Genomic DNA, 227,950 nt, shown 5'->3' with positions numbered 1-227,950 from the left:
CGGCGAGGAGTCCAATATCGGCGCCTCGTCCGTCTTCGTCAACTACGACGGCGTGACCAAGCACCACACCACCATCGGTGACCACGTGCGCACCGGCTCCGACACCATGTTCATCGCTCCGGTGACCGTCGGTGATGGCGCGTATTCGGGGGCGGGTACAGTAATCCGCGAGGACGTTCCCCCGGGGTCTCTCGCGGTCTCCGGCGGCCCCCAGCGCACCATCGAGGGCTGGGTCGAGCGGAAGCGTCCCGGAACACCTGCAGCCGAGGCCGCGAAGCGCGCCCGGGGCAACGCAGCGAAAAACGCAGCTACCGACCAGGAAGGCTAGAGCAGCGAATTATGACTGCCCACTGGAAGCAAACCCACAAGAACATGATGCTGTTCTCCGGGCGTGCGCACCCCGAGCTCGGGGAGGCCGTGGCCCGTGAGCTCGGGATGGAGCTCACGACCACCGACGCCCGCGACTTCGCCAACGGCGAGATCTTCATCCGCTTCGGGGAGTCCGTCCGTGGGTCCGACTGCTTCGTCATCCAGGCGCACAACAAGCCGCTGAACAAGTGGATCATGGAACAGCTCATCATGATCGACGCGCTCAAGCGTGGCTCCGCCAAGCGCATCACCGCGATCCTGCCGTTCTACCCCTACGCCCGTCAGGACAAGAAGCACCGCGGCCGCGAGCCGATCTCCGCCCGCCTCATCGCCGACCTGCTGCAGGCCGCCGGCGCGGACCGCATCGTCTCCGTGGACCTGCACACCGACCAGATTCAGGGCTTCTTCGACGGCCCGGTCGACCACATGCACGCGATGCCGATCCTCACGGACTACATCAAGTCCAAGTACCCGATGGACAACCTGTGCGTGGTCTCCCCCGACGCCGGCCGCGTGAAGGTCGCCGAGAAGTGGGCGAACACCCTGGGCGACGCCCCGCTGGCCTTCATCCACAAGACCCGCAGCGTCGACGTGGCCAACGAGGTCACCGCCAACCGTGTCGTCGGTGAGGTCGAGGGCAAGGACTGCGTCCTCCTCGACGACATGATCGACACCGGCGGCACCATCGCCGGCGCCTGCCGGGTGCTCAAGGAGGCCGGCGCCAAGTCCGTCCTCATCGCCTGCACCCACGGCGTCTTCTCGGACCCGGCCCGCCAGCGCCTCAACGACTGCGGCGCCGAGGAGGTCATCACCACCGACACCCTGCCGCAGGACACCGAGGGCTGGAACAACCTCACGGTGCTCTCGATCGCCCCGCTGCTGGCCCGGACCATCAGCGAGATCTTCGAGAACGGTTCCGTGACCACTCTCTTCGAGGGCGACGCCTAAGTCCTCCCTCCGGTCGGTCTCCGCCCCGGTCGCCTCAGTTACTGAGGTGGCCGGGGTTTTTCCGCTGCTGTCCCCTCCGCCCGCCGCTACTCTGGCTCCTGCAGGGCCTTCCGCGCTCAGGTGCCGGGAGGCTTCACTGAGCGCCGACCCGCTCCGGGACGGCAGAGGAAAGGACAGCCATGAGCACATTCAACGGGAAGGTCGCCCTGGTCACCGGCGCGGCCAGCGGTATCGGCGAGGCCGTCGCCAGGGATCTGGCCGCCCACGGCGCCCGGGTCGTCGTCACCGACATCAATCTCGAGGGCGCCGAGGGCGTCGTCGAGGCCATCCGGACCGACGGTGGCGAGGCCGCCGCCTTCCGCCAGGATTCCGCCGGCGTGGAGGACAACAGGGCGGCCGTCGGGTTCGCGGTCGAGACCTTCGGCGGGCTGCACTACGCGGTGAACAACGCCGGTATCGGCGGCACCGGCGAACCCCACGGCGAGCTCGACATCGAGAAGTGGAGGCGCGTCATCGACATCAACCTCAACGGGGTCGCCTACGGCATGCGCTACCAGCTCGAGCAGTTCCTCCGCCAGGACGACACCGCGGGGTGCGCCATCGTCAACATGGCCTCCATCCACGGCAGCGTCGCCGCCCCGGACAACTCCGCCTACACCGCCGCCAAGCACGGCGTGGTCGGCCTGACCAAGAACGTGGCCGTCGAGTACGCCCCCAGGGGCATCCGCATCAACGCGGTCGGCCCGGCCTACATCGACACCCCGCTGCTGGGAAACCTGCCCGACGAGGTCCGCGACGCGCTGGTGGGCCGCCACCCCATCGGCCGCCTGGGCCGTTCGGAGGAGGTCGCCTCCCTGACCCGCTTCCTGCTCAGCGACGAGGCGTCCTTCATCACCGGCTCCTACCACCTGGTCGACGGCGGTTACACCGCGATCTAGCCCCCGCCGTGGCCTCCCCCGCACTCCCGCCCATCCGTTCCGCGCTTGCCGACGCCGCCGATCCGGCCCGCGCCGGGAGCATGTCGGCGTACATGCGCCACCAGTTCCCCTTCCTCGGGGTGCCGACGCCCGCCCGGCGTGCCGCGTGCCGCGACATTCTCCGCGGTCGCCGGCACGCCCCCGACTGGGAGCTGGTGTCCGGCTGCTGGGCCGAACCGGAGCGGGAGTTCCAGTACGTGGCCTGTGACCACCTGAGGCAGGTGCCCCTGTGCGCCTCCGATCTGCCGCGGCTGCGGGAACTGGTCACCACGAAGTCCTGGTGGGACACCGTGGACGCGCTGGCCAGGCCGGTCGGCCACGCCACCGACGCCGCGACGATGCGGGCGTGGGCCCGGGACGGGAACCTGTGGGTGCGGCGGGTGGCGATTCTCCACCAGTTGGGGCACCGCGGCGGGACCGACACCGCGCTGTTGACGGAGATCATCCTGGCCAACCCCGGCTCGGGCGAGTTCTTCATCGACAAGGCCATCGGCTGGGCGCTGCGTGACTTCGCCCGGCACGACCCGGAGTGGGTGCGCGGGTTCCTCGCGGAGCACGGGGCCGAGCTTTCAGCGCTGAGTCGGCGGGAGGCGGCGAAGCACCTGTAGCAGGAGCACAGTGTTCGAATGCTCCTGAACTAACGAGGTGGCCGCTGTCGAGGGGCCCGGCTAAGCTTTTCCGTCCATGACGAGGAAGCCACCTGACGGAGATCGCAATGAAACCGCACCCGGACATGTCCGATTACGAGCACAAAGCATGGCTCACTCTCCTTGAGGCCATTCTCAAGGAGCCGAAGCCGCAGAAGGAACCGGGCCGGATCAGCAATTACCTGGAGAAGGCGAAATCGACGGTGTCAGAGAGCGCCACCCAGGCCCGGGACAAGATGATGGCTATTCCGAAGGCCGAGGAAACGGTGGAGTCAATCGGTATGGCCGTTGACCGAGCTATGAAAGGACTTCATTCTCTGACGGTTGACTTCGGCCTGAACTCAGTGAACACGCAGAAGGTCGTCACCAAATTCATGAAACACGGCTACGAGACCGAGCGCTTTGAGGATATTCTCCTCCTGGACCTTCGCGCCTGTGATCGGGTTTTAGGGCCCAACAAGCAGCGCTATACCGTTGTCGGGGTCGCCGAAGGTGCCGCCTCGTCGCTGGCGGTGACAGGCCTTACGGTGTCATCCACTGTTTCCGGCGGTGTGACCTTGGGTGCTGCGGTTACCGCGGTAGCGGCCGACGCGATGACGGTACTGGCCGGAATGGGCCGGATCGTCGCAGATGTTGCCGCTCACTACGGCTTCGATGTGAGGGAGCCGGAAGAATCGCTGTTCGCTGCTGGAGTTCTCTCGTACTCAACGGCAAAGGGCGCCTCCGAGAGGGCGGCGGCACTTTCTTCATTGTCGCGACTCACGCAAACGATGATGCGGCGCACGACGATGAAGCAGCTGTCCCAGAACCACCTAGTGCGTGTCATCGAACGGGTATTCAAGATGCTCGGGTTCAAGCTGACGCGCGGAAAGCTCGCACAGGCCGTACCGGTCGCGGGAGCTGTCATCAATGGCGGCATGAACGCCAAGCTCGCGCGGGACACCTTCAACAGCGCACATGAGGCTTACCGTCTCCGATTCCTGACCGAGAAGTATGGTCTGGATGCAGAGGCCTGGCGGCCCGACGCTCGGCCATACGCCGCCGAGAATCCGTCCGAGGTTCCCCTCGTCGACGAGATTCTCGAAGCCGAGTTGGTCAGCGAGGACGTCATCGCTCCCACCGAGTCGAAGTCCTGAGGACGACTTTCTCTCATACCTTGAGGTCTACGTGCTGAAATATCCCGGAGCGCCGCAGCCGAGGACCGCTGTTGTCGCCTATGTGCGGCTACGACAGGACAATGGCGTCTGAGGAGACTCGCAGGAGGAAGGTCGGCCCGGCTCACGCCGGGGACTGAGCTTGTTCTCCACCTCCCTTACCACCTGCCCGCCCCGCAAAGCCGACCGTGGCCTGCAGCGCGAGCGCCGCCACGAGTCCCAGCGCCGGCACCCAGAAGGACCAGCCGACATGCCCCTGGTAGACGGGCAGCAACAGCACCGGCGTGGCCGAGGAGCCGAAGAAACGGAAGGCCTGCACCGTGGAGATCATGGTGGTGCCCTTCGGGGAGCGCAGCACGAGCAGGTTGACGGTGATCTGCACCCCCTGGGCGGCCAGGGTCGCCCCGCCCCAGAGCAGGGCGACGAACCAGACGGACGGCACGACCGGCAGCAGCACGAGCATCACGACCCCGCCGAGGAGGCTCGCGAGCATCACGGTCCGGGCACCCGCCGCGTCGGCCGCGCGTCCGACCGCGCGGACCAGCAGGAACGCACCCAGGCCGCCGCACATGACGACCAGTCCCCGGCCGACCGAGCCCAGTCCGAACGCCTCGCCGACGTGAAGGGCCACGAGGAAGGACATGCCGATCAGGCCGAAACCGATGGCGAAGCAGGTGAGCATGTGGATGATCTCGGCCCAGCTGAAGAACCGCCGGCCCGTGTCGGCCCCGTCGTCGACGGGTTGGGCGGGCAGGTACGGGACCTGCACCACGACGATGAACAGCGCGACGACGGCGACGAGCACGTAGGTCAGCCGCCAGTTCACCACGCTGGCCAGCCCCGAGACCAGCGGCGCGGACAGCAGCCCCAGGGACTGCATCGTCGCGTAGGTGCCCAGGGCGGAGCCGAGTTTCTCCGGTGGGGTGGTCCGCTTGAGGATGATCTGCAGCACCGGCATGGTGAAGGCGTTGGCCGAGCCGGCGAGGGCGAAGGTGATCAGGAACAGCCACCACACCGGGGTGATCGTCAGGATGACCGCCGCACTCAGCACCACGGTGTAGGCCGTCAGCACCACCTTCGTCGGGGAGATCCGGCGGACCAGCCACGTGGAGAACAGCATGAGGGTGGCGAAGGGGAACAGGTAGAACGACATCGTCAGTGCCGCCTGCCCCAGGGTGATGCCGAAGGAGTCGGCGAACTGCGGGAGGATCACCGCGAGTGACTGGCCGGTGAAGGGCCCGAGGAAACCGCCCGCCAGAATGGCGGCCTGTTGTGTCTTCTTCATCCGGGCGCTCAGACGAATGCGGCGCTCAACCGGCCGTACGGGCCGTAGTCCACGTCCACGCTCTCCCCGGCGACGACGGGGGCGGCCGCGCAGAAGCTGCCGGTCAGGACGATCTCCCCGGCCCTGAGAGCCACACCCTGCTCCCCCAGCACGCCGGCCAGCCAGGCCAGGGGTGCGAGCGGATCGCCCATGACGTCCGCGCCCGTGCCGGTCCCGGCCGCCGCACCGCCGACGGACATCCCGGCGGTCACCTCCGTCAGCCGGTCGAGCGGGACATCGATCGCGGACCCCAGGATGACCGCACCGCAGGAGGCGTTGTCGGCGACGGTGTCGACGAGCCGGATGTCCCAGTCGCGGACGCGGGAGTCGATGATCTCGACCGCCGGGTGGACCGTGTCCACGGCCTCGCGGGCGTCGGCCAGCGTGGCACCGGCCCGCAGGTCGGAACCGAGCACGAAGGCCAGCTCCGGTTCGACCCGCGGTGCGATGAACCGGCCGACAGGGACCTCCGAACCGGCGGCGAAGACGAGGTCGTCGGTGACAAAGCCGAAGTCGGGGTTGTCGACGCCCAGCTGGCGCTGCATCGCCGGGGACGTCAGGCCGATCTTGCGGCCGACGACCCGCCGGCCGGCGCCGGTGACGGCCTCCTCCTGCAGGCGCTGGATGCGGTAGGCGTCGTCGAGGTCGAGATCCCCGATGAGTGCGCGCGGGGGCGCCACCGGTTCCCGGGTGTCGTAGGCCTGCAGCAGGGCCTCCGCGACCTCCGCGAGCTGCTGTTGTCTCGCCATCTGTGGAACGCTCCCCCTCACGCCTCGTTGGGCCGGTCCGCTGTCGGCGGCTCGTCGGATTTCAGCCGGTCGCCGACGGCGAAGTGGTTGTCCGGCACCTGGTTGACCATGACGCGCACCGACGACAGCGGGGCGCCCAGCTCCCGGGAGGCGGTGCGGGCGACCTCGCGGATGAAGTTCTCGACGACCGCGTCGTCGCGGCCCTCGACGAGGGTGACCTGGATGATCGGCATGTTCTCTTCTCCTATCCGGCGGTGACGGTCAGCTCGCCGAGGGTACGGAAACGGGCGGTGTAGGTGGAGCCGGGCTCGAGGAACACGGCGTCGGTCAGCGCCCCCGCCAGCACCACGGCCCGCGCCGGGACAGCCTGGCCACGGCCGCCGGCCGCGTTGACGGCCTCGGCCACTGCCACGAAGGGGTCGCCCTGGATGGCGGCGCCGGTGGCGGTGGCGACGACCTCGCCGTTGACCAGCAGCTCGAGCGGCTCGTCGATCAGGTCAACGTCCTCCGGTGCCACGGCGGTCGCACCGACGAGGAAGCCGGCGGCCGAGGCGTTGTCTGCGACGACGTCCGGCAGGGCGAAGGAGAAGTCGCGGTAGCGGGAGTCGATGACCTCGAATCCGGCGCGCACCTCGGCCGTGGCGGCGATGACGTCCGCGCGGGTGCAGCCCGGTCCGACGAGCTCCTCGCGCAGGATCAGGACGATCTCGGGTTCAATGCGCGGGTGGATGTAGTCGGCCACCACGACCGGCTCGGCGGCATCACACTGGTGGGCGGCGGTGAGCCAACCCGTGATGGGCGCGTCGACGCCCATCCGCTCCTGTTTGGCGCGCGAGGTCAGACCCAGCTTGAAGCCGACGAGCCGCTCGCCGTCAGCCAGGCGGGCGTCGATGAGCGCCTGCTGTACCTCGTAGGCGGTGGCCTCGTCGAGCCCGGGCCACTCGTCGGTCAGCCTGCCGCGGTCGGTGCGGGAGGCTTCGGCGGTGGTCAGCGCCGCCACCGCGGTGGAGATGTCAGTCACGGTCATGGGAGTCAGCCTACCGCCGGAACAGATTCCGCGGGCGTGGTGTTGATTCGGATATGGCACCGACCATCTACACGCCACTGGACATCTACCTGGACACCGAGGGCGTGGGCCAGGGTGTGTTCACCATGGTCTTCACCTTCAGCTTCTCCACCAACACCCCGCCGCGGTCCCTGCTGCTCTCCCGCGGCCCGGAGGACCCGGCCGGGGCGGTGTGGATTCAGCCCGACGAGGAGGAACACGGCTTCCTCGGCCGCGACGTCGCCTGGTCCGTCGACGGGCTCCTGCTCACGATCGCCCTGTCCGGCACCGACCGGTTCTACTGGGACGACTCACAGTCGATGACCATCGAGCTCATGGAGACCCGCGCTCACGGCGTGACCAGCTGCCTGGGATCGATCTTCGAGCGTGAGGCGGTCGACCCGGAGACGGTCCGCGGGCTTTTGGACCCCGACCAGGGCGCGTGATATTCTGGCGCAGTCTCGGCGAGGGCCCACAGGCCGTTATCGACGCGATGATGAATCACAAGCTTCTTCCCGGTTCAGTCCGGGAAATCTGCACGAGCCTGCGATGACTCGACGAGGACATTTCCTTGCACCTGAGTCGGTCGCAGGCTTCCGTCGTTTCAGCGGCGGGGATGCGGCCGTGACCCACCGATCTTCAGGAGAACCACATGGCCACGTACCCCACCCTGCCCGCCACCCTGCGCACCGAGTTCGGCAAGGGCTCCGCCCGCCGTCTGCGCCGCGACTGGAAGATCCCCGGCGTCATCTACGGCGCCGGCCACGACAACATCCACTTCGCGATCGACATGCTCGAGCTGACCGCCATCGTCCGTAACCAGGGCATCAACGCCGTCGTCGAGCTCGAGATCGACGGCGAGAAGCACCTCACCATGATCAAGCACGTCGACCAGAACGTGCTGACCTTCGACATCGACCACATCGACCTGCTGACCATCAAGCGCGGCGAGCGCGTCGAGGTCGAGGTCCCGGTCGTCGCCGAGGGCACCCCGTTCGCCGACGGCCTGCTCATCCAGGAGGTCGACACCATCCTCGTCGAGGCCGACGTCCTCGAGATCCCCGAGGAGATCACCGTCGACATCGAGGGCAAGGAGGCCGGCACCCAGATCACCGCCGGCGACATCAAGCTGCCGGAGGGTATCACCCTGGCCGACGACGCCGAGCTGCTCGTCCTCAACATCACCGTCCCGGAGACCGTTCCGGAGCCGGAGGCCGAGGGCGAGGAGGGCGACGCCGCCGCCGAGGGCGAGACCCCGGCCGAGCAGTAGTCTCCCCCCACGCAGCGTCGCCCGTCGACGCCGCACAGGCCCCCGTCCCACGCTCACCGCACCGTGGGACGGGGGTTTTCCCGTGGTGTGGGAGACTGGTCGGCGTGACCGACTCCCCCATTCTCATCGTGGGCCTGGGCAACCCCGGCCCGAAGTACGCCGACACCCGCCACAACATCGGTGTACGGGTGCTCGAGGAACTCGCCGACCGGGTGCGCCCCATGCCGGCGAGTCTCACCGTGCACAAGCGCTCCAACACCGAGATCGCCGAGCTGCCCGCCGGGCGACTCGGAGCCCGGAAGGTGGTGTTGGCGCGCACCCGCAGCTTCATGAACCTCTCGGGCGGACCCGTCAAGGCGCTGGCGACCTACTTCGCGGTCGCCCCGGCCGATGTCATCGTCATCCACGACGAGCTCGAGCTGGACTTCGGGGTCGTGCGGCTGCGCACCGGCGGCGGCGATCACGGACACAACGGCCTGAAGTCGGTCACGAAGTCCCTGGGGACGAAGGACTACCAGCGATTGGCCATCGGCATCGGACGCCCGCCCGGGCGCATGGACCCGGCGGGCTTCGTGCTCAAGCCCTTCACCCGGACCGAGCAGTCCGAGCTGCCCTTCATCTGCTCCGACGCCGCCGACGAGATCGAACGCGGTCTCTGAGCGCGGGCCGGCGCGGCGTCTTCCGTTGTCTTCGGTGGAGCCGGGGGCTACACGGTGACCTGCTCGTACTCCCTGCTGTCACGCAGGCGCGCGATCTTGTGGAGGTTGTACTCCCATTCCTTCAGCTCCGCCGGCATCTCGCCCTTGGACGGATCCTTCAGGTACTCGCGGCGGTCGGCGTCGTAGTCCCACAGCCAGTCGGCGTACTTGAACCAGCCGGTGGCCTCGGCCTGTCGGAAGGTCTCGTTGCGGATCAGACGGGAAAGGCCGTCGACGTGCCACAGCTCGCCCCAGAACCGGCCGACGGTCTGGATGCGGGCGCAGCGCGGGGCGCGCTCGGCGGAGACCTCCTCGAGCACGTCACGCCAGTTCTTCCCGCCCTCGACGGCGGCCTGGGAGGCGAACAGAGCCAGGCACTCGGCGTCCTCCATGGCCATGACGGCACCGGAGGCCAGGTACTGCAGCGGCGGGTGGGCGGCGTCGCCGAGGACGATGATGTGGTCGCTGACCACGTAGTTCATCAGCGGCTCGCGGTCGGCCATCTGCCACCAGGTGTTCAGCCACATATCGCCCAGCCGGCCCTGGATGAACTCATTGGTGTGGCCGAAGGCGTTCTTGAACTCCTCGTTGTTGCCCCAGTCCTCCGGGACCTCGGTGCCCTCGGTCAGTGCCTCGAGGTAGCGCGGCGACTGGAAGACGGCGACCTGGTTGAGCAGCTCGCCGCCGCGCAGCGGGTACTGGATGAAGTGGCAGCGCGGGCCGATGTAGCCGACGACGTCCTTCAGATCCTTCATGTCCGGGTCCTCCGGCAGCTCGGAGGTGCCGCGGTAGGCGACGTAGGCGGACGGGACCGGCTCATCATCGACGAGCAGCTTGCGGAAGACGGAGTGGGTGCCGTCGAAGCCGATGAGCAGGTCCGCCCCGACGTCCTCCCGGGTCCCGTCCGCGCGGTGCTCGATGTGGACGACGACGCCGTCCTCCCTGTCATCCGCGCCGAGCACCTGCACGCCGTTGAGCAGCGTGGCGCCGGCCTCGGTGGCGGCCTCGACGAGGATGGACAGCAGGTCGGAACGGTGGATGACCAGGTAGCGGCCGCCGTAGTGCCGCTGGAACTCCTCGCCGAAGTCCATCGTGAGAATCGGCTCGGCGGTGATGGCGTCGCGGAACTGCATCCGCTCCGGCAGGTAGCCGGCGTCGATGACCTTGTCCTTCAGCCCCCACTTCTCCAGCATCCGCACGCCGTGCGGGCCGATCTGCAGGCCCGCGCCGACCTCCTTGAACTCCGGGGCGCGCTCGTAGAGGGTGACGTCGGCCCCGCGCAGCGACAGCGCCAGGGCCCCGGCGGCACCGCCGATTCCGCCGCCGGAGATGATGATGGACTTGCCCTTCAGCTCATCGGACTTGGGGAGAGTGGTCTGAGACATGATGCGGATATTCCTTTCAGGGGAGGGGGATCCGCGGGCGTGCCCGCGGGAATCCGGGTCTAGCGGGGGTCGGCCGCGGTGGTGACGACCGTGGCGTTCGGGGAGGGGTTGCGCTTCTGGATCCCGAAGAGGATCGTCAGCGCCAGGGCGGACAGCAGCGCCGAGACCGCGAACAGCAGATAGTTCGAGTTCACGCCCAGCCCCCAGCCCAGCAGCAGGCCGGCCAGCTGCGGGGCGGCGACCGCACCGATGCGGCCGACGCCCAGCGCCCAGCCGAGTGCGGTGCCTCGCAGGTTGTGCGGGTAGAACTCGGCCACGGCCGCAATGATGAGGATCTGGGTGCCGTGGGTGCCCACGCCGGCGAGGATCAGGATCAGGTAGACGCCCGCGATCGGGGGACTCGCCAGCAGGAAGAGCAAGGCGATGCCCGCCACACCCGCGGCGACCGCGCCGGACCGGACGGGGCCGAAGCGGCCACCGGCCCAGGCGGTGACCACCGAACCCAGGATGGCACCGAGGTTCAGCGCCAGGGTGAAGTTCAGTGCCGCACCGAAATCGTAGCCGTCCTCCTGCATCAGCTTCGGCAACCAGGTGCCCAGGCCGTACCAGGCGAGCAGGGTGACGAAGGTGGCGAGCGCGAACCAGACGGTCACGGCCCGGTAGCGGGGGCCCAGCAACGCACCGAAGCCCGGCTGATCCTCCGGATCCACGCCCTCCCGGGCCGCATGGTCGGCCTGGATGGCACGGTCGGAGGGGATGACCTTCATCGCGATCGGCAGGCCGACGACCAGCGGCACCAGCGCGATGAGGAACATGAAACGCCAGCCCCAGGTCTCGTGCGAGGGCACGATGAACTGGGCCAGGACGGCGGCGATGGAACCGCCGAGCGGCACACCGGACATCATGACGGTGGCCCAGGCGGACATCTTCCGGCGCGGCACCAGGTCGGAGGTCATGGCGTTGACCGACGGCACGAGACCGCCGAGGCCGATACCGGCGAGCAGACGGAACGCACCGAACATCCACGGGTTGGGGGCGAAGGCGCACAGCAGCGTGAACACGGAGAGCACGAGCACGGAGCCGATGACCGCGAACTTGCGGCCCATCCGGTCGGACAGCCGACCGACCCAGACGGCACCGATGACCATGCCCAGGAAGGCGGTGGAGCCGACGGTGCCGGCCTGGCCGGCGCTGAGGTTCCACTCCTCCATAAGCTCGGCCTGGACCGTTCCGTAGACGATGAGGTCGTAGCCGTCGAAGACCACGAAGAACCAGCCGATGAGAACGGCCGCCAGTCGGCGGCCGCTGATACCGAGGATCGTCGGTCCCCGGCCGCCGGTACCGGGCGGGGCACCCGAGCCCGCGGAGGCCGCGGCCCCATCCCGGGAAGCGCTTGTCATAGGAGTCATAGGAACATGATCAGGGTGATGAGGATTACAATCAAAATTATTCCACATAGCGGAAGGTAGTATTATGAAGTCCCTTGGCCCCACGCACGGAGCACCCCCGCGCGAGTTCCTGCAGTCGGTCGACCTCTCCCTGACGCTGATTCTGCTGCTGCGGGATTCCGGCTCCCTCACCATTTCGGGGGCCGCCGAACAGCTCGGCGTCAGCCCGTCGACCATCCACCGGTCCATGGCGATGCTCGTCTACCGCGGCTTCGCCACCCGCAGCGAGTCGCGCACCTATCTGCCCGGCCCGGCACTCAGTTCCTCGAGTCTCCAACCGGGCACCGGCAGCGAGCTGATCGCGGCCTGCAGCCCCCACATGGCGGCGATCTCAGCCGCGACACAGGAGACCTGCCACCTGATTGTCCCGGTGGGCAACAAGTGCCACTTCCTGTACTCCGTGGAGGGCACTCTGCCGGTGCGGGTGGGCATCCGGCGGGGCCAGGTCATGCCCGCGGAAAAGAACGCCGGTGGCCTGGCCATGCTGGCCGAACGTTCCGTGACCGAGCTGCGCGGCCTCTACCCCGCACTTCCCGACGCCGAGTTCGACGCCCTACGCCGCAAACTGCACCGCACCCGCACGCGCGGTTTCTCACTCAACAACGGGCTGTTCGAGCATGACGTCTCCGCCGTGGGCACCTGTCTGCGCAACGATCTCGGCGACGTTCTGGGGGCCGTGACCGTCGCGGTCCCGACGAACCGGTTCCGCGCCGTGCACCGCCGCTGCGCCGAGGTCCTGCTCAAGCACGCCCGGGATCTGAACCGGCAACTCGAGGAGTCGAGAATGGTCATTCCGCTACCCGAGGGGTGACCGACCCTACCCCCGCGCTGTCTTTCCGTATAGCGGAATCGCTTTGAGTCACATGCCTCGGCACCTTATGTTCGAGACCACAAGATCCTTGGTGCGCCCACCCTCCCACCGATGCCCACCGGCAGCCGCCGACGCCCGGTGTCCCGGGACGTGGCCCCGCACCCTGACATCAGCAGGAGGTTCACCCGCCATGAGCAGTGACGACTACTCCAAGAAGCATCAGGAGTTCGTGGCTCCCGAGCCCACGCCCGAGGAGCAGGCCGAGCTCGACGCCATGTACGCCAAGATGGACGAGCTCCACATGAAGCCGCTGTGGAGGCAGATCGGCGGGCTCATGCCCAACGAGCCCGAACCGCGGGCCATCGCCCACAAGTGGGACTGGTCCGAGCTGATCAAACTCGCCCGCCGCTCCGGTGACCTCGTCCCCGTCGGCCGTGGCGGCGAGCGCCGCGCCATCGGCCTGGCCAACCCGGGCCTCGGTGGCCCCACCTACATCGCCCCGACCCTGTGGGCCGCCATCCAGTACCTCGGCCCCGGTGAGAACGCCCCCGAGCACCGCCACTCCCAGAACGCCTTCCGCTTCGTCATCGAGGGCGAGGGCGTGTGGACCGTCGTCAACGGCGACGCCGTCCCGATGCGCCGCGGCGATTTCCTGCTCACCCCGGGCTGGAACTTCCACGGCCACCACAACATCGCCACCGAGCCGATGGCCTGGCTCGACGGCCTGGACATCCCGTTCGCCCACCAGATGGACACCGGCTTCTTCGAGTACGGCACCGAGAAGCTGACCGATGAGTCCACCCCCGAGCACTCCCGCTCCGAGCGCCTGTGGGCCCACCCGGGCCTGCGTCCGGTGTCGTTCCCGGGCGCCAGCTCATCGTCCCCGATCGGTCGCTACGCCTGGGAACACACCGACGCCGCCCTCAAGGACCAGCTGGCCCTCGAGGACGCCGGTTTCCCGGGCGTGGTGTCCCCGGGACACGCCGCCATCCGGTTCACCAACCCCACGACCGGCGGCGATGTCATGTCCACCATCCGTGCCGAGTTCCACCGCCTGCGTCCGGCTGCCGCCACCACTCCTGTCCAGGAGGTCGGCAACCGCGTGTTCCAGGTCTTCGAGGGCACGGCTACCATCAGGATCGGCGAGGAGTCCTTCGAGCTGAAGCACGGTGACGTGGTCAACGTCCCGTCGTGGAAGCTCTGGACCATCGAGGCCGGTTCCGACGGCGTCGACCTCTTCTGCTTCTCCGATCACCCGATCTTCGAGAAGCTGGATCTCGCCCGTACCTTTACTCCGGAAGGAATCTAAACACTATGCGTCTTGCCACCATCCGCTCCGCTCAGGGCACCTACGCGGCCCGCGTCGAATCCGACACCACTGTGGTGAAGATCGACGGTTACGCCAACGTCGGTGACCTGCTGCAGACCGAGAACTGGCGCGAGGTCGCCGAGTCCGCCTCCGGCGAAGAGGTCTCCTTCTCCGAGACCGACCTCGAGGCCGTCGTCCCGGCCCCGAAGAAGATCGTGTGTGTGGGCCTGAACTACGCCAACCACATCAAGGAGATGGGTCGCGACCTGCCGACCCACCCCACCCTGTTCGTCAAGTACCCGGATGCCCTGACCGGCCCGTTCGACGACGTCCTCGTCCCGGACTACGCCAACTCCGAGCTGGACTGGGAGGGTGAGCTGGCCGTGGTCATCGGCAAGCGCGCCCGCCGCGTCAAGGCCGCCGACGCCAAGGACCACATCGCCGGCTACGCCGTGATGAACGACTACACCATGCGTGACTACCAGTACCGCACCCTGCAGTGGCACCAGGGCAAGTCCTTCGAGAAGTCCGCCGGCTTCGGCCCGTGGCTGACCACCACCGACTCCTTCGAGTTTGGCGGCGAGCTGGCCACCTACCTTGAGGGCGAGAAGATGCAGACGACCCCGACCGACGACCTGGTCTTCGGTCCGGAGGCCCTGATCGAGTACATCTCCCACATCTACCCGCTGGACGCCGGCGACGTCATCGTCACCGGCACCCCGGGCGGCGTCGGCCACGCCCGCAACCCGAAGCGCTACATCGGTGACGGCGAGACCGTCAAGATTGAGATCGAGGGCCTGGGCCACGTCGCCAACAAGACGGTGTTCGAGTAATGGCGGAAAGCTTCCACGATCTGCCCCTGGCCGAACGTCTGCAGCTCACCCGCCGCGGCACCGCCCACTACTCCGGCCAGCTCGCGCTCCTGGAGAACTCCGAGTTCTCCGGACCGACCGCGCTGGAGGGCTGGACTCGCGCCCACCTGATCGCCCACGTCGGCTACAACGCCGCCGCGATCTGCAACCTCATGGACTGGGCGACCACCGGCATCGAGAACCCGATGTACCCCTCCCCGGACGCCCGGGGCAAGGAGATCGAGTACGGTGCCACGCTCATCCCGGATGCGCTGCGCAACCTGCACGACCACACCGTCGCGCGTCTCGACGTCGCGTGGCGCGACGCCCCCGCCGCCGCGTGGGAGGCCGAGGTGCTCACCGCGCAGGGCCGCACCGTCCCGGCGTCCGAGACGCTGTGGATGCGCTCCCGCGAGGTCTGGATCCACGCTGTCGATCTCGGCGTCAAGGCCGGGTTCAGCGACATCCCGAAGGTCATCCTCGAGACGCTGCTGCCCGAGGTCGTCGGGAAGTGGCGGAAGGCCGGCACGGGCGAGGGCATCATCCTCGTCAATGACGCCACCGGTGAGCGCACCGAGGTCGCCGGCGAGCCGGCCACCGAGATCCACGGTGACCTGGCCGGCCTGGTTCGCTGGGCCACCGGCCGCGGCACCAACGGCGTGACCGTCGCCGACGGCGGTAAGGTCCCCACCCCGCCGCGTTGGCTGTAGTTCATGTGGTGAACACACCTTAACGGAAACGGCCGGACCCGTCCTTCCTGGACTGGTCCGGCCGTTTCGCCTGTCACCAGCGGCGCGCCAGCTTCAGCTCCGCGCCGAAGTCGACGTCCTCCCGTTCGAAGGCACCCGCTCTCTCCAGCCGCTTGAACACGACCGGGCAGCTCTTGCAGCGCGGGTTGGAGCGGCAGCACTTGGACTTGATCTTCCACTTGCCCGGGTCACGGAGCTTCGCCTGCTTGGCCGCCTTCTTGGCGAGCTTTTTGTCGGCCTTGGTCTTCCCGGAGGTCACCGGGGACTTCTTGACGGCCTTCTTCTCCGCCTTGGCCCTGGCCTTTTTGCCGGCCTTACCCTTGGCCTTCTTTTTCTCGGCCAAGTTTTTCTTTCCCATGACCCGAGTTTAATCGCCCGCCCGCAGGGCACAAGCCCTTTTTCGGCCGATGGCTGGAGTCATGTCGACAATCCCCGGGCCGCCGGTTTCGCGCGGCCTGCGGTGGGGCGCACCACGTCGGTGTTGCAGTCACCGCGAGAACGCAAGGATCCCGTTGCAGTGCGGCGCTATTCCTGCACGGCGCGCCGCACCAGGTCCGCGTACACGTCCGGACTGTCGGAGTCCACCACGAGGAATCCGGCTCCGGGCGAGCCGACCTGGTGCATCTTGATCCCGGGGTTGTGCATGCTGCTGCCGTCCGGCAGGAAGAAGTGCGGGCTTCCCTGCACACTGTCGCGGCAGGCCCTGTACGTGCTCATCATTGATCCGCGCGCACGCCCGGTGTCGAGGGCGTCCCGGAGCTGCTCCACATCCACCCGGTCGCAGCCGGCCGCGATGTCGAGAATCTCATGCCGCATACTGATGCAGCGGCTGTCGCGCCAGAATGCCATGCGCAGCGCCATGTCGAGCTGTTCGGCAGCCCGTGCGGACTGCTCTTTGGCGGCGTGGACCGCCTCGTTGGCAGGCAGGCTCGTCACCGGGTACTCCGACGGATCGCGCTGCCACGGTTTGAAGTCAAGCTCCTCAGCCAGCGCACCGATGACCGGCTTTTCCCCTTCGATGATCTTGGTGTTGAGGGCCATCTGGTTGACGTCCTCGAGCAGGAACAACTGTGGGTCCAGAGTCAGCTGATCGTCGAGTCCGGCAGCCGCCCGGGCCTCGTAGAAGCGATGGAAGGCGAGGGTCGACCAGCCGCACATGACATCGGTGAAGACGACGACGGTACCGGGGGCTACATGAGGTTGTGTCATATCCCCAGTGTTCCAGCCTTCGGCCCCGACGTCACGGGTTGTGCCCACAGTGAGCACATCGACAGAACCGGCGAAGTCCTCTCACCGGTGGTCGAGTCGGCAAAAGGGACTCTTCGGGGTGTGGCGTGGGTTACCCGGGTCCGGTCCGCCGCCGATCAGCGGCGGGTGTGGCCGGTGGTTGCCGCGGTTTCGGAAGCCGCGGGCGATGCGGCGGTGGAGTTCGACCTCAACGTCCCCCGGAACTCGCCCGCGCACCATGGCCCCGCAGTCCAAAAAGCCGGACGCCGGAGCCGAACCACTTCCGGTTCAACTCCGGCGTCCTTTCCGGAACCGGACAGCGGACTACAGCTGGGCCGGCTCGAGGCGGCGCGGAAGCACCTGCGGGCGGGTGCCGGCGACCTCCTCGACGATGCGGATGACCTGGTTGGAGTAGCCGAACTCATTGTCGTACCAGACGTAGAGCACCAGGTGGTTACCGGTGGCGATGGTGGCCAGACCGTCGACGATGCCGGCGTGGGTGGAACCGACGAAGTCGGTGGAGACGACCTCCGGGGAGTTGATGTAGTCGATCTGCTGACGCAGGTTGGAGTGCAGGGTGACCTTGCGCAGGAAGTTGTTGACCTCCTCGCGGTCGACCTCCTTCTCCAGGGTCAGGTTCAGCACGGCCATGGACACGTCCGGGGTGGGCACCCGGATGGCGTTGCCGGTGAGCTTGCCCTCGAACTCCGGCAGGGCCTTGGCCACGGCCTTGGCGGCACCGGTCTCGGTGAGCACCATGTTCAGCCCGGCGGCACGACCGCGGCGGTCGCCCTTGTGGTAGTTGTCGATCAGGTTCTGGTCGTTGGTGAAGGAGTGGACGGTCTCCACGTGGCCGTGCTGGACGCCGTAGCGGTCGTTGACGACCTTGAGCACCGGGGTGATGCCGTTGGTGGTGCAGGACGCGGCGGACAGGACCTGGTCGTCGGCGGTGATGTCGCCGTGGTTGATGCCGTAGACGATGTTCTTCACGTCGCCCTTGCCCGGTGCGGTCAGCACGACGCGGGCGACCCCCTTGGACTGCAGGTGCCGGGACAGCCCCTCGCGGTCGCGCCACCTGCCGGTGTTGTCGACGACGATGGCGTCGTCGATGCCGTAGGAGGTGTAGTCGATCGCGGCCGGGTCGTCGGAGTAGATGACCTGGATGCGGGTGCCGTTGGCCCAGATGACGTTGTTCTCCTCGTCGACGGTGATGGTGCCGTCGAAGGCGCCGTGGACGGAGTCGCGGCGCAGCAGGGAGGCGCGCTTGACCAGGTCGCCCTCGCCCTTGGAGCGGACGACCACGGCGCGCAGGCGCACGCCGCCGTAGGTGGCCTCGCGGGCGATGAGGATACGCGCCAGCAGGCGGCCGATGCGGCCGAAGCCGTAGAGTACGACGTCGGTGTGCTTGAGCTCGGAGGAGCCGCCGAGAATCTCGGCGAGTTCGGCCTCGAGGTAGGCACGCAGGTCGGTCTCACCGGAGCGGGCGAAACCGGCGGCCAGACTGCCGACGTCGATGGAGGCGGTGCCGAGGTTGAGGTTCACCAGTTCGCGGAGCACCGGCAGGGTCTGGTCGAGCGGCAGCTCGTGATCCGTGACGCGGCGGGCGTAGCGGTGCGACTTGATGATGTCGATGTCCGTGGCGCCGACCAGCAGGCGCCCGAAGATCGACGTGACGACGTCGTGGTTGCGGTGGAGCTGGCTGATCAGGGGCAGCATTTCCTGGGCGAGTGCGATCTTCTCGTCCCAGTTGTTCTGGTCTGCCTGCGCGTTCGCGGTCACTGAGAGTGTCCCTCCGTGGATGTCGAGGTGGATTACCGGCGGCCCCGCATTTGGGGGCCACTCCCCACACTCTAGTCGGCGCCCCTGCCCGACTCTCATCCGGTGTCGTGCGCGCAGGGGTGGCTACGCCGCAGGCCAGAGGCCCGCGAGGATCTCTGCGGTGCTGCCGCCCGTGAGCTTCTCGACGTCCGTGCCCACCAGGCAGTAGGCGTAGCGTTCGTCACCGGTGGCGCGCAGCGGCGCCAGCAGCGGGGCCAGGTAGGGGTAGACGGGGCCGATTCCGGGGTGGTCGCGGGTGAAACCGGTGGCCAGGCCGCGGGCCACCCGCCCGGAGAAGGCACGGCCGGCCACCGTCCGGCCGCCGCGGACGAGCAGTTCCCGGTTGGCGGCTGAGGTGCCCGCCTCGTCGGCGAGCAGGAAAGCGCTGCCGCAGGACACGGCCCTGACGCCGGGCAGTTCGAGGGCGGCGCGGACGTCGCCGGCGGTACGCAGGCCCCCGGCGGCGACGAGCGGGACGGTGACCCCGGCGGACACGACGGCGTCGACCAGCCCGGCCAGGGGCCGCTCGTCGGGGATCTCCTCCACGCCCCAGGTGGAGCGGTGCCCACCGGCGGCCGGCCCCTGGACGACGAGCGCATCGGCGCCGCGGCGCTGCGCCTCGAGGGCGTCCGCGGGGGTGGTGACGGTGATCCAGGCCTCGACACCCACCTCGTGGAGACGCCCGATCTCCCCGGCGGTCAGCGGGCCGAAGGTCGAGCTGAGGACCGCGGGGCCGTGGCCGTCCCGGGCGGCGGCGAGCACGGCGTCGAGCTTGGCGTCGAAACCGTTCGAGTAGTCGACCTCCGGCACCTCCGGCACCTCAAGCCCGCGGGAGGTGAACTCCCCGGCCAGTTCCCCGACGAGCTTCCGGACATGCTCCAGCGAGTCGAACGGTTGCTGGGCGGTGAAGAGGTTGACACCGTAGCGCAGGCCCTCCGCGCCGGCCTCGCGCAGCTGTCCGACCAGCGTGTCGACGGGCGCGGCGCCCGTCGCGAGGAAACCCAGGGATCCGGCGCGGGCGGCGGCGGTGACCAGCGCCGGAGACGACGGCCCGCCGGCCATCGGGGCGACGAGAACGGGGACGTCAAGGGCTGAGAGGATGCTCATGCCGCCACGGTATATGAGACACTGGGCCGATGTTTTCGCTGAAACTGTTCTCCCGCCTGTTCGGCATGCGCCCGTCCGAGCCCGACACGGCCACCCTGGATCCTGGGCTGCTGGCGGCCGACTGGTTGATCGTCGGCCTGGGTAATCCGGGGGCGAGGTACGCGGCCACGCGGCACAACGTCGGGTACATGGCCGTCGACGACCTGCTCGCCGAGACAGGGGACGTGCTCGTGCCGGTGCGCGGGCTGCCGGTCTCGGCCGCGACGGTCGAGTTCGGGGGCACGACCGCGCTGGTGCTGCGCTCGTCGACGTTCATGAACGTCTCCGGCGAGGCCGTGGCTCCCCTGGCGCAGCGCCTGGGCGTGCCCGCCGAGCGGATTGTGGTGGTCCACGACGAGCTGGATCTGCCCGCGGGCAAGGTGCGCGTCAAGATCGGCGGCAACGAGAACGGCCACAACGGGCTGAAGTCCGTCTCCGAGCTGCTGGGCACCCGCGACTACGTGCGCGTGCGCATCGGCATCTCCCGCCCGCCGAAGGGCGTGGCCGTGCCCGACCACGTGCTCGGCCCGGTGGACCCCGGGGCGGATCTCGACGCCGCGATCGCCACCGCCGCCGAGGCCGCCCGCCTGGTGGCCACGCGGGGAGTCACGGCGGCGCAGAACGCCATCCACTCCCGCTGAAAATGAGACTTCCTTCATGCCCCCTTCATCTTCGACTCATAGGCGCTGAACGGCGCGTTTTCCGGTGACCGAGAGAATTTCCGGCTCTTGAGCAGGTTGCGGGAGGGTGTTTTACTCGGCGTGCGCCAGCGGATGACCGGGCGCACACCCACCCGTTCCCCTCACCCTCAGGAGCCCTCCATGGATATCGCAGCCATCATCGCCTCCATCATGGCGATGGTTTCGTCGCTTCTCGGCGGCGTCGACCTCCCCGCCCAGTCCTCCGTCCCCGCCCCGATCGTCCACGACTGGGACGATGACTGGGACGACTGGGATGATGATTGGGATGACGATGACTGGGACGACGACTGGGACGACTGATCCCGGCCGACTTCCCGCACCCGGACCGAAGGCCCCGCACCGGTGCGATCGTCACCGGTGCGGGGCCTTCGGTCGGGTGCCCGCGGGGACTACTTGTTGAGCTGGACCACGAGCTGCTCGAGATCGCCCAGGACGCGGTCAATCTCCTCGGCGCGGCGCTCGTTCGGGGCGAAGCCGTTCTCGCCGGCGTCCGCGAAGATGGACAGCTCCACCTGGTTGCGGACGGCGGGCATCTGGAAGTTGGTGACGACCAGGCGCCACTGCTCGACGGCGCGGATACCGCCGGTCGCGCCGTAGCCGACGAAAGCGACCGGCTTACCGGCCCACTCGGAGGCGATGGAGTCGTAGGCGTTCTTGAACGGGCCCGGCACGCCGCGGTTGTACTCCGGGGTCACGAAGACGAAGCCGTCGCAGGAGTCGACGGCCCGGGACCAGGCGGTGACGTTCTCGTCGTCGTACCGCTTGTCGGCCATGCCCGGGATGGTGGCCGAGGTCGCCAGGGGGATGTTGAAGGACCGGAGATCCAGGAGCTCGTAGGAGATCCCCTCTGTGGCGCGGGTCTCGGCGGCCTCCTTGACCCAGGTGCCCACGGCCTCGCCGAAGCGGCCGTCGCGGATGCTGCCGACGATGATGCCGATCTTCATGTGTTGCTTACCTCCACTTTGTTGATGCGTACGCAAAGGAGCCTACCCCCTGCTCCCCCACCGGCGGCAACCGCCCCGGACAACTGACCGGCACTATGCTGGCCGCCACACCCGCCCCTCCCATGAAGGAGACCGCCGTGTCCACCATCGTCATCACCGGTGCCTCGGACGGCATCGGCGCCGCCGCAGCCGAGCAGATCCACACCGCGCTACCCGACGCCCGACTGGTGCTCGTCGGCCGGGATCCGGACAAGACCCGGGCCGTCGCCGGCCCCCTCGGTGCGGAGCACCACACCGCCGACTTCACCCGTCTCGACGAGGTGCGCGACCTGGCGAGCGCACTCGACAGCTCGTGTGAGCGTATCGACGTCCTGGCCAACAACGCCGGCGGCTCCTTCCGGGGCCCGATCCGCACCGGGGACGGCTTCGAGCAGACCTGGCAGGTCAATCACCTGGCCCCCTACCTGCTGACCAACCTGCTCATCGACAAACTGCTGGTCTCCCGGGCGTCGGTGGTGGCCACCTCCTCGGCGGCGTCGTGGGCTTTCTCCCGCCTCAACCCGGATGACCCGAACTCCTTCCACGACTTCAACCCCAACCGCGCCTACGCGAACGCCAAATTGGCCAACGTCCTGTTCACGAGGGCCCTGCACGACCGCTACCACCCCGCGGGTCTGAACACGGTCGCCTTCCACCCCGGGCTGATCGCCACGAACTTCGCCTCAAACACCTCCAGCATGCTCCGGTTCGTCTACCAGACCCCGGCCGCCCGGCTGATCACGCAGGCCGACCGGGGAGGAGCGAACCTCGCCCACTTCATCACCGGGGTACCGGGCATCCACTGGGAGTCCGGCCGCTACTACAACAAGCGCCGCCGCCCGGGCCACGAGCGCCCGCAGGCGAAGGACCGGGACCTGATCAACCGGATCTTCGACGACTCCGCCGCCGCACTCGGGGTGAGCTGGCCGTGAGCGCGTGGGAGTACGACCCGAAGGCGAACGCCGCGTATCTGCACCTGTCCCCCGACCGCGACACCCCCGCGGTCCGGCAGGTGAACGCGGTCGGGGACGAGATCATCCTGGACTTCTCGGCCGAGGGCCGGATCATCGGCGTCGAGGTGCTCAGAGCGTCGGAACTGCTCGATCCGCGGCTGCTCGAGGGATAGTCCGCTCCGGTTCGGGATCACGCTTCCCAGGGACTACTCTTGAACAACTATGAACACCCCCGTCGTCACCGAGGCCTCCCGCCGCCGCACCTTCGCCGTCATCGCCCACCCCGACGCCGGTAAGTCCACCCTGACCGAGGCGTTGGCGCTGCACGCGCACGTGATCACCGAGGCGGGCGCCACCCACGGCAAGGCCGGCCGCAAGGCGACGGTCTCCGACTGGATGGACATGGAGAAGGACCGCGGCATCTCGATCGCCTCCTCGGCACTGCAGTTCGAGTACGCCCCGGAGGGCCACGAGGGCGAGCCCTACATGATCAACCTCGTCGACACCCCGGGTCACGCCGACTTCTCGGAGGACACCTACCGCGTGCTCACCGCCGTCGACGCCGCCGTGATGCTCATCGACGCCGCGAAGGGCCTCGAGCCGCAGACCCTCAAGCTCTTCCGCGTGTGCAAGGCCCGCGGCCTGCCGATCATCACCGTGATCAACAAGTGGGACCGCATGGGCCGCGAGCCGCTGGAACTGGTCGACGAGATCGTCAGCGAGATCGGACTGCAGCCGACCCCGCTGTTCTGGCCGGTCGGCGAGGCCGGCGACTTCCGTGGCCTGGCGCGCGTCAATGACGACGGCGAGGCCGAGGAGTACATCCACTTCATCCGCACCGCCGGTGGCTCCACCATCGCCCCGGAGGAGCACTACTCCCCCGACGAGGCGCTGGCGAAGGAGGACGGCGCGTGGGAGACCGCCGCCGAGGAGGCCGAGCTGCTCGCCGCCGACGGCGCGCTCCACGACCAGGAGCTGTTCGAGCAGTGCGAGACCTCCCCGCTGATCTTCGCCTCCGCGATGCTCAACTTCGGCGTCCACCAGATCCTGGACACCCTGTGCACCCTGGCCCCGGCCCCGCGCGAGCGCCACAGCGCCCCGGCGGCCGTCGCGGCGTCGACCAGCGCCATGGACGAGGTCCGCGAGGTCGGCGACGACTTCGCCGGCGTGGTGTTCAAGGTGCAGGCCGGCATGGACCGCAACCACCGCGACACCCTGGCGTTCATGCGCGTGGTCTCCGGCGAGTTCCACCGCGGCATGCAGGTCACCCACGCGCAGTCGGGGCGCAGCTTCTCCACCAAGTACGCGCTGACGGTCTTCGGGCGCACCCGCGCGACCGTCGAGGCGGCCTACCCCGGCGACATCGTCGGCCTGGTCAACGCCGGCGCGCTCGCCCCGGGCGACACCATCTACTCCGGCCGCAAGGTCCAGTTCCCGCCGATGCCGCAGTTCGCCCCCGAGCACTTCCGCACCCTGCGGGCGAAGTCGCTGGGCAAGTACAAGCAGTTCCGCAAGGCGCTCGAGCAGCTGGACTCCGAGGGCGTGGTGCAGATCCTGCGTAACGACGCCCGCGGCGACGCGAACCCGGTCATGGCCGCCGTCGGCCCGATGCAGTTCGAGGTCATGCAGGCGCGCATGGAGGTCGAGTACAACGTCGAGACCGTGGCCGAGCCGGTCCCCTACACCGTGGCCCGGCGCACCGACGCCGAGTCCGCGCCGGAGCTGGGACGTCAGCGTGGCGTCGAGATCTTCACCCGCACGGACGGCGAGCTCATCGCCCTGTTCGGCGACAAGTGGAAGCTGGCGTTCATCGAGCGCGAGCACCCCGAGTTCACCCTCGAGACGCTGGTGGCGGACTAGCCGCCCCACTTCGGGTACCGAAAAGCCCGCCGCACCAGGAGCCTGGTGCGGCGGGCTCTGTCGTGGGCGGTCGCCGACTGCCTACAGCAGGGTTCCGACGCCGAAGAGCGTCAGCGCGACCGCCACCACGTAACCGGCCAGCTTGACCATCAGTTCCCGGCGCTCGCGCATCGCGTCGAAGGCCCGGCCGAAGGGGCTGTAGGGGTAGTTGCGCACCATGCCGACGAACACCGCCGAGAGCGCCGGCAGGCTGAGTGCCAGGCTGGCGTAGACGATCAGCCCGACGTACCGGATCGCCACGCCGTAGTCCCCGGCGGACAGGAAGGCCAGGCCGGTGAAGAAGGGAATCGAGGTCGCCGACTGGACCAGACCGAGCACCAGGCCGATGCCGACGGTCTTCGACGAGGGTGTCTGCAACGGGCCGAGCAGACGCCGCACCAGGGCGGAGTCCCCGTCCCCGGAACCGCGCAGGGTCAGCAGGAGCGTAACCACGCCGGTGAGGATGAGCAGGATGCCGAAGACCGGGGATTCGAGCGCCTGCTGCACCAGGTCCCCGAGCCCGTCGAAGACGAGCATGGTGACCAGCGACAGGAGGAGCACACCCAGCCAGTCACCGACGATGAGCAGGACGGCGATGCGTCGGTAGGGGCCGGTGCGGGGCAACATCACGCCGAGCGCGACGATGACGCCGATGAGCAACGCGTTGAGCGAGTCCATCAGCGCGAAGGACACGGCGTGGAGCACCGGGAATCGCCCCTTTCGGGAAGGTTGTGGCGGACGAACGGATTATTCGCCCCGATGACTTTACGCAGAACGGGGTCCGGGGACATAGTCGCAGGTGGTGGCCGAACTCCGCCCCGTCGCCGGGGGTGATGCCCCTGTCCCCCGCGGTTAACGTGGACGGTGGGGACTTCCCGATTTGTGCGGTTCCACAGAAAGGCGTTCCACCATGCGTGATTCCTCCGGGCGTGACGACTCCCGACGTGAAGACTTTCGGCGCGAAAAGGCTCGACGCGGCGAAGACGAGCGATCCCCCTTCCGGGATGACGATGACTGGGACGATGGTGAGTGGTACGACGATGAGGTTCGCGTGGACCACCGGCGGGAGGCCCCCGAGGCCCGTGCCGCGCGGCTGGCCGCGTTGGAGGAGATCATCGGCAAGTTGCGCGCCGAGGGCGAGATCAGGGTGCCGTGGCGCGGTGGCGGGCAGGAGGAGGACGGGATCCACTCACTCGCCTACCCGGACATCAACTCGGTGGCCTATCAGGCCATGCCCGTCGTCCATGACCACGGGATGGTCGTCTTCTCCTGGCCCCAATGGCGCGAGGGCCGGCGGATCTACGAGGGGCTCACCCCGAAGAATATCGGCGAGCTGGACCTGATCACCACCCTGAAGCTGCTCAGCGCACTGGCCCGTTCCGAGCGGTTCGGAGACGGCACCTGGGCGGAGGTCTTCGAGTCGGGACGCGGTCTCCTGCTGTTCGAACACTGGCTCAATCTGGAGCGTGAGGGGGCACAGCGCCCGATCACCCTCGAGCCGACGGAGCTATGACGCGTTCACCGCGGGGCCACCTCTCTGTTTCCCCGTCATTGAAGTGTCACCATGTGTTCACTATTGGGGACCCCAGAGGGGAGCGGAAAGCTCCCTCCGGCGACTAGGGTTGAAGGCTGGACGATATCGACGTCCGCTACATGTCCCCCTTCTGGATAGGAGTAACAGTGAAGGTTGCAATTCTCGGCGGTGACGGTTTCTGTGGCTGGCCGGCCGCGCTGCACCTATCGGACCAGGGACACGACGTCGTGATCGTGGACAACCTGTCCCGCCGCGCCATCGACGCGGAGCTCGGGGCCCAGTCGCTGACCCCGATCCGCTCCATCGATGAACGTATCGCGGCCTGGAAGGAGGTGTCGGGCCGCCAGCTCGGTTTCGAGAACATCGACATCGCGCGGGACTACGAGGTCCTGCTCGACTTCCTGATCCGCGAGGCACCCGACGCCGTCATCCACTTCGCCGAGCAGCGCGCCGCGCCGTACTCGATGAAGTCCTCCTGGCACAAGCGCTACACGGTCGACAACAACACCAACGCCACCAACAACCTGCTGGCGGCGATCGTGGAGTCCGGCCGGGACATCCACCTGGTCCACCTCGGCACGATGGGCGTGTACGGCTACGGCACCGCCGGCATGAAGATTCCGGAGGGCTACCTCGACGTCGAGGTCACCGCGGACGAGGACGAGCACGGCAACCCCACCGAGCCGCACCGCATCAGCCAGGAGATCCTCTACCCCTCCAACCCGGGGTCGATCTACCACATGACCAAGGTGCTCGACCAGCACCTGTTCGCCTTCTACGCGAAGAACGACTCCCTGCGCATCACCGACCTGCACCAGGGCATCATCTGGGGCACGCACACGGACCAGACCATCCGGGACGAGCGGCTGATCAACCGCTTCGACTACGACGGCGACTACGGCACGGTGCTCAACCGCTTCCTCATGCAGGCCGCGGTCGGCCACCCCCTGACCGTGCACGGCACCGGTGGCCAGACGCGTGCCTTCATCCACCTGCGCGACATGGTCCGCTGCATCCAGATCGCCCTGGAGAACCCGCCGAGCTCCGGTGACCGGGTGAAGATCTTCAACCAGATGACCGAGACCCACCGGGTGCGCGACCTCGCCCGGCTCATCGCGGAGATCTCCGGGGCGACCGTCGAGATGGTCCCGAACCCGCGCAAGGAGTCCGCGGAGAACGAGCTGCACGTGGTCAACGAGACCTTCCTCAAGCTCGGCCTGAAGCCGACCACCCTGTCCGAGGGCCTGCTCCAGGAGGTGGAGGAGACCGCCCGGCGGTACGCCGACCGCGCCGACCTGTCGAAGATCCCGGCCCGGTCCCTGTGGACCGAGCAGCAGCACGCCGGCGAGCCGGCGACGCCCGCCGACGAGCCGGCCGTCGTCGGTTAAACCGAGTCCTCCTCCCTTCCAGCAGAACAGACGGACAACCATGCGGATAGCCATGTTCACCGAGGTCTTCCTGCCGAAGATCGACGGGGTGGTCACCCGCGTGACCCGCACCCTGGAGCAGCTGGCGGACCTCGGCCATGAGGTGCTGCTGTTCGCCCCGGGGGATCCGCCGGCCACCTACGCCGGCTTCGAGGTCGTGCGGGTGCGCGGGATGTCGTTCCGGCCGGTGTACCCGGAGATCAAGTTCGGCCTGCCCACCCCGGCCATCGCACGGCGCATGGCGGACTTCGAGCCGGACGTCGTCCACGCCGTGAACCCGGTGTGGCTCTCCGCCTACGGGGTGCTCTCGGCCCGGCGCCGCGACCTGCCCCTGGTCGCCAGCTTCCACACCAACGTCCCCGACTACACCGTCTCGCTCGGCATCGGCTGGGTCCGCCGCCCGGCCCAGCACTGGATCCGGATGCTGCACAACCAGGCCGAGGTGAACCTGTGCACCTCGGCCCCCATGGTGGAGCAGGCCGCTGCTGCCGGCATCCGCGATGTCGAGCTGTGGCCCAAGGCCGTCGACACCGTCGGCTACCGGCCCGAGCGTCGCACGGACCGGATGCGGGAGCTGCTCTCCGGGGATCACCCGGACGCCCCACTGGTGGTCTACGTCGGACGCATGAGCCGTGAGAAGGACCTGGAACGGCTGGTGGGCATCATGTCCAACCTGCGCGAGCGGGTGCCGGGCGCCCGGCTGGCGATGGTGGGGTCGGGGCCCTACCGGGAGGAACTGGAGCGGATGCTCGATCCGGCGTGGACGACGTTCACCGGCTACCTCTCCGGGCCTGAGCTGGCCGAGGCCTTCGCCTCCGGCGACGTGTTCGTCTTCCCCTCCACCACCGAGACCCTCGGACTGGTCGCCCTGGAATCCATGGCCTCCGGTGTGCCGGTCGTCGGCGCGCGGGCCGGTGGTATCCCCTTCGTCATCGACGACGGCGTGACGGGCCACCTCGTCGATCCCGCCGACGGGGACGGGATCTGGGCGCAGCGCCTGGCCACGCTGCTGACCGACCGGCAGCTGCGTACCGGGGTGGGTGCGGCCGCCCGCGTGGAGGCGGAGCGCCACTCCTGGCGCGCCTCGACCGAAACGCTGGTGGAGGCCTACGAGCACGCCATCGTGGCGCACCACCGGTGACGTGCCGGCCATGGGTTTCTTCGGACGATTCCGCGGTTCCGGAAAGCAGCCGCTGCCGGCGGATCTCATCCCCGCCGAGGTGGCCACCGTCGAACTCGACCACCTGGCCGCGCACACCGCCGAGAGCATCGTGGCGGTGACCCTCGCCGTCGAGGCCGTGGAGGAGGTGCGTGCCCGCATCCGGGAACGCTCCGCCTTCGCCCTGCGCGGCGGTGGCACCACCGTCATCTTCCTGCCGGTCGATAACGCCCTTTCCCCCGCCTTCGACCCCGCCACCGGCTGGCTCGTCCCCGTCACCTCGGCCGTCGCCGGGGAGATCGACCGGGTGCTCCGTCCGGTCGTCGGCGCCTACGAGCTGGCCGGGACCAACCTGGGCTTCATCGTCGAGACCGCGGCGGCCTGAGGGACGTTTCCCCCCTGTCGCCCCCGTGGAAGATCCGCACCTCCTGAACTTGCCGCGCGCCACTTCCACCTTTTCACTATGACCCACTTCACTAATCGACTCCATCCCACTACACTCAGGATTGTTCAACAATCCGGAAAGGAGCCGAGATGGTGACCATCGATCTCAACGCCGATGTGGGCGAGACCACGGCAGGCGACCCCGTCGCCGACGACGCCGCCATGGTGCGGCTGATCTCGAGCGCGAACGTCGCGTGCGGATTCCACGCCGGCGATCCCCACGACATCGCCCGGACCGTGGCCGCGGCGGTGGGCAACGGCGTGACCGTCGGCGCCCATGTGGGCTACCGGGACGCCCCGGGCTTCGGCCGGCGGTTCATCGACTACGCCCCTGCCGAACTCGCCGATGAGGTGCTCTACCAGATCGGCGCCCTGGACGCCCTCGCCCGCGCACACGGCTCCGCCGTCCGCTACGTCAAGCCCCACGGCGCCCTCTACAACGCCATCGTCCACCACCGGGAGCAGGCGCAGGCCGTGATCGACGGCATCCGCGCCTTCGGGGAGCTGCCCGTCATGCTGTTGCCCGGGGGTGTGGCCGTGGACCTGGCGGACAAGGCCGGCCTGCGGGTGATCCCCGAGGCCTTCGCCGACCGCAACTACCACGCGGACGGCACGCTCGTCTCCCGGCGCGAGCCCGACGCCGTCATCACCGACCCCGAGGTGGTGGCGGCCCGGGTGCTCCAGGTCGCCACGACCGGTGCCGTGACGGCGGTCGACGGTACCGAGCTGCGCGTGGCCGCGGAGTCCGTGTGCGTGCACGGCGACTCCCCCGGGGCGGTCGAACTCGCCCGCGGCATCGTGGAACGGCTGACCGCGGACGGCGTCGGGATCCGGAGTTTCCTGTGACGCCGCCGGCCATCCACCGCATCGGCACCCGTTCCGTCCTCGTGGATCTGCCGGACCTGGACACGGTGATGGCCTGGCACGCGACGCTGGCGGCCACTCCCCTCCCCGGCCAGGTGGACCTCATCGCCGCCGCGCGCACCCTGCTGGTGGTCACCGACTCAACGCGCGACGCCCGTCGGGCCGCCGAGACCCTGCGGTCCTTCACCCCCGGAGCCGTCACCGGCGGCACCGCCCGCGACATCACCATCGACGTCGTCTACGACGGGGAGGACCTCGGGGAGGTCGCCGACACCCTGGGGCTGGCCCCTGACACGCTGATCGACTGGCACACCGGGACGACCTGGGTGGGGGCCTTCGGCGGATTCGCCCCGGGATTCACCTACTGCGTGCCGGACGACCGGTCCCCCTCCCGGGACGTGCCGCGCCGCGAATCCCCGCGCACCGCCGTCCCCGCCGGGGCCGTCGGTCTGGCCGGCGGATTCTCGGCCGTCTACCCGCGGGAGTCCCCCGGCGGCTGGCAGTTGATCGGCACCACCGCCACCCCCATGTGGGACGCCGACGCGGACTCCCCCGCGCTCATCACCCCGGGCGACCGGGTGCGGTACCGCGCGAGCCGGGAACAGGTCGAGGTGACGCGGAAACCCTCGTCCTCCCGCCGCACCACCCCATCCCGGCCCGTGCTCCGCGTCGACGACGCCGGATTACTGACCCTCATCGAGGATCTGGGCCGCGCCGGCCACGGCGACTGGGGGGTCACCGGATCCGGCGCCGCCGACCGGGCGGCCGCCCGGGCGGTCAACGCGGCCGTCGGCAATGCCCCGGACGCACCCGTCCTCGAGAACATCGGGGGCCTGCGGCTGACGGCGCTCGTGGACACCGTCGTCGCCGTCACCGGCGCCGATGCCCCGGTCACCCGGGACGGCCGTCCGGTGCCGCTGGCGGCCCCGACCCTGCTGACCGGCGGTTCTCACCTGACCGTCGGGACCCCGACGACCGGCATGCGCAGCTACGTGGGCGTGCGCGGGGGATTCGTCGTCGACGAGGTGCTCGGGTCCGCGTCCTCCGATGTGCTCTCCGGGCTCGGTCCCTCCCCCGTCCCTGCCGGCGCGGTCCTCGACAGCAGCTTCCGTCCCCGCGGCACTGTCGTGACCTCGGTGGCCAACCCCCTGCGGGTGACCTCCCCCGACGGTGCCACCACCCACGGTGTGCTGCGGTGTGTGCCGGGCCCCCGGGACGACTGGTTCGATGACGGATGGCGTCGGCTCGCGGAGACGACCTGGACGGTCAGTGACCGGTCGAACCGGGTCGGGCTGCGGCTCGAGGGCGCCGCGCTCTCCCGCTCCCGCCACGGGGAACTGCCGAGTGAGGGCATGGTGGCCGGGTCGATTCAGATTCCCCCCAACGGCACCCCGGTGATCTTTCTCCGCGACCACGCCGTCACCGGCGGTTACCCCGTGGTCGCCACGGTCGTCGCCGAGGACCTGGACGTCGCGGCGCAACTGCCGCCCGGCGCGACGGTCACGTTCCTCCCCGTCGACCCCGACACCCTCACGCCTCTTTTCACCCCGGCCGACGCAGCAGACGCAGCCGACGCAGCCGACGCAGCAGACAAGGAAGAGCAATGAGCCAGAAGACAGCTTTGACCGCCGTACTCATCGCCAACCGCGGCGAGATCGCCGTGCGGATCGCCCGGGTGGCGCGCGATCTCGGCATCCGCTCGATCGCGGTGTACTCGGAGGCCGACACCGGCGCCCTGCACACCCTCGTCGCCGACGAGGCCCACGCCCTGCGGGGCAACTCCTCGGCGGAGACCTACATGAACGTCCCCGCCCTGCTGGAGATCGCGGCCCGCACCGGCGCCGACTGCGTCCACCCCGGGTACGGCTTCCTGTCCGAGAACTCCGACTTCGCCCGCGCGGTCACCGACGCCGGGCTGGCCTGGATCGGCCCGGCGCCCGACACGATCGACACGCTCGGCGACAAGGTGGCGGCCCGCCGCCTGGCCACCGAGGTCGGGGCGCCCCTGGCGCCGGGTACCCCCGACCCGATCGACGACTGGCAGCAGGCCCGGGACTTCGCGGAGGAGCACGGCCTGCCGATCGCCATCAAGGCCGCGTTCGGCGGGGGCGGCCGCGGCCTCAAGGTCGTGGACCGGCTCGAGGACATCGAGGACGGCTTCGTCTCGGCGGGACGGGAGGCGAGGGAGGCCTTCGGACGCGCGGAGTGCTACGTGGAGAAATTCCTGATCCGTCCCCGCCACGTGGAGGCCCAGGTGCTGGCGGACACGCACGGCAACGTCGTCGTGCTGGGCACCCGGGACTGCTCCACCCAGCGCCGCTTCCAGAAGCTCGTGGAGGAGGCCCCCGCCCCGTTCCTGACCACGGAGCAGAACACGGCCATCATCGAGGGCGCACGCGAGATCTGCCGCCGGGCGGGCTACGTCGGCGCCGGCACCGTGGAGTTCATCGTCTCCGAGGACGGCACCGTCTCCTTCCTCGAGGTGAACACGCGCGTGCAGGTCGAGCACCCGGTCACCGAGGCGGTCACCGGGGTGGACATCATCGCCGAGCAGTTCCGCATCGCGGCCGGCGAACCGTTGTCCCTGGGAAGTGATCCCGCGCCCCGGGGCCACGCGTTCGAGTTCCGCATCAACGCCGAGGACGTGGCCAACGGCTTCGTCCCCTGCCCCGGCACGGTGACCACCTTCGAGGCACCCACCGGGCCCGGGATCCGGGTGGATGCCGGGGTGCGTTCCGGTTCCACCGTCCCCGGTTACTACGACTCCCTGCTGGCGAAGCTGGTCGTGTGGGGCCCGACGCGTGACGTCGCGCTGCGCCGCGCCGGGCAGGCCCTGGCGGAGTTCACGGTCTCCGGGGTGCGCACCGTGCTGCCCTTCCACCGCGACATCGTCCGGCATCCGGCGTTCAGCGGGGACCGTCTCGACGTCTACACCGACTGGGTGGACAGGGAATACCACCCGGGCCGGGGCCACGGCACCGGGGACGCCGAGGACATCGAGGACATCTACGCCGAACGCCGGACGCTCGTCCTGGAGATCGACGGCCGACTCCACCGGGTGGGTGTTCCCGTCGACGTCCTCGGCGCCGCTGCGGCTCCCGCCGCCACCCCCGCAGCGTCCTCGGCACCGGCACCCGCCGCTGCAGTCCCGGAGGGCGCGGTCACCTCGCCGTTCGCGGGCTCGCTCGTCGCCTGGCAGGTCGGTGACGGCGACACCGTCGCCGAGGGACAGCCGGTGGCGACCGTCGAGGCCATGAAGATGGAGACCACGGTCGCCGCCCCGGCGGGCGGTGCCATCCGGCTCACCGTGGAGGCCGGAGCGAGGATTGAAAAGGGAACGGTGCTGGCGACGATCTCCTAGAGTGAGCGTATGCGTGCCCACTCCGCCGCCGGCGCCATCCGCCAGGCCATCTCGGCCGGCGAGTTCACCCCCGGCGAGAAGTTGATCGAGACCGAGATGTCCGAGCGTTTCGGTATCTCCCGCAACACCCTGCGGGAGAGCTTCGCCATGCTCATCGCGGACGGCGTGCTGACCAGGATCCCCTTCCGCGGGGTGTTCATCTCCGCCCCCACGGCGGACGACGTCCGGGATCTCTACCTCGCCCGCGGCGCCATCGAACCCGGGGCGGTGCGCTGGGGTGCCCACCACGACATCGCCAGGCTGGAGGCCATCGTCGCGGAGGCGGAACAGGCGTTGGGCGAGGGGCGGTTGAGCGATGCCGCCACCGCCAACCAGCGCTTCCACCGAGAGCTGGTGGCCGGGGCGGGTTCGCGCCTCCTCGACGAGACCATGGATCGGGTGCTCGCGCAGATGCGCCTGGCCTTCCTGCGCGTCCTGGCGCAGCAGCCCGATTTCCACGCCGCCTACGTGCCGGTCAACCGGCGGGTCCTGGATCTGCTCCGGCAGGGGGAGCGCGAGGAGGCCGCCCGGGTACTGCAGGCCTCACTCGCGGGCACCAGTGAGAGACTCGAGGAGCTCTTCGCCGCTACGGCACCTGATACTGCAGATCTCTGGCATCGGTGACGAGCATGTGCCCGGGTGAGTGGCTGATGGCCAGGGCCGGCCGCGAGGCCATGACCACCGCCTGAGGCGTGACCCCGCACGCCCAGAACACCGGTACGGCTCCCGGGGGCAGGTCCACGGCCTCCCCGAAGTCCGGGTGCGCCAGGTCGGGGATGCCGATCGCACCCGGATCACCGACGTGGACCGGCGCCCCGTGCACCGCCGGATAGCGGGAGGTGATGCGCACGGCGTCGGCGACCTGCGAGGCCGGGACGGGGCGCATGGACACCACCAACGGCCCGGCGAAACGCCCCGCCGGGACGGTGTCGATCGAGGTCCGGTACATGGGGACGTTGCGGTTCTGCTCGATGTGGGCGACTGGGACGCCGTTGTCCAGCAGCGCGGACTCGAAGGTGAACGAGCACCCGATGAGGAACGAGACCATGTCGTCGCGCCACCATCCGGTGGCGTCGGGGACCTCGTCCACGAGTTCGCCGTCCCGGTAGATGCGGTAGGACGGGAGGTCGGTGCGGATATCGCCGCCCGTCAGGAGCTCCGACGAGACCTGGCCCGGCTCCAGCACGCCGAGCAGCGGACACGGCTTCGGGTTGCGCTGCGCGAACAGCAGGAAGTCGAAGGCGTCCTCGACCGGCACCGCAATGAGATTCGCCTGTGCGTGGCCCCGGGAGAAGCCCGCGGTGGGCGTGACCGCCCCGCCGCGGAAGAGCTCGCGGGCCCGGGCGGGCGTCAGCTTCGCCTTGTCCCTGTCATCCATGTCGGTCAGCTCCACAGGGACGAGATACCGGTCAGGGAATTCCAGCCGAGGTAGATCGTGAGCAGCCAGACCAGGACGCCGAGGACGAGCAGCCACACCGGGTACCGGTAGCCGTCCAGCAGGTCGCGGCGTCGCCAGGCGACCCACAGGACGACGGCGAAGCCGACGGGCAGGATGAGCCCGTTGAAGGCGCCGGCGAAGATCAGCAGGGTCTGCGGCGCGGTCTCCAGGAGGAGGTAGGCGACGGCGCACACGGCGATGAAGACGACGGTGATGACCGAGCGGGTGCGGTCCGGGGTCGTCTGGGTGGTCACGAAGGTGACCGAGGTGTAGGACGCGCCGATGACGGAGGTCAGACCCGCCGCCCACAGGACGACACCGAAGACCCGGAGTCCCACCTCACCCGCCGCGTGGTAGAAGGCGTCGGCCGCGGTGTTGTCCTGGGAGAGTGCGACGCCCGTGGCGACGACGCCGAGCACCGCGAGGAAGAGCAGCACGCGCATGACTCCGGTGACGATGATGCCCAGCACGGAGCCGCGGGTGATCTCCCGGACGCTCTCCCGGCCGGTGATTCCGCTGTCGATCATGCGGTGGGCGCCGGCGAAGGTGATGTAGCCGCCGACGGTGCCTCCGATCAGGGTGGTGATCACGAGGAAGTCGACGTTCTCGGGGGCGACGGTGTTTCTCAGCGCCTCGCCGACCGGCGGGGCGGAGACCACCGCCACATACAGCATCAGCAGGATCATGATCGCGCCGAGGCCGACGACGATCCTGTCGAGTGCCAGCCCGGCGCGCCTGGACAGGAAGACGAAGATGGCGATCAGCGCGGAGACCGCACCGCCGATCTTCGGGTCCAGTCCCAGCATGGCGTTGATGCCGAGGCCTGTGCCGGCGATATTGCCGATGTTGAACACCAGCCCGCCGACGAACACGAAGGCGGCCATCACCCAGCCCAGGTACGGCAGCACGGTGTTGCCGAGTTCGTTGGCCCGCAGCCCCGAGACCGCCAGGACCCGCCAGACGTTCAGCTGGATGGCGATGTCCACCAGAATCGAGATCAGGATGGCGAAGGCGAACGCCGCCCCCATCTGCGCCGTGAACACGCTGGTCTGGGTGAGGAATCCCGGGCCGATCGCGCTCGTGGCCATGAGGAACATGGCGCCGAGAATCGCGCTCCGCCCGCGACGGGAGGCGGTACGGCCCTGCTCCTGCCGCCGCTCTTCTGCCTGGTGAGTCACTGGTCCTGCCCTTCGTGATGTACGGCACGTACTGAATGTGATGTGGCTCATCATATGGGATTGTTGAACAATCTGTAAAGAGCTTTTCCACCCCTTTCCCGCCGGGAGAAAAGAGGGGCGAGCGGCGGCCGGACGAGGTACCGGACGGAGGGCCGGACCCGCGGCCGCGTAGTGGCGGCACTCCCACAAACCAGCCAAGTCGGAGACGAAAAGATCCGTTTGCACCCGCCGTGCAATCTTGCATACTCTGTGCAAGTATCATTCGGCGGCCCTCCTTCGTGTCCGGGACTCCGGCACCGACGGGGTCGCGCCCGAAACCCTAGAAGAAGGACAAGCAGATCCTGCATGGCTAAATTCCTCTACAACCTCGGTAGTCTCGCCTACCGGAAGAAATGGCCCTTCCTGGCCTTGTGGCTGATCATCCTGATCGCGGTCGGTACCCTCGCCGGCCTCTTCGCCAAGTCCCCGTCCACCACCTTCACCATCCCGGGGCTGGACTCGGTGGTCACGATGGAGAAGATGCAGGAGCGCTTCCCCGACGCCGAGGACTCCACCAGCGCCCCCACCGGCAATATCGCCGTCCAGGCCCCCGAGGGACAGACGCTGACCGATCCGGCCGTCCAGGCCGAGGTCAACGAGATGCTCGAGGAGGTCCGTCAGACCGGCGTGCTCGAGAATCCCGAGGCGGTCGTCGATCCGGTCCTGGCCGCCCAGGGCCTGCAGGCGCAGATGGTTCCTCAGCTCGAGGCCCAGGGCACCCCGCCGGAGAAGATCGCCGCCGACGTCGCCGCCGTCAGCCCGCTGAGCGAGGACGAGACCACCGGCATCATCTCCGTGAGCTTCGACGCCCCGGCCGTGATGGACATCGCGGCCGAGGACCTCGAGGCCGTCACCAACGTGCTCGACGAGTACGACGAGGGTGACCTGACGGTGGTCTACAACGGCAACGCCTTCGGCGCGGCCGCCACCACCATCAACATGACCTCCGAGCTCATCGGCCTGCTGGTCGCCGCCGTGGTCCTGCTGGTCACCTTCGGTTCCGTCGTCGCCGCCGGCATGCCGCTGATCTCCGCCATCATCGGCGTCGGCATCGGCATCCTGGGCGTCCAGTTGACCACCGCCTTCTCCGACGACATCAACGAGATGACCCCGGTCCTGGCCTCCATGATCGGCCTGGCAGTGGGCATCGACTACGCCCTGTTCATCGTCTCCCGTTTCCGCAACGAGCTGATCAAGGCCGCCGGCGGCAACGACCTGGAGCCGAAGGACCTGGCGGAGAAGCTCCGCGGGATGAGCGTGGCCACCCGGGCGCACGCGATGGGCATGGCCGTCGGCACCGCCGGCTCCGCCGTGATCTTCGCCGGCCTGACGGTGCTGATCGCTCTGGCCGCGCTGTCCATCATCAACATCCCGTTCCTGACCGCCATGGCCCTGGCGGCCGCCGCCACCGTGGCCATCGCCGTGCTGATCGCCCTGTCCTTCCTCCCGGCCCTGGTCAGCCTGTTCGGCACCCGCGTCTTCGCCGGGCGCGTGCCGGGCGTGAAGGCACCGGATCCGGAGGACGAGCACCCGACCATGGGCCTGCGCTGGGTCCGCCGCGTGCGTAAGCACCCGGTCCTGCACCTGGTGGTGGGCGTCCTGTTGCTCGGCCTGCTGGCCATCCCGGCCGTCAACATGCGCCTGGCCATGCCGACCGACGGCACCGCCGCCCCGGGCACCCCGCCGCGCATCGCCCACGAGATCACCGAGGACGCCTTCGGCCCGGGCCGCAACGCCCCGATGATCGCCCTGGTGGACACCATCGACCTGCCTGCCGAGGAGCGCCCGGCCGCCGTCGGCGCAGCGGTGCAGGAGTTCCTGGACACCGAGGGCGTGACCAACGCCCAGGTCGTCGCCACCACCGAGGACATGGACACCGCCCAGGTCCTGATCACTCCGGAGTTCGGGGCGACCGACCCGCAGACCTCCGAGACCCTGCAGGCTCTGCGCGACGCGGAGACCGGCTACAACGAGCAGACCGGCGCGACCTACGGCATCACCGGTGTGACCCCGATCTTCGACGACATTTCGGACCGCCTCCAGGACGTGCTGCTGCCCTACATCGCGATCGTGCTGGTGCTGGCCTTCCTGGTGCTGCTGCTGGTGTTCCGCTCCATCTGGGTCCCGTTGCTCGCCGCCCTGGGCTTCGGCCTGTCCGTGGCCGCCACCTTCGGTGTCACCGTGGCGATCTTCCAGGAGGGCTGGTTCGGCATCATCGGCGATCCGCAGCCGCTGCTGAGCTTCCTGCCCATCATGCTCATCGGCCTGGTCTTCGGCCTGGCGATGGACTACCAGGTCTTCCTGGTCACCCGCATGCGCGAGGGCTGGTCGCACGGCAAGACCGCCGGCAACGCCACCTCCAACGGATTCAAGCACGGGGCCCGCGTGGTCACCGCCGCCGCCCTGATCATGATCTCCGTCTTCGCGGCCTTCATGGCCCAGGAGATGGTCTTCATCAAGACCATGGGCTTCGCCCTGGCGGTCGCGGTGTTCTTCGACGCGTTCATCGTCCGCATGATGATCATTCCGGCCACCATGTTCCTGCTGGACGAGCGCGCGTGGTGGCTGCCGAAGTGGCTCGACAAGATCCTGCCGAAGGTCGACGTCGAGGGCGAGGGCATCCGCGACCTCAGCGTCGCGGACGCACAGCCCGAGCCGGCACCCGCCACGGCACGATAGAATCCTGAGCCATCATGTCCGGACTCCGTGAAACCAAGAAGGCCGCCACCCGCGCCACCCTGGCGCGCGCGGCCGCCCGTCTCGCGCTCGACAGGGGCGCGGAGGGGTTGACCGTGGCCGCCGTCTCGGAGGCCGCGGGCGTCTCACCGCGCACCTTCCACAACTACTTCACGTCCATGGAGGAGGCGCTCGTCGAGTTCATCGTCGACCGCGCCTCCTCCCTGGCGGAGCAGCTCAACGCCGTGCCCGCGGACGTCGGGTTGTTCGAGGCGGTCGAGAAGGTCGTGCTCGTCGGGCTGCGCCGCGACAACGGCGGGCACGGGGAACTCGATTCGTTCGCCACCCTGTTCCGCATCGGCGACGTGCTGCAGACGCTCACGGGCGTCGACGCCCGTCCCGAGTTCACCGAGCACCTGGGACCGGTCTTCGAGACGGTCCACCCCCGGGTGTCCGGCCTCGACGAATTCGGCTCACAGGTGGCCGTCAACGCCGCCGTGTCGGTGGCGCGCACGGCCCTCGAGACCTACTACTCGCTTCCCGAACCCCGCGACGGGGCCACCGGGGAGGAGCTGGTCCACCGCGCCTTCGCTGTGGTGAGACTGGCTTAACGCCCCTGACGAGGCGACGACGGGCGTCCCCGGAATTCCGGGGACGCCCGTCGTCGTCTCTGTGTCCGGCCGCTACCGCGCCGGCACCGCCACCGGCGCTTCGGTGACCACGATGCCGTCGCTGTCGGCGTAGAGGGTGTGGCCCGGGACGAAGTCGACGCCGCCGAAGGAGACCACGATGTCCTTCTCCCCCGCCTCGGTCTTGGTGGACTTGCGCGGGTTGGTGCCGAGCGCCTTGCAGCCGAATGCCATGGTGCCCACCACCGCGGAGTCGCGGATGACGCCGAGGATGACCACCCCGGCCCAGCCGTTCTCGACGCCCGCGGCGGCGATGACGTCGCCCATGAGCGCGGTGTGCTTCGACGAGTCACCGTCGACGACCAGCACCCCGCCCGGGTTGGGGGTGTTCAGGGTCTTTTTGACCAGACCGTTGTCCTGGAAGCACCTGATGGTGGTGACGGGGCCGCAGAACTCGGTTGTCCCGCCGAAGTTGAAGAACTGGGTGTCGCAGGAGCGGACGTCCGCGCCGATGATGTCGACCAGATCCGCCGTGGGGATGAAGGTGGTCATGAGCTGATGGTCCTTTCAGGTGGCGTAGCTGCGGGGGAAATGAGAAACGGACCGGAGAGTCGGTGACTGTCCGGTCCGTTCCCTGCCTCTGGTGACCCTTCAGGAGAGGGTTGTTACGCGTTGACCGTGGCGAACTGTCCTTCCTCCGTGGAGCCCTTCAGGGCGGTGGTGGAGGAGTTCGGGTCGACGGTGGTGGCGATGGTGTCGAAGTAGCCGGCACCGACCTCACGCTGGTGCTTGACGGCGGTGAAACCGCGCTCCTCGGCCGCGGCGAACTCGCGGTTCTGCAGGTCGACGAAGGCGGTCATGCCCTCGCGGGCGTAGCCGTGGGCCAGGTCGAACATGCCGTAGTTGAGCGAGTGGAAGCCGGCCAGGGTGATGAACTGGAAGGTGAAGCCCATCGCACCCAGCTCCTTCTGGAACTTGGCGATCTCGTCGGCGTCCAGGTGCGCGGACCAGTTGAACGACGGGGAGCAGTTGTAGGACAGCAGCTGGTCCGGGAACTCGGAGCGCACGCCCTCGGCGAACTGCTTGGCCAGCTCAAGGTCCGGGGTGCCGGTCTCCATCCAGATCATGTCCGCGTACGGGGCGTAGGCCTTCGCGCGGGCGATGCAGGGCTCGAGGCCGTTCTGGACGTGGTAGTAGCCCTCGGCGGTGCGCTCGCCGGTGATGAAGCGCTGGTCGCGCTCGTCGACGTCCGAGGTGATCAGGGTGGCGGCCTCGGCGTCGGTGCGGGCGATGACGACGGTCGGGGTGTTGGCGACGTCGGCGGCCAGGCGGGCGGAGTTCAGGGTGCGGATGTGCTGCTGGGTCGGGATGAGAACCTTGCCGCCCAGGTGGCCGCACTTCTTCTCGGAGGCGAGCTGATCCTCCCAGTGGGTGCCGGCGGCGCCGGCGGCGATCATGGCCTTCTGCAGCTCGTAGACGTTCAGTGCGCCGCCGAAGCCGGCCTCGCCGTCGGCGACGATCGGGACGAGCCAGTTGTCGACGCTCGCGTCGCCCTCGACGCGGGCGACCTCGTCGGCGCGGAGCAGGGCGTTGTTGATGCGGCGGACGACCTGCGGGACCGAGTTGGCCGGGTACAGGGACTGGTCCGGGTAGGTGTGGCCGGAGAGATTGGCGTCACCGGCGACCTGCCAGCCGGAGAGGTAGACGGCCTCCAGTCCGCCGCGGACCTGCTGGACGGCCTGGTTGCCGGTCAGCGCGCCGAGGGCGTGGACGTAGGAGCCGTCGCGACGGGAGACCTTGTCCCAGAGGATCTCGGCGCCGCGGCGGGCGAGGGTGTGCTCCTCGACGACGGAGCCCTGGAGCTCGGCGACCTGCTCGGCGGTGTAGTCGCGGTCAATGCCCTCCCAGCGGGGGTTGAGGTCCCAGTCCTGCTGGATTTCTGCTGCGGTACGTGCCTGGCCGGTGGTGGTCATGTGAGGACTCACTTTCCTGTCTTCTCTGCGGACCGGGGCGGGGCCCCGGAGGGGGATGGAGGAGATTCCACCTGACGGTCTCGGCGAACCGTTCGTGGTGGCGTGGTTCACAGCGTGCTGCATGGTGTGCCGCACGTCAATGGATTCCCCCTTCCAAATTGTGTGCGGGGGTAAAGGGGTGTTTGGCTAACTTTGCGAATCCCACACACGGCAAGTTTCGTATGCCCATCTCGAATCACGCGCCGCAACCTGCGCAAATACCGCGGGAGAAAAAGCCCTGCTTACACACGACTACCCCCCTTCACACCCGTCCCGGCGGGCAGAGACCCCCGTCACGGCAGGGGTAGTGGGAGGTGAAATCGGCAAAAGTATTTACGGGGTGACTGGCATCACTTAGTGTTGGGCCATCGCACCGACGCGACAGTCCCCCGCCTCCCTCACTGCCAAGGAGCAGAGATGATCCAGACCAAGCTGAAGGACACCACCGAGCGCCTCGACGTCGCCGGCCTCCAGGTGGCCGAGGTCCTGCACGACTTCCTCACCGACAGTGTCCTGCCGACCGTGGGTGTCGACGCCGACGATTTCTGGGCCGGATTCGCCGACCTCGTCCGGGAGTTCACCCCCCGCAACCGGAAGCTGCTGGCCCGCCGCGATGAGCTGCAGGAACAGCTCGACGAGTACTACCGCGCCAACCCGGGCCGGCCCGATCCGGTCGAGCACGAGAAGTTCCTCCGCGACATCGGTTACCTGGTCGCCACTCCCGCGGAGAACAGGATCCGCACCCGCGGCATCGACGAGGAGGTCGCCACCATGGCCGGCCCGCAGTTGGTCGTCCCGATCCTCAACGCACGTTTCGCCATCAACGCCGCCAACGCGCGCTGGGGCTCCCTCTACGACGCGCTCTACGGCACCAACGCCATCCCCGAGGACGGCGGGGCCGGGAAGGGCCGGGAGTACAACCCGGTCCGCGGTCGGAAGGTCATCGCCTGGGGGCGCGAGTTCCTCGACGCCGCCATCCCGCTCGACGGCGCCTCCCACGCGGACGTCGAGAAGTACAGCATCCTGGACGGCTACCTGGCCGCGACGGTCGACGGCCGGGAGCACCGCCTGAAGGACAAGACCGTCTACCGCGGCTTCTGCGGCGAGATCGACGATCCGGGCTGCATCCTGCTGCGCCACAACGGCCTGCACATCCAGCTGGAGATCGATCCGACCTCCCCCATCGGCCGGGACGACAAGGCCGGCATCAAGGACATCATCCTCGAGTCCGCGGTCACCACCATCATGGACTTCGAGGACTCCGTCGCGGCCGTCGACGGCGAGGACAAGACCCTCGGCTACCGCAACTGGTTCGGCCTCAACACCGGTGAGCTGTCCGAGCAGGTCACCAAGGACGGGCGTGCCTTCACCCGCACCCTGAACCCGGACCGCTCCTACATCGGCCGCAACGGCACGGAGATCCGCCTGCACGGGCGCTCCCTGCTGTTCGTCCGCAACGTCGGCCACCTCATGCGCAACCCCGCCATCCTGGTCGACGGCGAGGAGATCTACGAGGGCATCATGGATGCGGTCATCACCGCCCTCTGCGCCATCCCGGGCCTGAACGTCCGCAACCCGCTGCGCAACTCCCGCACCGGGTCCATCTACATCGTCAAGCCGAAGCAGCACGGCCCCGAGGAGGTCGCCTTCACCAATGACCTGTTCGGCCGCGTCGAGGATCTGCTCGGCCTGCCGCGCTACACCATCAAGGTCGGCGTCATGGACGAGGAGCGCCGCACCTCCGCCAACCTGGACGCCTGCATCATGAACGTCGCCGACCGCCTGGCGTTCATCAACACCGGCTTCCTCGACCGCACGGGCGATGAGATCCACACCTCCATGCAGGCCGGCGCCATGGTTCGCAAGGCCGACATGCAGACCTCCCCCTGGAAGCAGGCCTACGAGGACAACAACGTCGACGCCGGCCTCGAGCGCGGCCTGTCCGGTCGCGCGCAGATCGGCAAGGGCATGTGGGCGCAGACCGAGCTGATGGCCGAGATGCTCGAGGCCAAGATCGGCCAGCCGCGCGAGGGCGCGAACACCGCGTGGGTCCCCTCCCCCACCGGCGCGACCCTGCACGCCACCCACTACCACCGCGTCGATGTCTTCGCCGCCCAGGAGGAGCTGAAGAAGGCCGGCCGCCGCGACTCCCTCCACGATCTGCTGACCGTCCCGGTCGCCCCGTCCGCCGACTGGACCGAGGAGGAGAAGCAGGAGGAGCTGGACAACAACTGCCAGTCCATCCTCGGCTACGTCGTCCGCTGGGTCGAGCAGGGCGTGGGCTGCTCCAAGGTCCCGGACATCCACGACACCGCCCTGATGGAGGACCGCGCCACCCTGCGCATCTCCTCCCAGCTGCTGTGCAACTGGCTGGTCCACGGCGTGGTCACCGAGGAGCAGGTCATCGAGTCGCTGGAGCGCATGGCCGCCGTCGTCGACCGCCAGAACGAGGATGACCCGGCCTACCTGCCGATGTCACGGGACTACGACTACTCGATCGCCTTCCAGGCCGCGAAGGACCTGCTCCTCAAGGGCGCGGAGACCCCGTCCGGCTACACCGAGCCGATCCTCCACGCCCGCCGCCGCGAGTTCAAGGAGCGCGAGGGCCTCCGGTAGGCCTAAAGCGCAACGAAAAGCCCCGGCCATAACGGTGCCCGGGGCTTTTCAACTGCCTGCCGACGGCCGCGCTAGTACGAGGACAGGGACGACAGCTGCGGCACGGACCCGACTTGGCTCATTTGGGGTTGAGGAAGATCATATTGACACGTAGACCAGAGCGTTTAGGTCTGCCGGGTCTCATTTTTCTGCACTAAGGGGGTGGGGTGCGGGGTAGCCGATTAGATTGATCTTTCGTGAGCCCCTACATCGGGACCGTCAAGACCGCTTCCGGCGCCACTGCTGTGCAGGTGGTCTACTCAGAACGTCGCGGATCAAAGCAGATGCAACATCTCGGCTCAGCCCACACGCCGGAGGATCTGGCTGCACTCAAAGCCAAAGCTCAGCGCCTGGTCGACGGTGACCAAATGAGCTTTGACCTGGGCGTGGACACCACCCCGGCTGGCACCGGGAGTGCGAATGCCCCAGTTCCGGTGACCAGTGAACGTGCCGGTCACCTGATCGAGGCGATCACAAGCGCATATCGGGTGCTGAGATTAGATGGGGCAGCTGGCTACGACGAGGTCTTCCAACACCTGGTGATGGCCCGGATCATCCAACCCGGCTCGAAACTGGACTCGGTCGAAACACTGGCCGAGGTCGGCGTGCGGTCCGCCAGCTACGCCACGATCAAACGCCACCTGCCGACCTACGCCACCACCGACTTCCGGGACCAGATCACCCAGGCATGCGCGAGGCACGCGGGCATCGGCCCCGGAGTCCTGGTCCTGTACGACGTGACCACCTTGTACTTCGAAACGGATGAGGCCGACGACTTCCATAAGCCCGGCTTTTCCAAGGAGCGCCGGCTGGAGCCGCAGATCACCGTCGGGCTGCTGTCCGACGCCCACGGCTTCCCGTTGTCGGTGGGTGCGTTCGAAGGCAACATGGCCGAAACGAGGACGATGCTGCCGATGATCCGAAGATTCCAGGAATCGTTCGATGTCGATGACATCACCGTCGTCGCGGACGCGGGCATGTTTTCTTCAGGCAACAAGAAGGCCATCGTGGATGCCGGACTGCACTACATCATCGGCACGAAGTTCAAGGACCTTCCCTACGTCATCGCCCAGTGGCGCCGCGACCACCCGGACCAGGACTACGAGGACAAACAAATTTGGGTCGAGGCTGATCGCACCGGACGCGGACCCGAGGGCACCCCACACCGGGTGACCTACTACCGGTACTCCTGGGACAGGGCCAGGCGCACTTTGAAGGGCATTGACGAGCAGGTCGCCAAGGCCGAGAAAGCCGTCGCCGGCAAGATCGCGGTCAAACGCAACCGCTTTGTGGACCTGAAGGCCCCGAACAAGCAGGTCAACTGGGCGTTGGTGAACAAGAACAAAGCCCTGGCCGGCATCAAAGGCTTTGAGACCTCCCGCACTGACCTGGAACCTGAGGAGGTCATCGGCGCCTACGGCCGATTGTTGAAAATCGAGAAGGCCTTCCGAATGTCGAAATCCGATCTGAAAGCCCGCCCGATCTACCACCGCACACGCGAGTCCATCGATGCCCACCTGACCGTGGTGATGGCCGCGATGGCCGTCGGCCACCTACTCGAGGAACGCTCCGGGCTGTCACTGAAGCGCCTGGTCCGCACGTTGAAAAAGTACCGCACCTTCGAACTGCAGATCGCCGGACAGACCGTCCACGCCGCATCCCCGCTACCCACCGACGTCACCGAGCTGATTCAGCGCATCAGCCCTGCCGACTGACTACCGCACTAAAATGAGCCAAGTCGGGACACCGAGCCGATCCTCCACGCCCGCCGCCGCGAGTTCAAGGAGCGCGAGGGCCTCCGGTAGGCCTAAAGCGCAACGAAAAGCCCCGGCCATAACGGTGCCCGGGGCTTTTCAACTGCCTGCCGACGGCCGCGCTAGTACGAGGACAGGGACGACAGCTGCGGCACGGAGGACCCGCCGGTGACCGCGGACGAGGGGCCCGACAGATCGTTGTAGCGGTCCAGATCCGTGGAGCCCTCCCACGGTGGGGTCTCGACGTCGAGCTCCGGGTTGATCTCGCCGCCGTCCATGCCGAAGCCGCGGGCCTGGATCGGCCAGAACTCCTTCAGAGCGTTGCTCCAGGCGTCCCAGGAGTGGGTGCCCGTGGTGGCGAAGTCGTAGTAGATGCTGTCGATACCGTGCGCGTCGGTGGCCTGTTTGAGACGGTGGGCACACAGGTTGGATCCGGCCTCGATCGTGAAGCCGACGGAGGAGCGGTCCTGGAATGCAGCGTCATCCGTGGGCGCGTTCGGCCCCAGGTAGTCGGCCGGTCCCACCAGCCCCGAAGCCGCGTAGACATAGAGGTTCGGCTGGTCGGCCAGCCGGTGGGCGTTGACGACGGCGTCCTGGTAACGCGAGTAGTCGGAGTTCGGCTCGCCCCACATCATCTCCGGGGTGCCGTTGCCGTTGTACAGCGTGGAGGCGATGCCGCGGCGGCCCACCCAGGAGTTGGTGTCGCCGCAACCTGACAACGAGGCCACCGAATCATAGAAACCGGGCCGGTGCGTCGCGTACAGCAACGCGGTCGTGCCCGACATGGACATGCCGATCAGGCTGCGCTGCCCGTCGCCCCCGATGGCGTCTTCGAGCGGTTCGGGCAGCTCATGGGTCAGGAAGGTCTCCCACATCTGCTTCCCGCCCTGATCCGGATGCTCCTCGAGCCAGTCGCTGTAGAAGCTGAAGGCACCGAGCATCGGCATGATGACGTGGATGTTCTTCTCGGAGTAGAAGTCCACCATGTTGCTGCGGGTGATCCAGTTCTCGTGCCCCTGGCCGCCGTCGGCACCGCCGAGGGCGTAGACCACCGGGCGCGGCTCGCTGAGATCCTCGGGCACGACCCACACCAGCGGAATCGTCCGCCCCATTGACGGCGAGTACGCGTTGATCTGCCGGATGCGCTCCCCGTCGACATGTGCCCAGGTCTCCAGCCGGGCGAGAATCTCCGGGTCCATGTCGAGCTCCGCTTTCGGCAGGTGGTCCCGGCCGTCGGGGAACATCGGGTTGATCTCCTGCGGCCTGTAGTCGGCGATGATGCCGTCGTAGACGGTGGCGTCGGAGGAACCCTGGGAGCTGAAGGACTTGAAGCGGTTGTCCGGCACCACGGAGGACAGACTGGAGGACGGCCCCTCCGGGCGGTCAGGGGTGTCGGCGGGGTTGCTCACCACATCCGGATCCATGCCGTGGTCCTGAGCGAGGGCCGGGGCGGCGGCGACCGGGGCGAGCAATGCCATGGCACTGAACACGGTGGTCACTGCGGTCGGCAGTCGGCGTGAATGGGGCAAAGGATCTCCTCGTATATTTCAGTGCAACTCCCCCATTCTCCCTGATCGCGATCATCGACCACAAGACGACAGCCGGGCGGTCAGGGCGGGGAACTATCCTGGGAGACAACGTCCTCCCCGCCCGCCGTACCGGAAAGGTCCTCCGCGTCATGGAACTACCCCACCCGAGCTCGCTTGCCGACGTCATCACCGACGGGATGATCGCCCAGGCGGACATCGACGCCGCGGTGCGGGCGAGTTTCGGCCCGGTCACCGGGGTGGAGTTCACGGGCCCGGCCCCCACCGCGCCCGGGCCGGAGGCGGATTCCGGGGAGCTCGACGCGCCGGTCGAGGTCCGCCTGCACGGACGCACCGGCGATCCGGTCCCGGTCCAGGGAGTGCGGCTGGCGGTCATCCGCGACGGCGTCTGGACGTGGGCCACCACCCGCACCGAGGGTTTCTCCATCCCGGAGCTACGGGAACCGCAGCCGGCCTCCGATGATCTCGTCCGCGCCGCCCGCACCCTCTTCGGCAATGTCCCGGTACTGCTGGCGCCCCACGATGACACGGTCATCTCCGTCATCGCGGTCACCGATCCCCCGCCCTCCGGCCCGCTGCGTTCCGCGTTGATCAGCGGTCTCAGTGCCCTGGACGAGCGGTTCGGCACCCGCCGCGCGCTGATGGGCTTCGCCGCCTTCCGCGGGCTGGGCTACTGGGAGGACGGGGAGACGGTCACGGTCGCCGACACTTCCGAGAGCGTCGCCCTGACGCTTCGCGACGGCCGCGTGACCGACATCGCCGGCGGCATGCGCCTCGACGACGTGCGCGCCGACGCCCTCTACTACTCCGCGGAGCACCAGCTGCTGCTCGACGGGCTGTTCCCCGGCACCCGGGTCACCGTCGACCTCTCCCGCGCCACCGCGGAGGTCACCTCCGATTCGCCCCGCCACGACGACGCGCTGCACGCCCGGGCGCAGGTCATCGCCACCGTCACCGGGGGGACCTGGACCTGGGCGTGGGCGGACCCGAACCTCACCGGTTCCCCGGCCGTCCAGCTGATCGGCGGACTCGAGCGCTTCGGCCTCGACCACGGCATCCCCGCGCTCTTCCGCCCGCACCTGCCCGCCGAGGAGGCCCACCGGCTGGGGCTGACGGACGTCGCCAAGCCGGTGACCGGCTTGTGGACCCACGCCGAGGTGCCGCTCAACCCGGAGACCACCGGCATCGTGTTGCTCGACGCGGAGGCGCTCCGCCTGCCCCCGCCCACCGCGCAGGCGCTGACCGCCACCCTGCACGCCCCGGCCGATCCCTCGCTCGACCTGCGGCGGGCGGTGGGCGCCTACGCCGGTTACCGCGGCGTCAGCCTCGTGCACGCCACCGACGGCGCGGTCATCCCCCTGCCCACCGCCGGCGAACGCGTCACCCTGACCTTCGGCCCCTCGGGTGTCACCGCGGAGATGGGGCGGGCGGACTAACCCGTCATCACCGCCAGCACCACGACGAGCGCCACCGGGGCGAGGAGTGCCGCGAGGATCCCCCAGGCCGCGGGGCGGGCGAAGTTGAACGTGGTCATGCTGCCGCCGTCCATGTCGATCACGGTGCGCTCGTCGTCGGGGTTGAAGTAGAACATCCCCCACTTCAGCCGCTCCCTGGGCTCATCCGGCGGATAGACCTCGTCGAGGTGTTCCCCGATGCGTTTCATCCGGACGAAGAACCAGCCGAGCAGGGCGATGATGCCGCCGATGAGCAGCACGGTCATCGGTACTCCGCCCAGCCATCCCAGCAGTGAGCCGGCGGTCGACGCCGCCATGAGGACGGCCAGCACGAGCATCAGGGCCCCGAGCGCCGGCTGCTGCAGGTTCGCACCCATCCGCCGCCGGTTGAGTTCGTGGGCGGTGCGCTTCGGGTAGCCGTCCGCGCGTGCCTGTGACTGGATCAGCGCCGCCGATCCCGCCCCGGCGGCCAACAGGATGACCGGCCCGAGGCCCACCAGGAGGAAGGCGGTTCCCAGTGACTTGTCCGTGAAACGGTCCGCCTCCCCGCCGGGACCCCAGTGCACCGGCATGGGATCGGGGATGGAGTCGAAATTCGCCCACACCGCCACCAGCGCCAGGACGGTCACCACCACGATCCCGCCGTACCAACCCCACGGGACCGGTCTGAGTTCCTCGGCCACCTGCTCCGTCACGAGAGCACGGCGCGGTACGGCTCCGGGTCGACGTCGGCGGTGTCCGCCGGGCGGAAGGCGGCGTCGCGGGTCTTGTCGACGAGCACGGCGCGCACGCCCTCGACGAAGTCGGGCTGACGGCGGATGACCTCGCCGAGCTTCTCCTCGTTGTCGAGCCCGGCGCGCAGGTCGGCGACGGTGCGGTTGGCGGCGAAGAGCTCGACCGTGGCCACGACCGCCGAGGGGCTCGCTGCGGCCATGAGTCCACGGACCTGCTCGACGAACCCGGGGTTGCCGTGGGATTGCAGGGCGGCGTCGATCCCGGCCCAGGTGTCGTGGCCGAAGGTGGCCTCGATGTCGTCGATCATGCCGGCGAGGGCTGATTTATCGGCGGGTACGGAGGCGTACTCCGCCAGGGCGGCGTCGATACCGTCGGTTACGACGGCGTCGATGAGCGCGGTGACGAGTTCGCTGTTGACGTGGTGGGTGGCTAGTCCGGACCAGAGCATGTCGGCCGGGGTGAGCCGGTAGCCGGTCAGCCCCAGGAAGGTCGCCAGCGCCGGGGAGGCCTGGCCGCGCGTGCCGGTCATGCGCTGGAACAGACACGACATCCCGACGTCGGTGACGTAGCCGATGGCCATCTCCGGCATGGCGGCGAAGGCCTTGTCCGTGACGATGCGGTGGGAGCCGTGGGCGGACACACCCAGGCCGCCGCCCATGACGACGCCGTCGATGATCGCGGCGTAGGGCTTGGGGTAGCCGGCGATCCCGTTGTTCAGCGCGTACTCGGTCCGGAAGAACTCGTCGACGCCCGTCTCATCCCCGGCGAGGATCTGGTCCCGGGCGTGGCGGACGTCGCCGCCGGCGCAGAAGCCCTTCGGCGAGTTCGACACGATGAGCACCTGGGTCACGCGGTCGTCGTCACGCCAGTCCGCCAGGGCGTCGGTGATGATGTCGATCATCTCGGGGTTGAGCGAGTTCAGCGCCCGTGGCCGGTTCAGCTCCAGAACTCCGGTAGCCTGTCGGACGGACACGAGTACGGGCTTATCAGTCTGCGCAGTCATAACGACAGTGTTACATATCACGCTCCCCTGTGAGCGGAAAGCTGGAAAGGACCCCCATGGACCACCGCCTCATCGCCCTCGACATGGACGGCACCCTGCTCGACGGCGACGGCACCATCCCGGAGGGCTTCTGGGACGTGCTCGCCGAGGCCCGCAGCCGGGGTATCACGCTGGCCCCGGCCTCCGGGCGGCAGCTGGTCACCCTGCGTGACATGTTCGGCGGTGAACTGGACCCCGGCACCTACATCGCCGAGAACGGCACCGTGGTGGCGCACCGGGGTGAGATCGTCTCCACCACCCCGCTGGATCAGGCTGCCGTGCACTCGGTGATCGACGTCGTGCGTGCCGCCGACACCGCGATGGACCTGGTGCTGTGCACGCCCACGATGGCCTACCTCGACCGGTGGTTCCACCCCGATTCCACCGGTGAGGTGGACAAGTACTACCACGCCACCGAGTTGATCGACGACCTGCACGAGCGCGTCGGCGACGACGTGATCAAGCTGGCGGTGTTCACCCACGACGACGCCGAGACCGTCGGCCTGCCCGTGCTCGAGGGGGCGGCGGGCGACAGCCACGTGGTGGTCTCCGGCAAGCACTGGATCGACATCATGAACCGGGAGGCCGACAAGGGCCGGGCGTTCACCGCCCTGCGCGGGGCCCTGGGCCTGGAGCGGTCCCAGACGCTGGCCTTCGGTGACTACCTCAACGACTACGAGCTGCTCACCGCCGCCGGCACCGCCTACGCCATGGACAACGCGCACCCGCGGATCAAGGAGATCGCGGACCACATCGCCCCGCCGAACACCGAGCACGGTGTGATCACCGTGCTGCGCGGGATGCTGGGGATGTAGGCCGAACGCCGCCGGCGGGTCCGGGCCCGGGTGCATAACTTGACGTAGCACTCGGGGCCGCCGGTGTATCAGCCCTGTTCAGCAGTTGGGGCGGCGTCGGAGAATACACCTCCGCCTGCGGCTCATTTCTCCCGCTTGCCGGCTTTCCCCGGTTTCTTCCCGCCGGACTTCTTCTTCGGGGCGTCCTTCTCCAGTTTTGCGGCGGCGTCGGGAACGTACCGGAACTCGTTGCGCGGTGGCCGCCGGTAGCCGCCGGTTGCGGCGGGGCGCTCCGGGATGACGGGCAGGGGCCGTTCGATCTTCTCGTAGGGGATCGTCGACAGCAGGTGGGAGATGACGTTGATGCGGGAGCGCTTCTTGTCCTCGCTCTCCACCGTGTACCAGGGGGACGAGGGGATGTCGGTGTGGATGAACATCTCGTCCTTAGCGCGGGAGTAGTCCTCCCACCGCGTGATCGACTCCGTGTCCATGGGCGAGAGCTTCCAGCGGCGCAGCGGATCCTCCAGCCGGGAGTGGAAGCGGCGCAGCTGCTCCTCGTCGGAGACGGAGAACCAGTACTTGCGCAGCAGGATGCCGTCCTCGACGAGCAGTCGCTCGAAGATGGGGGCCTGGTGCAGGAACCGGCGGTACTCCTGGGAGGTGCAGAAGCCCATCACCCGCTCCACGCCTGCCCGGTTGTACCAGGAGCGGTCGAAGATGACGATCTCCCCGGCGGTGGGCAGGCGCTCGACGTAGCGCTGGAAGTACCACTGCCCCTGCTCACGGGAACTGGGCTTCGGCAGTGCCTCGATGCGGCAGGTGCGCGGGTTCAGGTACTGGGTGATCCGCTTGATCGCCGACCCTTTGCCCGCGGCGTCGCGGCCCTCCATGATGATGACCACACGGGCGCCGGTCTCGACGACCCACTGCTGCATGTCGACCAGCTCCGCCTGCAGTCGCTTGAGCTCGGCCTCGTAGGCCTTACGGGACAGTTTCGACGGGGCGCTGCTCTGCCCGGACGGGTCTTTCTTGGCCATGGGACCGAGAATACCGCGCCCCGTGGTTGACGGAGGAAGCACACCGCCCGCCCGGAAGCTGTCCGGGCGGGCGGGGCACGATCACGGCCCGGGGATTTACTCCTCGACGCCGAATTCGGCCATGCGGTCCCACTCGGTCTTGCCCGGGATCTTGGTGTTGATGATCTGCGGGGTCTCGGTCAGGAGCTCCGGAAACATCTCGGTGGACTTGCGGAAGTGCTCGGACTCGACGTGGGCGACGTCGGCATCGTCCTGGAACCCCTCGAGGAGAATGTACTCGTTCGGGTCATCGGTGTTGCGGGCCCACTCGAAGAAGATGCAGCCCTGCTCGGCGCGGGTGGCCTGGGTGTACTCGTCGACCTTCTCGCGGAAGTTCTCGACGTACTCGGGACGGGGGCGGAATCGCACGTTGATCAAAATCATGTGTCCGAGTGTAGGCAAATTCCGGCGCAACCACCCTTCCCCGTGAAAACCCTCCCCTGCGTTCTCCCCCGAGGGCACGGTGGCACTCGTCACATCCGCTGGCGCAGCCCTGTCCGGAGTTTTAATCTATCGACCGATAGATATTTGATTCCGGCTCCCTCCCCGGAGGCGGAATCACCCCACCTGCCACGAAGGGAAATGACGCCATGGACACGAACCCCCAATCAGGGCAGGCGCCCGGAAGGATCGTCATCGCCGGCCTCGGACCGGTGGCGCACCGCTTCATCACCGCCCTCCTCGACCGGGCCCCGCAGACCGGGATCACCGCCATCACGGATGAGCACTCCCCCGCCTATGACCGCGTGCACCTGACCAGCTACACGGACAACTGGGACCGCGACGCGCTGATGTACGACCCCTACCCCGGCCACGTGGAGATCCGGAATGCCCGGGTCACCGCCATCAACCGGGAGGAACGCACCGTGGACTGCGATGACGGGGGCACCGTCGCCTACGACCACCTCGTCATCGCCACCGGATCCCGTGCTTTCGTCCCGCCGGTCCCGGGTGCGGACCTCGACGGCTGCTTCGCGTACCGGACCCTCGACGACCTCGACGGCATCCGTGCGACCGTCGACGCCGCGAAGAGCCGGAGCGGCCACCCCGTCGGGGCCGTCATCGGCGGCGGACTCGTGGGGCTGGAGGCTGCGGGGGCGCTGCGCGGCATGGGGGTCGAGTGCCACGTCATCCAGATCGCCCCCCGACTGATGCCGCAGCAGACGGACGAGGCCGCCGGTGCGGTCCTGGCCGGGCTGGTCTCCGGGCTGGGGGTGCACCTGCACCTGGACACCTCGACCACCGGCATCACCGCGTCCACCACCCGACCGGGTGGACTCGACCTGGAACTGGCGGACAGGAGGACTCCGCTGCCGGTGGACCTGGTGGTCTTCGCGACCGGCATCCGGCCCAACGACCAGCTGGCGGAACCGGCCGGGCTGCCCACCGGTGAGCGCGGCGGAATCCTCGTCGATGACTTCTGCGCCACCGTCGACCCGGACATCAGCGCCATCGGCGAAGTCGCCGCCGTGCACGGCCGCACCCACGGGCTCATCGGACCCGGCAACGCCACCGCCGACGTCCTGGCCCGCCGACTGACCGGCGAGGCCACCGAGGGACTGACGGAGCCGGATCTGTCCACCGAGCTCAAGCTGCTCGGCGTGGACATGGCCAGCTTCGGCGAGATCGAGGCCACCGGTGACCGGAAGGAACTCCTGATCACGGATCCGGTCGGCGGAACCTACCGGAAGCTCCTCCTGGACGCCGACGGCAGGACCCTGCGCGGTGGCATCCTCGTCGGCGACTCCTCCGGTTACAGCCTGCTGCACGCCCTCCTCGGCACCGAACTGCCGGCCGACCCGCTGTCCTTCCTCGTCCCCTCATCCTCTGCGGGGCCGGACGTGGGCGTGGCCGCCCTCCCGGCGAACGCCCAGATCTGCTCCTGCAACGCCGTGACCAAGGGCCGGCTCGTCGAGGCCATCGCCGACGGCGCGCACAGCGTCGAGGCCCTGAAGGGCTGCACCCGGGCCGGCACCTCCTGCGGTTCCTGCCTCCCACTGATGCGGAATGTGCTCGAGGCCGAGGGTATCGAGCAGTCACGGGCGGTCTGCGGGCATTTCCCGCAGACCCGCGCCGAGCTGTTCCAGATCGCGCAGTCCACCGGAGTCAGTTCGTTCCCCGAGTTCATCGCCCGCTTCGGGACCGGGCGCGGCTGCGAGGTGTGCAAGCCGACCCTGGCATCGATCTTCGCCTCGCTGGACACCGGCGAACACGTGCTCGGCGACGGCCGCGTGGCCCTGCAGGACACCAACGACCGCTTCCTGGCCAATATCCAGCGCAACGGCTCCTACTCCGTGGTCCCCCGGATGCCGGCCGGGCAGGTCACCCCGGAGCAGCTCATCGAGATCGGCGCGATCGCCCGCGAGTACGACCTGTTCACCAAGGTCACCGGGGCCCAACGCCTCGTCATGTTCGGCGCGCGCATGGAGGACCTGCCGGCGATCTGGTCCCGGCTGATTGACGCCGGCATGGAGTCCGGCCAGGCGTACGGCAAGTCGCTGCGCGCGGTCAAGAGCTGTGTGGGCACGGACTGGTGCCGCTTCGGCCAGCAGGACTCGGTGGCCATGGCCAATCTCCTCGAGCTGCGCTACCGCGGGCTGCGCAGTCCGCACAAACTCAAGATGGGGGTGTCAGGCTGTGCCCGCGAGTGCGCCGAGGCCCGGAGCAAGGACGTCGGCGTGATCGCCACGGAGAAGGGCTGGAACCTGTACGTGGGAGGAAACGGAGGCGCGACACCGCGGCACTCGGAGCTGCTCGCCAGCGAGATCGACGACGAGACCCTGATCCGCTGCATCGACCGGTTCATCGGCTTCTATGTGCGCACCGCCGACCGGCTGCAGCGCACCGCCCACTGGATAGAGGAGACCGAGGGTGGGCTCGACCATATCCGCGCCGTCGTCGTCGACGACTCGCTCGGCATCGCGGCCGATCTCGAGGCGTACATCGAGCGCCACGTCTCCAGCTACTCGGATGAGTGGAAGAGCGTGCTCGACGACCCGGAGAAGCTCTCCCGCTTCACCCCCTTCGTCAACGCGCCGGAGGAGAAGGACCGGACCATCCAGTTTGACCGGCACCGGGACGGCAACCGACTCGTCCCGCTGCCCATGCCGACCCTGCAAGGAGTGAACTGATCATGACCACCACCCTGGTGTCCCCCATCACCACCTTCCCCGCCGTCCGACTCGAGGCCGACCTCGGGGTCGCGGTGCTGCTGCCCGACGGCACCCAGATCGCCGTCTTCCGGATCACCGGTGACAGTGACTGCCCGGACTCCTGCTACGCCGTCGACAACATCGATCCGTTCACCGGTGCCGGGGTGATCAGCCGCGGCCTCGTCGGAGAGCACGACGGCGAGCCCACGGTGGCCTCTCCCCTGCTCAAGCAGGTGTTCCGGCTCACCGACGGCCGCTGCCTGTCCAACGAGTCGGTGCGGCTGCGGACCTGGGGGGTGGCCCTCGTCGGCGACGAGGTGCACCTGACCGCCACCTAACCGAACTCGCTGTTCCCCGCCATCCCGAGCGCCTCCTCCAGCAGCGGCTCCAGGCGGTCCACGTCGGCTACCGTGAAGCGTCCCGGGCCGGCGATGGCGGCGAACCCGTCGAGCATCGCGTCGCCGTAGTTGTGGCCGTGGCCGTCGGGGACGTTCTGGCTCACCGGCAGGTCGGCGGAGACCTGCAGGAAGGTGATGAACGGCAGCCACTGCATCGCCGGTAGGCGGTCGTGGCCGGCCGGCTCCTCCAGCCAGTCCGGTTCCCGCAGGATGAGCTGCGGGGTCCACCAGGCCACCGGGTCGGAGGGGTGCTGGACATACAGCATGCGGGTCGGCCCCCAGGCCTCGGCGGGTTCCCCCGCCCAGCTGCGGATCTGCTCCGTGTGGGCGGCGAAGCGCACGACCAGGCCGCCCGAGTACTCGGGAGCCACGGCGGGTGTACCCAGATCCCGGCGCTCGGTGAACTGGGTGTGCAGCGGGTTGAAGCGGGGCGGGCCGGTCAGCAGGATACCGTCGACGGAATTGGCGATGTCGCGCATGCCGGAGAACGCCGCCTCGATGCCGGTGGATCCCAGCGACTCGCCGTAGAGGTAGAGCTTCGGGCGGTCCTCCTCCGGCAGCGCGTTCCACCAGTCGACGATCGGGGTGACGAACTCCCGGCCGGCACCGCGCACCTCCTCCCCGCCCGCGAGGAAGTGCAGGGGCGAGGGCATGGCGGAGTACTGGGCGGCGACCACCGCGGTGTCGCCGCCGTAGAGCAGCTCGAAGGCCTGGGCCGTCTGCGGGTTGACCCAGCCGGTGCCGGTGGTCACGACCACGAGCATCGCCTCGCGTTCGGTGGCGTCGGTGCGCTCGAGTTCGTCGATGATCAGCCCGGCCCGCCCGGCGTCGGTGGGTTCGTTGCCGATGCCCGCGTACAACCGGATCGGTTCCTCGGCGGGGCGCCCGGTCAGCTCGGACAACTGGTCGGCGTGCAGCCCCTGGTTGAGGAAGCGCGCGCCGTAGGTGCCCACACCGTCCCAGTCGACGTGGGAGCCGGGGGAGGCGGAGCGCTCCGGGATGGTGGGCGGGACCGTCCCCTCCTCGGGGTCCGCATAGCGGGCGGAGAACACCCGCTCACCGATGCGCACGAGGGTGCCCGGGATGGCCTGCTCGACGACGAAGACGAGTGCCACGGCCACCGCGAGCCAGGCGATCACACCCCGGATTGAGGGCGTCAGGCGGTTCGGCACGCGGTTCGACAGCCAGCGGGCCAGCAGCCGCAGGCCGCGGCCGAGCAGGACCACGGCCAGAAACACCACGCCGCCGACGGGCAGGACCAGCAGGTACTCCCACAGGCCCAGCGCCCGCGCCCCGGTCAGTTCCGCGATGCCGCGTTGCCACCGCAGGGAGAAGATGACCATGCCCACCAGCCACAGCAGGCTGACGACGATGAGCGCGATCTCCAGCACCGCGCGGGTACGGTCGGACAGCTCCTCGAGATGGCGGTTCAGGCGGGGGCCGAGGCGGTCCCGCAGCCAGCGCACCCACACCGCGTGCAGGCCGGTACCCAGGCCGTAACCGATGCCGGCGGCCAGCCCGGAGACCAGGCCCTGGTAGAACCAGTCGCGCGGCAGCAGGGAGGGGGTCAGCCCCAGGGCGAACATGATCGTGGCGCCGATCAGCCCCCAGGGGTGCAGGTGCCAGCGGTTCCAGACCCGGACCCAGGCGGAGTCGCGGGCCACGGTTTCCCGGACCACGGTCGCGGAAGCGCCGGCACCGGCCATCAGTTCCCCTCCAGCTTCTCCCCCACCTCGAGCCACTCCATCTCGTAGCCCTCGCGCTCATCGTTGAGCTCCCGCAGTTTCGCGTCGAGTTCGGTGAGCCTGGCGGTGTCGAGGGCCTCCGCGGCGGCGGCCATCTCCGTGTTGAGCTTCTCGATCCTCGGATCCAGTTTGCTCATCTTACGTTCCAGGGCGTTCATCTGCTTGCGCAGTTCCCGCTCCTCCTGGGAACTCCGCCCCGATCCGGTGGGCTTGTCCGCCCGGCCGCCGTCCCCGGACTTCTTCTCCCCCAGGTCGAGCACACCACCGCCCTCGGCCTCGGCCATCTCCTTGCGGCGCTGAAGGTACTGCTCGATGCCGCCGGGCAGATTCGTCAGGTCGCCGTCGCCGAACAGGGCCCAGGTGGAGTCGGCGATGCGCTCGATGAGGTAGCGGTCGTGGGAGATGACCACCAGGGTGCCGGGCCAGGAGTCCAGCAGGGACTCCAGCTCCTGCAGGGTGTCGATGTCCAGGTCGTTGGTCGGCTCGTCGAGCAGCAGGACATTCGGCTCCGCCATGAGCACCCGGGTCAGCTGCAGACGGCGGCGCTCACCGCCGGAGAGGTCGCCGACGGGGGTGCGCTGGCGCTTGGCCGAGAAGCCGAGCCGCTCGGCCAGCTGGGAGGCCGACAGTTCCCGGTCACCGAGCTGAACATAGGTGGCCACCTCCTCGACGGCGTCGAGCAGACGCAGGCCCGGGTCGAGGTCGTCGAGTTCCTGGCGCAGCCAGCCCAGCCGCACGGTCTGGCCCTCGATGCGCTTTCCCTCCGCCAGCGGATGATCGCCGGCGAGGGCGCGCAGCAGGGTCGTCTTGCCGGAGCCGTTCACGCCGACCAGGCCGATGCGTTCACCCGGGGCCAGCCGCCAGGTGAGGTGGTCGACGAGCATGCGCCCGTCGGGGGATTCGATGCGGGCGTCCTCGAGCTCGATGACGACCTTGCCCTGCCGCTGCTTCGAGAAGGCCATCAGCTCGACCTTGTCGCGGGGGGCGGGGACGTCGGAGATGAGCGCCTCGGCGGCCTCGATGCGGTAGCGCGGCTTGGAGGTGCGCGCCGGTGCGCCGCGGCGCAGCCAGGCCAGCTCCTTGCGCGCCAGGTTCTGCCGGCGCTGCTCCATGGCGTCGGCCTGGCGGGCGCGTTCGGCACGCGCGAAGGTCCAGTCGTTGTAGCCGCCCTCGTAGATGTCGACGGTGCCGTCGTGGACCTCCCAGGTCCGGGTGGCGATGGTGTCGAGGAACCAGCGGTCGTGGGTGACCACGACGATGGCCAGCTTCCGGGACAGCAGGTACTCGGCGAGCCACTGCACGCCCTCGACGTCGAGGTGGTTGGTCGGCTCGTCGAGGACCACCAGGTCGAGGTCGCGCACCAGCGCGGCGGCGAGGTTGACGCGGCGTCGCTCGCCGCCGGAGAGCCCGCCGACCTTCGTATCCAGGCCGAGGTCCGCCACCCCGAGACCGCCGAGGACGTCGCGGACCTTGGCGTCGGAGGCCCACTCGTAGGTCTGCAGGCCGAGCGGGGCGAGCACGACGTCGGCGATGGTGTCTTCGTCGTCGAGTTCGGCGCGCTGGGTGACCACGGCCATCCGCAGGTCCGAGTTGTGGGACACGCGTCCCTCATCCGGCGGCTCGATCCCGGTCATGACCTCCAGCAGGGTGGTCTTGCCGCCGCCGTTGAGGCCGACGACGCCGATGCGCTCGCCGGTCTGGACGCCGAGGCTGACGCCGTCGAGGAGGGTCTTGAGCCCGAACGTCTTGGTGACGTTCTCGAGGTTGATGAGGTTGGTCATCGTGGTGGGTGGAGTCCTTAACTAGAGGTGGGTCAGGAGATCAGGTGGGCGCCGGCGGCGGGACCGTGGGCCACGGTGCCGGTGTAGGCCACTCCGGCGGCGATGAGGTCGTCGACGAGGTCGGCCGCCGCCAGTTCACTGTCGCACAGGAACGCGCACGTGGGCCCCGAGCCGGAGACGATCCCGGCCAGGGCCCCGGCGCGGCGTCCGGCGTCGAGGGTACGCCGTAGGTCGGGCCGCAGGGACAGGGCCGGGGCCTGCAGGTCGTTGGCCAGCACCGCCGCGAGCTGCCCGGGGTCGCCACTGGTCAGCGCCCTCGACAGCGGGGCGGTGTTCAGGGAGGGCGGTAGGTCGCGCCCCTCGGCGCGCAGATCGTCGAGCTTGCCGAAGACCGCGGGCGTCGACAGGCCCTCGGCGGAGAATACCAGCGCCCAGTGCCAGGTGCCGCGCGCCAGCAGCGGGACGAGCTGCTCGCCGCGCCCGGTGCCGAGCATCGTGCCACCGTGGAGGGTGAACGGGACGTCGGAACCCAGCTCCGCGGCCAGTTCGTGCAGGCCGTCGCGGCCGAGCGCGGGGACCTGCTCATCCAGCAGGGTGTTGGCGGCCACCAGCGCGGCGGCGGCGTCGGCGGATCCGCCGGCCATGCCCCCGGCCGTGGGGATGCCCTTGGTCAGGTGGAGGTCCACCGCCGGCAGGTCGAGCCCGCCGTGGGTGGCGCGCGCCGTGTCGACGACCGCGTCGACGGCCCGCCACGCCAGATTGCCCGGGTCGGTGGGTACCTTCGCGGCGTCGAAGCCGGTGACGGTCATCCCGCGGACGATCGAGCCTTCCGCGACCCGTTCGTCGTCGTGGACGGTCAGGGTCAGGTCGTCGTGGAGGCTCAGCGACTGGAAGACGGTGACCAGCTCGTGGTAGCCGTCCCCGCGCAGCTCGTCGACGCCGAGGTGCAGGTTGACCTTGGCGTGGGCGCGGGCGTGGATGGTGCGGGTCACCGGTCCACCCCCACCCCCGCCAGCCGGACGAAGTCGGCGACGTCGAGCTTCTCGCCGCGCAGCCGCGGGTCGATGCCGGCGGACTGCAGGGCCTCCTCGGCGGCCGCTCCGGAACCGTAGTGCCCGGACAGGGCTGCGCGCAGGGTCTTGCGGCGTTGGGCGAAGGCGGCGTCGACGACCGGGAAGACCTGGCGGCGGGTGGCGTCGTCGATGGGCCAGGGGGCCTCGCCTTCCGCGAACCGGTCGATGCGCACCAGCCCGGACTCGATGTTCGGCGCCGGCCAGAACACGTTCTTCCCGATCGCGCCGGCACGGCGGACCTCGCCGTAGAAGGCTGCCTTGACGCTGGGCACGCCGTAGACCTTGGAACCGGGGTCGGCGGCCAGGCGGTCGGCGACCTCGGCCTGGACCATGACGAGCACGCGCCGGATCGACGGGAAGGTGGCCAGCAGGTGCAGCAGCACCGGCACGGAGACGTTGTAGGGCAGGTTGGCCACCAGCGCGGTGGGCTCGCCCAGATCCCCGGGCGCGACCTTCAGGGCGTCGCGCTCCACGACCGTGAGCCGGTCGGCGAAGTCGGGCGCGCGCCAGGCCACGGTCGCGGGCAGCTCGGCGGCCAGGCGCGGATCGATCTCCACGGCGGTGACCTTCGCGGCCGTGTCCAGCAGGGCGAGGGTCAGGGAGCCGAGGCCGGGGCCGACCTCCACGACGTGGTCCTCGTCGGTCAGGTCGGCGGCGGCGACGATGCGGCGCACGGTGTTGGGGTCGTGCACGAAGTTCTGGCCGAGCTTCTTCGTCGGGGTCACGCCGAGCTTCTCGGCGAGCTGCCGGATCTCGACGGGCCCGAGGAGCTGGGCCGTGGGTTCTTCCGCCCCGGTGGTCGCATCGCTGGTGGTCATGTCTACCAATCTACAGTGCACGAAACCCCGCCCTCCGCGGGTGCGGGAGGCGGGGTCGTCGTCAGCCGTGTTGTCAGCGGATGCCGAGCTTGGCGGTGCAGGCCGGCCACGCACCCCAGCCCTGCCCGGCCCGGACCTTCTCGGCGATGGCGATCTGCTGCTCGCGGGTGGCCTGGTCGGCGCTGGCCGCGTACTGGGTGCCGCCGTAGCCGGCCCAGGTGGACGGGGAGAACTGCAGTCCGCCCTGGTAGCCGTTGCCGGTGTTGATGGACCAGTTGCCGCCCGACTCGCACTGCGCGAGCCGGTCCCAGACGGAGCTGCCCGCGACCGCCGGGGCGGAGGCGGTGGGCTTCGGCTTGGTGCCGCGGGAGACCACGGCCGGCACGGCCTCGCGGACGACGGTTTCGTGGAGGATCTCTTCCCCCGTGACCTCGCCGTTGACCCTGGTGATCTTCTTCGTGACGTCCTTGAGGCCGGACTCGCCCCACTCGGTGATGGTCTCCTCGCCCTCCAGGGCGTCGGGATCCTCGACGTAGGTGGTGGGCACGTCGAAGGTCTCCTGCTCGGTGACCTCCTCGATCTCGATGCGCTTGATCTCGATCTTCGTGTCGTCGGTGACCGGGGCGTCGACGGCCGGGGTGACGATGTCGTGCCCGCCGAGCCCGATGTCGCGGGCCTCGAGGACATCACCGACGGTCTTCGCGGCGATGGAGGTGTAGGAGACCTTCCCGCCGTCGTCGATGGCGACGATCTTCGGGGTGGTCACCTCCAGGCGCATGCCCTCGATGACGGGGGTGTCCCCCTCCGCGGTGACCTCGGCGGCCGGGGTGATGCCCTCGAACTGGCCGAGGAGGTCCTCGACGGTCAGCGCGGTGGAGGTCAGGTCGGTCTCCTCGCCGTCGATGACCACGGCGACCGGCTTGGCGGTGCGCACGGTGATGGTCTCGTCGTCCGCGAGCGACTCCGACGGGGCCGGGTACACCAGGTCCTGGTCGCCGATCTCGACGCCGGCGGCCCGCAGCGCCCCCTCGACGTCGCCGGAGAACGTGCTCAGGGTGAGCTGCTCGCCGTTGACGTCGACGATGACGTCCTTCTGGGCGCCGACGGCGACGACGCCACCGACGAGCAGGGTGCCCAGGACGCCGCCGGTGGCCAGGCGCAGGGGCACGGAGGCGCTGTTGTTGATCCGCTTGATTCCTGAAGTGCTCTGAAGTCCCATGGGGAGTTTCTGTCTCGATCTCACTCGGTGTCGATCGGCCCCGCGTGCGTCGGGGACCGGTTCTCGGTACTGCTGGTCCGCTCTTCGGCGTTCTCGGCCGCGGGATACCCCCGAGGCGCTTCGAATAACGGTACGGTAACAGTTCCGCCTCGTCGAGTGGAATCGATACGCTCGAACCACAGCCGGAACACCGCTCCCTCCACTCCCGGCGGCTTCATTCACGCAGGGCAAACGGAAGTGTGATAATGGACACAATTACCGGACGGTTTGCCCGGACCGACCCTGATCGGGAGCACAGGTGCCGGCCGATCCGGCCGTCGGGGAGAACTTCGCGCAGGCGGGATCCCGGGGACGTCGAGGGCCGGTGACCGCGGGCGTTCAGCCGCGCACGTTCAGCCCGTAGACCTCGTCGAAGGTGGCGGACAGCTCCTCCGCCAGTTCCCCCGGATCCATGCCGCGGGCCTCGGCGACACAGTAGGCGGTGTGGCCGACGAGCGACGGCTCGTTGCGGGCGCCGCGGAAGGGCTCGGGCGTCATGTAGGGCGCGTCCGTCTCGATGAGCAACTGACCGGCGGGTGTGAGTCCGGCGGCCTCGCGCAGCTCCGTGTTGCGCTTGAAGGTGATGTTGCCCGCGAAGCTGAGGATGTAGCCCCGGTCGAGGGCCTCCTTCGCCACGTCCAGCGGGGAGGAGAAGCAGTGCAGGATGGTGTGCCGCGGGGTGGGCGCGTCGGCGAGCACGCGCATGAGGTCGGCGTCGGCCTCGCGGTTGTGGAGCATCAGCGCCTTGCCGGTCTCCACCGCCAGGTCGATGTGCCAGCGCAGCGCCTCCTCCTGGACGTCGAGCGGGGCCGTGCGGTCCGGTTCGTGGGTGATCCAGTAGGTGTCCAGGCCGGTCTCCCCCACCGCCACGCACCGCGGGTCGCGCGCCATCTCGGTCAGGCGCGCCTTCGCGGCGTCGTCCAGCTCGTGCGCGCGCGTCGGGTGAATCGCGCAGGCCGCGTACACCCGCTCGTGGTGCTGGGCGGCAGACAGGGCCAGCTCCGCCTCGGCCAGTCCGTCGCCGACGGTGCAGATCTTCTCCACGCCGGCGGACACCGCGCGATCCACGATCGCGGCGACCTCCTCCGGGGTGCGTGCCCCCGCTGAGGCGAGGTGGGTGTGGGCGTCGACGATCCCCGGGAGGGGATCCGCGGGCACGGGTGTCGGACGGGGCTTCTTCTTCGACATGGGTGCCGAGTGTACCGAGGGACCGGGGTCCTGACGCACCCGCCCGCGGATCACTAGCCTGGGGCCATGGCCACCAGTAACCAGACTCCCCTGCTCATCGACGCGGCGTGGCTCAACGACCACCTCGACGACCCGGACGTGGTGGTCCTCGACGCCGCCACCGCCTTCGGCACGCCACCGGCCGACGGCTCCGGCCGGGACATGTACCGCCGCGGCCACATCCCCGGCGCCGTCCACGCCGACCTGCTGGGCGAGCTGGCGGACGAGACCTCCGGGCTCAACGCCACCGCCCTGCCCTCCGAGCGCTTCGCTGAACGGATCGGCGCCCTGGGCGTCTCGGACGACTCCCACGTCATCGTCTACGACCACGGGCCGATGATGTGGGCCACCCGCCTGTGGTGGAACCTCCGGCTCGAGGGCCATGACCGGGTCTCCGTCCTCGACGGCGGTTTCCCCGCGTGGCAGGCCGCCGGGTACGAGGTGGACACCGGTGACGAAACCCCCACGGTCGCCACGTTCACCGCCCGCCGTCGGCCGGAACTCTACGCCGACCTGGAGCGGGTGCGCGCGGCCCTCGGGGACGACTCGGTCGTGCTCATCCACTCCCTCGACGCCGCGACCTTCACCGGGGAATCCGACGACTACGCCCGCCCGGGCCGCATCCCCGGCGCCGTCAACATCCCCTTTCAGACGCTGACCTCTGACGACGGCCGCGCCAAGGACCCGGACGAGACCCGACAGGGCTTCCTCCAGGCCGGTGCCCTCGACGAGGACAAGACCCCGATCACCTACTGCGGCGGCGGGATCGCCGCCACCTTCGAGGCCTTCCAGCTGGCCCGCCTCGGCCGCGACGACGTCGCCGTCTACGACGGTTCACTGACCGAGTGGACCGCCGACCCCTCCCTGCCGATGGAGACCGGCGAACAGCGCGGTTGAGCACTACGAGATCCTGCGCGGTCGTGGTGGCGGGTGCGGGAGACCTCCCGGCCCGGGGCTGACGGCACGTCCCGCCCCGCCTGCGGCACGGCCTAGACTTGGACCACCATGACCTCGCCCGCCGCCCTGATCACCGCCGCCGAGAAGACCTGGCCGGACCTGGACTACCGCGATCCCGCGATTCCCCGCCAGGGCATGGATCATCATGTCGCCGTCCTCGGCGACCACATCCTGCGCGCCTCCGTCACCGACGCCTACCGCGCCCAGGCCCCGACCGAGTCCGCGGTCCTCGCGGAACTCGCACCCCTGACCGACACCCGCCTGCCGCTCGTGCTGCGGCACACCGACGACTGGTCGTTCACCCTGCATCCGCTGATCCCGGGCCGGGCCCTCGACGCCGCACACTGGGGGCGGCTCCCCCGCTCCGAGCGCGGGCAGCTCACCGACCAGCTCGCCTCACTGCTGACCGCCCTGCACAGTCGGGACATTGCCGCTTCCCCCTACCGCGACGTCGAGCCCTGGTTCCACGGCCCCGCGCCGAACCCGGCGCCCCGCGCCCTGCCCGCCAAGGTGGACCTGCTGCGCGAACAGGTCACCGAACTCGACCTGGACCGGGAGGACCGCCGCGTCATCGGCGAAATCCTCGCGGGGATGGACGATCTCCTGGACCGTGCCCACCATGCCCACCGTGCCCGCCTGGTCCACGGCGACCTCTACCCCGCTCACCTGCTGTGGTCGTCCGGGCATGGCCTGGGCGCGATCGACTTCTCCGACATGAACCTCGGTGATCCGGCCGTCGATTTCGCGCACCTGTCGGACATCTCGCCGGAGCTGCCGGATGAGGTGCTGGCGCGCACGGGCCTGGACCACGACCCCGGCATCCTGGACCGGGCGTGGGCCTACAAGCGGTGGGACGCGGTGTTCCTGCTGGTCGACCACCTGCGCACCGGTCACACCGGTGCCGCGACCGCGCACTCCCTGTTCGACGCCGCCCGCCACCCGACCCGGCCGGGTGCGCGATGAGCGCGGACCTGTGGGAGGTGGTCTCCCGTCTCAGCCACGCCCGCTTCACTGACCTGACCCACCATTTCCGCCCCGGCCAGCCGAAGTTCGCCGCTGATCCGGATGCCAGGGTCACCCGGCTCGCCGACGCCGCGACGGACGGCTTCACCGTCGACCACTACTGCCTCGCCGGGCCCTGGGGAACGCATGTCGACGCCCCGTCGCACGCCGATCCGCACGGCCGCACCCTCGACGACATCCCGGTGCGCGATTCGCTCCTGCCGCTGGTGGTCATCGACCTCGCCACCGACGCCTCCGCGGACCCGGATCTGGTGGTCACCCGCGGACACCTCGCCGCCTGGGAGGAACGGCACGGGGCGATTCCCGCCGGCTCCTTCGTCGCCCTGCGCACCGGGTGGTCCGCCCGCTGGGCCGGCGGGGACATGCACAACCTCGACGCCGGGGGCATCCAGCACACCCCGGGCTGGGGCGTGGACGCCCTGGCACTCCTCCACGCCCGCGGGGTCACGGCCATCGGGCACGAGACCCTGGACGCCGACCCCGGCGCCAGGGTCAGCGCCGGGGAGTTTCCCGCCCAGCGGTGGTGGCTGGACCACGACCACTGGCAGATCGAGGCGTTGACGAACCTTGACCGGGTTCCGGCGACGGGCGCGCTGCTCATCGCCGCCTGGCCGGCACCGGTGGCGGGTGCCGCCTTCCCGGCGCGCGCGATCGCGGTCGTCGAACGGTAAGGGCCTGTCCCCCGGGTAGCCTGTGAATCCGCCCCACCAGGGCGGTGCCGCGCGGGAGCGGAAACCGCAGGCGCATTTCCTCCCAGCGAGATCATGACACGTCCACGGTCTCCGAACGGGGGCGTATACGTCTGCCACCCGACAGACACCCAGAAAAATACGCCCCCACCGAAACACAGACCCCCAAGGAGCTCGAGCATGCAGGACACCGAAGCGCCGGCCCCTGCCGCGTCCGGCCACCCGCGGGCACACCGCCGGTGGCCGGTCGCCGCGATCCTCGGCGCGGTCGTCGTCCTCGGTGTGGCCTGCCGCACCGCGGTGGCGGCCCAGGGCTGGTTCTACTGGGACGATCTGACCCTGCACGCGCAGGCCCGCGGCTACGATGCGCCCACCCTCGAGCTGCTGCTGACCGACCACGACGGCCACCTCATGCCCGCCGCCTGGGTGATCGAGTGGCTGCTGGCCACCCGGGCGCCGTTGAACTGGCCGGCGGCGGTGGCCACCCTGGGGCTGCTGCAGCTGGCCGCCGCCGCGGCCGTCGCCTGGGCGTGCCTCGTGCTGTGCCCCCGCGTCTCCCGTGTCACCGTCGCGGAGCGCGGCGTTCCGTTCCCCTGGGCTGCGGTGCCGCTGGTGGCCTACCTGTTCACCCCGCTGACGCTGCCCTCGACGACCTGGCTGGCGACCGCCGTGAACACCCTGCCCCTGCACGCCGCCCTGGCGCTGGTGTTCGCGCACTCGGTGCTCACCCTGCGCGAGCCCCACCGCGCCGGGCGCCACCTCACCGTGGCGGTGACCGCCCTGGTCGCCGGGCTCCTGTTCAGCGAGCGGGCGCTGTTCGCCGGACCCGCCGTGGTTCTCGCGCTCGTCTGTCTCGCCGCCGCCACCGGTTCGGTGCGCCGGCGCTGGCGCGGCATCGCCCGCACCGCCGCCACCCTCGCCGTGCCGACGCTCGCGTGGGCCGGGGTCTACCTCGCCGTCACCGGGGATCCCCGCACCGGGGACGGAACCACGGCGGCCCCCGACGCCACCGGCACGGCCGGGGCGGGGACGGGAGTGCTCGACCTCTTCGTCCACGGCTATGTCCACGCGTTGCTGCCGACGGCCGCGGGTGGGCCGTGGCACTGGGAGCGTTGGCACCCCAGCCCGCCGTGGGCCGCGCCGGGCCCGGCCGCGGTCGCCGCCGGTGCGCTCGTGGTGGCCGGGATCCTGGTCTGGACCGCCCGCCGCCACCCCCGCCATCTGCTCACCTGGCTGCCGGTGCTGGTCTATCCCCTGGCACCGCTCGCGGCGCTGGCCATCGCCCGCACCGGTCCGGGGACGTCCGTCGAGATCACCCAGACGCTGCGTCACTTCTCCGAGGTGGCGGTGCTCGGGGCCGTCACCCTCGCATTCCTGCTCGCGCATCCCCGGCCGGAGCGACGGACCCGGAGGATCTTCCGGTGGGCCGGGACGCTCGCGGCCGGACTGGTGGCGGTCTCCACCGCGGTGAGCACCGTGATCTACGCGCAGGTGTGGGCCGATCAGCCGGCGCGGGACTACTTCCACACCCTGCGCGGGGAACTGGCGGGGCGGGACGAACCCGTCTTCGACCAGGCCGTGGATCTCCACGTCCTGCTGCCGCTGGTCCACCCGTACAACATGCTCTCGAAGCTGATCGGTGGCCTGGAGGGCGTCCCGCCCTTCGAGCGGTGGACCACCGATCCGGTGCTCGTCGACGGTGACGGCCATCTCCGCCCGGCCGAGCTGGTCGCCATGCGCGCCACGGAGCCGGGATCCGGGCCCGGCTGCGGCACCCGCGTCGGACCCGAGGACACGGCCATCGCGGTCGACGGCCCCCTCCTGGAGCGCGACTGGGTGCTGCAGTTCAACTACTTCGCCGACCAGTCCGGCACGGTGGAGCTCGCCCTCGACGGTGAACCGGTGGAGATCCCCGTCGAGGCCGGGCTGTCGCAGGTGTACGTCTCGCTGTCCGGCGGCGGGCGGCAGCTGCACGTCACGCCCACTGACGGGGTCACGGAACTGTGCGTGGGGCGCAATCAGATCGGGGTGCTGGCTGTTCGCCGGTAGCGGACCCCCATGACCTCCCGGGCCGTCGGGACTACCCTGGTCCGCATGCGAATCCGACCCGCAGAGGACAAGGACATTCCCGCCATCACCGCGCTGCACAACTGGGCGATCCGGGAAACGGTCGCCCTGTTCCACGACGATCCCGTGGACGAGGCCGACCGGCGGCAGTGGCTCGACGACCGCAGGCGCAGGGGGTTCCCGGTCCTGGTCGCCGACGACGGGGAATTCTGCGGCTGGGCCAGCTACGGGCCCTTCCGCCCCTCCCCCGGCTACCGCCACACCGTCGAGAACTCCGTCTACGTCCACCCCGACGCCCACGGCAAGGGCGTGGGCAGCAAACTCATGACCGCGCTCATCGACGCCGCACGCGCCGACGACAGCGTCCACGCCGTCATCGCCACCATCGAGGGCGACAACATCGGCTCCCTGCGCCTGCACGAGAAACTGGGCTTCCGGGAGGTCGGGCGGCTACCCGAGGTCGGCCGCAAGTTCGACCGCTGGCTCGACCTGGCCTACCTGGAACTGATCGTCGACTGATCCCGGCCGACTAGCCCCGGCTGGCCAGGGCGAACGGCAGCACCTGCCGGCCGGTCTGCTCGGCCAGACGCGCACCGGCCACCGTCACCGACCACCCGGTGTCGATCAGGTCGGTGACCAGCAGGATCGGCCCCTCCCCCAGGCTCAGGCCCGTGATCGCCGACCAGTCCCAGTGCCCCAGCAGGCCGGTGACCCGGTAGGCGGAGTTCTGGGCCGTGACCTCCCCTGCCCCGGCGCGCACCGGCAGCAGCCCGCCGTAGTGCATCCGGCCCACCTCGGCGATGGCCGCGGCCGTCGCGGTGACCAGATCCGTGGTCGCCTCCTCCGTGCCCCCGAGTGCGATGACGGTGCCGGGGCGCTCATCCCAGTCCCAGTCGGCGAGAACGGCGACGATGCGTGTCAGCCACGGGTCCTGCCGCCAGGGCGAGGTGGGCCGCCAGGTCTTCTCCTCCAGCAGCCCGCGCAGGGCGGGACCCCGGGCGATGTCGTTGAGCCGGCCGAGCGCCCGCCCCTGCCCGAGGCCCGGGATCTTCCCCCGGACGCTGATGCCGGTGGGCCACTGGCGACGCGAGGCCACCCGCACGCCCGGGGCGGTGAGCCGCTCGGCCACGGCCGTCGACACGCGTGTCCCAGCGCCGGCCGGTGCAGTTGTCGCAGCGTCCGCAGTTTCCGGTGGCGGTGGCGTCGTCGAGCTGGTGGCGCAGGAAGAGCATGCGGCAGCCGGTGGTGTTCTCGTAGTCGAGCATGGCCCGCTGCTCGGCGGCACGGGCCTGCTCGAGGCCGCGGTAGCGCTCGGCGTCGTAGGTCCACGGTCTGCCCGTGGACACCCATCCGCCCTTCACGCGGCGGACGGCGCCGTCGACGTCGAGGACCTTGAGCACCTGCTCGAGGCGGGAGCGGGACAGATCCACCTGCGACTCGAGCCGGACCGTGGACTGCGGTTCCCCGGTCAGCGCGTCGAGCAGCCCGCGGACGGTGGCCTCGTCGGGGAAGGACACGGAGGCGAAGTAGGCCCAGATGTCACGGTCCTCCGCGCCCGGCAGCAGGATCACGTCCGCCCGGTCGGTGCCGCGGCCCGCGCGGCCGATCTGCTGGTAGTAGGACACCGGGGAGCCGGGCGCGCCGACGTGGATGACGAAGCCGAGGTCGGGTTTGTCGAAGCCCATGCCCAGCGCCGAGGTGGCCACCAGCGCCTTGAGCTCGTTGTCGATCAGCGCCTGCTCGAGGCGGGCGCGCTCCTCGGCCTCCGTGCGCCCGGTGTAGGCCGCGACGTTCCAACCCGCCGACTCGAGCGCCCCGGCGAGGTCCTCGGCCGCAGCGACGGTCAGGCAGTAGATGATGCCGGAGCCCTCCAGCTCGCCGAGGTGGGTGGCCAGCCACGCCGGCCGCCAGGTGGTGTCGGCCAGCTGGGCCACCGCCAGGTGCAGCGAGGCCCGGTCGAGCCCGCCGCGCAGCAGGCCGGTGTCGGTTCCCAGCTGGGCCCGGACGTCGGCGACGACCCGGTCATTGGCCGTCGCGGTCGTCGCCAGGACGGGCACGCCCGCGCGGAGATCGGCGAGCAGGTCGCGGATACGGCGGTAATCGGGGCGGAAGTCGTGTCCCCAGTCGGAGATGCAGTGTGCCTCGTCGACGACGATCATGCCGACGGTGGCCGCCAATGCGGGCAGCACCTCGTCCCGGAAGCCGGGGTTGTTGAGCCGCTCCGGGGAGATCAACAGCACGTCGACCTCGCCGGCGGCGACCCGGGCCTGGATCTCCTCCCACTCGGTCATGTTCGCGCTGTTGAGCGTGGCCGCCCGGATGCCGGCGCGCTCGGCGGCGGCGACCTGGTTGCGCATCAGCGCCAGCAGCGGGGAGATGATCAGCGACGCCCCGGCGCCGCGCCGGCGCAACAGCTTCGCCGCGATGAAGTACACCGCCGACTTGCCCCAGCCGGTGCGCTGGACGACGAGCATGCGGCGGCGGGCGTTGACGAGGGCGTTGATCGCCGTCCACTGATCATCGCGCAGCTGCGCCCCCTCCCCCGCGATTCCGGCGAGGAGCTGGTCGGCCTGGTCCCTGGTTGCCTCTGTGGTTGTCCCGTTGGTGGTCTGCATGCTGGTCTCCATGCCCTCCACCTAACACCAAGGCCCGGACACGAACAGCCGACCGGGGCGGAACAGGCGCTTACGCAGGGGATTCGGCCGCGTCGAGTTCGTCGTCGATGTAACCGGGGCGGCTGGCGCGGAAACCGATGACCGCCATGAGTCCCGCGGCCGCCATCAGGGTCAGCAGGATCGCCGACCACTCGCCGGTGGCCTGGTAGACCACGCCGACTAGGAAGGGGCCCAGGGCGGCGATGAAGTAACCGATCGGCTGGACGAAGCCCGAGAGCCGGGCGGTGACCAGAGGAGTGCGGCTGCGGGCGGGGATCAGGGCGATCGCCGTCGGGAAGCAGAAGCCGCCGAGGCCGAGCAGGAAGGCCCACAGCAGCGGGACCGTGTCGGCGGCGAAGTACAGGCCCAGGTAACCGGCGACGGCGAGTACCGAGAACAGCACGGGGAACACCGCGAGGTTGCGCACCCGGTCGATGATGACCGGCATGACCAGCCCACCGATGACGTTCAGCGCTCCGACGAGTGCCAGCGCAATGCTGCCCACCTCGGCGGAGACCCCCTTGTCCAGGTAGATCTGCGGCAGCCAGCCCATCTGGATGTAGGCGTTCATCGACTGCAGTCCGAAGAAGATCATGAGGAACACGGCCGTCGGAGACCGCCACAGCGAGACCTCCGCCCGCTTCGTCCCTGCCACGGCGCCGCCGGGCACCTCATCCGCCTCCGTCGCGGAGGGGAAGTCGAATCGGGCCCGGGCAACGACGAAACCCCACACCAGCACCTGGACGACGGCGAACCCGGCCCAGACGAACAGGGACCACCGCCAGGCGTCGGCACCCTCGAAGAGCAGCGAGCTCAGCGGGCCGAGCGCGCCGGAGAGCCCGAGAATCGATCCGTAGATGGTCATCAACGCCACGATGTGGCGCCCTCCGTGGTTCTTGATCCAGGCGGGCAGGAGCACGTTCGCCAACGCGATACCGGCCACCACCAGGGCCGTCAGCGCGATGAAGACCCAGATCCCGTCGACCCAGGGGCGCACCGCCAGGCCGATGAGCGTGAGCACCATACCCAGGGTCAGCGTCAGGCTCAGCCCCAGCCGACGTGCCAGCGGGACGGCGCACAGGCCCATGATGCCGAAGAAGAGCCCGGGCATGGCCGTCACCAGGCCCGCCAGCGAACCACTGGCGTCGAAGGCGGCGAGCACGTCGCTCAGCACCGGGCCGACCGAGGCGATACCGGCGCGCAGGTTGATCGCCGCCACGAACACGGCGACGAAGGCGAGCAGCGCCGGGATGACCCGGGGGATGCGGCGCTGCGTCGGGGAATCGGTCATGGCGGGGTCCTCATCTGTCCAGGGGTGGCACGTGCCGGTGCGGGAGGTGCCCCGCGCGTGCGGAAACGGAAAACAGCCGCCCGACCACCGTGAGGTGGTCGCGACAGCTGTCTCAAGGTTACGCCCCGGACGGGCCGGGGTGTCATTCTACTTCTGGACCGGGGCCCACTCCGGGCCGGTCTCGGCCAGCTCCGGATCCAGCTTCTGGATCAGCGGCTTCGGCTTGGCCAGCGGCGTGCCCGGCACGACGTCGATGCGCGCCCACTTCGCCTGTTGCACGGAGTAGTCGCCGGTGATGATCGGGTAGGTCTGGCCCTCCTGGGGCAGGCCCACCCCGACGAGGTCGACGGGCATCTCGTCGGTGACCTCGCGCACCTCCGGGGTGGCCGCCCACACGCCGTCCCGTCCCAGCGTCTCGTGGACCTGCTGTGCGATGTGCGGCAGGTAGGGGGTCAGCAGCACGTTGCAGTCGGAGACCACCTGCAGCGCGGTCCACAGCACGGTGGCCAGGCGCTCGCGCTTCGTCTCGTCCTTGGCCAGCTGCCACGGCTCCTGGTCGGCGATGTAGGCGTTGGCCTCGCCGACGACATGCATGGCGGCGGTGATGCCTGCCTTGAACTTGGACTGCTCGAGTGCCTCGGCGACGGTGCCGAAGGTCTCGGTGGCCAGGTCGAGGATCCTCTTGTCCGCGTCCTCGAGGGCACCCGGGGCCGGGACCTCGCCGAAGTTCTTGTTCGCCATGGACACGGTGCGGTTGACCAGGTTGCCCCAGCCGTTGGCCAGCTCGTTGTTCACGCGGCGGATGAACTCGTCCCAGGTGAAATCGGTGTCGGTGTTCTCCGGGCCGGCCACCGAGATGAAGTAGCGCAGCGGGTCGGGGCCGAACTCGGCGAGGAAGTCCTTGACGTAGATGACCACGCCCTTCGAGGAGGAGAACTTCGAGCCGGACATGGTCAGGAACTCACTGGAGACCACCTCCGTGGGCAGGTTGATCTCGCCGTAGGCGTGCGTCTTACCGCCCCTGGCGCCCTTGCCGGCGTAGCCGAGGAGCTCGGCGGGCCAGATCTGGGAGTGGAAGGTGATGTTGTCCTTGCCCATGAAGTAGTAACCGGCGGCCTTCGGGTCCTGCCACCACTTCTTCCAGGCCTCCGGCTCGCCGGAGCGCCAGGCCCACTCGATGGAGGCCGACAGGTAACCGATGACGGCGTCGAACCAGACGTAGAGCTTCTTGGCGCCGTTGTCCGACCAGCCCTCGACCGGGATCGGCACGCCCCAGTCGATGTCGCGGGTCATGGCGCGCGGGCGCAGGTCGTCCAGCAGGTTCAGCGAGAACTGCAGCACGTTGGGCCGCCAGTCCTCACGTCCGCGCAGCCACTGCCCCAGCGCGTCGGCCAGTGAGGGCAGGTCGAGCAGGAAGTGCTCGGTCTCCACGAAATCGGGGGTCTCACCGTTGATGCGCGACACCGGGTTGATCAGATCCGCCGGGTCGAGCTGGTTGCCGCAGTTGTCGCACTGGTCACCGCGGGCACCGTCGGCCCCGCAGATCGGGCAGGTGCCCTCGATGTAGCGGTCCGGCAGGGTGCGCCCCGTCGACGGGGAGACCGCACCCATGGTGGTCTCCTTGATCATGTAGCCGTTGTCGTGCAGACCACGGAACAGCTCCTGGACCACCGCGTAGTGGTTGCGGGTGGTGGTGCGGGTGAACAGGTCGTAGGACAGGCCGAGCCCGGCCAGATCCTCGACGATCTGCCGGTTGTAGCGGTCGGCCAGATCCTTGACGGACACGCCCTCCTTGTCCGCCTGCACCAGCAGCGGGGTGCCGTGCTCGTCGGTGCCCGAGATCATCAGGACGTCGTTTCCCGCCATTCGCTGGTAGCGGGCGAAGACATCGGAGGGCACACCGAAACCGGCGACGTGGCCGATGTGGCGGGGGCCGTTGGCATACGGCCAGGCGACGGATACAAGCACAGACTTTGTCATGCGCTCTACCTTAATTTATCGGCCGTGTCCCGGTCGGGTGACCCTGCCATGTGCGTCGGGGCGCCGTGTTCGACGTGTCCGGCGCGTGTCAGCTCCTCCGACAGCGCCGCCCGCAGCTGCTCCTCCGACAGCGGTGAGGCGGCCAGAGCCTGCCGGAACTGCCGCTGACCGGTGGGGGTCCCGGCCTCGCGGGCCAGGGCGAGCAGCCGTCGGCGACGCCCGGTCTCCTCGCGGATGGACGCGCGGCTGCGCAGCCACGCCAACGCGATGACCGCGATGAGGACGGCGCCCACGTAGCCCAGCACCGGGTAGACGTAGGCGACGAGCGTGCGGAATCCCGCGAAGCTCAGCGCGAAGCCGATGAGGCAGGAGGCGGCGAAGACCGGCCAGAACCGCTGCGGATGGCGGACCGTCAGGCGGCGGGCGAAGGCGTAGAACATCCCGACCGCGGTGTTGAAGATCATGCCGTAGATGACCACCGACATCACCACCCCGAGGACGGGGTGAATCTCGTTGACGAGGCTGAGCATCGGCATGTCGTCGTCACCGACCCGCGCGGAGCTGACGAAGAGCGCGATCGCGCTGCCGACGAGCAGGGCGCCGTAGACGATGCCGCCGAGCAGCCCGCCCCAGCCGGCCGAGCGCGGGTCGAACTGTGAGCCCCCGATGATGATGGCCATGGACACGCCGACCATCAGGTTGAAGCCGACGTAGTTGACCGCCGAGACCGTCCAGTGCGGCAGGGTGGTCGACAGCGAGGTCGAGGCCTGCTCCATCAGGTGGGCCGGGGTCGTGTTGGTTGTCAGCGCCCAGCTGATCGCGACGGCGAGGAAGACGATGATCAGCGGGGTGATCGCCCCGATGACCTGTGTGACCCGGTCGACGTCGAGCAGCCCGGCCAGCACCACCAGCACGAGCATGAGCAATGCGCCGGCCCACAGGGGGAACCCGAACTGCTGGTTGAGGTTGGATCCGGCGCCGGCGAACATGACCATGCCCGTGGAGAACAGGGTCACGAGCACGCCGATGTCGAGGGCGCGGGCGATCGCGGGGTGGGCGATGCGGTTGAGCACGGCGGAGTGGTCACCGGCCAGGAAGTAACTGCCCAGCTGCACGGCCGCCATCCCGGAGAGCATCATGACGGCGGCGGCCACGACGGCGCCGATAATGCCGAAGTTACCGAAGGCCACGAAGTACTGCAGCACCTCCTGCCCGCTGGCGAACCCGGCGCCGACGATGAGGCCCACGAAGGCCATGGCGGTGATGGCGACACGTTTGATCATAATGACAGGAAATGCTACTGCCCGGGCACCCCGGAACAGAATCCATTTGCGCCGGAAATCAAAAACGGGGGCCATATCCCGTCTCTGGGACACGACCCCCGCAGGAGCACCGGGCTCCGGTTCGGGGTCAGCGGCGGGCGCGTCGCGCGTCGCGGTCGCGGGCCGCCTGGCGGCGGGCTTTGAGCCTCTCCCGGCGCTGGCGCTGTTCATGAATACGGCGCTCACGTGCCAGCTTCGTGCCAAAGGCCTGCTGCGAACGGTAGTCGAGGTAGATCACGTCATTGCGCAGGTCCTTCAGAATCGCGAGCATCAGGAGGATGATGATGACCAGGAAGGGGCTGGCGGCGACGATGGTCACGTTCTGCAGGCTGTTCAGGGCGTTATCACCGCCGGTGACCAGAAGCATCAGGCCGACGGCCGCGGTGAGCAGACCCCAGGCGGCCGATACCCACGGCGTGGCGTCGGAACGGCCGTTCTGGGACATCGATCCCATGACGGTGGACGCGGAGTCCGCCGAGGTGATGAAGAAGGTGCCCAGCAGGATAACGGCGATGATGCTGACGATGGCGCCGCCCGGCAGTTCCTGGAGCAGGTTGAACAGCTGGGTCTCGGCGGATCCGTCGCCCCAGATGGAGTTGCCCTCCTGCTCGAAGATGATGGCGGTGCCACCGAAGATCGCGAACCATACGGTGGACACGCCGGCCGGAACGAGCAGGACACCGAGCAGGAATTCGCGGATGGAGCGACCGCGGGAGATACGCGCCAGGAACATGCCGACGAACGGCGACCAGGAGATCCACCAGGCCCAGTAGAAGATGGTCCAGCTGGACAGCCAGTCGCCGGCGGTGCCGTCGGCGAAGACCGCGGTGCGGGAGGCCATCTCGAAGAACTGCGACAGGTAGGCGCCGATCGAGCCCGGCAGGAGGTTGAGCACGGACACCGTCGGGCCGAGAACGAAGACGAAAATCGCCAGCAGGGCCGCCAGCACCATGTTGAAGTTGGAGATGTACTGGATACCCTTACCCACACCCGACATGGCCGAGATCAGGAAGGCCAGGGTGAGCACGGAGACGATGCCCACGATGGTCCAGGTGCCGGGATCATCGACAATGCCGGCGCCCTGTAGACCGGCGCCGATCTGCAGGGCACCCAGGCCGAGAGAACAGGCGGTGCCGAAGACGGTGGCGAAGATCGCGAGGATGTCAATGATCTTGCCCAACCAGCCGTCGGCGCCTTTCTGACCGATCAGCGGGATGAACGCGGAGGACAGCAGCTGTTTACGTCCCAGACGGAAGGTTGAGTAGGCGATGGCCAGGCCGACAATCCCGTAGATGGCCCACGGGTGCAGCGTCCAGTGGAACATCGCCGAGGCCATGGCGGTGACGACCTCATTCGGCTCGTGGCCGGGCACCCCGTCACGGTAGAAGGTCAACGGCTCGGCGGCACCGTAGAACATCAGGCCGATGCCCATACCGGCGGCGAACATCATCGCGATCCACGAGACCGTGCGGAATTCCGGGGCCTCATCGACCGCGCCGAGTTTGATCGTGCCGAAGTTGCTGACCGCGATCACGAGGACGAACGCGACGAAGATCGTGCCGAAGAGGACGAACGCCCACCCGAAGTTGCCCACCACGAAATTCAGGGCCACCGTGGCGGCGTTGGAGAAGCTGTCCCCGCCGAGCAGTCCCCAGAGGACCACCGCGAGCACGATCACGCCGGCGGGGATGATCACCGTCCAGTCGAGCTTCGCGTCCTTGGCCTCAGCCGACAGGACGATATTCTCATCCTCGCGGTCGAGCTCCTCGCCCACCACCGCTGAGTTGGACAGCAGCGTGGCCAGCTGTTCGGTCGCCGAGGTCTCAGCCAGTCGCTCCACCACGGCGGGGTCGCCGGTGCGGGCCTCTTCCGCGCTCGCGACCTCCGGGGAAGCCAGATCATCGGACGAATCTGGGACCCCCGATGAGCGGGCCCGGGCAGAACCGGAATTGGACTCAGGATTAGTCATGCCTACCACCATCCGCCAGGGCATACGGCTTTTCAAATGGAACGCGGCCAATTCAGCGCCAGGCCGCGGCTCTTTCATCTGGACTTTATCGAACTGTAACAGCAAGTTTAACCAGGTGATCGGGAGAAACCCACACGATCAGATCACATGATGTTAACGATTTCGCCCGATCGGAACTTTTTCTGTCTCATTTTCGGGACCCTCGGGTGGTTCGCGCCCGGACCGCCTGCCGGCGGGCCCTGCGCTCCTCCTGCTCCAGGTGCTTGTCGTGCAGACGGCGTTCACGGGCCAGCTTCACCGCGAACTCCTGCTGGGAACGGTAGTCGAGGTAGATGACGTCATTGCGCAGATCCTTGACGATGGCGACCATCAGACAGATGAGGATGATGAGGAACGGCGCCGTAACGGTGATGGTGACGTTCTGGAGGTTGTTCAGCACGTCATCGCCGCCCGTGACCAGCATCGTCATGCCGACGGCCGCGGTGAGTACGCCCCAGGTGGCCGAGACCCACGGGTTGGCGTCGGAGCGCCCGCTCTGGGACAGCGATCCCATCACCGTGGACGCGGAATCCGCCGAGGTGATGAAGAACGTGGCCAGCAGGACCATCGCGGCGATGCCGGCGATGTAGCCGCCCGGAAGTTCGTGCAGCATCGCGAACAGCTGCTCCTCCGCATTCCCGTCGCCGTAGATGGAGTGCCCCTCCCGCTCGAGGGTGATGGCGGTGCCGCCCATGATCGCGAACCAGACGGTGGACACGCCGGAGGGGATCAGCAGGACGCCGAGCAGGAATTCGCGGATGGAGCGGCCGCGGGAGATACGTGCCAGGAACATTCCGACGAACGGGGTCCAGGAGGTCCACCAGGCCCAGTAGAAGATGGTCCAGCTGCCCAGCCAGGCGGCGGTCTCCTCGCCCCCGCTGCTCCCGGTGCGGGAGGCCATCTCGAAGAACTGGGACATGTACGCACCGATCGACCCTGGAATAAGGTCGAGAACAGCCACGGTGGGGCCGAGGATGAAGACGAAGATCGCCAGCAGCGCCGCGAGGATGATGTTGAAGTTGGAGATGTACTGGATACCCTTGCCGACACCCGACAGTGCGGAGAGGATGAAGGCGAGGGTGAGCACGGAGACGACGCCGAGGATGACGCTCATGCTCGGATCCTCGACGATGCCCGCGGCGTCCATGCCCGCGCCGATCTGCAGGGCGCCGATGCCCAGGGAGCAGGCGGTGCCGAAGACGGTGGCGATGATCGACAGCATGTCGATGAGCTTGCCCAGCCACCCCTCGGCCCGCTTCTCCCCGATCAGCGGCACGAAGGCGGAGCTGATCAGCTGCTTGCGGCCGAGGCGGAAGGTCGAGTACGCGATCGCCAGGCCGACGATGGCGTACAGCGCCCACGGGTGCAGCGTCCAGTGGAACATCGCCGAGGCCATGGACGCACTCACGTCACCGGTGCCGTATCCCGGCACCCCGTCGCGGAAGAAGAACAGCGGCTCGGAGGCGCCGTAGAACATCAGGCCGATGCCCATACCGGCGGCGAACATCATCGCGATCCACGAGATCGTGCGGAACTCCGGGGCCTCATCCGACGCACCGAGTTTGATCGTGCCGAATCGGCTCAGCGCCACGACCAGGACGAAGGCGACGAACACGGTACTGAACAGCACGAACGCCCAACCGAAATCGGTGACGACCGTATTCAGGCCCGCCGCCGCGAACGAGGAGAAGGACTCCGGCGCCAGCAGCCCCCAGCCGACGATCGCGAGGATGATCGCGGCCGCCGGGAGGACCACGGCCCACTGGATGGGGCTGTCCTTGGCCTCGGACTGGAGGATGACCGTGTCGTCGTCTCGTTCGAGCTGCCCCTCGACGACATCGGGCTGGGAGAGCATGGTGGCGAGCTTCTCGGTCGCCGAGGTCTCGGACTGCTGGCCCTTCCCGGGCTGCCGGGCCTCCTCGGGCACCGGTTCGACGGACTCATCGGGTTTCCGGTCGTCGGCTGCACCGCGTCCCGGTTCTGAAGTAGTCATGCCGGTCACCTTTCGGCAGAACGGGGGTTCCCGCCAAATCGAATCCCATGCCTCCGGACTGATTCTGGCCGGTGGCTCCAGCGGCGTGACCACCCTGCAAATGGGTATTTTCCCAGCGTACAGCGGAAAAGGTTCGGCGGCAGGTCACGAAGGTGTAACAATTCCTCCGGTGCTCTCCGTTACCGCGCGGCCAGCACCGCCTCATAGAGCTCCCGGTTCGACACTCCCCTACCGGCGGCGATCTGTTTGCAGGCATCCTTGAGCCGCATGCCGTCGGCGACGAGTGCCTCGACCACGGGCACCAGCGAGGCGACGTTGACGTCATCGGCGGAACCGCCCTCGAGGACGACGGTGATCTCGCCCCTGACACCGGCGGCCGCCCACTCCGCCAGCTCCGGCAGGGTGTCGCGGCGAACCTCCTCGTACATCTTCGTCAGTTCGCGGCACACCGCCGCCCGCCGATCCGGGCCGAGGATCTCCGCGGCCTCCGCCAGCGTCTCGGCGAGCCGGTGCGGGGACTCGAAGAAGCAGGCGGCGCGCTCCTCGGTGCGCAGGGACTCCAGCCACTCCCGGCGCGCCCCGGCCTTGCGCGGGGCGAAACCGTCGAAGAGGAAGCGGCCGACCGGCAACCCGGACAGCGCCAGCGCGGTGGGCACGGCCGAGGGCCCGGGGAAACAGGTGACGGGCACCCCCGCGTCGTGGGCGGCATCGACCAGGGAGAAGCCCGGGTCGGAGACCAGCGGCATGCCGGCGTCGGTGACCACGACGACGGTGCCGCTGCGTGCGGCGTTGATAAGCTGCCGGGCCCGGCCCTCCTCGTTGTGGTCGAAATTGGACAGCACCCGCCCGCGGATCCCGACGCCGAGGGCACTCGCCAGGGAGCGCACACGCCGGGTGTCCTCGGCGGCGACAATGTCGGCTCCGGCGAGGGCCTGCCGCAGGCGCGGGGAGGCGTCGTCGATGTTGCCGAGCGGGGTGGCGGCGAGGATGACCCCGCGTGGCAGTGGGGTGGCGGAATCGGGCGTTGACATACCCCCAGCATGACACAGGCCGCCCGGGAGCCAGGTCGTGTCCTAGACTCGACCGGGTGAGTACCGCCGCCCAGTCCACCAGGAAAGCCCGCCGGGCCCGCCGCGCCCGGCACGCGCCCCCGGTGCTGGCCCCGGTCCCGCCGGCGCCGCGTCCCTTCCGCTGGACGCGTGCCGACACGGTGAGCACGCTGGTCATCGCCGTCCTCGCCTTCTTCACCCGCTTCGTGGGGCTGACCAGCGCGGTGTCCTCCGGCACCCCGGTCTTCGATGAGAAGCACTACGTGCCGCAGGCCTGGGACATGGTCCGTTCGCAGGTCAACCCCTTGATCGGTGGGATTGAATCGAACCCCGGTTACGGGCTGGTGGTCCATCCGCCGCTGGGCAAGCAGTTGATCGCCTACGGCGAGATGATCTTCGGCTACACCCCGCTGGGCTGGCGGGTGATGGTCGCGCTGTTCGGGTCGCTGACGGTGGTGTTCACGATGGCGCTGGCGCGACGGATCTCCCATTCCTGGCAGGTGGCCACCTTCGCGGGGGTGCTCGCCGTGTTCGACGGTGTGCTGCTGGTCAGCTCCCGGTTCGGCATGCTCGACATCTTCCAGGTGTTCTTCATCGTGGCCGCCGCCTGGGCCCTGGCCCGCGACCATCAGCAGGTCCGCGAGCGGTTCCACCACGCGTGGGTCAACGGACTGATGGGCGTCAGCGCCTTCGGTCCGCGTCTGGGATTCCGGTGGTGGCGTTTCACCGCCGGTGTTCTCCTCGGGCTCGCCCTGGGGGTGAAGTGGTCGGGGCTGTACTACATCGCCTTCTTCGGGTTGATGAGCGTGTTCCTGGACCTGGCGCTGCGGCGGCGCTACGGGGTGCGCCGGTACGTCACCGGCACGCTGGTGCGCGACACGCTCCCGGCACTCGGCTCGCTGGTGGTGGTCCCGGCGCTGCTCTACCTGTGGGCGTGGCGGGCGTGGTTCGCCTCCGAGACCTCCGTGTACCGGCACGCGGCCACCGACGGCACCATCGCCCCGGACTCCTGGCTGAACCTGCTGCCCGACACGGTTGCCGGGTGGCTGCACTATCACCTGTCGGTGCTGGAGTTCCACGCCTCGTTGACCACCTCCGCGGGCCATTCCCACCCCTGGGACTCCAAGCCCTGGTCCTGGCTGGTGGGCGCCCGCCCCATCCTGTACTTCTCCTCCACGGAGCTGGAGTGCGGGGCGGAGACCTGCCGCCGGATGATCTTCCTCTTCGGCACCCCGGCGATCTGGTGGGTGACGGTGCCCGCCCTGCTGTGGGGGCTGTGGTGCCTGCTCATCCGCCGCGACCGCCGCTTCCTCATCCCGCTCGTGGCCTTCACCGCCGGTTTCCTGCCCTGGCTGGTCGGCTACGACCGGCAGATGTACTTCTTCTACGCCGCCGCCCTGGCCCCCTTCACCATCTGCCTCATCGCGCTGGCGCTGGGGCAGCTCACGGGGGCCGGCAGGCCGGTGCCCCGGCTGTGGCTGCGCCGGCTGGCGGGTGGCCCCGTGCCGTGGGGGACGTTGCTGGTGATCGTCTACCTGGCCCTGGTCGTGGCGATGTTCTGCTACTGGTCGCCGATTCTCTACGGCTACATGATCCCTGACAGCGTCTACCACTCGATCATGTGGCTGCCCAGCTGGACGTGACCCGGCCTCACGCCAGTCGGTTGGGTCGGGCGCCGAGTTCCCGCCACGCCGAACGCAGCTGCAGGTAACCATGGTCGGTCAACCAGACCCACCCCATGGCCAGCGCGGTCACCAGCAACAGCACCAGGCCCACGACCTGGCCACCGCCCGCCGTCCCGACGATCACGTCGCGGATGGTGAAGCCGAACATGAACGTCCACAACGCACCGACGACCGGCAGCATGCCGACGACCAGGCGGGGCTTCCACGCCGCGGTGAACAGGCCGAACGCCAGCGCGAGTCGGAAGGCGGCACCTTCGGCCAGCAGCTGGGCCCGCTGCGGATCGGCGTCCGGGGCCAGGGTCGCGCCGTCGGAGCCGACGGCCGTCAGACCGCCCGTGGCCCCGAGAAGCCGCACCGACCACACGACATAGGCGACGCCGATCAGGACGAGCAGGACGCGGGAGACCGACAGCCCGATGAAGCGGACGTTGGCGCTGCGCCGCCACTCCGGCTCCACCCCGGCGAGGATCGTCTCCGACAGATCCGGAGCGGTCAGCTCCTCCCGCTGCGAGTCCTGCATCCCGGCGAGGCTGAGCGTGTGGTTGAGCGTGAGCGAGCGCTCCCAGAAGGCACGGCATTCCCCGCAGCCGGCGACGTGCGCGTCGACGACGTCGTCCGGCAGACCGGAGGGTTCCCCGTCGAGCCGGGCCGACAGCGCCGCCTGCACCTGATCGTGGTCAAGCACGGGACAACACCCCGTCCAGGCTGGCACGGCCCGCCCCGAACACCACGATCATGAGCAGGGCCGTGATCATCACCAACGGGTACTCGAAACCACCGGTGGACATGAAAAAGCCGTTGTCCAAGTGGACGAAGTAGGCGGCGGCCAGCATGAGCAGGGCCAGGGCACCGGCGACGAAGGTGGTGAGCAGCCCGACGACGAGCAATGCCCCGCCGACCAGCTCCGCGGTGGCGGTCAGGTAGGCCGAGAGCTTCGGCTGCGGTACCCCCCAGGCGCTGAACTGCCCGGTGGTCTCCGTCAGCCCACGCAGGAAGAATTTGTCCCAGCCGTGGGCGACGAAGACGATACCGAGCACGGCACGCAGAATCAGCAGCGCTGCATCCCTCACCGCCGGTTTATCCATGACGATTAGACTACATCGAAACCCCGGTTCCGCTGAGATTCGCGGGGCGTCGCGTGCCACTGACGCGCGGGCAAAAAACTCGAACCGCCACCTATCCACCCAGCTCAGCGCGATCACCGACCCCAGACGGGGCCACTCCACTCCCGGAAGGAGGACCCGACCGTGCCCACCACCGCACCCGTTCTGTCCTGGACCACCGTGCCCACCCCCATCGGCCCACTGCTGCTCGTCGGCAGCGGGAGCGGCCTGCTGCGCGTGGGCTTCGAGTGCGAGGATCTCTCCGAGGTCCTCGGCTCCCTCGAGCAGGCCACCGGCATGACAACGGTGGAGTCCCCGCAGCGGCTGGCCGACGCCGCCGGCCAGGTCACCGAATTCTTCGCCGGAACCCGCCGCGACTTCGACCTGCCCCTGGACCGGCGCCTGTCCGCCGGTTTCCGGTCCGAGGTGCAGACCGGGTTGGTCGGCATCACCTACGGCACCACCTGCACCTACAAGGAACTCGCCCAGCGACTGGACCGGCCCGGAGCCGTGCGGGCGGTCGGTACCGCGTGCGCGACCAATCCCCTGCCCATCGTGCTGCCCTGCCACCGGGTACTGCGCAGCGACGGCGGACTGGGCGGCTACCGGGGCGGCCTGACCGCCAAGCAGTGGCTGCTCGACATGGAGGAGGACAGGCGGTGAGCGGAACCGGCACGGCCACTCCCCCGGTCCAAGAGGACATGGAGAACAACGACATGACCGCAACGGAGATGGAGGCGGACAACGCGGACGACACTGGGCTGGTGGTCGGCGAGGACGGGCTGGCGCGGCCGATGTGGGCGACCGCCGACGAACTGATGCGGGAGTACTACGACACCGAGTGGGGCATGCCGGTGCGTGACGAGACCGGCCTGTTCGAGCGGCTGAGTCTGGAGGCCTTCCAGTCGGGGCTGTCCTGGGCGACCGTGCTGCGCAAACGGCCGGCCTTCCGGGAGGCGTTCGCCGGCTTCGACGCGGACGCCGTCGCCACCTTCGACGACGGCGACACCACCCGGCTGCTGGCGGACGCCCGGCTCATCCGCAACCGCCGCAAGATCGAGGCCACCATCACCAACGCCCGCGCCACCGTCCGGCTGCGGGAGAAGGGTGGGTTGGCCGGGTTCATCTGGTCCTTCCGCCCCGACCAGACCCCCACCCCGCGCACCATCGCGGAAGTTCCGTCGCGCTCGCCGGAATCGGTGGCCCTGTCGAAGGCCCTGAAGAAGGAGGGCTTCACCTTCGTCGGACCCAAGACGATGTTCGCGCTGATGGAGGCCGTCGGCATCGTGGACACCCACCTGGTGGACTCCCACCGGCGCGGTTCCTCGGGGGTGTGGCCGGGTTGACCCGTCCCCGGCCGGTCACGCCAGGTGGGGGACGAGTTTCTCCGACCCGGGCGGCAGTGTTCCGGCGGACGGGGGTGGGCGAAGGGCCGCACCCGAACCCGCGGGCCGCTCTCCTCGAACGCCACTGAAGAACCAAAAAGAGGAGAGCCTCAGGCCATCGCCGGCCTGGGCCCTCCTTTTTATCTGTGGAGCTACGGGGAATCGAACCCCGGACCTTCTCATTGCGAACGAGACGCTCTACCAACTGAGCTATAGCCCCGTGCGGCGTTCCGCCGCTGCCCCATCAGGTTACTCCTGTTGGGGCGTTCGACGAAATCGCAGCTCAATTAGCCCGCGCGGCGCAGGTCGACGTCCCCGTAGTGTCCGCGACCGTGGCCGCGGCCGCGGCCACGGTATTCGACCACCCCGTTGTCGGGGCGGTCGATGAACGGTGCGGTGGCGGTGGGCAGGTCGGTGAAGTCCGGGGACTCGTCGTCGAGCTCCAGGACCACGGCACCGGGGCGGCGCAGGCGGCCGGGAACGGTCAGGTCCCGGCTGTCGTCGCCGACCTGGCGCACACCGAGCCGGGCGCGGCGCAGCTGGCGGATCCGGCGGGAACGCAGGGCCTGCTCCTGGCGGACCTGGCTGCGCAGGGCCGCCAGGTAGGCGACGGTCAGCGCGATGGCCAGGGCCGGGGCGAACCAGAACCAGCCGCCGAGCACGAAGCCGAGCACGGCGGTGACCACGACGGCCACGCCGAGGCCGAGGAGCGTGCGCTGGCGGCGCTGGTAGCGGGACAGGGAGTGCTCGGCGTCGGCGACCGGATCCCAGCCACCGCGTCCACGACGGCGCTCGGCGAACTCGATCTCCTCCTCGCTGAGGTCGTCATCGGGTAGTTCGTCGAGACGGCGGGAGACCGCGCGACCACCGCCGAGTTCATCCTCGTCGATGGCCTCGCCGAGGCTCTCATCCGAATCCGGGTACAGCATGTCCCGTGGGGAGACGTAGGAGTCGTCGTAGTCGTAGGCGTCCTCGGCCACCAGCTCGTCGACGGCCACCTGGTCCTCCTCCGGCTCGTCGCGGTCGTCGACCTCCGCTCTCACGGTGATGGTGTCCTCCTCCAGGGCGGAAACAGCGGTGGCGGTGGCAGTCGCCGTGCGGGCCGGTTCGAGCTCGTGGACGATGTCGCCGTCGACCACCTCGTCGACGGTCTCCTCTTCTCCCCCGCGGCGGGCGAACAGTCCGCGCCGTCGGGTGCCCTCGCGGCCGTCGTCGATCAGGACGTCATCGTCGAGTTCGTCGAGCTCGGCGTGGACGTCGGTGTCCTCGAGGTCGGCGGCGACGACCTCGTAGTCGTCGTCATCGTCGCCCGGGTGCCGGACGTCGCCGGGCCGCAGCCGCGGACGTCGGCGGGCGGGGACGCCGCCGCTGCCACCCTCGTAGACGACGCGGGTGTCGTCGAACGCCTCGCCGGCCTTGCGGATCGGCTTCTGGCCACGCAGGAGCAGCGGTGCGAGCACGAAGAGCCACACCACGATGATCAGGACAATGATCAGGCTGCCGGACACGCGTTGTGCCACCTTCCATGAGGGGTCAGGGAGTCATGTCACAGACTAGCCCGAACACCCCGGTCGCGGTCCCGCCACGCCGCCCCCGCCGCCTGTGAAGATCCGGAAAGTCAGCTGCGAAGGCGCCCCTGACGCCGCAGGCGGGCCACACAGGTGTCCGGGTGGTCCTCGGCGGTCTGGGCCACGAAGACATGGTCGCGCCACTGGCCGTCGATGTGCAGATTGCGGCGCATGAGCCCCTCCTCGCGGAAACCGTTGGCCTGCAGCACCCGTCCCGAGGCGGGGTTGGAGGGAAGGTAGGTCGCGGTCACCCGGTGGAGGCCGACGCGGCGGAAGGCGTGGTCGGTTCCCAGGGCACACGCGGCGGTGGCCACGCCCCGGCCCATCGCCGCCGAGTGGACCCAGTAGCCGATCCAGCAGTCGGACACACTGCCGTGCTGGATGTTGCCGAGCGTGACCTGACCGACGAACCGGCCGCCCAGCTCGATGACGAAGGGGACGATCTGCCCGCGGCGGGCGGCGTCCCCGAGCCCCATCAGATTGGAGCGCCACGCCGCGACGGAGTGGGAGTCCTCCCAGCTGGTCGGCGCGGTGGGTTCCACCGGCCGCAGGAACTCCTCGTCGAGCAGCCGCAGCTGCCGCCAGTCGCGGCCGTCGCGACGCAGGAGCGGGCGCAGGAGCAGGCGGCCACCGTCGGGCAGCATGACGGTCGGGGTCACCTCCGGCCAGCCGGGGTGGACGGGATCGCGCGGGCCGGTGTCCGGGTGGCGCAGCTGGCGTTCGGCACGGCCGAAGGGATCGAACATGCCGGACTCAGGATCCCTGCGAGAGGAACATGACGTCGACGACGTCGCCGGGACGGATCTCGGTGACGTCCTCTGGGACGCGGATCATCGCGTTGGCCTCGGCCAGGCCCGCCAGCAGGTGCGCGGGCGCCCCGGTCGCCCCGCCCAGGCCCTCGACGAGGTAGTCGTGGGTCTGGGCGTCGCGCATGAGGCGGGCGCGGACGAAGCCACGCCGCCCACGCCGCGAATCGACGTGGTTGAGCGCCCGCGCCCGGACGACGCGCCGGTTGGCGTTGCGCTTGCCCAGCGAGAGCCGGATCAGGGGGCGGATGAACACCTCGAAGGTCACCAACGCCGAAACGGGGTTGCTCGGCAGGAGGAAGACGGGGATGCGCTCCTCGCCCAGCAACCCGAAGCCCTGGACGGAGCCCGGGTGCACGGCCACGCGCGTGGTGTCGATGTCGCCGAGTTCGGAGAGCACGCCGCGGATGGTCCGGGAGCCCGCTCCCCCGACTGCGCCGGAGATGACGATGACCTCGCTGCGGGCCATCTGGGTCTCGATGATCTCCTTCAACTTGCGGGGCTCACCGAGGGCGATGCCGACCCGGTGGACGTCCGCGTCGGCCTCCCGGCCCGCAGCGGCCAGGGAGTAGGAGTTGACGTCAAAGACCTGGCCGAGGCCCGGTTCGCGGTCGATGTCGACGAGTTCGTGGCCGACGGAGATCACCGACATGCGCGGACGGGGGTAGACGAGCACCTTGGACCGGCCGACGGCCGCGAGCAGGCCGATCTGGGCGGGGCCGAGGACGGTACCGGCGGAGACGGCGATGTCGCCGGGCTGGATGTCGTCGCCGGTGCGGCGGACGAACTCCCCGGAACGCACGACGCGCTGGGCGACGACACGCTTGCGGCCCCGGTCGGTCCACTCGAGCGGGAGCACGGCGTCGGCGAGCGTGGGCAGGGGCGCGCCGGTGTGGACGCGCACGGCCTGCTTCGGCTGGAGGCGCAGCGGCTGCTGGGAACCGGCGGCGACCTCACCGACGACCGGCAGGGAACGCTCGGTCGGGGCCGGCGCGTTCGCCTCCTCTCCCCCGCGCTCGGGCCGGCGCCCCAGTCCGCGCTCACCGCCGACGTCGACGGCGCGGACGGCATAGCCGTCGATGGCGGCCTGCGGGAATCCGGGTAACGGGCGGGTGGCCTGGACCTCCTCGGCGCACATCAGGCCGAGGGCGTCGGCGATGGCGATGCGCACCGGTTCAGGAGTGACCGCGGCATCGGTGACCAGCGCCAGCTGCTGTTCCACGGAACGCACTCACCAGCTCCTCTCGTGTGCGGACACTGCCCCCGGCGACGGGCACCGGGGGCAGTCTTTACCGGCTGACTTTACCGACGCACGCCCCGGTGAGGGGGAGCCACGGCTGGTGTCGGCCGGGGTGGGTCGGGTCAGTTGCCCCCGGCTTCGGACTCGGCCTCGGCGGCCTCGTGCTCGGCGAGGATGGCGGTGATCGCCTTCTTCAGACCCGGGCCGTACTTCGGGTGCGACAGACCGAAATCCACGCACGCCGGGATATAACCGGCCGGATTACCCAGATCATGACGCTTACCGTCGTGAACCACCACATGCACCGGGTGGCCCTCCTTGATCATCAGCTCAATCGCATCCGTCAGCTGCAGCTCCCCGCCCTTGCCCGGCTCAATCCGACCCAGCGCGTCGAAGACCGCCCGATCCAGCAGGTAACGGCCCGCGGCCACGAAATTCGACGGGGCATCCGCCGGATCCGGCTTCTCCACCATCCCGACGACCCGCTTGACCTGATCGGCCGGCAGATCAGCCCCCTCAGCAATCTCCTCGACGTCGAAGACCCCGTAGTTGTAGACCTCCTCCGGGGCGACCTCGAAGGCGCACAGCACCGAACCACCCAGCTCGGCACGCACCTTCGCCATCTTCTCCATCACCCCCATCGGCAGCACCAGATCATCCGGCAGCATGACCGCGAACGCATCCTCATCGGCATCCAGCACCGACTCCGCCAACCCCACCGCATGCCCCAGACCCAACGGCTCGGCCTGCTCCACGGCCACCGGCTCGATCAGATCCCCGGCCCGGCGGACCTTCGCGACCTGCTCGTCCTTGCCACGCTCGGCAAGGGTGTCCACCAGGTTCGGGAACTGTCCGAAATGACGCAGCAGCTCCGGCTTGTTCGGCGCGGTGATGATCGCCAGCCGCGAGGCCCCCAGCACGGAGGCCTCCTCGGCGATCAGCTCGATACCCGGGGTGTCGACCACCGGCAGCAGTTCCTTCGGCACCGTCTTGGTCGCGGGCAGAAACCTCGTCCCCATACCGGCAGCGGGCACAACAACCGTCTTCACCCCGGAGGGGGTCTCGTCACTCGACATGTTCATGGAACGTACCCTACCTGCCACCCCTGCGGTCCCTTTCCAATGACTCGGGGCCGTCCCGGCGCTGACGGGCGGGTCCACCCGATCCCCCGGCCGAGCGATTACGCTGGTGGCATGAACATCCGGGAGAGGAAACGCAGCCTGCGCGAACTCATGCTGCAGGCCCGCCAGAACATGGATCCCGAGGATATAGCGAGGGAGGATGCCGCGCTCGTCGCGCACGCGACCGCCCACCTGCGCTCGCTGACCCCCTCCCAGACGACGGTGGCCGCCTACGCCCCCATGCCCGGTGAACCGGGCGGCTCGATGCTGCTGGATGCGCTTCATGCCGAGGCCTCCGATCTGTTCCTGCCCATCTCGGGGGTGGACGGCCGGCTGGAGTGGGCGACCTACCAGGGCCGGTTGTCGATGCAGCCGGGACGGCTGGGGATCCACGAGCCGACCGGTCCCCGGTTGAGCGGCGGCACCCTGGCCGACTGCGACCTGGTGTTCGTGCCGGCGCTCGCCGTGAACCCGGAGGGTTACCGGCTGGGCAAGGGCGGCGGCTACTACGACCGGGCGCTCGCCCCGCTGGCCGCGTCCGAGGATCGGCCGCGGACCGCGGTGCTCCTCTACAACGGCGAGATCTGCGACGACGTCCCCGTCGAGCCCCACGACGTCGCCGTGGATCTGGTGATCACCCCGAACGGGATCCGCCACCTGAGCTGAGGCCCGGGAACCATCCCCGGCACCACTGCCGTCCAAGGAGGCATGGGAGACAACCGGTTCACCAGGCTGCGTCGCACGATGACCACCCCGGGCTGGCGGCGGAGTCTGCTGCTGCGCCGTACCGCCGCTCTGGTGCTGCTCGCCGCCGCGGCCGTCACAGCCCTGCGTTCGGCGGGCACGGAGGCCCCGCAGGTGGTCGTCTTCGTCCGCGACGTCGCCGCCGGACGCACCGTCAGCACCGACGACGTCGAGTTGCGTGCGGTGCCGCCCGAGTTCATCCCCGCCGGGGCGCTGACGTCCGCCGAGGAGGTCGACGGACGCGTCGTGGTGGCGGCGGCCGGTGCGGGTGAGGTGGCGACCGTCTCCCGCTTCCTCGGCGCCACGCTGACCGCGGAGCTCGTGAGCGCCTCCACAGCGCAGCGTTCCGGCGAACCGGCCAACATGGTCCCGCTCAAACTGGCGGAGCCGGAGATCCTCCCGCTGCTCCACCACGGCGACACCGTCACGATCGTCACCCACGCCGGCGAAACGGGCGAGCCGGAGGTCGTCGCCGCCGGTGGCAGGGTTGTTCTCGCTACAATGGAGGACGAGACCTCAGGTTCCGGGGCGCCGGGAACGGTGCTGGTGGCCCTGCCGGAATCCGACGCCCGCGCGGTCGCCGCCGCCGCACTGAGCACCCCGTTGGCGGTCGTACTGACCGGGGAGCGGGCCACCGGCGGCGTGGACACCACACCGACGGTGGGATGAGGGCCTAGAGTGCAACTGTCAGCGTCCCCATGTCCCAATGTCCATTCCGGCGCAGGCGCCGGATGTCCAGGAGAACACCACCATGCTGCAGGGCTTCAAAGACTTCATCATGCGCGGCAACGTCATCGACCTCGCCGTCGCCGTGGTCATCGGCAGTGCCTTCACCGCCATCGTCACCGCCTTCTCCGATCACCTCATCAACCCGTTGATCGCGGTTCTCGGCAGCCCGGAGGTCGAGGGGCTCGGCTTCGAGCTGCGCCCCGGCAACTCGGCCACCATGATCGACTTCGGTGCGATCATCACCGCCATCCTCAACTTCCTGATCGTCGCCGCCATCATCTACTTCGTCATCGTCATGCCGATGAACAAGCTCAACGAGCTGCGCACCCGCCGCCTGGGCGTCGAGGAGCAGACCGAGGAGGTCGCCCCGGAGGTCGCCCTTCTCGAGGAGATCCGTGACGTCCTGAAGAACCAGGGCACCGAGAGCTCCGGCGCCGCGAACCCGGGCACCCCGCGGCAGTAATAACCGTCCGGGAAACCACGGAAACCACGACACCCCCGAGGAGAACCTCGGGGGTGTCGTCACCGTCCGGCAGCGGCCGGCGATCAGCTGTAGTGCGGGGGCCGTTCCTCGTTCCAGAAATCGTCGTTCTCGGTCGGCGGGGGCGTGTCCCCGTCGTCGAGAATCACCTCGCGCTCATTGTCCCAGCTTGTGGGGGTCCCGAAGCTGTCGTCGGGCTGGTCCACGCTCCGGTCGATGTCCTCGGCGTCCGAGGGCCGCACGATCCGCCGCCGTTCACGGCGCGGGGTGGTCTGCAGGCTGTCGTTCTCGATCACGGTCCCTCATCCCCTCATTCGTCGACGCTGTACTGCTGGAGCTGGTCGATCACGTGGTGGACCAGTGGCATCAGCGTGGCCATGCCGTCGCGCACGGCCGCCCGCGAGGCCGCCAGGTTGACGACGACCGTCGAGCCGGAGACGCCGGCGATACCGCGGGAGGTGCAGGCGTCCACCGCACCACAGGCCTGGCCGGAGGCGCGCAGAGCCTGCGCGATGCCGGGCAGCAGCTGGTCGAGGACGGAACGGGTGCCCTCGGGGGTCTTGTCGCGCGGGCCGACGCCCGTGCCGCCGACGGTGAGGACAAGGTCCACTCCACCGATGACGGCCGTCTCGATGGCCTGGCGGATCTGCGACTTCTTGGAGCGCACCGCCACCACCGCGTCCACGTCGAAATCGCCCTCAATGAGCAGCTCGGTGAGCAGCCGGTCGGTGTCCTCACCGGAACCGAGGGCGTGATCGGAGACCAGAACCACCAGTGCCCGGCGGCGGGCCGGCAGGCTGTCCTCCTTCTCTGACGCCAGGAGGAAGTCCTCGTCCGGTTCTCCGACGTCGAGGAGGGCGGTCTCGGGGGCCTCCTCCGGGAGGGTGTTCAGTTCATTCTCCATCAGTGGTCCTCACATGGTGTGGTCGCCATGGACGCGGGCGCGTCCTTGGCGGTTAATTTACTCGGTGGTCAGCGTAACCTCTACCTGTCGCGTCTGACCGCTGTCCGGCTGGGTCACCGTCAGCGTCACCGTCTCCCCGAAATCATGGGAGCGGGTGGCCGCGATCAGGGCGTCGGAACTGTCGATGTTGCGGTCGTTCAGCCGCGTGACGACGTCCCCGGGTGCCAGGCCGGCCTGGTCCCCCGGTCCGCCCTCCTCGACGCCGGCGATGAGCGCACCGTCGACGTCGCCACGACGGGCGACCGTGACGCCCAGCATCGGCTGGGACGCCTCGCCGGTGGTGATCAGCTGATCCGCCACCCGCTTGGCGAAGTTCGAGGGGATGGCGAAGCCGAGTCCGATTGAACCGGCCTGATCCCCGGAACTCAGCGAGGCGATCACGGAGTTCATGCCGATCAGGTTGCCGTTCATGTCCACCAGCGGGCCGCCGGAGTTGCCGGGGTTGATCGCGGCGTCGGTTTGGATGGCGTCGATGAGCGACGACTCGCCGCCGCCGTCGGAGGCGCGCACTGGCCGGTTCATCGCGGAGACGATGCCGGTGGTCACGGTGGAGCTCAGCCCCAGCGGGGAGCCGACGGCCACGACCTGCTGGCCGACGCGCAGCTCTGAGGAGTCGCCGAACTGGATGGTCGGCAGATCGGAGACATCCTGGATCCTGATCACCGCGATGTCCGTCGCGGGGTCGGAGGCGACGAACTCGGCCGGATGGGTGGTGCCGTCGTTCATGGTCACCTGGATGACGCCGCCCTGCTCGGCGCCGGCGATGACGTGGTGGTTGGTGAGCACGTAGCCGTCGGAGGAGATGATCGAGCCGGAGCCCTCACCCGCCGCGGTGCGGGTGGCCACCTGGATCGAGACGACCGTCGGCAGGACCTGGTCCGCGACCTCGACGACGCTCCCGCCCTCGGGGACGGGTGCCGGCTCGGCGTTCGGCTCCCGCAGGGAGTTGACCACCGCATTGGAGCCACCGGTGTTCGCGGCGACGAGCCCGACGACGCTGCCGGTGACGACCGCGGCGACGAGCATGAGCGCCAGCGCGGTCCCCAGGCCGACGGAGCGCTTCCCCGAGCGGGCGGCGCGTCCCTCCGCCGGCTCCGGCTCCGCGTCGGGCACGGGGCCCCAGTAGCCCTGCTGTGTTCCCGGCGCCTGCCGGGGCTGGGTCTGTGGCCAGGACTGGTACGGCGAACGCACCGATTCGAACTGGCCCGGGGAGGACTGCCGGGTCCCGGGGGAATCCGGTTCCGGCGTCGGGCGGGCACCTCCCCCCTCCCCTTCATCGGGCCGCGGCTCGCCTGCATTCCTGTCGTTCATACCCTCCATTGTCCCTCCCGGTACTGGGCCTCCACTGAACCACTTCTGCCAGAGCACTTGGAATCGCTGTACGTTTCCTGAACAACAGCCTACCGCCGAAAACGCCCTTAACCGTGGTCGCGCTTGCGCCACCGCTCCATGAACATCCGGCTCCGCGCCGCGCTCGACGGCGCGACCGAGACCACGTCGCCCGCGGCCAGCTCCCGGTCTCCCTGGACCAGGGTGCCGGGCAGGCGGACGCGCATGTCGGTGCCCCCGTCGGCGGATGAGCGGATACTGATGCTGCCGCCGTGGCGCTCGATGACCTGCTTGACGATCGCCAGCCCCAGCCCGGATCCGGGCGTCGACCGCGCCTCCGGCGCACGGTAGAACCGCTCGAAGACGCGTTCGTGGTTCTCCGCCGGGATTCCCGGTCCGGAATCGGCGACGGAGAGTTCCGCCGTCTCATCATCGACCTGCCACAGGCGGATGCGCACGGTCCCGCCCTTGGGCGACCACTTCGCCGCATTGTCCATGAGGTTGACCACCGCCCGGTTCAACGCATCCTCGTCCCCGTGGAGCAGCCACGGAATGGTGTGGACCGAGAATTCCACGTCGGGGCGGCGGCGACGCACCCGGCTCAGGGACGTTTCGATGACGTCCTCGAGTTCCACGTCCTCCATGACCTTCTCCGCGGAATCCTCCCGCGCGAGATCCACGAGGTCCCCGATGAGCGTCGACATCTCCTCCATCTGGGCGATCACGTCCTGCTTGAGCTCCAGCCGATCCTGCTCCGAAAGGCCGTGGGGGCCGTTGTTCTTGCGGGCCAGGAACAGCAGCTCGAGGTTGGTGCGCATGGAGGTCAACGGCGTCTTGAGTTCATGGCCCGCGTCCGCGACCAGCCGGGTCTGCCGTGCCCGGGATTCCTCGAGCGCCTTGAGCATGGCGTTGAACGAGTGTGCCAGCTGCGCCACCTCGTCATTACCCATCACCGGGATGGGACGCAGGTCATCGGTCCAGGTGACGTAATCGACAGCGCGCTGCAGACGCGAGAGCGGCCGGAGTCCCGCCGCGGCGACGAGGGTGCCGGCCGTGACGGCGAGTACGACGCCCAGCAGGGCGATCACCAGCATCACGACGCCGAGGGAGGTGATGAGCTCCTGGGTGCCGTCAATGTCCCGGGCGAGAACGACGCTGCCACCGAAGTTGTCGCTCTTGCTCAGGATACGCTCACCGTCGACCGTGGTCACGGAGGTGGCCGTCCCGTCGGCACCGGGGACGGGCTCACCGGCGGCGGGGATGGAGTCGCCGACCGAGAAGGTCCAGCCCGGCGGTGACACAGAGATGCGGGTGCCGGGGTTGTAGGCCTTGAACTGCTCGATCTCGCTGTCCATGTCCGCGAGGAACATCGGATCCATCGAGCGCTCGAGCAGTGCGGTCGCCGTCTCGTCGAGCTCGCGGTCCACGGCCGCGCTCACGGACGTCGAGATGGTCCAGTAGGCGATCAGGGACATCGCCCCGACCGCGAGGGCCACCATGCCGGCCGTCAGCAGGGACAACCGCCACCGCAGCGGGGTACGGTACTCCAGCTCGTCCAGAGTGGTGACGGACGGTGGGGCGGAACCGGACTCCCGCGCCGGTTCGACGATCTCCTCCCCCGCCCCGGGCGCTTTGTCCGCGTCCGACCGCGGGCCATGCGCGACGGGCACCGGCTTCCGCAGAATCACGGAGCGGTCTCCCGGAGGACGTAACCGACGCCGCGGACAGTGTGGATGAGACGGGCCTCCCCCTCGGCCTCGGTCTTACGGCGCAGGTAGCCGATGTAGACCTCGAGCGCATTACCCGAGGTCGGGAAATCATAGCCCCAGACCTCCTCGAGGATGGTGGTGCGGGAGAGCACCCGCCGCGGGTTGGCCATCAGCAGCTTCAGCAGAGAGAACTCGGTGCGGGTGAGACTGATCGGACGTTCACCGCGGCGGACGTCACGGGTGTCGGGGTTCAGGCGCAGATCCTCGAAGACGAGCTCATCGCTGTCCCCCTCCCCACCGATCGCGTCGGCGGCGGCGCGGCGCAGCAGGGCGCGGACGCGGGCGAGCAGTTCCTCGAGGGCGAAGGGCTTGGGCAGGTAGTCGTCGGCGCCGGCGTCCAGACCCGCGACGCGGTCGGAGACGCCGTCGCGGGCGGTGAGCATGAGAATCGGACGATCATAGCCCGTGCTGCGGAGATTGCGACAGACCTCGAGGCCGTCCATCCGGGGCATCATCACGTCCAGGACGGTCAGATCGGGCTGCACCCTGCTGATCACTCCCAACGCCTCAACGCCGTCCTCGGCCAGCGAGACGTCGTATCCGTTGAAGCTGAGTGATCTCCGCAGGGATTCGCGAACCGCCTTCTCATCGTCCACCACAAGAATTTTCATACGCCTATTATGACGTACTTCCCGGAGCATGAAGGGCAGACCCACGATCTTAGACCCAAGATCACAAAAACCGGCCGCCCTCCGATTGAATCGGAGGGCGGCCGGTGTGTTCAGTCAGCGCGGAACGCCTAGAACTGCTCGACCTCGACGAGGCCCAGCTGCGCGGCCTTCACGAGGCGGCGCGGGATGCGGACGGTCTGGCCGTCGATCTTGACTTCCTGGAGGGCGACATTGTCGGCCTTCCACTGCGAACGGCGGGTACGCGTGTTCGCGCGGGACTTCTTGAACTTCGGAACTGCCATGGTTGTTTCCCTCCTTAAGCCTTCTTCTTGCGGCGGGCCATGCCACCGAAACGACGCTGGAACTTCTCGACACGGCCAGCGGTGTCCATGACACGCTGGGCACCGGTCCAGAACGGGTGGGACTCGCTGGTGACGTCAACGACGATCAGCGGGTACTCGTTACCGTCTTCCCAGGACACGGTGCGGTCGCTGGTGACGGTGGAGCGGGTCAGGAACTGGAAGCCCGTGCCCGCATCCTGGAAGACCACCGGGTGGTAGCCAGGGTGGATGTCCTTCTTCATTAAGTCTCGATTCCCTCAGGATTGCACTTCAGGTCGGTTCCGCACCCGTTCAGAGGGGGAGCACCGGCCGGAGCCGGCCCCCTTTGGCGCGGATCGTGCCTGAGTTGGGTTCGCGATGATGACTGCACCACCCGTGAAGGTGGTGACAACCCGGACCATTCTACAGGCGCCAGGGCAGATTCCGAAATCCCCCTCCACGCCCACGAGGCGCGACACCCGTGAGGCGCGACGCCACGCCACCCCCACACAAAGGCCCCTCGCCCTTCATCCATCGATCCACGGCAACTCCGCGGCGCCCCGGTCGGCGCTTTCGACCCCTTCGGGGTAGCATCGCATCCAGCACCACCGGGATCCGGGCCCGAACACCTCCCACCCCCGTGCACGCCAGGGCCCGTCAGGACCTCCGGGAGGCGGGATTCCCCCGGAACAAAGGGCTGCCCAGGCGATTAGGTGATCGGCCCCCGAAACGGTAGGGTTGTACCTTGCTGTTGTCGAAGTAATCGTCTACGCCCCGTCAGCTGGCTTACGGCAGCGCCCCGAGTCGTCGCCCATTCCCAGGGCCGACCTGACTTCGGTGCGGCGCCGCCTGTGGTTGCGACGTGGGCGGCTAGGAGAAAGAAAGTCCATGTCGGCTATTTGCCAGGTCACGGGACGCAAGCCGCAGTTCGGCAAGTCCGTCTCGCACTCGCACCGCCGCACCTCGCGCCGTTGGAACCCCAACGTGCAGCGTCGTCGGTTCTACCTGCCCTCCGAGGGCCGGTCCGTTGTTCTGAACGTGTCCACCAAGGGTCTCAAGATCATTGACCGCGACGGCATCGAGTCCGTTGTCGCCAAGATCCGTGCACGTGGGGAGAAGATCTAAAGATGCCTCGTAATGACATTCGCCCGATCATCAAGCTGAAGTCCACGGCTGGCACCGGTTACACCTACGTCACCCGTAAGAACAAGCGCAACAACCCGGATCGCATCACTCTCAAGAAGTTCGACCCGGTCGCCCGCAAGCACGTCGAGTTCCGCGAGGAGCGATAATTCATGGCCAAGAAGTCAAAGATCGCCAAGAACGAGCAGCGCAAGGAAATCGTCGCCCGCTACGCGGAGCGCCGTGCCGAGCTCAAGAACATCATCAAGAACCCGAACACCTCCGACGAGGACCGTCTGGACGCGCAGTTCGAGCTGAACCGTCAGCCGCGCGACGCCGCCAAGGTCCGCGTCCGCAACCGCGACTCCCACGACGGTCGCCCGCGCGGTTACCTCCGCAAGTTCGGCCTGTCCCGTGTCCGTATGCGCGAGATGGCTCACCGCGGTGAGCTCCCGGGCGTCCGTAAGTCCAGCTGGTAAGGGAGGAACGCAATGAAGCGCACCAATCACAAGAAGGCGCGTGCCGAGCAGTCGCGCCGCCCCAAGAAGAACCCCCTCAAGGCCGAGGGTATCGAGAAGGTGGACTACAAGGACGTCAAGACCCTTCGTCTGTTCATCTCCGACCGCCACAAGATCCGTTCCCGCCGCGTCACCGGCCTGACCCCGCAGCAGCAGCGTCAGGTCTCCACCGCCGTGAAGAACGCACGCGAAATGGCTCTCCTGCCGTTCACCACCCGCTAAGTCGGCTCTGGGACGCAACAGCGCACTTTTGCCGCTGGCCTGTGTGACACGGTAAAAGGATCCTTCAACCCGCTTCTCCCCCACTTTCGGGGAGAGGCGGGTTGTTGTTTTCCCGGCCTGCCCCCGCTGCTATTTTCTTAGTGTCCGTTCCCTCTCCTATCCGCGCATCCCGCCAGGAGGCTCCCGTGCTCCACCAGTCACTGCTCGATCTCGCCGCCCAGGCCCCACTCAGCGGGACCGGAGCCACCGCCCGCGGCGTCCTGGCGGAATCGCACGAACTCCTGCGCAACGCACTGGACCACCGCGAGCCGGAGACGGAACTGGTCACCTGGTACTCCACGCTCGTCGCCGACACGCTGAGTTGCCCCGCCGCCGTCGAGCTCTCCGGTGGTGCGCGCGTCGTCCCGTCGGGCGCGGTCGGTCGTGGCGACGCCCTGCCGACCAGCCCGGTCACCTGGCTGACGGTCACCACCGGCGCCCCTTCCGGGAATCCGGCGGAGGAACTCGCTGAGCTGGTCGCCGGGGCCGGCCTGCCCGTCGGCACCACCGCTCCGGCACTGGCCCCCGCCCCCGCCGAGGTATGGCGCGCGCGTGCCGACGCCGCGGTGGCCGACGGCGACGCCGACCTCATCGCCGAGCTCGCCGACGCCGGCCTCCTCACCGCCCCCGGACCGGTGCCGGCCCTGCTCGAGCAGGCCGTGGGGCAACGTCCCGCGTCCCTGCGCAGCCACGACGGATTACCGGACCGGTCGATGCCCGTCGACGTGCTGTCCGATATCCTCGTCCCGGTCTCGGCCGTCGCCCGTTGGGCCGGCCTCGCCGCCGGGACCGCCGACCGGTCGACTCCCGGGCGAATCGCCGCCGGGCAGGAGGGCGGGCTTCTGTCCGCCGGGGAGGGCGACGCCCTGCAGCAGGCCTGGGGGACCGGCCTGGCCCTGCAGTTCCGCCGCTGGGTGGATCGGGTGGACGGGCACCCTGCCATCCTGGGGGATCTGACGGCGCTGGATCGCACGGCCTACGGTGCCGCCGCCCGGATGGTCGCAGGCGTGCTCCGTTCCCTGGCAGCCCGTCACGACATCCCTCTGGCAGGGCTCTGACGTGCGGTTCCATTTTCCTCCGGGGCGGGGGATATACTCGACTATTCTGCTAACTTCAGGTCAACAGAAAGGAGTGAGGGAACCATGGCTGGAGCAGTAGGTCGTCCCCGCAAGAACAGTCCACGGCGCCGGGGCAGCACCGCGCGTGAGGAAATCCTCGACGCCTCGGCAGAGCTGTTCACCACGCAGGGCTTCGCGACGACGTCGACCCACCAGATCGCCGACGCCGTCGGTATCCGCCAGGCCTCGCTCTACTACCACTTCCCGTCGAAGACCGAGATCTTCCTGACGCTGTTGAAGTCCACCATCGCCCCCTCGACCACCCTGGCCGGCGATCTGGAGGCCCTGGATGCCTCGGCGTCGATGCGCCTGTGGGCGCTGGTGGCCGCCGAGACCCGGCTGCTCCTGTCGACCAGGTGGAACATCGGACGGCTCTACCAGCTGCCCGTGGCCGGCTCCGAGGAGTTCGCCGAGTACCACGCCCAGCGCACCGAGCTGCGGGAGATCTTCCGTTCGCTGGCCGCCGAGATCGTCGGCGAGGATGACCCGCGCATCGATCTGCCGTTCCACATCGCGATGTCCGTCATAGAGATGCGCCACAACGATGGCGTGGTCCCCGCCCCACTCTCCGACGAGGAGCTGCCGGCCACCACGATCATGCTCGCCGACGCCGCCCTCGACGTGCTCCACGTCGAGCTGCCCGGCAACCGCGTGGCCCGTACCCTCGAGCTGATCAAGAAGGTCAGCTGACCACTCCCCCGCCCGTCTCCCCCGCCCGCTCGAGGATGCGGCGGGCCTGGGTGATCAGCGGGGCGTCGACCATCATGCCGTCGACCTGGAAGGCGCCGTCGACGCTCTCCGCCCCGGCGACCACTTTCCGCGCCCACTCCAGCTGCCGCTCCTCCGGCCGGTAGGCCCGCCGCACCGCCTCGACCTGGGCCGGATGGATGCAGGCCGTGGCGGCGAAACCGGAGCGCGCGGCGTCGAGCGCCTCGGCGAACTGCCCCTCGACGTCCCGGAAGTCCGCGTGGATGGCGTCGACGGCGAATTTCCCCGCGGCTGCCGCGTGGAGCAGGACCTGTGCGCGGGCGTGGCGGATGACGTCGCGGTAGACGCCCGGGGTGGCCTCGTCCTCCTGGAAGCGCGAGTGCGTCCCGCCCAGCAACGTGATCAGGTCCTCTGCGCCCCAGAACAGTCCGACCACGTCATCGTGGCCGATGAGCGTGGTGATGTTGGCCACCGCCTGCGGGGTCTCGATCATCGCGATCACCTGCAGACCCGCCAGCTCCGCCGGAATGCTCCCGGTGAGCTTCGGGACCATCACCGGTCCGATCCCCAGCTCGCGCGCCAGGGCGACGTCCTCAGTGAAACCGGGGTAGTCGGGCCCGCTGGTGCGCAGGATGGTCCGCCCGGGCTGCAGTTCCGCCGAGCGAACGGCGTCGTGCATTGCCCGGCGGTCACCGTCACCGGCCCCGTCCTCGAGATCGATGATGACCATGTCCGCCCGCTGGTAGGCCTTCGGGATGAGCTCGGCGCGGTGGGCGGGGGCGAACATGACGGCGGGGCCGGTGATGTGGGATTCCATGCCTGCCATTATGCCGTCGGCTGTTAGCGTTGACCGTGATGCCCGCCACCATGCACGAAGACCACCCCAGGTCCGCCGAAGTCCCCCGCAAGGCCTCAGCGCTCAACCGGGTGTGTGCCGTGATCATCGAGTTGATGGCCATCCAGCTCCTCTTCGTCGGACTGGTCCAGCTCTTCCCTGATCTTCCCCGGGAATGGGGTAACTCCTCCCACCCGTTTCTCCTGCTGGCCTGGGCGTCGGTCCGCATCCTCTGCGAGGCCGCCTGGGGAACCTCCCCGGGCAAGTACCTCGCGAAGCTGCGGGTGGTCTTTTTCACCCGCACCGGGGACGATGTCAGCGGTTGGCACCGGTTGCCGCGGGCGGTACTGCGCAACGGCTGGCTCTGGTTACCTCCCCTCGCGACCCTGATCGGTCCCGACACCCTGGAGTCCGACGGATGGGCCTGGGTGGTGGCACTTTCCATCCTCATCCGCGGCGACGACCGTTCACTGGCGGACCTGCTCGCCGGCGCGGAGGTGGTCTCCTCCAGGACCGGGCCGGGACCGGAATTCCGCGGCGCCGTCCGGCCGACCTCTCTTCCTCCTCAGCGGGCGCTGGCGTGGGCCGTGGACATGACGGTCGCGATGCTGCTCGGTGGTGTCCTGGGCCGGTTCACCGACTGGCCTGTCTGGGTGGATGCGGTTGCGGTGCTCGGCCTGTTGCGGGTGGTCACCGAGTGGGTGGGGCTGCCGACCCCGGGTAAGGCGGTGCTCGGGCTGCGGGTGTCCTACCGTGCCTGGTTCGACCGTCCGGTGCTGGTTTTCCTGCAGGTGCCCGTGCGCAACCTGTGGGTCCCGGCCGCCCTGTTCTACTACGCCACCAACCCCTTCTCCACCCCGTTGACGATCGAGGCGCTCGTCATGTTCTTCATTCTGGTCGCCCCTGATCATCGGGGCGTGACGGACCAGCTGGCTGGTGCGTACGTCACCGACATACGGGGAACAGCGTCGGCGCAATGACGGGGGATTCCCTCACCTCCCCTCAGACCGCCGCCTGTTAGCGTTGACAGCCATGTCCAGCACCCGATCCGCTCTGATGGCCGATGACGCCGGGGTGCCCGGCGCCGCGTCGATCACCCGCCGCTTCGGTGCTTTCGTCTTCGAGGCGATACTGTTCATCCTCGTCTTCTCGGGGCTGCACTATCTTGCTCCGCAGTTCGCCCAGTCCCAGAGCGTCGCGAACAATCCCCTGGTTCTGCTGGTGCTGGCGGCCGTCCGCATCCTCGGAGAAGCCCTGTGGGCGACCTCACCGGGCAAGTACGTCACCGGCCTGCAGGTGGTCTTCCACACCCGTACCGGGGGCCGGGTTGCCGGCTGGCAGCGGCTGCCGCGGGCGGCGCTGCGCAACGGCTGGCTGTGGCTCCCGGCGGTGATGGTGCTGATCGACCCGTCGTTCACCTGGTACAACGGTCTGGCCTCAGCCGTGGCGCTGACCGTGCTCATCCGCTGGGACAATCGTTCACTGGCGGATTTGCTCGCCGGTCCGGAGGTGCTCTCCGTGACGCACACGGTCCCCGCCCCGGCCTCGCGGAAGAGCCCCTGGCCGACCTCCTCTCCCCCGCAGCGTGCGCTCGCGTGGGCGATCGATCTCGCCGTGGCCGCCTTGGTCGGTACCGCCCTGACCCAGGTCACCGGGTGGTCATTCTGGCTCGACACGCTCACTGTGCTCGGACTGATGCGGGTGATCACCGAGTGGGTGGGGCTACCGACCCCGGGTAAGGCGGTGATGGGACTACGGGTCTACCACCTCCCCTGGTTCGACGTGAAGGCCCTCGTATTCCTGCAGGTGCTCGTGCGCAACCTGTGGGTGCCGGTGGCGGTCGCCTACGCCGCCAGCCCCTACGCGACCCCGCTGCTCTTCGAGGGACTCGTCATGGCGTTCATCCTCGTCTTCCCCGACCACCGGGGGGTGATGGACTGGCTGGCCAATGCGCACGTCACCGACGTCCGAGGCACTGAGAGTCCTGAGGACAACGCCGTATCCCGACGGTGAACAGCTCAATCTGCCGCCGGGCAGCCGTGCGATCCGCTGCGGGCGGAATTAAGGCGGTGAGCCGGGGCAAAAAGCAGCGCCGAGCCGGTGACCGGGGTGCCCATTTTCGCCATTGTCCCTGCTGAACACTACCGTCAATGGTATGAACGCTGTTGAGGAACGAAAGAGCCAGGAACCCGCCTCCGATGCCGTCAGTCCCATCCGACGGCTCGGGGCGGTGCTCTTCGTGGACTTCGCGGGCGTGTCCATCGCGGTCTTCGCACTGTTGATGCTGCTCCCTCTCACCACGACAAATATGCTGGTTCCGGCCATCATCGCGGTACTGGCGGTTGCCCTGGTGCGCATCACCACCGAAATGCTCTGGGGGGCCAGCCCAGGCAAGCGGCTCTCCAACCTGGGGGTGGAATACCGCGACCGGAACGGTCAGCCCCGTACCGGCGTCCAGCGGCTGGTGCCGTCGGCGGTCCGGAATTCCTGGTTGTGGATCCCGGTGCTGCTGAGCCTGATCATGCCGGAGAATCTGCTGTCCGGGCTCGCGGTCACCGCGCTGCTGGCCCTCGTGTTCCGTAAGGACGGCCGCCTGCTCACCGACCGGTTGGCCGGTGCCCGGGTGGTCAACGTCCCGGATCTGAAAAAGGGAGCCCGCTAGGGCTCCCTCAGTCATCGCCTGATCACGGCGGGCTAGTGCGCGAAGTGGCGCGCACCGGTGAAGTACATGGTCACGCCGGCCTTCTCCGCGGCGGCGATGACCTCCTCATCGCGGATGGAGCCACCCGGCTGCACGACGGCCTTCACGCCGGCCTCCGCCAGGACCTCGAAGCCGTCGGCGAAGGGGAAGAACGCGTCAGAGGCGGCCACCGCACCCTGGGCGCGCTGGGCACCGTCGCCCAGGGTGTTGGCGCGCTCGACGGCCAGCTTGGCGGAGTCGACGCGGTTGACCTGGCCCATGCCCACGCCGACGGTCGCGCCGTCGGCGGCCAGCAGAATGGCGTTGGACTTCACGGAGCGCACGGCGTGCCAGGCGAACTCGAGGTCGGCGAGCACGTCGGCGGAGGCGGCCTCACCGGCGGCCAGGGTCCAGTTCGCGGCGGCGTCGCCCTCGGCCTGGAGGGTGTCGCGCTCCTGCACCAGGACGCCGCCGGAGATCTGCTTCAGCTCGTGGCCGGCGCGCTCGGGGGCCCCGGCCTGCAGGATGCGGATGTTCTTCTTGGCCTGCAGCACCTCGATGGCGCCGTCCTCGTAGGAGGGGGCGATGACGACCTCGGTGAAGATGTCCTTGACCTGCTCGGCCATCTCGACGCTGACCTCCCGGTTGGCGGCGATCACGCCACCGAAGGCGGACAGCGGGTCACACGCGTGGGCGGCGGAGTGCGCGGCGGCGATGGACTCGTCGGACACGGCGATGCCGCAGGGGTTCGCGTGCTTGATGATGGCCACGCAGGCACGCTCGTGGTCCCAGGCGGCGCGCCAGGCGGCGTCGGCGTCCTGGTAGTTGTTGTAGCTCATCTCCTTGCCGTGGAACTGCTCGGCATTGGCCAGCCCCCCGGCGCCGGCGTCGGCGTAGAGTGCGGCGGCCTGGTGCGGGTTCTCGCCGTAACGCAGCGTTGCGGCGCGCTCGTGGGAGGAGCCGATCCACGCCGGGAAGGTCTCGGCGTCGTTCTGCTCGCCCAGCCAGGAGGCGACCGCGACGTCGTAGGAGGCGGTGTGGCGGAAGGCATCGACGGCCAGCCCGGTGCGCTCGGCGCGGGAGAAGCCACCGTCGGCGAGCGCCTTCGCGACGTCGCCGTAGCGCGCCGGGTCGACGACGACCGCGACGGACGGGTGGTTCTTCGCCGCGGCACGCACCATGGAGGGGCCGCCGATGTCGATCTGCTCGACGCAGGCGTCGAAGTCGGCGCCGGAGGCCACGGTCTCGGTGAACGGGTAGAGGTTGACCACGACGAGCTGGAAGGGCTCGACGCCGAGCTCATCGAGCTGGGTCAGGTGGTCATCCTTGCGGGTGTCGGCGAGGATGCCGGCGTGGACCTTCGGGTGGAGGGTCTTCACGCGGCCCTCGAGGCACTCCGGGAAGCCGGTGAGGTCCTCGACGGGGGTGACCGGGATGCCCTGGTCCGCGATCTTCTTCGCGGTGGAGCCGGTGGAGACGATCTCCACGCCCGCCCCGTGGAGGGCCTGCGCCAGGTCCTCGAGACCGGTCTTGTCGTAGACGCTGATCAGCGCGCGCTTGATTGCCTTGCGGTCATCACTCATGGATGAACTCAACCTTCCTGGTGGATTCGTCGATGCGTGCGCTGCGCAGCACCGACACGATGAGCTGGCGTTCGACCTGCTTGATTCGCTCGTGCAGGGAACTTTCGGTGTCCTCCGGCTCGACCGGCACGGCCTGCTGGGCGATGATCGGGCCGGTGTCCACTCCGGCGTCGATGAAGTGGACGGTGGAACCGGTGACCTTGACCCCGTGGGCGAGCGCGTCACGGACGGCGTGCGCCCCCGGGAACGACGGCAGCAGCGCGGGATGGGTGTTGATGATGCGTTCGTCGAAACGGTCGAGGAAGCCGGCACCGAGGATCCTCATGAATCCCGCGGAGACGACGAGGCCCGGGGCGGCCTCCTCGACGGCGGCGGCCAGCGCATCATTCCAGGCATCCCGGTCGCCGCCGAGCGGGACGACCCGCGTGGCGACGCCCGCGGCTTCCGCGCGGTCCAGCGCCGGGCACTCCACGTCCGCGACGACGAGACTGACGCGGTAATGCTCGTCCTGGTTGTCGAGGATGGCCTGCAGCAGCGTCCCCGAACCGGAGACGAGCACGACAGTATTGATCGGGGTGATCGGGTCGGTGGTGAAGGTCACCCGGCCGATCCTAGCCCCTGGGGTCCGGATTCCCGGCCTCGCCCGGCTCTTCCCCACCTTCTCCGGGGGAGTCCTCGGCGGTCTCCTCGTTGCCGTCTTCGGTGATGTCCTCCGCGGCGGCCTCCACCGGTTCCTCGACCGGGTCCGCTTCTGGACCGGCGTCCGGGGCGTCCTCAGCGGGGACGGATTCGGCCTCCGGCTCCGCGTCGGCTCCGGAGTCCTCGTGGGTGTCTTCGGCGGCGGCCTCCTCCGGGTTCTCAGTGTCCTCCGGATCCTCTGCGTCCCCGGGGGCGTCGAAGTCGTCGTCCGTTTCCTCGTCCGTCCCCTCGTCCTGCCCGGAGGTCTCCGCGGCCTCGGTCCCATCGGGAACCTCACCGGCCTCCTGCTCTTCAGGCTCAGCCTCCGGCGCCGCAGACCGCAGCTCCGCAATCCTGCCCACGACGGCGACGGCGAGGCCGGCACCGGCCACCCACACGAACGCCAGCGCGGGGGTCAGCCACAGCATGGGACCGGAGGGACCGTAGTAACCGATCACCCCACGCGTGAGGTAGCAGGCGACGAACACGATGACGGCGGCGAGAACACCGCCCGCCAGCGCCTGCGCGCCGGTCGGCCGGCCCCGGTACGCGAGCACGGCGGCGAGGACGGCCGGGACCGCGAGCAGCACCACCGCCCACTCGGAGGCGGTCCCTGGAATGACGCCGAGCAGCGGCAGCGGCGGCAGCGGCACCAGGTGGATGGAGAACAGGGAGACCGACGCCTCACCGAAGTTGAACTCGGAGCCCAGCAGCACGCCGGAGGTCGCGATGAGCGCGTTCGGCAGATAGAGGAGACTGACGGCCACCAGCGCCGCCACGGCGTCCACCCCGTCGTAGGGGGCGAGCAGGTCACCCTGGCGCCCCCAGCCCGCGATCAGCAGAACCAGCAGAACCAGCAGGGCGGCGCCCGCCAACCAGGTGAGGAAACGCCACGCGTTGCCCGCGGCGTCGACCAGCCAGCCGGGCAGTCCGTAGCGCCGCAGCAGTGCGCGCCACAGGCGGGCACCCATGCCGAGCACGAGGCCGACGAGGTGGACGACGAGGGTGCGCAGGACGGCGTCGCCGAGCGGGGGCGGACCGACGGCGAAGACCCGGCCGGCGTCCCACATCATCGCCGCCGCGGCCAGTGTCAGCACTACGGGCACGAGCAGCGTGCAGGCGGCGAGGACGGCGAGGTCGGCGATGCTGACGCGGTCCTTCACCGCGCCGTGCACACGGCGGGCGATCATCGCGATCAACCCGATGGCGGGCAGTATGGGCAGGACGCCGAGCTCCACCGCTCCCCCGGTGACGGGAACGAGGTTGAGGACGAGCCACAGCTGCGCGACGCTCGCCGGCAGCGCGGTCAGGGTCGTCGACGACAGCATCAGTCCGGCGAGGGCCACGACGACGATGCCGAGCACGACGACGACATTGGGGATCAGCACCACAGGCAGATAGCGGCGGAGGCGTCCGCCCAGTGTCGTCGGTGCCGTCGGCTGCTGCTTCGCGTCCTTCTTCTTCGCGCGTGCCGACGCCCGCCGCCCCCTGTCGCTCCGCTGCGTGCCCGCCGCTCGTCCGGCCGCGGTGCGCGCCGGCTGCGGGCCGCTGGTCCGGCTGCGGGGGCGTCGCGAAGGCCGGGACTGCGGACTGCTCTTCTTGCTCATCGGGTCCCACTGTGCCACGCCCGCCGCTCCGCCCCGGTTTGGCGCGACGAAGGCCGCTCCCCCTCTCGGGGGCGGAAAGTTTTGCCTGCGCTAATTCTGTAACGTTTGTGAAGCATAAGGCGATTTAATTTCTCTCAGGTTGTCCGGGGTTGCCCGGATCGGATCGAGACGCTATCGTTACCTCCGGTAAATAACGAAGCGGTCACAATATAGGTTGCGAAGGTAACGCGGCCGGTGGCGACGAAGACGGATAACGACGGAAGAAGATATATGCTCATCAAGGCTCAGCGGTCGACCGGAGGTAGGCACCGCAAGTTCACCGCCTCGCAGACGACCAAGGGCCGGGTCGCCCTCGTTGCCGTTGCCACGGGCACGGTTTCTTCCGCCGGCGCCGGTGGCGCCGCGGCCGCGACGCTGCAGAGCCAGTCCGAGACCCCGGCCTCCCCGGAGGTCGCGAACGTCGATTATGAGCTGGCCAACGACGCCGCCCAGATGTCCTCCTCCCTCGCCGGGGCCGCCCCGCAGATTCTGGCGATCTCCGAGTTCAAGCCGGTCTCCAATATCGAGGATCAGCTGACCAAGGCCGTCCAGTACAGCGTCGAGCGCGCCCAGGCCGACCTCGCCGCCCGTGCGCCCTCCGTGGTCAAGCCCGCCGAGGGCGCTTTCACCTCCGGTTACGGCATGCGCTGGGGCACCCTCCACGCCGGCATCGACATCGCCGCCCCGATCGGCACCCCGATCGTCGCGGTCATGGACGGCACCGTCATCGATTCCGGCCCGGCCTCCGGCTACGGCCAGTGGATCCGCATCCAGCACGACGACGGCTCCATGTCGGTCTACGGCCACATGTCGACCCTGGATGTCGGGGTCGGCGAGCGCGTCACCGCCGGCCAGAAGATCGCCGGCATGGGCAATGAGGGCTTCTCCACCGGTTCCCACCTCCACTTCGAGATCCACCCGACCGGCAACGGTGCCGTGGATCCGGTTCCGTGGTTCGCCGAGCGCGGCATCACCATCGCATAACTTCCGCTTCCGAAAAGAGACCCGGCCATAACGGCCGGGTCTCTTTTTTGCATCCCCGTCCCCCGGCCTCCGGACCAGGAAAGTAACGGCCCCATAACCTTTTCCGGCCCACATCCTCAGGTTCCCGCAAAAGCGGTGAATACCGCGAGGGGGCAGTGCCGACCCGCCCCGGTGGACACCTTGTTGGTTACCGGGTAACTTCCCCCTCATGGTTACCGGGTAACCACTTCGTCCCCTCACCCACGAGGACCTCGCCATGCCCATCAAATCATCCCTGCTGGCCCTGCTCGCCGAGCAGCCCGGCTCCGCCAGCCAACTCCAGCAACGCTTCCTGGCGCTCACCGAGGAGGTGTGGCCGCTCAACATCGGGCAGGTCACCCAGACCCTCGCCCGCCTGGAACGCGACGAGCTGATCGAGGCCGCCGGCCAGATCACCGGCCCCACCGGCCGCACCGCTGAAACCTACCGGCTCACCGACGCCGGACACGCCGCCGTCGAGGACTGGTGGGCCGACCCGGTGCTACGGCCGAAGTCCGAACGCGACGAACTCGTCATCAAGGTCTCGTTGGCCGCCGCCCGGCACGACGTCGACCTCATCGCCCTGCTCGACCGGCAGCGCCGCGCCACCCTGCGGGAGCTGCGCGGGCTTCACCGCGCCTCCCGTGACCTGGGTGCCACCCGCACGGCGGAACGTCTCCAACTGGAACGCCGCATCTTCGACCTCGAGGCCGAGGCCCGCTGGCTCGACCGCGTCGAGGCGCTCGCCCACCCCACCACAGACCAGGAGGCCTGACCCACCATGTCCCCCACCGATCCGTATCCCCTGGAACTCCAGGACGTCTCCTGTGTCTTCGGCGACGGCCCGCGCCGCGTCGTCGCGCTCGACGACGTCTCCCTGGCCCTGGAGCCCGGTGAGCTCGTCGCCGTCATGGGGCCCTCCGGCTCCGGCAAGTCCACTCTCCTCAACGTCGCGGGCCTGCTGCAGCCGCCGACGTCGGGACGCGTGCTCATCGACGGCGTCGACGCCGCCGACCTCTCACCGGGCAAGGCCGCCCAGCTGCGCCGCACCCGCCTCGGTCTGGTCTTCCAGCACTACAACCTCGTGCCCACCCTGACCGTCGGGGAGAACGTCTCCCTCCCGCTCGAGCTCGACGGTCTCTCCCCCGCCGAGTGCCGTCGCTCCGCGGAGACCGCCCTGGCCGAGGTCGGCCTCGAGGGAGTGGCCGACCGCTACCCGGAGGAGATCTCGGGCGGCCAGGCCCAGCGGGCGGCCATTGCCCGCGCCCTGATCGGTGAGCGCTCCGTGCTGCTGGCCGACGAGCCGACGGGCGCGCTCGACACCACCACCGGCGACGACGTGCTGCGCATCCTGCGTGACCGGGTCGACGCCGGGGCCGCGGGCCTGCTGGTCACACATGAACCGCGGTTCGCCGGCTGGGCGGACCGTGTCATCATGGTCCGCGACGGCCACGTCCTGCCGGAGGATGATCACCGATGAGCTCACTGCTCGCCGCCACCCGACCGACCCGGCGCGACATGGCCCGCCACCCGCTGCGCCTGCTCGCCGCAATCCTGCTGGTCGCCCTCCCGGTCGCCCTGTTCTCCGTCAACCTGGTGTGGGCCTGGTCCAACCAGTCCGCCCTGCGGATCGCCGAACCCCGCACCGTCGCCTGGTACTCGGGTGGGCAGTGCATCCAGTCGCCCGACGCCACCCAGGCCCACTGCTCCGGTGCGGAGGAACCGCCCGGATTCTCCGAGCAGGAGCACCTTGCGGCGGCCCTGCCCGAGGGGTTCACCGCACAGCTGCGGCTGAACCGGCTGAGTGAGGTCAGCGCGGGTCCCGCCGTCGACAGTGTCCACGTGCGCCAACTGTCCGCCGATGCCCTGCCCCGCAACCTCGACCCGGAGACCGGCTCCCTGCCCGGGCCGGGCGAGATCATGCTGCCGAAATCAACCGCCGCACGCCTCGGCGTGGACGCGGGCGATGAGGTCGAGCTGGATACGGGCGAACGGGCGGGCCGGAGCCTCCAGGTCAGCGGCGTGATGCCCGGATACGCCGCCCTGACGGTGGAGCCCACCTTGGCCGACCCGGCCGCCTACCGCAGCGTCGACGGGTTCGGGGCGTCGGACTCGGGGTGGATGATCACGGGCCCGGACGCCTTCACCTGGGAGGACGTGCTCGCCCTCAACGAGGCCGGCTTCCTGGTCCAGTCCCAGGACGTCATCGACGACCCGCCACCGGCCGAGGAACTCGCCCCGGAGTACCGCTCCACCGGCACATTCATCCACGACAACGCGCTCTCCACCTGGTTGTCCGTCATCTCCGCCGCGGCAATCGTGCTGATCGGAGTGGTGCTGCTTCTGCTGCTGATCTCCCCGGTGTTCACCATCGCCGTCTCCCGGCAGTCCCGGGTCTTCGCGCTCATGAGTTCGCAGGGCGCCACCCCGCGGCAGATCCGCTGGGCGGTGCTCGCCTACGGGCTGTTCACCGGTCTGATCGGCGCCACCCTCGGGCTGGTCCTCGGGGTGGGCGGAACGAGCCTGTGGTGGGCGGTGCAGAATCCCGGTTGGCCGGTGACCGTCCCCTGGCTTCCGGTCGTGGCGGCCTGGGGCTTCGCGGTGCTCGGCTCCGTGCTGGCCGCCTTCCTGCCGGCTGTTCTCGCCGCGCGGGCGGCGATCAGCGCCGGCATCCAGGGGGCCACCCCGGACCGGATGCGTGGCTGGCGGCCCTGGATGGCGGTCGGCCCGGTGGCGCTGGTGATCATCGTCCTGGGTTGGTTCCTGGCCGGGAGCGTCCTCGGCGGGCAGTCGGACCGCAGGCTGCTCCACGACCTTGAACCGGTGCTGCTGCTGTTGTTCCTCCTCTCGCTGGCAGCCACGGCGCCCGTGCTGGTGTGGGGGTTAGGGCGCATCACCCGTTCAGCTCCCCTGGCGTTGCGGCTTGCCGGTCGAAATGCCGGCCGACAGTCGTTGCGTTCAGTCCCGGTGGTGGCCGCGCTGATGGCCCTGGTGTTCATCGCACTCACGGTCATCACCACCGAACAGACCAATCAGACACACACGCAGGCGCTCAACGCCTCCGTCTACCGGCCGGAGGCACTGACCGTCTCCCCCACGTTCGGGTCTGCGGGGCAGTTCAGCGAGGAGGACCTCGCTCCGGCGGTCGAACTCGCCCGCTCCAAGGTCGGCCCGGCCGAGAGCATCGACCTCTACGGCCTGCCCTTCGGCCGCAGCTCGGTCCCGTGGATCGAGCTGCACCGGGTCGGGCAGCAGCACTGCATGTACGACGAGGAGAGCGGTACCCTGCTCGCCCCGGACGGATCGGATCCGCGCACCGACTCCGGGGCCGCCGCCCTGTGCCTACCCGACCGTCGTCACGCCCCCGTCTCCGGTGCACTCGGTGGCGTGGACGCCCAGGCGCTGATCGCCGGACCGGAAATCCTCTCCCTGTTCTCCGGGATGGACGAGGGGAAACGCGCCGCGGCCGCCGAGGCGTTGCGGGGACCGGCGGTGCTGATGCGCACCGGCGAGACATCCGGGGAGGCGGAGTTCCAGGTGCGTGAAGTGGGCGGGGAGCAGGAACCGGTCGTCCTGGGCTCAGCCACCCTCCCGGTGCACGCGGTCCTGCCGGAGCTCTTCCCTGGCCGGATCGTGAGCCCGCAGGCGGCGCAGGCCCTGGGGATCGAGCCGGTCTACCTCGGCACGACGCTGCTGCCCTCCGGCGGACTGGATCACGCCACCCAGCGTGATATCCGCGAGACCCTGGCGGAGGAGACCTACGGTGTCCAGGTCAGCTACACGGTGGAGCACTGGTCGTTCCCGGGCTATAGCGTCGTGGTCGCCGGGGTGCTGGGCCTGATCGTCCTGGTGGTGGTCGCCCTGGCGCTCGCCCTGTCGGCCCCGCAGTCACGCCGTCAGTTCGCGCTGCTCGACGCCCTCGGCGCCGACCCGTCGCTGGCGTCGCGGACGTCCGCGGTGCTGGCCGGGTTGCTCGCGGGCGTGGCGACGGTCACGGGACTCGTCGCCGCCTACCTGGCCTCCTGGCTGGGCGCTACCCGCACGGTCACCGACATCAACGGCGCGGTGCTCGAGGTCGGCGAGGCCGGCTTCGTCCGGGTGGACTGGTGGATCGTGCTCGTGCTGGCGGTGGTCACTCCGCTGGCGGCCGCGGCCGTCGGCGGGTTGTTCCACCGCCGACGTGGGGAGCCGGAGTACCGGGAGACCTAGAGCTTCTCCATCGGCACGCCGCCGATGAGCATCAGACGCACCTTGCCGGAGGTGCCGAAGTCGATGGTCACGGTGGCGCGCGCCCCGGAACCGTCGGAGGACAGCACGGTGCCCAGACCGTACTTGGCGTGGTTGACGCGGTCGCCGACGTCCAGCTGCAGGTTGTTGTTCTTCGGCCGGGTCGGGATGCTGCGCTCCGTTCGCTTCGGCGTGCCGCGCTTCGGGGCGCTCCCCCAGCCGCCACCGCCGAAGCCGGAACCGCCCCTGCCGCCCGTGCCGCCCGTGCCCCACGCGTCCGAGAAGGAGTTCTCGGGCTCCTCGCGGCGCCAGTCGATCAGCTCACCCGGGATCTCGCCGAGGAAGCGGCTCGGCGGGTTGGTCACGGCGTTGCCCCACGAGGAGCGCAGCATCGCGCGGGTGAGGTAGAGCTGCTCCCGGGCGCGCGTGATGCCCACGTAGGCCAGGCGGCGCTCCTCCGCCAGCTCCTTCGGATCGCCGAGCGCGCGCAGGTGCGGGAACTGGCCGTCCTCCCAGCCGGTGAGGAACACGACCGGGAACTCCAGGCCCTTGGCGGTGTGCAGGGTCATCAGGGTGACCACGCCCTGCTCGTTGTCGGGCAGCTGGTCGGCGTCGGCCACCAGGGAGACCCGCTCCAGGAAGGCCTGGAGGCTGCCCGGTGCGGCCTCCCCCTCGTCGAGCTCAACCTGCCCGCCGTCCATCTCCTCGTAGGCGACCTGGTTGGCGGCCTCGGAGGAGAACTCGCGGGCCACGGAGACCAGCTCGTTGAGGTTGTCCAGCCGCGCCCCGTCCTGCGGATCGTTGGAGGCCTCGAGCTCGGCCCGGTACCCGGTGGCGTCGAGAATCCGGGAGATCAGCTCACCCAGGTCCGGCATGCCGGTGACCTCGTTGACCAGGGTCGGCATCTCGTTGCGCAGGCCGTCCATCATCTCGACGAACTTGACCACGGCGTTGCGCCCACGCGCGCCGAGCAGGTCCACCTTGTCGTTGGTGGCGTCGACGAGCGCCGCGCCGAAGCTCACCCCGTTGTTCTGCGCGTGGAGGTTGATGAAGGCCTGGGCCCGGTCGCCGATGCCGCGGCGCGGGGTGTTGATGATGCGCCGGAGGCTGACCGTGTCATCGGGGTTGTCGAGGATGCGCAGGTAGGCCACGACGTCACGGATCTCGCGGCGCTCGTAGAAGCGGGTGCCGCCGACGACCTTGTAGGGGATGCCCGCGCGGATGAATACGTCCTCGAGCGCACGGGAGGCGTTGTTGGTGCGGTACATCACCGCGATATCGGAGTAGGAACGCCCCTTGTCGACGAGCGCGTCGATCTCGGAGGCGATGAAGCGCGCCTCGTCGTGCTCGTTGTCGGAGACGTAACCGACGATCTCGGGGCCCGTTCCGTGGGCGGTCCACAGGTTCTTCTCCCGGCGGCCGTCGTTGCGCGAGATCACCGCGTTGGCGGCGCTGAGGATGTTCTGGGTGGAGCGGTAGTTCTGCTCCAGCAGGATGGTGGTGGCCTGCGGGTAGTCGCGCTCGAACTCCTCGATATTGCGGATCGTCGCGCCACGGAAGGCGTAGATCGACTGGTCGGAGTCACCCACCACGCACAGCTCAGCGGCCTCCGGGCCGGTGCCCACCAGCGTGGAGACGAGTTCGTACTGGGCGTGGTTGGTGTCCTGGTACTCGTCGACGAGCACGTGGCGGAAGCGGCGCCGGTAGTACTCGGTGACCTGCGGGTGCTCGCGGAAGATCCGCACGACCTCGCCGATCAGGTCGTCGAAGTCCACGGCGTTGGACGAGCGCAGGCGGCGCTGGTACTCCTCGAAGACCTTGGCGACGGTCGTTTCGAAGGGGTTCTTCGTCGCCTCGGCGTCGGCGAGCGCTTCCTCGGGCCCGGTGAGCTCGTTCTTGAGGTTCGAGATCGCGTTGTTGAGCGTGCGCGCGGTGAACTTCTTCAGATCCAGGTTGAGGTCCTTGGCGATCATCGTCAGCAGACGGCGGGAGTCGTCACCGTCGTAGATCGTGAAGTTCGTGTTCAGACCCGGCACGAGCTGGGCCTGCTGACGCAGGATGCGCACGCAGATGGAGTGGAAGGTGGCCACCCACATCCGCTCGGCCGCCGGTCCGATGAGCCCGGCGACGCGCTCGCGCATCTCGGCGGCGGCCTTGTTGGTGAAGGTGATGGCGAGGATCTGCCAGGGCGCGACCCCACGGTGGCGCAGCAGGTGGGCGATGCGGCGGGTCAGCACGGCGGTCTTGCCGGAGCCGGCGCCGGCGACGATCAGCAGCGGGGTGCCGGAATGCTCGACGGCGGCCTTCTGCTGCTCGTTCAGACCTGCGGTCAGGTCGGCGTCGGAGCCGAAGGAGTCCGGGTTGCGGGAGGAGGTGAAGGGCGATGCGGTTGAGCTGTCCATGATGACTAACAACCTACTAGGCGCGGTGGACACGACCGATTCCACGGACGTGGGGACCCAACCCCCGCCGAAGCCCGGAAACGGCGGGGTGCGTGGCACAATAACACCCATGACCGACGCCGCTGACCAGAACTTCGAGATCCGGATGCCCTCCGGCACCGACGACCCGCTCTCGGACGCGGAGATCCAGAAATACCGCCAGGAGATCGACCGCCTCGACCGCGTGATCCTGGAGGCGGTCAAGCGCCGCACCGAGGTCTCCCAGGCCATCGGCCGCACCCGCATGGGCTCGGGCGGCACCCGCCTGGTGCACACCCGTGAGGTCGCCATCATCAACCAGTTCCGCGACGAACTCGGCGAGGAGGGCCCGGCGCTGGCCGCCATTCTGCTGCGGCTGGGGCGCGGTCGGCTGGGCTGAGCCAATGGAGCGCCTGGCACGCACTGGTCAGCTGGTGAGCGAGCTGCACGCGATCGTCGATCAGCTCGAGGAACTTTACCCGGGGCGGAAGTTCACCCCCGACGGCCACCTCGTCGGCTCTCTGGGGGAGGTCACTGCGGCGACGCTTTTCGACGTCGCGCTGGTCAACGCCTCCACCGCCGGCCACGATGCGCTGACCCCGGACGGCCGCACGGTGGAGATCAAGGCCACCTACGGGACCTCTGGCGTCGCCATCCGACGGACCTCTGATGGTGTCGCCGCATCGTTGATTGTCCTGAAGTTGTCGAAGGAGCCCGATCTCGAACACGAGGTCGTCTACAACGGCCCATATGACCGGGTGCACTCCCAGCTGGGTCGGTTCCAGAACAACGGTGCTGCGATCATCAGCCTGAGCAGACTCCGGAAGCTCAACGCCGAGGTTCCCGCGACGGAGCGGATACCCGGGCGGCGTCATGCCTGACTCCCCCTGGCCCACGCGCCTGGCCACCACGACCTTCGTTGCTCATCCTGACCGGCTGGCCCGGGCCCAGAAACTCTACGTCGAGCGGCTGAACGGGATCCCGGCGGAACAAGCCCGGATCCACTTCATCTCCGGTCTCCCCACCCCGGAGGACAACGAGTTCTTTCTGTGGGACCTGCGCTGCACGGCCGTCTATGAGGCACTGCGCTGCGACATCCCCGAACCGGAGTCCCTCGAGCTGTTCACGGTGCACTGCGTCATCAGCGTCAATCCGGACTTCGATGAGGAGGTCCACGAGAAGCTGTTCTTCGCGGACCATGCCGGACCCGATCCGTTCCCCGGCTTCCTCAGTGCGGTGGACGTCGAGCCGTTCGTGCCTGGCCAGGCGTGGACCGGTGCCGCTCCCCGGTGGGATCCCACCCCGGAGGAGCCCGCCGCCACCCCACCGGTGCCAGCGTCGCGGTGGCTGGTCACGCTGCATCTGATGGCCGCGGAGCAAGAGGAGGACGCCCTGTCCGCCGAGTACTCCCGGCTCATCCGCGCGGTGCGGGACGCCGGGGATCCGGCTCTGCTGTCCTCCTCCCCTTCCCCGGTGCGCGTGGACGATGACGCCGTCGCCGGACCCCTGTGGCTCGCGGAGACTCGACGCGTGGTCGCCGGGCCCTCCTCGCCCGCCGTGTTCCCGCTCGCCCGCCGTCTGCACCGGGCCCGACTGGTGCTCGACTACGGTCACGATCCGTCCGTACTGCTACCCGAGCCGCAACTTCCCGGGTCGTGGGCGGTGGAACCGCTGGTATAGCAGCTACAGCGGCAGCGAGATGAACTTCGGTTCCAGGTACTCCTCGATGCCCTCGAAGCCGCCCTCGCGCCCGTTGCCGGATTCCTTGACTCCGCCGAAAGGGGCGGCCGGATCGGACAGCGCGCCCTTGTTCACGGCGATCATGCCGGCCTCGATGCGCTCGGCCACGTCGAACACGCGGGTGAGGTTCTCGGAGAACAGGTAGGCCGCCAACCCGTAGGGCGTGTCGTTGGCCAACGCCACCGCCTCCTCGTCGGTCTCGAAGGTGGTCACCGCCACCACCGGGCCGAAGATCTCGGCCGAGGAGATCTCGGCCTCCACCGGGACATCGCTGAGGACCGTGGCCGGGTAGTAGTAGCCGCCCTCGGTCAGGCCCTCCGGCAGCTCGCCGCCCAGGTGCCGGGTGGCGCCGCGTTCCACGGCGTCATCGACGAGTCCGGAGACCTTCTCCAGCTGATCGGCTCCGGAGAGCGGGCCGAAGTCCACGTCCGGGTCGGTGGCCCGGCCGAGGGTGAACTTCGCCAGCTCGGCGGAGGTGCGCCGGATGAACTCGTCCTTGAGTGAGGAATGAACCAGGAAGCGGTTGGCGGCGATGCAGACCTGCCCGCCGCCGCGCATCTTCGCGGTGACGGTCGCGGTGACCACGGTGTCCAGGTCGGCGTCCTCGAGCACCACGAAGGGGGCGTTGCCGCCCAGCTCGAGGCTGACGTTCATCGAGTGCTCCGCCGCCTTCGCGGCGAGCATCTGGCCGACCTCCGTGGAGCCGGTGAAGGTGAGCTTGCGCAGGCGGGCGTCGTCAAGCAGGGCGGAGACATTCGAGCTGCTGCCCGTCGGCACGACGGCGAGCACCCCGTCGGGCAGGCCCGCCTCCTTGAGTGCCTGCGCGAGGAACAGCATGGTCAGCGGAGTCTTCGAGGCCGGCTTGATGATCATGGTGCAGCCGGCGGCCAGGGCCGGGGCGATCTTGCGCGCTCCCATCGCCAACGGGAAGTTCCACGGCGTGATCGCCAGGCAGGGGCCGACCGGCTGGCGGTGCACCACGATGCGGGAGTGTCCGGCCGGCGAATGCCGGTAGTCGCCGCGCACGCGCACGCCTTCCTCGGCGAACCAGCGGAAGAACTCGGAGCCGTAGGTCACCTCGCTGCGGGAATCCGGCAGTGCGCGCCCCAGCTCGAGGGACTGCAGGTAGGCCAGCTCCTCGCTGTTCTCCCGCAGGATCTCAAAGGCCCGGCGCAGAATCTCGGAGCGTTCCCGCGCCGGGGTGGCGGCCCACCCGTCCTGAGCGGCACAGATGGAATCCAGCGCGCGACGGGCGTCGGCCTCGGAGGCGGAGGCCACCTCGGCGAGCACGTCCCCGTCGGCGGGGTTGATCACCTCGAAGGTCTCCTTGTTCTCGGCGGCGGTGAACTCGCCGTCGATGAACAGGCCCTTCGGGGTGTCATTGATCAGTTTCTTCAGGTCAATGTCAGTGGCGGAGTCGGTGGAGGTCATGCCCCCACCTTTACTCCTTAATCTTCTTTCGTGGAGTCGAGCACGACCTCGAACTCGAGGAGTTCGGCGCCCGAGGCCACAGGCTTGCGCGGCTGCTGCCCCTCGCCTTCGCCGTGGGCGGCGCGGGCGTCGCCGTCACGCCACGCCTCGTAGGATGCCTGGTCGGCCCAGCGGGTGACCACGAAGTAACGGTTCTCCCCCGCCACCGGGCGCAGCAGCTGGAATCCCTCGAAGCCCGGGGAGGAGTCGACGGCGTGTTTGCGGGCCGCGAAGCGCTTCTCCAGCTCCTCGCCGGAGCCCTCAGGCACGGACAATGCGTTGATCTTGACAATGCTCATGGCCCCCATTGTGCCCCCGATGCGTGTCCGTGGCACCGAAAAGCCGGATACCCGGCGACGGGGGAGGTTCTTCACTACATTCGTGGGAAAGGTTGAGTCCGTTAACGCAGCAATAGGAGCCGTCGCCATGGCCGACATGACATCTTCGGAAGAGTGGAAGTATCTCGAGACCCACTTCGAGCAGAAGCAGACCCAGACTCTGCGCGAGCTGTTCGCCTCCGACCCGGAGCGCGTCGAGAAGTACACCTTCGACGCCGCCGGGCTGCATGTGGATCTGTCGAAGAACCTCATCGACGACGAGACCCGTGACGCTCTGGTCGTGCTGGCCAAGAAGGCGGAGCTGGGCGAGCGGATCGAGGAGATGTTCACCGGCGAGCGCATCAACAACACCGAGGACCGTGCGGTGCTGCACACCGCGCTGCGGCTGCCGGTCGAGGAGGATCTGAGCGTCGACGGTCAGGACGTCGCGGCGGACGTCCACGAGGTGCTCGGCCGGATGCGCGACTTCGCCTCCGCGCTGCGTTCGGGCAACTGGCTCGGCCACACCGGCCACACCATCAAGAAGGTGGTCAACATCGGCATCGGCGGCTCGGATCTGGGCCCGGCCATGGCCACCCGGGCACTGCGCTCGTACGCCACCGCCGGTATCACCGCGGAGTTCGTCTCCAACGTCGATCCGGCGGACCTGGTCTCGGTCCTGGATGAGCTCGATCCGGGTTCCACCCTGTTCATCGTGGCCTCCAAGACCTTCACCACCCAGGAGACCCTGGCCAACGCCCACGCCGCGAAGCGTTGGCTGCTCGACGCCTTCGACGGGGACGAGTCGGCCGTCGCCAAGCACTTCGTCGCGGTGAGCACCAACGCGGAGAAGGTCGCCGAGTTCGGCATCGACACCGCCAACATGTTCCCGTTCTGGGACTGGGTGGGCGGGCGCTACTCCGTCGACTCCGCCATCGGCCTGTCGCTCATGGCGGTCATCGGCCCCCTGGACTTCATGCGCTTCCTCGAGGGTTTCCGGGCGATGGACGAGCACTTCCGCTCCACGCAGTTCGACCAGAACGTGCCCGTGCTCATGGCGCTGCTGGGCGTCTGGTACGCCAACTTCCACGGCGCGGACACCCACGCGGTACTCCCCTACTCCCAGGACCTGGCACGTTTCCCCGCCTACCTGCAGCAGCTGACCATGGAGTCCAACGGCAAGTCCGTGCGTCGCGACGGCGGGGCCGTGGAGTACGGCACCGGTGAGATCTACTGGGGCGAGCCGGGCACCAACGGTCAGCACGCCTTCTTCCAGCTCATGCACCAGGGCACCCGCATCGTGCCGGCCGACTTCATCGGCTTCGCCCGTCCGAAGGAGGACCTGCCCACCGCCACCGGTGAGGGTTCCATGCACGACCTGCTCATGGGCAATTTCTTCGCCCAGACCAAGGTACTGGCCTTCGGAAAGACGGCCGGGGAGATCGAGGCGGAGGGGGTCGATGCCGCGCTCGTTCCGCACAAGGTCATGCCCGGTAACCGCCCCTCGACGACCATCCTCGCCGAGGAGCTCACCCCGGCCGTGCTCGGCGCGTTGATCGCGCTCTACGAGCACATCACCTTCGTCCAGGGCGTCATCTGGGACATCAACTCCTTCGACCAGTGGGGCGTGGAGCTGGGCAAGCAACAGGCCAAGTCACTGGCCGCGGCCGTCTCCGGCGAGGAGGGGCCCGACTCCGGCGACGCCTCCACCGACGCGCTGATCAGCTGGTACCGCTCGCAGCGCTAGAACGCTTATCGACGCCGCGTTCGACGGCGTCGGCCCCCGCGAGCAGGAAGTCCTCCTGCTCGCGGGGGTTTATTCATGTGAATCACCCCCGCGGGGGTGGTCGTGTCCATGGCATGTCCTAACTTGGCAATCGAACACATGATCTGGTGTTCGAACTGCTTCACAGCCATGACGAACCGACCACCTTCCAGGGAGGTGATCTTTCCCATTACCGGTACGAATGCCCCTGAAGCCTACTTCTCCGTCTGCTCCACCTCGGACCCACTGGCGGCGACGCGTCGTTTAGCACGCGTGGCCGAATACAAGTCCTGGCGGGCGTGCATGCCCACGGATTTTCACGCCGACGAACGCGACTGGACCACAGTCGCCGCCGGCCTGGCCCGTTCGATCGGCAGCTCCCCGCGCTTCATCGCCTCGAATCTGGAGGCCCTGGACACCCTCGACAAACTGCCCGCCCTGCGGGAGCTGGTCGAGGAGCTGCACCACCTGGACATGTTCCACCTGAGAAAGATCGACGAGGCGCTGATCGGACTGTCGACCGACCTCTACGACGACCCCTTCTTCTGGGAAACCCTCGACGACATCCTCACCGAGCACCTCTCCCCCACCCGTCCCAACCCGCTGCTGCCCACCCCGGCGTCGATCACCCGCAAGATCCGGGGAGTGATCCGGATGCTGGAGAAGATCGAGGAAACGGAGGACACTGCGGGCATGGAGGACGCAGAGAACCCGGATGAGCCTGAAGGCGTCGACGACGCCGAGGAATCCCGGGCGTCGAACTCCTACCGCTCCCACACCGACGCCGACGGTTCGGTGACCACTGAGTTCCGCCTGGATGCGCTGACCTACGCGAGCGTCGAGAAGGCCGTGCGCACCTACGCCACCGAGCACGGCTGCAGCTTCGCCCGGGCCCTCACGGCTCTCCTGCTGGAGAAGATCCAGGTCCAGGTGGTCCTCGACGTCTACCTCGCCCACGACGTCGACGACGCCCCCGGTTTCCTCCAGCCCGTCGGTTGGCTGGACCGGGAATGCACCGAACGCGCGGTGGAGATGGCCGCCAAGGTCCGGGACATGGCCGAGGCGGCCGAGGCGGAGGTGGCGGGCTACCGGCCCAACCCGGCCATCCGGGCCTACCTGGAGGGCCGCGACGGCACCTGCCGCTGGCCCGGCTGCAACCGGCCGGCGGTCTACTCTCAGAAAGACCACCGGATCAACCACCGCGACGGCGGCCCCACGGCGGCCGCCAACATGGTGTGCCTGTGCCAGCACCACCACAACCGGAAGTCGGACGGCCAGGTCCACTACGCGCTCGACGCCCACACCGGCGACGTGATCTGGCTCTTCGCCGACGGTCGGTGGGTGGTCGACGAGGCGGAGGGGCCGCTGGCACCGAAGCAGCGTCGCTGGGTGCAGACGTTGAGCCAGCGCCGCGCCCGCCGCCACGAACGCGCCCGCGCGAAGGCCGAGGCCCGGCGTCGGGAGCAGAGCCGGAAGGGGCCCCGCCCCGGACCGGCCGGACAGCACCCGCCCCGGATGATCAGGGAGGAGCAGGATGACGCGCCACCCTTCTGAGCCGGGGGCATCACCCCGGCCGGGTCCACTTGAGGGTGTGGCGGAAGCCCTGCCGGCGGCGCACCCGCAGCCCGGGCATCACCTCGGCGCCCACGGTCCGCAGTTCATCCAGCGCGAGCGTGGGTTCAACGGTCCGGAAGGCGGGTTCGGCGATCGCCCCGCGGTTGACCCGCGGGTGTTTGAGGACGCCGATCACCGGATTCGTCGCGGCGTTGAGCACGTCCCAGGCGAGGTCGACCGCGCCGTCGACACGCGCCAGCCCGACGCAGAGGAAGCGCCCTCCGGGGTTGAGCAACCCGACGACCTGCTCCAGGGCCTCGCGGGCCCGCAGGTGGTGGAGCACCGCGACCATGGTGACGACGTCGAAGCGGCCGCGCACCTCCGCCAACCCGCCGACCCGGAAGGCGGCGTTGGCGGGCACACCCCGGGCCCGCGCGGCATCGATGATCGCCGGGTCGGTGTCGATGCCCGTGACCTGCCCGACGTGCGGGGCCAGCCGGCGCACCAGCCGGCCTTCCCCGTAACCGACGTCGAGCGCGGCTCCCCGCACCGGCGGCAGCGACCGCAGGAGTCAGGGATGGAAGTGGTCGTTGTGGCTCCAGGGGTGTCGGGCGTTGAGGGCCGCGAGTACTTCCCGGATCACCTACAGCTTGACCATCGGTTCATAGCCGTACGGGATCTGGTCGGAGGGCACGATCTGTTTGCCGAAGGGGAAGCAGGTCACGGGGATCATCTTGATGTTCGCGATCGCCAGCGGGATGCCGATGATGGTGATGGCCTGCGCCGCCGCCGTGGTGATGTGGCCGATGGCCAGCCACAGCCCGGCGATCACGAACCAGATGGCGTTCGTGACGGTGGACAGTCCCCCTGCCCCCTCCACCGGTTGGATGACGGAGCGGCCGAAGGGCCAGATGGCGAAGGAGGCCATGCGGAAGGAGGCCACGCCGGCGGGGATGGTGATGATCAGGATGCAGGCGATGATGCCGAAGAGGAAGTAGCCGAGAGCGAGGAAGAAACCACCGAAGACGAACCAGATGAGGTTGAGGATGAGCTTCATGGGTCCACGCTAGCGAAAACAGGACCGGAGTACCCGTGCGGCGGTGACCATCCGACATCCGGTCCTGACGGCCCTGACCACGCGGTTGACGACCTCGCGGCTTGCTGCTGACGGGCACGCTCCGCGGGGTCCACGTCGAGGACCAGTTAACGAAGACGCCGACGCGGCGGGACGGCGAGCGCTAACTTTGGTGTCATGGATGATCACCTGCGCCTGAGCGACTCCGACCGCATCCATGCCCTGCAGGCGCTGTCCACCCACTACACGGACGGGCGCCTCGACGACGGCGAGTTCGACGAGCGCACCCGGGCCGCCACGACGGCCCGCACGGTCGGGGAGCTGCGGCCGCTCTTCTCCGACCTGCCCGGGGGCCTGCCCTTCCGGGCGGACCCGGAGGGCTTCCAGGCGCTGCTCCCCGTCACCCCGCAGGAGCCGGGCCGCGCCGTGTCCGCGCACGACGCCGAGCTGCGGGAGATGCAGCAGATCAGGAACCGGGGCAGGAAAGTCGAGAACATGGACGGGGCGATCTTCGGCGTCACCCTGCTGGTGTTCCTCATCCTCCAGTTCGCCGTCGGCGTGAACTGGGCGTGGATGGTGTGGCCGTCGCTGGTGGTCACCATGTCGCTGCCCCGCCTGATCTACCGGTTCTCCGATTCCGACCAGAAGACCTACGCCGAGCTCAAGGAGATCGAGGAGAAGAACCGCAAGGCCCGCGTCGAGCACGCCGCAAAGCGCATGCGCGAGCTCGAGGACGGAAGCTGACACAGGAAACTGGCACCGGACTCGGGGACGTTCTGCCAGGCACCGATCAGGCGTCTGCGGCAGTATGATGGCCGCATCTGCACCTGATCCGGGAAGGCTCCACCGTGCTCAACTCCATCGTCGACTGGATTGTCTCACTCATGGAGGTTCTCGGCGGCCCCGGGGTCGGCATCGCCATCCTGCTGGAGAATCTCTTCCCGCCGATCCCCTCCGAGGTGGTCCTGCCGCTGGCGGGCTTCACCGTCTCGGTCGGTGAGCTCAATGTCTTCTCCGCGTTCCTGTGGGCCACGGCCGGCTCCGTGATCGGCGCCTTCCTGCTCTACTGGCTGGGGGCGGCGATCGGTGCCGACCGGCTGCGGCGCATCGCCGACCGGATGTGGCTGGTGGAGTCCGAGGACGTCGACAAGGCCCTGCACTGGTTCGACCGCTACGGACCGTGGTCCGTCTTCTTCGGCCGGCTCGTGCCGGGCGTGCGCTCGCTGATCTCCATCCCCGCGGGCGTCGACCGCATGAACCCGCTCAAGTTCGGACTGCTGACACTGGCCGGCTCGGGGCTGTGGAACGGTGTACTCATCGGCCTGGGCATGTGGCTCGGCGAGAGCTACGACGTCGTGTCCGGGTACATCGACCAGTACTCGACCGTGGTGTACATCCTCCTCGCCGTGGCGCTCGTCGCCGTGTTCGTCTTCCTGCTGGTGCGCGCCCGCCGCCGCAAACAAGGCAAGCAGGGCAAACAGGGCAAACAGGGCGACGAGCAGACCCGGGACACCGACGACGACCGCGAATCCTCCGACAGCGGTTCCCGTCGTCACCGCGGCTGATCATGCCCCCGGTTGGCACACCGGGCACCACCAGATGACCCGCTCGAGTTCGTCCGGGTCGCCCCCGCGGTCGACGCCACCGAGAAAATCCTGCCGGATGAGGCTCCCGCAGCGCCGGCAGGGCCGGTGGTTGCGGCCGAAGACGTAGGTGCTCTCCCCCGCCCGGCGCACCCCGGTGGTCACCCGCAGGGGCGCGAGCCGGTTGTCCCACATCACCCGGCGCGTGACATCGAGGATCTCGTCGATGTCGACGTCGCCGACGGGCGTCGCCGGATGCACCCCGCACAGGAAGCAGATCTCGGCGCGGTACTCGTTGCCCACCCCGGCGAGGTTCTTCTGGTCGAGCAGCGCGGTGCCGACGGGTCGCGACGGCCGCGCGAGCAGACGCCGCCGCGCCTCCGCCCGGCCACCGGCCTCCCACTCCTCGCCGAGGACGTCGGGGCCGAGATGGCCCACCCGGTCGTGGTAGTCGTCGACGCCGAAGACCTCCACCAGGCCGAGGTCGTGGCCGACCACCTCGATGGGGCGCGGGTGAGGTGCCCCCTCGAGGTCGAGCACCACCCGCGCGGTGTGCCCGGCCCTGCGCCAGCGGTCGCCCTTGAGCTGGATGGACCAGGTGCCCTCCATCTTCAGGTGGGTGTGGAGGACGCGGCGGCCGAACTGCATGAACAGGTGCTTGCCATAGGGCCAGATCCGATCGACGTGTGTGCCGGTGAAGTCTATGGTGGCCACGGACGGCACGCGCAGGGAGGTTCCCACCACCTCGCGACCGACCATGAACTGCAGACGCCGGGACAGTTGGAGGACGGAATCACCTTCGGGCATGGACCATAAGGTACCCGCTCGTGGACCCGCCACGGTCTTTCCCCGGTGCCCGTTCCGGCGCCCGTCGGGTCCCCCTTACTACGGAAGCCGCGGTCTTCCTCCCGACGCGGGGCAGGCATCGTGCACCGGGGGAAAGACCGTGACGGCCTCTGCAACCCCCGCTCCAGATACTAGATTTTCTCCGTCAAATTTCTTTCCGAGGTCTCCCACTCCAGTGGGCAGTTACCCTCACTTCGGGGGTGCCGCAGATCACCTTCCCCGATCCGCCCAGTTCAGCTCACCGGCGGCGGCGCGGGGCGAACCGCGGCGGGCTGTCCCGCGGCGGGTCATCGAAACTCAGGTCCTCGATCGCCTCCGTCACGCTGCGTCCGCGCGTGGGCGAGCGTGGGGCGGCCGTGCGACCGCCGATGCGCACCCCCTTCGGCGTGACACCGGCCCCGGCCTCCCGCAGCAGCGGCAGCAGCGGGGACTCGAAGACGGGCGCACCGTTGAGCTTCTCCACGGTCAGCGGGGTCATCAGCCCGCGCTCCACGGCGTCGGACAGCGCGTGGACGACCAGCCCCACCAGTTCCCCGTCCCCGGCCTCGAGTCCGGCGGGCAGGGAGTCCAGGAACAGCGTGCAGGTGCGTCCGCCCCGGGTGACGTGCGCGAGCAGCAGGCCGTCGACCAGGACGACGAGCGCGCCGGCACCCCGGGTGGGCCCCTTGTCCGGCCACGGCAGCGCCGCGCCGTAGGGGTTGGCCGGGTCCGCGGCGGCGAGCACGTGCCCGGCCGGTTCGGCCGCCCCCGAGGGCCAGCCCTGCACATCCGGGGTGTCATTGAGTCCGCGCAGCCGGTCGATGACCGCGGGCGTCGAGAACTGCGCCGCGCCGAGCCCCTCGACGAGGTAGCCGCGCATCGCCTTGCCGGACTCCTCGAATCCGGAGAGCACCTTGTAGGCCAGCGCGAACCCGCCGAGTACGTCCTCGGCCACGACCGAACCGCGGGTGACCACGCCGTAGCGGTCCAGCCACGCCTCACCGTGGGCCAGCGAGCGGGTCGTCGCATCCGTGGCCGCCGGGACGCTCAGCGCCCAGCGTCCGCCCATGTCGGGCGGGGTGGTGCCTCTCGACGCCCGCGTCTCCTGCGCGAAGCTCGTGCGCCCCATGCGCAGCCGCGAGCGCGCCGGGCGGCGCTTGGTGCGGTGGGCGGTGGCGCCTCCCGCCAGCCGGGCCCGGACGGGCGCGAAACCGTCGGGGCTGACCAACCCGGCCTCCACCAGCCCCCACAGCGCCTCGCGCAGCTGCTCAGGCGTGACCTGGCCGTCGATCAGCCCGAGGTCCTCGCCGGTGACCTCGGCGAGCAGGTCGGAGAAGAGGAAACCACCCCCGCGGCGCAGAATTCCCAGCACGGACTCCTGCACGCCGGTCATCCCTTCCGGTTCGACCGGCGGGGCCAGCTGGGCGGCGTAGTCGGCCGGCAGCAGCATCAGCCACGGATCCCGGGTCCCGGCCGTGCCCGCGCCGACGATGAGCACCTCACCCGAGGAGGTCAGCTCATCGAGCATCAGTGGGGTGTAGTCGCCGACCCGGGCGGGCAGAATCAGTGACTCCCAGGCGCTCGCCGGCAGGCGCACCCCGGCCAGCTGCTCCAGGACGGTGAACACGCCGTCGGCGCCCCGCAGCACCGGCCGCTGGCCGACGGGCGCGACCTGCTGCCAGTCGACCAGGAAGCGCGCGAAGGCGGACTGGGTGACCGGCCGGGTCTGCGCGCGGGCGGCGGCCAGCGAACGGGAGCGGATGATCCTGAGCACCTCGGCGGCGCAGTACTCCTGCTCCTCCACGCCCTGCCGGTAACGGCCCTCGACGACCTGCCCGGCGTCGAGAAGCGATCGCAGCGCCGTGTGCGCGGCACCGACCCCGAGCCCGAAGGCGTGCGCCAGCTCCCGGACGGTGAAGGGGCCACGGGTGCGCGTCCAGCGGCCGGTGAGCTGGTCGAGGGCGTCGACGACCGTGTCCACCTGGGCGGGCACGCCGGGCGGGACCGGCACGCCGAGGCCGTCGCGCAGCAGGGGCGCATCGGACACCTGGGCCAGGTGCTCCCGCCCGCCGATGCGCACCTCCATCACGCGGCCGGCGAGGTTCGCGCGCGCGACGGCCCGCGGATCGTCGAACTCGCAGTGCAGGGGAAGCTCCTCGACGGGCACCGGGCCGAGGATGCGCAACACATCCGCCAGCTCCTCGGAGGTCCGGGCCCGGCGGCCCTCGGCGGTGCGCTGCAGCTGGGTGTGGACCTCCGCGATGATCTCCGGGTCCAGCAGCTCGCGCAATTCAACGGTGCCCAGCAGCTTCGCCAGCAGCGACGGATCCAGGGCCAGTGCCGCGGCGCGTTTCTCCGCCAGCGGAGAATCACCCTCGTACATGAAGGCGCCGGTGTAGTTGAACAACAGCGTCGAGGCGAACGGGGAGGGCTGTTCCGTGGTGACCTCCGCGATACGGATGCGGCGGTGCCCCAGATCGCGGCACACCCCCGTCAGGGCCGGAAGATCGTAGACGTCCTGGAGGCACTCGCGGACGGTCTCCAGGATGATCGGGAAACTCGGGTACCTGCGCGCCACGTCCAGCAGCTGGGCGGCCCGCTGGCGCTGCTGCCACAGGGGCGCGCGCTTGCCCGGGTTGCGCCGCGGCAGCAGCAGGGCACGGGCGGCGCACTCCCGGAAGCGGGAGGCGAACAGCGCGGAATTGCCCACCTGCTCGGTGACCAGGTCGGCGATGTCGTCGGCGTCGAAGAGGAACAGGGAGGCGTCGGGTTCCTGCTCCCCCTCCGGCAGGCGCAGGACGATGCCGTCGTCACCTGCGACCGCCTGCGCGTCCATGCCCGTGGTTTCCGCCACCCGCGCGCCGACGGCCAGCGCCCAGGCCGCGTTGACGCCCCGGCCGAAGGGCGTGTGCAGCACCACGCGCCAGTCGCCGAGCTCGTCCCGGAAGCGCTCGAGCACCAGGGTCCGCTCGTCCGGCACGATGCCGGTCGCCTCCGCCTGCTCGGCAAGATAGGCCACCAGGTTGTGTCGCGCATTGCCGTCCAGACCCAGCCCTCCGGCACGGTCCGGATCACCGTGGACCTCCCGGCGGAAGGCCCCCAGTGCCTGACCCAGCTCGAAGGGTCGGCCCGCCTGATCGCCGGTCCAGAACGGCAGGCGGCCGGTGTGCCCCGGCGCCGGCGTCACCAGCACCTGATCGCGGGTGATGTCCTCGATCCGCCAGCTCGTGGCACCCAGGGTGAACACATCGCCCACGCGGGACTCGTAGACCATCTCCTCGTCCAGCTCGCCCACCCGGCGCGGGGTGCCCTCCCCGCCGAGGAGGAACACCCCGAACATGCCGCGGTCCGGGATGGTGCCCCCGGAGGTGACCGCCACGCGCTGCGCGCCGGGCCGGGCGGACATGACCCCGGTGACGCGGTCGAAGACCACCCGGGGACGCAGCTCGGCGAAATCCGTGGACGGGTAGACCCCGGAGGCCAGGTCGATGACGGAGTCGTAGACGTCGCGGGCCAGATCTCGGTAGGGCCAGGCGCGGCGGACGGCCGCGTACCACTCGTCGACGTCGAGGTCCTCCACCGCGACCGCCGCGATGGTCTGCTGGACGAGCACGTCCAGTGGATTGGACGGCACCTTGAGCTCCTCGATCAGTCCCGCCCGCATCCGTTCGACGGTGACGGCGGACTGGACGAGGTCGGTGCGGTGCTTCGGGTACATCGACCCGGCCGACACCGCACCGACGGAATGCCCGGCGCGACCCACCCGCTGCAGGCCGGAGGCCACCGAGGGCGGCGACTCGACCTGGATGACCAGGTCGACCGCCCCCATGTCGATGCCCAGCTCCAGCGAGGAGGTGGCCACCACGGCCTTGAGCGCGCCCTCCTTGAGCAGCTGCTCGGTCATGGCGCGCTCGTCCCTGGACACCGAGCCGTGGTGGGCGCGGGCGATGACCGCGGGCGCCTTGCCGGCGACATCCACCTGCTTCATCAGCTGTGCGGGGTCGCGACGCAGCGTGGGCGAGAGTGAGTCGGGGTCGTGTTCGAGGGCGTAGAGCTCGTTGAGTCGGCTGGTCAGACGCTCGGCGGTGCGGCGGGAGTTGACGAAGACCAGCGTGGAACGCGCCCCCATCACCTCGGCGTAGACCTCGGACTCGATGAACGGCCAGATGGACTTCTGCGCCGGCAGAGCCGACTCCTGCGGGGGTGCGTCGTCGAGCGGGGTCGTGAGGCCGAGGGGGTCGTCGATGACGGCCTCGCCGATGGTGGATCCCTCCTCGGGCACGGGCAGATCCGACATGTCCTCGACCGGGACGTGGACGTTGAGTTCCCACTTCTTCTCCGAGGCCGGGGCGATGATCTCCACCGGCCGGTCGCCGCCGAGGAAGTTGGCCACGGTGTCGAGCGGGCGGACCGTCGCGGACAGGCCGATGCGCTGGACCTGTCGGTTCGCCAGGCGCTCCAGTCTCTCGAGGGTCAGGGCCAGGTGCACGCCGCGTTTGGTGCCGGCCAGCGCGTGGATCTCGTCGATGATGACGGTGTCGACGCCCTTCAGGATGGCGCCGGCCTTCGAGGTCAGCATGAGGTAGGCGGACTCGGGCGTGGTGATGAGGATGTCCGGGGGCCGGCGGACCTGCCGGTTGCGCTCGGCCTGCGGGGTGTCACCGGAGCGCACCGCCACGGAGACGTCCGGCTGGTCGAGTCCCAGCCGGTCGGCCACGCGCGCGATGCCGGTCAGCGGGGCGCGCAGGTTGTTCTCGACGTCGACGCCGAGTGCCTTGAGCGGGGAGATGTAGAGCACCTTCACCCCGCCGTGGCCACCGGCTCCGGTGTCCCCGCCCACCGGTAGGGCGGTCTGCCCCTCCCGTTCCACCAGGGAGTTCAGGGCCCACAGGAACGCGGCGAGGGTCTTGCCCGAGCCGGTGGGCGCGACGACGAGAGCGTTGCCGCCGCCGGAGATCGCCTGCCACGCGCGGTCCTGCACGGCGGTGGGGGCGGCGAACACCTCCTCGAACCAGGTGGCCACCTGCGGACGGAAGCGCTCGAGGATGTTTTTGGCCATGCCCAACTCTAACCGGGGCGGTACAGTCGGTGACATGACTGCCCAGATTGACGACGCCCGCCTGACCTCCCTGTTGGCGCAGGGCACCGGCGATATCCTCAAGGGCGTGCGGACCGTCGGACTGCTGCGCGGACGCAACCTCGGGGACGCCGGTGACGACCTCGCCCAGAACTGGATCGCGCGCGTTCTCGAGCAGCACCGCCCCGAGGACGGTTTCCTCTCCGAGGAGGCCGCCGACAACCCGAAGCGGCTGAGCAAGGACCGGGTCTGGATCATCGACCCGCTCGACGGCACCAAGGAGTTCGCCACCGGCCGCCAGGACTGGGCCGTGCACATCGCGCTGGTGGAGGACGGCCAGCCCACGCACGCGGCCGTCGCCCTGCCGGATCTGGGCGTGGTCTTCCACTCCGACGAGGCGCGCGCCGTCTCCGGCCCGTTCGCCCGGAAGATCACCATCTCCCACAACCGCCCGCCGCAGGTGGCCGATCACATCGCCGGGAAGCTGGGCTTCGAGACCGTCCCCCTCGGCTCCGCCGGCGCCAAGGCCATGCACGTGCTGCTGGGCGACTACGACGCCTACGTCCACGCCGGCGGCCAGTACGAGTGGGACTCGGCCGCCCCGGTGGGCGTGGCCCGGGCGGCCGGGCTGCACTGCTCCCGCCTCGACGGCACCGAGCTGAGCTACAACAACCGCGACACCTACCTGCCGGACCTGCTCATCTGCCGCCCCGAGGTGGCCGATGACATCCTGGCCCTGGCCGCCGGGTATCTCGAGGCCCACGGCCGCTACTGACCTCGCCCGCCGCCGCCCGCGCCCGAAATGTGGCTATCTTGGGGGCATGGGCGACGCCGTATCCTCACAGCACTACACCCCCCAGCAGCGGACGAAGTACCGCGAACGGCTCGGGGCGGACCTGGAACTCTTTGACCACCACCTCCAGAAGGCCGAGTTCGTCGACCGGGGCACGATCGGCCTGGAACTGGAGCTCAATCTCGTCGACGCGGACATGCAGCCACTCCGGCTCAACCGGGAGGTCCTGGCCAACCTCGGGGACGAATACCAGTCGGAGGTCGGCAGCTACAACGTCGAGCTCAACCACCCGCCCCTGAGCGTGGCCGGTGACGGGCTGCAGATCCTGCAGGACGGGATCACCGCCCGCCTCGACGAGGTGCACAAGGCCGCCGCCGCGACCGGCGCAAATGTCGCCATGGTCGGTACCCTGCCGACCGTCACCACGGAATTCCTCGGGGACCCGGAGTGGATGACCCCGGAGAACCGCTACCGGGCGCTGAACAACTCCGTCATGCAGAGCCGGGGCGAGCTCGTGCGCATCGACCTCTCCGGTAAGGAACACTGCCTCCACGATTTCGCCGACATCGCGCCGTTGTCGACGTGCACCTCCATGCAGCTGCACCTGCAGCTGGCCCCGCACCGCTTCGCCGACGCCTGGAACGCCTCCCAGGCCATCGCCGGGGTCCAGCTGGCGCTGAGCGCGAACTCCCCGCTCTTCCTGGGCCGGAAGCTGTGGCACGAGAGCCGCATCCCGGTCTTCACCCAGTCGATCGACACCCGCACCCGGGAACTGGTGGCCCAGGGGGTGCGTCCCCGGGTCTGGTTCGGCGAACGCTGGATCACCAGCGTGTTCGATCTCTTCGAGGAGAACGTCCGTTACTTCTCCCCGCTGATCCCGGAACCCCGGGAGGCCTCCGGCACCCCGATGATGCAGGGCAGTTCCCCGGCCCTGCACTACCTCAACCTCCACAACGGCACGGTATGGCGCTGGAACCGCCCCATCTACGCCCCCAGTGAGGATCTGGCGCACCTGCGGGTGGAGAACCGCCTGCTGCCGGCCGGGCCGACCGTCGTCGACATGGTCGCCGACGCAGCCTTCTACTACGGACTGGTCAAGTACCTCGCGGAGGAGACCCGACCGGTGTGGTCGCGGCTGACCTTCCCCGAGGCCGAGCAGAACTTCCTCGCCGGCGCCCGCTCGGGGCTGTTCTCCCGCCTGACCTGGCCCACGCTCGGCCGGCTCGACGTCGCCGAGCTCATCGGTGGACACCTGCTCGACCAGGCGCGCGCCGGCCTGCGGTCGCTGGAGGTCGACGAGGAGCTGATCGACCGCTACCTCGGCATCATCGGTGAGCGTGCCCGGACCCGTCGGAACGGGGCCACCTGGCAGCTGCGCACCCTCAAGGCCCTCGATCCCCGTGCCACGGTCCCCGACTCCCCCGAACGACGCGCCGCCCTGGCGGAGACGCTGCAGCTGTACCTGAAGCACCAGGCCACCGGCGAACCGGTGCACACCTGGGAGATCGGGGCATAACCGGCATCGGGCGGTACAGTCGGGGGCATGACAGCCTCCATCCCCACCCCCTACGAGGACCTGCTGCGCCGCATCGTCGATGAGGGCGCGGAGAAGGGCGACCGCACCGGCACCGGCACCACCAGTGTGTTCGGTGCCCAGCTGCGCTACAACCTCGCCGACTCCTTCCCCCTGCTGACCACCAAGAAGGTGCACTTCCACTCGGTGGTCGGCGAGCTGCTGTGGTTCCTGCGCGGCGACTCCAACGTGCGGTGGCTGCAGGACAACAACATCCGCATCTGGAACGAGTGGGCCGACTCCGACGGCGAGCTCGGCCCGGTCTACGGCGTGCAGTGGCGAAGCTGGCCCACCCCCGACGGCCGTCACATCGACCAGATCGCGCAGGCGCTGGAGACGCTGAAGAACAACCCGGACTCGCGCCGCAACATCGTCTCCGCCTGGAACGTCTCCGAGCTGGAGAACATGGCCCTGCCGCCGTGCCACCTGCTGTTCCAGCTGTACGTGGCCGACGGCAAGCTGTCCTGCCAGCTCTACCAGCGCAGCGCGGACATGTTCCTCGGCGTGCCCTTCAACATCGCCTCCTACGCCCTGCTGACGCACATGTTCGCCCAGCAGGCCGGGCTCGACGTCGGGGAGTTCATCTGGACCGGCGGCGACTGCCACATCTACGACAACCACCGCGAGCAGGTGGCCGAGCAGCTCACCCGCGAACCGCGCCCCTACCCGCAGCTCGAGCTGCGCAGGGCGGACAGCATCTTCGACTACACCTTCGACGACATCTCAGTGGTGGGCTACGACCCGCACCCGCTGATCAAGGGCAAGGTCGCGGTCTGATGCTCGGCGCCATCTGGGCCCAGTCGCTCGACGGCATCATCGGCGACGGATCCGGGATGCCCTGGCACCTCCCCGAGGACCTGGCCCACTTCCGCGAGATCACCACCGGCCACCCCGTGATCATGGGGCGGCGCACCTGGACGAGCCTGCCGGAGCGGTTCCGGCCGCTGCCCGGGCGGATCAACTACGTGCTGACCACCCGGGAGGCCGGCGACTGGTCCGAGGGGGCGCGGGTGGTCGGCGACCTACCCGATCCCACCCTCCTGCCCGACTCCCCCGAGGTGTGGATCATGGGTGGCGGGCAGGTCTACGCCGCCACCATCGACGAGGTCGACGTCCTGGAGATCACCCTCGTGGGCGTCCAGCTGGGCGAGGCGCTCGGCGACCGGGCCGTCCACGCCCCGGAGATCCCCGCCGAGTTCGGAATGGTCTCCGACACCGACTGGTTGACCTCCGAGCGGGGTCGGCTCGCCGTCGGGGAGAACACCGGCAGCGAACTACCGTTGAAATACCGCTTTCTGCGGTACGAGAGAAAGGAGGCCGCATAATGGCCGAGAACACTGAGAACACCGGGAACACCACCGAGCAGCAGCACGTGACCATCTACGTCACCGACTGGTGCCCCTTCTGCAAGAACCTCCGCAAGCGCCTGGACCGCACGGAGACCCCCTACACGCTCATCGACGTGGAGGCCGACGACGAGGCCGCCGCCTGGGTCGAGTCCGTCAACGACGGCAACCGGGTCGTGCCCACCGTCCGTTACTCCGACGGCTCCCACGCCACCAACCCGGAGGCCTCCGCCGTGCGCCGCAAGCTCGAGGAACTCACGGCCTGAAACCGGCTATTGTCGGGGGCATGAGCCGACCCCGCGTCTTCCGTGCCCTTCTCCCTCTCCTGGTGGCCGGGCCGCTCGCGGTCGCCTGCGCCGCCGAGCCCGGCAACTCCGCCACGGCCGTGTCCTCCACGGCTTCCACGGGTTCGTCCAGTTCATCGGGCTCCTCGTCATCGGAGGAGACGCTGCTTCGCCTGGGCGAGCCGCGGGATCTGGCCACGGGGCTGCAGGCCCCCTGGTCGATCGCGCTGACCGACGCCGGCGAAATCCTGCTCAGCGAACGCGACACCGCACGCATCCTGCAGGTGCTTCCCGACGGCGGCACCCGCGTCGTCGGCACGCTTGACGACGTCGTGGCCCGCGGCGAGGGCGGGCTGCTCGGCCTGGCCGTCGCGGATGGTTTCCTCTACTCTTACGCCACTGGCCCGGACGGCAACCGGGTGACCCGGCACCTGCTCGAGGACTCCCCGGAGGGCCCCGTGCTCGGCGCGGAGGAGGAGATCCTGGCGGGCATTCCCTCGGCCACCACCCACAACGGCGGGCGCCTGGCCTTCGGCCCCGACGGGATGCTCTACATCTCCACCGGCGACTCCTCCGAACCCGCGCTGGCGCAGGACCCGGAGTCGCTGGCCGGCAAGATTCTGCGGGTGACCCCGGACGGTTCGGTGCCGGAAGACAACCCCTTCCCGGGCTCCCCCGTCTACAGTCTCGGCCACCGCAACGTGCAGGGTCTGGCCTGGGGCGCGGACGGCACCTTCTACGCCTCCGAGTTCGGGGCGAGCACCTGGGATGAACTCAACATCATCACCCCGGGCGGCAACTACGGCTGGCCCGCCGCCGAGGGCCCCGGGGGCGGGGAAGGGCACATCGATCCCGTCGCCTGGTGGAACACCGCCGACGCCAGCCCGAGCGGTATCGCCGTCACCGGTGACACGGTGATGAGCGCCAACCTGCGTGGCAACGTGCTGCGCGCCGTGGACACCAACGATCCGGCACGGCAGCAGCAGTTCTTCGGCGGGGAGCTGGGGCGCCTGCGCGACGTCGCCGTCTCCCCCGAGGGGGATCTGCTGGTGCTGACCAACAACACCGACGGCCGGGGCAACCCCCGCGAGGGCGATGACCGGCTGCTGGTCGTGCCGGTGAGCTAGTCGTCGTCCTCGCCGAAGAGGGCGAGCATGTCCTCCGGTCCCAGGCTGGCGTTGAGGCCGGCGAGCTCCATCGAGTAGACCTGATTGAGGTAGACGTCGAGGAGGCCGGCGAGTTGCTTGGCGTCGACCTTGTTGAGCAGGAGCAGTCGCTTCGAGGAGCCGCCCGGCACCGTCTTCTCCACAGACAGCACCGGGACGCCGTCCCTGGTCACGATCTCAGCGGTGATCTCACGGCGCTGCACGTCGGTGAAGGTCTGCTGGTGATGGGCCACGGTGGTGGTCCTTTCTGGGGAAGGAAAAGAGCGTTCCTCCTCAGACTAGTGCGCATGCTCCCGGTTTCCGAGACTTCCCTCTCGTCGGGTACCCTAGACAACTAGCCGCACAGCGCCTGCCCTAGTAGCTCAGTGGATAGAGCACGGCTCTCCTAAAGCCGGTGTCGGAGGTTCGATTCCTCTCTGGGGCACCACGACCACAGGCCCCGCCTCGACGGATGGACTCCCTCGAGGCGGGGCCTTACGTATGCCGGGGTGGGTGAGGTTTCCACCGCAAATCCCGGCCAACTCTGGCGACGGGCAAGGCTGATTGCTACCGTGACCTTTGTTATCCACGTTCCTGCTGTGGCCACTGTGGTCCGCAACAGTCGCCCCCATCACGCCCGGGAGTTCCGCATGTCCTCTGACCACCCCACCCGCTCTCTCAGCCGCCGGTCCCTGCTCCGCGCCGCCGCCGTCGCCGTGGCCGCCGGTGGCATCGGTGCCGCCGCAACCCGGAACGCCCCGGCCGCCCACGCCCTCGGCCCCGTTCTCGGCACCGTCATCGACTACTCGGCCGGCGTCCCCGGTGCCGCCGCCGTCAGGAACGCAGGCCACCTGGGCGCCGTCCGGTATGTCTCCCAGCGCCGCCCCGGCGCGGAGTGGATGCTGGGCAAGCCGGTGACCCTGGGTGAGACCCAGGCGATGGCCGCCCACGGGCTGCAGACCGCGTCCGTCTACCAGTTCGGCCGCGCCGAGACCGCCGACTGGAAGCGGGGCGCCCTCGGTGCCGCCGAGCACGCGCCGCAGGCCATCGCGCTGCACAAGGCGGCCGGCGGACCCACCGGCCGCCCGATCTACGTCGCCATCGACGACAACCCCACCTGGGCCCAGTACACCGGCCTGATCCGCCCGTACCTGCAGGCCTTCCAGGCGGCGCTGAGCCTGGCTGGTTATCAGACGGGCGTGTACGGCAACTACCACGTCATTGACTGGGCCATCAACGACGGCATCGGCGAGTTCTTCTGGATGCACGACTGGGGCTCCGGCGGCCGCATCCACCCGCGCACCACCATTCACCAGCTGCCGATCGCCCAGCAGCGGATGATCGACGGGATCACGGTCGACATCAATAACGTCTACGCCCATGACTGGGGCCAGTGGACCCCCGGCCAGGACGCCCCGAACCCGCTGTCCGGCATTCCGGCCCCGTCGTCCATCCCCGACATCAACCTCAACGTACCGGGCGTTCCCGGCGGTTCCTCGATCTCCGGCCCGCAGATCGAGGCCGTGGTCAACCAGTTCCTCCGCGGCTGACCTCCGCTGCCCTCCCCTACCGGCTGGCGGCGGCCACCTCGTCGGTGAGCTGCTCCTCGACGAGGGCGGTCAGATCGTCCGCCGAGCCGGTGACGGCGGCGGCGACGACGAAGTCCTCCCCGAAGGAAACCGAGGAGTGCAGCTCCCGGCCATCCGACCAGCCCCACTTGGTGCCGATCACCCCGGGCAGCACCGAGGTGCCGAAGTCCTGGCCGTACCCGTCCGCGGCCACGGGGCTGGCCTGAGCCATGGCGACGAGGATCGGCGAGGTCGGGTCCTCCTCCATGAGCTGGGAGACGAAGCTCACCACGTCGTAGGTCGACGTCACGGAGTAGCCCCACCGCTCGTCCCCGCGCGTGGACATCAGCCCGTACTTGCGTGCGGTCTCCCCGATGGAATCAGGGTACTTCTCATACAGCTCCGAGGCCGTGCCATCGTCGGAGGAGCTGATCATCGCGATCGCCGCGTACTGCTCCGCCAACGTGCCGTGCTCGAGAACATGGTCGGCGATGTAGAGCTTGACCAGGCTGAGCGCCGGGCGGGCGAAGCGCTCGGTGGCGGTGCCGGTGCGGTGACCGTCGGACAGCCGGTGGAAACTGACCTGGGAGCCGGTGGAATTCTCGACGAAGGTGCCCAAGTCCTGACCCGAACCGACGCGCGCTCCCCCGGGCAGGGTCGGCAGGGCGCTGTCCCGGGAGGCGGCCTGTCCGGTGGCCCGGCCCCCCGTCTCGACGCCGCGGGAGTAGCCCTGCAGGAAGACGAGGGGAATGGCGGCCAGGGCGAGGACCAGGACGGCGACGAGGACAATCGTGAGTGCGGGAAAACCTCGGCGGCGGTTTCCACGACCCCGGGCGGAGCTTGATGACACGTTTGCACATCATACTGCCGCCCTCGCGCGGTCTGCGCGAGGGCGGCACATTGGTCGGTCGGGGTGGGAAACCCTGTCGGTCTAGTGGTCGACCGGGGCCTCGACACCGACACCGGTGAGGGAGCGGACCTCCATCTCGGCGGCGAGGTGGTCCAGGTTGTCCGGCTTACCGAGGTAGGTGCCGATGATGCCGGCCAGGAAGGCGAGCGGGATGGACACCAGGCCCGGGCTGGTCAGCGGGAAGAAGGACCAGTCGGCGCCCGGAACCATGGCGGTCTCGGCACCGGAGACCGCCGGGGAGAAGAAGATGAGGACCAGGGCGGCGGTGAGGCCGGTGTACATGGAGGCCACGGCGCCGGTGGTGTTGAACTTCTTCCAGTAGAGGGAGAACAGGATGGTCGGCAGATTCGCGGAGGCGGCGATGGCGAAAGCCAGGGACACCAGGAAGGCGACGTTCTGCTCCATGGCCAGGATGCCCAGGATGATGGACGCGATGCCGATGACGACGACCGTGATACGGGAGACGCGGACCTGCTCCTCCTCGGACGACTTGCCGTCGCGGAGTACGGCGTCGTAGATGTCACGGCCAACGGAGGCGGAGGCCGTGATGGCGAGGCCGGCGACGACCGCGAGGACCGTGGCGAAGGCGACCGCGGAGATCAGCGCCATGAAGATGCTGCCACCGAGTTCGAGGGCGAGCAGCGGGGCCGCGGCGTTCGCACCACCGGGGGCACTGAGGATACGGTCCGGACCGACGAGGGCGCCGGCGGCGTAGCCGAGGACCAGGGTCATCAGGTAGAAGGAGCCGATGAGAACGATGGCCCAGGTGACGGACTTGCGTGCCTCGCGGGCGGTCGGGACCGTGTAGAAGCGCATCAGCACGTGCGGCAGACCGGCGGTACCGAGCACCAGGGACAGGCCCAGGGAGACGAAGTCGAGCTGCTGCATCGCGGTATTTCCGTACTTCAGGCCCGGCTGGAGGATGGCCTCGGGCTCGTAGCCGGCCGCCTGGATGGCGTCGGAGGCGGCGTGCGTGTTGACCGCCTCCTGCAGGAGGGTGCCCATGCCGCCGCGGATGGCGACGAAGCACAGGACCGTCATGACGCCGACACCAGCGACGAGGAGGACCGCCTTGATCATCTGGACGTAGGTCGTGCCCTTCATGCCGCCGATGAGGACGTAGGCGATCATGATGACGCCGACGACCGCGATGACGGTGGCCTGCTGGGCGAAGCCGTGCAGGTCCAGGAGGACGGAGACCAGGGAACCGGCACCGGCCATCTGGGCGATGAGGTAGAACAGCGTCACGAACAGGGTGCCGAAGGCGGCGGCCATGCGGACCGGCTTCTGGCGCAGGCGGAAGGACAGCACGTCCGCCATGGTGAAGCGACCGACGTTACGCAGCGGCTCGGCGACGAGCAGCAGGGCCACTAGCCAGGCGACGAAGAAGCCGATGGAGTAGAGGAAGCCGTCGTAACCGTTCAGCGCGATCGCGCCGACGATACCGAGGAAGGACGCCGCGGAGAGGTAGTCACCCGCAATGGCGAGGCCGTTCTGGGTGCCGGTGAAGGTCGCGCCACCGGTGTAGAAGTCGGAGGCCTCCTTCGTCGTCTTGCCGGCCCGCATGACCACGGTCATGGTGACGACGATGAAGACGACGAAGACGGCGATGTTGAGAATCGGGTTACCGGTGCTGGCCTCCTGGGCCAGGTGGGTGGTGTTCATTGTCTAGCCCTCCATCTCTTCGCGGATCTCGGCCGCCTGCGGCTCAATGTTCTTGTTGGCGTAAACCACATAGATATAGGTGATGAGAAAGGTCGTCAGGAACTGGGCCAGCCCCAGCCAGAGACCGACGTTCAGCCCCAGGAAGGGCTGTCCCATCTGCTCAGGGAAGTACGTGGCGGTGAGAACGTAGGCGATGTACCAGATGAAGAACGCCACCGACATAGGGAAGGTGAAGGACCGGTAGGTCTTGCGCAGCTTCCCGAACTGGGGGCTGGCCTGCATGTCCTGGAATTCTTGCGAGGTGGGCTGCCGCCGTTCCCTGCGGACCGTTGGAGTCGAGCTCACTTTCTTCTCTCTTTCTCTCGGTCCCCGGAATATCCGGGGAATCGATCAGCTGGCGACCTCCACGACAGGATTCAGAACACAGTTCCTGACATCTTGTGCGGACGATCACACTTTGTGCTGCTAACTTAAGTTACCTGCCTCACATTGCAAGGTCGAAGCTAAAGCTCGAAACTCCCTGAGAATTTCCGAATATCACCCCCGCAAACCCCGATTAACTGGACTTTCGCCAGATGGCCAGCCACCCCCGTTCGGGAACTTTCCCGATTCTGCCAAGATTGCAAACTTCGCTGTTGCAAGTGCAAGGAACTTTGCAGAGCTGGCTAAGGTTATGGGCGATTTCTTCACTCCGATTGAAGAATGTCCCGCCCGACCCGGTACACAACGGACGACCGCCCCCGCCGAAACCGCCCCACCCCGGCCGGCCCCATACCGTCACCCCACCTCACCCGGGTACTCCCGCGGGTCGGCGAAGATGCGGCCGAAGCCCGCGGCGTCGTCGAGCGCGGTGATCGCGTCCATCTGGTCGCGGGTGAGCTTGAAGGACGCCAGATCCAGGTTGGCCGCCAGTCGCCCCGCATGAGCGGTCTTCGGCACCGCCGAGCAGCCGAGCTGCAGCAGCCAACGCAGCGCGACCTGCGCCGGGGTCCTACCCACCCGGATCGCGATATCGTCCAGGACCGGGTTCATCAGCACGATGCCGCGGCCCAGCGGGGCCCAGGCCTCGGTGACGATGCCCAGCTCCTCATGGAGGGCGCGCAGCCCGGCCTGGGAGAAGCCGGGATGCAGCTCGACCTGGTTGACAGCGGGAAACACCCCGGTGCGCTCGATGAGTTCGCGCAGCACCTCCTCGTAGAAGTTGGCCACCCCCACGGACTGCACGACACCGAGCCCCTGGAGCTTCGCGATCGCCTCGAAGCTCTCCACGTACAGCCCACGCTGGGGCCAGGGCCAGTGCACCATGTACAGGTCGATGTATTCGAGCCCCAACCGTCCCAGGGACTCACGGAAGGCCTCCTGGGCGCGCTGGGACCCCTGATCCTCGTTCAACAGCTTCGTGGTGACGAAAAGCTCGTCCCGGGTGACGTCACCGGCCGCGATGGCGTCGCGGATGCCGCGGCCGACCGCCTCCTCGTTGCCGTAGAGGGCGGCGGTGTCGATGTGCCGGTAGCCCGCGGCGATGGCCTCGCGCACGACGCGCACGGCTTCGTCGTCATGCAGCTTCCAGGTGCCCAGGCCGATCTGGGGCATCTCGGTTCCGTCATTGAGGGTCACGGTGGGGACGGCAGAAATGTTCATGGTTCCATTGTGCCCGCCCCGGGCCCTCCGCGTGCCGGGTTATCCCCCGTGGTACCCCGGCCCGGAAAAGCGGCGACGGCCCCGTCACCGGAGTGGTGGCGGGGCCGTCGTGTGTCGGGGGAGCCGACTCAGCCGACGCTGATGAGGTCGATGATGAAGACCAGCGTGCGGCCGGACAGCGGGTGCCCGCCGCCGGCCGGGCCGTAGGCCTTCTCCGGCGGGATGGTCAGCTGACGGCGACCACCCACGCGCATGCCCGGAATGCCCTCCTGCCAGCCGGCGATGAGTCCGGTGAGCGGGAACTCGATGGACTGGCCACGGTCCCAGGAGGAGTCGAACTCCTGGCCCGACTCGTAGTCGACGCCGACGTAGTGGACCTCGACGAGGCCACCCGGCTGCGCCTCGTCGCCCTCACCCACGACCAGGTCGACGGAGACCAGCTCCTGCGGCGCGGGGCCGGTCTGGGCTTCGATCTGCGGCTTTTCCATGAGGGATGTTCTCCTTGGATGATTCTTCGGTGAAACTTCTGATGTCGGGTTCGACCATGAAAAAACGGCCGGACGCGTCGCGCCCCAGTATAAAGGGGTCACGACGCATCCGGCCGTTCGGGTTCGCCGTCCACCGGACGTGTCGCGGCCCGGTGGGGCGCCGAAATCAACGCTTAGCGCTGCTCACGCGGGGTGACCGTGCGGAGGGTCTCACCGGTGTAGATCTGGCGCGGGCGGTTGATCTTGGTGTTAATCGTGAGCTGCTCGCGGTAGTGCGCGATCCAGCCCGGCAGACGGCCGATGGCGAACAGGACGGTGAAGAAGTCCGTCGGGAAGCCCATGGCGCGGTAGATCAGGCCGGTGTAGAAGTCGACGTTCGGGTACAGCTTGCGCTGGATGAAGTAGTCGTCGCTGAGGGCGATCTCCTCGAGCTTGAGGGCCAGGTCCAGCAGGTGGTCGCCACCGAGGTGCTCGAGAATCTCGTGCGCGGTCTCCTTGACGATCGCCGCGCGCGGGTCGTAGTTCTTGTAGACGCGGTGCCCGAAGCCCATGAGGCGGACGCCGTTCTCCTTGTTCTTCACGCGGTTCATGAAGTCGGTGGCGTCACCACCGTTCTGGTGGATCTCCTCGAGCATCTCGAGAACGGCCTGGTTGGCGCCGCCGTGCAGCGGGCCGGACAGGGCGTTGATGCCGCCGGCGACCGAGGCGAACATGTTGCCCTGGGCGGAACCGATCATGCGCACGGTGGAGGTGGAGCAGTTCTGCTCGTGGTCGGCGTGCAGGATGAGCAGCTTGTCGAGGGCCTTGACCAGGACCGGATCAACCTCGTACTGCTCGGTCGGGAAGCCGAACATCATGCGCAGGAAGTTCTCGCGGGCGTTCAGTGAGTTGTCCGGGTACATGAACGGCTCGCCCCTGGAGGCGCGGTAGGCGTACGCGGCCAGCATGGGTACCTTGGCCATCAGGCGTACGGTGGCCGAGTCCATGTGATCCTCGTTCAACGGATCCAGCTCGTCCTGGTAGAAGGTGGACAGGGCGTTCACCGAGGACGCCAGCACGGCCATCGGGTGGGCGGTGCGCGGGAAGGCCGCGAACAGGGACTTGAAGTCCTCGTCCAGCAGGGTGTGGTGGCGGATGTCGTCGTTGAACGAGTGCAGCTGGTCCAGGGTCGGCAGCTCGCCCTTGATCAGCAGGTAGGCGACCTCGTTGAAGGTGGCGTTCTCGGCCAGGTCGGCGATGTCGTAGCCGCGGTGGCGCAGGACGCCGTTGTCACCGTCGATGTAGGTGATCTTCGACTCGGTGGAGCCGGTGGAGACGTAGCCCGGGTCGAAGGTGACCAGGCCCGTCTCGGCCAGCATCTTGCCGAGGACAACACCGTCGTTGCCCTCGGTGGCGTGCATCATGTCCATCTCGTACTCGCCACCGGGGTAGTGGAGTACGGCCTTGTCCTTGTTGTCAGTAGCCACTATTTACCTTTCGAAACTTCGTTGTCGACCTTGCCCCGCATCGGGGGTCATCCGCCGATGGGGACCACATGGAGGAAGTGACGCCCCACACCAGTTCCCATGACGGGTGAGCCAAGGTTCAGTTTAGGTGACGCTATCACTATGGGGTTGACGGAAGTACGATGTCCCCCGCCCACCGGACGGCGGGCGGGGATTTTCGGTTCCGCCGTTCACTGTGCAGTTATTCCGGGCCCCTGCCGGGACGTCCGCGTGCCACCACAGGACTTTTGCGCTGCTCGCACAGAAAATCGCCCGCCGCGGCCCTGGTGGACCACGACACAGTTTAGCAAATGCTGTGATGGGGACAACAAGTTTTCCTCCCACTGGTCACCCCCAGTTAATTCGCCGGCGTTACCTCGAATGTCACCGCAAGCAGCGCGCTCCCCCCTCCCCCCGTTTCTTCTCTTCCCCACCCCCCATGGGACTAGAGTGAGGGGCGTTCTGACCTCACTCCACCTGAAAGGGCATGCCGCTGATGAGTGCAGCTGACCAGTTCCCCACCCTCCCCGCTGATCTGATTCCGGCCGACGGCCGGTTCGGCTGCGGCCCCTCCAAGGTCCGCCCCGAGCAGATTCAGGCGATCGTCGACGGCTCCCGGGACGTCATCGGCACGTCCCACCGTCAGCCGGCGGTGAAGAATGTCGTCGGCTCCGTCCGGGAGGGACTGGCCGAGCTGTTCTCCCTGCCCGAGGGCTACGAGATCATCCTCTCCCTCGGTGGTGCCACCGCCTTCTGGGACGCCGCCACCTTCGGCCTGATCGAGAAGAAGTCCGGCCACCTGTCCTACGGCGAGTTCTCCTCCAAGTTCGCCAAGGCCTCCAAGCTGGCCCCCTGGCTGGAGGAGCCCACCGTCATCGAGTCCCCGACCGGCGACGCCCCGGCCCCGCAGGCCATCGAGGGCGCCGACGTCATCGGCTGGGCCCACAATGAGACCTCCACCGGCGCGATGGTCCCCGTGACCCGCCCGGAGGGTTCCGACGGCTCGCTGGTCGTCATCGACGCCACCTCCGGCGCCGGCGGCCTGCCCGTCGACATCGCCGAGTCCGACGTCTACTACTTCTCCCCGCAGAAGTGCTTCGCCTCCGACGGCGGCATCTGGCTGGCCGCCATGTCCCCGGCCGCCATCGAACGCATCGCCAGGATCAAGGAGTCCGGCCGCTTCATCCCGGCCTTCCTGGACCTGCAGACGGCCGTCGACAACTCCCGTAAGAACCAGACCTACAACACCCCGGCCGTGGGCACCCTGCTCATGCTGGACGCCCAGGTCAAGTGGATGAACGAGAACGGCGGCCTGGACGGCATGGTCTCCCGCACCACCGCCTCCTCCTCCACCCTGTACAACTGGGCCGAGGCACGCCCGGAGACGACCCCGTTCGTCACCGACGCCGCCAAGCGCTCGCTGGTCGTGGGCACCATTGACTTCGACGAGAGCGTCGACGCCGCCAAGCTGGCCAAGATTCTGCGCTCCAACGGAATCCTGGACGTCGAGCCCTACCGCAAGCTGGGCCGGAACCAGCTGCGCATCGGCATGTTCCCGGCGATCGACCCCGTTGACGTCGAGACCCTCACCAAGGCGATCGACCACGTGCTCGACTCGGGCGCCGCCAAGGCCGAGCAGTAACACTAAACCGCTGCTCACTACGGCTCACACCGCATGACCATGCGCCGAACCTCCCCCGGTTCGGCGCATGTCTGCGTTAGGCTGGACTGGACCATCCCGCAGGCCCGAAGGAGAACGCATGCGTGAGCTGTTCCTCGTCAACAGTGAATCGACGGAGACCTCCCTGGTGCTGCGCGCCGAGGACGGCGAGCAGTTCTTCGTCGCCGTCGACGACACCCTGCGTGAGGCGCTGACCGGCACCTCCCCGGTGCCCCGCGACGAGCCGCAGCAGTCCACCGGTCGGCCCGGGCCCCGGGAGACCGAGCCAGTTCCCGAACCCACCGAGCCCGCCACGTCCGCCGAGGTCACCCCGGACGCCTCAGACGCCGAGCCGTCGGCAGCTCCCGCGGCTCCCGCAGCGCCCACCGGGGGCACCCCTTCCGCCGGCCTGGTCGAGCGTGGCCTGCCCACCCCTGATCCCCGGCTGACTGCTCCCCTGTCGCTGCGTCCCCGTGAGATCCAGGAGCGGATCCGGGGCGGCGCCTCGGTGGAGGAGCTCGCCGAGAAGATGGGGGTCATGGAGTCGAGGGTGGACGCGTTCGCCCACCCGGTGCTGCTCGAGCGCGAGCGCATCGCCCAGCTGGCACGGCAGGCCCACCCCGTCCGCGAGGACGGCCCCGCGAAGCTGACCCTGTGGGAGATGCTCGCCACCGCCTTCGCCGCCCGCGGCCACAACCTCGCCGACGCCGAATGGGACGCCTACAAGGAGCCCGGCAGCCAGTGGGTGGTCCGGGTGTCCTGGACCGCCGGCCTGTCGGAGAACTCCGCCGAGTGGACCTACCACCACTCGACCTCCTCGCCGACCGCGGAGGCCCGCAACGCCGTCGCCGCCGACCTGACCGACCCGGACTTCATCCAGCCGGTGCGCACGCTGACCTCCGTGGGGCGGGGTGCCCGCTACGCCGAGGACCTCGACGAGGACTACGAGGACTACGAGGAGCATGAGGACGACGAGGTCCACCCCACCCATCCGCGTGACGACGCCCCCGACCGCGACGACCGTGCCACCCCGGCGGAGGACACCGGCCCCACGGCCGACGACGGCGGGGAGGCCCCCGCGCCGAAATCCACGGACCGCACCGAGGGCGGGGACGTCGAGGAGCAGCCGCAGAAGTCCCCCGCGAAGCGGCGCCGCAAGGCGGTGACCCCGCACTGGGAGGACGTCCTGCTGGGGGTGCGCACCAACACCAAGCGCCCGCGGAACTAGGGAGGACGACCCGTGGACGCAGTCGTCACCCTGTGGTTCGTCACCACCGCTGATCCGGCCCGCGTTCTGGCGGCGGAGCCGAGGGCGGACCGCGGCTTCGGCCGCAAGTACCTGGCCCAGCTCAACCCGGCGTGGCCGATCACCCCGATCGGGCAGTTCCCGCTCAACCGTTCCGCGCAGGCCTCCACCGGCGAGTTCTACATCGCCGGTTTCCCCGGGGTGACGGTCGTGCAGACCGTCCTCGAAGACACCCCACGGCTGTCGGAGCTGGACCCGCGGCTGTTGGGTTCCCTGCCGGCCGCCGACGTCTACGCCTTCGCCGTCAACGAAGGCACCGGCTACGGCGGATTCGCGCACTGGCACGGCGGGGAGCTCAAGCGCTCCCTGTGCGCCCTGCGCCACGAGCTCTTCGAGGACAGCGGACTGCCGCACCCCTTCGAGAGCCCCTACTGGGCCGGTGAACGCGCCGACCGGATGGGTGGCATCTCCCTGCCCTTCGAGCCCGTCGACCTCGTCGCGGAGGCGCAGCGGGCGTGGCTCGGGGTGGACATCTCCCCCGAAGGCCCGGACATCAACATCGTCGCCTACGCCGTCGACGGCCGCCCCGAGCCGAAGGTGGGCGAACCCCCGCACGCCCGCCACCGCGACGTCGGTGAGCTGGCCAGCGCGGCGGCCGCGAAGCTGGGGCTGGGTGCCGGACGCGGGGACTACGACGACTACGAGGACCACTCCGAGGAGGGGCCCTCACCGCGCAGCGCCGAACTCGCGCGCCTGGCCGACGCCTCGACGCAGGCCGCCCGGCGCGCCGGCCGCGGCCTGGTGCGGCGGCTGAAGTCGGCGCGGGAGTACCTCGACGAGAAGCTGCGCCACTCCGACCGCCCCTAACGCAGGGAACGCTGCCGCTCGTAGAAGGCGATCGCGGCGCTGGTGGCCAGATTCAGGGAATCGGTGCCCGGGGCCATGGGGATGCGGGCGCGCACGTGCGTGGCCCGCATGGCGTGCTCGGTCAGGCCCGGGCCCTCCGCGCCGACCAGCAGCGCGACCTTCCCCCAGGGGCGGTCCCGGTCGTCGACGAGCGCGTCGGCGAGGTGTTCGGCCGCCGCGTCCGGGGTCAGCGAGACCAGCCGGAAGCCGTGGTCGGACAGCTGGCTCAGCGAACGCTGCCAGGTGGTGAAGGTACCCCCCAGATGCGCGAAGGGGGTGCGCAGGACATGCCCCATGGACACGCGCACGGAGCGGCGGTAGAGCGGGTCGGCGCAGCCGTTGCCGAACAGGACGGCGTCGACCCCCATGCCGGCGGCGTTGCGGAACATGGAGCCGATGTTCTCGTGGTCGCCCACGCCCTCCAGTACGACGACCGTGCGGGAGGCGGCCAGGATGTCGTCGAGGGCCGGTTCCGGTGCCCGGTCGGCGGCGGCGAGCAGGCCGCGGTGCAGGTCGAAGCCGGCGACCTCGGCGAGGGTCTCGCGGGAGACCTCGTGGACGGGCAGGTCCGCGGGGACGTCGTGCTCGTCGAGGAAGGCGTCGAGCTTGCCGGGGAAGCCCACCAGGCGGCGCACCGGGAAGCGTGACTCGAGCAGCCGGGAGACCACCAGGGGGCCTTCGGCGATCACCAGCCCCTTGCCGCCCGGCAGGTCGGGGCGGGTGTCGGAGTGGTTGAGGTCGCGGACGTCGTCGAGCCGGGGGTCGGCGGGGTCGGCAATGCGGGTGCGCGGCATGGTGTTCAGCGTAGTCCGGCGGCGGGAGGCGGGAAAAAGAACCCGGCCCTGCGCTGCGGGAGCGCGGGGCCGGGGCCGGGAGGACGGCAGGCTGCTAGCCGATCGCCGCCATGATCGGGTCGATGCCGAAGTAGAGGACGAACAGCGCGGAGATCAGCCACATGATCCAGTGGACCTGGCGCCCCTTGCCTGCGGCGACCGCCATGATCGCGAAGGTGATGAAGCCGACCCCGATGCCGTTGACGATCGAGTAGGTGAACGGCATGATCACGATGGTCAGGAAGGCCGGCATGGCGATGTGGAACTTGGTCCAGTCGATCTCCCGGACGCCGCTCATCATCATCACGCCGACGATCACGAGCACGGGGGAGGCCGCCTCGATGGGCACGATCTCGTAGAGCGGGGTCAGGAACATGGCCAGCAGGAACAGCACACCGGTGGTGACGTTCGCCAGGCCGGTGCGGGCACCGTCGGCGACGCCCGCGGCCGAGTCCGCGAAGACCGTCTGGGAGGACGCGGAGGCGGCGCCGCCGACGATGGCGCCGGTTCCCTCGACGACCAGGGCCCGTTTCATGTCCGGCAGGTTGCCGTTCTCGTCGGTCAGGTTGCCCTGCTTACCCAGGGCGGTCATGGTGCCCATGGCGTCGAAGAAATTGGCCAGCACCAGGGTGAAGACCATCAGCGAGGCGGCGACTGCGCCGACGCGGGTGAAGGCGCCGACCAGGTCGACCGCGCCGACCAGCGACAGGTCCGGCAGTCCGCCGAGGGAGTCCGGCAGGCCGGGCACCGCGAAGTTCCAGCCCTGCGGGTTGGCGTTGCCCTCGTCGTCGACGGCGGGGCCGGCGCCGGCCAGCGTCTCGATGATGATGGCGATGATCGTCGTGGCGAGGATGCCGATGAACAGTCCGCCGCGGACATTGCGGACCACGAGCATGCCGCAGATGATCAGCCCGAGGACGAACACGAGGGTGGGCCAGGAGGCGATCGATCCGTCGATGCCCAGGGTCACCGGGACAGTGGTGTTGGCCGCGTCGGGGATGCGGCGCACGAAGCCGGCGTCGACCAGGCCGATGATGGTGATGAACATGCCGATGCCGACGCTGATGGCGGCCTTCATGGACTGCGGGATGGCGTTGAACACCGCGACGCGGAAGCCGGAGACCGCCAGCAGCACGATGATGATGCCGTCGATCACGACCAGGCCCATCGCCTCCGGCCAGGTCAGCCCCTCCCCCGCCACCAGGGTCACCGCGACCAGGGTGTTCAGACCCAGTCCCGCCGCGATGCCGAAGGGGTACCGGGCGATCAGGCCGAAGGCGATGGTCATCACGCCGGCGGCCAGGGCCGTGACGGCCGCGACCTGGGGGATGCCCAGGGTGTCACCGTTGACGTCCTCGGTGGTGCCCAGGATCAGCGGGTTGAGGATGATGATGTAGGCCATCGCGAAAAACGTCACGACGCCGGCGCGGATCTCGGTGCCCGTGGTGGAGCCGCGCTCGGTGATCTGGAAGAAGCGGTCGAGGGCGCCACGCTGCCCCGGGCCCCCCGGTTCCGTCGGTTTCTGCACACCGGTGGTCATTGTGCGTTTCCCCTTGTCACGATCCTGGTGATTGAGTTGTTGACAGCGCCTAGAGTCTCACCTCGCGGGCTTTTCCTCAAAATTTAGACCATTGCCCGCCTGGGACGCCCGGGAGCGGTAGATTCTAAGGCGGACAGCAAAGAGAGACCGGACATGTATGCCTCGACCTTCCTCATGCGCGACGGCCGCGTCGCCAATCTCACCGAGCACCTGGATCGGCTGCGCGACGCCGGGAACGTCTCCCCCGTCCGCATCGGTCAGCTGCGCGGTGAACTGCGCGACCTCGGCCCCGGGCTCTATCTGCCCCTGATTCAGGCGGTCGGGGCGACCGTCTCCCTGGACCCGCGCCCGACGATCCGGCCCGAGGACGAGATCATCGTCGACGCCGAGGGGATCCCCGACGAGCGCCTCCGCCCCACCGACAAGGGACCCGACCTGGGCTGGCAGGTCCAGCGGCTCGCACGGCTGCGGCAGAGCGGGGCCGACGAGGGACTGCTCATCGACGAGCGCGGCGCCGTCGTCTCCGGCGTGCTGTCCGCCCTGCTGTGTCTCGATGAGGGCACCGCGCACATCAGCGCCCACCCGCGCACCTCGTATTCGGTCACCCTGGATGCCGCGCTGGCGTTGCTCGCCGAATCCGGGGTGGATGTCGTCGAGCACCCGGAGGGTCTGGGTATGCCGATGCTGCGCACCACCGAGACCTGGGCGCTCAACTCCTCCGAGGGGGTGCGCCTGGTCACCGGCTGGTTGGAATACGGTTCGGTGCTGCCGCCGCGGACCGGTGGGAGGCCGCGGGCGGGTGCCCCGACCCACCGGGAGATCAACGGGCGGATGTGGGAGCTGGCCGAGGAGGTCTAGAAGATCGGCCGTTCATCGTCGAAGGCGGTGGGCCCGTCTTCGTCGACGATCAGGTCGGCCGGGGTGTCGGAGTGGGCGCCGCAGCCGTAGGTGGCGTGCACGACGTGCCCGTCGGCCGAGAACTCGTTGACGCACACCCCGAAATTCTTCCCGACCGGTGCGCCCGCGGGCAGGTAGAAGGCGCAGGTGGCGCAGTGCAGGGTGGCCTTCTCCGCGAACTCGGACGTCGGCCCGAAGTCGCCGGTGCGCCAGCGCTGCAGGGCCTCCTGCAGCCCGCGCCGTGAGAGCATCCGCTTCGTCTCGCGGCCCTCGGTGGGCACGGCGTCGCGGGGGTCGTCGGTCAGGCGCTCGTCGTCGGGGGCCGGGGGCATGAGATCGCCGGGGCCCAGGTCACCGGGGCGGATGCGGTCGGCCCAGGGGACCCAGGCGGGGGCCTGGAGTGCTTCACCCGTGGGGGCGGGCACCAGGGCGACCTCATTGACGGTGACGTAGCGCGAACCGGAGGCGCACGCGAGCACGGCGTTCCACTCCCACCCGCTGTAGCCGGGCACGTCGGCGGCGAAACGGTGGGTGGCCACATTGTGGCCGAGCGCCTGGACACCGATGTGCTCGCCGACCCCGCCCTCGTCGAGCTCCTCGAGCGCGGCCCGGGCGACGTCGACGGCGTGGGCGTCGAGAAGCGGGTTGCTGTGGCGGCCCCCGGACCGGTTGCGGTTCCGGGCCCGGCGCGCGTTCTCGGGGGAGGCCTTTCTACGGCGGTTCATGGATGACATCCCTCTCATTATGGGCCATGTACGGCAGGATGAGGGGTATGGGTTCCCGTTTCGTCCTGCTGACCGCCTCCGCCCTCGCCGCCGCGACCTTAAGTTCGTGCTCGCCCACCGGCCCCGTGACAGGCTCCTCCACCTCCGCCGGCCCGGCCGCGGAGACCCTGCGGGAGGCGGACGTCGAGCGGCTCAGCGTCGAGATCGTCGACATCCACCCCTTCGACGAAACCAGCTTCACCCAGGGACTCGAGGTCGACGAGGACGGCGCCCTGCTGGTGGGCACGGGGCAGCGGGGCGAGTCCCGCGTCTACCGCAGCACGCTCGAGGGCGAGAAGCTGGCCTCCGCGGATCTGGCTCCGGAGTTCTTCGGCGAGGGCCTCACCCGCGTCGGCGACCACCTCTGGCAGCTGACCTGGCAGTCGGGCGTGGCGTTCCGGCGCGACGCCGACACCCTCGAGGAGACCGGGCGGGTCGACTATCCGGGCGAGGGCTGGGGACTGTGCGCCCGCGGGGACGAGCTGATCATGTCCGACGGCACCGACCAACTGCGCCGCCTGGATGCGGAGACCTTCGCCGAACGCGACCGGTTCCGGGTCACGCTCGGCGGCGAGCCGGTCCAGGGGGTCAACGAACTCGAGTGCGTCGGCGACGAGGTGTACGCCAACGTCTTCCTCAGCACCGACATCCTGCGTATCGACGCCGCGACGGGTGCGGTCACGGGCGTCATCGACGCCTCCACGCTGCCGAACAACGCCACCCCCGACCCCGACCACGTGCTCAACGGCATCGCGCACGTGCCCGGCACCGGGCGCTTCCTGCTGGGCGGCAAGCGGTGGCCGGACCTGTACGAGGTCGAGCTGGTGCCCGCTGGTTAGGATGGGGAGCCATGGCCACCCGTAGACAGGCAAAGAAGAAGTCGCTGCTGCAGATCCTCGCGCTGATCATCGCGGTCGTGATCGTCGTGGTGGCCACCGTGCTGGTGCAGAACTGGTGGAACAACCGCCCGGGCCCGGAGCCCGAGGAGGTCACCGTCACCGCCTCCGTGGGGGACGAGTCCATCGAGGTCTCCCCCTACCTGGTGTGCGAACCCGGCGTGGAGTGCCCCGAGGGTGAGGTGCCGAACCTGCCCGTCGGTCCCGACGAGACGCTGAAGCTCGAGCTGCCGGAGCCGATCCACAACCACGACTGGCAGCTGCTGATGATCTACGACGATCCGGCCGCCAACAACCAGCAGCTCCACGGCCCCCACGACACCACCGAGGTCGAGATCCCCGGCTCCGTCGACCCGGTCGGCGACTCCACGGAGCGCCCGCGCCTGGTCGTGGTGGAGGTCTCCTCCGTCATGATCGGCCACGACGACGAGGGCGTGGAGACGCCCTACACCACGATCTGGTCGCTGAGCACGCACGAGAACCCGGACGAGGCACTGAACCAGGAGTAGGTCGGCCGCGGGAACGGAAAGGGCCCGGAAGGATGGCGGACGCCAATTCCTTCCGGGCCCTTTCCGTGGGTCTGCCGGGGGCTAGGAGTCGAGCTCCTTGGCCACGGCGCGCAGGATCTCGGCGATCTGGCGGCCGGTCCTGCGGTCCGGGTAGCGGCCGGCCGCCAGCGCCGGCTGCACCTGTCCCTCCAGGAGCGTCATCATGTCGGAGACCATGCTGTTGAGCTCCTCGGGCTTGTGCCGGTGGACGGGGCGGCGGCGGGGCGTGTCAAGCACCTTGACGCGCAGAGCCTGCGGGCCGCGTCGGCCCGCGGCGAAGTCGAACTCGATCCGCTGCCCCGCGACGAGCTCCTCGACGCCCTCGGGCAGCACCTGCTTGCCGACGTAGACGTCCTCGTCCCCCGGGTTGGAGACGAAGCCGAACCCCTTGTCGACGTCGTACCACTTCACCTTGCCGATCGGCACGATGATCACCACTTCCTGTGTCCGCAACCATCGGCGTCGCCGAGCTTCTCGGAGGCGCCGGCGTCCCTCTCCCTGGGGGAACGCGTGAAGAAATAATTATACCCGCCCGGGCAAGCCCGCGACAGCAGACGCCCCGCCCGTCCCCGTCGCCCCACGGCCACGGTGAGAGGTAAATCACATCTCCATGTTGTAACGCCATGAGCTGGGAGGACCCAGGGGCAAAACGGAGAAGGGCCGAAATTTCATCACGTTTCGTGTCTTTAGCGTGACACAAACGTTACAAACCGTTAGTCTGAGCCGCGGACACGACGCGAAACCGCATCCGGCGCCCAACGCCGAGCCCTGTCTGGGGTGCCGGTCGGACCGCGAGAACACGTGCAACACAGATCCTACCGGATAAGTCCCGGTACCCAGTAGCAGACAAACTTCACATGCAGACAGGGGCGGGGAACCCACCGCGGGCCAGCCGGTCCGCACCGGGGGACGGAATCGTCCCCCTCGGGGTGAAGCCTCCGCACCGAGGCCGGGCACAGTGATCCTCCGCCCGAACCCGACAGCTCACCTCGCAGGCGTCAACAGGAGAGGAACACATTTTCCCCATGGCACGTCACGCCCGCAAGACCGTTTCCACCGTCGCCAAGTTCGCCGCCTCCACCGCGGCCCTCGGCACCGCCGCCGCCCTGATGGCACCGGCCGCCTCCGCCGCCCCGGACTCCGACTGGGACCGACTCGCACAGTGCGAGTCTGGCGGCAACTGGCAGATCAACACCGGCAACGGTTACCACGGCGGCCTGCAGTTCTCCCCGAGCACCTGGCGCGCCTACGGCGGCGGCGAGTACGCCCCCTACGCCTACCAGGCCACCCGCGAGGAGCAGATCGCCGTCGCCGAGCGCACCCTCGCCGGCCAGGGCTGGGGCGCATGGCCCGCCTGCTCCGCCAGCCTGGGCCTGAACTCCGCCCCGACCCCGCGCGACGTCTCCGCCTCGAGCCCGGCCCAGTCCGCCGCCGCGAGCGCCGCCCCCTCGCAGGTCCAGTACGTCGCCACCCAGGCCGAGGAGCAGGCCGCCGCCACCGGCGGCTCCTCCGACGCCCTGGCCGTCGACGCCCTCTACACCCTGCTCCGCGACACCCTCGCCCAGTACGGCGTGGTCGTGCCGGACTTCGTCGAGGACATCTACAACGCCAACCGCGGCGACTTCGACGCCTTCTACAACGCCAACCGCGCGTACATCGACTCCGTCGTCGCCGGTCTCTAGGACCACGCACGGCCCGCACCGGGCCGGGTGACGGAAGCCTCCGCATGGTCCGCGGAGGCTTCCGTCGTTTCCGCCGGCCGGCGCTCAGAGCCCGGGCCCGGAAAAGAGAACATCCCCCGGCGGCCCGCACACCAGTCAGGTGTGCGGGCCGCCGGGGGATGCCCGTTCCGGTTAGTCCCGGCTGATACGGGTGTACGGGTGGACGTAGCTCAGCTGCTCCGGCGGGACCGGCAGCACCGTGTCATCACCGTAGGGGCTGGACGCGCCGGCCAGCTTGGAAATCTGCTCGGTAATTGCATGCCCGTCGCCGGGAATGTACTTCGGCCAGCCCGGATCGACGTAGCCCTTCTTCTCCATGTTTGCCATACCGTTCATTCTTCCAAACCTGGGGGGAAAACGTAACTTGAATCGGACGTAAGATCGTCCACACCATGACTTCCGCGGCATCCCCCACCCCCGACCGGCCCGATTTCCGCACCTGGCTCGCCCGCCGGGACGACGGTGAGCTCGCCGCGCTCCTGCGTGCCCGGCCCGATGCCGTCCTGCCCCTGCCCCCGGGAATCGCCCCGCTGGCGGCCCGCCTGCAGCTGCGCGCCTCCGTCGGACGGGTGGTGCGCACGCTCACCGCCCTGGAGCTGGCCACCCTCGAGGCCGCCGCCGACCTCGGCGGGGAGCTCGAGCCCGTCACCGCGGACGCGGTCATCTCCCACGTCGTCGACCGGGCCCGCACGCCCTCCCCCGAGCAGGTGGAGCAGGCGCTCGACCGGCTGCGCGGCGTGGCCCTGGTCTACGGGGAGTCGGACGCCCTGCTGGTCATCCGCGAGGCGATGCCCTCCCTGCCGCACGACTGGCAGCTGCTCGACGACACCGCCGGCCCCGACGCCGGTGAGACCGCCCGCGCGCTGAAGACACTGCCGAAGAACCAGCGCGCCATCCTCGACACCCTGATCAACTCCGGTGGACTGGGCCGCACCCGCGACGCCGCCCCGGACGCCGATCCCGACCGCCCCGTGCCCCAGCTGCTGGCGGCCGGCCTGCTCGCACGCGTCGACGCCCAGACCGTCCGCCTGCCGCGGGTGGTGCGCGCCGCCCTGCGCGGCGAGGAGCCCGCCGCCCGCCCACTCGTGCCCTCGGCGCGGGTGAGCGGGGACACCGCAGCCGACACCCGCGCCCGGGACCGCGCCGATCAGGCCGGGGCCGGGGCCGGCCTGGAGGTCGCCCGGCACCTGCGCCGGCTGCTCGACCGGCTGGGTACCACCCCGGTCCCGCTGCTCAAGGAGGGCGGGGTGGGCGTACGGGCGGTGACCGCGCTGTCCCGGGAGCTCGGCCTGCCGGAGGGCGACATCCACCGCCTGGTCGGCGTGGCCACCAGCGCCGGACTGCTGGGCCGCGGTGAACCCACTCCCCTGCCCGTCGACGACGAGGGCTCCGACTACCTCGCCCCCACCGCGGCCGCCGACGAGTGGCTGGAGGCCGACCTGGCCACCCGCTGGTTGCGACTGCTGCGCGGCTGGCTGTCCTCCCCGTGGGCCGCCTGGCTCATCGGGGACCCCGACGAGCGTGGCAATCCCGCCCGGCTGCTGACCGCCGCCACCCGGCGCGACCACCTGCCCGAGCAGCGCGCGCTGGTGCTGGGCCAGTTCACCCGCCCGGCCCCGGGCGTGGAGGTCACCGACGGGCAGCTGCGCGACGATCTGTTCTTCACCGCCCCCGTCCACGCCTCCCTCCTGCCGGAGCGCACGACCACGGAGCTCGTCGCCGAGGCCCGGTGGATCGGGGCGGTGGTCGGCGGCACGGCGACCTCCCTGCTGCGCGCCCTGCTCGATCCGGTGGCGGATGCGGAGGCCGTGGCCGCGGATGTCACCCCGGGCACCGTGGAACGGGTCATCCCCCAGGGCGACATGACCATCCTCGCCCCCGGCCCCCTGCCCCGCGGGCTGCAGGCCGAGCTCGACCTGCTCGCCGAACTGGAGTCCGCGGGTCTGGCCAGTGTCTACCGGGTCACGGAGGCCTCGGTGCGCCGCGCACTGGACACCGGGCGCACCGCCGGGGAGCTGCGCGACTGGCTGACGGATCACTCCCTGGGCGAGGTGCCGCAGTCGATCAGCTACCTCATCGACGACGTGGCCCGCCGCCACGGCACCCTCCGGGGTGGCCCGGCCATGAGCTATCTGCGCTGCGACGATCCGGCCCTGTTGGCGGAGGCCGCCCGCACCCCGGCAGCGGAGAAGGTCGCGCTGCACGTGATCGCCCCGACCGTGGCCGTGGCGCAGGCACCGCTGGTGAGGGTGATCGAGGAGCTGCGGGCGGCCGGGTTCCAGCCGGTGGCCGAGGACGCCACCGGCGCGGCCCTGGACATCCGCCCGAAGCCGGCCCGCCTGCCGGCCCCCGACATCCCCGCGCGGCCCACCGGCGGGCTCGATGAGTCGCGCATCCGCGCGGCGGTGTCGGCCATCCGCCGGGGTGACGCGGCCTCCCGGGGTGAACGTGCCACCGATGACCGCGGCAACACCGTCCAGGGCACGGCGACCCTCGGGCTGCTCCAGGCCGCCGCGCGGGGCGGGCGGACGGTGACCCTCGGGTTCGTCGACAAGCACGGGGTGGCCGTGCACCGGACGGTCAAGCCGGTGACGGTCTCGGGCGGGCAGGTCGACGCCGTCGACGAGGCCACCGGCACCGTGCACCGTTTCACCCTCCACCGGATCACCGAGGTCATCCTGGGGTAGGAGTGGCTCCTCACCGGTGGCGGGACCGGCCCCGCCCAGGCCTCGACCCGGCGCCACGGCAGGGCCGGTGGGTGGTGCCTGCGGTTCCCCGGGGCCCTTCCCCCTCGTCGGTTCCTTCCGGGACACCTCACTTTTCCAATTGACATATTGTTGGGTTTATACAACGCTTTAACATATGTCCCCAAGGAAGAAGCCAGCGGACACGATCCACAATCGCATCCGGGTCCTGCGCGCGGAGCGGGACATGTCGCGCGCCCGGCTCGCCGAACTCGTCAACGTGAATCCGCAGACCATCGGTGCCCTGGAACGCGGCGACCACTCCCCCAGCCTCGACCTCGCCTTCCGCATCTGTGAGGTCTTCGAGCTGCCGGTGGAAGCTGTCTTCTCCCGCACCGAATTCACCCCCATGTCCACCGAGATCTACCGCCCCCGGCAGGAGTGAACCATGCCCACCCTCACCTCCCCGACCGCCGAGGACCGCCGCATCGCCCGCTGGCAGCGGGTGACCGGCGGTTCCGGAAAGTTCCACCGCTGGCGGCGCCCCGGTCCCACCCGCGCCCTCATCGCCTGCTACTTCAGCGCGGTGGGGCTGTTGCCCGTCACGCTGCTCGCCTCCCTCTTCTGGGGTGCGGCCATCTGGTTCCATCTCACCATCACCGTGGCGATGATGGTGGCCTGGACCTTGCTGCGCGGTGCCATCGACATCAAGGACAGCGCCCCGGAGACCGTGCTCGACGAGTACGAGCGCTCCGTGCTGGACACCTGGCGTCGCCGTAGTCAGAGACTGTTCAGCAACCTGCTCCTGGGCGCCGGTTTCGTCGTGCTCATCATCGGCACCGTCTTTCACGAACACCTGACGGTGATCGGCCTGACCGTCGTCTGCGCCCTCACCATGTTCATGATCGGCCTGGTCGCCGGTTCCCTGCCCGCGGTCGGCTACGCCCTGACCTTCCACACGACCGAAAAGGAGTGAGCGCATGCCCGCGCTCCACATCGACCATCTGACCAAGACCTTCGGGGAGACGAAGGCCCTGACCGACATGACGTTTTCCGTCCACCCCGGCGAGCTCTACGGCTTCGTCGGCTCCAACGGCGCCGGAAAATCCACCACCATGCGCATCGCCCTCGGAGTGCTCTCCGCCGACTCCGGCGAGGTCCGCTTCGGCGAGGAATCCATGAGCGACGACATCCGCCGCCGCATCGGCTACATGCCCGAGGAACGCGGTCTCTACGGCAAGGAGAAGATCGCCAACCAGCTGACCTTCTTCGGCCAGCTGCACGGCATGGGCAAGGCCGACGCCGCCGACTCCGCCGTCGCCCTGCTCACCCGCCTCGGACTGGGCGAGCGGCTCGACGACCGCCTCGACGACCTGTCGCTGGGCAACCAGCAGCGCGTGCAGCTGGCGGCCTCCCTCATCCACGACCCGGAGCTGCTCATCCTCGACGAGCCCTTCTCCGGCCTCGACCCCGTCGCGGTGGAGGTCATGAGTCAGATGCTCGTCGAGCGCGCCGAGGCCGGGGTGCCGGTCATCTTCTCCTCCCACCAGCTCGACCTCGTGCAGCGCCTGTGCGACCGGATCGGGATCGTCGCCCACGGTTCGATGGTCACCGAGGGCACCGTCGAGGCCCTGCGCACCTCCGGGCCCGTCCTCTTCGAGGTCCACACCCCGGCACGCGGCTGGTACCCGGCTGGCACCGCTGTCGTCGAGGAGGAAGAAAACAGGGTGGTCCTCGACGTCGGTGACGTGGACGATCAAACCGTCCTCCACGCCGCGCTCGCCGCCGGCCCCGTCCATTCCTTCACCCGCCGGGTCCCCGACCTGACCGAACTGTTCCGGGAGGTTGTCCAGGCATGAGTTACTCATCGGCCCACACCATCACCACCGTCGCCCGCCGCGAGATCCAGGTCGCCCTGCGCAACAAGGGCATCATCATCTCCGTCATCATCACGCTCCTGCTCGCGATCGGCGGCATCGGGGTCATCAGCTGGCTGACCGGACGGGAGGGCGATGATCCGGCCCTCGCCGTCGTCGGGATGGAGGCCGGCGCCTTCACCGACACCGGAATCGAGGCCTCCGCCGTCGACGACCGCGCACAGGCCGAGGCCGCGGTGCTCGACGGCGACGCCGACGCAGCGCTCGTCCCCGCCGGGCACGGCTGGGATCTGCTGACCGAGGGCAGCCCCTCAGCGCAGATCCTCGGCGCAGTCGACCAGATCACCTCCGCCCGGGCCTCGGCTGCGGCGCTCGAGGCGGTCGGCGTCGACGCGGGCGAGTTCGCCGCCGCCACTCCCCCGTCCGCGGTCACGGCGGTCGACATCGGGGACGGTGGCGACGGCACGTCGCTGGGAGCGGTGGTCACGGTGCTCGCCGGCGTGATGATCCTGATGTTCACCGTCATGCTCTTCGCCGCCAACATCGGCGGCCGCGTCACCGAGGAGAAGTCCTCCCGGGTCGTGGAGATCATCCTGGCGAGCGTGCGCCCCATGGACTTCCTCACCGGAAAGATCCTCGGCAACGCCCTGTTCGGACTGGCGGCCACCGCACTCATCGTGACGGTCGCGGCCGTGGCGCTGAACATCTCCGGGCTGCTGGACGGCGTCGACTTCCAGTGGGGCATCATCGGAATCCTGCTCGTCGGGTTCATGCTCGGCCTGGTCTTCTACGGCAGCCTCTACGCCGCGGCCGGCGCGATGGTCCAGCGCACCGAGGATCTGCAGTCCACCCAGACGCCCATCCTCATCCTCATCCTCGCCACCACCTACGTCCCGCTGTTCGGCTGGCAGGTGCTCGACGCCACCTGGATGCAGGTACTGGCCTGGGTACCGCCGGTCTCGGTGGCCGTGGCCCCGCTGCAGTACGCGGGCGGCAACCTCAGCCTCGCAGGCCTGGCCGCCTCCTACACCATCCTCGCGGTGGCCACCGTCGGGGTCATCTGGTTGGTCGCCCGCATCTACCGCAACGCCATCCTCAACAACGGCCGCAAGCTGACCTGGCGGCAGGCACTGACCCGGAAGTGACGCGGACGTGACACGGAAGTGATCCGCCTCCTATGGAGTTTCGGCCCCCGGGTGAGATAATCGTGGGTCGACACTTCACTTCCCACCCTGGAGGCACCCCCTTTGGCATTCGGCGACGGACCCCTGATCGTCCAGTCCGACAAGACCGTCCTGCTCGAGATCGACCACGCCCTGGCCGAGGAGGCCCGCGCCGCGCTCGCCCCCTTCGCGGAGCTGGAGCGCGCGCCCGAGCACGTCCACACCTACCGCATCACCCCGCTGGCGCTGTGGAACGCGCGCGCCGCCGGCCACGACGCCGAGCAGGTCGTCGACGTCCTCGAGCGGTACTCCCGCTTCCCCGTCCCGCAGCCGCTGCTCATCGACGTCGCCGAGATCATGAGCCGCTACGGCCGCGTCACCCTGCACAAGCACCCCGCCCACGGGCTCGTCCTCGAGTCGCAGGAGCCGGCCATCCTGGCGGAGCTGACCCGCCACAAGAAGATCAGGCCGATGCTCGGGGCACAGATCGACGCCGAAACCATCGCCGTGCACCCCTCCGAGCGCGGCCGGCTCAAGCAGGAGCTGCTCAAGGTGGGCTGGCCCGCCGAGGATCTGGCCGGCTACGTCGACGGCGAGGCCCACCCCATCGACCTGTCCACCGCCCATGAGCAGTGGGAGCTGCGGGACTACCAGCGCTACGCCGCCGACTCCTTCTGGGAGGGCGGCTCCGGCGTGGTGGTCCTGCCCTGCGGCGCGGGCAAGACCATGGTGGGTGCGGCGTCGATGGCGAAGGCCCGGGCTACCACCCTCATCCTGGTCACCAACACCGTGGCCGGCCGGCAGTGGAAGGACGAGCTGCTGCGACGGACCACCCTGACCGAGGACGAGATCGGCGAGTACTCCGGCGAGAAGAAGGAGATCCGCCCCGTCACCATCGCCACCTACCAGGTGGTCACCCGCAAGACGAGGGGCGAGTACCGGGCACTGGAACTCTTCGACTCCCGTGACTGGGGCCTGATCATCTACGACGAGGTCCACCTGCTTCCCGCCCCGGTCTTCCGCATGACCTCCGACCTGCAGTCGCGGCGCCGCCTGGGGCTCACGGCCACACTCGTGCGCGAGGACGGCCGCGAGGGCGACGTGTTCTCCCTGATCGGGCCGAAGCGTTACGACGCCCCATGGAAGGACCTCGAGACGGCCGGCTACATCGCGACGGCCGAGTGCGTCGAGGTGCGCACCACCATGAGCGAGTCCGAGCGGATGGTCTACGCCACCGCCGAGACGGGTGAACGCTACCGCCTGGCGGCGAGCGCCTCCGGCAAGCTGCGCGTCGTCGAGAAGCTGCTGGCCCGGCACGAAGGGCAGCCGACGCTGATCATCGGCGCCTACCTCGACCAGCTGGAGGAGCTGTCGGAGCGCTTCGACGCCCCCATCATCGAGGGGCGGACGTCGAACAGGAAGCGCGAGGCCCTGTTCGACCAGTTCCGCAACGGGGAGATCTCCGTGCTGGTGGTGAGCAAGGTGGCGAACTTCTCCATCGACCTGCCCGAGGCGGCGGTGGCCATCCAGGTCTCCGGCACATTCGGCTCCCGCCAGGAGGAGGCCCAGCGCCTGGGCCGCCTCCTGCGGCCGAAGAAGGACGGCGGGCAGGCCCACTTCTACTCCGTGGTCTCCCGCGACACCCTCGACGCCGAGTACGCCGCCCACCGCCAGCGTTTCCTGGCCGAGCAGGGGTACGCCTACCGCATCGTCGACGCCGAGGACCTGGGCACCCTCGACCGGCTCAACTGAGCACCGGGGCGGAACGTATTCTGGATAGGCTGAACGAGACGGAAGAGGACGGCATGAAGGTTTTCAAGTTCGAGGTCGACGAGAAATTCGCGCAGAAGAACAACGAGATGCTCCGGGACACCAGGCGCCTGCAGCTCTCCGCCGTGATCCTGGGTGTACTGTTCCTCGTCGCCGCCGCGGTGCTCGCCTTCTGGGTCGACGCCGCGTGGGGTCCGCTGGTCGGCGTGGTCGCGGCCGTCCTCGGCGTCATCTCCTTCGTCCTGGCGTTCGTCGTGCCCCGGAAGGTCGGCACCGCCCAGGACCTCTACGACCGCTATCCCCTGGCCCCGGCGGTGATCGCCGAGGTCAACCCGCGCGATTTCGTCCTCCTGGCCCTGGTCAACACCAACGTCGACCCGGACCGGCCGCCGCGCTGGGGTGTCGCCGTACGCACCGTGACCCGTGTCAACGGCGTGACCCCGAAGCTGGGCACGAAGATCCCCGTCGCCGCGGTGCAGGGCCGGCGCAGCATGCGCGACCAGGAGCACTGGGACGAGATCACCCCGATGCCCATCGCCTGGGGGACCCCGGACCAGGACGTGGTCACCACCGCCCGCAGGGCCATCCCGCAGGACCAGTGGGACCGCCTGGAGAAGGCCCGCAAGCGCCTCAACGACGCGAAGGCCACCCAGCACAACCTGCTGGTGCTCTGAGCCCGTCCGCGTAGGCTGGGCCCATGAGCCCCGACAGCCGCGTAGTCACCCGCCTGCAGCCCTTCGCCGAGACGGTCTTCGCCACGATGACCGCGAAGGCCGTCGAGCACGGGGCGATCAACCTCGGCCAGGGATTCCCGGATTCCGACGGCCCCGCCCGCATGCTCGAGATCGCCTGCGAACAGATCCGCGGCGGCAACAACCAGTACGGCCCCGGCCGCGGCATGGCGGTCCTGCGTGAGGCGGTGGCCACCCGGCGGCACCGCGACCACGGCGTCACCTACGACCCGGAGACCGAGGTGCTCGTCACCGTCGGGGCCACGGAGGCCATCAGCGCCACCGTCCTCGGCCTGGTGGAACCCGGAGCGGAGGTCATCGTCCTCGAGCCCTACTACGACGCCTACGCCGCCGCGATCGCGCTGGCGGGCGCGCGTCGGGTGGCGGTTCCCCTGGTGTCCGACGGTGACTCCTGGGCCGTCGACGTCGACGCCGTGCGCGCCGCGGTGACGGAGAAGACGGCGATGATCATCGTCAACTCCCCGCACAACCCCACCGGCGCCGTGTTCTCCCGGGAGTCTCTCCTGTCCCTGGCCGAACTGTGCGCCGAGGCCGATCTGACGGTGCTCTCCGACGAGGTCTACGAGAACCTCGTCTTCGACGGTCGTTCCCACACCGCCCTGGCCTCCCTGCCGGACATGTTCGAACGCACCGTCACCGTCTCCTCGGCGGCGAAGTCCTACAACGTCACCGGCTGGAAGACCGGCTGGGCGCTCGCCCCCGCCCCGCTTCTCGACGCCGTGCTCAAGGCCAAGCAGTTCATGTCCTACGTCGGCGCCACCCCCTTCCAGCCGGCCGTGGCCCACGCCCTGGAACACGAGGACGCCTGGCTGCGGGAGATGGTCACCGCGCTGGCCGACGGCCGCGATCTGCTCGGCGACGCCCTGCGGGAGGCCGGCCTCAAGGTCCACGGCACCGCCGGCACCTACTTCACGGTCGCCGACATCTCCCCGCTCGGCTACCCCGACGGCGTGGAGTTCTGCCTCGACCTGCCCGCGAAGATCGGCGTGGCCGCCATTCCGGTGCAGGTCTTCTGCGACGAGCCCGGCCCCTGGCGCACCAAGGTACGCTTCGCCTTCTGCAAGCGGGAGGACACCCTGCGCGAGGCCGCCCGGCGTCTGTCCAGGCTCCGCTCCGCCAGCTAGCCGAGAGGGCGTCAGCTGCGCAGCCAGTCCCTCGCTTCGTCGCGCTGTCCGGCGTCGAAGGTCTCCACCTCACCGGGGATCAGCCCTCCGGCCAGCTCCGTCCACTTCTGGAGCCATGCTGCACCGGCGACCACCGCCATCTTCTCGATGTCGCCCAGGATGCCGGTCATCCTCAGATCCTCGATCCAGGCCTTCGGTTCAATGCGCCCAGGCTCGATGTCTCCGAATTCGGTCAGCAGCCGGACGCTCCCCTCACGGTCGATGACCTGCTGAACCGTGGAACGCAGGTGCTCCATCTCTTCCGTGCCGATCGAGCCGCTGTAGGCGGCGGTGACGATATTGGTGCCGGCGATAGCGTCCGTGGTGAGCATGCTCCTCCGTTCGTCCGCGGGTCGCATCGGTTACTGATCGCGTCCCCTACCCTACCGGGTTCTGGGCGATGAGCCCCTTGGGCCGTGGGCGGGGCCACCGGCAGTCGGACGGGGTGAGTGGGCAGATGGTGAAACGACTGCAGGCCCGGAACCGTGATCGGTTCCGAGCCTGCAGGCTTGTATTTAGTTGTTGTTTTGTTTTTGGTCGGCGGTAACTTACTCTCCCACACCCTCCCGGGTGCAGTACCATCAGCGCGGGCAGGCTTAGCTTCCGGGTTCGGAATGGGTCCGGGCGTGTCCCTGCCGCTATCAACCACCGACACAGTCGTGGGGCCCCGTGGTGGGGTCCTGACGTGTTGTGTCAGATACTGCATAGTGGACGCGAACATGTTTTCAGGTTCGTTGCGTGGGTGCACATCCAATCCCCGTGTGGGGGTTGTGTATGTTTCGTCGGCCGATTAGTACCAGTCACCTCCTCACCTTGCGGTGGTTCCAGTTCTGGCCTATCAACCCCATCGTCTGTGGGGGGCCTGATTGATGAAACCTCATCTTGAAACAGGCTTCCCGCTTAGATGCTTTCAGCGGTTATCCCTTCCGTACGTAGCCAACCAGCCGTGCCCCTGGCGGGACAACTGGCACACTAGAGGTACGTCCGTCCCGGTCCTCTCGTACTAGGGACAGCCTTTCTCAGGTTTCCACGCGCGCGGCGGATAGAGACCGAACTGTCTCACGACGTTCTAAACCCAGCTCGCGTGCCGCTTTAATGGGCGAACAGCCCAACCCTTGGGACCTACTCCAGCCCCAGGATGCGACGAGCCGACATCGAGGTGCCAAACCATCCCGTCGATATGAACTCTTGGGGAAGATCAGCCTGTTATCCCCGGGGTACCTTTTATCCGTTGAGCGACACCACATCCACGAGTAGGTGCCGGATCACTAGTCCCGACTTTCGTCCCTGCTCGACCTGTCAGTCTCACAGTCAAGCTCCCTTGTGCACTTACACTCGCCACCTGATTGCCAACCAGGCTGAGGGAACCTTTGGGCGCCTCCGTTACTCTTTAGGAGGCAACCGCCCCAGTTAAACTACCCACCAGGCACTGTCCCCGACCCAGATCATGGGCCAAGGTTGAGGTGTCCAATCCGATCAGAGTGGTATTTCAACAACGACTCCCACACCACTGGCGTGGTGTGTTCACAGTCTCCCACCTATCCTACACAAACCGAACCGAACACCAATACCAAGCTGTAGTGAAGGTCCCGGGGTCTTTTCGTCCTGCCGCGCGTAACGAGCATCTTTACTCGTACTGCAATTTCACCGGGCCTGTGGTTGAGACAGCAGGGAAGTCGTTACGCCATTCGTGCAGGTCGGAACTTACCCGACAAGGAATTTCGCTACCTTAGGATGGTTATAGTTACCACCGCCGTTTACTGGGGCTTAAATTCTCCGCTTCGGACCACAAGGGTCCTAACAGGTCCTCTTAACCTTCCAGCACCGGGCAGGCGTCAGTCCGTATACCTCAACTTATCGTCTTCGCACGGACCTGTGTTTTTAATAAACAGTCGCTTCCCTCTATTCTCTGCGACCACCACCAGCTCACGGAGGCTAGCTCCCGTCACCGGTGGTGGCCCCCCTTCTCCCGAAGTTACGGGGGCATTTTGCCGAGTTCCTTAACCACAGTTCACCCGAACGCCTTAGTATTCTCTACCTGACCACCTGTGTCGGTTTGGGGTACGGGCCGTATGTGCACTCGCTAGAGGCTTTTCTCGACAGCACGGGATCACCGACATCACCCAATATGGGTTACGCATCACGCCTCAGGCATTGATCGGTGGCGGATTTGCCTACCACCGGCCCTACACGCTTACACCACAATCCAATCAGTGGCTCGGCTACCCCACTGCGTCACCCCATCACTTGGCTACTACCAGCTCAGGCCCCACGCACGCCCCACCTCACGACCCGAAGGCCGTGACGTGGTTTGTGGGTGGTTAGTATCACTGATTCACCACGGGCGCGCACACACGGGTACGGGAATATCAACCCGTTGTCCATCGACTACGCCTGTCGGCCTCGCCTTAGGTCCCGACTCACCCTGGGAAGACGAACTTGACCCAGGAACCCTTGGTCATCCGGCGGACAAGATTCTCACTTGTCAATTCGTTACTCATGCCTGCATTCTCACTCGCACACAGTCCACGGCTCCTCACGGTACCGCTTCACCCCGTGCACGACGCTCCCCTACCCATAAACAATGTTTATGCCGCGGCTTCGGCGGTGTACTTGAGCCCCACTGAATTGTCGGCGCAGGACCACTCGACCAGTGAGCTATTACGCACTCTTTCAAGGATGGCTGCTTCTAAGCCAACCTCCTGGCTGTCGTCGCGATCCCACATCCTTTTCCACTTAGTACACGCTTAGGGGCCTTAGCCGGCGATCTGGGCTGTTTCCCTCTCGACTATGAAGCTTATCCCCCACAGTCTCACTGCTGCGCTAACTTGAAACCGGCATTCGGAGTTTGGCTGACATTGCTAAGATGGTAGTCCCGCTCAACCAACCAGTAGCTCTACCTCCGGCAAGCATCACACAACGCTGCACCTAAATGCATTTCGGGGAGAACCAGCTATCACGGAGTTTGATTGGCCTTTCACCCCTACCCACAACTCATCCCCTCAGTTTTCAACCTAAGTGGGTTCGCGCCTCCACGACGTCTTACCGTCGCTTCACACTGGCCATGGGTAGATCACCCCGCTTCGGGTCCAGGACATGCCACTATGGTCACCCTTGTTAGGATTCGCTTTCGCTACGACTACCCCACACACGGGTTAATCTCGCGACATGCCGCTGACTCGCAGGCTCATTCTTCAAAAGGCACGCCATCACACCTTTAATGGTGCTCTGACGGATTGTAAGCACATGGTTTCAGGTACTATTTCACTCCCCTCCCGGGGTACTTTTCACCATTCCCTCACGGTACTATCCGCTATCGGTCACACTGGGTATTCAGGCTTACCGGGTGGTCCCGGCAGATTCACAGCAGATTTCACGAGCCCGCTGCTACTCGGGGACACCACAATCAGCACCGCATGATGTTCACGTACGGGACTCTCACCCTGTTCCGTGGGCCATCCCAGACCACTTCCGCTCACCACACGACCACCGACGCCGGGCTGGCAGACCCGACACATGGAACCCCACAACACCGCATGCGCAACCCCTGCCAGGTATCACACACACACGGTTTAGCCATCCTCCACGTTCGCTCGCCACTACTAGCGGAATCATTATTATTTTCTTCTCCTGCGGGTACTGAGATGTTTCACTTCCCCGCGTGACCCTCCACAACCACTATGAATTCATGATCGGGTGACCACCCACAACGGTGGCCGGGTTTCCCCATTCGGACATCCTCGGATCAACGCTCAGTTGGCAGCTCCCCGAGGCATAACGCAGCCTCTCACGTCCTTCATCGGCCCAGCATGCCAAGGCATCCACCATGTGCCCTTACACAAACACACACCACACACACCCCACCGGGGCGCGTGCGGGATACAACATACTCACAACAAAAAACACCAGAAAAATAAAGATGCTCGCGTCCACTATACAGTTCTCACACAACACACCACCCACCCCACACCCCACAGAGAAACACTCCCCACAGGTGCGGTCACGGATGGTCAGTCAGGACAATGTTGCCCCAGACACCCAACAGCATGCCAACATACCCACTCATTTATTTCCGCCTGCTCCACCGGTCCTGCCCGTGCGGCCACCCCGCCACAACCATCTGTGGGTCGTGGGGTGCGTGTCCACCCGATTGATAGTGCCGGCGGGTCAACACTCGTGACCACCAACCAGCGATACGCGACCTGCGCTACCGCGCGGGCCGACTTGTTTATGCTCCTTAGAAAGGAGGTGATCCAGCCGCACCTTCCGGTACGGCTACCTTGTTACGACTTCGTCCCAATCGCCGATCCCACCTTCGACAGCTCCCTCCGGTAAACCGGTTGGGCCGCTGGCTTCGGGTGTTACCAACTTTCATGACGTGACGGGCGGTGTGTACAAGGCCCGGGAACGTATTCACCGCAGCGTTGCTGATCTGCGATTACTAGCGACTCCGACTTCATGGGGTCGAGTTGCAGACCCCAATCCGAACTGAGGCCGGCTTTAACGAGGATTGGCTCACCCTCACGGGTTCGCGACCTGCTGTACCGACCATTGTAGCATGTGTGAAGCCCTGGACATAAGGGGCATGATGATTTGACGTCATCCCCACCTTCCTCCGAGTTGACCCCGGCAGTCTCTCATGAGTCCCCACCATCACGTGCTGGCAACATAAGACAAGGGTTGCGCTCGTTGCGGGACTTAACCCAACATCTCACGACACGAGCTGACGACAACCATGCACCACCTGTACACCGGCCACAAGGGAAGGACCATCTCTGGCCCGGTCCGGTGTATGTCAAGCCCAGGTAAGGTTCTTCGCGTTGCATCGAATTAATCCACATGCTCCGCCGCTTGTGCGGGCCCCCGTCAATTCCTTTGAGTTTTAGCCTTGCGGCCGTACTCCCCAGGCGGGGCGCTTAATGCGTTAGCTACGGCACAGAAGACGTGGAAGTCCCCTACACCTAGCGCCCACCGTTTACGGCATGGACTACCAGGGTATCTAATCCTGTTCGCTACCCATGCTTTCGCTCCTCAGCGTCAGTTACTGCCCAGAGACCTGCCTTCGCCATCGGTGTTCCTCCTGATATCTGCGCATTTCACCGCTACACCAGGAATTCCAGTCTCCCCTACAGCACTCAAGTTATGCCCGTATCGCCTGCACGCCCGGAGTTGAGCCCCGGAATTTCACAGACGACGCGACAAACCACCTACGAGCTCTTTACGCCCAGTAATTCCGGACAACGCTCGCACCCTACGTATTACCGCGGCTGCTGGCACGTAGTTAGCCGGTGCTTCTTATCCCACTACCGTCACTTACGCTTCGTCGTGGGCGAAAGGGGTTTACAACCCGAAGGCCGTCATCCCCCACGCGGCGTCGCTGCATCAGGCTTGCGCCCATTGTGCAATATTCCCCACTGCTGCCTCCCGTAGGAGTCTGGGCCGTATCTCAGTCCCAATGTGGCCGTCCACCCTCTCAGGCCGGCTACCCGTCGACGCCTTGGTAGGCCATTACCCCACCAACCAGCTGATAGGCCGCGAGCTCATCCCACACCGAAAAAACTTTCCACCTTCCACGCTAAAGGAAGGTCCTATCCGGTATTAGACCCAGTTTCCCAGGCTTATCCCGAAGTGCGGGGCAGATCACCCACGTGTTACTCACCCGTTCGCCACTCGAGTACCCCCGAAGGGGCCTTTCCGTTCGACTTGCATGTGTTAAGCACGCCGCCAGCGTTCGTCCTGAGCCAGGATCAAACTCTCCACAAAAAACAAACCTCAAAACAAGCACAAGACCCGTCTCAAGAAGGGATGTTTCCAGGCGTAGAAAGCCCGAACCCAACAAAACGAACAACCAGCACACCACGACCCGAAAGCCGTGGCGCTCATGATTGTCCAAAATAATTTTACTGCATAAACTTCCACCGACCCCCACACCCGACGGGGCTGAAAACAAGGGCCGGCATCCGCAACCAAATTGTGTTGCACGTCCACGCACCGGAAACACACACCACCACCAAGTGGCAGTGTCATTTCTTTACAGTGGCCCCATTTCCACAAGGCCACCCGGCACGCACCCACCAACCCATCCCCACAGGGACCGGCCGGCCGGGCAACCAACGACACAACCAACGTCACAGACAAAAATAAAAAGTACATTGGCACACTATTGAGTTCTCACACAACATCCGCACACCCCGAACCAGCAACTTTTTGTACCGTCACTGCTCGAAAGCGGCTTGATCGAACTTACTGCATTGAGTTGAACGTGTCAACTCGTTGTTCTGAAGTTCATTGTCGCTTCTGCTCTGTAACCTTTCGGCTACCTGCTCTCGGCGACGTCCTTAAATGTACGCAGAGCCGGAACTTAAATCAAATCCGCAGGTAAATCCGTTTTCTTTGGGAGAGCGCCGGAAGGGCCCGGACCATCACCACCATCGCGACCAGTTCCACCATCGTCTGGGTGACGACCACGATCGGGGCTAGTTCGTAACCTGCCGGCAACGCGAGGGCGAAGGGCAGGATGACCAACGAGTTGCGCGTGACTGCGCTGAAGGTCAGGGCCACCCGGTCCTCCGTACCGAAACCAAGCCTCCGGGACAGTCCCCATCCGATGACGTTCATGGCCACCGCGAAGGCGACGTAGACGCCGATCACGAGACCGAGGTCCGGCAACCGCTCTCCCACGCCCCCGGCATGGCCGGCGATCACCACGAACAGCGTGGCCATCATCAACACGACCATTCCGGAGGAGGCGGCCATCGATACGCCCCGCGCGATGCGGGAGCGCGATTCCATCACCTGCACGAGCCATGCCCCGCCGAGGGGCAGCAGGATCAGCCAGAGAAATGCCTCGAGGAAGGGGCCAGCGGACAGCACCCCGGCGATTTCCGGTCCGATGAACAGCCGGAGATAGAGCGGAAGCAGCACCATCTGCGCCAGCAGCAGGAGCGGAGTGGCGGCGAGCAGCCGTTCGCGGGCGCCTCCCGCCAGGCCGGTGAAGGCGATGACGTAGTCGATGCACGGCGCGAGCAGCACGAGAAGTGCGGCGGTGAGCAGGACGGCGTCGTCACGCAGCGGAAACGTGAGCACCCAGACAACGAGCGGAACGAGGACGAAGTTCAGCAGCGCGAGGGCGCCGACGAAGCGGAGATCCATCCGGAGCCGGGTGAGTGGAACCGAGAGGAAGGTCGCGAAGAGCAACAGTCCGAGCACCGGGTTGACGGCCGCGCCCAACACCGTGGCCTCCGGCACGGTGGAGACCAGCAGTCCGAAAAAAATCGACACCAGGTAGAGAACTACCTGGTGTCTGTCGAGCCAATCAGTCATGTACCTAGTGGTAGCAGGCCAGCAGCCCGTCCGGGCCCTCGATGACCTTGACCGGGGTGTTGAAGATATCGGTGAGGATGTGATCCTGCATGACCTGCTCCGGGGTGCCGAACTCCACGATCTCGCCGGACTTCACCGCACAGATGAAGTCGGAGTACCGGGCGGCGAAGTTGATGTCGTGGAGCACGACGATGATGGTGCGGCCGAACTCCTGCGCCGCGGAACGCAGGTGCTGCATCATCTGGACGGAGTGGGCGATGTCCAGGTTGTTCAGCGGCTCATCCAGCAGAACGTAATCCGTCTCCTGGCACAGGACCATGGCGACGTAGGCACGCTGACGCTGACCGCCGGAGAGCTGGTCGAGGTAGCGGTCCTCCAGCTCGGTCAGGTGCAGGAAGTCGATGTAACGGGAGATGATCTTCTCGTCCTCGGCGGTCAGACGACCCTGGGAGTACGGGAAGCGACCGAAGCCCACGAGCTGACGCACGGTCAGCTTGGTGATGAAGTGGTTCTCCTGGCGGAGGATGGACAGGATCTTGGCCAGGTCCTTCGACTTCGTGGTCGACACGTCGTACTGGGCGATCTTGATGTCGCCGGAGTCCATGCCGAGCAGACGGCCGATCATCGTCAGCAGCGTCGACTTGCCCGCACCGTTGGGTCCGACGAGCGAGGTGATGCCGCCGGCGGGGATCTCCAGGTTCACGGGGCCAATGGAGACCTCGCTGTTGTACTCCTTGCGGACATTGGTCAGCGTAATCACAGTCGACCCTTTCTGAGGATGACGAAGAGGAACACGGAACCGCCGATGAGTTCGATGATGATCGAGACGACGCCCTGCGCGTAGAAGATGTGGTTCATCACGAAATAAGAGCCTGTGAGCACCACAAAGGCCGTGACCACCGCCATGGGGAACAGATAACGGTGATCGTAGGTGTCGGCGAACTGGTAGGCAAGGGTCGCCACAAGAAAACCGAGGAAGGTCATCGGCCCGACCAGCGCGGTGGACACCGCCATGAGCACGGCGACGAGAACGAGAACGGCGATGGACAGGAACTTGTGGTTCAGCCCCAGGTTGGTCGCGGTGTCGCGTCCCAGCGCCAGCACGTTGAGCTTGCGGGAGTTGAGGTAGATCAGCCCGGCGGCGACGAGCACGAGTGGGATGGCGATGGGATAGTATTCCGGGTCCGCGTTGTTGACGGAGCCGAACAGCCGGGCGGTGAGCACGTCGAACTCGCTCGGGGTGAGCATGCGCTGCATGAATGTGGACACCGAGCCGAGACCGCCACCGATGATGATGCCGACGAGCAGCATCGCGTGCATGTTCGCGTGACGCCCGGTCAGCAGCCACGAGTACAGGACGACCGACAGTCCCACCATCAGCACCAGCTGGACGAGGAACGTCTCGGTCGTGCGGGCGGCGACCAGGCCCGCTGCGCCGAAGAAGTAGATCGTCGAGGTGTGGATCGCGGTGTAGAGGGACTCGAAGCCCATGATCGACGGCGTGATGATGCGGTTGTTCGTCACCGTCTGGAAGCAGACGGTGGCCACCGCCTGGCACAGGGCCACGACCGCCATGGCGATCACGGCGTCCATGCGGCGTTCAGCGATCAGCCAGAACTGCTCGGTGCCGAACGGCATCGGGTTGCCCCACGCCAGCAGGCCGAAGGCGAACAGGAGGCCCGCGGCGCCCATGCTGCCCAGGAAGATCCAGTACTTACGCGCGGCCTTCGCGGTCTGGAAGGCGCCGGCACTGCGCTCGGGCTCGGGCCGGGTGGTCGGTTGCGGCCAGGACTCCTCGACGCGCTCATAGCGACGGGCGTCGGCGGGCTCCTCCCGCAGGTAGTTCTCCACACCGTCCGCGGTGGCCTCGTCCACCATGTTCTCGACGTAACGGTCAAAATGCTTATCCACGGCGACGCTGCCTCACGATCAGGGAGATGAAGACGACCGCTCCGATGATTCCCAGGATCACCGAGACGGGGATCTCGAACGGGGCGATGATGATGCGGCTGATCAGGTCACAGGCGGTGACGATGCCGATGCCCAGCAGACAGACCCACGGCAGGTTGGAGCGCAGGTCATCACCGCGGAACATCGAGACGATATTCGGCACGATCAGCCCCAGGAAGGGCAGGTTACCGACGACCACGGTGACCACGCCGGTGGCGATCGCGATCAGCCCGGTGCCGATGAGCACCATGCGGTTGTAGTTCAGTCCGACGTTGGTGGCGATCTCCTCGCCCAGGCCGGCGACGGTGAGCCGGTCGGCGAAGAAGAACACTGCGACCACGACGAACAGGACGACCAGCAGCACCTCCCACTGCCCCTGGATCACGGAGGTGAAGGAGCCGGCGAACCACACGCCCAGGTTCTGGAGCATGTCGGTCTGCAGCGCGAAGAACGTGGAGACCGAGCTGACCACGGCACCGAGCATGATGCCGATGATGGGCACGATCAGCGACGACCGCAGCGTCACCCGGCGCAGGAACATGAAGAAGACCATGGTGCCGATGAACGAGAACACCACGGCGCCGAGCATCCGCTCCAGGATGGTCGCCGCCGGGATGAAGTACATGACGAACAGCAGTCCGAGACCGGCCCACTCCGTGGTGCCCGTGGTCGTCGGCTCGACGAAGCGGTTCTGGGTCAGCAGCTGCATGACCAGTCCCGACATCGCCATGGCGGCGCCGGCCAGCACGAGGGCGATGGTCCGCGGGATCCGCGTGATGGCGAACATCGACGCCCCGTCCTCGGCACCGAAGACGTCATACTGCCCGGTCAGCAGACTGGCGGCGAGCAGCGCGAGCACGACGACCAGCCCCAGCAGCAGCCGCCAGTCAAAAAGTCGCCGTCTGGTACTCGCCTGCCGCGGCTCCACCGGCTGTGTCGCGGTCATCGCCGCTCCTTCCCTGCTTGTTTTCCTCCAGTCTCTCAGGTGACCCTCACAAGACACGAACCCGGGGCCCATTTCGGCCACCGGGTTTGTCGGCTCAGAGGCTGATCACCTGCGCGACTGGTGCTACTCCTGGTTCTCGCCGGCCGCCTCGAAGGCGTCGGCGAGCTGGTTCAGGATCTCGGTGTAGGTGATGATGGACTCGTTGGTGTAGGTGTCCTGCGGGGCGAACTCGACGCGGCCGTCCTGAACGGCGGACACGTTGGCCAGGGCCGGGTTCTCCTCGATCACCGTCTGGGCCGGGGTGTACTCGTCGGTGGTGCGGGTGTTGGTGCCGCCGTCACGGTCGAGCACGAACAGCCAGTCCGGGTTGGACTCGGCGATGGCCTCCACGGAGATGTCGTCACCCTGGTGGTTGCTGGTGGCGTCAGAGACCTCGAGGGCCGGGGTCAGGCCGAGCATGTCGAAGATCGGACCGAAGGTGCGGCCGACGGAGGGGGCGAGGTAGCCGATCTCACCGCCGGAGACGTTGACGGCCATAACGGTCTGCTCCGGGTTGTACGCGGCCTTGGCACGCTCGACGGCGGCGTCGAAGTCGGCGACGAGCTGCTCGGCCTCGTCCTCCTTCTCGAAGATCTTGCCCAGCTCGGTGACCTGGCGCTTGAGTTCATCGCCCAGCGGCTCACCGTCCCGCGGCTCGAAATCGACGATGGCGGCGTCAGGGTTGAGCTCCTTGATGTCCTCGTAGTACTGGCTGAAGCGCTGGCCGTTGACGATCAGGTCGGGCTGCGCCGCGGTGAGGGCCTCGAGGTCCGGCTCGCGGTGGTTGCCGATGTCCATGATGTCCTCGGAGGTCTTGTACTCCTCGACGGTGAACGGAACCAGCGACTGCGGAGCGGCGACGAGGTCGACGCCCCACTGGGAGAGCACCTCGAAAGTACGGTTGTCGGTGGAGGCGACGTCCTCAACAGGCAGGGTGATCTCCTGGGTGCCGTAGTTGTCCTCGACGGTGATGGTCGACGCCTCGGAGGCGGCGGCGCTCGTGTCTTCCGAGGTGGTGTCCTCGGTGGAACTGCAGGCGCCGAGCACGAGGCCCGTGGTGGCGACGACTGCGGCGAGGGTGTAACGAATCTTTGCCATGATTTCCTTTACGGTCCGAACAAGAAGGCGGCACCCCCCGTTAGGTTAGGGTACCTTAACTCGGGAGTGTACATTCGACCTTCAGGCAAGCCAAACCTATTCTCAGCAAATATGCACCTGAAGGAGCCCATTTTCCCCGAACCATGAGGTGGGGAAGGGTTTCCGCCTCTCGGGCGGGGGTGTTAGCTTTGCATCACCTTACCCCCAGACGTGTAACCCACAACACCCCTTTCCCACGTTGCCAGGCCCACCACTCCCCTCACCTGGCGATTCGGGTGTCAACCCCGATTCAATACCGGGGAATACCCCTAACTCCTCCCCCGCTTCCCCACGACCGGACGATGCACCGGAAGCGATCGCGCCCGCCCCCCCCCCTGTCCGGGCGTAGGGATACCCGGGCGCACTCCGCACTCCCCGTCACCGCATCCACGGATGACGAAACCCCCGGAACCACAGGGTTCCGGGGGCGGAGGGAGCTAAATCGAAGCTGAACGCCTCGGGCCTCGAACTACTTCTTCTCGTTCTTCTTGCCCTTGCTGTCGAAGAGGAGGGCACCGCCGATGGCGAGCATGAAGAAGTCCTTGGACAGGCTCAGCCCCTCATCGGTCGGACGGATGCCGTCCTTGTGGGTGTTCTCCGGATTGGCGAAGTACAGGGACAGCAGGCCGGCGGAGAAGGCGGTCATGCCGGCACCCGCGACCCGGTTCGAGACGAACGGGGCCACCAGCAGGGCACCCAGGCCCACCTCAGCGGCGCCGAGGACGGTGCCGAACTTGTCGGCCGGGATCGCCTTGACGAAGGGGACACCGGTGGCGGCGTACTGCTGGACACCGGCGGAGGCCTCGGCGGGCATACCGATCTTGCCGACGCCCGAGTTGGCGATGTAGGCGCCGGAAATGCCGCGGAGGAAGAGGTTGGACAGCTTGGACATCAGGACTCCTCGGTTTGTTGATGCATACACATTAAGCGACCGTTACCTTAGTCCCCGATTTCGGGAAAGCCAAGTGCCGGAGCCCGGTGGCCCCCTCCCCCCGTCGAGAGCCGACCTCGGCAAAGAATGCAATGCGGGCACACCCGTCATCGGCCCCGGAACAACCGACGCAACCGGGAAAAGGGCATAAAAACGCCCCCCACCTGGATGAACAGGTGGGGGGCCGTTGGTGGAGCTGCCGGGAATTGAACCCGGGTCCTTCGTCACCTCGCCAGGGCTTCTCCGTGCGCAGTTCGCGCTGGATCTCTGCTCGGCCCTCCGGCTCGGACGAACTCGTCCCGGATGATGGGCCCAGTCAGCGGTAGGAGTCCCGATCAGCCCCGCTGACGCGGCTGACCGGCAAGCCCCTTAGTCGATGCCAGGATCCGGGTCAGAGGCAAACCCGGTCTGACAGACACGCGGTCGCTGGATTAGGCAGCGAGGGCGTAGTCGCGCTGAGTGTTCTCGGCGCTTATCAGTTTGCTGCGACGCTTACGGTGGTCCTCAGCCTGCACCGGCACGCTTCCCCTGGCTCAATATACGAAGTCGAAACCTAAATCAGCCCCGCATTCCTCCGGGCGGGTGCGTACCTTTTCCCGGTGGAGGATTCACATACTAGCGCGCGAATTCCTTGAGCGCAACCCCCTCAGTCCTGCGCTTTTGTTCCGCCCCCGTCCTCTTCCCCCTCATTTTCCCCGTCTTTTTCCGTGCCCTTTTCCGCATCCCCGGTCGACCACTTCTGTCGGGTCCGCCGGGATTTCCGGGCGGTGCGCACCGCCATGATCCCGACCACGACGCCGATCACAATCGGCACCCACAACTTCGTGTTGTCGAGCATCCACAGCACCCAGCCCGGCAGCGTGATGTCCGGCCAGTTGATGTCCGGCCACGGGATGCTGGGCAGGTTGATCTGGGGGAGATTGATGTCCGGCCACGGAATCTCGGGCCAGTCAATGTCCGGGAACAGCCCGAGCAACCAGCTGACCAGCCGCTGGATGAACGGCAGCAGGATGAGCACCGCGATGGCCCAGCCGACCTTGCCCATGCCGGCGGAGATCGGATAGACGATCCGTTTCCAGGGGGATTCCTCCATCGCCCGGTACCGCCGTTCCGCCGGGGAGCCGGCCGGCGGATCGAAGATCACGACGTCCTTTCCGTCACGGAAGGTGATCTCCCGGATCTCCTCGAGCGTGTTCGCCGAGACCTTCAGGTGAGCGCCGTTGCGCTTGGCCACCCCGGGTGAGTATTTCCCGGGTTTGAGATCCCGGTCGATGTCGATCACGGTCGACGACACCGACTTCATCCGCGCACGCGGCACACCGTCGACCGACACCAGCACGCCACGGTCCTTCGCCGCCTCCCAACGCTGGACGACGGCGTCGAGCCTTCCGCGGATTCCGTCCCGGGGTTCCTCGGTGATGGTGCCGCTGTACCCCTCCTCCGGGGCTTCGCTCTCAGCGGCCCCGCCCTCGGGCCCTTCCCCCGCATCCTCGTGTTCGTCCCCGTCCTGGCCGGTATCTTCCTCCGGCCAGTCCGGATCGAGCTCACGAAGCTCCTCCACGGGAGCAAAATGAACCTCAACGACGCCGAACTCGGGGTGCGCCAGACGCCAGGCCTCCATCAGCCCCGCGCGTCCCCCAGGCCGCTCGGACGAACGGAGATCTCCTGCACGGTGGCGTCCGCGGTGGCGTCGACCGCCAGGCGCACGGCCGCGGCGATCGACTCGGGACGCAGGTAACGGGACCCGTCGTACTCGTGGTTGCCCATGTCCGCCTGCAGCTTGCGCTGCATGTCGGTGTCCACCCGGCCCGGGTGCACGGAGGTCACCCGCAGGCGCCCCAGCTCCTCCTCGCGCAGGGCGTCGGTGAAGGCACGCAGCGCGAACTTGGTGCCGGAGTAGATCGCGTTGCCGGCTCCGGAGTGGTGGCCGGAACCGGAGTTGATCGCCACGACGGTGCCGCGGGCAGTACGCAGGGCCGGCAGCAGCAGGCGGGTCAGCTCGGCGACGGCGAAGACGTTGATCCCGAAGGACTGCCGCCACTGTTCCGGGTCGGCCCCCTCTACGGAGACGTGCGGGGCCACGCCGGCGGAGTGGACGAGCACGTCGAGCCGGTCGATGTCGGCGGTGGCCTCGGCCAGGGCGGCCGGGTCCGTCAGATCGACGACGAAGGGCGCGGCGTCGGCAAGCGTGTCTACGACCGCCTGCGCCCCCTCCTGCGTGGTCGCTCCGACGAGAATGCGGTGGTCGCGCCCGAGTTCCCGGGCGACGGCGGCGCCGATGCCACGGCTGGCGCCGGTGATCAGTGCGGTCTTCACTTCTTCTCCAACCAGTCGGCGAGCACCACTGCGTGGTTGATCTCGCGGTCCTTCGCGGCGTACAGCAGGGTGACGTCACCGTTTTCGGCGAGTCGCTCGAGCTTCTCGACGTCGTCGTTGCCCTCGTCGAGCTCCTGACGGTAGCGCTTCGCGAACTCCCCGAACTTCTCCGCGTCGTGGTCGAACCACGTACGCAGCTCCGGGGAGGGGGCGACGTCCTTGAGCCACTCGTCGTGGGGCAGGTCCTCCTTCTTCACCCCGCGCGGCCACAACCGGTCGACCAGGACGCTGGCGCCCCCGGCCCCGGCATCGCCGTGCAGCAGATCATGGACCTTGACGCAGCGGACGGTCATCCCTTGACCCCCTTCACGCGGCGGCCCAGCTCACGGACAACCTCACGTTCCTCGGTGCGCCGCTTGATGTCCTGGCGCTTGTCGTAGTCCTGCTTGCCCTCGGCGAGGCCGAGCTCCACCTTGAGCTTGCCGTCCTTGAGGTACAGCGACAGCGGCACGAGTGTCCTGCGGCCGTCGCGGACCTTGCCCAGCAGGGAGTCAATCTCCCGGCGGTGCAGCAGCAGCTTGCGCACGCGCCGTGGGGCGTGGTTGGTCCAGGAGCCGTGCGAGTACTCGGGGATGTGGAGGTTGCGCAGCCACACCTCGCCCTCATCGATGGTGGCGAAGGCGTCGACCAGCGAGGCCTTGCCCTCACGCAGCGACTTGATCTCCGTGCCGACGAGGACGATGCCGCACTCGTGGGTCTCCAGGATCTTGTAGTCGTGGCGGGCCCTGCGATTCGTCGCGATGACGTTGCTGCCCGGCTTCTTGTTCTTCTTGGCCATATCGCGCTCCATGCTACCCGGCTGGTCAGCCGATAACGACAAGTAGGAGGAGGAAGATGACCAGGCCGGTGATGATCACCAGCAGGTAGGGCATGGCCCGGCGCGGTCGGTGGGCGAGCGCGCCCGAGGTGCGTGGGGTGGACACCAGCGTTGAGGTGGTCGGATTGTCCAGCGCCAGGGCGGCCAGGGCCGGGCGTTCGACGATCAGGGGCGCGTAGTCCCGCGCCGCCACATGGTAGCGGTCGCGGACCTCGGGGTGCCCGGTCAGCGCGACCGTCGTGCCGAAGGGGTCACTGGCGACCAGCTCGGCGAGCCGGTCGGCGTCGAACGGCGCGGTCTTCCCCGGGTGCCCCGCGAGCAGGTCGCGGTCGGCGTCGATGAGCAGGACGCGGTCCCCGGTGACGGCGGTGAGCACCTCGACGTCGCTGCGCAGCTCGATGTCGTCGCCGGTCACGCCGGCGAGCGCGAGGTCACCGAGGTCTCGGCCCAGTTCATCGGCGTGGATGCCGGAGGGGTGGACGAGTACCACCCTGGCGGGGGCGTCCGCCGCGTCGGGGGCGGCCGCGGCGGCCGCGGAGACGGCGCGCGCCATCGTGGGGAACACCCCGATCAGGTGCGCGGCGCCCGGTCGGCCGGTGCGCAGGGAGACCGCGGAGCCGAAGCCGCCCGGCCCGGTCGACAGTCCCAGCGCCCATTCCACGGCGTACTACTTCCGCACGTGGAGCCGCAGCGCCACCTGCGCGGTGACGGCCGAGAACACGACACCGAGGACCGCCACGACCGGGGCGATGACCCAGATGTCGTTGGTGGTCACCGGCGCCAGGACGCGGGAGGCGTAGAGGCTGTGCAGGGCGTCGTCGATGACGAGCTCCTTGCCCAGGAACAGGCCGACCGTGGCGAGTACCGCGCCGGCCAGGGTGGCCAGCACCGCCTCGAGGACGAACGGTGCCTGCGTGAACCAGCGGGAGGCGCCGACCATCCGCATGATCGAGATCTCGTCGCGGCGGTTGTACGCGGCGATCTGGACCATGTTGGCGATGAGGAAGATCGCGGCGACCGTCTGGATGGCGGCCACCAGGAAGGTGGCGTTGCGCACCGCATTGAGGTTGTCGGTGGCGCCGCGGACGTCCTCGATCTGGTCGACGACCGTGTCCACCTGCGGAAGATCGCGGACCGGGTCGAGCGGCGACGGGTCGAGCGGGTCGGACAGGCGCACGTGCAGGGCCGCCGGCAGCGCGTCCGGAGAGGTCTCGGCGACCAGCAGCGGGTCGGTCTCCGCGAACACCTCGACGAAACGCTCGTAGGATTCCTCGCGCGAGCGGTAGGTCACCGAGTCGATGCCGTCGGCCTCCTCCAGCAGGTTGCGGACCTCGAGGCAGGCCTCGGAGGAGCAGTCCGGATCACTGGCGGAGGTCTCCTCGTCGAACTGGATCATCACCTCGGTGCGGTCGAGGTAGATGTCGCGGGTGTCGGAGGCCATGCCGGTGACCAGGAAGCCGGTGGCCAGCAGCGCCAGCGAGATCGCGGTCGTGATGACGAGCGCGATGGTCATCGTGATGTTGCGGCCCAGGCCGCGCACCGCCTCGCGGAGGACGAATCCGAGTTTCATGCCGTCGTTCCTTTCCGTCCGCCGGTTGCTAGCGGGACTCTCCGTAGACGCCGTGGGCGTCGTCGCGCACCAGCCTGCCCAGGTTGAGCTCGATGACGCGCCGGCGCATGTCGTCGACGGCGCGTGCGTTGTGGGTGGACATGATGACGGTGGTGCCGGTGCGGTTGATGCGGTTCAGCAGGGACATGATCCCGTCGGCGGTGTCCGGGTCGAGGTTGCCCGTCGGCTCGTCCGCCAGCAGGAGCAACGGGCGGTTGACGAAAGCGCGGGCGATGGCCACCCGCTGCTGCTCGCCACCGGAGAGCTCGTTGGGCATGCGGTCGGCCTTGCCGGCCAGGCCCACCAGGTCGAGGGCGTCCGGGACGGCCTTGGCGATCTGGGGCTTCTTCTTGCCGATGACCTCGAGGGCGAAGGCGACGTTGTCGTGGACGCTGAGCTTCGGCAGCAGGCGGAAGTCCTGGAAGACGTAGCCGATGCGCTGGCGCAGTTCATTGATCTGCCGGCCGCGCAGCTGGTTGACGTGGAAGTCCGCGAAGTGGAGGGCGCCTTCCGTGAGGTTCTCCTCCCGGATGAGCAGTTGCAGGAACGTGGACTTACCCGATCCCGAGGGACCGATGAGGAAGACGAACTCGCCCTTGTCGATGCTCAGGGAGATGTTGTCCAGGGCAGGCCGCGTCGAGGTCTTGTAGACCTTCGTGACGGAGTCAAACGTGATCACCTCACACACCGTACCCAAGCCGGTGGGGCGGGTGAAACGGGCGGCGGGAGCCTGCGGGAGGGCTGTGAAAAGGCGGTGAAAACGCTCCTACCGGCATGTATGCCGGATGTGTTCCGGCCCAGGTTGCGCCCGGGAGGTTGCTAGCCCTCCGCCTCCTGCTGCTGGGCCATACGCCAGCGGACGCCGGACTCGAGGAAGCCGTCGATCTCGCCGTCGAGGACCTTGGAGGGATCGTTGACCTCGAAGTTGGTGCGCAGATCCTTGACCATCTGGTACGGGTGCAGGACATAGGAGCGCATCTGGTTGCCCCAGGAGGCGTGGCCGCCGGCGCCCAGGGCGTCCATCTCCGCGCGCTCCTCCAGGCGCTTCTTCTCCAGCAGCTTGGCCTGCAGCACGCGCATGGCGGAGGCCTTGTTCTGGATCTGGGACTTCTCGTTCTGACAGGTGACCACGATGCCGGTGGGAATGTGGGTCAGTCGGACGGCGGAGTCGGTGGTGTTGACCGACTGGCCGCCGGGGCCGGAGGAGCGGTAGACGTCGACGCGGACGTCGTTGTCCGGGACGTCGATGTGGTCGGTCTGCTCCACGACGGGCAGCACCTCGACCTCGGCGAAGGAGGTCTGGCGGCGGCCCTGGTTGTCGAAGGGGCTGATGCGCACCAGGCGGTGGGCGCCCTGCTCGACGGAGAGCTGGCCGTACATGTAGTCGCCGTGGACGACGAAGGTGGCGGACTTGATGCCCGCCTCCTCGGCGTAGGAGATGTCGTAGACGTCGACCTTGTGGCCGTGCTTCTCGGCCCAGCGGGTGTACATGCGCATGAGCATCTCGGCCCAGTCGGCGGCGTCGACGCCCCCGGCGCCCGAGCGGATGTTGATCAGCGCCTCACGCGGGTCGTAGTCGCCGGAGAGCATGGTCTTGACCTCGAGGGCCTCGATCTCGGCGCGCAGGTCGGCGCGCTCCTCCTCGGCCAGCTCCTCGCCGCCTTCCTCCTCCTCGGCCAGCTCGTACATGACGGGCAGGTCGGACAGGCGCTGGCGCAGGTCGCTGAGCTTGCGCAGGCGGCCCTGCACGGAGGACAGCTCGGAGGTGACCTTCTGGGCGTGGTCCGGGTCATCCCACAGGGACGGGTCCGCGGCCTGGGCTTCGAGCTCCCGGACGCGCGCGGCCATCTCCTCGGGGTCCATCACCTTCTCGATGGTGGTGAGGGTGGCGTCGAGGGCGTCGAGATCTGACGAGATTTCCGGTCGCATGTCAGCCGATCTTACCTACCCGGCAACCTGTTCCCGCACTGCGGCGGTGATCAGCGCCACCAGCCCCAGCCCGAGGCCCGCGCACACGATGACGATGACCATTCCGACCCCCGACTGACCCGTCGAGTCCGACACCACCGCCCCCCGCCCAGAACGCCACGGTGGCGGCGACGAGGCCGCCCAGCGCCACGCTGAGTCCGCCGGCCCGGGGGTGGCGGGCGAACCAGGTCAGCACCGCGCAGGCGAGCGCGCCCGTCACCGCCATTCCCGCCACCTCCCACTGGTGGGGATCCCGCCCGGCCGACAGGCCCGGCGCGAGCCAGGCGGCCATGAGCGCGAGTGCCGACGCCGCGCCCAACCCCGCACAGGCCCGCTCCCCCAGCCGCCCGTACTCCCGGCCGCGGGGTGCGCGCCGGATGGCGACCAGCAGAATCAGCACCGGCGGCCCGAGGAAGACCGCGAGGAGGAGTAACTGACCGATGTTCATCCGGATCACAGTAGCCGTACCTTGCCCGGCCCTCCCCTCTCCGGCAGGGCACAATGGAGCCCATGACCAATCCAGCCGCCTCCCTGACCGAGATGATCGCCGCGATCACGAAGACCTTCGTCATCGCCCACGCCGACGACCCCGACGAGCGCCTCGCCCAGGCGCTCGTCTACAACGCCGGCCGCCTGGCGTGGCGGATGCGCGAGCAGGGCGTGACCACGGACTACAAGACCTCGGTCTCCGACGTGGTCACCGACGCCGACCGCGCCGCCGAGTCCTTCGTCGCCGGAGTGCTGGAGATGCTGCGCCCCGAGGACGGCGTCGTCGGTGAGGAGGGCGCGGACCGCCCCTCGAAATCGGGGCGCACCTGGGTCGTCGACCCGGTCGACGGCACCTACAACTTCACGTCCGGCTCCGACTACTGGTGCTCCGCCCTCGCGCTCGTCGAGGGGGAACCCGCGGAGCCGGAGAAGCTGGTCTTCGGCGCGGTGCACCGCCCGGCCATGGGTTACACCTGGTTCGGTGGCCCGGAGATCGCCACCATCCGCGACGGGATGGCCGTCGACCGCCTCACCGACACCGCGACCGCGCAGCTGTCGATCGGCACCTACCTGCACCCCTCCTGGCTCGCCGACGAGGATGTGTGGAGGGTCTGGCGCGGCGTCACCACGCAGTTCGCCACCCTGCGGATGCTCGGCGCGGGCTCGGTCGACCTGGGTTCGGTGGCCGACGGCTCGCTGGGGCTGTGGATGCAGCACTCCGTGGCCGACTGGGACTGGCTGCCGGGCAAGGCGCTCGTCGAGGGCGCCGGCGGCCGGGCCGTCAAGGTCGACGCGGGCGGGGTGACCTGGTGCGTGGCAGGCAACCCCCTGGCGGTGGGACAGGTCGAGGAACTGCTCGGCTGAGCCCTGCGCGGACGTTCCGGCTCCCCGCCCCCGGCGACTTCCCTAGAATGAGTGCCCATGAGCACTTATGCCGATGATCTTGCCTTCGCCCTCGAGCTCGCCGACCTCGCCGACTCGGTGACGCTCGAACGGTTCGAGGCTGTCGACCTGCAGGTCAACTCCAAACCGGACATGACCCCCGTCTCCGACGCCGACCTCGCCTGCGAGGAGCTGTTGCGCGAGAAGCTCGCCGACGCCCGCCCCTCCGACGCGGTCATCGGCGAGGAGTTCGGCGGCGACGTCGTCCACTCCGGCCGCCAGTGGGTCATCGACCCCATCGACGGCACCAAGAATTTCGTCCGGGGCGTACCCGTCTGGGCCACGTTGATCGCCCTGCTCGTCGACGGCGAGCCCGTCGTCGGCGTCGTCTCCGCCCCGGCGCTCACCCGCCGCTGGTACGCCGCGAAGGAGTCCGGGGCGTGGCGTTCCTTCAACGGCGGTTCCCCGAAGCGCCTGGCGGTCTCCGAGGTCGCGGAGCTCGCCGACAGCTCGATCTCCTTCAGCTCCCTGGCCGGTTGGCTCGAGCGGGATCTGCGCGAGAAGTTCATCTCGCTGTCCGACGCCGCATGGCGCCTGCGCGCCTACGGCGACTTCTTCTCCTACTGCCTCGTCGCCGAGGGCGCCGTCGACATCGCCGCGGAGCCCGAGGTCTCCCTGTGGGACCTGGCCGCCCTGTCGGTGCTGGTGTCCGAGGCCGGCGGCCGATTCACCTCCCTGGCGGGCGAGGACGGCCCGCACGGCGGCGACGCGGTGGCCTCCAACGGCATCCTGCACGACGCGGTGCTTGACGCCCTGCGCTGAACCGGCATACGGAAGACCCGGGAGGATGTGGTTCCTCCCGGGTCTTTCCGGTGCTCATTGATCGGCCGCGTCACTCCGCGAGGACGAAGCCCGCGCCGGGCCCGCCCGAGGCCTCCAGATCGGCGAGCACCGCGTTGATGCTGGTCGACACCGTCGGCATGAAGAGCACACCCTGCAGCGGGGTCCGGCACGCCAGGTTCGGGTCCGGCAGCGAACCGCCCGAGACCAGGCCGACCAGGCGGTTACCGGCGAGCACGGGGCCGCCCGAATCGCCGACCGAGGCGCAGACCTGGGAGAGCTGGGTGTTCCCGTCGCCGGCCCAGGTGATGCCGCAGGTGAAACCGGTGGCCACGCCCTGCTTGCACAGCTGCTGGCCCAGGGTGACGGGGGCGCCGCCGACCTCGTTGACCGTCACGCCGTTGTAGCTGCGGGTCAGCTCGGCGTTGGAGCCGAACTCGATGACGGAGTAGTCGTGGGCCGCATTCGACGCCACGACCGTGCCGGACGGTCCGACCTGCCAGGAGTCTGCGGAGGCGACGAGCTCACCCGGCTCGCCGCAGTGGCCGGCCGTCAGGCCGACCTTGCGGCCCTGGGCGTCGGTGCCCACCACGCCGAGGGTGCACATCTTCGACTCGCCGATGTACAGCGGGGTGCCCGGCCCGTAGAGGGACTTGCCCTGGTTCTGGGCGAGCACGGACTCCTCCGGGATGCGCGGGGCGTCGAACCAGGAGCCGGGCACGCGGTGGAGGACGTGGTCCGCGGTCGGGTTGGCCGCCATCAGCTTCGAGGACAGGTCGGAACGCCAGCGGTAGTTGGGATCGGAGACCTGGGCGACCTGCCCCTCCGCGGCCTGCGCCCCGGTCTCCTGGCTGACCGGTTGCCCGGCCGCCGGTGGCGTCTGCCCGAGGCCGAGCGGATTCGGGTTCGTGGCGGGGGCGTACGGGGTGTCCGCAGCCGCGCTGTCCGGCCCGGTGGTGTTCGCGGCGGTCGCTTCCGGAACGATCGATGCCACCGCCCGGTCGACGGCGTCGGTCACGGCGGTGTCGACCGGAGCGGTGTCGATGCCCACCCCGGCGAGATCCTCACGCACCTGCTCGACGATGGCGGCGGAGTCGATCAGGGGCGCCTGTTCACTGGCGGTGGCCGCGGGCACACCGACCACGAGCGCACCTCCCAGGAGTGCGGCGGGGATGATCCTCCTGAGAGAGGTCAGAAGTCGCATGGGCGGGTCACTTTCTCTGCGCTGCGGAATGCTCTGTCCATCATGCTACGTCCCACGCAGTCGTTTCCCCGCCAAAACCCCGAAGTTCCGTCCCCGAAACTCTCTGGATGGCCGAATCAGGTTCCTGTCCCAGGACCGGGCACCGGAGGAAGGGGGCGGATACATGAACAAGGCCCCCGGACCGTATGGTCCGGGGGCCTTGTGGAAGTTGGTAGCGGGGGCAGGATTCGAACCTACGACCTCTGGGTTATGAGCCCAGCGAGCTACCGAGCTGCTCCACCCCGCGTCGGGTGATCTTCCAACTCACCTCGCCGTTCCTGGCTGCTTAACAACCTCTCTCGGCGACATGAGTAACTATACACATGAGCCTTTTTTAACCCAAATCGCCAGCTCAGTACGCTTTCTGCCCCGCGCGGGAACACCTCGGGAACAAAAGTGTCCGCCACCCGGCAACCAGGGCCGGGTGGCGGACACTTCCGCAGGTGCGGTTACTCGACCGGCGCAGCCTCACCGGTGAGGTTCTGGTACTCCTCGACGGCACGGTCCAGGGCGTCGAGAGCCCGGCCGTACTCCTCGAAGGAACCGTTCCGGGCGGTCTCGAGGTCACTCAGGGCGTCGTTGATGCGCTGGATGGCCTCGCCCTCGGAACCGGCGCCACCGGCCGGCGGGGTGGCCGGGGTGGTCTCCTCGGCCTCGTCGGGCTGCTCGCCCTCCGGGGTCTCGGTCGGCTGCTCCACGTCGCCCTCGTCGACCATGTCGATGTCCTGGGCGGCGCGTGGGTCGATGCCGACCTGTGACAGCGCCTGGGAGACGGTCGGCGCGTAGCCGACGCGGCCCTTGTAGGACACGAGCACGCGCAGCAGCTTCGGGAAGGCCGAGGCCTGGTTGGAGCGCTGCGAGTAGATCGGCTCGACGTAGAGGATCTCGCCGCCACCGACCGGCAGGGTCAGCAGGTTGCCGTTGTGCAGGTCGTTGGTGCCCTCCCACAGGGTGCGGTCACGGGCGACCTGGTCCGAGGACATCATGGCGTCCTGGGCCTGCTTCGGACCCTGGGTCTGGGTATTCGTCGGCAGGACTCTGACGGTGATCTCGCCGTAGTCCTCCGGATCGGAGCTGACGGACATGTGCGCGGAGAGGAACTCTCGCTGCAGACCACGGAACGGGGTGATCAGCTGGAAGCTGGGCTCCGCGGTCTCCGGGTCGGAGGCGACCACGTAGTACGGCGGCTGGGCGAGCTCCTGGCGGCCCTCCGGAGCCGTCGGGTCGCCGGGCACGGACCAGAAGGCGTCGTTGGTGTAGAACACCAGCGGATCGGACACGTGGTAACGGGTCAGCAGCTCTCGCTGGACCTTGAACATGTCCTCCGGGTAGCGCAGGTGCTCCTGCAGCTCGTCGGAGATCTCGCTCTTCGGGTTCACGGTGCCGGGGAAGATTCCCTGCCACGCCTTGAGGACCGGATCCTCCTCATCGAAGGCGTAGAGCTCCACGGAGCCGTCGTAGGCGTCGACCGTGGCCTTGACGGAGTTGCGGATGTAGCCGACGTTGTCGGTGATCAGGCGCTGGCTCGTGCCGTCCGGGTTCAGGGCGTCCTGCGTGGTGTCCGTCAGGGAGGTCTGCTCGGAGTAGGGCAGGTTGCTCAGCGTGGTGTAGCCGTCAACGATCCACTTGATGCGGCCGTCGATCACCGCCGGGTAGGTCTTGGAGTCTGTGGTCAGCCAGGGGGCGACCTTCTCCACGCGCTGGCGCGGGTCACGGTCGAAGAGGATCTTGGAATCGCCGCCGACACGGTCGGACAGGAGGAGGTTCATCTCCTGGTACTTCAGCGCGAAGGCCGTGCGGTTGAACCAGTTTCCGATGTCGACGCCGCCCTCACCGGTGTAGGTGTAGGAGGAGTTGTCCGTGTCGTACTCGACCGGACCGCTGCCGGTGGCGCCGACAATGGCGTAGTCCGCGCCGTCGGCGGCCGAGGCGATGACCGGACCGTAGTAGATGCGCGGCTGATCGACCTGGATGCCGAGCTCCTCAGCGCCGTTGGCCTCCTCCGCGATGGCGTTGGTCTGCAGGTCAGAGACCGTGAAGACCGGGAAACCACCACGGGTGGAGCCGGCGTCCTGGGCCGCCTCGTCGACGGTGTTGGCCTGCGCGGCCACGAAGCCGTTGCCGTGGGTGTAGACGGTGTGACGGTTGATCCACGTGGCCTGGTTGCCCTGCAGGGCGTTCGGGTCGATCTCGCGGGCGGCGACGACGAAGTCGCGCATCTCGCCGTCAACCTCGTAGCGGTCCACCGCCAGGGTCTCCGGGAAGCCGTAGAAGTTACGCAGCTGCTGCATCTGGGTGAACGTCGGGGAAAGGATGTCCGGATCCAGGAGACGGATATTGGAGATCGTCGCCTCATCGGAGGCGACCTCCTCGTCCGAGGCCCCCTCGGCGCCCCAGTTCTCGCGGTAGTCGACGTTCTCGTCGGTCAGCCCATAGGCGTACCGGGTGAAATCGATGTTGCGGGAGATGTACTCGGACTCCTTGGCCGCCCGGTTCGGGGCGACGGAGAAGCGCTCCAGCAGCAACGGCCAGGCGGTTCCGATGACCACCGAGGAGACGAGCATGAGCACCACGGCCAGGCCGGGAATGCGCAGGTCCTTGAGCACCACGGCGGAGAAGAACGCCACGGCCACGAGCGCGGCGATGACCATCAGGATGATTTTCGCCGGCAGAACGGCGTTGATGTCCGTGTAGCTGGCGCCGGTGAAGATGTCCTGCTGCGAGTAGAGCAGGTCGTAGCGGTCGAGCCAGTAGCTGGCAACACGCAGCAGCATCCACAGACCGGCGGTGACGGCCAGCTGGATGCGGGCCGCCCTGGCGACCTGCCCCTTGACTCCCATGGCCTGGTTGCCGATACGGATGTTGCCGAGCAGGTAGTGGCCGAACAGCGCGATGAGGAACGCGATGATCAGCAGCAGGGAGAAGGTGTCCACGAGCAGTCGCAGCATGGGCACGGAGAAGGCGTAGAAGCCGAGGTCATTGCCGAACTGCGGATCGTCGACGCCGAAGGGCTCCCGGTTGAGGAAGAGCATGACGGTGCGCCACGTGCTCTGACCGATGAAACCGGCGATCAGGCCGATGACGACAGGCACGCCGATCAGCAGCGCCTTCACGGATCGCTCCACGACCTGGCGGTACTGGTGGAGCGGGGAGTTCATGTCCATGCTCGCGAGGTCATCAGGGCGGTTACGCCACGTGAAGAAGCCCGCGAGCCAGACGATGAGGCCCGCGAGCAGGCCGAAGATCAGGAACAGGACGACTCTGGTGAGCACGACCTTCGTGAACACGCCACGGAAGTCGACTTCGCCGAACCACAGCCAGTCGGTGTAGAAGCCCACGAACATCGGTGCGACGATCACTAGGACGGCGATGATGCCGATGATCCAGCTGAGCACGCGGGGTGGGCGTTTCATAGGTGGGGAGGGTTGAGAAAGGCCGGTCGCCAAGTCCAGCTCCTAAGCACTATTGATAACGAAATACCGGTGTAGTGTCCTAGCCTAGAGAACTGCACCCCCGATTGACCAAGAGGAACCCGGCCATGACTGCACCCGAGTCCACCCCGCAGGCGCTGAACAAGGCCATGATGGAGGCCGTGGAGTTCGTTCACGCGGAAGGTTGGGAGGCCTCCCCCAGCCTCTTCGCGCTGGTGCCGTCCCGTCTACTCGTCGACCAGCTCGACGATCCCGACGACGCCGCCCCGCTGACCCTGGTCGTCCAGGACCTGCCCGGCCACCTGCGCCCCGGCTCCGATGAGCTCGGTGACTACGTCTCCCGGCTGGCGTGGCCCGCACAGGTCAGCGGCGTGATCCTGGCCCAGGAGATCCTTTTCCGCGACACCTCCGACGACGCCGAGCCGCGTCCGGCACGGCTGTTCTCCGGCGTGCTGCGCACCGAGGACGTCGAGCTGACGCTGCTGCAGCAGCGCCCCACCGAGGAGGAGATCGAGGCGGCCGGCCCCTTCGCCGAGGACGACATCGAGTTGCGTGGCGGGCCGGGGGTGGCGCCCGGGGTCATCGCCGCCCTGCGCTACGGGCTTGAGCAGGACCCCGGCGCCCTCGACTAGAATGACCGGGTACCCGTGCCCCGCGGAATCCGTTCCGTCCGCCTTCCCAGGAGTAATCCCCTCGTGAGTTCCACCCGCCTGCCCCGCCTCGCCGTCGCCGCAGCAACCCTGCTGCTGAGCACCGGTCTGGTGGCCTGCGGGACGGGCGAGGAACCCGCTCCCGGCGGAGAGACACCCTCCGCGACCGAGACGACGACGTCCCCGACGACCCCGGCGACGAACACGACGGCCACCACGGACACGTCGGCGCCCACGAGCACGACGTCCGCGACCGACACCGCCGCGGAGGAGACGACCACGTCGGCGGACAAGAACGGCGGAGGTATGAGTCCCGAGGTCGAGCCCGTCTACGAGGAGTTCAGCTCGCTGGCACCGCGGGCGGTGTTCGAGCAGTTCGAGACCTGCAACCCCACCGGCATCGAGAAGTCCTTCGAGTGCTCCGGCCCCGAGATCGGCCAGTTCCAGTTCTTCAGCTCCTCCGCCAAGGCCGCGTCGACGACCCAGCTGCTCACCGAGCTGCGCAGCTCGCGGGTGGTCGAGGACACCGGCCGCCGGGTGGTGGGCTGGTCGACGCTGGGCACCACGGCGGTGATCACGGTCGTCGACAATGAGGAGGGCCTGGTCATGCAGCAGATGGTCTCCTCCGACCAGGTGGACCCGGAGGAGCAGATCCATGATCTGGGCCTGGTCACACAGCCGACCGAGGACGCCGACGCCTCGGAGACCACCACGGAGACCGCTGAGTAGCTAACTGGCGGTGCAGGTGTCGACGGCCTCGCCGGCGGCGAAGTTCTCCATCTGCTCGATCGCGTCCTCGAGGGTCTCCACCCGGGCGACCACCAGATCCTCCGGGTCGCGGCTGACGGCCTCGGCGCAGTTGGCGGCCGGGGCGAGGAAGAGCTCGGCGCCGATCTCCTCGGCGGCGCGCACCTTGTGCACGATGCCGCCGATGGGGCCGACCGTCCCGTCCTCGGAGATGGTGCCGGTGCCGGCGACGAACTTCCCGCCGTTGAGCTCCCCGGGAGAGAGCTTGTCGATGACCGCGAGCGAGAACATCATCCCCGCGCTCGGGCCGCCGATGTCGGTGAGGTTGTACTCCACGGACATGTCCTCGGTGGGTTCGGAGGTCATCGTGATGCCCAGCAGCGCCACCGCCGGATCGTCCGGATGCTCACCGAGGGTGACGGTGCGGTCGATGCGTTCGCCGTCGCGTTCCAGGCCCAGCACCACCTCGTCGCCCGGCTGCTTCGCCTGCACCTGCTGGCGCACCTGTCCGGGCATGTCGACGGGCGCGCCGTCCACGGCGGTGACCACGTCGCCGGGTTCGACGTGCCCGGCCGCGGCGGAATCCGGGAGCACGTCGACGACCGCGACCTGGATGGGCACGTCGAGGTAGTTCATCGCGGCGACGGTGGCGGAGGCCTCCGAGGCGGTGAACGCCTGCTGGTTGGACTCCTGGATCTCCTCCGGGGAGCGGTTCGGGGGGAATACCTGCTCGATGGGCACCAGGGTGTCGTCAGTGGTCAGCCAGCGGCCCAGCGCCTGAGCGAGCGTCATGTTGGAGCGCACCGACACCGTCGTCATGTTGAGGTTGCCGGAGGTCTCGTCCACCGGCACCCCCTCGACGTCGACGACCGGTTCCCCGTCGACCTCCCCGAGGGTGTTGAAGGTGGGGCCGGGCCCCTCCGCGGCGTACGGGACCGTCAGGGAGATCTCCGTTCCGGGGATGTGGTCCATGGACACCAGCGCGGTCAGTGCCACGACGGGCACCGCACCCCACGCGAGGGTCCGCAGACGTTGTTGACGTCGCTTCGGGTGGGTCTTCGGGTGGGTCACGGAAGATCAGGGTACCTGTGTTCGCTGTCAGCGTTGCCCACCCCATGGCGATTCGGTCCGCCGCCCCGGTAGATTGGTCCCCATGAATACAGGCGGTTTCGGTTTCTCCTTCAACAACGACGACGATGATGACGACCGTCGTCGCGATCAGAACCAGAACCCGTTCGGCGCGTTCGGATTCGGCGGGGCGGACGGATCCGGTGGCCTGGGCGACCTGCTCAACCAGTTCGGCCAGATGCTCTCGGGCATGGGCTCGTCCATGAACTCCCCAGAGGGCGCCGGACCGGTGAACTACCAGCTGGCGGAGCGCATCGCCCGCCAGCAGATCGATTCGGTGCCGGCGGTGCGTTCCCAGGACGTCTCCGCCGTCGAGGAGTCGGTGCGGCTGGCTGAACTGTGGCTCGATGATGCCACCGTGCTCCCCACCGCTGAGGGCCGGGTCGTGGCCTGGAACGCGGAGGACTGGCTGACGGAGACCCTCCCGATGTGGAAGCGGCTGGTCACCCCGGTCGCCGAGCACATGAACCAGGCACAGATCGACTCCCTGCCCGCCGAGGCCCGCGACATGATGGGCCCGATGCTGCAGATGATGAACCAGATGTCCGGCATGAACTTCGGCATGCAGCTGGGTAACGCCCTCGGCGACCTGGCCAAGCAGACGCTCACCGGTTCGGACTTCGGCCTGCCCGTCGCCCCGGCCGACACCACCGCGATCCTGCCGGGCAACATCGCCCGCAGCGCCAAGGACCTCAACGTGCCGGCACAGGAAATCCTGGTCTACATCGCCGCGCGCGAGGCCGCCCGCCAGCGCCTGTTCCGCCACGTCCCGTGGCTCGTGGAGCGCCTGGTCTCCTCCGTCGAGGAGTATGCCGCCGGCCTGGTCATCGACACCTCCCACATCGAGGAGGCCGCCCGCGACCTCAACCTGGAGTCCGGCGACCCGTCCGCCATCCAGGACGCGATGCAGCGCCTCCAGGGCATGGACCTGTCCCCGAAGATCAGCTCCCGCAACGCCGGCGCGGTCTCCCGTCTGGAGACCCTGCTCGCCCTCGTCGAGGGCTGGGTCGAGCACGTGGTCACCGAGGCGATGGGCCAGCGCGTCCCCTCGACCGGCGCCATGACCGAGGCGTGGCGCCGCCGCCGTGCCACCGGTGGCTCCGCCGAGCAGGCCTTCGCCAAGGTCGTCGGCATCGAGTTCTCCGCGCCCAAGGTCGCCGAGGCCGTCGAGCTGTGGCGCCGGGCGGACATCGCCGTGGGTCAGGAGCGCCGCGACAAGGTCTGGGACCACCCGGACTTCCTGCCGTCGGCCGAGCACCTGGACAACTCCGCCGAGTTCATCGACGCGCTCCTCGACGAGGGTGGGGCCGACGGCTTTGACCCGATCGCCGAGATCAACAAGCTCGAGGAGATGCTCCGCGGAGGGGATTCCAAGGATTCCCTGGAGGCACCGAAGGACAAGTCCGGTGAGGACGAGTCCGGTGAGGCCAAGGATGAGTCCGAGGACGAGGACGGCAAGGAGGACGGTTCCGGCCGTTAGCCCTGTTCTTCCCGGTTGAGCCCCGGTAGGTTGCCTGCGCAGCCTACTGGGGCTTCGTCGTTTCCGTCCGAAGGTGATGCCGGGCCCCGGCCGGGCAGCGTGCCGCCGCAGATCTGCCCTGGGCGCTCCCGCACTGCCGTCCGGGGCAACCTGGAGGCGGTCCTTGCGGGATCCTGCTCCCGGAGAACGCGGGCTTGTCGATGGGTCGACTTCACTGAGTCGATCCCGCACCCGGGATCGACCGAGTGGGATCGACCCGGCGGGATCCTCCCGGTCCGGGGATCCTGGTCAGGACTCCCGCAAGGTCGGCATGGAGGCAGCCGCCGGTCCCATCGCCCCACCGCCCGGCAGGCGAACCCTACTCCCCCGCCCCGGGGCCCCCGAATCGCTGGTAGGCCTCCAGGTAGCCCTTCGCCCGCTCCGCCTTCGGCACCCGATCGGCCCACCGCCAGAACTCGGGTCCGTGGCCGGGGATGAAGGTGTGGGTCAGCTCGTGGACGATCACCGCGTCCAGCACGTAATCCGGAACCTTCTGCAACCGGTCCGTGATGCGGACATCGCCGGTGGCCACCGTGCACGAGCCCCAGCGGGTGGTCTGGTTCGACACCCACCGGATGGAGCCGAGCCGTGCCCGTCCCTCCAGGACCATCGCGTTGAGCTGCTCAGCCCGGGCCCGCAGGTCCGCGTCCGAGGTCCGCGAGGAGGTGGTCTTGCGTTCCAGCTTGGCCAGCATCTCGGAGACCACGTTCTCCTCCTCCGCCTTCGTCATGTGGGCGGGGATCCGCACGACGACCTTGTCGCCCTCCAGACGGGCCTGCACGGTGCGCCTGCGGCGGGTGGAGCGGATGACCTCGATGTCGGTTGGCATGACACGGAATTCTATCTGTGGTCGAATGGGGGCCGGGGATGAGCCGGTCGATCACACGGGGGACAACGATGGGGCATCTGCAGCTGGCACCGGGGGCGCACGTGTTTCTGCGCGGGCCGGGCGCCGTGCAGTTCGGGTTGGACGCCACGCGCGCCGGCGTCATCGAGACCGACTCGGCGACGGGCATAGTCGCCGGGCTCCTGGTCGCCCGGCGCCCCACCTCCCGCGCCCGGCTCGAGGAGGGATTGATACTCGCGGGGCTGAGCGCGCCCGCCGCCCGCAGTCTGCTGGATGATCTGGTGGTCTACCGGATCCTGCGTCCCGTGCCGCGGGCGTCGGTGATTCTGCTCGGCCGTGGCCGTCTGGCGGAGCTGACCGCTGAGCTGCTGCGGCGTTCCCGGGTGACGGTGCGCTCCCCGCTGCGGGGTGAGTCGGAGCTGGCGTATCTGGCGGGCAGCGACATCGACGTGCCTGTCCTGGTCGTCGACCGGATCGCGCACGCCCGCACCATGGCCCCGCTGCTCACCCGCTTCGCGCGCACCTGGCTGCCCGGCGCCGTTGTCGACGCCCGCGGGCTCGTCGGCCCGCTGCACCTGGATGGGGCGGGGCCGTGCCCGTTGTGCGTGGAGCTGCACCGCACGGACACCGACGGGCACTGGCACCGGGTGGTCACCCAGTTGCCGGGCGGGCCGGTCAACCCGGATCCGGTGGTGGTGGCGGCCACCGCGGCGCAGCTCACGGCGGCGGCGCTCGCCCTGGTCGGGGTGCCGGAACCACCCGGGACGCCCCGTCGGGTGCCCGCCGCCGGGGAGGTCACCGAGGTCGATCCGTACACCCTTGATCGCCGGCACCGGCTGGCCACGCATCCGCGCTGCCCGGTGTGTTTCACGCTCCGGCCGCCAGGGCGGCGGGAGGTCTACCGGAAGTTGGAGAGCGCCTCGAGCAGTCCGGCGCCGTAGCGTTCGACCTTGACGGGTCCCACCCCGGAGACGTCGAGCAGCTCCGACTCGTCTCCGGGCAGGGCCTCGGCGATGGCCATGAGGGTGGCGTCGGAGAAGACGATGTAGGCGGGCACGTTGGCCTCCCGGGCGACCTCGCCGCGCCAGGCACGCAGGGTCTCGAAGACCTCCTCGTCGGCGCCGGAGGGGCAGTCCTCGTGGCGGCCGAGGACCTTCTCCGCCGGGGTGTCCAGCGGGTGTCCGCACACGCGGCAGCGCTTGGGGCGCACGGTCCGCGGCGGGCCCTTGGCGACGTCGAGTTCGGGGGCGATGCCGTCGAGGAAGCGGGTGCGCTGCCGGGTCTTGCGCCCGCCCTCCTGACGGGCCAGGGACCAGGAGCAGTACAGGTGCTCCCGGGCCCGGGTGATGCCGACGTAGAACAGGCGGCGCTCCTCCTCGATCTGGTGGTCGCCGGCCTTGATCGCGTGGCTGATCGGCAGGGTGTTCTCCACCAGCCCGACGAGGAAGACGGCGTCCCACTCCAGGCCCTTCGCGGCGTGCAGACTGGCGAGGGTCACCCCCTCCATGGTCGGCGGGTGCTTGGCGTCGGCGCGCTGGCGCAGGGCGCGCAGCACCCCGGGCAGGTCGAGGCCCGGGGTGGCGCGCACGAGTTCCTCGACGAGGTCGACCAGGGCGTTCAGGGACTGCCAGCGCTCGCGGGCCTGCGCGCCCTCCGGCTCGGTCGGGGTCAGGCCGAGCGGGGCGAGCGCGGCGCGGGTCACGCGCACGGGGTCGTCGGGCAGGTCGTCGCGTTGGGAGGCGCGCACCAGCTCGGTGATGGCCTGGCGGATTTCGGGGCGGTTGTAGAAGCCCTCGCCGCCGCGGACCTGGTAGACGATGCCGGCGTCGGCGAGCGCCTGCTCGAAGACCTGCGACTGGGCGTTGATGCGGTAGAGCACGGCGATCTCGCTGGCGGGCACGCCCTGGTTGAGCAGGGTGAGGATCTTTCCGGCGACCTCGCGCGCTTCGGTGGGCTCGTCGTCGTAGGAGTGGAACTGCGGTTCGGGCCCGGGTGGGCGCATGCCCTGCAGCTCGAGTCGGGTGCCGGCCACCCGCCCCTGTGCCCTGCCGATGACGGTGTTGGCCAGGTCGGTGATCTGCGGGGTGGAGCGGTAGTCGCGCTGCAGCTTGACGACGGTCGCGTTCTCGTAGGTCCGCGAGAAGTTCAGCAGGTGGTCCGGGGTGGCGCCGGTGAAGGAGTAGATCGTCTGGTTGGCGTCGCCGACCACGGTCAGGTCGTCGCGCTCGCCCAGCCAGGCGTCGAGCACGCGCTGCTGCAGCGGGGTGACGTCCTGGTACTCGTCGACGACGAAGGTGCGGTACTGCGCCCGGAACTCCTCCGCCACGGCCGGGGCGTTCTCCAGGGCGCCTGCCACATGCAGCAGCAGGTCGTCGAAGTCGAGCAGCATGCCCTCCCCGGTGGTCTTGCCGTTCTCGTAGCGGCGGTAGACCTCGGCGACCTTCTCCGGCGGCACCGGCGGGGTGCGGTCGGAACCGGTGACGCGCTCGACGTACTGGTCCGGGGTGACCAGGCTGGCCTTGGCCCACTCGATCTCGCCGAGCAGGTCGCGCACGTTCTCCTTCGAGGAGTCGACGCTGACGCTGCGGGCGGCGCGCCCGACGAGCGGGAACTTGTTGTCCAGCATCCGCCAGGGCAGGTCGCCGGCGATCTGCGGCCAGAAATAGCTCAGCTGGCGGCGGGCGGCGGCGTGGAAGGTACGGGCCTGCACTCCCCCGACGCCCATCAGGCCCAGGCGGTGGCGCATCTCCCCGGCCGCCCGGGAGGTGAAGGTCACCGCCAGCACCCGGTTCGGGCTGACGAACCCCGACTCGATGAGGTGGGCGATGCGGTAGGTGATGGTGCGGGTCTTGCCGGTGCCGGCGCCGGCGAGGATGCACACCGGCCCCCGCGGGGCGGTGGCGGCCACCCGCTGGTCGTCGTCGAGGTCGTCCAGGTTGAGCACTACCTTTTGTTCCTCCATTCAGTGATCATGGCGTGGGCGATCGAGCCGGGCCGGGCCAGCGGCAGGTCGTCGACCTCGTCGCGGTCCACCCAGCGGATTTCGGCGAGCTCCCCGTCGGTGGGGGCCACCGCCTCCTGGTCGTCGGTGCGGGCGGTGAAGCCGACCATCAGCGAACCGCTCGCCGCCCAGGGCTGGGAGCCCCAGTAGCGGACCGAGTGGATCCTGCGCCCGGTCTCCTCACAGGCCTCGCGGGCGAACGCCTCCTCCAGGTTCTCGCCCGGGTCGACGTAGCCGGCGATCAGCGACCAGAACGTCCCCCGGTGCGCGTTGCGGGCCAGCAGGATCCGGTCCGTTCCGGCTAGCTCGATCAGCCCGATGACCGCCGGGTCCACCCGCGGGAAGACCCGCCGGTCGCGGCTGCCGCGGCCGATGATGCCGTCAGCGTCGAAGGTCAGCTCGGAGCCGTCGTGCGGGTCGAAGCGCAGCTGGTCGCGGTGGCGCAGCAGGGCGATCGCCCTCGTGACCGGCCGGTCGTCGCCGAACTCGCGGGTCTCGGCCACGCGTCCCCCGGCGCGCCGGGCCAGCGTCTCGACGTCCGCGGTGTCGACGCGGGCGGCCCAGCGGTCGGCGATGGCGTCGACCCGCACGAGCTGCCGGGCGTGCGTCGGCATGGTCGCCCACACCGCCTGTCCGGCGGCGTCGACGGCGACCGAGCCGGCCGGGTCGACCCACAGCACGGCTTCGGTCACGGGGTCCTCACGTCCTCGCCGGTCACGCGGCGGACGTAGAGCAGCCGGTCCCCGGGCTCGACGGACTCGGCCTCGGGGGAGTCGATGCGGTAGAGCTCGCCGGAGCGGACCAGGCCGAGGACGATGTCGGCCAGGTGGCGCGGGTTGGCGCCCACCTCGTCCTCGGCCACCGGTCGTTCGGCCACGGAGAAACCCTCGCCCGGGCTGAGCAGATCCTCCATCATCTCCACGACCGAGGGCGTGACGGTGGCCAGGCCCAGCAGGCGCCCGGCGGTCTCGGAGGAGATGACCACCGAGTCCGCACCGGACTGCTCGAGCAGGTGCTGGTTCTCGCTCTCGCGCACGGAGGCGACGATCATCGCCGAGGGGGCCAGCTCGCGGACGGACAGGGTGACCAGCACGGCGGTGTCGTCCATGTTCGGGGCGACGACGACGGACCGGGCCCGGCCCACGCCGGCGATCTTGAGCACGTCCGCCTTGGTGGCGGTGCCGTGGACGGTGACCAGCCCCTGGTTCTCCGCCCGCGCCAGGGCGGAGCGGTCCGGGTCGATGACCACGATCTGGTTCGGCGGCACACCGTCCGCCAGCAGGGCCGAGACGGCGGAGCGGCCCTTGGTGCCGTAGCCGACGACGATGGTGTGGTTGCGCACGCGTTTCCTCCAGCGCTGGATCTGCAGCGCCTTCCGTGAGTCCTCGGTGAGCACCGACAGGGTGGTGCCGACCAGCAGGATCAGGAAGGCGACGCGGAGTGGGGTGATGATGACGATGTTGATCAGGCGGGCCGACTGGGTCACCGGGGTGATGTCGCCGTAGCCGGTCGTCGACAGGGAGACCGCCGAGTAGTAGAAGGCGTCGATGAACGTCAGGTCCTCGCTGTAGCCGTCCCGGTCGACGTAGACGATGAACGCCACGGCGAACAGCAGGATGAAGGCGTACGCCAGGCGGCGGACGATCAACGCCCAGGGGCTCGCCCCGGCCGCGCCGGGGATGCTGATGACCCCGAGCAGCGCGTGGTGCGGCAGCTCGGACAGTTCCATGTCGCCGCGGAAGCGCTCGCGGATACGGTTGCGCATGGCCGGTCCTCCTCTCGTCCTCCCCCAGACATTAGTGGGTGATCACCGGGTGGCGGACTCCAGCAGCGCGGCCAGTTCGTCGCCACCCGGCAAATCCGCCGGTTCGAGGGTCTCACCCCAGCCCACGTAGTGGAACGCCGCCCGCACCGGTTCGGAGGTGCCGCGGATGCGGGTCCACGCCTCCCGGTAGACGGCGAGCTGGATCTCGGCGGCCCGCCAGGCGTCGCCCTTCGGCGGCCGGCCGGTCTTCCAGTCGATGATGAACCAGCCGTCCGGGTTGTCGGGGTCGCGGAAGACGGCGTCCATGCGCCCGCGCACCACGGCGTCGCCGATGGTCACCTCGAAGGGTTGCTCCACGAACTCGGGCGTGCGGTCGGCCCAGCGGCTGGCCAGGAACGCGGTCTTCAGCGCCTCGAGCTCGTCGGCGTGGACGACCTCCTCGTCGATGCCCGGCAGCTGGTCCTCGTCCAGCAGGGCGGTCGCCCCGAAGCGGTCCTCCAGCCACTGGTGGAAGGCGGTGCCGCGCTTGGCGTAGGTGTTCGGTTTGAACGGCACGGGGCGGCGCTGCCGGCGGGCGAAGGCCTCCGGGTCGGCGCGCAGCGCGACCAGGTCGGTGGCGGTCAGCTCACTCGGCAGCTCCACCTCGACGACCGGGGTGGTCAGTGCCTCATACTCCTCGATCAGGGCAGTGACCTCCTGTTCCCAGAAGTCGTAGGTCTCGCCGGCGGTCTGCGGCGGCAGCTCGGCCACCGCCGCGCGCACCAGGTCGGCGCCCTTGACGACGTCCGCGTCGACCGGCAGGTGCGGGAAGGTCCCGGTCTCCGGCTCGGGTTCGGTCACCGGCTCCGGGGTGTCCGCGTCGGTGTCGGTCCCGGTGTCCTCCGCCGGCTCCCACGTCACCGTCAGCTCCGGGAACTTCTCGGCGAGGTGCTCGAACTGCGCGTAGGGCTTCTTTCCGGAGCCGGTGACGGTGAGCACCCGTTCGGAGCGGGTCAGCGCCACGTAGAACAGGCGCGCGGCCTCCTCCGCCTCGGCGGCCCGGCGGTCGGCGATGTAATCCTTGGCCAGGTCCTCGAATTCCTTGCGGTCGTCGGCGGCCAGGGCCGCGAACTCCTCGTCCGGCAGGCGGGTGGGGTTGGTCAGGAACGTGGAGGCCTTGGCCGAGTAGGTGCCGGCGTCGGCGTGCAGGACGCTGACCACGTCCCACTCCAGGCCCTTGGCCTTGTGGGCGGTGAGCAGCTGGACGCGGTCGGAGCGCACCGCGACCTCACCGAGGGCCAGGCCGTCCTCGTGCCGGCGGGCCAGGTCGAGGTAGCTGAGCAGGCCGGACAGCGTGTCGCCGGAGTAGGCGGCGACCTCGTGGGCGAAGCGGTCCAGGTGGACGGTGCCGGCCGCATCACCCCGGGCGAGCACCTCGGTGCGGATGCCCAGGGCGTCCTCGATGTCGGCGAACAGATCCGGCAGGGACTTCGGCAGGCTGTAGGTGCGCAGGTGGCGCAGCCGGGAGGACAGGCGTTCCAGGCGCTCGAGCCCGTCCGCCGAGTAGCGGCCGCGCTCGCCGAGGTCGGCCACGGCGTCGGTCAGGCCCACCACCTGCTCGGGCGGGTCGGCGGTGACCTCCGCCAGCTGGGAGCGCAGGCGCTCGACCGGATCCCCTGGGTGGATGATCTTCTCGCGGTGTCCGGCGAGGTTGCGGGCGCGGTTCTGCAGGGCGACCAGGTCGGCCAGGCCGAGGCCGACCCAGGGGCCGGTGAGGATGCGCAGCGCGGCCGTGGTGTCCTGGGGGCGGATGAGCATGGTGGCCACGGCGACGACGTCGGCGACCTCCGGGACGTCGAGCAGCCCGGACAGCCCGACGATCTCACAGGGGATGCCGCGTTCGGCCAGGGCCTCGGCGATGCCCGTGGTGTGCCGGTTCTTGCGCACCAGCACCGCCCCGGTGAACCGCTCCCCGGCGTCCTTCTTCGCCTGGAACTCGGCGGCCATCCGCTCGGTGACGAAAGCGATCTCCTCGTCCTCGTCGGCGAAGAAGGCCAGGGCCACGTCACCCGCCCCCGCGCCGGGGCGCGGGGACAGCGGCTGGACGGGACGCTCGGTTCCCTCGAACACCCGGTCCGAGACCTCGTTGGCCAGCTGCAGCACCTCGGCCGGGTTGCGCCACGAGGTCGTCAGCTCCTTTTTCGGCGCCTCACCGGTGCGGGTGGAGAAGTCGTGGGCGAAGCCCGCGAGGTTCTTCACGGTCGCCCCGCGCCAGCCGTAGATGGCCTGCATCGGATCCCCCACCGCGGTGACGGTCAGACCGGGGTCGGCGGTGCCGAAGAGGCTGCGGAGCAGGACGCGCTGGGCGTGCGAGGTGTCCTGGTACTCGTCGAGCATGACCACCCGGAAGCGGCGGCGCTGGGACATGCCGACGGCGCGGTGGTCGCGGGCCAGCTTCGCGGCCACCGACATCTGCTCGTTGAAGGTGACCACGTTGCGGCGGGCCAGCTCGGCCTTGAGCTCGGCCACCAGGGGCAGGTACTGCAGGCGCACCTGCTGGGTGTCCAGCCACCCCGACACCGTCTTCGTGTAGTCCGCCACCCGCTGCTTCGGCCCCTTGGGCAGGTCCTCCACGGTCTTGAGGAAGGGTTCGGTCTCCTCCACGATGTCCTGCGCGGTGGCCAGGGAGTTGTCCATCTCGGTGACCAGGGCGAGCAGGTACTCGGTGACCGTGGACACGGACTGCCCGGCCAGCAGCCGTCCCCGGTAGTTGGTGACCACCTCGTGCGCGATGGCGAACAGCTCGGCCTGGGTGATCAGGCGGGCGGCGGGCTCGACCGGCATGAGCAGGCCGTACTCCCGGATGAGCGAGCCGGCGTAGGAGTCGTAGGTGGCCACCGTGGGGATCTGGGAGGTCAGCCGCTTCGCCAGATCCCCGCCGGGGTCGAGGTCGCGGACCTTGGTCTCCTTCGTCGCCAGCAGGTCCAGCCGGTTGCGGATGCGCTTGCCCAGCTCCTGGGCGGCCTTGCGGGTGAAGGTCAGCCCCAGGATCTCGTCGGGGGTGGCGTAGCCGTTGGCCACCAGCCACACCACGCGTGACGCCATGGTCTCGGTCTTGCCGGCTCCGGCGCCGGCGACGACGAGCAGCGGGCCGGGCTGCGCCCCGATGACGGCGGCCTGCTGCCCGGTGGGCGGGAACTTCTGCTCCAGCACCCGCGACAGCAGGACGGGCGAGATCTTGGGCTCAGGGGTGTCGGGCACTGGTGGTCGCCTTTCCTTCGGGCTGGACGGGGCAGATATTGCGCACCGGGCAGGTGTCGCAGGTCTCGTTGATGCGGGCGGTCAGGGTGGGACCGGCGAGCTCGGCGGCCAGGGGCGGCAGCAGCGCAGCGAACTCCTCGAGCTCCTCCGGGCTGCGGGCCGCCTGCTCCCGGGTGGTGACGCCCTTGGTGGCGGTGCCGGGATAGACCAGCACTCCCCCGCCGACGGTCAACGTCTCCTCCCCCGGCTGCGGGTCGATGACCCGGCCGTCGTGCAGCACGCCCCGCGACAGGGCCAGCTGGTAGGCGCTCAGCTGCCGGTGCTCCTGTGCCTTGGCCTGGGTGGTCGCGGTCTTCCCGGTCTTGAGGTCGATGACGTAGTGGTCGCCGCCCCCGTCGACCTCCAGGCGGTCCATCCGGCCGCGGATGCGCACGCCCTCGGTGACGGTGACGGCCACCGGCACCTCCACGCCGACCTGGGTGAACCCGGCGCGGGAGGTCTCGAGCCAGGTGCGGGTGCGTTCCAGCAGGCGGGCGAAGTCCTCCCGCTCCCTGGCCACCCGCCACTCCGGGTCGTTCTGGACACCGGCGTAGGCCTCGACGGTCAGGTCATGCGCCAGCTGCGGGTCGACACCGCGGCCGAGCGCCTCGAGGTAGGCGTGGGCCAGCACTCCCCTGGTCAGTGCGACGGGGGTCTCCTCCTCGTCGCCGAGCTTGCCGACGACCTCGCGCAGCGGGCAGGTGAGCAGGCCCTCAATGCGCGAGGGCGACAGGGTGCCGTCGGTGAGCAACCGCCCGTCGGTGGACACGGTCGTGGTGGTCCACCAGTCGTCCGGGTCGGCGCCGGGCACCCCGGCGGCGGCCAGGCGGGCGAGCTGCCGGGCGGCCTGGGTCTTCGCGTCCCCGCGGGCGTGCGGGTCGCACACGGTGTGCCGCAGTTCCGCGAGCAGCGCGGGCACGGAGAGCACCCGCACGTGCAGCGGCGTGTAGTCCTTCTGCGGCTCCTCGGGGGCCGGGGCGTGCCGGTCGCACTCGACGCCGCGCTCGGCGCAGAACTCGTCGAGGAAGCGGGAGGGCTCGGTGACCTCGTCGGCCTCGGGTTCGTAGACGGCCGTGACCAGCAGCCGGTGGGTGGCGCGGGTGGTGGCCACGTGGAACAGGCGCCGCTCCTCGGCGAGCCGGTCCGCGGTGCGCGAGATCGGCACATCCGGGTCGATGCCACGGTCGACGAGGTCGACGAGTTCCTCCTGGTCGAACAGGGAACCCGTCTCGCCGAGGGAGGGCCAGGAGCCCTCCTGCACACCGGCGACGATGACGGTGTGCCACTCGTTGCCCACGGTGCCGTGGGCGGTGAGCAGGGACACCGCGTCCGGGGTGGCGGAGCGGCGGTCGCGCACGCCGGTGGGCAGCTCCTGCTCGGTGATGTGGCGGACGAAGGCGTCGATGCCGGCGTCGGGACGGCGCTCGGCGTAGTCACCCGCGGCGTCGAACAGCGCCATCATGGCGTCGAGATCGCGGTCGGCCTGGGAACCGGTGGCGCCACCACGCAGGGAGGCGGCCAGCAGACGGTCGGACAGGCCGGTGGCCGACCACACCGCCCACAGCACCTCCTCGATGGTCCCGCCCCGCCGGGCCGCGCGCCCCTCCTCCAGAACGGAGCGGATGCGGGCGAGGATCGACTTCTCCCGGTCGGTGAGGGCGGCGCCCACGTCGGGGAGTTCCGCGCCGGGCCGGAGCAGGCCGCGCAGCGTGTCGATGGCGCGGGTGGCGGGGTCGAAGCGGCGCAGCCCGCGCAGCAGGCGGCGCAGGGTGACCGGGTCGGCGCCACCGACGGGGCCCTGCAGCAGCTCCATGAGGTCGTTCTCGGGCAGGTCCTCGGTCAGCGCCCGGATGCCCAGCAGCATGGCCGAGACGATGCGCTGTTCGGCCAGCACGACGTCCGTGGGGTTGAGGTGGACGGGCACCCCGGCGGCGAGCAGGGCCCGGCGCACCGGGCCGATCATGCCGACGGAGCGGACGACGACCGCGATGTCGGACCAGGGGACCCCGTCGAGCAGGTGGGCCCGGCGCACGGTGTCGGCGACCAGGGCGTTCTGGATCGACGGGGAGTCCACCACCACGGCCTCCTGCTCCGGATCGCGCCGGGACTCGCTGAGCTCGAGGACGTGGTCGACGGGGTGCGAGGTGAGGAAGGTCGGGTCCGCGCCGCGGAAGTGGAAGACGGACTGGCGCGGGTCACCGCCGATGACCACGAGTTCGGCGTCCGGCATGAGCCGTTCGATGAGATCGGCCGATTTGGGGTCGAGGTGCTGGGCGTCGTCGACGACGATGGTGTGCCAGGTCGAGGTGAACGGCTTCTCCAGGGCGGCGGTGACCAGCTCGGAGGCAGAGTAGCTGGTGTAGCTGCTGGCGCCGGACAGGGCCATGGTCTGCTCGTACTCGCGCAGGAAGCCGCCGGCGGCGGTCCAGATCGGCCGACCGTGGCGGTTGCCCAGGGTCTCGAGGTGCTCGGGTGCCAGGCCACGTTCGGCGGCGCGCAACAGGAAATCGCGCAGCTGGCGGGCGAAGCCGACGTAGCGCAGGGCCGGGCGGTGCTCGGGGGCCCAGGTGCCGCGGCCGTCGTCGGCGTGGCCGGCCAGCAGTTCCCGGATCACGGCGTCCTGTTCCGCACCGGTGATCAGGCGGACGGGGTCCTCGCTGGCATCACGCAGCAGGGCGAAGGCCAGGGAGTGCACGGAGCGCACCAGCGGGGCGTCGGAGACGAAGTCGTGGGCGGCCAGCCGGTCGGTCAGCTGGTGCCGCAGGCGGGCGCCGGCCTCCTTGGAGGAGGCGATGACGAGCACACCGGAGGGGTCGTGGCCGTCCAGGAGGCGGGCGAGCACGGTGTCCACCAGCAGGCTGGACACCCCGGAGCCGGCGGGGCCGGTCACCCGCCACGTGCCGGTGTCGGGCAGATCGAACGGCCAGGTGCGCGTGGTGGTGTCCACCGTGCGCGGTACGAGCCGGACGGCGGGGGTGGGTGGGAGCATGCCCTATATTGTGGCAGAAGCCCTGGACGCGAGAAGGTCCGCGACCCGCTCCAGGTGGGAACGGGTGTTCTGGTTCGCCCCGGGGTGCAGCTCGTTGACGTGGCGTCGGTAGGCCAGGGCGCGCAGCAGCAGCTGATCCAGATCCGGCAGGTGCGCGAAGCGGTCGATCACGGCGTCGTCGACCGCGCCGGCGACCAGCCCGTCGACGATGACCAACGCCGCGGTGTAGGAGGCCGGGCGTGGCACGGGGAACGGGACCAGGCCGGTGATCGTGGGGGCCTGGGTGCCCTGGAAGACGGTGGACGTCAGCAGGTCGGCATGGCCGAGCTGGACCGGTCCGCCGATCTCGCGGTACTGCGGGCCGGTCTCCTCCCAGGCGAGCCGGTCGGCGCGGGTGAAGGGGTCGTCGTCCGGCACGGTGTCGGCGGCGGGGCCGGGCAGTTCGGCGAGCGCCTCCGACAGGCGCAGGGCGACGGCGACGGTCTCGTCGACCCGCCGCATCAGCTCACCCGGGATCCAGGTGCTCGCCTGCCAGCCGGCGACGACGAAGCGGCCGTCGGTGGAGCGGACGGGACGGGCGACGCGCGCGCCGTCGACCTTGAGCTTCTCCCGGATCTTGGCGGCCCAGCCGGCGTAGTCCCCGGCGCGCGAGTAGACGTTCGCCCCGATGCGCCAGCCGTTGTCCCAGGCGTGGCCGGCCGGCTGCGGGGTGCCGGGCTCGCCCTGGAACGCGGCCAGCACGTGGGCCGGGACGAGCCCGGCGGCGGGTTCGGACGGGTCGGTGGCGGGCTCTGTCGCTCGTTCGGTCATGGTCTCCTCGGTGTCCGTCGCGGTGTCCGGTGCGCTTACTACGCCGCGGGCCGCGGGTAGGGCCACGGGTTGTAGACGCAGGTGGCGCCGTCGTCGGGGTAGATCTCTCGGGGGTTGAAGGAGTTGAGCTCGGAGTTGTTCAGGCTCAGCGTCTGCTGCATCATGATCGGCGCGAGCGCCCCGTCACGGCCGCAGGCCTCGTGCGCGGCGAAGCCGAGTCCGTGGCCGACCTCGTGGTTGATCAGGTACTGGCGGTAGGATCCGAGGTCACCGGCGAAGGGGGCTGCGCCGCGGACCCAGCGGGATTCGTTGATGACCACGCGGTCCCCCATGGAGGTGTAGCAGCTGGTCTCCATCGCCAGGTCGTCCCCGCACAGCTCGTGGGTGGTGCCGACGGAAGTCAGCTGGATGCGCATGTTCGGGTCCTGGTCCGGTGCGACGTGCTCGAAGCGGAAGCGCGGATCGTTCGTCCAGCCCTTGGGGTTGGCCAGCGTGGCGTCGACCATCGCGGCCAGCGCGTCGTCACCGCCGAAGCCGGCGGTGTCCACCCCGTTCTCCACCTCGACGACGTAGCGGATGACCTTCTCCGTGCCCTCCCCCGCCGTCATCCCCGGCGTGCCGACGACCCGGTAGGTCCCGTCGCCGTGTTCGGCGTAGGGGCCGCCGGGCGGCAGCTCGGTCGGCGGGATGGCCCGCACGGGCGAATCGACCGGATTCGGGCCGGACGCCAGCGGCAGGGTCGCCGGCGCGGTGGGGGCGGCGGCGGAGGAGGTGGTCGCGGCCGTCGTCACCGGTTCGTCCTGCTCTCCGGCGGGCGCGCTGAAGACGTCGACCAGCACCCAGACGGTGATGACGACGAGGACCGGGATGGCGTAGGCGCGCCAGCCGAAGTCGCGCGCGAAACGCACGGGCGTCTCGCGCGCGAGGCGGAGGAACTGCGGTTCGGTGGAGCGGGGGGAATCGCCTTGTTCAGGCGTCATGGACGGGGTCACGCGGGGTCAGTCAGGCACCCGCGAAACCGACGGAGCGCTGGGCGGTGGTACCGACCTCGACGTAGGCGATGCGCTCGGCGTTGACCAGGAACTTCCGGCCCTTCTCGTCCTCCAGCTGCAGGATCCCGTCGTCGCTCTTCAGTGCCCCGGTGATCTGGTCGACCACGTCGTCCTGGCTGGCGCCGGTCGGGATGACCAGCTCGCGGGGGGAATCTGCAAATCCGATCTTGATGTCCAAGGTAAGGCTTCCAATCATTCGTTCGGGATTTTCAGGGATGTTCACCATCATAGACGCGTGCCGATAGTATCTAAGGTGTGTCTGCACATACCTCCCCGCCCACTGAGTCTCCGAAGTCCCCGACGTTCGACGAGCTGGGTGTCGCAGTGGAGATCTGCGAGGCGCTGGCCGCGGTCGGCATCACCCGCACGTTCGCGATTCAGGAGCTGACCCTCCCCCTCGCCCTCGACGGCACGGATCTGATCGGCCAGGCCCGCACCGGGATGGGCAAGACCTACGCCTTCGGTGTGCCCCTGCTCGACCGCGTCTTCGACTCCGCCGACATCGAGGAACTCGACGGTTCCCCACGCGCGCTGGTGGTGGTGCCGACCCGGGAACTGGCGGTGCAGGTCGGCCGGGATCTGGAGGTCGCGGCGGCGAAGCTGCCCGTGCGGCTGGCCACCATCTACGGCGGGCGTCCCTACGAGGAGCAGATCGAGGCGCTGACCGAGGGGGTCGACGTCGTCGTGGGCACCCCGGGCCGCCTGCTCGACCTGCACAACCGCGGCGAACTGAAGCTGGACAAGGTGGCCGTCCTCGTGCTCGACGAGGCCGACGAGATGCTCGATCTGGGCTTCCTGCCCGACATCGAGAAGATCCTCGCGGCCCTGACGCACCAGCACCAGACGATGCTGTTCTCCGCGACGATGCCGGGGCCCATCCTGTCACTGTCACGCACCTTCATGAACCGTCCGGTGCACATCCGCGCGGAGATGACCGGCTCGGCCCAGACCCACTCGACCACGGAGCAGGTCGTCTTCCAGGCCCACCGGATGGACAAGCCGGCCGTCACGGCCCGCATCCTGCAGGCCCGGGGCCGGGGCCGCACCATCATCTTCGCCCGCACCAAGCGCACCGCCGCGGACGTCGCCGAGGAGCTCGCCGGCCGCGGTTTCGCCGTCGGCGCCGTCCACGGCGACATGGGTCAGCCGGCCCGCGAGCGCTCGCTGAAGGCCTTCCGCGACGGGACGGTCGACATCCTCGTCGCCACCGACGTCGCCGCCCGCGGCATCGACATCACCGACGTCACGCACGTCATCAACTACCAGACCCCCGACGATCCGATGACCTACGTCCACCGCATCGGGCGCACAGGCCGGGCCGGGCACTCCGGCATCGCCGTCACCCTCGTCGGCTACGACGAGCTGATGAAGTGGAAGTCCATCAACGACGAGCTGGATCTGGACCGGCCGGAACCGCCGCAGTGGTTCTCCACCTCCCCCGAGCTGCACGAGGCCCTGGACATCCCCGGGAGCGCCGGCGACACCGTCGGCCCCGCCCGCAAGGTCCTCGGAGGAAAGGCCCCCGGGAAGACCCCCGGGGGACGGAGCCGCCGCCGATGAGCGGCGGCCGCCCGCTGCGCCGCACCCGTGGCGACCTGATCGCCACGGGGGCCATCGCGGCCGTCGCCGTCGCCGCCGTGGCGGGTGTGGCGCTGACGGCCCCGATCCGCGGCTCCGAGCTCGACCCCGCCGACACCCCCGCACACGGCGGCCCCACCCCCGGCCACCGTGCCTGAGTCGCTGACCCCCGCGTGGTCACTTGCCGACGCCCCCTTGCCCGGCGTGCACTCCCCCGCCACCGCCGAGGGACTGGTGATCACCAACGACGGCACCACGGTCACCGCCACCGACCAGGCGGGCGAGTCCGTGTGGTCCTATGGGCGCGACCGGGAGATCTGCTCGGTCGGCACGGCGTGGAACAAGGTCGTGGTCACCTACCGCTCCAACGCCGGCTGCGGCGACGTCGTGGCCCTGAGCGCGGCCACCGGCGGCTACTCGGCCACCCGCAGCGCGATCGCCAGCGAAGAGGTGGTGCCGGTGACCTCGAACGACCGCGTGGGCACCGTGAGCACCGAACGTGTCGAGCTGTGGCGCTCGGATCTGGTGCGCACCGTCGAATACGGCGAGGTGGAGGCGAAACAGGAAGCGGGCATGCAGCCCAACGAGGACTGCGCCATCACCTCCGCGCTGACCCGCACGGACCTGCTCGCCGTCTCCGAGGACTGCCCCGGTGACGAGGGCGTCACCCGGCTGCGGCTGCAGGAGGCCAACCCCGAGGACTCCCGGGAACCGGAGATCATCCGCGACATCGCCGTCGAGGGCGATGACGCCCGGCTGGTCGCCGTCGGCCAGGAGGCGGCCACCGTCTACGTGCCCGGCCCGGAGCCGACGCTGGTCTCCTACGACGCGGACGGGCTCGAGACGGAGCGCCGCCCCGTGGCCCCCGCCCCGCCGGCGGAGGAGACCGCGCTGCCGTTCACAGCGGCGACCGCCGACCTGCCGCACCACATGACCTGGTTCGACGGCGAACGGCTCTACCTGTTCACCCCGGCCGAGCTGACGGTGGACCACGTCTTCGAGGACGCCCTGGGCACGGGGGTGGCCGTCGGTGGTCGACTGCTCTACCCCACCGCCGAGGGCATCGCGGTGGCCAACTGGGAGTCGGGGATGGTCGAGCGGGTCATCCCGGTGGACCGGGCCGGTCACACCGGCGGGGTCTCGCTCGGCCTGGCGGGCGGGACGGTCGTCGAGAAGCGTGGTGACGAGATCGTCGGCCTGGTGTAGCGGTGCTCAGCGGCCGCCGTGGGTGGCCGCGGACCAGGCTGCGGAGCGCGGGTTGAACAGCATCACCAGCGCCAGCACCGCCGAGACCAGCGTGACGGTGCCGACCAGCACCGCCCCGCCGGAGAACATGTAGTAGGCGATGGGCAGGAGCATGATGTTGAGCATCACCACCGGGCCACGCCCCCACCTCCTGCCGAGCATCATCATGATCGCACCGGTGAGCACCGTGCCGAAGATGATGGCGAAGAAGATCGCGGTGCCGTAGCCCACCCAGGAGGCGTTGTCGCCCTCACTGACGAGGGTGAGGTCCTCGGCGCCGATGATCTCGCGGTAGACGAGCAGGCCGGCGTATCCGAGCCCGACCAGGGACTGGAGGATCGCGATGATGCTGGCCCAGCGCAGCGGCGCGGGCGGGAGCGGGCGGTTCGAGGTGGTCACGGGGCACTAGTCTATAAGTATGACTCCGCGGGCCCACACCCGGCACGGGGAATTTGACGGGGAGAGTGCAAACATACTAATCACTTCTCCCGATGAACTGGCAGGTCACGCGGTTTGTTGCGATAACAGCATCTGAGATTTTCCTGAGACCCCCCGCGAGCCGCCCCCTTATTTTCACGTGATCTTTACCACTATTGGCAGTTTACCCCTAGCGAACTTCGCATTCACGTGTCATTATTCTCGGGTAGCAAAAACGACCGGTTGATTAACCGGACCAAAACTCTGACACACCACAGAGTTAACGTCACGTGAACCGCGGTGAGGGAGCCCGACCCCGTGACAGCACCAGAATTTTTGCCCCAGCCGCTTCTATCTGTGGCTGTATTTTGCGTGCACTTTTTCGTTCGACGACGTTACTTAACCACCGTAAAGGAGATATCACCATGGATTGGCGCCACGAAGCAATCTGCCGCGACGAGGACCCCGAGCTGTTCTTCCCGGTCGGTAACTCCGGCCCCGCCCTGACCCAGATCGCCAAGGCCAAGCTGGTCTGCAACCGCTGCCCGGTCACCTCCATGTGCCTGAAGTGGGCCCTTGAGACCGGCCAGGACGCCGGCGTGTGGGGCGGTATGAGCGAGGACGAGCGCCGCGCCCTCAAGCGCCGCAAGAACCGCGGCCGCGGCCGCGCCCGCGTCACCGCCTAACCGTCCCTGAGCACGCCCTCTGCGCGAAGCGGCAGATTTCTGTACCGCCGCACCTTCCCGCTACAGTTGATGGGCAGCAGAAACCCCCACCAGCAAGGAGAATCACATGAGCAAGCGTGGTCGTAAGCGTAAGGATCGCCGCAAGAAGGGCGCCAACCACGGCAAGCGTCCGAACAGCTAAACCAACACCCGACGACGAACCGCCCCCGGAGAACACTCCGAGGGCGGTTCGTCGTTTTTCCACCACTGGTGACGTGGGGTGCCGGGCACGTCGCGGCGTCGACAGGCAAAACCGCCCGTCGGGGAAGAATCCCCCGCGGGCGGTTCAGGTGCGGATAGGCTCAGTTGGTCCGGATGACGCGCAGCTGCATGGTGATGCGCTCGCGCAGGGTCACCGGCGCGGGGCGGGAGGTGCAGCACTTCCTGACCAGCGCCCGGATCTCCTGCTCCGACTGGAGACGCCCGTAGCACTGCGGGCACGCGGCGATGCGCTTCAGCAGCTCCTCGGCCCGGTCAGGGGTGACGTCGTCGTCGAGCAGGGCACACAGGTACGCCTGGATTTCCTCGCAGCTACCGCCGCACGGTTCCTTCGCCTGGTCATCCATGCTCATGATTTCCTCACCTTCGATTGCTCGTCGTGGTCCTGCATGTCAGGGTGGTCGAGGCCGATGCCCTGCGCATGTGCCACTTCCTTCAACAGCCCGCGCAGTTGTTTTCTTCCACGGTGCAGCCGACTCATCACCGTGCCCAGCGGGGTGCCCATGATCTCGGCGATCTCCTTGTAGGCCAGCCCCTCGACATCGGCGTAGTAGACGACCATGCGGTAGTCCTCGCTGAGCTGGTTCATCGCGTCCGCGATCTGCCGGTCCGGCAGGCGCTTGAGCGCCTCCACCTCGGCCGACTGCAGGCCCGTCGAATCGTGCGAGCTGGTCGTGTACAGCTGGTGGTCGGTCACGTCCTCGGCGGAGGTCTGCGTGGGTTGCCGCTGCTTCTTCCGGTAGGTGTTGATGTAGGTGTTCGTCATGATCCGGTAGAGCCACGCCTTGAGGTTGGTGCCCGGCCTGAACGAGCCGAAGGCGGAGTACGCCTTCATGTAGGTCTCCTGGACCAGGTCCTCCGCGTCGGCCGGGTTGCGGGTCATGCGCAGAGCACCGCCATAGAGCTGGTCGAGCAGGGGCAGGGCCTCATTCTCGAAGCGTGTCTCGAGCTCGCTGTCCGGCATCCGGGACCTTTCTGTGCTCCAGGGGACGGGGTGCAGTCCGATCCATTGTAGAGCAGGCAGGGACAATGTCCGACATGCGAAAGAAGAAGCGCACCACCGCCCCGACCGCCGCCGTGCAGACGCTCATCGATGCCGCCGTGGCCCACCGCCTGCGCCGCTTCGAGGCCGGGGACGGCAACTTCGGCGAACACGCCGCCATGGTATTGGACGTGGACCCGGCGCTGCTGCTCAAGACCCTGGTGGTGCAGCTGCCCTCCGGGCCGGCGGTATGCTGCGTGCCGGTGACCGGGCGCCTGTCGCTGAAGAAGGCCGCGGCCGGCTTCGGCGTGCGCAAGGCGGTGATGGCCGATCCCCGGGACGCCGAACGCGCCACCGGCTATGTCACCGGTGGCATCTCCCCCGTCGGCCAGCGCAGCCTGCTGCCCACACTCATCGATTCCTCCATGGCCGGGGCTCCGGTCGTGTACGTCTCGGGAGGACGCCGGGGGCTGGAGATCGAACTCTCCGCGGACGACCTGGCGGCGGTGACGCGGGGCAGGTTCGTGGAGCTGGCGGGATAGGTGGGCGGGGCGCGGCTCCGGCGGCGCGAACGGCGCTTTTCCGGGCTGCCTCAGGGCATTCTGGACGGAAGTGCATTTTTCTACACAAGTTGATGCATCACATTTTTCTGAACAGGCATTATGCACCCGCCGTTCTCGGAAAATACACCTCCCGGAAAAGCAGTCCCCTCAGAACAGTCCCCCGGCACCCGCGTCGAGCAACTCCGGATAGTCATTGCGGACATTGCCCACCTCCTTGGCCACTGGGCGCACGGTCAGCTGATCGAGCAGCTCGACTGGGGTCGGGTGCAGCAGTTCGGTGGCGTCCTCGGGGGTGCCCGTGAGCCACTGTTCGATCTCGTCCTCGGCGAGCAGGCGCGGCAGGCGGTCGTGCAGCCACTCCATCGGCGCCAGCGAGTCGGTGGTCACGATGGTCGCCGACAGCCTGTCCAGGCCGGTGGCCCACAGCCCGGCGGCCCACAGCATCCTCCCCTCCCCCAGGGCCACGAAGTGCGGCACCCTCCCCTTTCCGGTGTCCTGCCACTCGTAGTAGCCGTCCATGGGCACCACGCAGCGCCGGCGTTTGAAGGCGTCGCGGAAGCTCGGCTTGGTGGCCACGGTCTCGGCGCGGGCGTTGAACAGGGGTGGGCCGGACTCGTCCTTCTTCCAGTGCGGGAGCAGCCCCCAGCGGGCGGGATCCACGGAGGCCACCGCGCCGTCGTAACGCACGGCCGGCACGATCTGGGTGGGCGCGAGGTTGTATCGGGGCGCGGGTGTACCCAGCGGGGCGTGCACCTCAGTGACGCCGGGCAGCCCGCCCACAGCCTCAAGCAGGGTCTCGCCGGTGGTGAAGAGAACGAAGCGTCCGCACATAGTCTCTATTATGGACCCCATGACCGTCTCCTGGCCCGCGCCGGCCGCATCCGGCCCCATCAACTGGACGCAGCACGTCCCCGGCTCCAAGTCGATCACGAACCGCGCCTACATCCTGGCCGCGCTCGCCGACTACCCCTCCGTCATCGAGGGTGCCCTGCACTCACGTGACACCGATCTGATGGCGCAGGCCCTGCGCGGCATCGGGGTGAGCATCCACGACACCGACGGGACCATCCACGTCGAGCCCGGCCAGCTGCACGGTGGCGAGGTCGAGTGCGGCCTGGCCGGCACGATCATGCGTTTCGTCCCGCCGGTGGCTGCCCTGGCGAAGGGCACCGTCGTCTTCGACGGTGACCCGCAGGCACGTAAACGCCCCATGTCCACGATTCTCGACGCCCTGCGCGCCCTGGGGGTGGCGGTCGAGGGCGACACCCTGCCGTTCACCGTCCACGGGGAGTCCGTGCCGGAGGGTGGGGTCGTGGAGATCGACGCCTCCGGTTCCTCCCAGTTCGTCTCCGGCCTGCTGCTCGCGGCCCCGCGCTTCCGCAAGGGGGTGACGGTGCGCCACACCGGCGGCAAACTGCCGAGCATGCCGCACATCGAGATGACCGTGGCCATGCTGCGCCACGCCGGCATCACCGTCGAGGAATCCGAGAACGAGTGGCAGGTCCACCCCGGCCCCATCCAGGGCCGCACCTGGCGGGTGGAGCCGGACCTGTCGAACGCCACGCCCTTCCTCGCGGCGGCGGCCGTCACCGGCGGCACGGTGCGGGTGCCCCACTGGCCGGTCGACACCACCCAGCCCGGCGACGCGATCCGCGACATCCTCGAGCGGATGGGCTGCTCGATCGAGCTGATCGCCGCGGAGTCCGGCCCCGGCCACGACCTGGCGGTCACCGGCCCCGAGGGCGGGCTGCTGCAGGGCCTGCGCCTGGACATGTCCGACATCGGCGAGCTCGCGCCGACAGTCGCAGCGCTGGCCGCCGTCGCGACCACCGGGTCGGAGCTGCTGGGCATCGCGCACCTGCGCGGCCACGAGACCGACCGGCTGGCGGCCCTGTGCGCCGAGATCAACCGGCTGGGAGGTCACTGCACCGAGCTGGACGACGGCCTGCGCATCACCCCGGCCGAGCTGCACGGCGGGGTCTGGCACTCCTACGCCGACCACCGCATGGCGACCGCCGGCGCGATCATCGGCCTGGTGGTCCCCGGCGTGGAGGTGGAGAACATCCAGACGACCTCGAAGACCCTGCCCGGCTTCGAGCACATGTGGACGGACATGGTCCATGGCTAGACGCAACTGGGACGAATCGGATGTCCGCGTCCGCCCGGGCAAGGGCTCACGACCCCGGACGAAGGACCGTCCGCGCCATGAGAACGCCGAGTTCGGGATGGTGGTCACGAAGGACCGCGGCCGCTGGGGCGTGGTGCTCGACGGCCGCGAGGACCCGATCGTGACCATGCGCGCCCGGGAGCTCGGGCGTACCGCCATCGAGGTCGGTGACCGGGTGGGCGTGGTCGGCGACACCTCGGGCAACGAGGGCACGCTGGCGCGCATCGTGAAGCTCGAGGAGCGCACCTCCGTGCTGCGGCGCACGGCCGACGACACCGATTCCTATGAGCGCATCGTCGTCGCCAACGCCGACCAGCTGCTGATCGTCACCGCCGTCGCCGATCCCCCGCCGCGCTCCGGCTTCGTCGAGCGCGCGCTCATCGCCGCGTTCGTCGGCGACATCCACCCCATCCTCTGCCTGACCAAGACGGATCTGACCGACCCGGCCCCGTTCGCCGCCGAATTCGCGGATCTCGACGTCACGGTGGTCACCGCCGGCGTCGACGACGAGCTCGACCAGGTCCGCGAGCTGATCGACGGGCACATCACCGCCCTGATCGGCCATTCCGGGGTGGGCAAGTCCACTCTGGTCAACCGGCTGGTCCCCGACGCCGAGCGCGAGACCGGCGAGGTCTCCGGCGTGGGCAAGGGCCGACACACCTCCACCCAGTCGGTCGCCCTGCGCCTGCCCGGCGAGCGGGACGGGTGGATCGTCGACACTCCGGGCATCCGCTCCTTCGGCCTGGCCCACGTCGACGCCGACACGGTCGTCGGCGTCTTCGAGGACCTGGCCCAGGCGGCCGAGGACTGCCCGCGCGGCTGCACTCACATGGGCCCACCCGCCGACCCCGAGTGCGCCCTCGATGAACTCACCGGCGCCAGCGGACGGCGGGTGGCGGCGGTGCGCAAACTGCTCGAGGCGCTGCGCACGAACGTGGACTGGGAGCAGTGACTGACCGTCGCCCACCGGTCACCCGGATCCCGTTGAACCGGCTCGCCGTCCTCGCCACCATCATCGGGGTGCTGACCGGCCTGTTCGTCGCCGCGCTGAACTGGACCGTGATCGGCGTTGAACGCCTGATCTACGGCATGGATCACCTGGACAACCATGATCCCACCTCCCATGTCAGCCCCATCCGCCTGGCGGTGACCCTGCTGGTGCTCGGTGTGTTCACCTCCTGGGCGTGGTACCTGGTCCACCGTCTGGGACGGCGTGAAGTGTCCGTGGTCGGCGCTATGCGCGGCGAGAAGATGCCCGTCGCCGAGACCATCGCTTCATCTTTTCTGCAGGTGACAACGGTCGCGGCCGGCGCTCCGGTAGGCCAGGAGAACGCCCCGCGCATCGCCGGCGGCCTGGTGGCCGAACGCTTCTGCCGCTGGTTGGACCTGGATCAGGACGCCAAACAGGTGCTGATCGCTGCCGCTGCGGGTGGGGCGCTGGGCGCGAGCTTCCATCTTCCCCTGGCCGGCGCGTTATTCGCCCTGGAGATCCTCCTGGTCAGAATGTCCCCCCGCAATGTGGTGATAACCATGGTCACCACCGTGGCCGCGGTCGCCACCACCGGTCTTTTCGTCGAGGTGCCCGCGGTCTTCGCCACAGTGCCGTTGACCGAGAGCCCGGTGATGCTGGTTGCCGCGGTGGTGGTCGGCGTCGTGGCGGGGCTGGCCGGTCACTGGTTCAGCCAATGGGCCAATCGCGCCGCCGGCGCATCCCCGACCGGTCGGGCGCTCCTCTGGCAGATGCCCGTGGGTTTCGGCGTGATCGCCCTGATCGCCTACCTGGTGCCGGACGCCGTGGCCAACGCCCGCTGGACCTCCGCCACTCTGCTCGATGAGGGCATGGCACTGAAGACACTCCTGCTGGTCGGTTTCCTCCGCCTGGTGGTCTTTCTCATCGCCTTCCGGGTGGGCACCGTCGGCGGCACACTGATCCCGGCCTTCGCACTCGGGTCAATGGTCGGCGGGGTGGCCGGTCACCTGCTGGAGCCCGTGATCGGGGTGCCGGTGGCGGCCTGCGCCCTCCTGGGGGCCGCCGCCTTCCTGTCCACCACGATGGCCGCTCCCCTGTTCGGGCTCATCGCCGCAGTCGAGTTCACCGACATGGAACCGCAGGGTTACCTGCCGGCTTTCCTCGCGGTGGCCTCCGCGGTGCTCACGGTCCGGGCGTGGTCCGTGCTCAGCAACCGCGAACAGCGCACCTTCCCCGTCACCTACGCCAGCTGGACCGGGGAGCTGAAGTAAGCCTCCCCGGGACCGCCTGCGGGGGCGTAGCATGACGCACATGGACGGTTTCGCAGCGGTCGACTTCGGTTTCGCGCGCGAAGTGCTTCAGCGGGGCATCGCGGTGCTCTACCTCGTGGCGTTCATCTCCACTCTGAATCAGTTCCGCCCTCTCCTCGGCGAGCACGGTCTCTCGCCCGCGCCCGGACTCCTGGCCCGGGCGGAACGTGCGGAACGCGGCACGCAGGGACGGCGGCTGCTCAGACCGACGCTGTTCCGCCGGGTCAGATACACCGATGGCCGTCTCGCGGCGCTGTGTTGGGGCGGGATCCTCGTGTCAACGCTGCTTGTCGTGGGGGTTCCACAGCTCGGGCCGCCCTGGGTGCCGATGGTGTGCTTCCTCGTACTGTGGTTCGGCTACATGTCGATCACGAGCCTCGGGCAGGTGTTCTACGGCTTCGGCTGGGAAATGCTGTTGCTCGAGCTCGGTTTTCTCGCGGCGTTTCTCGGCTCCGGATCGCAGCCGCCACCCACCGTGGTGATCGTGCTGTTCTGGTGGCTGCTGTTCCGCCTCGAATTCGGCGCCGGCATGATCAAGCTCCGGGGCGGCCGCGAGTGGCGTGATCTCACCGCCCTCATGTACCACCACGAGACTCAGCCGATGCCCGGGCCGTTCAGCCGCCGGGCACACCTCCTGCCGCGCTGGTTCCACAAGGGCGAGGTGCTCGGCAACCACTTCGCGCAGCTCGTCGTGCCCTGGTTCCTCTTCGTGCCGATCCTCGGGCTCTGGGTGCCTGGGCCGGTTCCGGGGCTGATCGGCACGGTCGCCGCGGCGGTCGTGATCGTGACCCAGCTCTGGCTCGTGATCACCGGCAACTTCGCGTGGCTGAACTGGGCCACCATCGTGCTCGCCTTCTCCGCGGTCTCGGTGACCGGCAGCGCGGCGGCGGGGACCGACAGCGTCGGCGGTCCGGCAGTGGACGGGCTGCCGGTCTACTGGTTCGTCATCACCTGCGCCGTGGCGCTCGCGTATGTGTGGCTCAGTTGGCCGGCGCTGCACAATCTGTTCTTCGCGAAGCGGCAGGTGATGAACGGTGCGTTCAACCGCCTGCAGCTCGCGAACGCCTACGGCGCGTTCGGCAGCGTGACCAAGGTGCGCACCGAATACGTCATCGAGGGCACGCTCGACGAGGACCCTGCGACAGATGACTGGCGCGAGTACGGGTTCAAGGGCAAACCCGGCGACGTGCACCGCGTTCCACGGCAGTTCGCGCCCTACCACCTGCGGCTCGACTGGTGCATGTGGTTCCTTCCCCTCGGCCAGCCGCTCGAGGGGTGGTTCACGGCGTTCCTGGCACGACTGCTCGACGCCGACGAGCCGACCCTGCGCCTCCTGCGGCACGACCCGTTCGCGGGGCAACGGCCGAAGTGGGTCCGGGTCGTGTCCTACCGGTACCGCTTCGCCACCCGCGAGCAGCACCGGGCCGACGGTGCGGTCTGGGTCCGCGACCGGCGCTACGTCCTCATCGGGCCGCTGAGCCGCCGGGAGCTCACCGCCTAGCCCAGGCGACGCTGCGGGGTGCGGCCGGAGAAGTTGAGCGCGACCTCGCGCACGCCCGGGCGCAGCTTCTTCAGCATCTTCAGACCGGTGCGCAGTCCGGCGCGCTTGCCGTCCCGCTCGCCCACCCACAGCTTCTCCTCGACGCCGGGGTTCTCGGTGAACGCGGCGTTGGAGCGCACCTCGGGGGCGTTGTCCGGATCGGCGGCCAGGTACTTGTTCGGCAGGGTCAGCTTGAGCAGCGTCTTCTGCACCTTCACCAGCTGGGCCGGGAAGGAGTCGGTGTTGTAGGGCAGGTCGTACTCCCGGCACAGCTGCTCGACGTGCCTGCCGATCTCCGCCAGCCGGTTGGACGGCATGTCCGGGAAGATGTGGTGCTCGATCTGGTAGTTCAGGTTGCCCGAGAGGATGGTCAGGAGCTTGCCGCCGCGGAAGTTCGCGGAGCCGAGCATCTGCCGCAGGTACCACTCGTCGTGGGTCTCGTTCTTGTACTGCTCCTTGGTGAAGGTCTCCGCCTCATCCGGGAAGTGCCCGCAGAAGATGACCGCGTAGGCCCACACGGAGCGGATCACGTTGGCGGTGGCGTTCGCGGTGAGGGTGTGGCGGAAGTTCCTGCCCGACAGCGCCGGGAAGAGCACGTAGTCGCGCAGGCCCTGGGTGCCGGCCTTGCGCACGGTCTCCCAGAACTTCGGGGCCGTGTCCTTCCAGGTGGTGCGCCCGGCCGCGAGCTTGCCCAGCTCCACGTCGTAGAAGCCCACCGCCCACTCGAACAGCGAGGCCAGGGTGACGTTGACGACCGGCTGGAAGGCGTGCATCGTCTTCCACTTGCGGTCGCGGGTCACGCGCAGGATGCCGTATCCCACGTCGTCGTCCATGCCCAGGATGTTGGTGTACTTGTGGTGGGTGAAGTTGTGGGTGTGCATCCACTGGGAGCTGGGGCACACGTTGTCCCACTCCCAGGTGGTGGAGTGGATCTCCGGGTCGTTCATCCAGTCCCACTGGCCGTGCATGACGTTGTGGCCGATCTCGAGGTTCTCGAGGATCTTGGACAGCGACAGCAGGCCGACGCCGGCGAGCCAGAACGGCTTCCTGCTGGAGAACATCAGGGCAAGGCGCCCGGCGACCTCCATGTAACGCTGGGTGCGGATGAGTCCCTTGATGTAGCGGACGTCGCGATCGCCGAGGTCGGCCTCGAACTCCTCCTTGATGGCGTCGAGGCGGCGCCCGATCTCGCGGATGTCCTCGTCGGTGAGATGGGAGTAGGCCTTGATGTTGTCGATTGCCATATGTGGTCGCTCCTTAAACGTCGATGGAGATGTCGCCTGCGGCAACACAGACGCAGGTGCGGATGCGGGTGCCGGGCTCGTGGGTTTCGCCGCTGCGCAGATCGTGCACGTGGCCGTCGGTCAGCTGGCGCACACAGGTCTGGCAGATGCCCATGCGGCAGCCGAAGGGCATCTGGACGCCGATGTTCTCACCGGCCTCGAGGATGGTGGTCGCGCCGTCGGCCTCGGTCTGGCCCCGGGTGCCGAAGGTGATGGTGCCACCCTTGGCGTCGGAGGCCCGGTCAAGGGTGAAGCGCTCGGTGCGGATCTCCATACCGTGGCCCTCCGCCCAGGTCTCCAGCTCGTCGAGCATGGTGGCCGGGCCACAGGCGTAGACCACGCGCTCGGCGAAGTCGGGGACGAGCTCCTCGAGGACGGCCGGGGTGACCCGGCCGTCCTCGGAGGTCACCCGCACGGTGGCGTCGTAGTCCTCGAGGACGTCGCCGAAGATCAGGTCCTCGCGGTGGCGGATGGAGTGCACGACCTCGATGTCGCTCTCCTGGCGGCGGTCGACCAGTGTGCGCAGCATGGACACCACCGGGGTGATGCCCGAACCCGCGGTGACGAACAGCAGCTTCTCCGGGACCGGATCGGTCAGGTGGAAGTCCCCGGCCGGGGCGGCCAGGCGCACGGTCATGCCGGGCTCGGCGGTGCCGATCAGGTGGTTGGACAGCCTGCCGCGCTCGACGGCGCGGATGGTGATGGCGAACAGGCCCTCGCGGGTGTCGGGCGTGTTGGTCAGCGAGTAGCTGCGCCAGGTGTAGCGGCCGCCGATCTGGACACCGATACCGATGTACTGGCCGGCCTGGAACTCGACGGGCACACCCCAACCGGGCCGGATGACCAGGTGGAGGGTGTCGTCCGGGTAGCGCTCGACGGACTCGATCTTGCCGCGCAGCTCACGGCGGGACCACAGCGGATTGACCAGCATCGTGTAGTCGTCGGGCAGCAACGGGGTCGTGAAGCGTCGCAGGACGCCCCGGACCCGCGATAGCGCGTCCGGGGACTCGGACGTGGGGGATGCGGACATCGTCCCCTCCTTATCGGACGGAAAAGCTTACGAGGACGTAGCTTACGCCCCCGTAAGTTGGATGTCCACCCGCCTCCCCGGCGTGTCAGAGAAGCTCGACGAGGAAGGGAAGTTCGCTCGGATCGTAGAAGGCCATGAAGTTGTCGAGGGCGTCCCCCACGATCAGCTCGGCGTCCTCATCCCCCAGGTCGGAGGCGTCGACGGCCTCAATGGCGGCCCTGGTGGCGGCCTCCGATTCCTCGATGTCGACGTGGATGGCGGCGACGTCGTCGACCGCGACCTGCGCCGGTTCCAGTTTGACCACGCTCTCCCCCATCTCCGGCTGCAGGGTGACGGTCTCGTCGGGCACGTCCACGGAGACGACCACACGCCGGTACGGGAAGGTCTCGTCGCCGATGGCCAGCAGCCGCAGCGAGGCCTCCGCCGCATCCTGGAAGGCGGCGTAGGCGATCTCCTCCTCGTCGCCGGCGGTGTAGAACTCCGTCAACGCCGGGGTGACGGCGAAGCCCCAACCCGAGCGGGCGGAGAAGGCACCCGTCTCATTGAGGCCGACGAGCATCTCGAAGGTCGCGGGAAGATAGACACGCACCGCTAGAACTCGCCCTCGATGTCGAAGATGGAGCAGATTTCGACGACCGCGCGGTCGAAGACCTGGTACAGCACACCCACGAGCCCGGCCTCCACGGCGGCGCGCACGTTGAGGATGGAATCATCCACCAGGACGCAGTCACTCATCGGCAGGTCGATGGCCTGGGCCGCCGCGGCGAAGGCCTGCACGTCCGGCTTCTCGACGCCGATCTCCCCGGAGAGCACGACGGCGTCGACAATGCCGCGGTACTCCCACTCCCGGATCTTCTCGGCCTCGGCGCCCGCGTCATTGGACAGGATGGCGGTGGCCACGCCATTGGCCTTGGCCGCCGCGAAGAGGCTGCGCCAGCGGCGCGTGTCCTCCTCATTCGCGTCCAGTACTCCCAGGTAGTCGACGATCAGTCCTCGCACTCGCTGCTCCTCATGGTTTCTTCGCTCTCAGGCACGGTGGTCGTGAGTGGTCATGGTGGATCTCCACCATCCCACGCCGGGCCATAACGTGTCACAATGATACCCAGCCCACCTCGCGTCTGCCCCGTGCGCCATCACCTGGGAGCAGCCATGTTGACACCCGTCCCCGGATGCACGCACCTGAAGGTGCTCGTCCCCGATCCCTCGCCCGCGTCGACGCCGTCCCCGCAACCGACCCGTGACACCCGGCGCACCGCCGCCCACCTGGTTCTCATCGCCCTGGAAGTGACCTTCGGCCTGCGGCCGGCACACCAGCTGACGCCCAGGCGTTTCGACGCCGCGGTGCGCATCCACGTCACCGCCCGGCTCCGGGCGACCCGGGGCGCGCAGGAGATCCGTGGCCCGGTGCGCCTGGACTCACTGCACACGCGTCCCGACGGCGAAGTGTTCGGCACCGCCGTCACCGGCACCCGGACCCACGCCTTCACCGCCCGGATCGACGACACCCGGATGCGCAGTTTCCGGGTGCTGTGAGAACAGGGCGATTGGGGCGGGTCAGTTGGGCAGGGCCACGGCTCCCAGTGCCGGTGAAATGGGGAGATGCGGTAGCTGGCCGGCAATCCCCGCCGGTTATGGCACGAGGGCGCCATATCCGAGGCACGACCCCGCACCGCCCCATTCCGGCACACGCATACCCACCAGCCTGACGCGCGCACCACCAGCCCCAGTCGGAGAGGCCGGCGCCCCGGCCCTCAACACATTTCAAGCCCCTGAAAACCAGAACCCCGGCGGGAACCACGGAGGGTTCATCGCCGGGGTCGCGACCAGACCGGAAAATCAGGCCTTGGTCTGGTCCTTGTTCTCCTGAGGAGCGGAAGTGGCAGCGGCGTTCGCCTTCGCGGCCTCCCCGTCGGCGCCTTCCTCCTTCGGGGCGAACTGCTTGCGCAGCATGAACAGCTGGCGGACAGTCTCCTCCTTGACGCCGTCCTTCATGCCGTTGAACATGTCGCCGCCCTCCTTCTGGTACTCGACCAGCGGGTCGCGCTGCGCCATGGCACGCAGACCGATGCCCTCCTTGAGGTAGTCCATCTCGTAGAGGTGCTCGCGCCACTTGGTGTCGATGACCGGGAGGATGATCATGCGCTCGATGTTGCGCATCTGCTTCTCACCGCCGACGGCGGAGACGTTGCGCTCCAGCTCGTCGTACTGATCCTGGGCGTCCTTGATCAGGGCCGCACGCAGATCGGCGGCGGAGAGCTCGCCCGGGGCGCCGTACTCGGAACCGTCGAGCAGTTCCTGCCAGGTGAACGTCGGGCCGTAGAGCGCCTCGAGGGCGTTCCACAGCTCATCGAGGTCCCAGTCCTCCACGTAACCGGTGGCGGTGGCGCCGTCGACGTAGGCGCCGATCGTCTCGTCGATCATGTTGCGGATGTACTCGGCGATGTCCTTGGCCTCGAGGATCTCGCGGCGCTCGGCGTAGATGACCTTGCGCTGCTCGTTGAGGACCTCGTCGTACTTCAGGACGTTCTTGCGCATCTCGAAGTTCTGGTTCTCCACCTGCGCCTGGGCGCCCTTGATGGAGTTGGTGACCATCTTCGCCTCGATCGGCACGTCGTCCGGGACGTTGAGGCGGTTCATCATGTTCTCCATGGACTGGCCGACGAACCGGACCATGAGCTCATCGCGCATGGACAGGTAGAAGCGGGTGGAACCCGGATCGCCCTGACGCCCCGAACGGCCGCGCAGCTGGTTGTCGATGCGGCGGGACTCGTGCCGCTCGGTGCCGAGAACGTAGAGTCCGCCGGCCTCGACGACCTGCTCGCCCAGCTTCTTGGCCTTCTCCTTGACCCTCGGCAGCTCCTCGTCCCAGGCGGCCTGGTAGGCCTCCTCGTCCTCGAAGGGGTCGAGACCGCGCTCGCGCAGCTTGATGTCGAGGAGGATGTCGGGGTTGCCGCCGAGCACGATGTCGGTGCCGCGGCCGGCCATGTTGGTCGAGACCGTCACGTTGCCGGGCAGACCGGCCTGGGCGATGATCTCGGCCTCCTTGTCGTGGTACTTGGCGTTGAGCACGTTGTGCTTGACGCCGCGCTTCTGCAGCAGCTGGGACAGGTACTCCGAGCGCTCGACGGAGGTGGTGCCCACGAGCACCGGGCGCCCGGCCTCGACGTGCTCGACGATGTCCTCGACGACGGCCGCGAACTTGGCCTCCTGCGTCTTGTACACGCGGTCGGCGTGGTCCTCACGCTGGTTCGGCTTGTTGGTGGGGATCTGGACGACGTCGAGCTTGTAGATCTGGTGCAGCTCGGCGGCCTCCGTCTCGGCGGTACCGGTCATGCCGGAGATCTTCTCGTAGAGGCGGAAGTAGTTCTGCAGGGTGATCGTGGCCAGGGTCTGGTTCTCGTTCTTGATCTCCACCCCCTCCTTGGCCTCGATCGCCTGGTGCATGCCCTCGTTGTAGCGGCGGCCGGCGAGCACGCGGCCGGTGAAGCCGTCGACGATCATGACCTCGCCGTTGCGGACGATGTAGTCCTTGTCGCGGGTGAACAGCTCCTGCGCCTTGATGGCGTTGTTCAGGTAGGACACCAGCTGGGAGTGCTCGGGGGCGTAGAGGTTGTCGATGCCGAGCTGGTCCTCGACGTACTCGACGCCCTCCTCGAGGACGCCGACGGTGCGCTTGCGGTGGTCGACCTCGTAGTGGATGCCCTCCTTCATGCGGGGGGCCAGCTGCGCGAAGACGTTGTAGAACTGCGAGGAACCGTCCACGGGACCGGAGATGATCAGCGGGGTGCGGGCCTCGTCGATGAGGATGGAGTCGACCTCGTCGACGATGCAGAAGTTGTGGCCGCGCTGGACGAGGTCGTTCAGGGAACGGGCCATGTTGTCGCGCAGGTAGTCGAAGCCCAGTTCGTTGTTCGTGCCGTAGGTGATGTCGGCGGCGTAGGCCTTCTTGCGGTCCGCGGGGCGCAGCTCGGAGAGGATGACGCCGACCTCGAGGCCGAGGAAGCGGTGCACACGGCCCATCATCTCGGCGTCGCGCTTGGCCAGGTAGTCATTGACGGTGACGATGTGGACACCCTTGCCCTCAAGGGCGTTGAGGTAGGCCGGCAGCACCGAGGTCAGGGTCTTGCCCTCACCGGTGCGCATCTCGGCGACGTTGCCGAAGTGCAGCGCGGCACCGCCCATCACCTGCACCAGGTAGTGCTTCTGGCCGAGGACGCGCCAGGCGGCCTCGCGGCCGGTGGCGAAGGCCTCGAGCAGGATGTCGTTGAGTTCCTCCCCGTTCGACAACCGCTGCCGGAACTCGTCGGTCTTGGCCTTGAGCTCGTCATCGGACAGGGCGGAGAAGTCGTCTTCGAGGGCGAGGACGTCCTCGGCGATCTTCTTCAGTCGCTTGACGGTGCGCCCTTCACCGGCCCGGAGCAGCTTGGACAGTCCAAACACGTGCAGTCGTCCTTCAATCTGATACGAAAACAGGGATCTTCCCGCATATTGTACGCACACAACTGGACCGCCACCCGTTACGGGCGACGGTCCAGGGGTGATCAGGCGGGCGTCTCCCGCCCCCGCCCCGGCGGCCGGACTGTCAGTCCGGCTACTCCTCCTCTGTCAGCGAGATCAGGCCGTAGTCGAAGGCGTGGCGGCGGTACACCACGGACGGGCGGCCGTTCTCCTCGTTGATGAAGAGATAGAAGTCGTGGCCGACCAGCTCCATCTCGCTCAGCGCGTCGTCGACGCTCATCGGGTTGGCGGGGTGTTCCTTGGTGCGGACGATCCTGCCGGGGACGACGTCCTCGACGGTGTCGGCGTACGGGTCGGCGTCCCGGTCCCGGCCGGTCTCGTCCGCGGCCCGGCGGGCCTCGGCGGCGAGTTCGGCGGCGACCTCACCGGTGCCCTGCGGGGCGCGGTGGCCGGAGCGGGAGATGGAACGACGGGCCTTGACCTTGCGCAGCGAACGCTCCATCTTGGCCAGCGCGGTCTCGAGTGCCGCGTAGAAGCTGTCCTCCTTGGCCTCGGCGCGGGCGATGTGGCCCTTGCCGGTGGCGGTGATCTGGATACGGTCCGACTGGGAGTCCCGGCGGGGGTTGGGCTCGTGCTGGAGCTCCACGTGGAAGAAGGTCAGGGTCGGGTCCAGACGCTCGATCTTGGCGAGCTTGGTGTTCACGCGGTCCGCGAAGTGATCGGGGACCTCGACGTTTCGGCCGGTGATGGACACCTGGGTCTCGGGGCGCAGGACATCGGTGTTCTGAGCAGGTGTGGTCATCTGCTTCCTCCCTGAAGTGGTGGGACAGTGTGTGCCTTCATCCTACCTCTGGTCATAACCTCCGGACCATGAAACCCACCCGAAAGCGTGAGCCGGCAAGACTTTTCCCCTGGTTGTGAGAAGCGACACCTTCCGGTTCAGGCGTGAGCCAGAACCAGCGCGCCCGCGACGTTCCCACCCGCGGCCACCAGGGTCTCCACCGACGCCGCGAGCGTGCTGCCGGTGGTGACCACGTCGTCGACAAGCAGCACGGGGGCGGCGGGCCGGGCGATGAGTTCGACGCGCCCGGCGAGGTTGCGGCGTCGCGACGCCGCGTCGAGGCCCACCTGGTCGGCGACGTCGCGGCGGTGGCGCAGCGCGGGGACAACGGGCAGGCCACTGGCCCGGCAGAGGTCGGTGACGTGGTCGCCGCCCCGCAGCCGGGCCGAGCGGGGGCGGGTCGGTGCGGGCACCAGCCGCAGGTCCGCGGGCAGCTCTCCCCTGGCCTGCAGGTGCGCCACCGCCGCCGCCAGCACCGCGCCGAGCGGGCGGCGCACCGCGAGGTTGCCGCGTTCCTTCATGGCGATGATCACACTGCGGTGGGTCTCGGCGTAAGGACCCAGCGCGTGGACGGGCACGTGCGTGGGCACGGGCGTGAACACCCGTTCGGGCGGGCGGCGCAGCTCCCGCCGGCACCGCGCGCACAGGACCTCGCCAGCGGTGGCGCACCCGGCG

At 68.8% G+C, this 227,950-nt stretch carries 209 protein-coding genes, 3 tRNA genes, 3 rRNA genes, 1 other RNA gene, 2 pseudogenes and 1 riboswitch (2 of these 219 only partly in view); of the genes and pseudogenes, 103 read left to right on the top strand and 115 right to left on the bottom strand.

From position 1 onward, the window contains the following. The 5 genes from glmU to A605_RS04825 form a co-directional block, all read left to right on the top strand. Nucleotides 1-328: the end of a bifunctional UDP-N-acetylglucosamine diphosphorylase/glucosamine-1-phosphate N-acetyltransferase GlmU gene (gene glmU, locus A605_RS04845; RefSeq protein WP_015400386.1), read on the top strand. 1,145 nt of this gene lie to the left of the window's left edge; only the last 328 of its 1,473 coding nucleotides appear in the window; its start codon lies beyond the left edge, outside the window; its stop codon occupies nt 326-328. A gap of 11 nt (nt 329-339) precedes the next feature. Beyond that, nucleotides 340-1,317, top strand: coding sequence for a ribose-phosphate diphosphokinase (locus A605_RS04840; protein ID WP_015400385.1), 978 nt, complete (start codon nt 340-342; stop codon nt 1,315-1,317). A gap of 179 nt (nt 1,318-1,496) precedes the next feature. After that, complete coding sequence (locus A605_RS04835) at nt 1,497-2,255, top strand: SDR family NAD(P)-dependent oxidoreductase (RefSeq protein WP_015400384.1); 759 nt, start codon at nt 1,497-1,499, stop codon at nt 2,253-2,255. A gap of 8 nt (nt 2,256-2,263) precedes the next feature. After that, entirely contained in the window at nt 2,264-2,902 is a 639-nt protein-coding gene (locus tag A605_RS04830; protein ID WP_211208986.1) for a DNA alkylation repair protein, read from the top strand. Nucleotides 2,903-3,027: 125 nt separating this feature from the next. Then, complete coding sequence (locus A605_RS04825; RefSeq protein WP_034990677.1) at nt 3,028-4,077, top strand: EcsC family protein; 1,050 nt, start codon at nt 3,028-3,030, stop codon at nt 4,075-4,077. Between the two features lie 142 nt (nt 4,078-4,219). Here A605_RS04825 and A605_RS04820 read toward each other — a convergent pair whose 3' ends face one another. From A605_RS04820 to A605_RS04805, 4 genes are read right to left on the bottom strand one after another with little or no spacing between them, the layout of a single operon-like run. Continuing rightward, nucleotides 4,220-5,380, bottom strand: coding sequence for an MFS transporter (locus A605_RS04820; protein WP_015400381.1), 1,161 nt, complete (start codon nt 5,378-5,380; stop codon nt 4,220-4,222). An 8-nt stretch (nt 5,381-5,388) separates the two neighbouring features. Next, nucleotides 5,389-6,168 (bottom strand): 2-keto-4-pentenoate hydratase, encoded by a 780-nt coding sequence (locus A605_RS04815; protein WP_015400380.1) that lies wholly within the window; start codon nt 6,166-6,168, stop codon nt 5,389-5,391. 17 nt (nt 6,169-6,185) lie between these two features. Continuing rightward, nucleotides 6,186-6,401, bottom strand: a complete 216-nt coding sequence (locus tag A605_RS04810) for a tautomerase family protein (protein WP_015400379.1) — start codon at nt 6,399-6,401, stop codon at nt 6,186-6,188. An 11-nt stretch (nt 6,402-6,412) separates the two neighbouring features. Then, complete coding sequence (locus tag A605_RS04805; RefSeq protein WP_015400378.1) at nt 6,413-7,195, bottom strand: 2-keto-4-pentenoate hydratase; 783 nt, start codon at nt 7,193-7,195, stop codon at nt 6,413-6,415. Nucleotides 7,196-7,248: 53 nt separating this feature from the next. On the opposite strand from A605_RS04805, the gene A605_RS04800 reads away from it, so the two are divergent. The 3 genes from A605_RS04800 (at nt 7,249) to pth (A605_RS04790) (ending at nt 9,142) form a co-directional block, all read left to right on the top strand. Further along, on the top strand, nt 7,249-7,659 hold the full coding sequence (locus A605_RS04800; RefSeq protein WP_015400377.1) for a hypothetical protein: 411 nt from the start codon (nt 7,249-7,251) through the stop codon (nt 7,657-7,659). A 206-nt stretch (nt 7,660-7,865) separates the two neighbouring features. Next, nucleotides 7,866-8,483 carry a 50S ribosomal protein L25/general stress protein Ctc gene (locus A605_RS04795; protein ID WP_015400376.1) on the top strand — a complete coding sequence of 206 codons (618 nt, stop codon included), beginning with the start codon at nt 7,866-7,868 and terminating at the stop codon, nt 8,481-8,483. A 104-nt stretch (nt 8,484-8,587) separates the two neighbouring features. Next, complete coding sequence (pth, locus tag A605_RS04790) at nt 8,588-9,142, top strand: aminoacyl-tRNA hydrolase (protein WP_015400375.1); 555 nt, start codon at nt 8,588-8,590, stop codon at nt 9,140-9,142. Between the two features lie 47 nt (nt 9,143-9,189). Here the strand turns inward: pth (A605_RS04790) and A605_RS04785 are convergent, their stop codons facing one another. Both A605_RS04785 and A605_RS04780 read right to left on the bottom strand, forming a co-directional pair. Beyond that, nucleotides 9,190-10,566 (bottom strand): FAD-dependent monooxygenase, encoded by a 1,377-nt coding sequence (locus A605_RS04785; protein ID WP_015400374.1) that lies wholly within the window; start codon nt 10,564-10,566, stop codon nt 9,190-9,192. Between the two features lie 59 nt (nt 10,567-10,625). Beyond that, the gene (locus tag A605_RS04780) at nt 10,626-11,966 is read right to left on the bottom strand and encodes an MFS transporter (protein WP_015400373.1); all 1,341 of its coding nucleotides are present in this window, start codon (nt 11,964-11,966) and stop codon (nt 10,626-10,628) included. A gap of 73 nt (nt 11,967-12,039) precedes the next feature. Between A605_RS04780 and A605_RS04775 the strand changes: the two genes are divergently transcribed. The 4 genes from A605_RS04775 (at nt 12,040) to A605_RS04760 (ending at nt 15,695) form a co-directional block, all read left to right on the top strand. Then, nucleotides 12,040-12,825 (top strand): IclR family transcriptional regulator, encoded by a 786-nt coding sequence (locus tag A605_RS04775; protein WP_015400372.1) that lies wholly within the window; start codon nt 12,040-12,042, stop codon nt 12,823-12,825. Between the two features lie 190 nt (nt 12,826-13,015). Next, nucleotides 13,016-14,134, top strand: a complete 1,119-nt coding sequence (locus tag A605_RS04770) for a cupin domain-containing protein (RefSeq protein ID WP_015400371.1) — start codon at nt 13,016-13,018, stop codon at nt 14,132-14,134. 5 nt (nt 14,135-14,139) lie between these two features. After that, nucleotides 14,140-14,967, top strand: a complete 828-nt coding sequence (locus tag A605_RS04765) for a fumarylacetoacetate hydrolase family protein (protein ID WP_015400370.1) — start codon at nt 14,140-14,142, stop codon at nt 14,965-14,967. After that, on the top strand, nt 14,967-15,695 hold the full coding sequence (locus A605_RS04760; RefSeq protein ID WP_015400369.1) for a maleylpyruvate isomerase family mycothiol-dependent enzyme: 729 nt from the start codon (nt 14,967-14,969) through the stop codon (nt 15,693-15,695). Before A605_RS04765 ends, A605_RS04760 begins: the two co-directional genes overlap by 1 nt. A gap of 73 nt (nt 15,696-15,768) precedes the next feature. On the opposite strand, the gene A605_RS15580 is transcribed toward A605_RS04760, so the two are convergent. From A605_RS15580 to A605_RS04740, 4 genes are all read right to left on the bottom strand, one after another. Next, nucleotides 15,769-16,092, bottom strand: coding sequence for a hypothetical protein (locus A605_RS15580; protein ID WP_149029382.1), 324 nt, complete (start codon nt 16,090-16,092; stop codon nt 15,769-15,771). 167 nt (nt 16,093-16,259) lie between these two features. Next, entirely contained in the window at nt 16,260-16,943 is a 684-nt protein-coding gene (locus tag A605_RS04750; RefSeq protein WP_027004312.1) for a DsbA family oxidoreductase, read from the bottom strand. Nucleotides 16,944-17,285: 342 nt separating this feature from the next. After that, nucleotides 17,286-18,740 carry a glyceraldehyde-3-phosphate dehydrogenase gene (locus tag A605_RS04745; protein WP_015400366.1) on the bottom strand — a complete coding sequence of 485 codons (1,455 nt, stop codon included), beginning with the start codon at nt 18,738-18,740 and terminating at the stop codon, nt 17,286-17,288. Nucleotides 18,741-18,863: 123 nt separating this feature from the next. Further along, the gene (locus A605_RS04740) at nt 18,864-19,886 is read right to left on the bottom strand and encodes a nitronate monooxygenase (RefSeq protein WP_015400365.1); all 1,023 of its coding nucleotides are present in this window, start codon (nt 19,884-19,886) and stop codon (nt 18,864-18,866) included. 65 nt (nt 19,887-19,951) lie between these two features. Between A605_RS04740 and pth (A605_RS04735) the strand changes: the two genes are divergently transcribed. Beyond that, nucleotides 19,952-20,566 (top strand): aminoacyl-tRNA hydrolase, encoded by a 615-nt coding sequence (pth, locus tag A605_RS04735; protein WP_244429022.1) that lies wholly within the window; start codon nt 19,952-19,954, stop codon nt 20,564-20,566. A 180-nt stretch (nt 20,567-20,746) separates the two neighbouring features. After that, a complete protein-coding gene (locus A605_RS15575) occupies nt 20,747-20,926 on the top strand; it encodes a hypothetical protein (protein WP_015400363.1) in 180 nt (59 codons plus the stop codon). Between the two features lie 89 nt (nt 20,927-21,015). On the opposite strand, the gene A605_RS04725 is transcribed toward A605_RS15575, so the two are convergent. After that, entirely contained in the window at nt 21,016-21,570 is a 555-nt protein-coding gene (locus A605_RS04725; RefSeq protein ID WP_015400362.1) for an NADPH-dependent FMN reductase, read from the bottom strand. Between the two features lie 137 nt (nt 21,571-21,707). Between A605_RS04725 and A605_RS04720 the strand changes: the two genes are divergently transcribed. The 3 genes from A605_RS04720 to A605_RS04710 are packed head-to-tail and all read left to right on the top strand — an operon-like array spanning nt 21,708 to nt 24,422. Then, nucleotides 21,708-22,541 (top strand): SDR family NAD(P)-dependent oxidoreductase, encoded by an 834-nt coding sequence (locus tag A605_RS04720; protein WP_244429007.1) that lies wholly within the window; start codon nt 21,708-21,710, stop codon nt 22,539-22,541. After that, complete coding sequence (locus A605_RS04715; protein WP_015400360.1) at nt 22,538-22,735, top strand: DUF2283 domain-containing protein; 198 nt, start codon at nt 22,538-22,540, stop codon at nt 22,733-22,735. The genes A605_RS04720 and A605_RS04715 overlap by 4 nt, the downstream gene beginning before the upstream one ends. Before the next feature lie 49 nt (nt 22,736-22,784). After that, entirely contained in the window at nt 22,785-24,422 is a 1,638-nt protein-coding gene (locus tag A605_RS04710; RefSeq protein ID WP_015400359.1) for a peptide chain release factor 3, read from the top strand. A gap of 81 nt (nt 24,423-24,503) precedes the next feature. Here the strand turns inward: A605_RS04710 and A605_RS04705 are convergent, their stop codons facing one another. Next, entirely contained in the window at nt 24,504-25,166 is a 663-nt protein-coding gene (locus A605_RS04705) for a hypothetical protein (RefSeq protein ID WP_015400358.1), read from the bottom strand. 205 nt (nt 25,167-25,371) lie between these two features. Between A605_RS04705 and A605_RS04700 the strand changes: the two genes are divergently transcribed. From A605_RS04700 to A605_RS04665, 8 genes are all read left to right on the top strand, one after another. Beyond that, nucleotides 25,372-25,974: a DUF6508 domain-containing protein gene (locus A605_RS04700; protein WP_015400357.1), complete on the top strand. Its 603-nt coding sequence runs from the start codon at nt 25,372-25,374 to the stop codon at nt 25,972-25,974. Nucleotides 25,975-26,141: 167 nt separating this feature from the next. Then, on the top strand, nt 26,142-27,383 hold the full coding sequence (locus tag A605_RS04695; RefSeq protein ID WP_015400356.1) for an NAD-dependent epimerase/dehydratase family protein: 1,242 nt from the start codon (nt 26,142-26,144) through the stop codon (nt 27,381-27,383). A gap of 40 nt (nt 27,384-27,423) precedes the next feature. Continuing rightward, the gene (locus tag A605_RS04690) at nt 27,424-28,563 is read left to right on the top strand and encodes a glycosyltransferase family 4 protein (protein ID WP_027004308.1); all 1,140 of its coding nucleotides are present in this window, start codon (nt 27,424-27,426) and stop codon (nt 28,561-28,563) included. A gap of 10 nt (nt 28,564-28,573) precedes the next feature. Then, nucleotides 28,574-28,966: a hypothetical protein gene (locus A605_RS04685; RefSeq protein WP_015400354.1), complete on the top strand. Its 393-nt coding sequence runs from the start codon at nt 28,574-28,576 to the stop codon at nt 28,964-28,966. A 149-nt stretch (nt 28,967-29,115) separates the two neighbouring features. Continuing rightward, complete coding sequence (locus A605_RS04680; RefSeq protein WP_015400353.1) at nt 29,116-29,871, top strand: LamB/YcsF family protein; 756 nt, start codon at nt 29,116-29,118, stop codon at nt 29,869-29,871. Further along, on the top strand, nt 29,868-31,496 hold the full coding sequence (locus A605_RS04675; RefSeq protein WP_015400352.1) for a 5-oxoprolinase subunit B/C family protein: 1,629 nt from the start codon (nt 29,868-29,870) through the stop codon (nt 31,494-31,496). The genes A605_RS04680 and A605_RS04675 overlap by 4 nt, the downstream gene beginning before the upstream one ends. Beyond that, nucleotides 31,493-33,250, top strand: a complete 1,758-nt coding sequence (locus A605_RS04670) for an acetyl/propionyl/methylcrotonyl-CoA carboxylase subunit alpha (protein WP_027004307.1) — start codon at nt 31,493-31,495, stop codon at nt 33,248-33,250. Before A605_RS04675 ends, A605_RS04670 begins: the two co-directional genes overlap by 4 nt. Before the next feature lie 9 nt (nt 33,251-33,259). Further along, the gene (locus tag A605_RS04665; protein WP_015400350.1) at nt 33,260-33,913 is read left to right on the top strand and encodes a GntR family transcriptional regulator; all 654 of its coding nucleotides are present in this window, start codon (nt 33,260-33,262) and stop codon (nt 33,911-33,913) included. On the opposite strand, the gene A605_RS04660 is transcribed toward A605_RS04665, so the two are convergent. Continuing rightward, complete coding sequence (locus A605_RS04660) at nt 33,876-34,667, bottom strand: putative hydro-lyase (RefSeq protein ID WP_027004306.1); 792 nt, start codon at nt 34,665-34,667, stop codon at nt 33,876-33,878. The two genes, A605_RS04665 and A605_RS04660, sit on opposite strands and share 38 nt — an antisense overlap. Nucleotides 34,668-34,672: 5 nt before the next feature. Then, complete coding sequence (locus tag A605_RS04655) at nt 34,673-35,824, bottom strand: NRAMP family divalent metal transporter (protein WP_015400348.1); 1,152 nt, start codon at nt 35,822-35,824, stop codon at nt 34,673-34,675. Nucleotides 35,825-36,250: 426 nt separating this feature from the next. Between A605_RS04655 and A605_RS04650 the strand changes: the two genes are divergently transcribed. Together A605_RS04650 and A605_RS04645 are read left to right on the top strand one after the other, a co-directional pair. Next, entirely contained in the window at nt 36,251-38,623 is a 2,373-nt protein-coding gene (locus A605_RS04650) for an MMPL family transporter (RefSeq protein ID WP_015400347.1), read from the top strand. Nucleotides 38,624-38,637: 14 nt separating this feature from the next. After that, nucleotides 38,638-39,231: a TetR/AcrR family transcriptional regulator gene (locus tag A605_RS04645; protein WP_015400346.1), complete on the top strand. Its 594-nt coding sequence runs from the start codon at nt 38,638-38,640 to the stop codon at nt 39,229-39,231. Nucleotides 39,232-39,303: 72 nt separating this feature from the next. On the opposite strand, the gene rraA is transcribed toward A605_RS04645, so the two are convergent. Both rraA and aceA read right to left on the bottom strand, forming a co-directional pair. After that, nucleotides 39,304-39,801, bottom strand: a complete 498-nt coding sequence (gene rraA, locus A605_RS04640; RefSeq protein WP_015400345.1) for a ribonuclease E activity regulator RraA — start codon at nt 39,799-39,801, stop codon at nt 39,304-39,306. A gap of 113 nt (nt 39,802-39,914) precedes the next feature. Beyond that, nucleotides 39,915-41,222 (bottom strand): isocitrate lyase, encoded by a 1,308-nt coding sequence (gene aceA, locus A605_RS04635; RefSeq protein ID WP_015400344.1) that lies wholly within the window; start codon nt 41,220-41,222, stop codon nt 39,915-39,917. Nucleotides 41,223-41,678: 456 nt separating this feature from the next. On the opposite strand from aceA, the gene glcB reads away from it, so the two are divergent. Both glcB and A605_RS04625 read left to right on the top strand, forming a co-directional pair. After that, on the top strand, nt 41,679-43,877 hold the full coding sequence (gene glcB / locus A605_RS04630) for a malate synthase G (protein WP_015400343.1): 2,199 nt from the start codon (nt 41,679-41,681) through the stop codon (nt 43,875-43,877). A gap of 236 nt (nt 43,878-44,113) precedes the next feature. Next, nucleotides 44,114-45,631: an IS1634 family transposase gene (locus tag A605_RS04625; RefSeq protein ID WP_042440057.1), complete on the top strand. Its 1,518-nt coding sequence runs from the start codon at nt 44,114-44,116 to the stop codon at nt 45,629-45,631. Nucleotides 45,632-45,792: 161 nt separating this feature from the next. Here the strand turns inward: A605_RS04625 and A605_RS04620 are convergent, their stop codons facing one another. Then, nucleotides 45,793-47,148 (bottom strand): alpha/beta hydrolase, encoded by a 1,356-nt coding sequence (locus A605_RS04620; RefSeq protein WP_042440298.1) that lies wholly within the window; start codon nt 47,146-47,148, stop codon nt 45,793-45,795. Nucleotides 47,149-47,348: 200 nt separating this feature from the next. On the opposite strand from A605_RS04620, the gene A605_RS04615 reads away from it, so the two are divergent. Then, entirely contained in the window at nt 47,349-48,653 is a 1,305-nt protein-coding gene (locus tag A605_RS04615) for a DUF6882 domain-containing protein (RefSeq protein WP_015400340.1), read from the top strand. Here the strand turns inward: A605_RS04615 and A605_RS04610 are convergent. Together A605_RS04610 and A605_RS04605 are read right to left on the bottom strand one after the other, a co-directional pair. Then, nucleotides 48,650-49,366 carry a DUF1648 domain-containing protein gene (locus A605_RS04610; RefSeq protein ID WP_015400339.1) on the bottom strand — a complete coding sequence of 239 codons (717 nt, stop codon included), beginning with the start codon at nt 49,364-49,366 and terminating at the stop codon, nt 48,650-48,652. The genes A605_RS04615 and A605_RS04610 overlap by 4 nt on opposite strands. Then, complete coding sequence (locus A605_RS04605) at nt 49,363-50,409, bottom strand: 3-hydroxyisobutyryl-CoA hydrolase (RefSeq protein WP_034991076.1); 1,047 nt, start codon at nt 50,407-50,409, stop codon at nt 49,363-49,365. The genes A605_RS04610 and A605_RS04605 overlap by 4 nt, the downstream gene beginning before the upstream one ends. 56 nt (nt 50,410-50,465) lie before the next feature. Here A605_RS04605 and A605_RS04600 point away from each other — a divergent pair, with 56 nt between their 5' ends. Further along, nucleotides 50,466-51,263: a Cof-type HAD-IIB family hydrolase gene (locus A605_RS04600; RefSeq protein ID WP_015400337.1), complete on the top strand. Its 798-nt coding sequence runs from the start codon at nt 50,466-50,468 to the stop codon at nt 51,261-51,263. Between the two features lie 122 nt (nt 51,264-51,385). Here A605_RS04600 and ppk2 read toward each other — a convergent pair whose 3' ends face one another. Together ppk2 and A605_RS04590 are read right to left on the bottom strand one after the other, a co-directional pair. After that, entirely contained in the window at nt 51,386-52,279 is an 894-nt protein-coding gene (ppk2, locus tag A605_RS04595) for a polyphosphate kinase 2 (protein WP_015400336.1), read from the bottom strand. A gap of 96 nt (nt 52,280-52,375) precedes the next feature. Next, nucleotides 52,376-52,702 (bottom strand): putative quinol monooxygenase, encoded by a 327-nt coding sequence (locus A605_RS04590; RefSeq protein WP_015400335.1) that lies wholly within the window; start codon nt 52,700-52,702, stop codon nt 52,376-52,378. 206 nt (nt 52,703-52,908) lie between these two features. On the opposite strand from A605_RS04590, the gene nirB reads away from it, so the two are divergent. Both nirB and nirD read left to right on the top strand, forming a co-directional pair. Then, complete coding sequence (nirB, locus tag A605_RS04585) at nt 52,909-55,449, top strand: nitrite reductase large subunit NirB (protein WP_015400334.1); 2,541 nt, start codon at nt 52,909-52,911, stop codon at nt 55,447-55,449. Nucleotides 55,450-55,451: 2 nt separating this feature from the next. Continuing rightward, nucleotides 55,452-55,808: a nitrite reductase small subunit NirD gene (gene nirD / locus A605_RS04580; protein WP_015400333.1), complete on the top strand. Its 357-nt coding sequence runs from the start codon at nt 55,452-55,454 to the stop codon at nt 55,806-55,808. Here the strand turns inward: nirD and A605_RS04575 are convergent. From A605_RS04575 to A605_RS04550, 6 genes are all read right to left on the bottom strand, one after another. Next, the gene (locus tag A605_RS04575) at nt 55,805-57,574 is read right to left on the bottom strand and encodes an alpha/beta hydrolase (protein ID WP_015400332.1); all 1,770 of its coding nucleotides are present in this window, start codon (nt 57,572-57,574) and stop codon (nt 55,805-55,807) included. The two genes, nirD and A605_RS04575, sit on opposite strands and share 4 nt — an antisense overlap. Then, entirely contained in the window at nt 57,574-59,394 is a 1,821-nt protein-coding gene (locus tag A605_RS04570) for an ABC-F family ATP-binding cassette domain-containing protein (protein WP_015400331.1), read from the bottom strand. The genes A605_RS04575 and A605_RS04570 overlap by 1 nt, the downstream gene beginning before the upstream one ends. A gap of 32 nt (nt 59,395-59,426) precedes the next feature. After that, on the bottom strand, nt 59,427-60,386 hold the full coding sequence (locus A605_RS04565; RefSeq protein ID WP_015400330.1) for a 4-(cytidine 5'-diphospho)-2-C-methyl-D-erythritol kinase: 960 nt from the start codon (nt 60,384-60,386) through the stop codon (nt 59,427-59,429). Continuing rightward, complete coding sequence (gene rsmA, locus A605_RS04560) at nt 60,383-61,285, bottom strand: 16S rRNA (adenine(1518)-N(6)/adenine(1519)-N(6))-dimethyltransferase RsmA (protein ID WP_015400329.1); 903 nt, start codon at nt 61,283-61,285, stop codon at nt 60,383-60,385. Before rsmA ends, A605_RS04565 begins: the two co-directional genes overlap by 4 nt. Nucleotides 61,286-61,358: 73 nt before the next feature. After that, nucleotides 61,359-62,504, bottom strand: a complete 1,146-nt coding sequence (locus A605_RS04555) for a resuscitation-promoting factor (RefSeq protein WP_015400328.1) — start codon at nt 62,502-62,504, stop codon at nt 61,359-61,361. A gap of 378 nt (nt 62,505-62,882) precedes the next feature. Beyond that, nucleotides 62,883-63,731 carry a TatD family hydrolase gene (locus tag A605_RS04550; protein ID WP_015400327.1) on the bottom strand — a complete coding sequence of 283 codons (849 nt, stop codon included), beginning with the start codon at nt 63,729-63,731 and terminating at the stop codon, nt 62,883-62,885. Nucleotides 63,732-63,797: 66 nt separating this feature from the next. Here A605_RS04550 and A605_RS04545 point away from each other — a divergent pair, with 66 nt between their 5' ends. The 5 genes from A605_RS04545 to A605_RS04525 all read left to right on the top strand — a co-directional run bounded on the left by A605_RS04545 (nt 63,798) and on the right by A605_RS04525 (nt 69,025). Next, on the top strand, nt 63,798-64,667 hold the full coding sequence (locus tag A605_RS04545; RefSeq protein ID WP_015400326.1) for a sulfurtransferase: 870 nt from the start codon (nt 63,798-63,800) through the stop codon (nt 64,665-64,667). A 108-nt stretch (nt 64,668-64,775) separates the two neighbouring features. Then, nucleotides 64,776-65,690 carry a phosphotransferase family protein gene (locus tag A605_RS14760; RefSeq protein ID WP_015400325.1) on the top strand — a complete coding sequence of 305 codons (915 nt, stop codon included), beginning with the start codon at nt 64,776-64,778 and terminating at the stop codon, nt 65,688-65,690. Beyond that, nucleotides 65,687-66,421: a cyclase family protein gene (locus tag A605_RS04535; RefSeq protein WP_015400324.1), complete on the top strand. Its 735-nt coding sequence runs from the start codon at nt 65,687-65,689 to the stop codon at nt 66,419-66,421. The genes A605_RS14760 and A605_RS04535 overlap by 4 nt, the downstream gene beginning before the upstream one ends. Nucleotides 66,422-66,619: 198 nt before the next feature. Continuing rightward, entirely contained in the window at nt 66,620-68,488 is a 1,869-nt protein-coding gene (locus A605_RS04530; RefSeq protein WP_015400323.1) for a hypothetical protein, read from the top strand. Nucleotides 68,489-68,533: 45 nt separating this feature from the next. Continuing rightward, nucleotides 68,534-69,025, top strand: a complete 492-nt coding sequence (locus A605_RS04525; RefSeq protein ID WP_027004485.1) for a GNAT family N-acetyltransferase — start codon at nt 68,534-68,536, stop codon at nt 69,023-69,025. A gap of 10 nt (nt 69,026-69,035) precedes the next feature. Here A605_RS04525 and A605_RS04520 read toward each other — a convergent pair. The 7 genes and pseudogenes from A605_RS04520 to rsmI form a co-directional block, all read right to left on the bottom strand. Beyond that, a pseudogene (locus A605_RS04520) lies at nt 69,036-71,121 on the bottom strand (RecQ family ATP-dependent DNA helicase). Between the two features lie 70 nt (nt 71,122-71,191). Then, nucleotides 71,192-72,451: an MFS transporter gene (locus A605_RS04515; protein ID WP_015400321.1), complete on the bottom strand. Its 1,260-nt coding sequence runs from the start codon at nt 72,449-72,451 to the stop codon at nt 71,192-71,194. A 147-nt stretch (nt 72,452-72,598) separates the two neighbouring features. Continuing rightward, complete coding sequence (gene metG, locus A605_RS04510) at nt 72,599-74,431, bottom strand: methionine--tRNA ligase (RefSeq protein ID WP_015400320.1); 1,833 nt, start codon at nt 74,429-74,431, stop codon at nt 72,599-72,601. Between the two features lie 5 nt (nt 74,432-74,436). Further along, the gene (locus A605_RS04505; protein ID WP_015400319.1) at nt 74,437-75,714 is read right to left on the bottom strand and encodes a YkvI family membrane protein; all 1,278 of its coding nucleotides are present in this window, start codon (nt 75,712-75,714) and stop codon (nt 74,437-74,439) included. 127 nt (nt 75,715-75,841) lie between these two features. Further along, entirely contained in the window at nt 75,842-77,722 is a 1,881-nt protein-coding gene (locus tag A605_RS04500; protein WP_149029380.1) for a BCCT family transporter, read from the bottom strand. A 187-nt stretch (nt 77,723-77,909) separates the two neighbouring features. Beyond that, nucleotides 77,910-79,754, bottom strand: a complete 1,845-nt coding sequence (locus tag A605_RS04495) for a BCCT family transporter (RefSeq protein ID WP_015400317.1) — start codon at nt 79,752-79,754, stop codon at nt 77,910-77,912. Nucleotides 79,755-79,933: 179 nt separating this feature from the next. Beyond that, a complete protein-coding gene (rsmI, locus tag A605_RS04490; protein WP_015400316.1) occupies nt 79,934-80,785 on the bottom strand; it encodes a 16S rRNA (cytidine(1402)-2'-O)-methyltransferase in 852 nt (283 codons plus the stop codon). Nucleotides 80,786-80,907: 122 nt separating this feature from the next. Between rsmI and A605_RS04485 the strand changes: the two genes are divergently transcribed. After that, nucleotides 80,908-82,446 carry a dolichyl-phosphate-mannose--protein mannosyltransferase gene (locus tag A605_RS04485; protein ID WP_042440293.1) on the top strand — a complete coding sequence of 513 codons (1,539 nt, stop codon included), beginning with the start codon at nt 80,908-80,910 and terminating at the stop codon, nt 82,444-82,446. Between the two features lie 7 nt (nt 82,447-82,453). Here A605_RS04485 and A605_RS04480 read toward each other — a convergent pair whose 3' ends face one another. Continuing rightward, nucleotides 82,454-83,173: a zf-HC2 domain-containing protein gene (locus tag A605_RS04480; protein ID WP_015400314.1), complete on the bottom strand. Its 720-nt coding sequence runs from the start codon at nt 83,171-83,173 to the stop codon at nt 82,454-82,456. Continuing rightward, on the bottom strand, nt 83,166-83,573 hold the full coding sequence (locus A605_RS04475) for a DoxX family protein (RefSeq protein WP_015400313.1): 408 nt from the start codon (nt 83,571-83,573) through the stop codon (nt 83,166-83,168). The genes A605_RS04480 and A605_RS04475 overlap by 8 nt, the downstream gene beginning before the upstream one ends. 162 nt (nt 83,574-83,735) lie before the next feature. On the opposite strand from A605_RS04475, the gene A605_RS04470 reads away from it, so the two are divergent. Then, the gene (locus A605_RS04470; protein WP_015400312.1) at nt 83,736-84,254 is read left to right on the top strand and encodes a methylated-DNA--[protein]-cysteine S-methyltransferase; all 519 of its coding nucleotides are present in this window, start codon (nt 83,736-83,738) and stop codon (nt 84,252-84,254) included. Nucleotides 84,255-84,307: 53 nt separating this feature from the next. After that, nucleotides 84,308-84,937: a DNA-3-methyladenine glycosylase I gene (locus tag A605_RS04465; RefSeq protein WP_027004487.1), complete on the top strand. Its 630-nt coding sequence runs from the start codon at nt 84,308-84,310 to the stop codon at nt 84,935-84,937. A gap of 186 nt (nt 84,938-85,123) precedes the next feature. On the opposite strand, the gene A605_RS04460 is transcribed toward A605_RS04465, so the two are convergent. The 5 genes from A605_RS04460 to A605_RS04440 form a co-directional block, all read right to left on the bottom strand. After that, nucleotides 85,124-85,196, bottom strand: a tRNA-Ala gene (locus A605_RS04460). A 67-nt stretch (nt 85,197-85,263) separates the two neighbouring features. Beyond that, nucleotides 85,264-86,484, bottom strand: coding sequence for a divisome protein SepX/GlpR (gene sepX, locus A605_RS04455; protein ID WP_015400310.1), 1,221 nt, complete (start codon nt 86,482-86,484; stop codon nt 85,264-85,266). Between the two features lie 110 nt (nt 86,485-86,594). Beyond that, complete coding sequence (locus A605_RS04450) at nt 86,595-87,290, bottom strand: GNAT family N-acetyltransferase (RefSeq protein WP_015400309.1); 696 nt, start codon at nt 87,288-87,290, stop codon at nt 86,595-86,597. Nucleotides 87,291-87,297: 7 nt separating this feature from the next. Beyond that, nucleotides 87,298-88,581, bottom strand: coding sequence for a molybdotransferase-like divisome protein Glp (gene glp / locus A605_RS04445; protein WP_015400308.1), 1,284 nt, complete (start codon nt 88,579-88,581; stop codon nt 87,298-87,300). A gap of 131 nt (nt 88,582-88,712) precedes the next feature. Next, nucleotides 88,713-89,672 carry a UTP--glucose-1-phosphate uridylyltransferase gene (locus A605_RS04440; RefSeq protein WP_015400307.1) on the bottom strand — a complete coding sequence of 320 codons (960 nt, stop codon included), beginning with the start codon at nt 89,670-89,672 and terminating at the stop codon, nt 88,713-88,715. Nucleotides 89,673-89,783: 111 nt separating this feature from the next. Between A605_RS04440 and A605_RS04435 the strand changes: the two genes are divergently transcribed. The 3 genes from A605_RS04435 (at nt 89,784) to mscL (ending at nt 91,647) form a co-directional block, all read left to right on the top strand. Beyond that, entirely contained in the window at nt 89,784-90,377 is a 594-nt protein-coding gene (locus A605_RS04435) for a 5-formyltetrahydrofolate cyclo-ligase (RefSeq protein ID WP_081602083.1), read from the top strand. Between the two features lie 42 nt (nt 90,378-90,419). Beyond that, nucleotides 90,420-91,124 (top strand): SAF domain-containing protein, encoded by a 705-nt coding sequence (locus A605_RS04430; RefSeq protein ID WP_015400305.1) that lies wholly within the window; start codon nt 90,420-90,422, stop codon nt 91,122-91,124. Nucleotides 91,125-91,206: 82 nt separating this feature from the next. Beyond that, nucleotides 91,207-91,647 (top strand): large conductance mechanosensitive channel protein MscL, encoded by a 441-nt coding sequence (gene mscL, locus A605_RS04425; protein WP_027004489.1) that lies wholly within the window; start codon nt 91,207-91,209, stop codon nt 91,645-91,647. Nucleotides 91,648-91,730: 83 nt separating this feature from the next. On the opposite strand, the gene A605_RS04420 is transcribed toward mscL, so the two are convergent. The 7 genes from A605_RS04420 to A605_RS04390 form a co-directional block, all read right to left on the bottom strand. Beyond that, nucleotides 91,731-91,961 (bottom strand): hypothetical protein, encoded by a 231-nt coding sequence (locus A605_RS04420; protein ID WP_015400303.1) that lies wholly within the window; start codon nt 91,959-91,961, stop codon nt 91,731-91,733. Nucleotides 91,962-91,975: 14 nt separating this feature from the next. Next, entirely contained in the window at nt 91,976-92,569 is a 594-nt protein-coding gene (locus A605_RS04415) for a MogA/MoaB family molybdenum cofactor biosynthesis protein (protein ID WP_015400302.1), read from the bottom strand. Nucleotides 92,570-92,626: 57 nt separating this feature from the next. Continuing rightward, nucleotides 92,627-93,940, bottom strand: coding sequence for a trypsin-like peptidase domain-containing protein (locus tag A605_RS04410; protein ID WP_081602163.1), 1,314 nt, complete (start codon nt 93,938-93,940; stop codon nt 92,627-92,629). A gap of 107 nt (nt 93,941-94,047) precedes the next feature. Continuing rightward, complete coding sequence (locus A605_RS04405) at nt 94,048-95,646, bottom strand: HAMP domain-containing sensor histidine kinase (protein ID WP_015400300.1); 1,599 nt, start codon at nt 95,644-95,646, stop codon at nt 94,048-94,050. Continuing rightward, complete coding sequence (locus A605_RS04400; protein WP_015400299.1) at nt 95,643-96,338, bottom strand: response regulator transcription factor; 696 nt, start codon at nt 96,336-96,338, stop codon at nt 95,643-95,645. Before A605_RS04400 ends, A605_RS04405 begins: the two co-directional genes overlap by 4 nt. Nucleotides 96,339-96,466: 128 nt before the next feature. Continuing rightward, complete coding sequence (gene rpmF, locus A605_RS04395) at nt 96,467-96,640, bottom strand: 50S ribosomal protein L32 (protein ID WP_015400298.1); 174 nt, start codon at nt 96,638-96,640, stop codon at nt 96,467-96,469. 14 nt (nt 96,641-96,654) lie between these two features. Next, complete coding sequence (locus A605_RS04390) at nt 96,655-96,921, bottom strand: type B 50S ribosomal protein L31 (RefSeq protein ID WP_015400297.1); 267 nt, start codon at nt 96,919-96,921, stop codon at nt 96,655-96,657. Nucleotides 96,922-97,546: 625 nt separating this feature from the next. Between A605_RS04390 and rpmB the strand changes: the two genes are divergently transcribed. The 6 genes from rpmB (at nt 97,547) to A605_RS04360 (ending at nt 100,367) form a co-directional block, all read left to right on the top strand. Continuing rightward, complete coding sequence (gene rpmB / locus A605_RS04385; RefSeq protein ID WP_015400296.1) at nt 97,547-97,783, top strand: 50S ribosomal protein L28; 237 nt, start codon at nt 97,547-97,549, stop codon at nt 97,781-97,783. A gap of 2 nt (nt 97,784-97,785) precedes the next feature. After that, a complete protein-coding gene (gene rpmG / locus A605_RS04380) occupies nt 97,786-97,950 on the top strand; it encodes a 50S ribosomal protein L33 (protein WP_015400295.1) in 165 nt (54 codons plus the stop codon). A gap of 3 nt (nt 97,951-97,953) precedes the next feature. Further along, nucleotides 97,954-98,259 carry a 30S ribosomal protein S14 gene (rpsN, locus tag A605_RS04375; RefSeq protein ID WP_015400294.1) on the top strand — a complete coding sequence of 102 codons (306 nt, stop codon included), beginning with the start codon at nt 97,954-97,956 and terminating at the stop codon, nt 98,257-98,259. A gap of 12 nt (nt 98,260-98,271) precedes the next feature. Beyond that, nucleotides 98,272-98,520: a 30S ribosomal protein S18 gene (rpsR, locus tag A605_RS04370; RefSeq protein ID WP_015400293.1), complete on the top strand. Its 249-nt coding sequence runs from the start codon at nt 98,272-98,274 to the stop codon at nt 98,518-98,520. A 185-nt stretch (nt 98,521-98,705) separates the two neighbouring features. Next, nucleotides 98,706-99,617 carry a putative nucleotidyltransferase substrate binding domain-containing protein gene (locus A605_RS04365; protein ID WP_015400292.1) on the top strand — a complete coding sequence of 304 codons (912 nt, stop codon included), beginning with the start codon at nt 98,706-98,708 and terminating at the stop codon, nt 99,615-99,617. An 84-nt stretch (nt 99,618-99,701) separates the two neighbouring features. After that, nucleotides 99,702-100,367 (top strand): TetR/AcrR family transcriptional regulator, encoded by a 666-nt coding sequence (locus tag A605_RS04360; RefSeq protein ID WP_015400291.1) that lies wholly within the window; start codon nt 99,702-99,704, stop codon nt 100,365-100,367. Here A605_RS04360 and A605_RS04355 read toward each other — a convergent pair. Then, nucleotides 100,360-101,202: an HpcH/HpaI aldolase/citrate lyase family protein gene (locus A605_RS04355; protein WP_015400290.1), complete on the bottom strand. Its 843-nt coding sequence runs from the start codon at nt 101,200-101,202 to the stop codon at nt 100,360-100,362. The two genes, A605_RS04360 and A605_RS04355, sit on opposite strands and share 8 nt — an antisense overlap. A 38-nt stretch (nt 101,203-101,240) precedes the next feature. Between A605_RS04355 and A605_RS04350 the strand changes: the two genes are divergently transcribed. The 3 genes from A605_RS04350 to A605_RS04340 all read left to right on the top strand — a co-directional run bounded on the left by A605_RS04350 (nt 101,241) and on the right by A605_RS04340 (nt 103,882). Further along, entirely contained in the window at nt 101,241-102,200 is a 960-nt protein-coding gene (locus A605_RS04350) for an RDD family protein (protein WP_015400289.1), read from the top strand. Between the two features lie 52 nt (nt 102,201-102,252). Next, complete coding sequence (locus A605_RS04345) at nt 102,253-103,233, top strand: RDD family protein (RefSeq protein WP_149029378.1); 981 nt, start codon at nt 102,253-102,255, stop codon at nt 103,231-103,233. A 142-nt stretch (nt 103,234-103,375) separates the two neighbouring features. Then, nucleotides 103,376-103,882: an RDD family protein gene (locus tag A605_RS04340; protein WP_015400287.1), complete on the top strand. Its 507-nt coding sequence runs from the start codon at nt 103,376-103,378 to the stop codon at nt 103,880-103,882. 32 nt (nt 103,883-103,914) lie between these two features. On the opposite strand, the gene purH is transcribed toward A605_RS04340, so the two are convergent. The 3 genes from purH to A605_RS15785 are packed head-to-tail and all read right to left on the bottom strand — an operon-like array spanning nt 103,915 to nt 107,768. Further along, nucleotides 103,915-105,483 (bottom strand): bifunctional phosphoribosylaminoimidazolecarboxamide formyltransferase/IMP cyclohydrolase, encoded by a 1,569-nt coding sequence (purH, locus tag A605_RS04335; protein WP_015400286.1) that lies wholly within the window; start codon nt 105,481-105,483, stop codon nt 103,915-103,917. After that, nucleotides 105,476-106,084 (bottom strand): phosphoribosylglycinamide formyltransferase, encoded by a 609-nt coding sequence (purN, locus tag A605_RS15790; RefSeq protein WP_015400285.1) that lies wholly within the window; start codon nt 106,082-106,084, stop codon nt 105,476-105,478. The genes purH and purN overlap by 8 nt, the downstream gene beginning before the upstream one ends. Nucleotides 106,085-106,094: 10 nt before the next feature. Beyond that, nucleotides 106,095-107,768 carry a cell division protein PerM gene (locus A605_RS15785; protein ID WP_042440289.1) on the bottom strand — a complete coding sequence of 558 codons (1,674 nt, stop codon included), beginning with the start codon at nt 107,766-107,768 and terminating at the stop codon, nt 106,095-106,097. A gap of 270 nt (nt 107,769-108,038) precedes the next feature. Between A605_RS15785 and A605_RS04320 the strand changes: the two genes are divergently transcribed. From A605_RS04320 to A605_RS04305, 4 genes are all read left to right on the top strand, one after another. After that, nucleotides 108,039-108,791: a M23 family metallopeptidase gene (locus A605_RS04320; RefSeq protein ID WP_015400283.1), complete on the top strand. Its 753-nt coding sequence runs from the start codon at nt 108,039-108,041 to the stop codon at nt 108,789-108,791. A 256-nt stretch (nt 108,792-109,047) separates the two neighbouring features. Then, nucleotides 109,048-109,584: a PadR family transcriptional regulator gene (locus A605_RS04315; RefSeq protein WP_015400282.1), complete on the top strand. Its 537-nt coding sequence runs from the start codon at nt 109,048-109,050 to the stop codon at nt 109,582-109,584. 6 nt (nt 109,585-109,590) lie between these two features. Next, nucleotides 109,591-110,289 (top strand): ABC transporter ATP-binding protein, encoded by a 699-nt coding sequence (locus tag A605_RS04310; protein WP_015400281.1) that lies wholly within the window; start codon nt 109,591-109,593, stop codon nt 110,287-110,289. Then, a complete protein-coding gene (locus A605_RS04305; RefSeq protein WP_015400280.1) occupies nt 110,286-113,018 on the top strand; it encodes an ABC transporter permease in 2,733 nt (910 codons plus the stop codon). The genes A605_RS04310 and A605_RS04305 overlap by 4 nt, the downstream gene beginning before the upstream one ends. Here the strand turns inward: A605_RS04305 and pcrA are convergent. Beyond that, nucleotides 113,015-115,438: a DNA helicase PcrA gene (pcrA, locus tag A605_RS04300; protein WP_015400279.1), complete on the bottom strand. Its 2,424-nt coding sequence runs from the start codon at nt 115,436-115,438 to the stop codon at nt 113,015-113,017. The genes A605_RS04305 and pcrA overlap by 4 nt on opposite strands. A 109-nt stretch (nt 115,439-115,547) precedes the next feature. On the opposite strand from pcrA, the gene A605_RS04295 reads away from it, so the two are divergent. The 3 genes from A605_RS04295 to A605_RS14755 are packed head-to-tail and all read left to right on the top strand — an operon-like array spanning nt 115,548 to nt 117,136. Then, entirely contained in the window at nt 115,548-115,856 is a 309-nt protein-coding gene (locus A605_RS04295) for a chorismate mutase (protein WP_015400278.1), read from the top strand. A 4-nt stretch (nt 115,857-115,860) separates the two neighbouring features. Beyond that, nucleotides 115,861-116,337 (top strand): DUF6998 domain-containing protein, encoded by a 477-nt coding sequence (locus A605_RS04290; RefSeq protein ID WP_015400277.1) that lies wholly within the window; start codon nt 115,861-115,863, stop codon nt 116,335-116,337. After that, complete coding sequence (locus A605_RS14755) at nt 116,330-117,136, top strand: hypothetical protein (RefSeq protein WP_015400276.1); 807 nt, start codon at nt 116,330-116,332, stop codon at nt 117,134-117,136. The genes A605_RS04290 and A605_RS14755 overlap by 8 nt, the downstream gene beginning before the upstream one ends. A 3-nt stretch (nt 117,137-117,139) precedes the next feature. Here the strand turns inward: A605_RS14755 and A605_RS04280 are convergent, their stop codons facing one another. Together A605_RS04280 and A605_RS04275 are read right to left on the bottom strand one after the other, a co-directional pair. Next, nucleotides 117,140-118,627 (bottom strand): NAD-dependent succinate-semialdehyde dehydrogenase, encoded by a 1,488-nt coding sequence (locus A605_RS04280; protein ID WP_015400275.1) that lies wholly within the window; start codon nt 118,625-118,627, stop codon nt 117,140-117,142. Between the two features lie 17 nt (nt 118,628-118,644). Then, nucleotides 118,645-118,965: an antibiotic biosynthesis monooxygenase family protein gene (locus tag A605_RS04275; RefSeq protein ID WP_015400274.1), complete on the bottom strand. Its 321-nt coding sequence runs from the start codon at nt 118,963-118,965 to the stop codon at nt 118,645-118,647. 127 nt (nt 118,966-119,092) lie between these two features. Between A605_RS04275 and pgi the strand changes: the two genes are divergently transcribed. Continuing rightward, nucleotides 119,093-120,730: a glucose-6-phosphate isomerase gene (pgi, locus tag A605_RS04270; RefSeq protein WP_015400273.1), complete on the top strand. Its 1,638-nt coding sequence runs from the start codon at nt 119,093-119,095 to the stop codon at nt 120,728-120,730. Nucleotides 120,731-121,051: 321 nt separating this feature from the next. Further along, complete coding sequence (locus A605_RS04265) at nt 121,052-122,302, top strand: HNH endonuclease signature motif containing protein (RefSeq protein ID WP_015400272.1); 1,251 nt, start codon at nt 121,052-121,054, stop codon at nt 122,300-122,302. Between the two features lie 10 nt (nt 122,303-122,312). Here the strand turns inward: A605_RS04265 and A605_RS04260 are convergent, their stop codons facing one another. Both A605_RS04260 and A605_RS04255 read right to left on the bottom strand, forming a co-directional pair. Beyond that, a complete protein-coding gene (locus A605_RS04260; RefSeq protein WP_211208985.1) occupies nt 122,313-122,852 on the bottom strand; it encodes a class I SAM-dependent methyltransferase in 540 nt (179 codons plus the stop codon). Between the two features lie 93 nt (nt 122,853-122,945). Continuing rightward, nucleotides 122,946-123,359 carry a YccF domain-containing protein gene (locus tag A605_RS04255; protein ID WP_015400270.1) on the bottom strand — a complete coding sequence of 138 codons (414 nt, stop codon included), beginning with the start codon at nt 123,357-123,359 and terminating at the stop codon, nt 122,946-122,948. A gap of 195 nt (nt 123,360-123,554) precedes the next feature. Here A605_RS04255 and A605_RS04250 point away from each other — a divergent pair, with 195 nt between their 5' ends. Together A605_RS04250 and A605_RS04245 are read left to right on the top strand one after the other, a co-directional pair. After that, a complete protein-coding gene (locus A605_RS04250; protein WP_015400269.1) occupies nt 123,555-124,121 on the top strand; it encodes a DUF1707 SHOCT-like domain-containing protein in 567 nt (188 codons plus the stop codon). A 104-nt stretch (nt 124,122-124,225) separates the two neighbouring features. After that, on the top strand, nt 124,226-124,942 hold the full coding sequence (locus A605_RS04245) for a DedA family protein (protein WP_015400268.1): 717 nt from the start codon (nt 124,226-124,228) through the stop codon (nt 124,940-124,942). On the opposite strand, the gene A605_RS04240 is transcribed toward A605_RS04245, so the two are convergent. Together A605_RS04240 and A605_RS04235 are read right to left on the bottom strand one after the other, a co-directional pair. Then, on the bottom strand, nt 124,943-125,767 hold the full coding sequence (locus tag A605_RS04240; RefSeq protein WP_015400267.1) for a DNA-formamidopyrimidine glycosylase family protein: 825 nt from the start codon (nt 125,765-125,767) through the stop codon (nt 124,943-124,945). A gap of 277 nt (nt 125,768-126,044) precedes the next feature. Further along, on the bottom strand, nt 126,045-130,844 hold the full coding sequence (locus tag A605_RS04235; RefSeq protein ID WP_015400266.1) for an ATP-dependent helicase: 4,800 nt from the start codon (nt 130,842-130,844) through the stop codon (nt 126,045-126,047). Nucleotides 130,845-130,878: 34 nt separating this feature from the next. Between A605_RS04235 and A605_RS04230 the strand changes: the two genes are divergently transcribed. Genes A605_RS04230 through A605_RS04205 form a run of 6 tightly spaced genes read left to right on the top strand, consistent with a single transcriptional unit; the run spans nt 130,879 to nt 135,985 of the window. Next, on the top strand, nt 130,879-131,637 hold the full coding sequence (locus tag A605_RS04230) for a 3'(2'),5'-bisphosphate nucleotidase CysQ (RefSeq protein ID WP_015400265.1): 759 nt from the start codon (nt 130,879-130,881) through the stop codon (nt 131,635-131,637). A 46-nt stretch (nt 131,638-131,683) separates the two neighbouring features. Further along, on the top strand, nt 131,684-133,171 hold the full coding sequence (locus A605_RS04225; protein WP_015400264.1) for a glutamate-cysteine ligase family protein: 1,488 nt from the start codon (nt 131,684-131,686) through the stop codon (nt 133,169-133,171). Between the two features lie 27 nt (nt 133,172-133,198). Then, on the top strand, nt 133,199-134,005 hold the full coding sequence (locus tag A605_RS04220; RefSeq protein ID WP_015400263.1) for a thymidylate synthase: 807 nt from the start codon (nt 133,199-133,201) through the stop codon (nt 134,003-134,005). Further along, entirely contained in the window at nt 134,005-134,553 is a 549-nt protein-coding gene (locus tag A605_RS04215) for a dihydrofolate reductase (RefSeq protein WP_015400262.1), read from the top strand. The genes A605_RS04220 and A605_RS04215 overlap by 1 nt, the downstream gene beginning before the upstream one ends. Continuing rightward, on the top strand, nt 134,553-134,840 hold the full coding sequence (locus A605_RS04210; protein ID WP_015400261.1) for a mycoredoxin: 288 nt from the start codon (nt 134,553-134,555) through the stop codon (nt 134,838-134,840). The genes A605_RS04215 and A605_RS04210 overlap by 1 nt, the downstream gene beginning before the upstream one ends. Nucleotides 134,841-134,860: 20 nt before the next feature. Continuing rightward, nucleotides 134,861-135,985 carry a PQQ-dependent sugar dehydrogenase gene (locus A605_RS04205; RefSeq protein ID WP_015400260.1) on the top strand — a complete coding sequence of 375 codons (1,125 nt, stop codon included), beginning with the start codon at nt 134,861-134,863 and terminating at the stop codon, nt 135,983-135,985. On the opposite strand, the gene A605_RS04200 is transcribed toward A605_RS04205, so the two are convergent. Then, nucleotides 135,982-136,257 (bottom strand): cg0963 family protein, encoded by a 276-nt coding sequence (locus tag A605_RS04200; RefSeq protein ID WP_015400259.1) that lies wholly within the window; start codon nt 136,255-136,257, stop codon nt 135,982-135,984. The genes A605_RS04205 and A605_RS04200 overlap by 4 nt on opposite strands. Before the next feature lie 118 nt (nt 136,258-136,375). On the opposite strand from A605_RS04200, the gene A605_RS04195 reads away from it, so the two are divergent. Beyond that, nucleotides 136,376-136,451 (top strand) — tRNA-Arg (locus A605_RS04195). Nucleotides 136,452-136,653: 202 nt separating this feature from the next. After that, complete coding sequence (locus A605_RS04190; RefSeq protein WP_015400258.1) at nt 136,654-137,553, top strand: DUF1906 domain-containing protein; 900 nt, start codon at nt 136,654-136,656, stop codon at nt 137,551-137,553. 16 nt (nt 137,554-137,569) lie between these two features. Here A605_RS04190 and A605_RS04185 read toward each other — a convergent pair whose 3' ends face one another. The 6 genes from A605_RS04185 to A605_RS04160 all read right to left on the bottom strand — a co-directional run bounded on the left by A605_RS04185 (nt 137,570) and on the right by A605_RS04160 (nt 143,741). Further along, nucleotides 137,570-138,421 (bottom strand): hypothetical protein, encoded by an 852-nt coding sequence (locus A605_RS04185; protein WP_015400257.1) that lies wholly within the window; start codon nt 138,419-138,421, stop codon nt 137,570-137,572. An 81-nt stretch (nt 138,422-138,502) separates the two neighbouring features. Next, complete coding sequence (locus A605_RS04180) at nt 138,503-140,146, bottom strand: solute symporter family protein (protein WP_015400256.1); 1,644 nt, start codon at nt 140,144-140,146, stop codon at nt 138,503-138,505. Between the two features lie 3 nt (nt 140,147-140,149). Next, complete coding sequence (locus A605_RS04175; protein ID WP_015400255.1) at nt 140,150-140,428, bottom strand: DUF485 domain-containing protein; 279 nt, start codon at nt 140,426-140,428, stop codon at nt 140,150-140,152. 495 nt (nt 140,429-140,923) lie between these two features. Further along, nucleotides 140,924-141,787: an aldo/keto reductase gene (locus tag A605_RS04170; protein WP_015400254.1), complete on the bottom strand. Its 864-nt coding sequence runs from the start codon at nt 141,785-141,787 to the stop codon at nt 140,924-140,926. A 128-nt stretch (nt 141,788-141,915) separates the two neighbouring features. Beyond that, nucleotides 141,916-142,275 carry an FKBP-type peptidyl-prolyl cis-trans isomerase FkpA gene (gene fkpA, locus A605_RS04165; RefSeq protein ID WP_015400253.1) on the bottom strand — a complete coding sequence of 120 codons (360 nt, stop codon included), beginning with the start codon at nt 142,273-142,275 and terminating at the stop codon, nt 141,916-141,918. Nucleotides 142,276-142,448: 173 nt separating this feature from the next. Continuing rightward, nucleotides 142,449-143,741, bottom strand: coding sequence for a citrate synthase (locus tag A605_RS04160; protein WP_015400252.1), 1,293 nt, complete (start codon nt 143,739-143,741; stop codon nt 142,449-142,451). Between the two features lie 514 nt (nt 143,742-144,255). Between A605_RS04160 and serC the strand changes: the two genes are divergently transcribed. The 3 genes from serC to A605_RS04145 all read left to right on the top strand — a co-directional run bounded on the left by serC (nt 144,256) and on the right by A605_RS04145 (nt 147,532). Further along, nucleotides 144,256-145,401, top strand: coding sequence for a phosphoserine transaminase (serC, locus tag A605_RS04155; protein ID WP_034991104.1), 1,146 nt, complete (start codon nt 144,256-144,258; stop codon nt 145,399-145,401). Nucleotides 145,402-145,519: 118 nt separating this feature from the next. Continuing rightward, nucleotides 145,520-146,647, top strand: a complete 1,128-nt coding sequence (gene sepH, locus A605_RS04150; protein WP_015400250.1) for a septation protein SepH — start codon at nt 145,520-145,522, stop codon at nt 146,645-146,647. 12 nt (nt 146,648-146,659) lie between these two features. Next, the gene (locus A605_RS04145; protein WP_015400249.1) at nt 146,660-147,532 is read left to right on the top strand and encodes a DUF6928 family protein; all 873 of its coding nucleotides are present in this window, start codon (nt 146,660-146,662) and stop codon (nt 147,530-147,532) included. On the opposite strand, the gene A605_RS04140 is transcribed toward A605_RS04145, so the two are convergent. Next, entirely contained in the window at nt 147,529-148,365 is an 837-nt protein-coding gene (locus A605_RS04140; RefSeq protein WP_015400248.1) for a TrmH family RNA methyltransferase, read from the bottom strand. The genes A605_RS04145 and A605_RS04140 overlap by 4 nt on opposite strands. Nucleotides 148,366-148,459: 94 nt before the next feature. After that, nucleotides 148,460-149,944 (bottom strand): NCS2 family permease, encoded by a 1,485-nt coding sequence (locus A605_RS04135; protein ID WP_015400247.1) that lies wholly within the window; start codon nt 149,942-149,944, stop codon nt 148,460-148,462. 153 nt (nt 149,945-150,097) lie between these two features. Here A605_RS04135 and A605_RS04130 point away from each other — a divergent pair, with 153 nt between their 5' ends. Continuing rightward, on the top strand, nt 150,098-150,802 hold the full coding sequence (locus A605_RS04130) for an aminotransferase class IV (protein ID WP_015400246.1): 705 nt from the start codon (nt 150,098-150,100) through the stop codon (nt 150,800-150,802). Here the strand turns inward: A605_RS04130 and A605_RS04125 are convergent. After that, the gene (locus tag A605_RS04125) at nt 150,799-151,566 is read right to left on the bottom strand and encodes a DUF3027 domain-containing protein (protein WP_015400245.1); all 768 of its coding nucleotides are present in this window, start codon (nt 151,564-151,566) and stop codon (nt 150,799-150,801) included. The two genes, A605_RS04130 and A605_RS04125, sit on opposite strands and share 4 nt — an antisense overlap. Nucleotides 151,567-151,613: 47 nt before the next feature. Between A605_RS04125 and A605_RS04120 the strand changes: the two genes are divergently transcribed. Further along, nucleotides 151,614-152,444, top strand: coding sequence for a glutaminyl-peptide cyclotransferase (locus A605_RS04120; RefSeq protein ID WP_015400244.1), 831 nt, complete (start codon nt 151,614-151,616; stop codon nt 152,442-152,444). Nucleotides 152,445-152,455: 11 nt separating this feature from the next. Continuing rightward, nucleotides 152,456-153,010, top strand: coding sequence for a DUF2771 domain-containing protein (locus tag A605_RS04115; RefSeq protein ID WP_015400243.1), 555 nt, complete (start codon nt 152,456-152,458; stop codon nt 153,008-153,010). An 81-nt stretch (nt 153,011-153,091) separates the two neighbouring features. On the opposite strand, the gene A605_RS04110 is transcribed toward A605_RS04115, so the two are convergent. Then, on the bottom strand, nt 153,092-153,475 hold the full coding sequence (locus A605_RS04110) for a cold-shock protein (protein WP_015400242.1): 384 nt from the start codon (nt 153,473-153,475) through the stop codon (nt 153,092-153,094). A 422-nt stretch (nt 153,476-153,897) separates the two neighbouring features. Then, nucleotides 153,898-154,062: riboswitch (cyclic di-AMP (ydaO/yuaA leader) on the top strand. Nucleotides 154,063-154,074: 12 nt separating this feature from the next. Here A605_RS04110 and A605_RS04105 point away from each other — a divergent pair. Next, a complete protein-coding gene (locus A605_RS04105) occupies nt 154,075-154,731 on the top strand; it encodes a resuscitation-promoting factor Rpf1 domain-containing protein (RefSeq protein WP_015400241.1) in 657 nt (218 codons plus the stop codon). Nucleotides 154,732-154,902: 171 nt separating this feature from the next. Here the strand turns inward: A605_RS04105 and A605_RS04100 are convergent, their stop codons facing one another. Beyond that, on the bottom strand, nt 154,903-155,097 hold the full coding sequence (locus A605_RS04100; RefSeq protein WP_015400240.1) for a hypothetical protein: 195 nt from the start codon (nt 155,095-155,097) through the stop codon (nt 154,903-154,905). A 65-nt stretch (nt 155,098-155,162) separates the two neighbouring features. Here A605_RS04100 and A605_RS04095 point away from each other — a divergent pair, with 65 nt between their 5' ends. From A605_RS04095 to A605_RS04060, 8 genes are all read left to right on the top strand, one after another. Next, entirely contained in the window at nt 155,163-157,457 is a 2,295-nt protein-coding gene (locus A605_RS04095; protein ID WP_015400239.1) for a helicase-associated domain-containing protein, read from the top strand. Between the two features lie 175 nt (nt 157,458-157,632). Then, nucleotides 157,633-157,899 (top strand): helix-turn-helix transcriptional regulator, encoded by a 267-nt coding sequence (locus A605_RS04090; protein WP_081602081.1) that lies wholly within the window; start codon nt 157,633-157,635, stop codon nt 157,897-157,899. Between the two features lie 3 nt (nt 157,900-157,902). Then, on the top strand, nt 157,903-158,430 hold the full coding sequence (locus A605_RS04085; RefSeq protein WP_015400237.1) for a hypothetical protein: 528 nt from the start codon (nt 157,903-157,905) through the stop codon (nt 158,428-158,430). 4 nt (nt 158,431-158,434) lie between these two features. Beyond that, nucleotides 158,435-159,313, top strand: a complete 879-nt coding sequence (locus A605_RS04080) for an ABC transporter ATP-binding protein (protein WP_015400236.1) — start codon at nt 158,435-158,437, stop codon at nt 159,311-159,313. Continuing rightward, nucleotides 159,310-160,476 carry an ABC transporter permease gene (locus A605_RS04075; protein WP_015400235.1) on the top strand — a complete coding sequence of 389 codons (1,167 nt, stop codon included), beginning with the start codon at nt 159,310-159,312 and terminating at the stop codon, nt 160,474-160,476. The genes A605_RS04080 and A605_RS04075 overlap by 4 nt, the downstream gene beginning before the upstream one ends. A 102-nt stretch (nt 160,477-160,578) precedes the next feature. Next, nucleotides 160,579-162,246 (top strand): DNA repair helicase XPB, encoded by a 1,668-nt coding sequence (locus A605_RS04070; protein WP_015400234.1) that lies wholly within the window; start codon nt 160,579-160,581, stop codon nt 162,244-162,246. Nucleotides 162,247-162,299: 53 nt separating this feature from the next. After that, entirely contained in the window at nt 162,300-162,938 is a 639-nt protein-coding gene (locus A605_RS04065) for a DUF3239 domain-containing protein (RefSeq protein ID WP_015400233.1), read from the top strand. Nucleotides 162,939-162,961: 23 nt separating this feature from the next. Then, the gene (locus tag A605_RS04060; RefSeq protein ID WP_015400232.1) at nt 162,962-164,140 is read left to right on the top strand and encodes a pyridoxal phosphate-dependent aminotransferase; all 1,179 of its coding nucleotides are present in this window, start codon (nt 162,962-162,964) and stop codon (nt 164,138-164,140) included. 11 nt (nt 164,141-164,151) lie between these two features. On the opposite strand, the gene A605_RS04055 is transcribed toward A605_RS04060, so the two are convergent. The 20 genes from A605_RS04055 to A605_RS03965 form a co-directional block, all read right to left on the bottom strand. Beyond that, nucleotides 164,152-164,511 carry a SpoIIAA family protein gene (locus A605_RS04055; protein WP_015400231.1) on the bottom strand — a complete coding sequence of 120 codons (360 nt, stop codon included), beginning with the start codon at nt 164,509-164,511 and terminating at the stop codon, nt 164,152-164,154. Between the two features lie 203 nt (nt 164,512-164,714). Further along, nucleotides 164,715-164,832, bottom strand: a 5S ribosomal RNA gene (gene rrf, locus A605_RS04050). A gap of 117 nt (nt 164,833-164,949) precedes the next feature. Then, nucleotides 164,950-168,027: ribosomal RNA gene (locus A605_RS04045) — 23S ribosomal RNA — on the bottom strand. 393 nt (nt 168,028-168,420) lie between these two features. Further along, nucleotides 168,421-169,942: ribosomal RNA gene (locus A605_RS04040) — 16S ribosomal RNA — on the bottom strand. The 16S, 23S and 5S rRNA genes sit together here, the layout of an rRNA operon. A 603-nt stretch (nt 169,943-170,545) precedes the next feature. After that, complete coding sequence (locus tag A605_RS04035; RefSeq protein WP_027004536.1) at nt 170,546-171,502, bottom strand: bile acid:sodium symporter; 957 nt, start codon at nt 171,500-171,502, stop codon at nt 170,546-170,548. Nucleotides 171,503-171,506: 4 nt separating this feature from the next. Beyond that, complete coding sequence (locus tag A605_RS04030) at nt 171,507-172,262, bottom strand: iron ABC transporter ATP-binding protein (protein ID WP_015400229.1); 756 nt, start codon at nt 172,260-172,262, stop codon at nt 171,507-171,509. Continuing rightward, a complete protein-coding gene (locus A605_RS04025; RefSeq protein ID WP_425277964.1) occupies nt 172,259-173,353 on the bottom strand; it encodes an iron chelate uptake ABC transporter family permease subunit in 1,095 nt (364 codons plus the stop codon). Before A605_RS04025 ends, A605_RS04030 begins: the two co-directional genes overlap by 4 nt. Before the next feature lie 52 nt (nt 173,354-173,405). Continuing rightward, the gene (locus A605_RS04020; RefSeq protein WP_015400227.1) at nt 173,406-174,398 is read right to left on the bottom strand and encodes an ABC transporter permease; all 993 of its coding nucleotides are present in this window, start codon (nt 174,396-174,398) and stop codon (nt 173,406-173,408) included. Between the two features lie 123 nt (nt 174,399-174,521). Further along, a complete protein-coding gene (locus A605_RS04015; RefSeq protein ID WP_015400226.1) occupies nt 174,522-175,535 on the bottom strand; it encodes a siderophore ABC transporter substrate-binding protein in 1,014 nt (337 codons plus the stop codon). 508 nt (nt 175,536-176,043) lie between these two features. Beyond that, nucleotides 176,044-176,466 (bottom strand): hypothetical protein, encoded by a 423-nt coding sequence (locus A605_RS04010; protein ID WP_015400225.1) that lies wholly within the window; start codon nt 176,464-176,466, stop codon nt 176,044-176,046. 227 nt (nt 176,467-176,693) lie between these two features. Then, nucleotides 176,694-177,071, bottom strand: a transfer-messenger RNA (tmRNA) gene (gene ssrA / locus A605_RS14965). An 80-nt stretch (nt 177,072-177,151) separates the two neighbouring features. Next, complete coding sequence (locus A605_RS04005; protein WP_015400224.1) at nt 177,152-178,126, bottom strand: hypothetical protein; 975 nt, start codon at nt 178,124-178,126, stop codon at nt 177,152-177,154. After that, on the bottom strand, nt 178,126-178,821 hold the full coding sequence (locus A605_RS04000) for an SDR family oxidoreductase (RefSeq protein WP_015400223.1): 696 nt from the start codon (nt 178,819-178,821) through the stop codon (nt 178,126-178,128). Before A605_RS04000 ends, A605_RS04005 begins: the two co-directional genes overlap by 1 nt. Then, nucleotides 178,818-179,174 carry a DUF488 domain-containing protein gene (locus A605_RS03995; RefSeq protein WP_015400222.1) on the bottom strand — a complete coding sequence of 119 codons (357 nt, stop codon included), beginning with the start codon at nt 179,172-179,174 and terminating at the stop codon, nt 178,818-178,820. Before A605_RS03995 ends, A605_RS04000 begins: the two co-directional genes overlap by 4 nt. After that, on the bottom strand, nt 179,171-179,659 hold the full coding sequence (gene smpB / locus A605_RS03990) for an SsrA-binding protein SmpB (RefSeq protein WP_015400221.1): 489 nt from the start codon (nt 179,657-179,659) through the stop codon (nt 179,171-179,173). Before smpB ends, A605_RS03995 begins: the two co-directional genes overlap by 4 nt. Nucleotides 179,660-179,684: 25 nt before the next feature. Further along, the gene (locus A605_RS03985) at nt 179,685-180,359 is read right to left on the bottom strand and encodes a hypothetical protein (protein ID WP_015400220.1); all 675 of its coding nucleotides are present in this window, start codon (nt 180,357-180,359) and stop codon (nt 179,685-179,687) included. A 6-nt stretch (nt 180,360-180,365) separates the two neighbouring features. Further along, nucleotides 180,366-181,268: a permease-like cell division protein FtsX gene (ftsX, locus tag A605_RS03980; RefSeq protein WP_015400219.1), complete on the bottom strand. Its 903-nt coding sequence runs from the start codon at nt 181,266-181,268 to the stop codon at nt 180,366-180,368. Nucleotides 181,269-181,296: 28 nt separating this feature from the next. Then, on the bottom strand, nt 181,297-181,986 hold the full coding sequence (ftsE, locus tag A605_RS03975; RefSeq protein WP_015400218.1) for a cell division ATP-binding protein FtsE: 690 nt from the start codon (nt 181,984-181,986) through the stop codon (nt 181,297-181,299). A gap of 140 nt (nt 181,987-182,126) precedes the next feature. After that, a complete protein-coding gene (gene prfB / locus A605_RS03970; protein ID WP_015400217.1) occupies nt 182,127-183,236 on the bottom strand; it encodes a peptide chain release factor 2 in 1,110 nt (369 codons plus the stop codon). A 1-nt stretch (nt 183,237) separates the two neighbouring features. After that, nucleotides 183,238-183,723: a hypothetical protein gene (locus tag A605_RS03965; RefSeq protein ID WP_149029377.1), complete on the bottom strand. Its 486-nt coding sequence runs from the start codon at nt 183,721-183,723 to the stop codon at nt 183,238-183,240. A gap of 53 nt (nt 183,724-183,776) precedes the next feature. Here A605_RS03965 and A605_RS03960 point away from each other — a divergent pair, with 53 nt between their 5' ends. Both A605_RS03960 and hisN read left to right on the top strand, forming a co-directional pair. Further along, nucleotides 183,777-184,628, top strand: a complete 852-nt coding sequence (locus A605_RS03960) for an inositol monophosphatase family protein (protein ID WP_027004534.1) — start codon at nt 183,777-183,779, stop codon at nt 184,626-184,628. A 57-nt stretch (nt 184,629-184,685) separates the two neighbouring features. Then, complete coding sequence (gene hisN / locus A605_RS03955) at nt 184,686-185,468, top strand: histidinol-phosphatase (protein WP_015400214.1); 783 nt, start codon at nt 184,686-184,688, stop codon at nt 185,466-185,468. A 70-nt stretch (nt 185,469-185,538) separates the two neighbouring features. On the opposite strand, the gene A605_RS03950 is transcribed toward hisN, so the two are convergent. From A605_RS03950 to A605_RS03940, 3 genes are all read right to left on the bottom strand, one after another. After that, complete coding sequence (locus A605_RS03950) at nt 185,539-186,690, bottom strand: S1 family peptidase (RefSeq protein WP_027004533.1); 1,152 nt, start codon at nt 186,688-186,690, stop codon at nt 185,539-185,541. Nucleotides 186,691-186,899: 209 nt separating this feature from the next. Further along, a tRNA-Met gene (locus A605_RS03945) sits at nt 186,900-186,976 on the bottom strand. Between the two features lie 202 nt (nt 186,977-187,178). Then, the gene (locus A605_RS03940; RefSeq protein WP_027004532.1) at nt 187,179-190,175 is read right to left on the bottom strand and encodes a UPF0182 family protein; all 2,997 of its coding nucleotides are present in this window, start codon (nt 190,173-190,175) and stop codon (nt 187,179-187,181) included. 92 nt (nt 190,176-190,267) lie between these two features. Between A605_RS03940 and A605_RS03935 the strand changes: the two genes are divergently transcribed. Together A605_RS03935 and A605_RS03930 are read left to right on the top strand one after the other, a co-directional pair. Continuing rightward, a complete protein-coding gene (locus A605_RS03935; RefSeq protein WP_015400211.1) occupies nt 190,268-190,792 on the top strand; it encodes a PPA1309 family protein in 525 nt (174 codons plus the stop codon). A 63-nt stretch (nt 190,793-190,855) separates the two neighbouring features. Next, nucleotides 190,856-191,539 (top strand): hypothetical protein, encoded by a 684-nt coding sequence (locus A605_RS03930; RefSeq protein ID WP_015400210.1) that lies wholly within the window; start codon nt 190,856-190,858, stop codon nt 191,537-191,539. On the opposite strand, the gene A605_RS03925 is transcribed toward A605_RS03930, so the two are convergent. Continuing rightward, nucleotides 191,540-192,628, bottom strand: coding sequence for a YlbL family protein (locus tag A605_RS03925; RefSeq protein ID WP_042440047.1), 1,089 nt, complete (start codon nt 192,626-192,628; stop codon nt 191,540-191,542). 82 nt (nt 192,629-192,710) lie between these two features. Here A605_RS03925 and A605_RS03920 point away from each other — a divergent pair, with 82 nt between their 5' ends. Beyond that, nucleotides 192,711-194,165, top strand: a complete 1,455-nt coding sequence (locus A605_RS03920; RefSeq protein WP_015400208.1) for a zinc-dependent metalloprotease — start codon at nt 192,711-192,713, stop codon at nt 194,163-194,165. A 358-nt stretch (nt 194,166-194,523) separates the two neighbouring features. Here A605_RS03920 and A605_RS03915 read toward each other — a convergent pair whose 3' ends face one another. Then, a complete protein-coding gene (locus A605_RS03915; RefSeq protein WP_015400207.1) occupies nt 194,524-195,033 on the bottom strand; it encodes a M48 metallopeptidase family protein in 510 nt (169 codons plus the stop codon). Nucleotides 195,034-195,101: 68 nt separating this feature from the next. On the opposite strand from A605_RS03915, the gene A605_RS03910 reads away from it, so the two are divergent. Continuing rightward, nucleotides 195,102-195,992: a TOMM precursor leader peptide-binding protein gene (locus A605_RS03910; RefSeq protein ID WP_015400206.1), complete on the top strand. Its 891-nt coding sequence runs from the start codon at nt 195,102-195,104 to the stop codon at nt 195,990-195,992. On the opposite strand, the gene A605_RS03905 is transcribed toward A605_RS03910, so the two are convergent. Genes A605_RS03905 through A605_RS03870 form a run of 8 tightly spaced genes read right to left on the bottom strand, consistent with a single transcriptional unit; the run spans nt 195,950 to nt 208,125 of the window. Then, complete coding sequence (locus A605_RS03905) at nt 195,950-197,995, bottom strand: ATP-dependent DNA helicase UvrD2 (protein WP_015400205.1); 2,046 nt, start codon at nt 197,993-197,995, stop codon at nt 195,950-195,952. The genes A605_RS03910 and A605_RS03905 overlap by 43 nt on opposite strands. Continuing rightward, complete coding sequence (locus tag A605_RS03900) at nt 197,995-198,744, bottom strand: NAD(+) diphosphatase (RefSeq protein WP_015400204.1); 750 nt, start codon at nt 198,742-198,744, stop codon at nt 197,995-197,997. The genes A605_RS03905 and A605_RS03900 overlap by 1 nt, the downstream gene beginning before the upstream one ends. Beyond that, complete coding sequence (locus A605_RS03895; RefSeq protein ID WP_015400203.1) at nt 198,741-199,817, bottom strand: potassium channel family protein; 1,077 nt, start codon at nt 199,815-199,817, stop codon at nt 198,741-198,743. The genes A605_RS03900 and A605_RS03895 overlap by 4 nt, the downstream gene beginning before the upstream one ends. Before the next feature lie 42 nt (nt 199,818-199,859). Next, a complete protein-coding gene (locus A605_RS03890) occupies nt 199,860-203,057 on the bottom strand; it encodes an ATP-dependent helicase (protein WP_015400202.1) in 3,198 nt (1,065 codons plus the stop codon). Further along, nucleotides 203,041-206,085, bottom strand: a complete 3,045-nt coding sequence (locus tag A605_RS03885) for an ATP-dependent DNA helicase (RefSeq protein WP_015400201.1) — start codon at nt 206,083-206,085, stop codon at nt 203,041-203,043. Before A605_RS03885 ends, A605_RS03890 begins: the two co-directional genes overlap by 17 nt. A gap of 3 nt (nt 206,086-206,088) precedes the next feature. Next, a complete protein-coding gene (locus A605_RS03880) occupies nt 206,089-206,895 on the bottom strand; it encodes a TIGR02569 family protein (RefSeq protein WP_015400200.1) in 807 nt (268 codons plus the stop codon). A gap of 38 nt (nt 206,896-206,933) precedes the next feature. Further along, nucleotides 206,934-207,887 (bottom strand): DUF3152 domain-containing protein, encoded by a 954-nt coding sequence (locus tag A605_RS03875; protein ID WP_015400199.1) that lies wholly within the window; start codon nt 207,885-207,887, stop codon nt 206,934-206,936. Between the two features lie 10 nt (nt 207,888-207,897). Next, nucleotides 207,898-208,125, bottom strand: coding sequence for a DUF3107 domain-containing protein (locus A605_RS03870; RefSeq protein ID WP_015400198.1), 228 nt, complete (start codon nt 208,123-208,125; stop codon nt 207,898-207,900). A 77-nt stretch (nt 208,126-208,202) separates the two neighbouring features. Between A605_RS03870 and A605_RS03865 the strand changes: the two genes are divergently transcribed. Together A605_RS03865 and A605_RS03855 are read left to right on the top strand one after the other, a co-directional pair. Next, the gene (locus tag A605_RS03865) at nt 208,203-209,507 is read left to right on the top strand and encodes a DEAD/DEAH box helicase (protein WP_027004527.1); all 1,305 of its coding nucleotides are present in this window, start codon (nt 208,203-208,205) and stop codon (nt 209,505-209,507) included. Further along, nucleotides 209,504-210,731 (top strand): annotated as a pseudogene (locus A605_RS03855) (Rv3212 family protein). Before A605_RS03865 ends, A605_RS03855 begins: the two are co-directional and overlap by 4 nt. Before the next feature lie 6 nt (nt 210,732-210,737). Here the strand turns inward: A605_RS03855 and A605_RS03850 are convergent. Further along, nucleotides 210,738-211,169, bottom strand: a complete 432-nt coding sequence (locus tag A605_RS03850; protein ID WP_015400194.1) for a hypothetical protein — start codon at nt 211,167-211,169, stop codon at nt 210,738-210,740. A 443-nt stretch (nt 211,170-211,612) separates the two neighbouring features. Between A605_RS03850 and A605_RS03845 the strand changes: the two genes are divergently transcribed. Both A605_RS03845 and A605_RS16025 read left to right on the top strand, forming a co-directional pair. Then, nucleotides 211,613-211,873 (top strand): WhiB family transcriptional regulator, encoded by a 261-nt coding sequence (locus A605_RS03845; RefSeq protein ID WP_015400193.1) that lies wholly within the window; start codon nt 211,613-211,615, stop codon nt 211,871-211,873. A gap of 106 nt (nt 211,874-211,979) precedes the next feature. Then, nucleotides 211,980-212,054 (top strand): 50S ribosomal protein bL37, encoded by a 75-nt coding sequence (locus A605_RS16025; protein ID WP_096877815.1) that lies wholly within the window; start codon nt 211,980-211,982, stop codon nt 212,052-212,054. A gap of 160 nt (nt 212,055-212,214) precedes the next feature. Here the strand turns inward: A605_RS16025 and rsrA are convergent, their stop codons facing one another. Then, nucleotides 212,215-212,484: a mycothiol system anti-sigma-R factor gene (rsrA, locus tag A605_RS03840; RefSeq protein WP_015400192.1), complete on the bottom strand. Its 270-nt coding sequence runs from the start codon at nt 212,482-212,484 to the stop codon at nt 212,215-212,217. Continuing rightward, nucleotides 212,481-213,095 (bottom strand): sigma-70 family RNA polymerase sigma factor, encoded by a 615-nt coding sequence (locus A605_RS03835; RefSeq protein WP_015400191.1) that lies wholly within the window; start codon nt 213,093-213,095, stop codon nt 212,481-212,483. The genes rsrA and A605_RS03835 overlap by 4 nt, the downstream gene beginning before the upstream one ends. 74 nt (nt 213,096-213,169) lie before the next feature. Here A605_RS03835 and A605_RS03830 point away from each other — a divergent pair, with 74 nt between their 5' ends. Next, nucleotides 213,170-213,655 (top strand): aminoacyl-tRNA deacylase, encoded by a 486-nt coding sequence (locus A605_RS03830; protein WP_034991167.1) that lies wholly within the window; start codon nt 213,170-213,172, stop codon nt 213,653-213,655. A gap of 168 nt (nt 213,656-213,823) precedes the next feature. Here the strand turns inward: A605_RS03830 and A605_RS03825 are convergent, their stop codons facing one another. Beyond that, complete coding sequence (locus tag A605_RS03825; RefSeq protein ID WP_015400189.1) at nt 213,824-214,507, bottom strand: SOS response-associated peptidase; 684 nt, start codon at nt 214,505-214,507, stop codon at nt 213,824-213,826. A 10-nt stretch (nt 214,508-214,517) separates the two neighbouring features. On the opposite strand from A605_RS03825, the gene aroA reads away from it, so the two are divergent. Genes aroA through A605_RS03805 form a run of 4 tightly spaced genes read left to right on the top strand, consistent with a single transcriptional unit; the run spans nt 214,518 to nt 219,624 of the window. Next, nucleotides 214,518-215,804, top strand: a complete 1,287-nt coding sequence (gene aroA, locus A605_RS03820) for a 3-phosphoshikimate 1-carboxyvinyltransferase (protein ID WP_034991154.1) — start codon at nt 214,518-214,520, stop codon at nt 215,802-215,804. Next, on the top strand, nt 215,797-216,795 hold the full coding sequence (gene rsgA / locus A605_RS03815; RefSeq protein ID WP_015400187.1) for a ribosome small subunit-dependent GTPase A: 999 nt from the start codon (nt 215,797-215,799) through the stop codon (nt 216,793-216,795). The genes aroA and rsgA overlap by 8 nt, the downstream gene beginning before the upstream one ends. After that, nucleotides 216,792-218,084: a chloride channel protein gene (locus tag A605_RS03810; protein WP_034991152.1), complete on the top strand. Its 1,293-nt coding sequence runs from the start codon at nt 216,792-216,794 to the stop codon at nt 218,082-218,084. Before rsgA ends, A605_RS03810 begins: the two co-directional genes overlap by 4 nt. A 40-nt stretch (nt 218,085-218,124) precedes the next feature. Further along, complete coding sequence (locus A605_RS03805; protein ID WP_015400185.1) at nt 218,125-219,624, top strand: lipase maturation factor family protein; 1,500 nt, start codon at nt 218,125-218,127, stop codon at nt 219,622-219,624. Here the strand turns inward: A605_RS03805 and A605_RS03800 are convergent. The 4 genes from A605_RS03800 to A605_RS03785 all read right to left on the bottom strand — a co-directional run bounded on the left by A605_RS03800 (nt 219,621) and on the right by A605_RS03785 (nt 222,975). After that, the gene (locus tag A605_RS03800) at nt 219,621-220,907 is read right to left on the bottom strand and encodes a fatty acid desaturase family protein (RefSeq protein WP_015400184.1); all 1,287 of its coding nucleotides are present in this window, start codon (nt 220,905-220,907) and stop codon (nt 219,621-219,623) included. The two genes, A605_RS03805 and A605_RS03800, sit on opposite strands and share 4 nt — an antisense overlap. 13 nt (nt 220,908-220,920) lie before the next feature. Next, entirely contained in the window at nt 220,921-221,976 is a 1,056-nt protein-coding gene (locus A605_RS03795; RefSeq protein WP_015400183.1) for a ferredoxin reductase, read from the bottom strand. Between the two features lie 85 nt (nt 221,977-222,061). After that, nucleotides 222,062-222,565, bottom strand: coding sequence for a DUF6912 family protein (locus tag A605_RS03790; RefSeq protein WP_015400182.1), 504 nt, complete (start codon nt 222,563-222,565; stop codon nt 222,062-222,064). Between the two features lie 2 nt (nt 222,566-222,567). Then, nucleotides 222,568-222,975, bottom strand: a complete 408-nt coding sequence (locus A605_RS03785; RefSeq protein WP_015400181.1) for an HAD-IA family hydrolase — start codon at nt 222,973-222,975, stop codon at nt 222,568-222,570. 150 nt (nt 222,976-223,125) lie between these two features. Between A605_RS03785 and A605_RS03780 the strand changes: the two genes are divergently transcribed. Further along, a complete protein-coding gene (locus A605_RS03780) occupies nt 223,126-223,509 on the top strand; it encodes an Rv3235 family protein (protein ID WP_015400180.1) in 384 nt (127 codons plus the stop codon). A 303-nt stretch (nt 223,510-223,812) separates the two neighbouring features. Here the strand turns inward: A605_RS03780 and secA are convergent, their stop codons facing one another. From secA to A605_RS03765, 3 genes are all read right to left on the bottom strand, one after another. Next, entirely contained in the window at nt 223,813-226,416 is a 2,604-nt protein-coding gene (secA, locus tag A605_RS03775; RefSeq protein WP_015400179.1) for a preprotein translocase subunit SecA, read from the bottom strand. Nucleotides 226,417-226,567: 151 nt separating this feature from the next. Further along, on the bottom strand, nt 226,568-227,236 hold the full coding sequence (gene hpf, locus A605_RS03770; RefSeq protein WP_015400178.1) for a ribosome hibernation-promoting factor, HPF/YfiA family: 669 nt from the start codon (nt 227,234-227,236) through the stop codon (nt 226,568-226,570). Nucleotides 227,237-227,373: 137 nt separating this feature from the next. Then, nucleotides 227,374-227,950 carry the 3' portion of a ComF family protein gene (locus A605_RS03765; RefSeq protein ID WP_034991150.1) on the bottom strand. It continues 26 nt past the right edge of the window, so only the last 577 of its 603 coding nucleotides appear in the window; the start codon falls outside the window, past its right edge; it ends in the stop codon at nt 227,374-227,376.

The sequence above is a fragment of the Corynebacterium halotolerans YIM 70093 = DSM 44683 genome, assembly GCF_000341345.1.
Classification (GTDB): domain Bacteria; phylum Actinomycetota; class Actinomycetes; order Mycobacteriales; family Mycobacteriaceae; genus Corynebacterium; species Corynebacterium halotolerans.
This window is presented reverse-complemented; position numbering and strand designations above follow the sequence as displayed.

Coding starts and splice junctions, on each gene's coding strand:
- A605_RS04090 (WP_081602081.1), top strand. CDS start 157,633: ATGTCCCCAAGGAAGAAGCCAGCGGACACGATCCACAATCGCATCCGG.
- A605_RS04665 (WP_015400350.1), top strand. CDS start 33,260: ATGCGTGCCCACTCCGCCGCCGGCGCCATCCGCCAGGCCATCTCGGCC.
- A605_RS04415 (WP_015400302.1), bottom strand. CDS start 92,569: ATGGAGAATGAACTGAACACCCTCCCGGAGGAGGCCCCCGAGACCGCC.
- rsmI (WP_015400316.1), bottom strand. CDS start 80,785: ATGTCAACGCCCGATTCCGCCACCCCACTGCCACGCGGGGTCATCCTC.
- A605_RS15580 (WP_149029382.1), bottom strand. CDS start 16,092: ATGGGAAAGAAAAACTTGGCCGAGAAAAAGAAGGCCAAGGGTAAGGCC.
- A605_RS04615 (WP_015400340.1), top strand. CDS start 47,349: ATGGAACTACCCCACCCGAGCTCGCTTGCCGACGTCATCACCGACGGG.
- A605_RS04355 (WP_015400290.1), bottom strand. CDS start 101,202: ATGGAATCCCACATCACCGGCCCCGCCGTCATGTTCGCCCCCGCCCAC.
- A605_RS04170 (WP_015400254.1), bottom strand. CDS start 141,787: ATGAACATTTCTGCCGTCCCCACCGTGACCCTCAATGACGGAACCGAG.
- A605_RS04475 (WP_015400313.1), bottom strand. CDS start 83,573: ATGGATAAACCGGCGGTGAGGGATGCAGCGCTGCTGATTCTGCGTGCC.
- A605_RS04250 (WP_015400269.1), top strand. CDS start 123,555: ATGGATGATCACCTGCGCCTGAGCGACTCCGACCGCATCCATGCCCTG.
- rpmB (WP_015400296.1), top strand. CDS start 97,547: ATGTCGGCTATTTGCCAGGTCACGGGACGCAAGCCGCAGTTCGGCAAG.
- A605_RS04175 (WP_015400255.1), bottom strand. CDS start 140,428: ATGCAGGCCAGCCCCCAGTTCGGGAAGCTGCGCAAGACCTACCGGTCC.
- A605_RS04340 (WP_015400287.1), top strand. CDS start 103,376: ATGAACGCTGTTGAGGAACGAAAGAGCCAGGAACCCGCCTCCGATGCC.
- A605_RS04220 (WP_015400263.1), top strand. CDS start 133,199: ATGACAGCCTCCATCCCCACCCCCTACGAGGACCTGCTGCGCCGCATC.
- metG (WP_015400320.1), bottom strand. CDS start 74,431: ATGACAAAGTCTGTGCTTGTATCCGTCGCCTGGCCGTATGCCAACGGC.
- ppk2 (WP_015400336.1), bottom strand. CDS start 52,279: ATGGCCAAGAAAGACCCGTCCGGGCAGAGCAGCGCCCCGTCGAAACTG.
- nirD (WP_015400333.1), top strand. CDS start 55,452: ATGACCACCACCCTGGTGTCCCCCATCACCACCTTCCCCGCCGTCCGA.
- A605_RS04450 (WP_015400309.1), bottom strand. CDS start 87,290: ATGTTCGATCCCTTCGGCCGTGCCGAACGCCAGCTGCGCCACCCGGAC.
- A605_RS04080 (WP_015400236.1), top strand. CDS start 158,435: ATGCCCGCGCTCCACATCGACCATCTGACCAAGACCTTCGGGGAGACG.
- A605_RS04785 (WP_015400374.1), bottom strand. CDS start 10,566: ATGTCTCAGACCACTCTCCCCAAGTCCGATGAGCTGAAGGGCAAGTCC.
- A605_RS04495 (WP_015400317.1), bottom strand. CDS start 79,754: ATGACTACTTCAGAACCGGGACGCGGTGCAGCCGACGACCGGAAACCC.
- A605_RS03880 (WP_015400200.1), bottom strand. CDS start 206,895: ATGACCGAACGAGCGACAGAGCCCGCCACCGACCCGTCCGAACCCGCC.
- rraA (WP_015400345.1), bottom strand. CDS start 39,801: ATGACCACCTTCATCCCCACGGCGGATCTGGTCGACATCATCGGCGCG.
- A605_RS14760 (WP_015400325.1), top strand. CDS start 64,776: ATGACCTCGCCCGCCGCCCTGATCACCGCCGCCGAGAAGACCTGGCCG.
- A605_RS04225 (WP_015400264.1), top strand. CDS start 131,684: ATGGGCGACGCCGTATCCTCACAGCACTACACCCCCCAGCAGCGGACG.
- hisN (WP_015400214.1), top strand. CDS start 184,686: ATGAGCACTTATGCCGATGATCTTGCCTTCGCCCTCGAGCTCGCCGAC.
- A605_RS04410 (WP_081602163.1), bottom strand. CDS start 93,940: ATGAACGACAGGAATGCAGGCGAGCCGCGGCCCGATGAAGGGGAGGGG.
- A605_RS04255 (WP_015400270.1), bottom strand. CDS start 123,359: ATGAAGCTCATCCTCAACCTCATCTGGTTCGTCTTCGGTGGTTTCTTC.
- A605_RS04660 (WP_027004306.1), bottom strand. CDS start 34,667: ATGGATGACAGGGACAAGGCGAAGCTGACGCCCGCCCGGGCCCGCGAG.
- A605_RS04645 (WP_015400346.1), top strand. CDS start 38,638: ATGTCCGGACTCCGTGAAACCAAGAAGGCCGCCACCCGCGCCACCCTG.
- A605_RS04650 (WP_015400347.1), top strand. CDS start 36,251: ATGGCTAAATTCCTCTACAACCTCGGTAGTCTCGCCTACCGGAAGAAA.
- A605_RS03950 (WP_027004533.1), bottom strand. CDS start 186,690: ATGCGACTTCTGACCTCTCTCAGGAGGATCATCCCCGCCGCACTCCTG.
- pth (WP_244429022.1), top strand. CDS start 19,952: ATGCGCCCGTCCGAGCCCGACACGGCCACCCTGGATCCTGGGCTGCTG.
- A605_RS04210 (WP_015400261.1), top strand. CDS start 134,553: ATGGCCGAGAACACTGAGAACACCGGGAACACCACCGAGCAGCAGCAC.
- rpmG (WP_015400295.1), top strand. CDS start 97,786: ATGCCTCGTAATGACATTCGCCCGATCATCAAGCTGAAGTCCACGGCT.
- A605_RS04280 (WP_015400275.1), bottom strand. CDS start 118,627: ATGACCTCCACCGACTCCGCCACTGACATTGACCTGAAGAAACTGATC.
- A605_RS03780 (WP_015400180.1), top strand. CDS start 223,126: ATGTTGACACCCGTCCCCGGATGCACGCACCTGAAGGTGCTCGTCCCC.
- A605_RS04725 (WP_015400362.1), bottom strand. CDS start 21,570: ATGAAGATCGGCATCATCGTCGGCAGCATCCGCGACGGCCGCTTCGGC.
- A605_RS15785 (WP_042440289.1), bottom strand. CDS start 107,768: ATGAGCAAGAAGAGCAGTCCGCAGTCCCGGCCTTCGCGACGCCCCCGC.
- A605_RS04190 (WP_015400258.1), top strand. CDS start 136,654: ATGTCCTCTGACCACCCCACCCGCTCTCTCAGCCGCCGGTCCCTGCTC.
- hpf (WP_015400178.1), bottom strand. CDS start 227,236: ATGACCACACCTGCTCAGAACACCGATGTCCTGCGCCCCGAGACCCAG.
- A605_RS04265 (WP_015400272.1), top strand. CDS start 121,052: ATGCCCACGGATTTTCACGCCGACGAACGCGACTGGACCACAGTCGCC.
- A605_RS03910 (WP_015400206.1), top strand. CDS start 195,102: ATGGGGCATCTGCAGCTGGCACCGGGGGCGCACGTGTTTCTGCGCGGG.
- A605_RS04120 (WP_015400244.1), top strand. CDS start 151,614: ATGGGTTCCCGTTTCGTCCTGCTGACCGCCTCCGCCCTCGCCGCCGCG.
- rsrA (WP_015400192.1), bottom strand. CDS start 212,484: ATGAGCATGGATGACCAGGCGAAGGAACCGTGCGGCGGTAGCTGCGAG.
- A605_RS04400 (WP_015400299.1), bottom strand. CDS start 96,338: ATGAAAATTCTTGTGGTGGACGATGAGAAGGCGGTTCGCGAATCCCTG.
- A605_RS04505 (WP_015400319.1), bottom strand. CDS start 75,714: ATGATCAAACGTGTCGCCATCACCGCCATGGCCTTCGTGGGCCTCATC.
- A605_RS04240 (WP_015400267.1), bottom strand. CDS start 125,767: ATGCCCGAAGGTGATTCCGTCCTCCAACTGTCCCGGCGTCTGCAGTTC.
- A605_RS03830 (WP_034991167.1), top strand. CDS start 213,170: ATGCGAAAGAAGAAGCGCACCACCGCCCCGACCGCCGCCGTGCAGACG.
- A605_RS04550 (WP_015400327.1), bottom strand. CDS start 63,731: ATGTCGAAGAAGAAGCCCCGTCCGACACCCGTGCCCGCGGATCCCCTC.
- A605_RS04570 (WP_015400331.1), bottom strand. CDS start 59,394: ATGACCAACCTCATCAACCTCGAGAACGTCACCAAGACGTTCGGGCTC.
- A605_RS04075 (WP_015400235.1), top strand. CDS start 159,310: ATGAGTTACTCATCGGCCCACACCATCACCACCGTCGCCCGCCGCGAG.
- A605_RS04700 (WP_015400357.1), top strand. CDS start 25,372: ATGCGTGATTCCTCCGGGCGTGACGACTCCCGACGTGAAGACTTTCGG.
- rsgA (WP_015400187.1), top strand. CDS start 215,797: ATGGCTAGACGCAACTGGGACGAATCGGATGTCCGCGTCCGCCCGGGC.
- A605_RS04760 (WP_015400369.1), top strand. CDS start 14,967: ATGGCGGAAAGCTTCCACGATCTGCCCCTGGCCGAACGTCTGCAGCTC.
- A605_RS04140 (WP_015400248.1), bottom strand. CDS start 148,365: ATGCCGCGCACCCGCATTGCCGACCCCGCCGACCCCCGGCTCGACGAC.
- mscL (WP_027004489.1), top strand. CDS start 91,207: ATGCTGCAGGGCTTCAAAGACTTCATCATGCGCGGCAACGTCATCGAC.
- A605_RS04770 (WP_015400371.1), top strand. CDS start 13,016: ATGAGCAGTGACGACTACTCCAAGAAGCATCAGGAGTTCGTGGCTCCC.
- fkpA (WP_015400253.1), bottom strand. CDS start 142,275: ATGGAAAAGCCGCAGATCGAAGCCCAGACCGGCCCCGCGCCGCAGGAG.
- A605_RS04775 (WP_015400372.1), top strand. CDS start 12,040: ATGAAGTCCCTTGGCCCCACGCACGGAGCACCCCCGCGCGAGTTCCTG.
- A605_RS04345 (WP_149029378.1), top strand. CDS start 102,253: ATGTCCAGCACCCGATCCGCTCTGATGGCCGATGACGCCGGGGTGCCC.
- A605_RS04465 (WP_027004487.1), top strand. CDS start 84,308: ATGACCGCAACGGAGATGGAGGCGGACAACGCGGACGACACTGGGCTG.
- A605_RS04750 (WP_027004312.1), bottom strand. CDS start 16,943: ATGACACAACCTCATGTAGCCCCCGGTACCGTCGTCGTCTTCACCGAT.
- A605_RS04500 (WP_149029380.1), bottom strand. CDS start 77,722: ATGACTAATCCTGAGTCCAATTCCGGTTCTGCCCGGGCCCGCTCATCG.
- A605_RS04515 (WP_015400321.1), bottom strand. CDS start 72,451: ATGACCGATTCCCCGACGCAGCGCCGCATCCCCCGGGTCATCCCGGCG.
- A605_RS04690 (WP_027004308.1), top strand. CDS start 27,424: ATGCGGATAGCCATGTTCACCGAGGTCTTCCTGCCGAAGATCGACGGG.
- A605_RS04235 (WP_015400266.1), bottom strand. CDS start 130,844: ATGGCCAAAAACATCCTCGAGCGCTTCCGTCCGCAGGTGGCCACCTGG.
- A605_RS04710 (WP_015400359.1), top strand. CDS start 22,785: ATGAACACCCCCGTCGTCACCGAGGCCTCCCGCCGCCGCACCTTCGCC.
- A605_RS04100 (WP_015400240.1), bottom strand. CDS start 155,097: ATGGCAAACATGGAGAAGAAGGGCTACGTCGATCCGGGCTGGCCGAAG.
- A605_RS04125 (WP_015400245.1), bottom strand. CDS start 151,566: ATGAACCGCCGTAGAAAGGCCTCCCCCGAGAACGCGCGCCGGGCCCGG.
- pgi (WP_015400273.1), top strand. CDS start 119,093: ATGGCCGACATGACATCTTCGGAAGAGTGGAAGTATCTCGAGACCCAC.
- A605_RS04295 (WP_015400278.1), top strand. CDS start 115,548: ATGACCGACGCCGCTGACCAGAACTTCGAGATCCGGATGCCCTCCGGC.
- A605_RS03795 (WP_015400183.1), bottom strand. CDS start 221,976: ATGTCCGCATCCCCCACGTCCGAGTCCCCGGACGCGCTATCGCGGGTC.
- A605_RS04605 (WP_034991076.1), bottom strand. CDS start 50,409: ATGACTGCGCAGACTGATAAGCCCGTACTCGTGTCCGTCCGACAGGCT.
- aroA (WP_034991154.1), top strand. CDS start 214,518: ATGGACCCCATGACCGTCTCCTGGCCCGCGCCGGCCGCATCCGGCCCC.
- rsmA (WP_015400329.1), bottom strand. CDS start 61,285: ATGACCACCAGCGATGCGACCACCGGGGCGGAAGAACCCACGGCCCAG.
- A605_RS03805 (WP_015400185.1), top strand. CDS start 218,125: ATGGACGGTTTCGCAGCGGTCGACTTCGGTTTCGCGCGCGAAGTGCTT.
- A605_RS03920 (WP_015400208.1), top strand. CDS start 192,711: ATGAATACAGGCGGTTTCGGTTTCTCCTTCAACAACGACGACGATGAT.
- A605_RS04655 (WP_015400348.1), bottom strand. CDS start 35,824: ATGTTCCTCATGGCCACGAGCGCGATCGGCCCGGGATTCCTCACCCAG.
- prfB (WP_015400217.1), bottom strand. CDS start 183,236: ATGCGACCGGAAATCTCGTCAGATCTCGACGCCCTCGACGCCACCCTC.
- A605_RS04430 (WP_015400305.1), top strand. CDS start 90,420: ATGGGAGACAACCGGTTCACCAGGCTGCGTCGCACGATGACCACCCCG.
- A605_RS03935 (WP_015400211.1), top strand. CDS start 190,268: ATGACTGCACCCGAGTCCACCCCGCAGGCGCTGAACAAGGCCATGATG.
- A605_RS04805 (WP_015400378.1), bottom strand. CDS start 7,195: ATGACCGTGACTGACATCTCCACCGCGGTGGCGGCGCTGACCACCGCC.
- A605_RS04305 (WP_015400280.1), top strand. CDS start 110,286: ATGAGCTCACTGCTCGCCGCCACCCGACCGACCCGGCGCGACATGGCC.
- A605_RS04825 (WP_034990677.1), top strand. CDS start 3,028: ATGTCCGATTACGAGCACAAAGCATGGCTCACTCTCCTTGAGGCCATT.
- serC (WP_034991104.1), top strand. CDS start 144,256: ATGAGTGCAGCTGACCAGTTCCCCACCCTCCCCGCTGATCTGATTCCG.
- A605_RS04130 (WP_015400246.1), top strand. CDS start 150,098: ATGTATGCCTCGACCTTCCTCATGCGCGACGGCCGCGTCGCCAATCTC.
- A605_RS04535 (WP_015400324.1), top strand. CDS start 65,687: ATGAGCGCGGACCTGTGGGAGGTGGTCTCCCGTCTCAGCCACGCCCGC.
- A605_RS03825 (WP_015400189.1), bottom strand. CDS start 214,507: ATGTGCGGACGCTTCGTTCTCTTCACCACCGGCGAGACCCTGCTTGAG.
- A605_RS04740 (WP_015400365.1), bottom strand. CDS start 19,886: ATGAGCATCCTCTCAGCCCTTGACGTCCCCGTTCTCGTCGCCCCGATG.
- glcB (WP_015400343.1), top strand. CDS start 41,679: ATGATCCAGACCAAGCTGAAGGACACCACCGAGCGCCTCGACGTCGCC.
- A605_RS04815 (WP_015400380.1), bottom strand. CDS start 6,168: ATGGCGAGACAACAGCAGCTCGCGGAGGTCGCGGAGGCCCTGCTGCAG.
- A605_RS03845 (WP_015400193.1), top strand. CDS start 211,613: ATGGATTGGCGCCACGAAGCAATCTGCCGCGACGAGGACCCCGAGCTG.
- A605_RS04015 (WP_015400226.1), bottom strand. CDS start 175,535: ATGGCAAAGATTCGTTACACCCTCGCCGCAGTCGTCGCCACCACGGGC.
- purH (WP_015400286.1), bottom strand. CDS start 105,483: ATGAGTGATGACCGCAAGGCAATCAAGCGCGCGCTGATCAGCGTCTAC.
- A605_RS04315 (WP_015400282.1), top strand. CDS start 109,048: ATGCCCATCAAATCATCCCTGCTGGCCCTGCTCGCCGAGCAGCCCGGC.
- A605_RS04010 (WP_015400225.1), bottom strand. CDS start 176,466: ATGTCCAAGCTGTCCAACCTCTTCCTCCGCGGCATTTCCGGCGCCTAC.
- A605_RS04360 (WP_015400291.1), top strand. CDS start 99,702: ATGGCTGGAGCAGTAGGTCGTCCCCGCAAGAACAGTCCACGGCGCCGG.
- ftsX (WP_015400219.1), bottom strand. CDS start 181,268: ATGAAACTCGGATTCGTCCTCCGCGAGGCGGTGCGCGGCCTGGGCCGC.
- A605_RS04350 (WP_015400289.1), top strand. CDS start 101,241: ATGCCCGCCACCATGCACGAAGACCACCCCAGGTCCGCCGAAGTCCCC.
- A605_RS04840 (WP_015400385.1), top strand. CDS start 340: ATGACTGCCCACTGGAAGCAAACCCACAAGAACATGATGCTGTTCTCC.
- A605_RS04555 (WP_015400328.1), bottom strand. CDS start 62,504: ATGGGACTTCAGAGCACTTCAGGAATCAAGCGGATCAACAACAGCGCC.
- nirB (WP_015400334.1), top strand. CDS start 52,909: ATGGACACGAACCCCCAATCAGGGCAGGCGCCCGGAAGGATCGTCATC.
- A605_RS04390 (WP_015400297.1), bottom strand. CDS start 96,921: ATGAAGAAGGACATCCACCCTGGCTACCACCCGGTGGTCTTCCAGGAT.
- smpB (WP_015400221.1), bottom strand. CDS start 179,659: ATGGCCAAGAAGAACAAGAAGCCGGGCAGCAACGTCATCGCGACGAAT.
- A605_RS04575 (WP_015400332.1), bottom strand. CDS start 57,574: ATGGCCGGTGCCGGCGCTTCCGCGACCGTGGTCCGGGAAACCGTGGCC.
- A605_RS04800 (WP_015400377.1), top strand. CDS start 7,249: ATGGCACCGACCATCTACACGCCACTGGACATCTACCTGGACACCGAG.
- A605_RS04820 (WP_015400381.1), bottom strand. CDS start 5,380: ATGAAGAAGACACAACAGGCCGCCATTCTGGCGGGCGGTTTCCTCGGG.
- A605_RS04835 (WP_015400384.1), top strand. CDS start 1,497: ATGAGCACATTCAACGGGAAGGTCGCCCTGGTCACCGGCGCGGCCAGC.
- A605_RS03885 (WP_015400201.1), bottom strand. CDS start 206,085: ATGCTCCCACCCACCCCCGCCGTCCGGCTCGTACCGCGCACGGTGGAC.
- A605_RS04530 (WP_015400323.1), top strand. CDS start 66,620: ATGCAGGACACCGAAGCGCCGGCCCCTGCCGCGTCCGGCCACCCGCGG.
- A605_RS04780 (WP_015400373.1), bottom strand. CDS start 11,966: ATGACAAGCGCTTCCCGGGATGGGGCCGCGGCCTCCGCGGGCTCGGGT.
- A605_RS04095 (WP_015400239.1), top strand. CDS start 155,163: ATGACTTCCGCGGCATCCCCCACCCCCGACCGGCCCGATTTCCGCACC.
- A605_RS04290 (WP_015400277.1), top strand. CDS start 115,861: ATGGAGCGCCTGGCACGCACTGGTCAGCTGGTGAGCGAGCTGCACGCG.
- A605_RS04020 (WP_015400227.1), bottom strand. CDS start 174,398: ATGACCGCGACACAGCCGGTGGAGCCGCGGCAGGCGAGTACCAGACGG.
- A605_RS04215 (WP_015400262.1), top strand. CDS start 134,005: ATGCTCGGCGCCATCTGGGCCCAGTCGCTCGACGGCATCATCGGCGAC.
- A605_RS04310 (WP_015400281.1), top strand. CDS start 109,591: ATGTCCCCCACCGATCCGTATCCCCTGGAACTCCAGGACGTCTCCTGT.
- A605_RS04065 (WP_015400233.1), top strand. CDS start 162,300: ATGAAGGTTTTCAAGTTCGAGGTCGACGAGAAATTCGCGCAGAAGAAC.
- A605_RS15575 (WP_015400363.1), top strand. CDS start 20,747: ATGGATATCGCAGCCATCATCGCCTCCATCATGGCGATGGTTTCGTCG.
- A605_RS04795 (WP_015400376.1), top strand. CDS start 7,866: ATGGCCACGTACCCCACCCTGCCCGCCACCCTGCGCACCGAGTTCGGC.
- A605_RS04275 (WP_015400274.1), bottom strand. CDS start 118,965: ATGAGCATTGTCAAGATCAACGCATTGTCCGTGCCTGAGGGCTCCGGC.
- A605_RS04435 (WP_081602083.1), top strand. CDS start 89,784: ATGAACATCCGGGAGAGGAAACGCAGCCTGCGCGAACTCATGCTGCAG.
- aceA (WP_015400344.1), bottom strand. CDS start 41,222: ATGACCACCACCGGCCAGGCACGTACCGCAGCAGAAATCCAGCAGGAC.
- A605_RS04055 (WP_015400231.1), bottom strand. CDS start 164,511: ATGCTCACCACGGACGCTATCGCCGGCACCAATATCGTCACCGCCGCC.
- A605_RS04685 (WP_015400354.1), top strand. CDS start 28,574: ATGGGTTTCTTCGGACGATTCCGCGGTTCCGGAAAGCAGCCGCTGCCG.
- A605_RS03835 (WP_015400191.1), bottom strand. CDS start 213,095: ATGCCGGACAGCGAGCTCGAGACACGCTTCGAGAATGAGGCCCTGCCC.
- A605_RS04115 (WP_015400243.1), top strand. CDS start 152,456: ATGGCCACCCGTAGACAGGCAAAGAAGAAGTCGCTGCTGCAGATCCTC.
- A605_RS04545 (WP_015400326.1), top strand. CDS start 63,798: ATGGCCACCAGTAACCAGACTCCCCTGCTCATCGACGCGGCGTGGCTC.
- A605_RS04590 (WP_015400335.1), bottom strand. CDS start 52,702: ATGATTTTGATCAACGTGCGATTCCGCCCCCGTCCCGAGTACGTCGAG.
- A605_RS04440 (WP_015400307.1), bottom strand. CDS start 89,672: ATGAACATGTCGAGTGACGAGACCCCCTCCGGGGTGAAGACGGTTGTT.
- A605_RS04525 (WP_027004485.1), top strand. CDS start 68,534: ATGCGAATCCGACCCGCAGAGGACAAGGACATTCCCGCCATCACCGCG.
- rpsR (WP_015400293.1), top strand. CDS start 98,272: ATGAAGCGCACCAATCACAAGAAGGCGCGTGCCGAGCAGTCGCGCCGC.
- A605_RS04620 (WP_042440298.1), bottom strand. CDS start 47,148: ATGGCATTGCTCGCCCCGGTCGCCGCCGCCCCGGCCCTCGCTCAGGAC.
- pcrA (WP_015400279.1), bottom strand. CDS start 115,438: ATGGACAGCTCAACCGCATCGCCCTTCACCTCCTCCCGCAACCCGGAC.
- rpmF (WP_015400298.1), bottom strand. CDS start 96,640: ATGGCAGTTCCGAAGTTCAAGAAGTCCCGCGCGAACACGCGTACCCGC.
- A605_RS04765 (WP_015400370.1), top strand. CDS start 14,140: ATGCGTCTTGCCACCATCCGCTCCGCTCAGGGCACCTACGCGGCCCGC.
- A605_RS04060 (WP_015400232.1), top strand. CDS start 162,962: ATGAGCCCCGACAGCCGCGTAGTCACCCGCCTGCAGCCCTTCGCCGAG.
- A605_RS03965 (WP_149029377.1), bottom strand. CDS start 183,723: ATGAACATCGGTCAGTTACTCCTCCTCGCGGTCTTCCTCGGGCCGCCG.
- A605_RS04230 (WP_015400265.1), top strand. CDS start 130,879: ATGACTGCCCAGATTGACGACGCCCGCCTGACCTCCCTGTTGGCGCAG.
- A605_RS03895 (WP_015400203.1), bottom strand. CDS start 199,817: ATGCGCAACCGTATCCGCGAGCGCTTCCGCGGCGACATGGAACTGTCC.
- A605_RS04035 (WP_027004536.1), bottom strand. CDS start 171,502: ATGACTGATTGGCTCGACAGACACCAGGTAGTTCTCTACCTGGTGTCG.
- A605_RS04205 (WP_015400260.1), top strand. CDS start 134,861: ATGAGCCGACCCCGCGTCTTCCGTGCCCTTCTCCCTCTCCTGGTGGCC.
- A605_RS04810 (WP_015400379.1), bottom strand. CDS start 6,401: ATGCCGATCATCCAGGTCACCCTCGTCGAGGGCCGCGACGACGCGGTC.
- A605_RS03995 (WP_015400222.1), bottom strand. CDS start 179,174: ATGACCGTCCGCTGCGTCAAGGTCCATGATCTGCTGCACGGCGATGCC.
- A605_RS14755 (WP_015400276.1), top strand. CDS start 116,330: ATGCCTGACTCCCCCTGGCCCACGCGCCTGGCCACCACGACCTTCGTT.
- A605_RS04320 (WP_015400283.1), top strand. CDS start 108,039: ATGCTCATCAAGGCTCAGCGGTCGACCGGAGGTAGGCACCGCAAGTTC.
- A605_RS04180 (WP_015400256.1), bottom strand. CDS start 140,146: ATGAACACCACCCACCTGGCCCAGGAGGCCAGCACCGGTAACCCGATT.
- A605_RS04680 (WP_015400353.1), top strand. CDS start 29,116: ATGGTGACCATCGATCTCAACGCCGATGTGGGCGAGACCACGGCAGGC.
- A605_RS03800 (WP_015400184.1), bottom strand. CDS start 220,907: ATGGCAATCGACAACATCAAGGCCTACTCCCATCTCACCGACGAGGAC.
- A605_RS04085 (WP_015400237.1), top strand. CDS start 157,903: ATGCCCACCCTCACCTCCCCGACCGCCGAGGACCGCCGCATCGCCCGC.
- A605_RS04105 (WP_015400241.1), top strand. CDS start 154,075: ATGGCACGTCACGCCCGCAAGACCGTTTCCACCGTCGCCAAGTTCGCC.
- A605_RS04005 (WP_015400224.1), bottom strand. CDS start 178,126: ATGGAGGCCTGGCGTCTGGCGCACCCCGAGTTCGGCGTCGTTGAGGTT.
- A605_RS03960 (WP_027004534.1), top strand. CDS start 183,777: ATGGAGCCCATGACCAATCCAGCCGCCTCCCTGACCGAGATGATCGCC.
- rpsN (WP_015400294.1), top strand. CDS start 97,954: ATGGCCAAGAAGTCAAAGATCGCCAAGAACGAGCAGCGCAAGGAAATC.
- sepH (WP_015400250.1), top strand. CDS start 145,520: ATGCGTGAGCTGTTCCTCGTCAACAGTGAATCGACGGAGACCTCCCTG.
- A605_RS04600 (WP_015400337.1), top strand. CDS start 50,466: ATGGACCACCGCCTCATCGCCCTCGACATGGACGGCACCCTGCTCGAC.
- A605_RS04135 (WP_015400247.1), bottom strand. CDS start 149,944: ATGACCACCGGTGTGCAGAAACCGACGGAACCGGGGGGCCCGGGGCAG.
- A605_RS03915 (WP_015400207.1), bottom strand. CDS start 195,033: ATGCCAACCGACATCGAGGTCATCCGCTCCACCCGCCGCAGGCGCACC.
- A605_RS04670 (WP_027004307.1), top strand. CDS start 31,493: ATGAGCCAGAAGACAGCTTTGACCGCCGTACTCATCGCCAACCGCGGC.